Genomic DNA, 230,686 nt, shown 5'->3' with positions numbered 1-230,686 from the left:
GGAACGTTTGCAGCCTGTTGGCTGTCAGTTTGCCATGACCCAGTTCTCGGGCGAGTCACGCTCCATGAGAATCATGGAACACCTGGATCTGGTGTTTGTGAAACTGGATTATCTGTTCACGGAAAAGCTTGATCGTAATGACGATGCTCATCTCAGGAAAGCCACGAAAAATCTCAAGAGCCTCAATAAAGTCATTATCATGCCCGGGGTAGAAAATGCCCAGACACTGACCAGCATCTGGCAGCTGGGTGTTGATTATATGCAGGGTCATTATCTGCAACCGCCTCTTGAATCCATGACCTACGACTTCGGCAGCTAGCAGCCTGTCGGACTTAAGACTGTCCTACTGCGGCGGCAGCAAATTGGTCTGAAAGAGTTCAAAGCCACCCTGATCAATAGCGCCGTAACTGGCAAAATCAAGGTAGCCTCAGGGCATCAGGCAGCATCCGGCTGGTAGGGGGTAACGTCCAGCTCTTTCTGCTTCAGGTGCCACAGGTCGTAGTCGTTTTGCATCGCCAGCCAGACCCAGGCAGAGGGGTTATGAAATACCTTTTCCAGCCGGAGCGCCATATCTGAGGTGATGGCTCCTCGACCATTAACCACCTTGGATAGGGTTTTGTGGCTGACGTTCAACAGCTTTGCGGCTTTGGTGATGCTGACACCCAAAGACTTGAGAATTTCTTCTCCCAGTATTTCACCGGGGTGCGGTGGGTTGTGCATGCCCATCAGTGGTAATCCTCATAGTTTACAATTTCAATGCCTGATTCAGTGAGTCGGAAAGTAACGCGCCAGTTAACGCTAACGGTGACTGACCAGACACCCTGCCGCTCGCCTTTCTGAGGGTGGAGCCGAAACCCTGGTAGATCCATGTCGGATGGGGTTGTGGCCCGGTTTAACAAGAAGAGAATCCGCCCCAGTTTTTTGGCATGTTGTGCCTGTATTCCCGAGGTTTTACCGGTACGATAGAACCGCTCCAACCCCTTATACAGAAAACTGATTATCATAGCCAAAGTGTAACCTCAAAGATTCCAGTGCCAATTGAGAGATAATGATGGTCAGCCAAACCAATGAGCAGGCGCTTGGGGCTGCCATCGAACAGCAGCCTAAGGGCATCTGCCTCAAACACTGGAACAGAGTAGCAAAGGATGTTGCCGCCGTTGCGCCGAGCCAGAGTTTCCAGCTGGGTTATACAGAGGATTTCAACGCCTGGCATACTGTGGATAAGCTGTATACAAAAAGAGGTTGGGCATTCCTGTAAGGAGGAGAGGTTCAGGCCAAGGTGTTTGCTGTAATACTCTATCGTCACTAATATGTGTAAATATACAAATAATATACACATTGGTGAATCATGCGCTCGAACATAGTAATTGATGATGACTTAATGGCACAGGCATTGAACGCTACTGGACTGGAAACCAAAAAAGAAGTGGTGGAGCAAGGCTTGAAACTACTGGTAAAAACAAACGGTAAACCCTTACCTTGCAGTTGATGCATACTGGACACCAGAATAATTATCTCCTCCCGCTGACGTTGTTTAACGCCGCGCCCAGTGACGATATTCATCATCATGACTGAACGAGCAGTGAAATAAAACGGTACATAGTCATTCAGAACCCCACCTGGTGCGATAGGCACTTCGTAGCGGGTACATCTGTCCGTCATTCCGGGTTGCCAATAGAGATCCATTGTGGTGAATGAAACCCACTATTGCCGCTGTGCAGCCCATTATCCAGAATCCAAGGCAGGTTATGGCGTTGGACAATACGCCAGATCAGGGCTTTTTCCGGGTTCAGTTTGTCAAAGCCTTTAACCATTGACAGCTTCAGGTTCCTAAACAGAAACAAGGACTTTACCGGCAAGGAGGTCTTGCATCAGGCCGAGTTTTTGATGCTTAAGTTTATTAAGCAGGGTGTCTTCCATCATAACTTAAATTCTAAACTATCTGTTATTACTCCCTGAAGGAGATTGAAGGGCACTGCATTTCTGCAAAGCGATCGGCCCCAAGGTGCGCAACAGAGGTTGTTTGTTTTGCAACTTGAATGAACCTGCCTGTATCCAAATATAACTTGAATAAATGCTCGTAAAACTCCGGGTGGTGGTTCACAGTATACCTAAATCTGATGAGGGTGTTCTGAAAGCAGTAAATATCGTCTTCCCCTCTATATAATGATGATCTTCCAACTAGTTCAGGGCTTTGTCCATCATTCGATAAAATATCCTTGTCTCTCACGGAAAATACTTTTCTTTATTTCGGTATGAAATCCATTTCCATATCATCTGAGTAGTCAATAAAGCCATCAAAAACATTCGCAACTCGTAAATAGGGAGTTGTGCATTTACCAGAGTGCTTATCCGGGCTTATTGGCCTGCGTGACAGCTCCCGCATTGTCGGGCCAGGCTTCTGACTTCAAAGGCTTCGGCCAGCCTATAACGACCGGACTCACGCAGAAGCCTCCATCAGCATGGTGACGAATCTGGCGACTTTTAATTCGGTAAATTATCAATATCTTCCGGGCGCAGATGGTTCTGGGCTTTGCCTTCACGGTATTACCGGTCGGCATTAATGAGTAGCACATGCTTAGGTTCTGCTGCCCTTTCTTTGTTGGGTTGAACTTGTAGTGCTTTTGGGCTGGTATAAGCTGATTTTTTATTACAGAGTGCCTGTTAACGTTATTGGAGAGATAGCACCCGAAAAAACCGACAACTAAAGCTGGTTCGGTTTTTTCGGTTGTTTTACGGGATGGCAGTTTATTGAGCTGGTAGGCATTTCAGCCAACAAGCCATCCTGCAAGAGAACAATCAAGAGATACCGTCAATGCTTGAAGTATTAATTTCTGCTACCAATGCCTTTTGCAAGTACATGAAGGCTGATCTGGATCGGTTACCCAGCCCGGACGGAAAGCGTATTGGGACCCAGCCCATCGCTTCTGGCGATCATGTCATTGCCTGGCAGGTGCATGCGGTTCAGGGCTACCGGAATAGAAAGGAGTACACGGATGTTATTGCAGTAGAAGCCCGCAGCCGCTATGCCATTCTGTTTTCTAACCCGACGTTTTCTGATTTAAACGATTTTGCTGAGCGATTTACCAGGCGCTGGGCGAGAGAGTGTATCCATATGACCATAGAGAGTGGCGCTACCACAGAAGATGACGCTCAGACCATGTATGACCAGTTTCTGGATAGGGATAAGGTCATCCGGTTTGTCAGAAATACCGACCTCAGCGTCAATGGACATGTTACGGATGCTGAGCATTGGCTGAACCAGTCCTATGAACGTTATGGGTTGGAACAACTGAAGGAGAGTGAAGAAATCGGGTTGGGAATGCAGCGCATCAACTGCGTCCGCAAAAAAGCCAGGGCGTTTCCCGGAGCGAAACATATGGAGTCGTTTATTCCCATGTCGAGGATGGTGGATGACTGGCTGTTCCGATTTGCCAGAGGTCTGTCTGAGTGGGTATATCCGGAAACGCCGTTCGGGGACTTTCCGAACCCTTTTCCTGCTAAAGCAACTACTCTTACCGGGCAGGAGGCATCATTGGCTTTACCAGATAATGTGGTCAGCCTTGATGAGATACGTAGGCGTAAGAAGGTGTAATAGGCACAAAAAGTATGAGTGAGTACCAGTATTATGAGTTGGTGGCCGTTGACCGACAGTTGTCCAAAGAGGAGATGGGCTATCTCCGGGGGATTTCCAGCCGGGCACAGATATCGTCTACCCGGTTTTGTAACACTTACAACTACGGTGATTTAAAAGCCGACCCGAGGCAGTTGCTGAGCAGATTCTTTGATGCTTATGTTTATGTTTCCAATTTTGACTACAAGGTTTTTACCATCAAGGTGCCTCGAAATCTTATCGATGAGTCTCTGTTGCTTCGTTATCTGGTGAATGATACCAGCAGTTACACAGGGGTGGCTGGTCACTGGATCATTGAGTTTGCTTATGAAAATGAAGAAGGCTACGACGACGATTGGGATGAAGGTGATGGCTGGATGGGCAGCCTGTTGAACATTCGCAATGAGCTGATGCACGGTGACTACCGTTCACTGTATCTGTCCTGGTTATCTCAGTTGGACTGGCTGGAGCAAGATTCCCTGTCTCCCGCCATCCCACCCGGCATTGATGATCTTTCTGCCAGCCAGAATGCGTTGTGCGATTTCCTGAAACTGGATGCTCAGCGGGTTGTGGCGTCGGCCCGGGTCAAACCGGATTATGTCAGTGTTCAGCCGGAAGCACTGGTTGATCGATATGTAGCGCTACTTTCCGAAGAAACGGCCAAAACTCAGCTGAAGGCATTGTTGTTAGACGAGACCGGTACTGTACGAAGAGAACAGTTTGCCACCCTGGTTGATCAGGCTCAGGAGGTGCCCTCCAGCAGTTCGGTCACGGTTGGCCAACTGCTGGCTTCCGCCGGGGAGTTGCGGAAAAAGGCCCATGAAAAGGCCATGGAACAGAAGCTGCGGCAACAACAGGAAAAGGCCGCAACCGTAGCCGCCAATGAAGATGCCTGCTGGCGCCGGGTGGAAGAACTGCTTGAGAAAAGGGGTTCTTCTACGGTGTATTCTGAACTGTCTGCAGAGCTTGGTGATCTTCAACTCATGGCCAAAATGCTCGACAGACAAACAGCCTATGATCAAAAGCTGGCAGAGCTAAAACAACGCTATGCCAAGAAAACCAGCCACTGGCTGGGGTTAAGGCACCGGTAAACGACCGCTGCCTATTAATCAATTAGTTATCACAGACTGCCCTGAGCCCCAGCAATCATTGATTGGTTTTGAAAGGTGCGGTTTGCTTTAAAAATGTACAGTCGACAGAAAACACCAGTAAACAAGTAGACGCTAACACCATTTTTTGATGTTGTTAGTGTTTGCATGTTGTGAATTTCTCTATTATATAGACAGATATACACCATTTAAGTGGTTAAACCGTCTATATAATGGAGTGAGGGACCATGGATCAGGCCACAGCAATCCGTCGGCTATCGGCTTTTGACCGGATGGGACATTCAGTTTTTACAACCCGGGATTTGGGCAAAATCTTTATTGAAGATTCCCCGCGGGCATTACAGGCTGGACTGGTCCGACTGGTTAAGAAAGATATTCTCCGTCGGATGATGAAAGGAATTTATACACTCCCCCTGTCAAGCACCTCTGCCAGCGATCTTCTGGAGCGCATTGCCATAGCCTTGCGAAGGGGGGAGTACAACTACATCAGTCTGGAATCCGCGCTATCGGAATATGGTGCTATTTCCCAGATTCCAGTCGATCGGCTGACCATCATGACTACGGGGCGGAAGGGAGAGTATAAAACCCCTTTTGGGGTTCTTGAATTTACCCACACCCGCCGTTCAGTCGCCGATATTCTGGACAGTGCCGTTGATCGTGACAGACCGTTAAAAATCGCCACGCCTGAGGCGGCCATGCGAGATTTAAGACGTGTAGGAAGGAATATTCATCTGGTGAAGGAGGCACAGAGTTATGAAAATGACCACTGAAGATTTCTCACAGCTGGTTGAACGGATTATGCAAAATAATAACCTTGCCCTGATGCGACCAGTCGTTGAGAAAGAGCTACTTCATTACGACATTCTGTTCTGTCTTGATCAGGAAGGCCTGTTGGATCATCTGGTGTTTCAGGGCGGTACGTCGCTTCGTTTGTGTCATGGTGGTAACCGGTTCAGTGAGGATCTGAACTTTGCCGGCGGAGTGGACTTTTCATCAGCGTCTCTTGCCAATATAAAGAAGTGTATTGAGGACTATATTGGTGCCAGATATGGTTTGGTGGTATCGGTTAAAGAACCGGCGACACTCAGAAAAGAGCCTTGTTATGCACAAATGAACATTGACAAATGGCAAATCTCAATAACAACTTCTCCAGGCCGTAAAGATATTCCTCGGCAAAAAATCAAGATTGAGGTCGCTAACGTGCCTGCATACACCAAAAAAGCATTGCCACTGAGAGTGAATTATCCGTTTCTTCCCGATGGCTATGGAGACACACTGGTATTCACTGAAACCCTTGACGAAGTGCTTGCAGACAAGCTGATTGCATTACCTGCGACACAAAAATACATTCGCTACCGTGATATATGGGATCTGCCCTGGCTTCTGCAACGTGGCGCCGAAATGAATGTTGAGCTGGTGAAAAAGAAAGTGGACGATTACCGGCTTGATGACTTTGGTTCTTTTGAACAACGGCTGGATCAATTGATTCGGAATATCCCTGAGATGGTATCCGATGATCGTATGAAAACGGAAATGCGGCGATTTATACCTTCTGACGTCTATGAACGCACACTGGGTAAGGAAAAATTTTCAAGCTATTTATCAGGGACGTTGAACCAACTGTTTAGCGGATTGAAGGGAGCGCTTTATGGTAAAAGTAAGCCTCCCGAGTTCAGAATGTGATGACGGTCGAATGTTTTTTTCTGGAGTAATGATGACATATGCATAACACTAACCCACCAGTCAAGCCGTCTATGGATTATGCTCAATTGCTGGAGGCTCTGAACCGAGCCAGCACCTTCGATCTGTTCCGGCTTAACGCCATGATCGACCTGGAGCTGGAGTCGTCAGAGCGCATAGGGCGGATCAAGGCGACGCTGACCATAGGACAGAAGCTGAGCTATTTTGACAGCAATAGCAATTCGCTTCGTGACTGTGAGGTCTTGCAGCTTAGGCAAAAGCGGGCACTGGTACTGGATTTTACTGATGGTAAACGCTGGTCAGTGCCTTACTACATGCTCAATCTTGAAGGAGCCGATGCCCGTGTTAATCATGAAACCCGGCAGGGGCTGAGTCGCCATGCCATTGCTGTTGGAGATCTGCTGGGTTTTAAAGATAAGCGGGGAGAGGAACATTTTGGGCATGTCCTCCGTCTGAATACTAAATCGGTCACCCTGAGGGTAGCAGAAGGGCGGTGGCGGGTCGCTTATTCACTACTCTACCGGGTTCTGGATGGGCAGGGTGACCAGGAAGGGGAACTGTTGATTGATGGTGAGAGGGCTGATCAGTGCAGTGAGACGGTTCAGGGTTCATTACTTGAATAAATAAAAACTGTCTTCTGATCATTGAACGCCAGAACCTCGCTTAGCTGTTATCCTGACTCAACATTTGCAGGCCTTTGTCACCGAAGCCTAACAGGTAAAGTATGCTATCCAGACCCAATATTGAGACAGACTGTCTGGCGCTCTGTCTGACCAGGGGCTTGGCCCTGAACGCAACACCCAGCCCGGCCACTCCCAGCATGGGCAGGTCGTTAGCTCCATCGCCTACGGCAATGGTTTGCTCCAGAGAAATCCCCTCTCTCCGGGCGATCTGTTGGAGCAGGGTCGCCTTGCGCTCGCCATTAACGATTTCACCTTTGACTGCACCAGTCACTTTGCCATCAACTATTTCCAGTTCATTGGCAAAGATATAGTCGACCCCTAATCGCTCCTGAAGGAAGCGAGCAAAGTAAGTAAAACCACCAGACAGAATGGCTGTTTTATAGCCCAGGGCATTCAGGCTCTGAAACAGCTTCTCAGCCCCTTCTGTTATAGGAAGCTTTTCGGCTATGCCTGCCAGAACCGACTCATCCAGACCTTTCAGCATGGCCAGTCTCTCGCGGAAACTCTCATTAAAATCCAGTTCGCCCTGCATGGCCCTTTCAGTGATTTCTGCCACCCTGTCACCCACACCCGCCGCTTCAGCCAGCCGATCAATAACCTCGGCTTCAATCAGGGTAGAGTCCATATCAAACACCGCCAGTCTGCGATTTTGACGATAGATGTCGTCTTCCTGAAAGGCCACATCCATATCCATCTCCGGGGAGATGTGTAAAAAGTCCGCTCTCAATTTATCCAGATCGGGAGAAACACCCCCGACCGAGAACTCCAGACAACGGCCAGACAGTCGGGTAATCTGATCGATATTCAGCCCATGTTCAGCCGTGATATTGGCAACACCGGCGATTTGTTCTGCCGTTATATTTCTGGAAAGCAGGGTCAGGATGTAACGATTGTTGCCCTGACCGGATACCCACTGTTCATAGTCTTCATCAGAAAGGGTCTGATAATTAAACTCAAGTTCAAGCTCATCAAAGTGAAAACGCAGATCTTTCACCACGGGAGAGGCTTCCAAACCTTCTGGCAATCGAAGGATGATCTGCCATGAAAGAGCCCCCCCGGTCAGGGTGTCACGGATAATTGACTGGCGAGTATCAAGCATTTCCAGCCCCCTGTTCTGATAAGCACAGGTAGCCATGATGGTCGTTATGGTGGCCATCAGACCGGGTTTATCTTGCCCTGTCACGTTGATCAGCAGAATCTCTCTCACAGTTCACCTGACTTCTTATCGTTTTGAATGAAAAACGGCGGTAACCGGCCTTTTTCTATCGCTCATGGCGGTTAGGTAGTGCATTGTAACTCATAGAGCTCATTGCCGTCAGGCAGTGAGGAGCCCTGACGCTTTTTGTCCTATATTCTGATCTGGTTAAAAGGGGGAATCACGTCATGGACAGCTCAAATAAAACACTTTATGAGTCAGAAAAATCTGGGAATTGGAAAACAAGCTACACTGTCGATTTGTTGCAGTAATCCATCAAAGGCAATGGGTATTTACCTGCTCTGCATCAATATCCCCACTCAACACACGACAATCAGGGTTTGTGTAGCATTGCAGGTCGGAGTGATCAATAGTCGGCACCGTTCAAGCATTAGGTGTTTCCAATTTATTTTCTGCTAAGTGGGGTTTTTCAATGCGAAACAGCTTACGGCAAACATTGTTATTTTTTACTTTGATTGCAGTAGGAACAGTTAAAGGAGATTCTCCCCCAACCCCTTCGCCTGAGCCATTATCTATAGTGCTAGGCGATGGTTCCATTATTGTTGTGGGCGATATAATTTTATCCATCCATGGTTTTACTCCGTTTTTTGATTCCCAAAAAGGCTCAGTACTGCTGATTTCAGACATTAACGAAAAAGATACCATCAGACTTCGGGCAGATGGTGGCCAGTCTCTGGTTGTGACTGATCGTTCAGGTCATCTGATCCACATTGATTTGCAGGCTCTGTTAGAGAAGAAGGCTGCTTTTGTGCCTGTTGATGCTTCAATTCAGACTGAAAAAACAGGACAGTTTTTTTCGGGCATCACTATAAAGGCAAAAACATTGCCAACTGGTTTAAACGGCTTGCCGACGAGTGTTTTTTTACAAAGCAGCGATTATCGAAAGAGCAGTCAGCGAGAACAATATTCAGGCAGCCTGACTCCAGATCAGACTATTTTTTCTCTTGCAGGTCTTGGCAGCAAGGGAAACTCTCCCTTGTCAACAAGTCATGGACTTCTGGGAATAAACGACGACAAATCAATACTCTCTAACTTTCTGGATTATCCGATAACACCAACTTTTGTAGAAGTGACGGCCTTTATGAATTATGAAAACTACGCAGATACTGAAAACGTTAATGACACTATGATTCTGCTGAGGTTCCTGGTGGAGAACTTGAGAACAGTTGAATTGCTTTATTGTTTTCTAATGACAGCTTTTTTTCCTGCAGAATTTTTTGGCGAAGAAGAATTTAAGGAAAGATTCAGGATGGAAAACCAGGACCAACCGCTGAACCTGGAAAGTCTTTATCATTTTTTGATATCCAGAAAACAAAGCGAAATAGACAATGCGTCCCAAGCCGTTGAAGGTTCAACCGGGGGCGCTTCGGCAGCATTGCCGGAGTCTGAAAGCGCACTGACAGCAGTGGGTTATGCGATTGCCAGACGGATTAGAACAATGTTCCCAAGAAATACAGATGAAAAGATCAATTCTATTCTGGAACAATTGCTTGGACCAGCGGTTACTTCGGAAGAAACGTTTTCAAGGCTTCCTCAAGATGAAGCAGCACTACTAGAAGATGGACAAGATGAAACAGCGCTTCTGGAAGATTCAATACTAGCAACATATGTTGCAATGTTTATTGCGCGACTTGCCAGAGAAAGAGCAGCTAGAGCAGGTACAGAAGAGTCAGATGAAGATGAAACCTCGAGCTCGAGCACAAGCGAAAACAGTGATTTTGAAAGATGGTATGAAGAAAAATATGGTGGCAAACCCAATTGACCTGTTTGGTGATACCTATGAGTTTCTGATCTCAAACTACGCCGCCAGGTAAGTCTCTATAAGTAAACCTTTTCACTATAAGCTGTATTTTCGTCAGGTTATTAGCCAACAGACAAGCCTTTAAGACCATCAAGTAACGATTTGATCTGTAATACCTCAAATTCACATTTTGCAGCTTGATAGACGGGGCCGCCAGGAGCAAAAAGGAGTTCTTCAAATTTGACGCTGGTTTGAATAGCTGGTAACCCATTCATATGACCACATTCGAGTGCACTTTTAATAGCACTATTATGGAATAAAGAGAATAACACCTCCTCCCCATAATAAAAGTGCTTATAAATAGCACTAAAACCATCACCGGATTTATGTTCCATAACTTCTGAAATATTGCAAGGTTCAAGATACCCGAGTAATTGGATGACCTTCTCAAATACTTGAATATACTGGCTAGAATCTGTCTTTTCAAAAAGTTTATCGATGGCAATTAGACTTTTTTTAACTGAATCCAAGCGCATTATGATTCTTGACAAAGTTTCCTGAGCTTTTTTGTTTGCTGCGTCTATTTCAATGCTTGTCTGGTTAGACACTACTCTCTGTTCAAGTGACGTGCTGGTGCTGGCAACGGCTCCCAACCTCTGAGATGAGCGATCGGGATCAATCCTGTTTACAGCATGACTCAATGAAGAATCAAGATTATCAGCTACCGTTGTAGTTCTGCCAAAACTGACACCCTCTGGTGTTTCCTTCTTAGGCTTTAGCGAAAATAAACCAACAATGCCGGAATTGTTATCTACATTATTCATATTTACTGCCTTTTTTAGCTAGCTTCGTTCTCACTTAGCAAGAGCATTAAAAAAATGACTTAATAGTTTTGAGTTAATTTTGGAACAAAGGTTCATAACATTGAAGTCAGTGCAATTAACAAACCTGCGAATAAGGCATGATCTATTCGATGATTTTATATTTACGGTAAGTCAGGCCACTTTCAGACAGTTACTTGTCATTTTGTAGTATTTTGGCGCTCCCAGACCTCTTCCGGGCGAGGCTTTCGGCGAAGGTAGACTGTCCCTTTTTTACTGACAGAGCTATCGAGATCCTTGCTCCGCCTATTGCTGATTGCAATAGCCAAATCTCTGAGTGGCAGCGTATTGTTAGAAGAACATCATTTTCAGGAATGCCTCAATGACCAGAGCCCCAACAAACTGTTTTAGCTGTTATTGCAGGGTCATTGATTTTACCCCGCAGCTGTCTTTGATTCACTCACCCTGTTCAACTTTGAGTACTGTGCAAACCATATCAAACAAAACGAGTAAGCTGTAGCTCACTATAAACTGCCTTTTCGCTCAGGTTATTCGTGGACAGGTAAACCTTTAAGACCATCAAGTAACGATTTGATCTGCAATACCTCAAATTCACATTTTGCAGCTTGATAACCGGGGCCACCAGGAGCAAAATAGAGTTCATCAAATAAGGCGCTGGTTTCAATAACTTCAGCTCCCTCCTTTAAAGAATAACCTTTACCACAAGTCATGAAAACATTATGGTGTAAAGAGAATAATACCTCAGACCCATAATAAAAATTAAAATCAGTAGTACAAAAAGAATGATCACCGATTTCAACAAAGCATGTGGAATCACAGCATTCTGCAGATTGTGAAATATTGCCAGGTTCAAGATGCTCAAGTAATTGGATTAAATTCTCAAATACTTGGATATCTGGGTTATGAGCTGTATTTCTACAATATTTATCCTCGGCAATTAGTCTTTCTTTCATACCATCCAAGTGATCTATGATTGCCGTCACATTCTCCTGAGCTTTTGTTTTTGCTGCGTCTATTTCGGTGTTCGTCTGGTTAGACACTACTCTTTGTCCAAGTGACGTGCTGGTGCTGGCAATAGTTTCCAAGCTCTGGCTTGAGTGATCGGTGTCATTTCCGTTTACAACATGGCTCAATGAAAAATCAACTTTGTCAGCTGCCATTGTGGTTCTGCCGAAGCTGACACCCTTTGGTATTTCTTCCTTAGGCTTTTGCGAAAATAAACCAACAATTCCGGAATTATTATCGACGCTATTCATATTTAATACCTCTTTAGTTAGTTCCGTTCTCACTTAGCAAAAACATTTAAAATTGATTCAATAGTTTAGAGTTGGTTTTGGAACGAAGGTTCATAACATTGAAGTCAGTGCAATTAACAAAGCTGTGAATAAGGGCTGATCTGTTCGATGATTTTATATTTACGGTAAGGCGACTTTTCAGGTACTTCCTTGTCATTTTGTAGTATTTTGAGTCTCCCAGCCCTCTTCTGGGTGAGGCTTTCGGCGAAGGTAGACTGTCCCTTTTTTACTGACAGAGCTATCGAGATCCTTGCTCCGCCTATTGCTGATTGCAATAGCCAAATCTCTGAGTGGCAGCGTATTGTTAGAAGAACATCATTTTCAGGAATGCCTCAATGACCAGAGCCCCAACAAACTGTTTTAGCTGTTATTGCAGGGTCATTGATTTTACCCCGCAGCTGTCTTTGATTCACTCACCCTGTTCAACTTTGAGTACTGTGCAAACCATATCAAACAAAACGAGTAAGCTGTAGCTCACTATAAACTGCCTTTTCGCTCAGGTTATTCGTGGACAGGTAAACCTTTAAGACCATCAAGTAACGATTTGATCTGCAATACCTCAAATTCACATTTTGCAGCTTGATAACCGGGGCCACCAGGAGCAAAATAGAGTTCATCAAATAAGGCGCTGGTTTCAACAACTCTAGCTCCCAGCTTCACAGGATTACGTGTATCACCAGGACTGACAGTATTCTGCAATAAAGAGAATAACATCTGATCCCTATAATAAACATTAAAATCAACAGTACTAAAAAAATCATCACCGAGTTTAACAGAACCTGCCCCAACATTAAATCTTACAGCTACTGAAATCTTGCAAGGTTCAAGATGCTGAAGTAATTGGATGATATTCTCTAATACTTGGATATCCGGAGTATGGGCTGTATTTCTACAATATTCATCCTCGGCAATTATTTTTGTTTTAAAATTATCTAAGTGATTTATAATTTTTGACACAGCCATCTGGGGTCTTTTTTTTGCTGCGTCTATTTCGGTGCTCACCTGGTTAGATACTACTCTCTGTTCTAGCAACGTGCTGGTGCTGGCAAGAGTTCCCAACCTCTGGCTTGAGTGACCAGTATCACTTCCGTTTACAAAATGGCTCAATGAAGAATCAACTTTGTCAGCTGCCATTGTGGTTCTGCCGAAGCTGACACCCTTTGGTGTTTCCTCCTTAGGCTTTAGTGAAAATAAACCAACAATTCCGGAATTATTATCTGCTTTATTCATATTTAATACCTCTTTAGTTAGCTTCATTCCCACTTAGCAAAAACATTTAAAACTGATTCAATAGTTTAGAGTTGGTTTTGGAACGAAGGTTCATAACATTGAAGTCAGTGCAATTAACAAAGCTGTGAATAAGGGCTGATCTGTTCGATGATTTTATATTTACGGTAAATAAGCCCACTTTTCAGACTGTTGCTTGTCATTTTGTAGTATTTTGACGCTCCCGGCCCACTTCTGGGCGAGGCTTTTCAGCGAAAGTGATAAACTGAACTCTTTTTTACTGACAGAGCTATCGAGACCCATGCTCCGCCTGTTGCTGATTGCAGTAGCCAAATCTCTGAGCGGTAGCGTGCTGTCAGAAGAACCTTATTTTCAGGAGTGCCTCAATGACCAGTGTCCAACGACGTTCGTGGCTCAGTAGTTGGCTGTGATTTTAAAAAAGAGACCAATAACAATGTGCTGACGGATCAACATATCCAGCAGATTATGGCGTTCTTCGACAGCAAGGACGATGTGGAGCATGTCGCAAAGTCGGTCAGCCTTGAGACGATCGCTGACAATGACTACAACCTGTCGGTCAGCAGTTATGTGGAAGCCAGGGATACCCGGGAGAAGGTTGATATTACTCAGTTGAATGCTGAGCTGAAAACCACGGTTGGCAGGATAGATCAGCTACGCTCGGAGATTGATGCCATTTTGGCTGAGTTAGAGGGTACAGAGGTTAAGGCATGAGAAAAGACAACAAAAAATTCGTTCGCAACTCCACTGCGGAGTTTCTGATTTTTACAGCCCAGTCCGAAACGCAGAGCATTGAAGCTCGTTATGAAGATACTACAATCTGGACACGATCATTTCTGTGAGCTAACGGGTGAACTCTGTGCGTGCTTCTCAGTTTCGCCAATGGGCTACCCAAGCCCTGAGAGACTTTGCCATCAGGGGTTATGTCATCGATAAAGAGCGTATGGAAAATGGCTCCTTTCTCGGGGAAGACTACTTTGAGAGACTGCTGGAAGAAATCCGCGAGATCCGCCTCAGCGAACGCAGATTTTATCAGAAAATAACTGATATTTACTCGACCAGCATCGATTACAACAAGGATGCTCCTATCACCCGAGAATTTTTTTCAAAGGTTCAGAATAAACTTCATTACGCAATTCATGGCCACACTGCAGCTGAACTGATCAAAGAACGCGCAAATAGCGAAAAAGCAAATATGGGGTTAACCAGCTGGAAAAACTCACCCGATGGCAAAGTCCTGAAAACTGATGTCTCTGTTGCGAAAAACTATCTTAGTAAAGAGGAGATGGATGGATTGAGCCGAATCGTCAACGCCTACCTTGAACTGGCGGAAGCACGTGCCCTGAGAAAGATGCCCATGACCATGGAGGACTGGGCCAAAAGACTGGACCAGTTCCTCGAATTCGATGACCGTGAGATCCTGCACAACTCTGGAACAGTATGCAAAGGACTGGGCAGAAAGTGAATTTGAAAAGTACCGCATTGTTCAAGACCGTCTGTTTGAAAGTGACTTCGACAAAGAGATAAAAAAATAGAAGCCTCCCAAAAAAAAATGGAGGCAAGCCATGATTCCGGCCAATCAATTAAACATCACCGACCAAATAGAACTGGCCAAAGCAGAAGAAAAGCTCAGCAAGCAAAAAGCCAAACAGCTCTTGGATTCTGGTGATATCAATGGATAAATTCGACATCCTGACCCACTCCATCACCGAAGGCTTACCCCGAGAAATTGAGCTGCGCCAAAAGCAGTACGAATACTACCGTGACCAGCTGCTAAGCTTCCCAAAGCCAGAAGAGAGGGCAGCCTGACATGAGCCATAAAAACCTGAGCCTGCAAGACCAAACCACCAAATTCCTGCTTTATACCGCTCCCGGTGGAGATGTAAAGGCAGAGAGGTCCTGCTGAACAATGAGACCCTATGGCTAACCCAGAAGCGTATGGCTGAACTGTTGGGCGTGGGTGTTCCAGCTATTTCCAGGCATCTGGAGAATATCTACTCCAGTGGCGAATTGGATCAAAAAGCAACTATTTCCATTTTGGAAACAGTTCAACAGGAGGGTAAGCGGGAGGTAAAACGCAAGCTCGAGTACTACAACCTGGATGCCGTCATTTCCGTAGGCTAACCCAAGCCACACAGTTCCGCATTTGGGCGATAGCCTTAATCAAGGAATACATCATCAAGGACTTTGCCATGGATGATGAACGTTTAAAAAATGGCCGGTATTTTGGTAAGGATTACTTTAAAGAGCTGCTGGGGCGGGTGCGTTCCATCCATGCCAGTGAGCGGCGTATTTACCAGCAGATTACCGATATCTTTGCCGAGTGCAGTATCGACTATCATCCCAAATCAGACACCACTCGTTTGTTTTATGCCCATGTGCAAGACAAATTTCATTTTGCTATTACCGGTCATACGGCAGCGGAAATCATCGCTTTAAAAGCCGATGCCGACCAACCGCTGATGGGCACTAATGACCTTATTTAAACAAACGTGCGTGTTTGAAAGTCAGGTTTTAACCACATTCTCTGTTAGAATCGTGCCTATTGGCACCCAATGCGTACTTCAATGCACAAAGCTCCGCGTGATCGGCACTCTGGCAGAACAGTTCAATGGAAGCGCCTGACATAACACCTTAGGAGGTTCGGCCTTGTCATTGCCGAAAAAAATCATCACCCTGTTTGCCAGACAATCAGAAGCTCTGTCCCTTCGCCAGCAACTATTGTTGCTGTTTGGCGTGCTTTTCACGGCCCTGACTCTGTCTACCGGCTTTCTGGTCAGCAGCGAGCTGGAGTCTGCCAGCCGTCATCAGGCTGACTCCATCGGAAGCCTGCTGAGTGCCCAGACAGCCAGTGCGGCCACCGATATGCTGGTCACAGGAGACAGGCTCAGTCTCAACGTATTGCTGGGACAGCTGGTGCAAAACCCCTACGTGGCCAAGGCCGCCATATACAGCATTGATAATCGTGAAATAGCCTCTTCAGAGAGCGATGAGGTCGGTGAGAAGGGTGAAACTTATTCGTCACCGATACACTATCAGGACGTAATTGCAGGCTATGTCCGCCTGCAACTGGACAGTGAGTTACTGACCCGAAATTCCGGCGATGCTCTGACACTGATCATTACGATCAGCATCATTCTTCTGATCAGTGGATTGTTGTTGCTCTCCTTTTTCGCCTCCAATATCACTTCCCGACTTAAGCTTATTGAAAGGCAGTTGCATTCTATTCTGCAATCCCCGGCCAATCCGGTCTCCTTTAGAAATGAAGTACTTCGACTCTCTGGTTTTGTGGAAAAACAACTGACTGAAAAACTGATGGACTCCATTGAGCCGGAACCCGAGGAAGAGGAAAAAGAGGAAATCTCGGCCATTATCAGTGTCCGCAATAAAAACCTGTCCCGATTGCGGCAACTGCTGGCCCCCCACGATCTGATGAACATTATTGAGACTCAGAGCGAAGCGCTCAGGTGTGCCACTCAACATTACCAGGGCGAGTTAAGTTACACACCAGATGGCACCGGGTATATTCACTTTTCCAGTCTGGAAAGTGCTTCTTTTGCCATGGATGCCCTGAGTTGTGCCCTGTTAATACAAAGTCTTAACAGGGTGGTTGGCGAGCAGAACATCGCTTCGCTGGAGATGGGATTGGGTATCTGTATCAGTGACGGTATCTGTGATTTCCCCGGTAGCGAGCATCCCTCACAATCCGACAATGCCGCCAGTCATGCGTTGATGCTGGCGAGTCTTCCTGACTCGGAAGGTATTCACATGTTTCGTGATCAGCTCAACTGGCTGCCAGCCGGAGAGCCCGAAATAAAACTCAGTGAACAGGGCGAAGATATTGTGGAGGTCACCGGTTTACCTGCAGAACAGCAGCAAGCCATTGCGCAGGAGGCTTATTCCATCAGCCGGGAGCTGGAGCAATAAATCTGTCGTTTGTTGAAGGAAGAGTAAACTCTCTTCCTCGGATTCTCATCTCAATACCCTGTCTGGCCATGTAGGTTTTGGCATGGGTGGTAGATTATTCACCAATGGTAGTGACCAAGACATCAGGAATGGCAAGATAAAGCAGAGGCAGAATGTTTTTAAAGCTCTTTTTATAGCTATGAAAAATTACTGCGATCATCATTTGTTGGAGGCTGATGAGTGACATTGCTGTATCGGAGAGATTATGAAGTCCAATCTAACCATAGTTAAAACAGCGATAGCGATAACTATTAGTTTGAGTTTTTACGCCCACGGCAGCGGTAATTACTCACAAAACACGACACAGACGACAACGCTTGCTCCAACTCCTATATCTGAAACCCAACAAACTCTGGCTATGGTATTTCCAAAATACACGACTGTGTTTGGTATTAAGGTTCGGGGCACAGAAAAAGTGCCCGATGAGAAACTGCTTCATGCTGCGAAAATCATGGCTGAATATCTCGATAACGATGATAATGGCCTTATCGACAATCAGCAAGTGGTAGATATGTTGGTTGCACAAGAAGCCACTTTGGCAATGATAGCTGACGATTCCGAACTACAACCTGTGAGGGATAAAGTCGGAAATAAGAAGAAACTACCCAATCTGCAAGACCTGAAAGCAAGCGAAACTCACCCAAATGGCGCGGCCAGAGGTGTATTTGATGGCGCCCTCGAAGAAGTACTGCATTTGATCACCCGTCTTGGCTACAGCAAAGTTTATCCTGAAGCGCTTGGCGAGCGACATGGTTCATTGATTGCCGATGCCATGGACAAAGCTCGTGGTGGTCGGTTTGATACAATCCCGGACAGTTACCCTAAACACGCCTGGTTCACTTATGAGGATGAAAGCTGTAACTACAGTTGCATGATCACTGAATATACTTATTTTGCACTGACTTCGATGCTCGGCGGTCAAGAGTTTCCCGGTCGATTGGAAAAAATCCAAAATGAATGGACATTAAACACCAGAGCTAAAGTACAATCAGGTGACCCTGATGTTTACAAAATCCTGACTAATCAGGCCTATTCACTGCCCAGTGTATTACCAGACGGTCAGTACAACTCGGCCCATTTCGAGATAAAAATGGGTGCTGATGAGTCAACAGTGGTCAGCACAGAAGCCCATGATTCTGCGACAAAAGCAGAACAAACGTCAGTCGTGCTGCTGGTCGCTGTAATGATCATTTTTGGAAAAGTGATGCTGTACTGACTGTAAAAATGCGGGAAGGAAAAAGTTTAATTTCTTTCCTTCTTACTATTTCAGACTCTCATCTCAATGCCATGCCTGGCCATGTAAGCTTTGGCCTGGGGAATAGAGTATTCAGCAAAGTGAAAAATACTCGCAGCCAGAACAGCATCGGCCTTACCTTCCTTCACAGCTTCAACCAGATGGTCCAGATTTCCGGCACCACCCGAGGCAATAACAGGAATGTCCAGAGCATTGGATATGGCTCGGGTTATGCCAATGTCGTAACCGTTCTTTACTCCATCCTGATCCATACTGGTCAGAAGAATTTCGCCAGCTCCCAACTGTTCCATTTTCCTGGCCCACTCAATCGCATCCAGTCCGGTTGGTTTTCGGCCGCCATGGGTAAAGATCTCCCAGCGTTCAGGCTCACCTGACAGGCTGACCTTCTTGGCATCGATGGCAACAACAATACATTGGGAGCCAAAACGATCGGCAGCTTCCTGAACAAATTCAGGATTAAAGACAGCAGCCGTATTAATACTGACTTTGTCGGCACCGGCATTGAGCATGGTACGAATATCTTCCACCTTGCGAATGCCGCCACCTACCGTCAGAGGGATGAACACTTCGCTGGCCATACGCTCAACGGTATGAACCATGGTGTCGCGGTCTTCATGGCTGGCGGTAATATCCAGAAAGGTGATCTCATCTGCACCCTCTTCGTTATAGCGGCGAGCCACTTCAACGGGGTCACCGGCATCACGGATATCAAGAAACTGGACGCCTTTCACTACTCTGCCATTGTCAACATCCAGACAGGGAATAATTCTTTTCGCTAAGCCCATTGAACGGCCTCTCTATTTTTTGCAATAAACCGATTAAAGACTCAGTTGACCAGACGCAGGCATACCGGATATCGGTACTCATCTCCCCGACTGGCTTTCATGCTGGCCCGGATCACAAAAATCAGGGCAAAAACCACCGCAAACGGAATCAGGGGAAGAAAGAGCAGCCCGATCAGAACAGCATTCAGTAATCCCCAGATGGCAATCACCAGAGTCACGGTGATCTGGAAATTCAAAGACTCTTTGGCATGATGGGCAATAAACATAGACTGATCTTTTTTCTGATACCAGATCAGAAAAGGGATCAACAGGTTCGTGCCTGGCAGGACACAGCCAAACAAGGTCAGAATATGGGAGAAAACAGCCCAATTCTTCTCATTGGAATCGGGCTTTTTCATAAATGGTTGCAAAGCGTCTATGTCCATTTTTTTAAGCTCGAACGTATTTTAAGTGTCGAGCCCCCTCTAAGGATTCCAGTTCAAAAAGTTCTCAAGCAGTTTCAAGCCGCTGTCAGCGCTTTTCTCAGGGTGAAACTGCACCGCAAAGATATTGTCCCGTGCTAAAGCCACATCAAAATCAACGCTGTAGTGACAACGACCAACAGCCATCCCATCGTCATTTGCATGAGCATGATAGCTGTGGACAAAATAGAAGCGGGCATTATCTTCGATGCCTTTCCACAAAGGGTGATCACGATGTTGCTGAACCGGGCTCCAGCCCATGTGAGGAACTTTCAGTTTTTCACCGGCCTCATCCACCAGCCCCTTGCCAAAAAATTTTACTTGCCCGGGCATCAGACCCAGACAATCAACGCCACCATTCTCTTCGCTGTGATTCAACATGACTTGCATACCAACGCAAATACCCAGAAGCGGGCGCTGGCTTTCGACCACTTCCCGCACCACATCATCTACGCCTTTGGCACGAATTTCTGCCATACAATCACGGATAGCCCCGACACCGGGAAGCACCACATGATCGGCCTGCTGAATAATGTTCGGGTCAGAAGTCACCTTGACACGGGTATCGCTGCTGGCCACGTGTTCCAGAGCTTTACTGGCAGAGTGAAGGTTACCCATCCCATAATCGATGACTGCAACTGTCTTCATTTTTTTAACTCACCTGACAGCTTAATGAAAAACATACCGACTGCATCACCCTGTCTGTTTGAAGTGGACTCAAAGCTTTTTTTCGCTCATGGCTGTTTTTTGCTCATGGCTGATGATTACAGCGATCCTTTGGTGGATGGCATCTGACCAGCCATACGAGGATCCAGTTCCAGGGCCATTCTCAATGCCCGGCCGAAGGCCTTGAAGACCGTTTCTATCTGATGGTGAGCATTGCGACCGCGCAGGTTATCAATGTGCAACGTCACATTGGCATGATTAACAAAGCCCTGGAAGAACTCGTAGAACAGGTCGACATCAAACTTGCCAATCATGGCCCGGGTAAAATCGACATTAAACTCAAGGCCGGGACGTCCGGAAAAATCGATGACGACTCTGGAAAGCGCCTCGTCCAGCGGTACATAGGAGTGCCCGTATCGGGTCAGACCTTTCTTGTCACCAATGGCTTTGGTGAACGCCTGCCCCAGGGTAATACCGATATCTTCTACGGTATGGTGGTCATCGATTTCGTTGTCACCCACAGCCTTGATATCCAGATCCATCATGCCATGACGGGCAATCTGGTCCATCATATGATCAAGAAATGGCACACCAGTGTCGAACTGGCCTTTGCCACTGCCATCCAGATTGATATCAACCCTGATCTGGGTTTCCAGCGTATTTCTTTCAACACTGGCCTTGCGCTCAGCCATGATAATCTCCAATTATATCTATTCTGTACATGGAGTCTGACCTGTTATTAACACCAGACTCAAATAAAGACCATTCAAACCTGAATGCTTGCTGACTCCCGGACCTCAATCCGGCCATTATACGGAGCAGCTATCAAGCAGGCGAGCTATTCATCTCGTACTTTTTCGAAAAGTTCTGCTTCCAGCCTCTCAAGCAATCTGTCTATCTCCTTTCGTTTGTTCTGTACCAGCCTGCCACCGGAAGGCCTTTCACGGTCATTGGCCCAGTTCTGCGACCAGCCTACAGTAAAATCCACACATTGTTCAGCAAACTGAGGCAGTGAAAATGTCCTGGACTGTTCCACACACCCGGTAAGGAAATTATCGACATCCGACTGCTGGATTGGGTATTTGCCAGCCGCCCTCTTCATACTCCCGGGCTTGAGGACATAGATCCAGATTTGCCCCTTCCCGGGTAGCTGGCCACCAGCCATTGTCTTGAGTTGTCTGACACTGATGAGGGTTCTGCAGTTCAGAGTTTCATTGCGATCCAGGCTGCTGATCTGATGACCGGATGATGCCAACAACAAGCCATTGAATAACTTCCCTTCTTTTGGGGTAACACCCGGAACGGTCTTTGTCGGTGATTTTTCAACGACTCTGGCAAACCAGCCCCGCTGATAACCGCTGACCCAGACAGGGAACTCAGCCTTGTCTTTGTTGAGCTTCTTCTCCCTGGCTGCTTCCAGCATCAGCATGTCTGAAGCAACAAGGTATTGATTTTGAGTGGTATCAACCCTCGGGAAACACGCCAGGTCCAAAGCCCATGAAGAGACGGGCAAAGCCAGGCAGAACATTGTTGCCAGCCAACGTTTGACTGACATTATCCCAAAAGCGTCCATTGTCTCCATAACCCGTTCCCAACGTATTCAGGCGGCAGAGGCCGATTTTCCCCAGGCAGAGTCACGCAAACAACCTCACCACCATATTAGTCGCTGAACTGCCGCACCATAGCGAGGGTTGAACATTTCCCGGGGTCATTGCTTGCTGTTCGATGAGCCAGACAACACTTGGCGACTGAAAAATTAATTCAACACAAGACTTGCAATTATTTTTCAAACCTGATTTGTTAAAAGCAATGATCAGAAGGATCTGATTCATGTCAGCTCGAGTGCTGTTTATGGAAAAAAACATCAGGCTCGGAGTTGTTGCTACCCTGGCAACACTCACCGCTTTTTCAGCGGATGCCCTTTTATTGCCTCCAAAACCCTTGACACTGAGTTCATCATGGGATTGTCGCTCCGATCAGAACAGCGACTGGCTATGCCGAAGCAGCCAGACAGATCGTTACGAACAATCTCTGGAAACCGCTGCTTATTCTGCTTCAAATAGAAATAACGGGTACCCGGAAACTATTTCTCAGCAGCACTATGAGCCTGTCAAAGCGGAGCCAGACAACCAGTTCAAACAGGAGTTTGTGCAGCCGGACTATCCTCGGCAGGGTAACAACTACTCCTACACCTATCAACAGACGACTCCAGAACAACAACTCCGGCAGAGAGTCAACGAACTAATGGGCTCGGAACATGGGAGTTTTGTTATCCAGTGGCTCGCAACCCATACCGAAGAACCATTAAGGGATCTGCAGCGTCGTTTCCCGGTCCTGCAGCAAGCGACGATTGTCCGCTATCAGCGCAAAAACAAAGATTGGTTTTTATTGCTGGACGGACCATTCAAAGATAGCCAGTCAGCAATGACAGCCCTCAACAGTCCTCCCCGGTTGTTGCTGACCGACAAACTCTATCCCTGGACACGATCTCTGGCCAGCATTCAGAAGCTCAACCTGATTATGCCAGGTGAACTCAGAGATCCCGGTGACCCCTCACAGCCACTGAACGAACAGCGTTATGCCTACAATAATCCTGTAAAGCCGGACAATAATCGATTGTTTGCCAGTATCGCTCCCGCCTATCCAAAATTGCAGCAACAAGAAACCCATCGGGATTACAACGTCGATTCTCAGCAGACATCTGAGCCACCATTTCACTCTTCCTATCAGTCCGAGCCTTATAAAGAACCAATGGATTTGAACTACAGTGCTCCTCGTTCGCAGCGTTATACCCGGACGACTCCTGAAAAGGAGGACTTTCAGACAAAACTGCACTACCAGCAGAGCTACCTGAATGAGGGTTATTCAACGTATTCGGTCCAGGAAAAGACCAACGAATATCGTCGTCCAAAAGAAGCCAGAGAGTACCAGCAACCGGCCAGACATGACATTCTCAAAGCTTCCCGGCACAGTTACGCTATCCAGTGGCTGACTGGAACCCGAAGAGATACGCTCGAAAGAGTCCGCAGGCGGTATGCACAGTTGAGTGACACCCAGATCATCCACTATCGGAAAGGATATCAAGACTGGTTTTTACTCGTGGGTCCTCCCTATACCAGCAAAGATCAGGCTAACAGAGCACTTTCCAGCCCGGAGCTGGCCCGTATTTCTATACGCCTCTCCCCCAGAGTCCGATCGGTTAATGAACTACAAAGTCTCATTACAGGGAAGTCAGAAAAGACTCAGCAGATAACCTCCCGAAAGGTTACTCAACCGCAAGGGACAATCTTCAGTGGGCCGGGAAACAGCTATACCATTCAGTGGTTTTCTGCCAACAAGCCAGAAGCCATTGAGAAGCTGAAAAAACGATTCCCGGAATTGAAGTCTGCAGTTACGGCGCGATACCGAAAAAACCAGAAAGACTGGTATGTCCTTTTGCAAGGTCAGTTCACCAGCAGTAAAGAAGCTCTGGCTGTTCTCAATTCACCTCAACTGAAAGACGCTGTCCAGGTCCTCTACCCCTGGACCCGCTCGGTAAAATCCCTCAAGAAACTACAGGCCCGGGAAAGTTAGGGGGGGGGGGACAATATTTTCATCCCCCTTACCAACTCCTCAAACACTTGCGGTACACTATCCTGACCAAGGAATAACAATATTCTGTACCCAGAGATCCCGAGGTCTCCAATGAACCGTGCAATTAAACTCATCGCCTTTTTGGTGGCTGGCATCATAATTCTTGTTGTTGCTGCTGCCCTGATTCTTCCGAAAGTGATAGATCCCAACAATTACCGGGATGACATTTCCAAAATGGTTTACGACAATACTGGTTTGACGCTCACGATTGACGGCCCTATTGGCTGGTCGGTCTTTCCCTGGCTGGGACTTTCCCTTGAACAGGTGAATGTTAAAGGGGCAGACAACTCCGAGCTGGCCAGACTGGGGACAGCGGAAGTCAGTGTTAAGCTGCTACCTTTGTTAAGCAAAAAAGTAGAAATGCAAACAGCCAGGCTGATAGGGCTGGATCTTAATCTGGTCAGGAACGAGTCCGGCCAGGGCAACTGGGAGGTTTCCAGAAAAACAGGTAGCGAGCCTGTTGCAACAGAGACCACAACAGTTGTAACGCCCGAAGGTACCACCGAATCTACACCTCTGGAATTGGATATTGCCAATGTCAGTGTTGAAGGACTGGTGATCCGTTATGACGACGAGAGCACAGGTAAAACCTACCTGGTTGATCAGGCCGGGTTGGAAACCGGGGCAATTCGCAACAATGAGCCTTTTGACTTTAATCTGAAAGCTCGTATCAAGAGCAGTGAACCCGATCTGACACTGATGACTGGCATCACGGGTGTTCTGAAGTTCAGCCTCAAAGAGGGCACCTATGATCTGCAGGATCTCAAAATATCAGCCAACCCGGCAGCAGATAATCTTGTCGGGACAAGCACCGAAACCCTGCAAATTGTCGGCGCCCTGAACGTTCAGCAACAACCGTTGATGGTGAAAGGCCACCTGGATGTCACACAGTTCAATCCAGGCAAGTTTCTGAAAGAGATCAAGATCCTGCTTCCCCCCATGGCAGATCCCGGGGCAATGACCCAGCTGGCTTTCAAGAGCAGCTTTAACACCGATGGTAAAAGCTTCTCTGCAGGCAAACTGGATCTGACGCTTGATGGTTTCAATCTGGATGGTTTCTTCAAAATCGGAAACCTGCAACAACAGGACATGACTTTTCAGTTCAAGGGCGGTGACCTGAACCTGGATCGCTACCTGCCACCTGCCTCCGAACAGACAGAGACCAAAGAAGAATCAAAAGGCAAGTCTGAAGGTGTGCAGAGCACAGAGCCTCCGACCTTTGCGTCAGGTACTGTGAAAGAGCTTCAGCCCAACCAGGCGCTGCCACTGATTCCGGAAGACGCCCTGCGTCCTCTGAACGTCAAAGGCTCTCTGGAACTGGCTTCCCTGACCGTGGCAAAACTCACTTTTAACAAGCCTTCAGTCCAGCTTACAGCCCTGAACGGACAACAAGATATCAAGCTGGCTTCCGGCTTCTACGAGGGCACCATTGATCTGGACGGCAAGCTGGATGTTCGCAAACAGGGTAATCCTGAAATTCAGACAACAGCAGATCTGAACGCTATAAATCTGCAGGCTCTGGCTCAGCCCATACCGGCTTTGAAATCCATTGAAGGTAAGGTCAATGCAGACATGAACCTGACAACCCATGGCCAGCTTCAGAGTGTCCTGATCAGTAACCTGAACGGAAAGGTTGACTTCAATGTCGATAAGGGAGCCTTTACGGAGGCCAACTTTGACAAGATGGTGTGTGAGGGAATTGCCAGAATACGCAAGAAAGATCTGCAGAAAAAAGACTGGGGTCATACCACCCGGTTCACCCAGCTCGGAGGCAGTTTCACCATCAACAACGGGGTAGCCAGCAATAAGGATCTGACTGCTGCTCTGACCAACCTGAATCTCAAAGGTGACGGCGATATCAATCTGGTCAAACAGACTATGGATTTTCATGTGGGCCTGAACATCAGTGGCGACCGTGCTCCTGATAGTGACCCAGCCTGCGAGGTCAACGAAGACTACGTCAATGTCACCTGGCCGGTTCGTTGTCAAGGCAAGCTGGGACAGCAGGAGTGTGGTATTGATACCAAACGTCTGGCCGACACCATTGCTTCACTGGCCAGACAAGAAGTGAAAAAGCGTGTGGAAAAAGAGATTGAGAAAAAAGCCGGACACCTGAAAGATGCCCTGAAAGGCCTTTTCAAATAAAAAACCGTTTTTCCAATGCTTCCTGCTCTATCGCCCCCCGCTCATCCGTGTCGGTATCAGTGGGGGGGAATGCGAGAAGCTGTCAGCCGAAGGTGGATTCACAGAAGTAATAGAACTTGAGAATACAAATCGTTATGTTATAACATTTACAAAATAACAAGCATTGACTAGCTTTATATCACCCAACGCATTGAGCATTTTCACACTAGGAGCCTTCTGTGCCTGCAGTCAACCCGCCGGTTATTTCTACTGACTTCCACTCTCCAGCAGCCAAAGTTACTCCCTTTAAAGGAGCTATCCGCAAAAGATCAGCTTACAGCCGAATGGCAAAAGCGCTGATTCTGCTGGCAGCGTCAGCCACCGCAACTGTTCATGCTGAAGGATTCAGTCCAAATTTCAGCCTTATTCTGGACGGCCATTACAAGTCAGCTGACAGCGCTCTCAGCGAATATGAAAAGGGCTTTGGTCTGGGTCATATTGAACTGGGTGTCAGTGCGGCTGTTGATGATCTTTTCTACGGCAAGTTCACCGGTGTTGTGCATGATCACGACGGCGAAACCAAGTTCGAAACAGAAGAGGCATTTATCCAGACTCTGGCTCTGCCTGGCGGTTTTAGTGTTCGCGCTGGTCGATTTCTGTCTGATATCGGCTACCTGAATGGTCAGCACGCTCACACGGATTCATTTGTTGAAAGGCCTGCCGCTTACCGGGCAATGCTGGGGTCACACTACTATGACGACGGTGTACGCCTGAGTTATGTAATGCCTACCGATACGTTCTGGACGATCGGTACCGAAGCTTTTAGTGGTAAAAAGCTGCAGGCTGCAGATTTAACCGATCCAAAATCAGTGGGAGTCTACACCGCCTTCACCAAAGTTGGTGGTGATTTTAATGAAGAGCACAGCTGGCAGCTGGGTCTGAGCTATCTCAGAAATGACAACGGTGCCAGCATCAGCAATCATGACCATGAGCACGAAGACGATGAAGATCACGGACATGAAGAAGATGAGGGCCACAGCCACTCTCATAACGCCCAATTTACTGGCAAGAACACCTATATTGCCGATGCCGTATGGAAGTGGGCTCCTGATGGTAACTTCAAGTACCGCAGCCTGACCCTGACAGGAGAATATCTGCAAACACAGGATCTCAGCGACAACTTTGAGGGTAATGAAAAGAATAAAGGCTTTTACCTGAGCGGCGTTTATAAGATGACGCCTCAGTGGGCAGTGGGTGCTCGTTACGGGGAGTTCAAGGGCTACGAAGCCCACGAGGACCATTTCGACGAGAAGAAGCTGCAAGAAACTGAACTTATGGTGTCCTGGAGTCACTCACACTTCTCCACAGTCAGACTGCAGTACACTCATCAGACAGGTGACGGTTTCGAAAACACCAACAACATCGTAACCCTTCAGTATGTTATGTCCCTTGGAGCTCATGATGCGCACACTTTCTAAACTGTTGCTGGCATCCGCTCTGGCCTTTCCAGCATCCAGTCACGGAGCATTGACCGTATTTGCCTGTGAGCCTGAGTGGGCTGCATTGTCTGAAGAGCTCGCTACTGATACAAAGGTTTACACGGCAACAACGGCCCGACAGGACCCTCACCACATTCAGGCTCGTCCGGGACTGATCTCGAAAATAAGAAAGGCAGACATAGTCGTTTGCTCAGGTGCTGAGCTGGAAACCGGCTGGCTGCCGGTTCTGCAAATGAAGTCAGCCAACCCAAAAATTCAGACCGGAGACAAAGGGCTGTTCTTTGCTGCTGATCAGGTAGAGACCATCGGTAAGCTTGAAAAAGTAGATCCAACCATGGGCGATGTTCATCCGGAAGGAAACCCTCACCTGCATCTTGATCCTTATCGACTGCAGAAAATCGCCCTGGCCCTGGCAGAACGCATGGCAGAGCTTGACCCGGGGAACAAGGATGAATATCTGGCAAACGCCAAAAAGTTCTCAGAAGTCTGGGAGACCAATATCAAGCGCTGGGAAAAGGAAGCCGCTCCACTGAAAGGTAAAAACCTGGTGACCTATCACAGCAACTTTGACTATCTGCTGGAGTGGCTGGGTGTGAATGTTGTTGGTGACCTGGAACCCAAACCCGGTCTGCCACCTTCAACCAGACACCTGGCATCCTTGTTGGAGCTTTCTAAAAAGACGTCTATCGATGCCGTCGTGTACGCCTCCTATCAGGACAAAAAAGGTGCGGACTGGTTAAGTCAGAAAGCCGGTGTGCCCGCCACAGAGTTGCCGATGACGGTCGGTGGCAGCAAACAGAGTAAAGACCTGATCAGCTTGTATGACGATCTCATTCAAAAGCTGCTGAAAGTGACAGGCAAACCGGAAGATTCATAATGGAATGGGCTCTTCTTGCAATCATGATGCCTGCCCTGGTGGCAGGCATCATTGTTTTCAGTACACACCTGGTCCTGGGAAGACAGGTTCTGAAGCGTGGTATTGTCTTCATGGATCTGGCTATTGCCCAGGTCGCGGCTATGGGTGCCATCGTCGCTCATATCCTGACGATGACACAGGCTCACCGTCATGTTCCCCACGATGGCTCCGCAGGATTAGGAGCTTTAATGCCCTTTGCCTTTTCCATTGGTGGTGCTGGCCTGATTGCATGGCTGGCCAAATACTCAGAGAAAGAGCTGGAAGCGATTATTGGCTGCATTTATGTGGTCTCTGCTGCTTCTATCACTCTTCTTATGTCCAGTGATCCCCAAGGCGCGGAGCATATTTCCAGAGCCCTGAACGGTCATATCCTCTGGCTTGGCTGGCAGGACATGGTGGTTCCGGGATTGGCAAGTTTGGCTTTTCTTGCAGTGACAATCATGAGACCAGAAATCCTTGATGGCAGACTTTTTTACCCGCTCTTTGCCCTGATGGTCACACTGAGCGTCAAAATGGTGGGTGTCTATCTGGTATTCAGCGCCTTGATTATGCCCGCTCTGGCTGTCAATCAGTTGTCTGGAAAGAAAGCTCTTGCTTTCGGCTATCTGGCAGGATTAGCAGGTGTGATTCTGGGATTGGCGCTGTCCAGTCTTTATGACTTTCCTGGTGGTGCGACAATTGTCGTCAGCTTGACTGCCGTTTGTGTCCTATTCAGAGTATTAAACAGGCGCTGATAACTAATGAAGAGAGCCAGAAGGGCATGAGCTTCTGGCAACCAGTCACCATCTATGACCCACTCAAAAGGCCCCTGACGGAATGTCCCTTACTTCGCCCCAAAAACAGCGATAGTCCTCAGGATTCAGCTCTAATTTCCTGAGGTAATCTATGGTTTTAAGCTGAACTTCAGCTGCCGTATAGTCTTTGGAGGACTTAATATCTTCAGGCACAGACTGCAAAGGAATTTTATCCTTTCTACACTGATTAAGGTAGCCAAACCAGGCCTGTAAAAATTGGTTAATCAACTTAATTTCCTGTACCGTTTTCGGGCAACGGAAAAACCGAAATTCCAGTGTTGATAACTTCTCGACTTTTTCTGCTCCGGTAATATGCAATAAAGACATAGCCATATACTTTTCCATACAATAGTTACCAATTGAACCTAGCCCCATTTGTATGCTCGTCATATGAACAAGTTGACTATAAAAATGGGCAAATTGATCAAGCCTGTCTTTTTTTTCTGAATCAGTGCTCGCTTTATGGCTTGCTTTTTCAGTATGATTTTCTTCTATTCTTTTATTGTAACGATCAATAATTCTATTTAACCGCTTTACGGCAAATGGTTTTGTGTCTGGATTATAATCAGCAAATGTTTTATACCATTTAGCTTCATCCTGCTGTACGATTCGATCATTATTTCCAAACGCCCTCAACAGAAAAGGATTTTGTTGGATCTCAGATTCCATCGCCAGAAGCACACCAGTGTCACCCTGAGTAGCACTCATCACATCGACGTGTTTATGTCCGGAGCTATAATCAATGAATCCTTCGTTTCGCATTGAATCAGTTACTTCAATCACCTTCTCAAAAGATAACTCCGCGAGTTGATCATCAGAATGATAAGGCGTGCAGTTTATTTCAAACCACCGCCGTGAGTCATAAAAAGGGATCACTGTAAATTTACTGTTAAATCCATAGCGTACACGACGTTGTTCGTCAGTACCTTGATCAGTTAACTTTTTTTCTGATAATCGAGATAAAAAAATCTTACGATGATCACCATAACGAAGAGAACAATCATCTTTAAGATCATATTCAAGCTCTTCACCAAATTTAAGGTTTGGTCTGTTTGCCAAATCCACTCCATTGTCATTCGGTAAAGAGCAGTTATCAAACAGGGTATCGACAATGCCATCACAGCGCCGCAAAAAAATAACATCCATAACATCTCGATTAAAAAACTCTCTCAAATCACTTTTGTTTTCTCGCAAAGCAATGGTTAACAAGTTTCTGTCTCTATAATCATTATCACCACTATCAATAATTGTCTGCCTGAATTTCACAGCAAAATCAAAGATAATACCCAGCTCAGAAAAAAGACCTCTTGAAGCAAAAAGGGTTTCGAAAAATGGAAATATATCCTTCATTAATTGCTGGTAGGTAAATTTATGATTGCAATACCCAATATATGGAGTCACATCGTCCGATAGATTCTCTTTTTTGTTGAGATAATCAACTAACATGTCCACCAGACTATAACATAATCCACGCAAATCTCTTTTTGATTCCGCTGCTGCCCCTTCGGTAAAAATAGTAGTCAGGAAAGACTCTATCTCCTCAACCCGCCCCAGGCTAATGGTTTTACCCGCCACGTATTTATCAGGGCTGCTTTCAACAGTAAAACATCGATCATGGACAAGCCCCTCCTGGTATAAAATAAAATCGATAAAAATCCCTATTAATTCGTCTCTTTGATCACCTCTACAGCTTTCTTTTTCGATTACGTTGTATCTCAGTGTATGTATGAGGTTTTCAATAGTATTTCTAAAATGCCCAGCCACTGCCTCAGCTGTAAACTTCTCGCTGACTCTGGCTACATTCATTACCTCAGCACTATCCGTAGTAACGCAATGGGAAACTTTTCGCTCGGGAATAGTCTGATTGACGATCTGGTGACTGCAACCTGGCGCAATAGAGCCAAGCCTGCCTATCTTATTTATCGGTGCAAAGGATTTATCATCAAACTGCAGCTTTCTTGAAAAACTTTTGAATACTTTCTGTTCTGAATCAAAACAATCATCATTCTTTTCATCAGGACTGCTTTCATAAAGTCCGCAAGCATCTGTTCTGTTAGAATTTATATTCATTGTTCACTCCATTGAACGTATTTGATTTCTTTAGCTATGTAGATTTAGACTATTAATTCTTGAAAAAGTTCCAGAACGATAATTCATATTACTCAATGCTGATCCGCAGCATGAGGCTGATGAGCTACTTCACCCCAAAACCAGGGAGCGTTCTTATCTAACCAGAAAATCAATTTACTGATGTTGTCATGCTAACCAGATCATGATGCTGCTATCTAAAGCATTCCCATATAATTGCAGGCGCCACCCTTCATCTCCGAACACAATATAATACAGCAAGCCCAAAAATAAACATTGAACAGAGAGCGATTGTTAAGTTATCAAGCTGAGTTTTATGCTGTCGCAACTCATTTCTAACGAGTTCAAGTTCAGAATTAGTTTGCTGACTACTGGCAGTTAAGGACTGTATCAGACGATTAGTAGCCGAAGCCAGCACCACCGCCCCCTGTGCCTCTCAACAAAAGCCGCATTAACAGCCCCCGATTGAACAGAATCGTCGCACTGCCTTACTTCAGTCGCATGATGCGTGCGCCATTTATTACTGCAAGAGAATGGCAACCTGTCGACATCCCTTTGAACACAGTGTCTAAAAGACGGTTTAAAAGGTACATGTTCCATGTACGCAACCATGAGTCAGTTCTTCAAAAACTTGATTCCATATTCCTTTCAAGCTACAGCGACTGAATCGGTTATATATTGTGCCAATCACCGAACTCTTCAGGCATGTCTACCAAGGTGCTCCGGTACCAGCAAGCCAGAGAATCGACTCAATGAATAACCTGTTGTCAGCTGTTGGTCCGGGGTCGAAGACCTTACACGACAGCGTATCTTTGATCCGATCCCATTGTTCATCTTTGACTACTGTGCGAGTCATAGCAAAGCTAAATACCATACTCTAGATCACTTTCAGGTGTCTTTCCGGTCAGGCTCCTAGCAAAAACACCAGAGTGTCCTAGTATAACTATTGTCGTTACACGGCAGTAGGTTCGATTATGTTGACGCAAAAGACAAGCCAAAGCTTTATGCCAGCGTTGTTGATGGTTGTGTTCTTACTATTTCCCCTGGATGCTTTCTCCGATGGTATCAGGCAAATAGAATTCTTACAGAAAATCGGTACTGATAAGGATCCCTATGTAGTTACGGCAAAGTGGGATTCATCGGGGATGTGCGTTGACTATGTCTTGCCGCAGCATATTCAGACGATTCCGGGCTATGAGAACGGACAAACTATGAATATTCATTACCTGGATACGAGTTACTGTAGCGAATTGTCGGGCGCTGCTCAGCTGTTCGAAGTGAAAAGCGAAGATCATTCCGGAAGATCGGCTCGACTTTGGTGGGAGAAAGAGATTGGCAAGGATCCCCGTGCAAGGGTAGACGAAGGTGCAGATCCAGACGGATTAGTTTGGATTGACAATACCGATAGCAACAAAATTAAAGTCTGGGTCAGTTATGATCGCAAGAAGACTGACTGAGAATAGACTTGCCCTGCGTGGCAACTGCTCCTGCGTTGCTCTAGCTCCTGCATCCATGCAGTCGTCGGCAACTGCTCCTGCGTTGCTCTAGCTCCTGCATCCGTGCAGTCGTCGGCAACTGCTCCTGCGTTGCTCTAGCTCCTGCATCCGTGCAGTCGTCGGCAACTGCTCCTGCGTTGCTCTAGCTCCTGCATCCGTGCAGTCGTCGGCAACTGCTCCTGCGTTGCTCTAGCTCCTGCATCCGTGCAGTCGTCGGCAACTGCTCCTGCGTTGCTCTAGCTCCTGCATCCGTGCAGTCGTCGTCGGCAGCAAATTGGTTTGAACTCGCTATCCTTACAAAACCGAATTTTCATCTTCAATATACTGCCGTCTTCGCTACGGGGTCGCCTGTTAGTACGCAAAGCTGTAGTTAACAAATTGATCATTTTACACAACGCATCACCACTATCAATTTAATCGCTGACCCACTACGTGAGGCTGTTGATCGAGATGGAATGATTCAGCAGAGATGAAATAAAATGAAGGAGTTTGGGAGCCAATACCCCCCCCGCCAACTTAAAACTGACTTTAAAGTTCATAACCTGTGCTTTACATTCAATCGGTCGCTGACGGAATATCCCTTACTTCACCCCAAAAGCAGCGATACTCCTCCGCATTCAGCCCTAATTTACTAAGGTATTCAATGGTTTTAAGCTGAACTTCCTCTGCCGTATAGTCTTTGCAGGATTTAATATCTTCAGGGACGGGCTGCAAAGGGATTTTATCCTCCCTGCATTGATGAATGTAGCCAAACCAGGCTTGTAAGAATTGGTTAATCAACTCAATTTCCTGTACCGTTTTCGGACAACGGAAAAAACGAAACTCCAGCGTTGATAACCTGTTGACTCCGCGTGCTCCGGTAATATGCAACAAAGACATAGCCGTGTACTTTCCCATTATTTCGGGATCAATAGTCGTCATATGAACAAGCTGGCTATAAAAACGTGCAAATTCCTCAAGCCTCTCTTTTTTTTCCAAATGAGTGCCCCCTTTATGGTTTGGCTTTTCAGTATAATTTTCTTCTATTTTTTTATTGTATCGTTCAATGATCCTGTTTAACCGCTCTACGGCAAATGGTTTCATGTCTGGATTGTAATCAGCAAATGTTTTGTACCATTTAGCTTCATTTCTCTGCAGGATACGATCATTATTTCCAAACGCCCTCAACAAAAAAGGATTTCGCTGGACCTCAGACTCCATCGCCAGAAGTACACCAGTATCACCCTGAGTAGCACTCAAGGCATCGACGTGTTTATGCCCGGAGCTATAGTCAATCAATCCTGAGTTACGCATTGTATCAATCACTTCAATCACCTTCTCAAAAGATAATTTCGCGCGTTCATCATCAGGATGGTAAGGCGTGCAATTTATTTCAAACCACGCCGACGTGTCATAAAAAGAGACTACGGTAAAGCGATCATCAAAACCATGGCGTACACCACGTCTGTCAGTGATAGTGCGACTACTCATCCCTGTTTCTTTTAGTAGAAATGAAAAAATACGACAAAGCCGACCCTCTGTATCGGAATCTTTATTTTTAACATCATATTCAAGCTCTTCACCCAATTTAAGGTTTAATCTGTTTGATGGCTTCGCTTCATTGTCAACCCCAAAACAGGAGTCATCAAACATGGCATTGACAATAGCATCACAGCGCCGGGAAAAAATAACATCCATAACATGTCGATTAAAATACTCTCTCATATGACTTCTGTTCTCGCGCAGACCAATGGTTAAGTTGTTAGTTCTGCTAGGTTCACGCGCACTATCAACCAGTTCCTGCCTGAATTTTACGAAAAATTTAAAGACAATACAGAACTCAGAAAAAAAGCCTCTTCCATCAAGAAGGTTTTGAAAAAATGGATATATCTGCTTCAGCAATTTCTCGAACCTGATTTTATGCCACGAGTTATCAAAAGACAGAATCTTTGGGTTAACATCAACCAGTTCGTTTTCCTTTTTGTTAAGATAATCAACCAGCAAGTCCTCCAGACTATAAAGCGTTCTAGGCCAATAAGCTTTTGATTCCTCTGTTGCCCATTCGGTAAAAATAGCATTCAGGTAAGACTCTATCTCTTCAGCCCTATCCTGGCTCATGGTTTTACCCGCCAAGTATTTATCGAGACTGCTTTCATCATTAAAACACCGATCATGGACCAGACCTTCCTGAAATAAAATAAAGTCGATAAAAATCTCTGTTAATTCGTCTACTTGAAAGTATGCATAGCCTTCACTTGTGATTTTTTTGTATATCACTGAATGTATAAGGTTTTCAATGCTAGTCCGGAAACGCTCAGACACTTCCTCAGCGGTAAACGTCTCGCTGACTTCGGCTACATTTATGGCTTTACAATCATCAGAAGTAACCCAGTGGGAAACTTTTCGCTCGGGAATAGTCTGTTTGGCAATCGGATGGCTGCAGCCTGGCGCAGTAGAGCCGAGCCTTCTTATCTTATCAACCGGTGCGGAGGATGTATCCTCAACCTTTAGCTTTCTTGAAAAACTTTTGAATACTTTTTGTTCAGAATCAAAACTTTCATCAGTCTTTTCAGCAGGACTGCTTTTATGAAATCCGTAAGTATCTGCTTTGGTAGTGTCTATATTCATAAATTCCTCTATTGAACACATTTAATTCTTTGAAGCTTGAGCGCTTTAGACAATTAATTTCTGAAAAAATTCCAGAACGATGGTTCATATTACTCAGTGCTGACCTGCTACGTGAGACTGTTGATCAGGTTGGAATGATTCAGCAGAGATAAAATAAATGAAGGAGTCGGGAGCCAATAACCCCCACACCAGCGTTAAAACTGACGTTAAAGCTCATAACCTGAGTTTACATTCAATCGGACTCTGACGAAATATCCCTTACTTCACCCCAAAAGCAGCGATAGTCCTCCGGATTCAGCCCTAATTTACTGAGGTATTCAATGGTTTTAAGCTGAACTTCAGCTGCCGTATAGTCTTTGCAGGATTTAATATCCTCAGGGACAGGCTGCAAAGGAATTTTATCCTTTCTGCACTGATGAATGTATTGAAACCAGGCTTGTAAAAATTGGTTAATCAATTCAATTTCCTGTACCGTTTTCGGGCAACGGAAAAAACGAAACTCCAGCGTAGATAATTTGTTGACTCTGTTAGCACCGGTGATATGCAACAAAGACATAGCCATATACTTTTCCATGATATCGCCATCAATATAACCAAGCCCCTTCTGTATAGTCGTCATATGAACAAGCTGGCTGTAGAAATGGGCAAATTCCTCAAGTTTCTCTTTTTTTTCCCAATCAGTGCTCCCTTTAAGGCTTGGCTTTCCAGTATGATTTTCTTTTATTTTTTTATTGTATCGGTCAATAATTCTATTTAAGCGCTTTACGGCAAATGGTTTTGTGTCCGGATTGTAATCAGCAAATGTTTTGTACCATCTGGCTTCATTCTTTTGCAGTATACGATCATTATTTCCAAACGCCCTCAGCAAAAAAGGATTTCGCTGGATCTCAGACTCTATCGCCAGAAGCACACCGGCATCACCCTGAGTAGCACTCAAGGCATCGACGTGTTTATGCCCGGAGCTATAATCAATCAATCCTTTGTTACGCATTGTATCAATAACTTCAATCACCTTCTCAAAAGATAATTTGGCGCGTTCATCATCAGGATGGTAAGGTGTACAATTTATTTCAAACCACGCCGTCGAGTCATAAAAAGAGACTACGGTAAAACAATCATCAAAACCATAATGCACACCACGTTGGTCGGTGATAGCCTGATTACTCATCCCTTTTTCTATTAGTAGAGATGAGAAAATATTACAAAGCCGACCCCGTGTACGGGAAAAATCATTTTTAACATCATATTCAAGCTCTTCACCTAATTTAAGGTTTGATCTTTTTGACGGCTTCGCTTCAGTGTCAGTCTCAAAAGAGGAGTCACCAAACATGGCATTAACAATGCCATCACAGCGTCTGGAAAAAATAACATCCAGAACATGTCGATTAAAATACTCTCTCATATGACTTCTGTTCTCGCGCAGACCAATGTTTAATTTGTTGGTTCTACAAGGTTCACGCGCACTATCAACCAGTTCTTGCTTGAATTTTACGAAAAAATTAAAGACAACACCGAACTCAGAAAAAAAGCCTCTGCCATCAAGAAGGGTTTGAAAAAATGGATATATCTCCTTCAGTAATTTCTCGAACCTGATTTTATGCCAAAAATTACCAGAGGACACAATCTTTGGAGCAACATCATCCTGTACGTTTTCCTTTTTTTTAAGATAATCAACCAGCATGTTCTCCAAACCATAATCTACTCTAGGCCAATAAGTTTTCGATCCCTCTGCTTCCCATTCGCTAAAAATAGCATTCAGGAAAGACTTTATCTCTTCAATCCGCCCCTGACTCATGGTTTTACCCGCCACGTATTTATCAGGGCTGCGTTCAACAGTAAAACACCGATCATGGACCAGACCTTCCTCACATAAAATAAAATCGATAAAAATCTCTATTAATTCGTTTGTTTGATCAAATTCATAGCTTTCCCTTGCGATTTTTTCGTTTATCAGTGAATGCCTGAGGTTTTCAATGATAGCTCGGAAATGCCCAGCCACTTCCTCAGGGGTATACGTCTCGCTGACTTCGGCTGCATTTATGGACTCACAATCATCAAAAGCAACCCAATGGGACACTTTTCGCTCGGGAATAGTCTGATTGGCAATCTGATGGCTGAATGCTGGTGCTATAGTACCGATTCCTCGCAACTTCTCTACCGGTGCGGAGGATGTATCCTCAACCTGTAGCTTTATTGAAAAACTTTTGAAAACTGACTGTTCTGAATCAAAACTTTCATCAGTCTTTTCAGCAAGGCCATTTTTATGAAACCTGTAACTATCTGTTTTCGTTGTATTTATATTCATAAATCCCTCTAATGAACACATTTAATTCTTTAAAGCTCTAGTGCTTTAGACTATAAATTTGTAAAAAAATTCCAGAACGATGATTCATATTACTCAGTGCTGGCCTGCTGCATGAGGCTGATGATCGGGATGGAATGATTCAGAAGAAGTGAAGTAAATCAGGAGGTTGGGGGCCAATCACCCCAGCGCCAGCATTAAAAACTAAGACTATAGTTCATAACCTGAGTTTTACATTCAGTCGGTCGCTGACGGAATATCTCTTACTTCGCCCCAAAAACAGCGATAATACTCCGGATTCAGCCCTAATTTAGTGAGGTAATCAATGGTTTTAGCTTGAACTTCCGCTGCCGTATAATCTATGCAGGATCGGATATTTTCAGGAACAGGCTGCAAAGGGGTCTTATCCTTTCTGCACTGATGAAGGTATTGAAACCAGACTTGCAAAAATTGGTTAATCGACTTGATTTCCTGTACCGTTTTCGGACAACGAAAAAAACGAAATTCCAGCGTTGATAATTTTTTGACTCCTCTTGCTCCGGTAATGTGCAGTAAAGACATAGCCATAAACTTTTCGCTGGCATCGTCATCAATATAACCTAACCCCTTTTGTATAGTCGTCATATGAACAAACTGGCTATAAAAAGTTGCAAATTGCTCAAGCCTCTCTTTTTTTTCCGAATCAGTGCTCTCCTTATGGCTTGCCTTTACAGTATCGTTTTCTTCTATTTTTTTATTGTATCGGTCAATCATCTTATTTAACCGCTTTAAGGCAAATGGTTTTATGTCTGGATCGTAATCAGAAAATGTTTTATACCATTTAGCTTCATCGTTCTGCAGGATACGATCATTATTTCCAAATGCCCTCAGCAAAAAAGGGTTTCGCTGGACCTCAGACTCCATCGCCAGAAGTACACCGGTATCACCCTGGGTAGCACTCAAGGCATCGACGTGTTTATGCCCGGAACTATAATCAATCAACCCGTCGATGAGCATTGAATCAGTCACTTCAATCACCTTCTCAAAAGATAATTCTGCGAGTTGATCATCAGAATGGTAAGGCGTGCAGTTTATTTCAAACCATCTCATTGAGTCGTAAAAAGGGTATACGGCAAAGCTATTATCAAAACCATAACCATAAGATGCATCAGGTCCGCAAGCATTAGCATCGTGATAAATCATACCTTTTTTTTGGAGTCGACATGTAAAAGTAGCAACAGGCCGACACTTTGAGCCAGAAGGTTGATTTTTTATATCATATTCAAGCTCTTCACCGAATTTAAGATTTAATCTGCTTGCCGGTCTCACTTCATTGTCAGTCCCAAAAGCGCAGTTATCAAACATGGCATTGACTATACCATCGCAGCGCCTGGAAAAAATAACATCCATAACATCTTGATTAAAATGCTCTCTTATATCATTACCATTGAGGCGTAGAGCAATGGTTATAACATTATTGGTTTGACACGGTTTACACGCACTATCAATGATTTCCTGTCTGAATTTTTTGACAAAATCAAAGATCACAACCAGCTCAGAAAAAAAGCCATTTCCAGCAAGAAGGGTTTGAAAAAATGGAAATATAGCTTTCAGCAATTTCCCGTAAGTAAATTCAATGAGGTAAAAGTCATTTTTACAGTCAGTCTTTGGGATAACATCATCCGATACGCTTTCTTTTTTGTTAAGATAATCAACCACCATATCCCCAAAACTATAATACATTCGAAGTTCATAAAATTCTGATTCCTCTGCTGCCCGTTCGCTAAAAATAGCATCCAGGAAAGACTGTATTTCTTCAGCCCTCCCTTGGCTTATGGTTTTACCTGCCAAGTATTTATCGGGACTGCTTTCAATGGTAAAACAGCGATCATGAACCAGGCCTTCCTGGCATAAAATAAAGTCAATAAAAATTGCTGTTATTTCTTCTCTTTGATCAACTTCATAATATCCCGTTGCGATTTTCTCGTATCGCAGCTTATGTATGAGGTTTTCAATGGTATTTCGAAAACGTTCAGCCACTTCCTCTGCGGTAAACGTCTTGCTCACTCTGCTTCTTGCTTCGTCTAAGGCCTTAAAACCATCAGTAGTAACCCAATGGGAAACTTTTCTATCGGAAGAAGTCCGACTAGTCTCTCGATCACAAAAATGTGGCTGATTACAAGCAAGTACGCGCATCTGCTTTATCAATGCAGAAGATTTATCTTGAACCCATCGCTTTCTTGAAAAGCTCTTGACTTCTCTCTGCTCTGAATCATAACTCTCATCAACATTTTTTTTAGCAAAACTGCTTGCATAAAGTCCATATGCATCTGTTCTGTTAGAATTTATATTCATTGATCACTCCATTGACCGTATTTAATTTTCTTAGCTATGCGTTCTAGACTATTAGTTTCCAAAAAAATTCCACAACCCTGCCAATAATGACAGATTTCGTGTTTGATAACGGTCTTCGGGGATTAACAGCCAAACCTGAATACACTCCGGAATTGGCCGTTGAAAGAGGATCATACTCCTGAAAAAAGACTGGCAGAACACTAGAATCAAGCCAGTCATTTACTGTTCAGGTTATGCCATTTGCGGCCTGGGCTTCAGGTAAAACAGGATATAGCGAATAACAACATAAGCCACAATGGCAGTAGCCACCCAGAGTTCCATGAGCCCCAACTGAAAAAAGAGATCAGCAAAGACACCATTTACCCTGCCTTCCAGCTTAAGCAGCGCTGTGGCACCAATCACCATTGGGAAGGTGAAGGCTGCATAGCCCGGTGAAAATGGCAATCTCAGCAGCTTGATAAAAGCCATATACACCATTGCCGTCATAAAAATAGCCAGTGGCGTCAGAATACTGATCATAATCAGGCTGGGGTTATCAGTGATGGTCAGGTATCCCGCCAGAGACAGACTGGCAGGTGCCCCCATAATGGCAAAAGTAGGCAGCGCCGCATCAGGAATAGCGTTCTTGAAGATCAGGCGATAGAACATGAAGGGCAGCTTTACGAAATAGCAGAACATTCCAAAGATAAACAGCAGCCTGACCAGCGACTCAAAACCCATACCCGTACTGGTGACCGCAGCCACTATGATACCAACGGGTGGTACAAACCAACTGGGCACCATATGCTCAATATCAAAGTCCCGAATCCTGTGAGTCACAAAACCTGCCAGTAATATCAGATGTGTCAGCACGGCTGCCACCCAAAGCAAGCGTGCCGCAAATTCGGAAACGGGCATGAGTGCAGAGGCGATCACCATAGTCGCCATGGCGCAGGTTGGCATAACACTGCTGATGACGGGATGTGAAAGATCTTCACGAATCAAATGCGGGTGCAAAATAAACTTCAGCATCACCTTGAAGACCAGAATAGCGGCGATAACCGCAGCGGTCAGCTTCAGCCCCTGGGACTGGTCGGGCATGACCAGAGACCAGGCAGCACCGAGGCTGGCAATGCCTAGAGCCAAGCCTCCAAGAGGAGTGGGTACACGGCTTAGTCTTGTTACCAGACCAGCCGTGCGGCCTGGATTTGCAGTCTTATTCATCTTGCTTATTACCGAGAGTGTCTGTCATCGCACATGGCTGTTTGAGCAGCTTTTAAAAGGCATGTGAATAAAATAACCTGTTTGGTGAATAAGAAAATTCAAACTTTTAAATAATTAAGATCAGTAAGTCTTATACTTAAGAAGGCCATATACTTCCGATAAAAACAGCCTGCGTCAGAAAAATGATTAGGTTAGAGTGCAGAAGATCATGTTTCCCTCTTCGCAGTGCAAGCAGATACAAAAACTCTTTGAAGTCAGATTGAGCGGCATTTCATTGCACTTTTCATAGTAGAATGCACGACTCAATTTTCAAACCCAGACTCCTTGATATGTCGCCAGATAGCAATAATGAAGCCTTCAGCCTGCAAATACTCCAATGGTTTGATGGTCATGGCCGCAAGAACCTGCCATGGCAGAAAAACATCAACCCCTACCGGGTCTGGATCAGCGAAGTCATGCTGCAACAAACCCAGGTCGCTACCGTTATTCCGTACTTTGAAAACTTTATGGCGCGATTTCCCGAGGTTGCAGACCTGGCTTCAGCGGAGATCGATGACGTACTCCATTTGTGGAGTGGGCTGGGGTATTACAGCAGAGCCAGAAACCTGCATAAGGCGGCCAAAATGGTCATGGACACTTTTGCCGGTGAGTTTCCACGTTCTGTTGCTGAATTAACTCAGTTACCAGGGATTGGTTTATCCACTGCCGGAGCGATAGCGTCTATCAGTATGGGTATTCGTGCTCCGATTTTGGACGGCAATGTCAAAAGGGTTCTGGCCCGTTATCAGGCCATTCCTGGCTGGTCCGGACAGTCCGCTGTCGCAAAACAACTCTGGAGTATTGCTGAAGAGTATACTCCACATCATCGCAATGCTGATTACACTCAGGCGATGATGGATCTGGGCGCTATGATTTGTACCCGAACCAAACCTTCCTGTCTGATTTGCCCGTTAGAGCAAAATTGTCTGGCCCATAAAGCCGGGGAAGAAACCCGCTACCCAGAGCCCAAACCTAAAAAAGACAAGCCGGAACGATCGGTAAGAATGTTAATGGTAATTAACGAGTTTGGAGAGGTTCTGTTGGAAAAAAGACCCCCTACGGGTATTTGGGGAGGACTTTGGGGGTTTCCGGAAATCCAGATCGAGGAGGTGCTGTCTGAAGCTGCTCAAAAAATGACCGGATTGAGTCTGCAAGATTTTGAAGAGTGGCCGTCATTTCGACACACATTCAGCCATTATCACCTGGATATCACCCCCATCAAATCTTTTACTGATAAAGCCTCTGCAGTAGCGGATGGCGATCGATGGCACTGGTTTCAACCTGATCAGCCGTCCGAGCTGGGGCTGGCTGCTCCGGTCAGCAAGCTGTTAAGTAAAATCAGGATGAGCCTGTAAAGGCGATAAGCAATATGAAATTACCGGGTTAGAGTTGAAAAAAATTTCGAGTTAAACTACGCAACCCCAATGAAACAATGCCAAGTCCAACATGATCCGTAGATTTAAAGAATACGTCACAGGGTGTTTATCTGTCTCCCTTTTGATCATCAACACCCTTTTTCTCAGCCTGCCGCTGCTCTGTTTTTCTCTCTTAAAACTCGTCGTCCCTCTAAAAAGCTTTCGTCGCCTTATGGGACGCATAGCCCACTCTGTGGCGGAGCTGTGGATCAGCATCAACTCTCTCTGGATCAGAGCGCTATCAGGAACCCGTCTGAATATCAGCGGCCTGAAAGATCTGAACCCCAATGGCTATTATCTGGTCACTGCCAACCATCAAAGCTGGGCTGATATTTTGCTGATGCAACATCTGCTCAACAAAAAAATCCCCTTGATGAAGTTTTTTCTCAAACAGGAGCTGATCTTCGTTCCGGTCATAGGTCTCTGTTGGTGGGCTCTCGACTTCCCGTTTATGAAGCGTTACAGCAAAGCCTATCTTGAAAAGCACCCGGAAAAGCGTGGTAAAGATCTGGAAAATACCCTTAAAGCCTGCGAAAAATTCAAAACCATGCCGGTATCCATCGTCAATTACCTTGAAGGCACCCGTTTTAGCAAAGCAAAGCACCAAAAGCAGTCATCACCTTTCAAACATTTACTGAACCCCCGTGCTGGCGGTATCAGCTACGTGATCGGAGCACTGGGTGAGCAGGTGAGAACCCTTTTGAATATCACCATTGTTTATCATCAAAAAGACCAGCTGGGCTTCTGGGACTTCCTGTGTGGTCGAATTAAAAGCGTCAGTATCCATTTTGAACAACAAACGATCCCGGAATCATTCATAGGTCGAAGCTACCAGCAGGATGCTGAATTTCGAAATGACTTTCAGGCATGGGTCAATCAGCTCTGGGTAGAGAAAGATCAGCTCATGATGGAAATGAGTCAGCGTCAGGAAGGTGGTGTTAAATGACAATCATTGAACCTGGTAAAAAAAACTAAAACAAAGTCGTATAATCCAGCCTTCCCCCTGACTCCGAAGCCAAAAAATTCTTTTTGGCTTCGACTCTACGCTTGCTTTCAATAAAGAGATGATTTGATGGAATTCGAAGAAAATAGACCGAAGAGAAGCGAAAAAATTTGCTAGTTTTGAAGCTTCAAGATCAATTATCTTTTTTTTCTACAGATTCAATATGTGACGAAAGGAACTTTCCAAGTCTATTTTCCAGAACGTATGAATTTATGTAAGCAACAGTTTCTGACTCATCCTCTGATTCAGAATCATCCTTTGTCAAAAGTGACTGATATACAGTTCTCAATAACGAAACCATTTGCACTCTTATTTTTGAATCACACTCGTTATATTGGATTTCAGTAAATAAACTACAGTAGCCATCTATAAAATTAGTAACGAAGTCTGGAAAAGCACTCATCCAATCAGATAAAGCAGGGTCATCAAGTAGCAACACCGACCCCGGTAAAACTTGAAGAATCACTGTGTTAATATCAGTAGTTATCTGCTGTGGTGATTTTACTGATTTGTATAAACCATCTGTATCTACAAAGAACACAGAATTATCAGATTTGACGATTATATTTGAGCTATGCAAATACCCATGTACTAAGCGGGATTTCAATAAAATAAAATTGTTTTCAACATATTTATTGATTATCCCTGAGCTATGCAGAGTACCGAGAGTCATTCCAATTTTTCTATACAATATATTTAGTTTTTTTTGATTTAAACGATTTGAATACATTTTTTCTTTTATTGTACTTAATGTTTTTCCTTCAATATAAGGAAAGACAGAGTAATAAAAGGGTATTGAATCACTTAAAAGGGAAACTTCTCTCACTGGTTTTACTAACATTGAGCAAAATTCAGATATGCAGTTTGTAGATAAGTAGTCATTGATAAGTGTATTTTCTTGATAATTGCTATTTCGTGACTCTTTTATAAAAAATCTATCCGACGGGCATATTAAAGAATAGAAAGCGTCTTTAGTGACAGAGCCTTTATCAAAATTAAGGCTTTCCAACTGACATGCTTCATAATTCTCAATACCGAGAGAATTTGAAATATCAAATACGCAGTCCTGAATACTTCTGGAGTTACAGGATACCCTTTCATATGCCTTAGCAGTTGAAGACAATGACATAAGCTCAACCAAGAGGCAGGTCATTAAAATTTTTATTGTGGTTTTCATGTTAATACAAAAAATTTGATTAATAATGTTTAGACTGTTTTTTTTGAAGAAAGTTCAAACTTTATATGCCGACCGCCATCTAACAAATGCTTCCCGCTCTTTCTGGTGTCTCGTCTCTGGAGCCGACGTTTTTTATATAAGCATTCCTGAACAGCTCTCCCCTACAAGGCGATTTCCTAGTAAAATACTAGAGTATTTGTAGCAATGCCGTCGAAGGGAGTGGTGGCATTTCCGTCCTCTGATGTATGGAAAATCCTGAATGAGAACAAGCCTGGATCAGCTCAACTTTAACAACCGCTTTGGCCAGCTGCCTGACGTGTTCTACACCCGTCTTCAGGCCACGCCTCTGGATAATCCAAAGTTAGTAGCCGTCAGTCAGCGAGCCGCTGATCTGTTAGATCTTGAGCTGAGTGACACCTGCAAAGAACAGTTGACCCAGGTGGCTGGAGGCTTAAAAACTCTGAAAGGTTCCGATCCTCTGGCAATGATCTACTCCGGACATCAGTTTGGCAGCTACAATCCACAGCTGGGTGACGGACGAGGCTTGCTTCTCGGGGAAGTGACCAACAAACAGGGTGAAAGCTGGGATCTCCACTTGAAAGGGGCAGGTATGACGCCCTATTCCCGATTTGGAGATGGTCGGGCCGTTCTACGTTCCTGCATTCGAGAATACCTGGCCTCTGAGGCTCTGTTTCACCTGGGCATCCCGACCACCCGCGCCCTTTGTGTGGTGACCAGCGACACTCCGGTTTACCGTGAAACTGAGGAACGCGGATCTACCCTGCTGCGAATGGCAAAAACTCATATCCGTTTCGGTCACTTTGAGTATTTCTACTACAGCAAACAATACGATGCCCTTGAAACTCTGGCCGAATTTACCATTGAGAACTACTTTCCCGAGTGTTCCGATAAAAACGACAAATACAGTTTATTTTTCAAAACGGTGGTAGAAAAAACCATTGAAATGATTGCCCTTTGGCAGGCTAACGGTTTTGCGCACGGGGTGATGAACACCGACAACATGAGTATCCTCGGCGAAACTTTTGATTACGGACCTTTCGGCTTTCAGGATGATTTCAACTGGCACTTCATCTGTAACCACTCTGATCACTCCGGTCGCTACGCCTTCAGCCAGCAACCTGATATCGGTTACTGGAACTGTGGCCGACTGGCACAGGCCCTGGTGCCTCTGCTCGACGATGTATCCGCTCTGCAAAAAATACTGGACACCTATCCTGCACTTTACTCTGACAGATACCTGTCATTGATGAGTGAAAAGCTGGGACTCCTGGAAGAAGACCCCAAAGACTCAGATCTGATCAAGGATCTTCTGCAGTTGCTCCATGAACAACATGTGGACTACACCCTGTTTTTCCGAACCTTGTCTGATTACCATGTGGGTCAGGGAGTATCCGCATTCGTTGCTTTATGCAGCGAATCTGAGCCGCTCGGACAATGGCTGCAACGCTATGATGAAAGAGTTTCTCAAAACTCCGAGCCAGAGCAGCTGCGCCACCAACGTATGAAGCAAATTAACCCCAAATACATTCTGCGAAACTATCTCGCCCAGGCTGCTATCGAGAAGGCAGAACAAGGGGATTACGGCGAGATTGAACAACTGATGACAGTGTTGCAGTCCCCCTATGATGAGCACCCTGATCTGGAACATTATGCTCAAAAGCCCCCTGAGTGGGGTAAAAAGCTGGAAGTCAGCTGCTCGTCCTGACGGATAGTTTGCTATACCATTCCAACCTGTTACTGATTAAGAAAATGAGGATACCCATGGCTCGTACCGTACATTGTGTAAAACTCAAAAAAGAAGCCGAAGGTCTTGCTGTACCACCTCTGCCCGGACCCAAAGGCCAGTGGGTTTATGAGAACGTTTCCCAGACAGCCTGGAGCGAATGGCAAGCCCACCAGACTCGCCTGATTAACGAGAAACACCTCAACTTGCTGGACCCTGAAACCCGCAAATACCTGACCGAACAGATGGATAAGTTTTTCGCCGGTGAAGATTATGATACCGCCGATGGTTTTGTGCCTGAGCAGAAGTAAACTGATTAGGAGCCTCTACCATGAACATCAAAGACATTTCCATCTCTAACAACAAAAAGAAGCAGATCCTCTCTGCTATCAGCGACCACTCCGTCCTCTTTCAGGAAGAAAATGGCGACATTGTTGTAGATACCCGGGCCTATCAGACTTACAAGGAAGAAAAAGGGCAGGCACCGATTGAAGAAATAGCGGAACTGGAATCTCTGGAAGAATTGGCAGACTATGTCGTTTTTCAATGACAAAGCAAGCTCTGTCTGCTGCGTTACATCTCTAATCTATTGATCCAACCCAATTTTTTTGTTCAAAAGACGGAAAATCGTTGTAGCCGACTTGACTCAGAGGGGTGAAATCCGTTTAATACGCCTCGCACATGATTGCATGAAACGCCTGGGTAGCTCAGTTGGTAGAGCAGCGGATTGAAAATCCGCGTGTCGGTGGTTCGATTCCGCCCCTAGGCACCATCGATCTTCACGATGGTGCTATTAAGTCGAAAAGCAGTCTGGCCTGGGTAGCTCAGTTGGTAGAGCAGCGGATTGAAAATCCGCGTGTCGGTGGTTCGATTCCGCCCCTAGGCACCATATATAAAAGGGTTACGAGTAATTGTAACCCTTTTTTTGTGCGCCGAAAAAATTTACAGATTAATAGTGTACCTCTGAAGCGCTACTCAGACCGCCCTGGCACACCAGATGACCTTGCCCACAACTGGATTCTCTTCCACCTTTTTCAGATCCATATTCCAACGGGGATATTCAGGGTTATCACTGGTTATTTTCAGTTCATGCTGCACCTGTTTTACCCGCTTGGCCATCAAACCATCTTCGGTTTGAATAAGGTAGACAGCTTCACTATGGACTGATCTCCGGGACAGATCCACCAACACCTGATCTCCGTCCTGAAAGGTGGGCAGCATACTGTCACCGCTGATGGTGACAAATGCCAGACTTTCACCGGAAACGCCCAATTGTCGGCTCAGAAAGGTTTTATTGAAAGCAAAATAATCGCTGACTTCTTCACCCTGAACAGCTGAACCCATTCCTGCACTGGCCTGTACATCAAACATAGGAGCGAAGACAATTTCTTTACTTTCTTTAGTATCAGATATTTGTCCACTGTCGTTTTGATTGCCAGTCAGCAACCAGTTCAGGTCGACCCGAAACTCATCATAGAGACTTTCCAGATAGGCCATGGAAGGGCGGCTTGTACCCCGACAGATTTTATAGATGTGAGAGGCGGATTTGCCTGTCATTTCGGCAAACTGCTTTTTGTTTCCCTTTGCCAGACGATCAACTATCAACTGGAATCGACGCGCGAAAGCGTTTGCCATACTCTGTTTTGTCCTGGAATAAGAATAAAAGGGCAATTATACAACAGCAGATCTGATTAAACGTACACAGTTGACATCCTCCCCGCCCTGAAGAGGGTGTCGTAAAAGGGTATGGTCAGCAGGATATATCAAGATCGTCGTTCCCGCCTTCGCGGAGATGACGGTTTGAAGCTTGAAGCGTTTTAATTGACCTTTCGCGACACCCTCAATCGGGCGGGGATATAAGACGGGAACGCAGAGCGTTCCGGTTGAGTATTTGTTCGTGGTTGGTTATATTTTCCATCGGTCTGTCTCTATGCAGAGACTCACGGTGACGAAAACCAAGCACTGTTAACAAAAAATTAAGGCAGAGAAAACTGCCCAACCGCCCTTGAAGAACCAGACGAGCCCATACCTGAGTGACCCGTTAAGGCTGCGGCAAATCAAACAAAAGACCAATAAATAACCGAGGGGCACCCGGTTACTGCTGATGGAGGCTTCTGTGTAAGTCCAGTCGCTATAGACTGGCTGTAGCCTGTGAAGTCAGAAGCTTCGCCTGACAAGGCGGGGAGTGTCACCAAAGGACCGATATAATCAGCCAATGACTTTCCAGCTACGCCCTTATCAACAAGACGCTGTTTCCAGAGTGATACAGCACTTTCGCAACAGTGACGACCCTGCCCTTGTGGTACTCCCTACAGGTGCTGGCAAGAGCCTGGTCATCAGTGAGCTGGGACGCATTGCCCGTGGCCGGGTCCTGGTTCTGGCTCATGTCAAAGAGCTGGTTGAACAGAATCATGTCAAATACGAAAGCTATGAGCTGAAAGCTTCCATATTCAGTGCCGGGCTGGGCAGGAAAGAGGCTACTGAGCAGGTTGTGTTTGGCAGTGTTCAGTCTGTCGTTAGAAACCTGGATCAGTTTAATGACGAGGACTTCACGTTGCTGGTCATAGATGAGTGTCATCGGGTTTCTCTGGAGAAAACCTCCAGTTATCACAAGATTATCGAGTACCTTCAAAAGCTCAATCCAAAGCTGAAAATACTGGGATTAACGGCAACGCCCTACCGGCTTGGCATGGGTTGGATTTATCAGCATTACCTGCCCGGAAACCAAAAAGGCACCCTGCGAACGGCAGAAAAGCGATTTTTCAAAAGCTGCATTTATGAACTTCCGTTGTCGTACATGATCAAAAACAACTATCTGACACCGGCAACCTTGATTGATGCTCCTGTTGTTTTTTACGACTTCAGTCTTTTATCAAGGGACCGTTTTGGTCGCTATAGCGAAGCTGATCTGAACACGCTGCTCAAAGGCAAAGGGCGGGCGACACAACAGATCATCAATCAGGTTCTGAAAGCGTCGGAAAACAGAAAAGGTATCATGATCTTCGCTTCTACCGTGGACCATGCCCGGGAAATAATGGGCTATCTGCCAGAATCTGAATCCGCTTTGATCATTGGTGACACGGCTACTCAGGAACGCGATAACCTGATTCAGGCTTTCAAGGCTCAGAAGATCAAATATCTGGTCAACGTCTCGGTCTTAACTACCGGCTTCGACGCCCTCCATGTTGATCTGATCGCTATTCTTCGCCCCACCGAGTCTGTCAGCCTTTATCAACAGATTGTGGGCCGTGGGCTACGTTTGGCAAGAGGCAAGAAAGATTGTCTGGTTATAGATTTTGCCGGCAATCGCTATGATCTGTTCAGCCCTGAAGTAGGTAGTCCAAAGCCAGACTCCCAATCCGTTCCGGTGACAGTTCCCTGCCCTGCCTGTGGCCATGAGAACAGCTTCTGGGGCATTGTCGATGATGACGGTGATCTGATCGAGCACTATGGTCGCCGTTGCCAGGGCGTTGAAACGTTTGAAGGTCAAATCGTTCGATGCGATTTCCGCTATCGTTTCAAGGAGTGTCAAGAATGCGGTGCAGAAAACGACATTGCCGCGAGAAAATGTCATCAATGCAGAAAAACACTGGTTGATCCGGATCAAAAACTGCGAGATGCCCTTAACCTGAAAGACTGTATGGTCCTTCGTTGCTCCGGTATGACGATGGAATCTGACTCCGGAGGAAATCACCCCAGAATCAAAATCACCTACTACGATGAAGACGGAGCTGAAGTCAGCGAGTATTTCCGTCTGGACACCGCTGCACAACAAGGTGCTTTTTATCATCACTTTGGCAAACATGCGCTGATTAATCGTGCTGAGCCCTTTAGGGCAAAGTCAGTCGACTCCGTCATCAGTCAACAAAAGAAATTCCGCAAACCAGACTTCGTGATTGCCAGAAAAGAGAAACACTACTGGTCGGTCGTTGATAAGCTCTTTGATTATGAGGGCCATTACCGAAAGGCTTATGAGGCCGAGTAACCCGCCACCTCATACTCTAGAACTATTATGAAGGTGCCTGAAGCCAGACATTTATGACAGCAATAATCAGACTAAACCTCTCTTTCGACAGATTCTCTTATGTCATATTGAGAGAGTTCATGTCTGATGCGCGTGTTTAATTCATCGCGATTAAGCCGACTAAGTTCTTCGATGTGTTGGATATTCCTGCTTTTGAAATCCATAGATAAGAGTAAGATGAATCGTCTCTTGGCTAACAATGAGTCTTAGGGTAGACATTAAGCTCAAAAAAGCTTCATTTCCAGCGGCAGAACTCACCTTGAACAGCCAAAATAAAGCTTCGCGAAAAGTATCAAGGCTGAACAAGATGAGTATCGCAAATAGTAGACTAGTTCAAAAAAACTGCTGACGTGTTTCGACCGGTCTGAACTTCTCAGTATGGCGGAACAGCTTGGTTTTACTATACGACAGCGAGATATCCGCCCCTTGGACTTTATCCTTTCACTGATTGATGCCCTTGCTGGTGATGGAAACTGCGATACTCAAGCCGATCTCCACCGTAAATTTAATGAGTTGACGGGGCTGAATGTCTCCTATCGTTCCTGGGCAAATCAAGCTAAAAAAGACGCGATGCCTGCTCTTGTCCTCTGGCTATGGGTGCAGTGTCTGGAAGTCTTTACCCGCAAAGTCATGGCGTTTGATGAGGACAGTCCATTTTCAGAGTTCGAGCACATTCTGATTCATGACGGCTCATCGCAGGCTGTCTACAATGCCCTAAAGGAAACATTTCCCGGCAGGTTCTCAACGGTCAGTCCTGCTGCTGTAGAACTTCATACGACAATGGATCTTCTTACCAACAATCTGGTGCGCGTGCAGCTCACTGAAGATACCCGTTCAGAAAGAGACTGTCTGCCACCACTGCCAACCTCCATGGCTAATATCCTGATGCTGATCGATGCCGGTTATTTTGAGTTGGAACGCTTTGCTGCCATTGATGATCGGGAAGGTTCTTTTATCTGCAAGGCACCTCAGAGTATCAACCCGACGATACTCAGCGCAGTACGGGAGGATGGCAAAAATCTGAATCGCTACAAAGGGAAAAAACTTAAGGAAGTGTTGTCTGGCTTCCCTAAAGATCAATGCCTCGACCTGGATGTAGAATGGCCAGGATTCAAAGCCTGGCCATATCATTTGGTTGTCCGCTGGAATGACAGGAAACTGAAATGGGTATTCGTTGTAAGCAACCTTAACCGGGTTGAGTTCACCCTGAATGAAGTACTTCAGGCCTATCGTCTACGATGGCAAATAGAGCTTATCTTCAAAGAGATCAAGTCCTATTCAGGGTGGCATCGTTTTAACACTAAATCAGCGACACTGGTGTTTAGCCTGATTCTGATGTCCTTCGTGGTTGTGACGTTGAAAAGGTATCTTGCCCATGCTGCACAGGCGAACCTCTATGAAAGTGGAGCCATTGAAGAAATCTCGACGCATAAGGCGATGAAAAGTGGAACCCGACTGTTTGGTAATGTCATTTTATCCCTTATGAATGCAGGAAAGTCTCTGCTCTCACATACAAGGAAGCTGCTCAACTTCTGGGCAGATAATGCGAAACGTGAACACCCTGCACGAGATGGTTTTTCAGGGCGTACAAGATTAGGTCTTTGTGCTGTGGGTGGGGCTTAATGTCTACCTTAAGAGCACAGACAGGCAACATTTAATGAAAAAAATTATTGTGCTCTTTTCATTTATATTAATATTTACTTCAGAAGAAATATTGTGTGAATCAAACAGTAGAATTCCTCGATACACTGAGCCGGTTAGAAAAATAAATTCAGGTACGCTTCCATGGATAGCTGGTATTAATAATGGTTGTACTACTGTGCTCATATCTGATAAGCATTTGCTGACTTCAGCTCACTGCATTGGTAAAAAATTAGACATAACTTTTCTTAATGCTAAAAACAAGATTAAAAGAAAAGTTATAAAGTATATATTAAATAGGCTCTTCAGGGATATCTGTGGGTAAAAATGAGTCAATTTGATAGGTAGAAGCACCAGCGGCTGATTTTTGATAGTTTTTTTGTTAGCAGACAAAATAACCACAAGAGACACCGCTGATGCTAATAAAAACTATCCTCAATAAAGTTCATAAACTCAAGTCATTTGTTTATCAGGATGTGAAACTTGGCTTCTACCAAGGCTCTGAAGTATTCAATGTAGCCGTTGTTCCACGAAAGAACAGTCACGCTATCTGCTCAGGATGCCAGAAACCTGCTCCGGGCTACGATCATCTTTCTGAGCGTCGTTTCGAGTTTGTTCCTCTCTGGGGAATCAGAGTTTTCTTGCTCTATAGAATGCGCCGGGTGGAATGTAAGACGTGCGGCGTAAAGGTTGAGCAAGTCCCATGGGCTGAAGGTAAGAAGGAGCTGACCAAAGCCTATATGCAATTTCTGGCAAACTGGGCCAGAAAGCTGTCTTGGAAAGAGGTTGCCAGTACTTTCAATACCTCATGGGAGAAAGTATTTCATGCTGTGGAGTACATGGTTGAGTGGGGCAAAGCGCATCGTTCACTCGACAATATCAAGGCCATTGGCGTTGATGAAGTGGCTTACCAGGTCGGACATAAATACCTGACAGTGGTTTATCAGATTGATCGCAGTTGCACCCGGCTATTATGGGTTGGTCAGGATCGTACTGAAGCCACAATTAGAAACTTTTTCTTCTTTTTTGGCCCTGAGCGTAGTCAACAACTGAGGTATGTCTGCTCTGACATGTGGAAGCCCTATGTAAAGGCGATCGCCGAGTTTGCCAATCAGGCGCTGCATATTCTGGATCGATTTCACATTGTGGCCATGCTGAACAAGGCCATCGATGAGGTCAGGGCATCAGAACACAAACAGCTTCAGGCTGATGGCTATGAGCCTGTTTTGAAAAAGACCCGTTGGTGTCTGCTGAAACGGAAGGAAAACCTGACCGAGAAAGAAGAGATCAAGTTAAATACAGTGCTTCAGTATAATCTCAAAAGTGTCAGGGGCTATCTGCTCAGAGAGGAGTTTCAAGTGTTCTGGGGTTACATATCACCACACTGGGCAGGAAAGTATCTGGACCGGTGGTGTACAAGAGTCATGCGGTCAAAGATAGAGCCGATGAAGAAAGTAGCTAAAACTGTTCGGCGGCACAGGCCACTGATCCTGAATTGGTTCAGGGCAAAAAAAGCATTTTCCAGCGGAATTGTGGAAGGTCTGAACACCAAGATAAAACTCACTACGAGAAAATCGTATGGTTTCAGAACCTATAGATGTGCAGAAATCGCTTTATATCATGCACTGGGCAACCTGCCCGAACCAGAAATGCCCCACAGATTTTGCTGACGAGGCATTAAATAATAATTTTTTTTCTACCTCTGATTGGCCTAAATACGATATAGCAATACTCGAGTTAAACCAGCCTGTGTCAATTCCTCCTGCTGACATCGACTATACCAAATGTCCTGACCTTTATAATATTACTGACCTTATGGTTGCCCGCTGTGTCAGGATAGTTGTCCCGCTCACTGATTAACCAATAAAAGCTAGACAGTGGGCGATGGACGTTGAATATGCCTCGTTTTTCAGAGGAACGTAAATCAGCTGTTTTGAAAAAACTGTTACCACCACACAATCGCTCTGTGCCGGATGTTGCCAGAGAGGAAGGTATCAGCGAACAAACCCTGTATAATTGGCGTAAAAAACTACGGGACAAAGGATTACCTGTGCCAGGGAACGAACAAAAATCAGAACAATGGTCTGCTGAAAGCAAGTTTGCCGTGGTCGTCGAAACCGCTGCTTTGTCAGAAACAGAGTTAAGTGAATACTGCCGTAAAAAAGGGCTTTATCCTCAACAAGTCAAGGAGTGGAAGCACGCTTGTATTTCAGGTGCTGTTCAGGCTTCTCAGCGTGCAGACCAGGAAAGCAAGCAATTAAAACAAGAGCGTAAGCGCAATCAGAGCCTTGAAAAAGAGCTTCGCCGTAAAGACAAGGCGTTGGCAGAAGCTGCAGCCCTGCTGGTGCTATCAAAAAAGCTCGATGCCTTCTACGGGATAGACAGCGAGGACAACTGACACCTGTCGATAAGCGCCGCCAACTGCTGACATGGTTTGATGAGGCTATAGCAAACGGCGCTTCTCGCTGGAAGGCTGCTGAACAATTGGAAATATCCCTGAAAACACTGAATCGCTGGCGCGATGACAATGGTGCAGTGTTAACGGACAAACGCCCGGATGCCTTGCGCCCGGTACCCTCTAACAAACTGACTGAGGAAGAGGAGCAACGTATTCTGACTATCAGTAATGAAGATGAGTATGCGAGCCTGCCACCATCGCAGATCGTGCCAGCCCTTGCAGACAAGGGAGTATACGTTGCTTCTGAATCTAGCTTTTACCGTGTGTTGAAAAAGTATGGTCAGTTGCACCACCGCGGTCGTTCAAGAAAGCGATCGAAAAGCAACAAGCCGACAACCTATGTTGCTACTGGCCCTAACCAGGTCTGGTGTTGGGACATCAGTTACATACCTTCCAGGGTACGCGGCCAGTTCTGGTACCTCTACCTGATACTGGACGTTTACAGTCGTAAGATTGTTGGTTGGGAGATTCATAGCCGTGAGTCTGGTGAGTTAGCCAGTGAACTGATTAACCGGACAATGGTGGCTGAAAAATGCACTAAAACACCGCTTGTACTGCACTCAGACAATGGGGCTCCAATGACGTCGAGTACCTTTAAGGCCAAGCTTGAGGAATTGGGCATTATTCCCTCTCATAGTCGCCCAAGGGTGAGTAATGATAACGCATTTGCAGAATCGATCTTTAAAACGGTGAAGTACTGTCCTCAGTGGCCATCTCAAGGTTTTCTGACGTTAGAACACAGTCGACAGTGGATGCTGAAGTTTGAGCGCTTTTATAACAATGAACACCGCCATAGCTCAATCCGCTTTGTGACACCTGCGCAACGGCATGAGAAAAGAGATCAGGAAATCCTGAATCACCGGAAACAGGTGTATACCAAAGCGCGAGAAGCTAATCCAACGCGCTGGTCAGGAGTTATCAGAAACTGGGAGCCTGTAGGTGCGGTTGCACTGAATCCTGAGCGGTTGTCTGAAGCAAGAATTAACGAGAAAAAGGCAGCCTAAAATTCAGTTTTCGGGACAACTATCTTGAAAAACTCCGGTTGCGGGTTATGGCAATCAGCAGTTATTGCAGCTTGCATCTGTAAGTTGGGTAGGCTCCTGCAATGATGAAGTACATTTCGTTTCATATCCCGGAGATTCCCAGCCTGGGGATTCAGGTTCTCCCTTATTTTACAGACAAAACAATTCATTTATCTTGGGAATACATGTTGGAAAATTCTATCAAGACAATTTGGCAATCCAGTTTAAGCTGTCATTAACTTTTAATCGTAATTTTATAGAGAAGTATGTGCGATTAGAAAAAAGCCATGATATATATTACCCAATAAAAGGAATTTCTCTAAATGCACAAAGATGGAATTCCATTTCTGCTTCTGCTTCTGCTTCTGCTTCTGCTTCACCTATGTTATGTATTTTAATAACACCATTAACCTTGGCAATGAATTTGCCTTAATCATACCTGAATCCCCGAGTTCACATCACATAAATCAGCCTGAGAAGCCCCCAATCCATGGCTTTTCGTGTATAATTCTCTGATTCTGATTTTCACCTTCTGAGTGCGTTTTTGTGAAACTCACAATCGAGCAGTCAACTATCAAGTTTTAGACACCCGTTACGTGAATTGGGGATAACTCATTTCAACCCTGCCACCCAAAGAAGCTCATAAAAGAGCTTCTTTGGATCGCGACATGATTAATGATTGGCAAATACACTCGTGTTGCCATCCTTGGTGAAACCGATCACCTGATAAGGATCTTTGCGATCACCGTACTCCATACCTGGCGATCCCAGAGGCATACCCGGAACAGTCAGACCATTCACACCAGCAGGCTTTTCACTTAGCAAACGCTTGATGTCTGCAGCCGGGACATGACCTTCAATGGCATAATCACCGATAAAGGCTGTATGGCAAGACTCCATTCCTTTCGGAATACCGGCCCTGGCTCGATACGTGGCTGTGTTCGGCACATCATGGGACATGACCTTAAAGCCATTCTCTTCCATGTGTTTCGCCCACTGTTTGCAACAACCACAGGCAGGGGTTTTGTAACCGCTCATTTGAGGACGTCTTCAAAAATCACAACCTGACTGCCAGCCTTTCCCCTGCAAACAACGCAGGAGATACCTAACGTGAAGCAACTGACAAAACCCTTTACCCGTCTCAACCCTGAGCAGTGGCAACAGATCATTGATCAGCAAATAGCCAGTGGCTTGAGCCAGAAAGCTTTTTGCCAAACTCAAAACATAAGCCTGGCAACATTCACAAACTGGAAACGCAAACTCAGGAATTACAACAACACTGACTCCTTTGATATCGCTCAGGCTTCTGCCCCGGAATGGGTTGAAGTCCCAAACGGGCTGACTGAGCCTCCAGCCAGCTTAAACTGGCAGTTGGAACTTGAGCTGCCCGGTGGCGTTATTCTTCGTATGCGTCGCTGATCATGTTTTTTCCAGAATCTCAGGTTCGGATCTGGCTCTACAACCGGCCCACCGACATGCGTAAATCCTACGACGGCCTGTCTGCCCTGGTGAGAAACAAACTTGAAGAAGACCCACTCAGCGGCCAGCTGTTTGTCTTCATCAACCGCAAACAAACCCAGTGCAAGGTGCTGTATTTTGATCGCAGTGGATACTGTATCTGGAGCAAACGACTGGAACAGGGTCAGTTTCATACTCATGCAGGCAAATCCATCAAGCAAACAATGGCGTGGACAGATCTGAAGCTCATCCTTGAAGGCATTGATACCCGCTGCGTTCAGCAATATAAACGCTACAAACATCAACCGTCCCGTTACACAAAAGGAGAGTCAAAGGTCTATCTTTAACCGCCATGAAATTACCTGTTTCGACCCCCGGCACCACTGACCAGGACCTGCTCCAGCAGATCCTGGTCTTGCTGTCGGAGCGTGATCAGGAAATAGCTTCTCTTAAACATCAGCTGGCCTGGTTTAAACAACAGCTATTTGGTGAAAAATCCGAAAAGCGCCTGATTGAGAATCCGGACCAGCTGGCGCTGGGAGAAATCCTTCAGGACAAGCCTGAAGAGCAGGAAACTCCCACAGAAACCATCACTTACGAACGGCGGAAAAAGAATCGCCCTGAAGACTGTGTGACCGATCAGGGACTGCGCTTTACTGAAGATGTACCGATTGAACTCATCCCGATGCCTGCTGCAGAAATGAAGGGTGAAGACGCAGACCAGTACGAAATCATTGACTACAAGTACACCTATCGGCTGGCGCAGCGCCCTGCCAGCTATGTCATCCTGAAATATCAGCGCGAAGTCGTTCGCCATAAGCCCAGCCAGACGCTAACAACGGTAGCCGCACCATCAGGATTATTTGATCGCAGCTTTGCCGATGTCAGCTTTATCGCAGGTCTGCTGGTAGAGAAGTACCGCTTTCACGCACCGCTTTACCGCCAGCATCAGAAACTTGAGTCCAGTGGTATTACCATCAGCCGTGGAACCCTGACACATCTTGAGCAGCGTGCCGGGCAGTTACTCAAACCCATCGCTGACGAAGTGCTCAACAGCTGTCTGGAAAGTCATGTCCTCACTCTGGATGAAACGCCCGGAAAAGCGGGCCGTAAAAGCAAGGGCAAGATGCAAAGAGGCTACTTCTGGTGTTTTTACGGAGACCAGAATGAGATAGCTTTTACCTTCTCCACCACTCGTTCTGGCAGGGTCGTAGAGCCTTATCTGAAAGAGTATAAGGGGGTCTTGCTGACCGATGGTTATTCGGAATACGACCGCCTGTGCATGAAATATCCCAAAATCATCCATGCCCAGTGCTGGACACATAGCAGGAGGTACTTCGTCAAGTCACAAGAGGTCGAACCTGAAGCCGCAAAAGAGGCGCTGGACTGCATGGGTGCGATCTATCAAGTCGAAGACGAAATCCGCAAAGCTGGGCTGCAAGGCGAAGCAAAGCAGGAATACCGCCAACAGAATGCCAAGCCACTGGTTGATCAGTTCTTTAGCTGGCATAAAGAACAACTTCGTCGCCTGAATCTGGTGAAAAGCAACCCATTGAGCAAGGCTCTTGGCTACGTGAACAAACGGGAAAAAGAGCTACGGCTTTATCTGGATAATCCGGATGTCGCCATTGATACGAATCACCTGGAGCGAAGTCTCAGGTGTATCCCGATGGGGAGAAAGAACTGGCTTTTTTGCTGGACAGAAGAAGGGGCAGACAATGTTGCCGTGTTCCAGACGTTAATCGTCAGTTGTCTTCTTGCAGGCATTGATCCATACAAGTACTTCGTCGATGTGCTTCAGCGCATCAGTTACCATCCGGCTCGAGATATCCGGGAGCTAATCCCGCGAATCTGGAAAGAGAAATTCGGGGCCAATCCGTTAAAATCCGATCTCGATAAGTAGGGGGAGTCTATACCCTGCTTGAACGCTTACGGGGTTTTGTAGAGCATGACTGTCGGTAATGACTCCTCGGCCTTGGCCAGCATAAACGACATTAGAACAGCAGTTCCCAGGAACAGGGCTTTCAGCTTTTTCATGGTTTCACTCTCCTTTTTCAAGTGTTTCATAATTCATTGATTGATCTGAGCGGTCAGAACCTTTTCCCGGGTGTGCCATAGAAAATAGACGGCAGGCACCAGCACGAGAGTCACCACCAGTGAGCTGACAATGCCACCGATCATCAGGCTAGCCATGCGCTGCACGACTTCGGAGCCAGTGCCATTATTGAGCATGACCGGTATAAGACCGAAGAGAATGGTGCAAACGGTCATCATAATGGGCCTGCGGCAGGGGATGTAAGCTCGGCACTGATCAGATCCTGCTGACTTTTTTTGCCTTGCCTGGACTGTTTTTCATAGGCTTGAATCATTGGATCAGCAGCCAGAGCTTTTTGCTCGGCTTGAGATAGAGTCAGGCGGCCTGCACTGACTCCTGCCGATACCAATATCAGCCATGCAGCGGATACCATAATCCGTTTCAGTTGCATGTTTGTCTCCACAGCCGTGCCAATCCCATGCAGGGGACACTGAAAAATCAACGTTTCACTCTGTTTTTTAAACGACGATATTTATGAAATGCTATTCCAGAAAGGAGACATTGGCCAGATAGATATCAGGCTGGGAGCTCTGTACTGAAGATGGGGGTGCAGAAATCCAGTCCTGCGACGGTTCAGCGTCCAGCAAAATCAACTCTGCAACAATATAAAGCAGGGTAAAAGTCGGCTTACTGTCCGGGTGAGAAAACGGGATATAGCGATCCTCAGAATCGCAGCCTGGACAGGCCTGATTCGCTTTCTGCAGTTGCTCTGCCGGGGAAGGAGCACAACAGTAATGATCTGCGGACAAACCGTCAGCCATGCCGGAAGCATTGGATGACATCGTCGTGGGCATGTCTGACTGGTCAGCAACCATAGCCTGTGACGACTCCATCAGGCAAACCTGCAACAGCAAAAACATCAGCAGGGCAATCATTGCTGTGCCAATGTTCTGCCTGTGTTTCAGGTTCAGGTGAAGGATGGACATAGAATTCAGGAGATTATGGTTCAGCTTTCCAACTTAAACCATCCAGTAACTGGAAGGTCAACCCTTGAAAAGCTGAATGAGTGATGATTCAAGACTATTCTGTGCGCTTTAATCAGGCATTGTCTTCTTCTACTGCATCATAGAGACGCTCCAAAATATCAGGGACAGCGGACATCACCCGGTTCCAGCTGGGAATAAAAGGCCTTTCCATGGGGTTTTCCAAAAAGTGTTGCCCTGCTGCCATAATGTTTCTGGCAAAGAGTTCAACGGCTCGCTCTTCCGTATCACGATCGACATGCAGGCCATTCATCATCGCATCATCGTAATAAGACTCGATGAAATCCAGTGCCACCCGGTAATAAGTCGCTTTGATCGTGCGGAAGGTTTCAGTATTGAACTGAACCCCGTTGGTCGCCAGCTTCCTGAACACGGCCTTGATAATATCGTGGCTCATTTTCGACAGACCGGCATTGCGATCTTCTTCCGATAGAGGCTGATGTTTGTGATCATAAACATCGGCAATATCAACCTGACACAGCCGTTTATTGGAATAGTTTCTCTTAACTTCTGACAGTACCCCTATTTCCAGACCCCAGTCGCTGGGAATCCGGATGTCATTGAAAACACTGGTTCGCATGGAAAACTCACCGGCCAGGGGATAACGAAAACTGTCGAGGTATTCCAGATAGTCCATAGGGCCGAGAATTTTTTTCAGGGCTCGCAACAGTGGCGTCACCAGAAGACGGCTGACCCTGCCATTAAGTTTGTTATCAGCGACTCTTGCATAATAGCCCTTGCAAAAATCATAGCTAAACGCAGGATTAGCTACCGGATAGAGTAGCCTGGCCAGCAGATCTCTCTGGTAGGTCACGATATCACAGTCGTGCAGAGCCACTGCTTCTGACTTGGCTGAAGCCAGCACATAACCGTAGCAGTACCAGACGTTTCTTCCTTTACCAGCCTCTTTAGGCGCCAACCCCTTACTTTCAAGCAGACGGTCAATTTCACGAAGTCCGGGGCCATCCTGCCATAGAATCCGGTGATGCTGATTCAGCTGGGCAAAAAAGTCTCTTGAATAGGAAAATTCTTTTTCGTTGGCTCTATCCAGGCCTATAACAATCTCGGAAAGATAACCCACCTGGCTAAGCTCCTGAACAATATTATTCAAGGCTGGTCCCTGCAGCTCGGAGAACAGCGAAGGCAAGACCAGAGACATAGGGCGCTGGCGGGAAAAGGCCTGCAGCTCCTGCTCCATATCTTCAACCGAACGTACTCTCAAATTATGGAAATTGGTGATAGTGCCATTCTGGTAAAAATCGCCCATAAATGCTTTCCCTTCTTTTCGTTAGCGCTTTATGCTCTGATCACACTCTGCAGTCCAGCTCACCCGTCTTGTAAAGAGCAGTCTTTTATAGAGCCGTCTTTTGGAGGACAGACTGGCTCATGACCTTCCTGAAGTGAATCAAGAACCTCCAATACCGCTTCATTCCAACCTTCAGGCCCGACTGATTTTGTGTACTTAATATTAGACAGATGTTCTGTAATGGGCTGTTTACTTTTTTCAGAACTTACAAGAACAGGAATATCGACTACTTCCAGCATGGGCAGATCGTTGAAGCTGTCGCCCAGACCCATGGATATCCACGTCCACTCCGGAAAGTTTTTCAGGTAGTGTTTGAACAGTTTCTTCGCCGCCGAACCCTTATCCCCCTTGCCGGATACGTGATAGAAACGCCCACCCCGGGTCAGTTGTAATCCTTCTTCAGCAAGCTGCCTTTCAAACTGCTCCAATGCCTTATCACTGTCTTCCCAGACCAAAGGTTCACTGGCTTTTCGGTCTGCTGCCAGTTTAGCCTCCTCCAGGCTTAGCCCGGAGAGATCGGCTATTTCACTATGAGAGCAATCGCCAAAGCCCCTGAACCGGAAGCCGTACTGCTCGCGAAACTGTTTCAGTACCCTGCGTATCGCCTTGTAGGGTTGACCATGGAAGTAATGGGTATTCTTGTCAGTATCAGACGACTGAAAGTAGTGAGCCGGGATGGTGGTAATCATTCCGTTTTCGGTAATAAATGGATGATCCAGAGCCATCTCCAGTTGCAGAGGCAGTACCTCACTGAGGGTTTTGCTGGTATTGAAAACAACCGGAATATTTTGCTCTCTCAACTGGTCCAAAGCGGGTTTTGCCGCCGCCCAGCTGTAGCTATCATGATCCAGCAAGGTACCATCGAGGTCGGAAAATATGACCAGCTTCGTCATCGCCTTTTTGCTGTTGAACATCGACTCAAACTCTGTCCAGACGTTTTTGGTAGATGGTATTGGTGGCCTCGACAAAACCACTGACACTGCCACAGTCAAAGCGCTCACCTTCAAACTTGCAGGCAATAACACAGCCCTGTCTGGCCTGAGTCAGAATGGCGTCAGTCAGCTGCACTTCTCCGTTTATTCCGGGTTCAGTGTTCTCAATAATGTCGAAAATATCCGGTGTCAGGACATAACGTCCAATCACTGCCAGATTACTGGGCGCTTCTGAGGGGGCTGGTTTTTCCACCATATCGGTCACACGGATCAGGTTATCGCTCAGAGCTTCACCGGCAATCACACCGTATTTATCGACTTCGGATTCGGGCACTTCCTGAACAGCCACAATGGTGCAGCGAAACTGTTTGTAGAGATTGACCAACTGCGACATAACCAACGGACCACTGTCGTTAACACAGAGATCATCGGCCAGCACCACACCAAAAGGCTGATCGCCCATAAGAGTTCGTCCGCAGAGAATGGCATGCCCCAGCCCCTGCATCTGGTTCTGTCGAGTATAGGAAAAAGTACAGGCCGCCATCACTTCTCGAATGGTCGACAGTTTTTCTTCTTTGCCACTGCCAGCGATTTCCGCTTCCAGTTCATAGTTAATATCAAAATGATCCGGAATCGCCCGTTTGTTTCTGCCATTGACAAACCCCAGGTCAGTCAGACCTGCCAGCATGGCTTCTTCTACGCCATATTGAATCAGGGGTTTATCAACAATAGGCAGCATCTCCTTGGGCATGGACTTGGTGGCGGGTAAAAAGCGGGTTCCATACCCCGCAACAGGAAACAGACATTTTTTAATCATATTATTGCTCGTCTTATTGAGAAGTTTTGCATCTCATCAGGCTATAAGCAGAAGTCGTGCCAATTCAGAAAACCACCCGCCGGGCTCAACATCATTTACAATGATTGAAGGTTTTATAAATACGGGAGTGGCATGACTCCTGCTGCAAAGAAGAAAAAGTACTAAAAAAACATTGCCAAAGGGGAAGATGTATCGTGCAAAGTTACCCTAAAGCCTTCCATGAGTTTCATCAGGCCATGACTCAGCTTCTGACACTCCCTTATGGACAGGAAGCGGGCGAGATAGCCGCCAGAATTGTCCGTAGAGTTCAGTATCACCTTCATGAAAACCCTCCCAAAACAGTCACTGGCTGGTCAGAAAAAGATATCTTTCTGATTACCTATGGCGACACCCTCTATGACAACAGTGAACAGCCACCTCTTCAGGTCTTGAAGGGATTTCTTGATGGCTATCTGAACGAGGTTATTAATACCCTTCACATTCTTCCCTACCTTCCCTACAGCTCGGATGATGGCTTTTCTGTGATTGATTACCTGTCGGTCAACGAGCAGCTGGGAAGCTGGCAGGATATCGAAGCCATCGCCAGTGACTATCAGCTTATGTCGGATCTGGTGATTAACCATGTCTCCCGGGAAAGTCTCTGGTTTGCCGACTTTGTCAGTGGTCATCAGCCCGGCCGGGATTACTTTATTGAAGAAGACCCGGAGACTGATCTCAGTGAAGTGACCCGCCCAAGAAACTCCCCCCTGCTGGTGCCTATTCATACAAGGCGAGGGCTGAAACACGTCTGGGCCACCTTCAGTGAAGATCAGATGGATCTGAACTTTAAAAACCCCGATGTGCTGATACAGATGGTAGATGTCCTGCTCTTTTATCTGGCCCGCGGCACCATGGTAGTCAGGTTGGATGCCGTCGCTTTTCTCTGGAAGAAACCGGGCACTCACTGCATAAACCTGCCCGAGACCCATGCCATCGTGAAACTGTTCCGACTGATTATGGAGAGAGCCTGTCCTGGCAGTACGCTGCTGACCGAAACCAATGTCCCCCACGAGGAGAACATCAGTTATTTCGGGGAACAGGATGAGGCACACATGGTTTATCAATTTGCCCTGCCGCCCCTGATATTGCATGCACTCAATCGGGGCACAGAAAAACACCTTGTGCAATGGGCCCGTAACCTGCCCGATTACCCCGAGAGTTGTACCGTTCTGAACTTTACTGCCTCTCATGATGGCATAGGCCTGCGTCCGCTGACGGGGGTGATCCCGGAAAATGAAGTTTCAGAGCTGATCGACAGCATGCACCGTTTTGGGGGGTTCGTCAGCATGCGCACCCTTTCGGACAACACTGAATCACCTTATGAGATCAATATTGCCCTGTTTGATGCCATGAAAGGGACGAGAAGGGGTGAGGACCAATGGCAAGTGCAGCGATTTCTCTGCTCCCAGCTCATCATGCTGGGGATGCGCGGAATACCTGCTTTTTACATACACAGCCTGTTTGCCACACACAATGATTTGGCAGGCGTCGAGAGTAGTGGCAGAACCCGCTCGATCAATCGCCGCAAGTGGTTACTGGAAGAATTATTGCCTGAGCTGGAAAACCCGGTTTCGATTCGGTCACTGGTTTTCCATTCGTTGTTGAATCACATCAAAGTTCGCAAACAGGAGCCTTGCTTTCATCCCAATGCCTCCCAAACCATTCTGGATATGGCGCCGGGGATTTTTGCATTCTTGCGAACATCTCCCTGTGGCCGCCGGAAACTGGTGGCTATACACAACCTGACATCGGCCCATCAAACGTTGAACCAGCCAGACTATGTCGGCTGGTCCGATTTACTGGGCAGTGGGACCATACAGGACCTGCAACTCAAGCCCTATCAGGTATTGTGGTTAGCAAAAACGCCGTAAACCCTCGCCCAATCGAGGGTGATATTTTTTGCTGGGCGATCCGGAGCTAACAAAAGATAATAGTCGTCTAAATAAATGACCAAAGTCATCTATCTAACCCTCGAATGGCTCGTGATCACACTCTTGGGGCACAAAAAACGATAAGTACTTCTATGCGTTTTTAACAGAATCTCTTTGCCAGAAAGCGCGCTTATTTCCATGGTCTACACTCTCTCAACGGTAAACCAGGATGTAACAATAAAGTGAAACGCCCACTCTTTGCAGCACTGCTGTTGCTGTCTATCGCCTGCCAGGCGTCAATAAGACACTTTGTTGTCGAGCTTGAACAGGATGCAGGTTCTCCAGACAAAAGCTTTTCTATCAAACAGCATGACCCGCATACTTTGCCGAACACTCCTTCAATCATTGCCAGCAACAACGGTCATTCAGACCAGGATTCCCCGGCAAATGACACACCCTTCGGACCCGGTATTTTCGGGCTAATAACGATCATTATTGAGTCGGTTTCGTGGCATTTGCTTTACGCCTCCCAGTGGCTGGTTGCTTACGAACTGATCCTGACCAGCCATGACACACAAAGCTCCAAAACTTATTCACGGCTACCTTTAGAATCGTTTATCACTGTCGGTTTGTTTTTAAGCAACTATTGGAACTCCGATTCACCGATGTTCAACCCGATTGGACAACAAGAGTCGAGCCAGGATTATCCCTTTGTGATCAACACTATGGCGCTCAGCTCCGGAGAGAACCAACAACAAGGCCAACTATCGGAATCATCCACCCGGCAAGCCTCAGGAACAACCTCAGGGTTCAGAGGCACTATCACCAGCCACCAGCATTCCGACTCTGACGGCGGTGACGAAGTCCCTGAACAACACCAACATACTTTGGGTTTAAATTGTTTCGCAGATAACTGTAATGGCGTTTGTAAATTCCGACAATCAGGTGCAAGACCGAAACAAAGCTCAAGGCCCAATGAAGACTTCAATCGACAGAGCCCTCTCGTGCAACACACCTGTAAAGTGACAGTGTTCGGGGAGGGTGGTCGGCAGCGAGCATGCGGGCAAGTCTGCCAGAGTAATACAGCCCTGAAGGATCACAAAAGAAGAAAACACAGGCAACACACCTGTTACGTAACAGTCGCCATTTGCAATGGTCGACGGTGGCCATGCGGACTTGGCTTCAGGACTGCTCGGGGCCTGATGTGGCATAAAAGAATACATCAAAGACACAGGCCCGATAATCCGAACAACAATAATGGCGCCACAACAAAGCATGGAGGCTGATCGGGAATAGACTGCCCCTCACTCTTGAGACTGTCGCAAAAATGCGGCGCTGGTATGGGGTTAAAAACGCCACCGGAGGTCTGCCGGTGGTCTTATGTCTTTCCATCTTTGATGGCATCCCTGGTGGCGTCTGCTTATGTGACGAAGCAGCCCTTCTTCACTCTCGAAGATCCTCCCGCATAGTTGCTGCGTCATTCGACGTACGCGACCCTCGTTAAAATTCACGTATAGGATCACGTCACAAAATACTGACCCGGGAACCTGATGGCTTCTGTTGGGATCCGACCATCTAATATCCAATTCGTCGTCATGGTATCTACTGTCGTTGTGATCCTCCTGCTCTAGTACATGAAGAACTTCTCCGCATACTCGCTGCTCACCATCTCCCCCGACCACTATCACATCACAGAATAGTGGCGCAGTGTGGTATCGCATTTTGTGTTCTGACAGCCCCTCTCTATCGCTGCAGCGCTTCCCGCAGGGCGCCCGCTCACCACTGCTCGTTTTCATCAGCACATCACAGACAAATCGCCCGGCGGGATCAGGATCTCCACTGGTAGATGTACTGGCTGCCCCTGACCTCGCCAGGATGTCAGGTCTCAGTTGTTCTTGCCGGAGGAGTTCCTCGTATGCAAATTCTGAGAGAGTATAAGACCTTGGTTCGAATGTTACCGTTGTGAGGTGGTTTGGTGATCGGAGTTTGCAAATACCGTGACAGGAACCAAAGTGACAATTGTAACCGAAAGTATGCTTTTGTGGTTCAGGGTTTCTGTCATCGCCGTCAGAGCCAGAAAGCTGGGAGCCGCTGGCATAGCCTTTAATCTGGGCGCTGGCTGACCCACCTGTGGCTTGCTGACCGGATGATGTTGATGGCGGGTTTTGTTGGTCATTTTTTTGTTGGCTATTCCCGGGAAGCATCATGGTGATGATTGCAGGCCGGTCATCCTGACTGGCTTCCAGTTGATCCATTGGGATAAGCAGTGATGGATCGGAGTTCCAATAGTTTTTCAAAAGCCAGCCAAGAGCAACAAACGCTCCTGCAGGTAGCCATGCAAGGGACTCAATACCTAACCCCGCATAGCCGTTTGTGTCGACCATGTCTGACGAGGTATACGACAGAGTATTGAAGTCACGTTTTATAGAAAAGCTCTGGATCGGAGAACCTGCATCATCCTGCTGAAAGTCGGCAACAAAATGTCTTGTCGACGACTCAGCCTGACAGACGACAGATAGCAACACCGGCAGTAAAAACAATGCAGCAAAGATTAAGTTGTTCATCATTCTATCCGTCTGCTCTGACTTGTAGAGAGTAAGGGTAGATTGAGAAAGTGATGGATCAAGAAAATAAGCGTTTTCTGAGCTTGATTGGTAGTTTTATCGAATGAGTGTAAAACCCCGTGCTTTGAGAGCGTGTCGCAAAACTCTATCCAGCGTGGGAACGAGTTGTAACTTCAGCGGTTCCGCTGGTGTCTTATCCCGGTCAGACTCCAGCGCATCAACTTCCTCGTCCGTCAGGCCGATGTCTCGCCCGGCATTGACCAGGGCATCACCCATCAACAGTCGATCCTCAGGTTGAAGAACCTCATTGAGAATATTCCGAACCTCGGCAACCAGGCTCCGGTTATTTTGCTTAGCCCTGGCCTTCAGAGCACTGTAGAGCTCATCCGGGATATTTCCAAGCGTCATCATTGCCATAGTTTCACTCCTGCAGAGCACACTCTGTGTCAAGGCTAAGTGGATGGCAGGCCCAATTTGTCGAAGAATGCTTTGTTCCTTTCCTTCGCCGACTGTACCAGCCGGTTATAAGAAATAACTTCGATAAAGGCACCGTAACTTTTACTGTATCCAAAATACCCCATGTGGTCATGGGTTGGCGTGAGGTCGAAGATTCGGCAACGCTGCACAACTGATGGCGTTAAATCACAGATGACGTAGCAAAAGCCAGGTATATCCCGTGAATTGGGTATCAGCCTGCCACTCGCCGTTTTCGCCTGGCCTTCACGAATACGATCCAAATAGCTCAAAGCCTGCTCGATAGGATCTTTATTTTCTCCCTCTCGGGCATCGTTTCGCATGGGCCGTTTGATCTCGACCACAGTAACGGATGCCAGCGGCAAGGCTTTTTTATCGGACACCAGAATAGGATTATCACAGACATTTAACGCACACAGGTCTGGCTCTTTTCCAGAAATGTCACCGGTAACAGGCATGGAACCCAAAGGCTTGTCTGAGGCCAGATAGTCATGAAACGCGAGTCGTTCATCAATCAGCCAGAGATTACAGACATCAAACGGTGTCTGCGTGGAATCCTTACGCATTGGCATAATCAACTGATGGATTAAATCCTCACGAGCGTACTTGTCGTCATCCAACCGCTCAATATACTTTTCCAGCAAACCGATGATTGTCCGGCGGTGAGTGACGTAGTTGGCCAGGTCTGACTGTTTGAAGTCCTGTGCTTTTCTCAGGTAGTCACTCAGTCGGTTTTGATAATCTTCCAGATTGCTTTCTACCGCCGGATTCATAATTTCATGCCCTTCTTCCATCAGGCTTTTTTCGGCCTCGTAGTAGTGCCTGTGGAGAAGGGACTCAAGCTCCTTGTCCGATATTCTGGGGTCAACCACAAGTTCACGCTCATCCATATGGCTCATAATTGAACGGTACCGTGGCGCTTTCTGAGCAACAAAGGTATTCACCCGCTCCTTGCCTGCTTTCATGTTGTCGTGGAGGTAATCGGAAAGGTATTCTCTGGTTTTCTCTACGACCGCTTCCCGGATTTCGCTGAGGGAAATCTCCTGATCACTGATAAGATCCTCAATCGTTTCAGCGATATTAAATGCCGTTCTTTCAGAACGGACATGCTCATCAAGATAGTCTGAAGTGACATAGCAGGCGTAGGTAAACTCACCCGTATCATCGGATAGAGTGCCAAAGAGCCCGGGTACCCTTTTGCCAATAGACTCTTCTTTAACAACACGGTTAGCCGCACAGAGGAACATGGGGTGGTTTTTGTTCACCCCAGCCCGAAACTTAATGTGATTCAGTTCAAAAACATAGCCCTTCAGACTGACTTGTTCTGCCGTTGCAGCAGAGTGCATGCAGCGATCGTAAATGTCGCTGAGAGAAATGCTTTCGGTACCATCCTTTACAACAATGTTTGGCGTTGCCGGGCTTCTGACGTAATACCACAGGCAATGTTCCAGCAGAGCCTCGGCAATACTCAACGGGGTTTTACGGCAACTCGCGTAATACTCTTTGTCAAACCCGTCCAGTTTTAGCACCGTCCGTACTTTCTGGTCATGGACCGCCACCGGCGACTCTGTCTGAACACCCTGCCGGGATGAAAAAGAAAAGTTTCGCTGATAAAGCTTTCCTTCTTGACAGAAAACGCTTTCTACTTCGGCGATGTCGAAGGCTTTCAACCACATCAAACGCCCGATGCCCCGGCAACCCTTTCCGATCTTGTGATCTGAGTCCAGGGTTTCAAAGGACTCCATGTTGGCTGCGTTAAATCCAACTCCATTATCGGTAATGGTAAAGCCTTTGATGATTTCTTTTTCAGCCCCTTTTCCGGGGTGCATTTGTTGTTGAGGGTTACGAATAATCTCAAGAGTAATCTGACCTTCGGCCAGCCCATCTGCTTCTTCAAGGGCCTGAATCGAGTTGACTACGGCTTCAAAAACCGGCAGTAGACCATGAGTTTTCGGCAGATTAGTATTACGTAACCTTCCGGCAAGATTTGTATGAAGGCTCATTGGCACTCCCTTGGAAGCAGCCCGCATTGTTGTTTTTCACGGATTGAAGATAGCATCAAACAAAGTGATTTTTCGCTCAGTGAGAAAAGATGCACAGCAAAATAAAACCTGTTCTGCACCCGTTGCTTGAGAAGGCAGTATAGACAGAGTTACTGGAATGACTATTACAAAACATCAGAAAATGTCAGACGGGTATCACTGTTTCATCAGGAATGTAATTTGCTGGAGTCTCTGACACTCCCCGCCTCTAAAGAAGCTGGATTACGCCCTTGATTTCGTTCAAATCCCCATCGCTACTCCCTCACGACGGGGGTCAGCGCCACCTTCAAGGCCTTTGTCCGTTATCACAATGCCGTGCAGGCCACTGTTCAGTTCCCGCACCTTGACGGAGTAGCCGAGCTTTTCCAGTGTCGACTTCAGACGCTCTGCTTCGGTATCCTGCTCCAGCTCATAAACGCCAAAAGGGTTCAGCTTATGGGGCAGAGCAATGGCTTCCTGAATGTCCATTCCCCAGTCAATATGTGCGACCAGGGTTTTGGCAACATAGCTGATTATACGACTTCCGCCGGGTGAACCAAGCACCATATAAGGCTGTCCCTTTTTATCCATAACCATGGTGGGCGCCATAGAAGACCTTGGTCTTTTACCAGGTTCAACGCGATTGGCAATGGGCGTACCATCGTCATGGCTGGAAAAAGAGAAGTCCGTCATCTCATTGTTCAGCAGGAAACCGCCCACCATTAAACGGGAGCCAAAACCATTCTCAATAGTCGTCGTCATGGATAACGCATTACCCTCGGCATCGACAATGGAAATATGGCTGGTAGAAGGCAGTTCAATGGACTGATCATCGGCCTGAAGCGAAGCATGCTGCCAGACGGGTTTGCCTGCTTTAACCGTCTTTAGAGCCTGATCAGACTGAAGTTGTCTGGCTCTCTCTGCCAGATATTGGCTGTCCAGAAGCCCCTGAACAGGTACGGGCACATAGTCACTGTCGGCCAGATAACGGGCCCTGTCGGCAAAAGCCAGCCTTGATGCACCGGCAAACAGGCGCCAGGATTCCGGATTATCCGCCCCCAGGTTGGCCAGATCATAAGATTGCAGAATCCCCAGGATCTGTCCCACCGTAGTTGCGCCAGAGCTGGGAGGTCCCATGCCACAGACAGAGTATTGACGATAGGCCGAACACACCGGCGTTCGCTCTTTTACCTGATAGTTTTTCAGATCCTTCTTTGAAAGCACTCCGGGGTTCCCCTCGGCCTCTCTGATGGTTTTGACAATCCTGTCCGCCAACTTCCCTTCATAGAAGGCTTTTGAGCCTTCTTTGGCAATCAGCCTCAGTGTCCTGGCAAACTCAGGATTTTTCAGAACAGCGCCTGCCTGAAGCGGCTGTCCTTTTTCATCGAAGAAGTATTCACGGGTACCCGAATAACGGCTGAGTCTTTTTTGATCCCTGGCAATCAGGCTGGCCAGCCTGGGAGAAACGATAAAGCCTTCCTCAGCCAGTTTAATGGCCGGTTGGAAAAGCTCAGACCATGGACGTTTACCATAACGCTGATGCATCTCTTCCAGCAGCTTGACGGTACCTGGCGTACCGACTGAGCGCCCCCCCACCACAGCATCATAGAATTGCAACGGCTTGCCATCGCTGTCCAGAAACAAGGTCGGTGTCGCCTCTACAGGGGCTGTTTCCCGGCCATCAAGAGTGATCAGGCGGTTCTTTTTGGCATCGAAGTAAAGGGTGAAGGCTCCTCCGCCAATTCCGGACGACTGGGGCTCAACCAGATTCAGAACCAACTGAACAGCAATCGCAGCATCCGCTGCCGAACCACGTTTTCTAAGGACTTCGTCACCTGCCTGCACAGCCAGCGGGTTGGCTGCTACCACCATATGTTTGCTGGCTTTTACCAGACTCTTTTGTTCAAATCCCGTCGCTGCTTCAGGCGCCAGATCATCACTCAGACTCACGGCCTCTGCCTGCACCTTAAAGCAAGCAGCCAAAAGACTGGCGGTGATAACATACCGTCTGAACATTCCCCCAGACATAGCAAGACTTCCTTTCAATTAATTTTTATAAGGTCGGACCATGGTTTCAGTCTTGGCTCAAATGTGCAATGACTTTTGGAATTGAGCAGTTTAAAAAGGTGCCTACCTGACCTCACACTTAAAAAAGATAAAGTTAGGCGTTGTGGATAACTTCTTATAGCTCTCGGCGCAGAGAGACTTCATGCGCTCCGACGGCTTTCCTTCTGACAGGTGAGTGACACACAGATCTGCTGCAGCCAGACTCTCAAACCACTCTGTCAGTGAACGACGATAGAAGCTTACTCCGACAGGATGACCTACAGTATCCCACTCTTCCGTGATCAGTTCTCTTTGAAAGTAATTGCCTGAAGGTGACACTTCAAAATCCACTATCGGGTGATGGGTAGAAAAGATAAATACGCCGCCATTTTTCAGCAGGCGCTTAACATCACCGAACAGTACACTAAGGTCTTCAATGTAATGCACGGTCAGAGGACAGATAATAACATCATAACTGGCTTCTTTTTCTTCTGGCAGCCCAAGAGAAATATCCTGTGCATAAGTTCTAACGTTATCACCCAACTTCTCTTTGACGATCTCAACCATTTCCAGCGAGGCATCAATCGCAGTCACCTTTGCCCCCTGGTTGATCAAATACTCTGCATAGACGCCCGGTCCACACCCCAGATCCAGAACACTTTTTACGCCCAGTTCGGGCAGCATGGCGATTAATGATGGACGCTCCAGATGGCCATTGTAGATATTATCGATAATGGCTTTTTCGTACTCCCTGGCGAACTTTTCGTACATTTCGCTCATCCTGATACTCTCTGTCGCTTATTCTCTGTGGCCAGAAGTGTATCAGGAACAACGATTGCCACTATTCGAACAAACACCAATGAATGCCACTCAAACAGGAGATCCACCAGCCCCGCATGCTTAACATCCGAAGCCACTGACGAAATCCTTACAAGCCGTAACTTCTGTCTTGCAGCAGTCAGCTTCTATACAGCACTCTTCCAGATTAAAGGCATTGCACTGCCCTCCCTGTTCACAGCGGCCAAGAAAGGTTTCCTCAGACAGATAAAAGCCTGTGAACTTTTCAATAAAGTCATCGGAGACACTCTTTTCAGCCAGCCCGGTCGCCAGCAGACTTTTTTGCCAGGCTTTGGTTTTAGGATAAAAAGCCAGGAAGTCATAGCCTGTGTTCACCTGAATGATATGGGCACGATGCAACACGGGCAGCCAGGCCAGATCGACCATGCCCAGAGAATCACTGTTGAAGAATGGCTGTTTACTGCCCAGGTAGCTCCAGGCACGATTCAGTGCTTTCTGCTCTGCGCTCAAGCCAGGCAGCAATGGGGGATAAGCTTCTTCGAGGTATTCGGCGATGGCATCGGATTCAAACAAAGCTGTGCCATTCTCAGTGACCATGACAGGTACCTGGCCATTTGGTGAAATAGCCAGAAACCATCGGGGCTTTTCGCTCAGGCTGATGTATTCGATTTCATAAGGAATACTTTTGGCTTCCAGCATTCCGGTAATGCGTTGCACAAATGGGCAGATTTTAAAACTGTTGACACCCTCTAAAAGTAAGGGGTTTTACGCTCATTCGATAAATCATGGTGATCGCAATGGGAAAAACAGTCTCTGTAGACTACGTAAAAGGGCAAAAACTTGATGTGTACAAAGATAAAAAAGCTCTCGATGAAATGACCGAAGAAGAACTTCATGAGGCTGCATTGGAAGACCCTGATGCACAACCTTTGTCCGAAGAACAACTCAAACGCTTTAAGCGGGTAAATCCAAATCTCCCCAAGAAAGAAGCTGGAAATGGCTGACACTCCCCGCCCTATCGGGCGAGGGTTCTTAGATCGCTCCAAGAACCTTCCTGCTTCGTCACGCCTTCCCTAGATGGTTGCTTTCGCAGCCATCCCCGTTCCAGTCGCTCCACAGGCTAACCCCGCCAGCCCGGCGGTTTTGATATTCTTTGCTGCATTAATGTCCCGGTCGTGATGAGTGCGGCACTCTGGACACTCCCATTCACGAATAGACAACGGCAAGCTTTCATGGACAAACCCGCAGCCGGAGCAGCGCTTGGTGCTTGGAAAGAACCGGTCAATCTGAACAACCTTTCTTTCTGCCCACTCCGCCTTGTATTGCAACTGTCGGACAAATTCTCCCCAGTTTGCATCGGCTATGTGCTTGGCCAGCTTTGGATTTTGAATCATACCCTTCACGTTCAGAGACTCTACGCAAACAACTTGGTTCTCGTCTATAAATTCGCGGGATGCCTTGTGAGTAGCATCCATCCGGCAATCGGCAATTTTTGCATGAATGCGAGCAACCTTGAGCTTTGCTTTAGCTCTGTTGCTGCTGCCTTTCTGCTTTTTCGACAACTGACGCTGAAGGTAGGCGAGCTTTCGCTCGTAGCGTTTGGTGTGCCTTGGATTACCGGATTTTTCACCGTCTGAAGTGATGAACAGATCATTTAAGCCTAAATCAATGCCCACTGTCTTATTTCTAATAGGCATTGCTTTAGCTTCAAATTCGCACAACATAGAAACAAAGTACCGGCCTGCCCGATCTTTGCTGATAGTTAAACTGGAAGGCTCAGAAGACAGTTCTCTGCTCCAGCGGATGTTCAGAGGCTCTTTGCTTTTGGCTATAAACAGGTGGCCGTTTTTAACGCTGAAAGCAGCCTTTGTCAGCCGCATACTTTGTCTTGAATGTCTTTTTTTGAACTTGGGGTATTTCGCCCTGCCAGCCCAAAAGTTCTTGAAGGCTTCCTGCTGATCCCTGAGTGTTTGTTGCAGGATGACACTGGATACATCTGCCAGAAATGGGAACTCTGTCTTGAGCGACACAAGCCGTTTTTCTGCCTCGGAATGGGAGATAGATTGCCCGTCTTTGTAGTAGGCATCAGTGCGAAAACGGAGGGTGTTGTTATAGACAAAACGGGCGCAACCAAACGACTGGGCAAGAAGCATTTCCTGTTCCGGCGTTGGGTAGAATCGTTCTTTGTAGGCACGTTTAGTTTTCATGGCAGGGATATTACAGAAACGATAAGCACCTGTAAATAATTAAAGCTTCCGGTTCTGCAAGCCCTACACGGGCTTGTTGCTTATATCACCGCCCGATTGGGCGATGCTTTACGCAGGTCCAGGTAAAGAAATTGTTCTGTACCCTATATAAGGCACCCCGTTGCCGAATGAGCCAGGTAATCAAACCCTCAGCACATTCCTAATCAGCTCAAGGTAATACCGGCCTGCCAAAAGATGTTGTCCATTTTCACTCCGTAGTAGCGAGCGTCTGATTCGGCTTTGCGGGCGTTTGACTCGGCTTTCTGTTCTTTGAAGCGAGCGTCAGACTCGGCTCTCATGTCGGCCATTTTTTGATTGAAGTGTGCCCGGTGCTGCAAGATGGCTTCTTGCATGATGAGCACGTCTTTCTTGCTGGCGTTGTAGTCCGGGTCCAGGGAGGCACTGACTTTTGCCGCCAGCTCCTCACTGATGCCGATGTTTTTCAGTACGTTGAACAGCGTTTCCGACACATTCAGCTCCTTTTAACCGATGGAAGAGGCACAAGCCTGGACCATGGATGACTTTAACAACAAACCGCCTGGCCTGATTGCCCCTGCGGCCAGTGCCGAGGATCAACTGCCGCTGAAAACCTGAATGCGGCAGATTACCGAGACAGTGCGACAGGGGTTGGGGCAGATCGGGCAGTATGGACAGTCGTTTATAAGTCGTGCCTTTCATTATTCTGACCTCAATATTTTTTGAACTTCCACCATAAAGCCGGGTCCAACAGATCTGATCCATTTTAAATGCCCTTCCCAAGCCGGGATAAATACTAACTTTGAAGTTACGGGACAATCAGGAATGAACCCTATCGACAGCAATTCCAACCTACACGAACCACTCTCGCCAACACCTTTGCAAATTCCGCTGGAGGAGGCACCAAAGGGTGTCAGTGCAGGCAGGGAGGTCACTCCGTACTACAACCTTAACTCTCCATTCATCGATCTGCCCGATTTAGTACATTCCAAAATTATTGACTGTTTGAGTTTTCGAGAGATTACCCGTTTAGCAAGGGTATGCAAACGTCTTCACGCGCTTGTAAAAAATGATTTAGCCTTGGAAAAAGCCTGGTTTCGTCGGCTCTCTCCGCGTCACCAAGATCAACTAAAGAGCATCGTTAAGACAAAAGATGAGCAACAACTCCGTGATTGGTTGGAGTCTTTTGCGAATAAGGACACTGTCGAGTCACTTTTAAAACAACGAGGAAGGACTTATTTTCCTGTTCAGCTCCTTTTCACCATCAGTAAACTGATGTCTCAATGTGAAATATTTAACTTAAAGGCAAAAGCCGAAGTCACCCATCATGACGATATCTGCATGGCCACTTTAAGTGCCGATAGCCGCCGCTTATTGACCGCCAGTTTGGATGATACATTGAAGATCTGTGACCAGGAGACCGATGGATCATGGCGAGTAAAAGCCAGCATTTCTCTTCAGGATACGATCCTCTCAGCCAACTTCAGCCCCGATGGTCGCGATCTGGTGATCAGCAGTGGTATTGAGGCGAAAATCCATGGTATTGGTGAGGATGGATTATGGAAAGCAAAAGCCACCATTTCCCATCATGGTTTGGTCATCTTAGCCACCTTCAGTGCTGATGGTCGCCATGCGTTGACTGTCAGTAAGGATAATACGCTGAAAATCTATAGCCAGATGACCGATGGATCATGGGAGCCAAAATACATTATTAACCATAATGCTCCGATCAGGTTCGCCAGCTTCAGCGCCGACAGCCGTAATCTGTTAGTCGACAATAATTCTAACTCTTTGACAATCTATGGTCAGAAGGACGATGGATCATTGGAATTAAGAGACACCATTGCTTATAAGCGTTATCGCAAAAAAAGCTTCGACTTCAGCCCGGATGGCCGTCATCTGGTGATCTACGGTAAAAATAAAACTGTGAAAATCTATGGTCAGAAGGCCGTTGGCTCGTGGGAAGTAAAAGCCACCATTACTCATGATGATATTGTCGCATCAACCACTTTTAGCCCCGATTGCCACCATCTTGTAACCTCCAGTTACGATAACACGGTGAAAATATGTGACCTGCAGGGCAATGGATCATGGAAAGAGATGACTACGGTTTCTCATGATGATTTTGCCCAACCAATCAAGTTCAGCGCCAATGGTCGCCATCTGATCACGAGTGACAATAAAACAGCGAAAATCTATGGCCAGCAGCCCACTGGATCATGGGTAAAAGAAGCAATCATTCAACATGATGAGACGATCTTCTCAGCCAACTTCAGCGACGATGGCCAACATTTGGTGACCACCAGCCATGGTAAAACAGCGAAAATCTACGGCCGGGAGGCTGACGGGTCATGGAAGATAAAAACCACTATTGTCCACGAAATTTGCATCCGATCAGCGAGATTCAGTGCCGATGGTTGCCTTGTGGTGACCGCCAGTGACGATTACACAGCGAAAGTTTATGGTCTTTGGACCGATGGGTCATGGCTAGAAAAAGCCACCATTCAACACAACAGTGCAGTCGTCTCAGCCACCTTCAGCGCCGATAGTCGACATGTGTTGACCACCACCTCACATAGCAAGGTGAGAATCACTGAACTTCAGAAGAAGGATTGATGATCGAATGGGCATACTTTTTTGCACAGAGCCGAGTAATACCAATCGAACTTTCTAACTCCCTATTGCGCTGAAGATTTGAGCCTTAATCCTGCGTTGGCGATCGTCGCCATAGCTAAGGCTATGACTCCTCACGCCGCCTTGTCTTAAGGCTCAAATCTCCATGCTCATTGCGGGAGTTAGAAAATACGATTGGTATAAAAAACAGCATTCTATTTAAAACCCTGTTGCAATTTTTACTCTGAGCTTTCAATGAAAAAGTTTCTTTCTGTTATTTTTCCGGATCATGGCCTGTTTTTTCTTGGTTTCACTGACCTCAATATTTTGAACTTCCATTATAAAACCGGGTCCAAGTGATCGAATCCATTTTAAATATCCTTTCTATGTGAGGATAAATACTGACTTTGAAGTTACGGAGCAATCAGGGATGATCCCTATCAACAGCAATTCCAGCTTACACGAACCACCCTCGCCAACGCCTTTGCAGCCTCAACCGGAGGAGGCACCAGCGGGTATCAGTGCAGATAGGGACGTTACTCTATATCACAACAATAACTCACCGTTTTTACATTTACCCGAATTAACACAATTAAAGATTATTCGCTGTTTGGGTTTTCGAGATATTACCCGTTTAGCAGAGGTATGCCGATATTTTCATGATTTTGTTAAAGAAAATAACGCTTTGGGAAGAGCATGGAATCGCCGGTTTCCTTCACCCTACCTATATCAGCTAAAAACCACTATTAAGACAAAAGATGAGCAACAACTCCGTGATTGGTTTAAGCCAATGGCTAATACGGGCACTGTCGAGTCGCTCATTGAACGACGCAAGAATATTTATTTCCCTGTTCAGTTACTTTTCACCAACAGTAAACTGATGTCTCAAAGTAAAGAATTTGAGTTAGTGGAAAAAGCCGTAATTAGACATGATGATACTGTCTACCACGCCAGTTTAAGTCTCGATGGCCAGCATCTGGCAACTGCCAGTCGTGATAAATCAGCGAAAATTTACTCCCTGCAGACCAATGGATCATGGCAAAAAAAAGCCACCATTAGCCATGATCATACTGTTGATTCAGTCATTTTTAGCCCCGATGGCCGCTATCTGGTCACAGCCGGTTGGGATGGCAAGGCAAAAATCTACGGTCTGGAAGACGATGGATCATGGAAAGAAAAAGCCTGCATTTCCCACGAGAATATGCTCAATTCAGCCAAATTCAGTGCCGATGGCCGCCGTGTGGTGACCGTCGGTTTAAGAGATTCGGTGAAAATCATCCACCGGGAAGACAATGGATCATGGCAGGTAGAGGACACTATTCATGACGAACGGGTCTATTCGGCCAAGCTCAGCTCCGATGGCCGTCACCTGGTAGTTTTCGGTTCTCTGGATGATGTTTTAGAAGTCTATGGCCAGTCAGCCGCCGGATCATGGGTAGTAACATCCACTATTAATTTCAGGTTTAATATCCGCACGGGCAACTTGAGTGCCGATAGCTGCCATCTGGTCATCACAACTTACGCTCACACAGCGATAATCTTTGACCTGCAGGCTGATGGATCATGGAAAGAAATGGGTTCGATTGAACATGATCAGTCGATCAAATCAGCTAACTTCAGCCCTGACAGCCTCCATTTGATGACCGCCAGTGATGATGGTACGGCGAAAATCTATAGTCAGAATGCTGGATCATGGGAACAAAAAGCCTGCATTGTCCACCATGGGGGGGTCAAATCGGCAAGCTTCAGTGCCGATTGCCAGCATGTCTTGACCATCGGTGATGATGCCACAGCAAAAATCCATAGCCTGCAAACCGACGGCTCATGGCAACCAAAAGCCAACATTGTCCATAAGGATAAGATCCTCTCAGCCGCCTTCAGTTCCGACGCTTGTCATCTGGTGACGTACAGTGACGATGGTATGGTGAGAATCCTTGGCCAGCAGGCCGATGGATCATGGCTGCAAAAAACCGCCGTTCATAACAGTATACGATTCAACGCAGCCTGCTTCAGCGCCGATAGCCGAAATGTGGCGGCCATCGGTCACGAATACTCGCTGAGAATCACTGAACTATGGAAGAAGAATTAATGATCCAATAAGCGTATTTTTGCTTACGCAATATTTTGAACTTCCATTGTAAAAGCGAGTCCAACGGATCGAATCCATTCTAAATGTCCTTTTAAATTGAGGATAAATACTGACTTTGGCAATACAAAGGAAACGGTCGTGAACCCTGTAAAAAGCAGCTCGGGTATTAACGAACTACTGTCGTCAACATCTGAAGAACCTCAACTGGAGCAAGCACCAACGGGCGTCAGTGCGGGTAGGGACGTCACTCTATATCACAACAATAACTCGCCATTCTTCGATTTGCCCGAATTAACACAATTAAAGATTATTCGCTGTCTGGGTTTTCGAGAGATTACCCGTTTCGCAAGGGTATGCCGGTATTTTCGTGATCTTGTTAATCAAGGTAGAGCTCTGGAAAGAGCCTGGTATCGCCGTTTTCCTTCACCACAGCAATATCAACTAAGGTCCACCATTGAGACAAAAGATCAGCAACAACTCCGTGATTGGTTGGAGCCGTTTGCTGATAAGGGCACTATCGGGTTGCTCATGGAACAAGGAAAGAACATTCATTTTTCTGTTCAGCTCCTTTTCAACAACAGCAAACTGATGTCGCTATGTAAAGAATTTGAGTTAGTGGAAAAACTCGAAATTACCCATGGAGGTCGTGTCTACCAAGCCACTTTAAGCCCCGATGGCCAACATCTGGCAACCGCCAGTCGCGATACAACAGCGAAAATCTACAGCCGTGAGCCCAATGGCTCATGGGAAGAAAAAGCCGTTATTACCACCCATGAATATTGGGTGATATCAGCCACCTTCAGCCCCGATGGCCGCTATCTGGTAATCGCCGCTCATCGCGGCACAGTGAAAATCTATGGTCTGGAGGACGATGGATCGTGGGAAGAAAAAGCCTCCATTTCCCACGAGACATACATCACTTCAGCCACCTTCTGTGCTGATGGCCGCCGTGTGTTGACTGTCGGTTATGGTAATGATGCTTTGCTGAAAATTACTGGTCGGGGGGACAATGGATCATGGGAATTGGAGGACACTCTTCAAAAAAATTGGATCACTTCGGCCAAGCTCAGCCCCGATGGCCGTCACCTGATCATTCATACTCCCGGGTATCGCGTTATAGAAATCCAGAGTCAGTTGGCCGCTGGATTATGGGCAGTAACATCCACCATTCAGCTAGAGGATGGAAGCGACCGGGTCAAATTCAGCGCCGATAGCTGCCATCTGGTCATCAGCACATTTGCTCCTGCGGCAATAATCTATGACCTGCAGGCTGATGGATCATGGAAAAAAATGGGCACGATCAAACATGATGATTTGATCCAATCAGCCAACTTCAGCGCCGACTGCCGCCACCTGGTGACCGCCAGTAGGGATAATACGGCAAAGATCTATAGCCAGAGTGCTGGATCATGGAAAGAAAAAGCCTGCATTGTCCACTCCGGGGGGGTGAGGTCGGCAAGCTTCAGTGCCGATTGCCAGCATGTGGTAACCAATAGTTATGATGCCACGGCGCAAATCAATAGCCTGCAGACCGATGGATCATGGGCACTAAAAGCCAGCATTGTCCATAATGATCAGGTCGTCTCAGCCACCTTCAGTGCCGACGCTTGCCACGTGGTGACCGCCAGTGACGATGGTAAAGTGAAGATTTATGGTCTGGAGGCTGACGGGTCATGGCTGCAAAAAGCCGTCATTCAAAAAGAGACAAAATTCACCGCAGCCAGTTTCAGCGCCGATAGCCGAAATGTGGTGACCGTCAGTATGGATAACAAAGTGAGGATCACTGAACTTCGGAAAAAGGATTGATGATCAATGAACTTTCATCATAAAACCGAGTCCTACTGACTGAATCCATTTTAAATGTCCTTTCCAGTTAACAATAAATATTGACTTTGGAGTTACGGAGCAATGAGGGATGAACCCAATTAACAGCAATTCCAGCATAAACAGAGCCTCACCGACACCTGTGCAACCTCAAATGGAGGCAGCATCAACGGGCGTCAGTGCGGGCAGGGACGTTACTCTGTATCACAACAATAACTCTCCGTTTTTAGATTTGCCCGAATTAACTCATTTGCAAATTATTCGCTGCCTGGGTTTTCGAGAGATTACCCGTTTAGCAAAGGTATGCCGATATTTTCGCAATCTTGTTAAACAGGTTAACGCTTTAGGAAGAGCATGGAATCGCCGGTTTCCTTCATCCCATCTATATCAACTAAAGACCAGCATTAAAACAAAAGATGAGCAACAACTCCGTGACTGGTTAGAGCCATTTGCTAATAAGGGCACTATAGAGCCCCTCATTGAACAACGTAAGAATACTTATTTTCCTGTTCAGTTACTTTTCACCAACAGTAAACTGATGTCGCTATGTAAAGAATTTGAGTCAGTGGAAAAAGCCGAAATTACCCGTGGTGATATTGTCTACAATGCCAGTTTCAGCTCCGATGGCCAGCATCTGGTAACTGCCAGTCGTGATAATACAGCGAAAATCTTTGCTAAGGAGGACAATGGCTCATGGAAACCAAAAGGCATCATTTCCCATAATCGTCGGTTCTACATCGTCACTTTCAGCCCAGATAGCCGCAATCTGGTGGTCGCCAGTCGTAACAAGGGGGAAATTTATGGCCGGGAGGACAATGGCTCATGGAAACCAAAAGCCACCATTTCTGGCAATGGTCTGGTCAAATTTGCCAGATTCACTGCTGATGGGCGCCAAATGTTGACCGCCAGCACCGATAAAACGCTGAGAATCTATGGTCTGGAGACTGATACATCATGGCAAGAAAAATACACTAATTACCATAATGATTCGATCAAATTTGCCCAACTAAACGACGATGGTCGTTATTTATTGATCCTCAGTGTATCTGGCATTGTCACACTCTATGGTCAGAAGGACAATGGCTCATGGAAAGCAGAAGCCACCATGATTCATAACGGTGAGCTCATATTGCCCAGATTCAGTCCCAATTGCCGTCATCTGATGATCAGTGGTAAAGACAATACTGTGGAAATCTATAGTCAGGAAGCCAATGGGTCATGGGAAATAAATACCACCATGACTCATGATGTTCCTGTCCACTCAGCTCGTTTCAGTGCCGATGGCCGCCATCTGATAACCAAAGGTGTCCTTAAGACGCTTAAAATATGTGACCTGCAGGACGATGGTTCATGGCAAGAAACAGTCACAATTCTTAATACGGGTGTCTTCTCAACCACATTCAGCGCCAATGGCCGCCGCCTGCTGACCATCTCTAATGATAAAACGATGAAAATCTTCGGCCTGGAGCCCCCCGGATCATGGGTAAAAGAAGCCATCCTTTCTCACAAAAGCGACATCATCTCAGCCGACTTCAGTGCCGATGGCCTCCGTTTGCTGACCACCGTCGACAATAAAAAGGCAAGAATCTATGGCCGGAAGACTGACGGATCATGGGAAAAACAAGCCACTATTGTCCACAAAGGTTACGTCTGTTCAGCCACCTTCAGTGCCGATGGTTGCCTTGTAGTGACCGCCAGTTGCGATCGCACGGCGAAAGTTTATGGCTTGTGGACCGATGGTTCATGGGTAGAAAAAGCCACCATTCGACACGAGTTTTCTGTTGAATCAGCCACCTTCAGCGCCGATAGCCGACATGTGTTGACTGTCAGCGCAGATAACAAGGTGAGAATCACTGAACTTCGGAAGAAAGATTGATGATCGAATGAGCGTATTTTTGCTTACGCAATGTTTTGAACTTCCATTGTAAAACCGAGTCCAACGGATCAGATCCATTTTAAATGTCCCTTTTAACTGTGGATAAAGACTGACTTTGGAACTATGGAGCAATCAGGGATGAACCCAATTAACAGCCATTCCGGGATACAGGAACCACACCCGCCAACACCCAAGCGAAATCGACTGAAGGAAGCTGCAACCGTTGTCTGTAAAGGCAGGGACGTTACTCCTTATTACGACAATAACTCTCCGCTTTTAGATTTGCCGGAATTAACACAGTTAAAGATTATTCGCTGTTTGGGTTTGCGAGAGATTACCCGTTTAGCAAAAGTATGCCGATATTTTCGCAATCTTGTTAAACACCATAACGCTTTGGGAAGAGCATGGAATCGCCGGTTTCCTTCACCACATCATCTATATCAACTAAAGGCTGCCATTAAGACAAAAGATGAGCAACAGCTCCGTGATTGGTTGGCGCCGTTTGCTAATAAGGGCACTGTCGAGTCGCTCATTGAACACCGAAAGAATATTCATTTCCCTGTCCAGTTACTTTTCACCAACAGTCAATTAATGTCTCTGTGCAGAGAATTTAAGTTAGTGGAAACGCTCGAAATTACCCATAGTGGTCGAGTCTATGAAGCCAGTTTCAGCCCCGATGGCCAGCATCTGGTAACCGCCAGTAGCGATCACACGGCAAAAATCTACTGCTGGGAGGCCAATGGATCATGGGAAGAGAAAGCCACCATTACCCATAATCGTGTGGTCTTGTCAGCCAGCTTCAGCCCCGATGGCCGTTACATGGTCACCGTCTGTCGCGATGGCACAGCGAAAATCTATGGTCTGGATGATCATAGATCCTGGGAAGAAAAGGCCTGCATTTCCCATAAGAATTTCCTCAATTCAGCCACTTTCAGTGCTGATAGCCGCCGTGTGGTGACCCACAGTTCCTATAACACGGTGAAACTCGTTGGTCGAAGGGGCAATGGGTCATGGGAAGTAGAGGAGACTTTTTATAGAAATTGGATCACTTCGGCCAAGCTCAGCCCCGATGGCCGTCACATGATAATTCTTAATTCAATGGATCACGTTGTAGAAATTCATGGCCAGTTGGCTGCGGGATTGTGGGAAGTAACATCTACCATCCAACTAAAGGCCCCTGTCTTCCTGGCCAACTTCAGTGTCGATAGCTGCCATCTGGTCCTCAGCACTCATCGTAATCACGCGACAATAATCTATAACCTGCAAGCTGATGGATCGTGGAAAGAAATGGGCACGATAAAATATGAAATGTTGATCAAATCAGCCAACTTCAGCGCCAACTGCCGCCATGTGGTGACCGCCTGTAATGATGGTAAGGCGAAAATCCATAGCCAGAGTGCTGGATCTTGGGAAGAAAAAGCCTGCATTGAACACCCTGAGGAGGTCACCTCAACCAACTTCAGTGCCGATTGCCAGCATGTGGTGACCACCAGTGATGCCATAGCGAAAATCAGCAGCCTGCAGGCCGATGGATCATGGGCACTAAAAGCCCGCATTGTCCATCCGGGTGAGGTCGTCTCAGCCACCTTTAGTGCCGATGCTTGCCATGTGTTGACCGCCAGTGTCGATGGTGTAGTGAAAATTTATGGTCTCGAGACCAACGGGTCATGGCTGAAAAAAGCCGTTATTCAAAAAGAGACAGAACTCACCGCAGCCGGTTTCAGCCCCGACAGCCGAAATGTGATGACCGTCTGTAAAGATAACACGGTGAGAATCACTGAACTTCGGAAGAAGAATTGATAATCGAATGATGGGTATTAGTTCCACTGACCTCAATCTTTTTTGAACTTCCACTATAAAACCGACTCCAACCCAACACCTGTGCAGCATCAACTGGAGGAAGCACCAACGGGCGTCTTTCCTTCACCACACCTTTATCAACTAAAGGCCGCAATTAAGACAAAAGACGAGCAACAGCTCCGTGATTGGTTGCAGACGTTTGCAAATTCAGAAACTATCGAGTCACTCATAAAACAAAGAAAGAGTTCTTATTTTCCTGTTCAGTTACTTTTCAGCAACAGTAAACTGATGTCTGAATGTAAAAAATTCAAGTTAGCGGAAAAAGCCAAAATTACTCATTCCTTCAATTTAAGCACAGCCACCTTCAGCGTCGATGGCCTCGGTGTGTTGACTGCCAACGAGCTCAAGCGATCTGTTCTTCACACAAATACGCCCTGCGTACATTTCTCGGAAATTTTTTGTTAGCCATTATTACACATTTGTTAGCAATTATTTGGTACTAAAAAGATCTTTAGGGCTATGTTTTGCTAATGTGAGCATTTTAGATTCTTAACAGCCTAATAAGGGAAAAGGGAAAAGGGAAAAGGGAAAAGGACATGTATCAAGTAGTAAAACCAATTGTACCGCCAGGGGCAAATACTCTAACGCAGTCCAAAATGGAGCAAGAGAGTCCATCTGTAAAAAAGGATGATATAAAGTATCTTCCTTGCGCAGTAGAACACACAGGAAATTATTTTGGGACTAAGGATCTTTCATCAAGATGCATTTCTCCGGTTATGAACGAAAAAGACAATGATGATTTCTACGTCCACCTTGCGAAAAACATCGTCTTCACTCTCGACCGAACTTATTTTGATTCAATTGATGAATTATCCTGGAGAAATATCGCTGATAGCTTAAAGTTTTCAGGCATAGATACATTAGAGAAAGCTACTGCTATGGATTTGAAGGTATGTCCTCCATGTCCAGTATTTCATACATGGGCAGCGCTGCATGGCACCACCATATTTGATGGCAAAAATAATCCTGAAAGATTTAACGGATTGAATTATGTCCAAAGAATATTGAAAGAAGGAACCGAACTCAGTAAAAATGATATCCCACTGTTTATAGTATTTTCTGACAAGGCGCTTAAAGAATCCCAAATCAATGAGATGAAAGCCAGTTTCAAAGATCATGATAATATCTTATGTATCTCTCTTGAAACAGACCTGCAGTTAAAATTTCCCAAGGAATTAGATTGGCATACTGCATATATGGGTTTCATGTTTATGGATTGCATCAGAATTGTTGTATCTCAACACATTACCAAGACTATAAACTTTTGTATAGATAAGGCTAAATCTGAAAACAAAATTAATCTGGCTAATCGTTTTGAAAAACTCGGAACCAATTTTTTGTTTTATTCAGACATTGATAATCAATGGCTATCGAAACCACCTTATATAATAGCTAGCCATGGCATGTTTACTCAACCAACATTGTCAGAGACCCTGCCACTCTACGGTATAAAAGATTGCGATGCAGATAAATTATTTGATGATGATAAATCGATTTTAACCAGACACAGGTCATTTTTCTCTGACTTTCCTTACCATAATACAGGTAGAACAATAACATGGTCTTCAGACAAAGCGAAAAATCTATTTGACTATATTTTAAGTGGTGAAGCAGAATCTAATTTCAAACATCTATCAAACCAGATTGCACATATTTCATCTAAATTCAATTATCTATTACGCATTGACAAAGGAGTTTCCTGGAAAGGTGATAATAGTTGTTTTTTTGTAGCAGATCATTCTAAAGACGTTTTTTATAGGGGCGCCTCAAAGAGAGTCAGCATTATAGACCTCCATGAAAAGCCAGATGGTAAATGTGCTAATCCAGACCCATATTACAGAGAAGCACACAGTCTCGTTGGAATGCAGTTACTCAAGTATTATTCTCATGGACATGATTTCACTTGGTGGCATTAAGCATTCAAGCAGGAGACCTCCACCTGGTTGTTTTGATCAGATTTTAACGGATCGGCCCCGAAATTTTCTTTCCAAATTCGTGAAATCAGCTCTTTGATCTATTGGCGCTCTGCGGTAAAGATTTCGCTGTGACACTCCCAGCCCTGTCAGGCGAGGGTTTAAGGCGATTTTGCTAACTTTGGGGTTTTGAATGAGTCAGGCGTGAACCCTCTGAACAACAATTACAACAATGAGGGTTCACTCCCGCCACCACCCAGGGGAGCTCGACTGGAGGAAGGCGCAACGGGCGTCTGTGCAAGCAGGGACGTCAATGTCTATAACCAATCGCCATTCCTCCGTTTACCCTACGAAACAAAATCGTTGATTATTCGCTATTTGGGTTTTCGAGAGATTACCCGTTTAGCAAAGGTATGCCGATATTTTCACGATCTTGTTAGACAAAATGCTGGCAGTGCAACATTTTTGTCTATGCTCGTATTCGTTTTTCTTATTAATGGCGAATTGAGATATGCATCGTTATTTAATTCATCCATTGAGATGGGTCTTTGTATCTGTTTTGTTATTCAGCGTGCAAGTGCTGGCTACCCCCTGCAAGCATTGCGGTAAAGAGAATGAGCCCGGTAAGGACGGGCAAACGTTCTGCCGAACCTGCGATTCCGGGAAGTCTGCCGGAGCAACCAACTCTGTGACGCCTTTTCCCGATGCTTATCCGCTCAACTATAGGGTCTTGTCGATGGTCAAGAATGAAAATGATGAGTGGATTAGTCGATATCAATTCAGAAGCTCGTTTATTGATACTATTGAGCGGGGAGATGGTGATGCAGCTGCCTGGGCATTGGCTGTGATCATTGCTCGTGAACTGGTAGAAAATGCCCGTCTCATGGGTTTGGCTTATCCGCTGGGATTTGAGTTCCAGGAGGAAGATCGTCTGCAAAAGCTACGGAAGATGGTAAAGCGAAAGCAAAAGCAGTTGCATTTTTTGCAAAAATTGCATTTAGCAGTACTCGATGCAGGAGCTGAACCGGCAATAATAATAAAGAATCCAATTCATGAAAGGGCAGAAGCTTTGACTCGTCAAAGAGCCGAGACAGTAGACCTGTCTCAATGGGCGGACCTGTCAGCTATGGGAATGCATCACCTGCTCACTGCTGAGTTTCACAACTCTGCAATGACGATGAATCTTACTCCTGTTTTTCAGGCTATTCGGGACGGGAATATGATACAGCTGATCGTTACTCAAACGGCGACAGATGAGGGCAATCAGGCTGCCGCTGCCACAGCCTCACCGGTAATGCTTGCCGCTATTATTCCAGCAGCCCTCACTACGTGTCCATACGAGCAGAAAGAGTCTACGGATATGCATCTGTTATTGGGAACCCTGCCACAGCCTATCAATCAACATCATTTAATGAATGCACTCACAGCCATTATGAATACAGTCGCTGAAAACGAGCAAAATGCCGATTTATCTTTACACTTTTTTATGACCCCCAATACGTATATTCAGCGTGACGACGATTTTCGATTATCCTGCTTGCATCACGCACATCGGGTTAATCGTAATCTTCCCGTCGGCGGATGGTCATCGATGCCGCAATAATAATCTCGTCTCCAATAAGTCACACAGCGAATCCAAATTCACAGTGCTCAAAAATTCCTGGGCAATTTTTGTCAACTCATCGGATGTGAGCACCAGAGCATTGCTGGCGTTGTTTGCCTGCTGCAACAAGCGGACATCCAACACGGGTTCCTGAAAACAGAAATAGCTCTTAATTTTACCCATAAAGCTCTGGAACGAGCCTGGTATCGTCGGTTTCCTTCAACGCATTTTCAGCAACTAAAAACCACCCTCACGACAAAAGATGAGCAACAACTCCGTGATTGGTTGCAGCCTTTTGCTAATAAGGGCACTGTCAAGTCGCTGATTGAACAACGAAAGAGTATTTATTTTCCTGTTCAGTTACTTTTCAACAACGGTAAACTGATGTCTCAAAGTAAAGAATTTGAGTTAGTGGAAAAACTCAAAATCACCCGTAATGATCTTATCTACCATGCCACTTTCAGTCCCGATGGCCAACATCTGGCAACCGCCAGTCGCGATAAAACAGCGAAAATCTACTTCCGGGAGACCAATGGATCATGGCAAAAAAAAGCCACCATTACCCATAATCGTCCTGCTTCTTCAGTCATTTTTAGCCCCGATGGCCGCTATCTGGTCACAGGCAGTTGGGATGGCAAGGCAAAAATCTGCGGTCTGGAAGACAATGAATCATGGGAAGAAAAAGCCTGCATTTCCCACGAGCATGAGATCGCTTCTGCCACCTTCAGTGCTGATAGCCTCCGTGTGGTGACCGTCGGCAGAAGTGATTCGGCGAAAATTATCCGTCGCGGGGACGATGGATTATGGAAGTGGAGGACACTATCCATGCATTTTTGATCAAATCGGCCAAGCTCAGCGCTGATGGCCGTCACCTGGCAATTTACAGTACTTTTCATGATGCTGTAAAAATCTATGGCCAGCAGGCCAATGGATCATGGCTGCAAAAAACAGCCGTTCGCAACAGAATACGATTCACCAAAGCCAGCTTCAGCGCCGATAGCCGACATGTGATGGCCATCTGTCACGAATACCCGCTGAGAATCAGTGAACTTCGGAAGAAAGATTGATGATCGAATGAGCGTATTTTTGCTTAGTCCAAGTGACTGCAATGTTTTGAACTTCCATTGTAAAACCGAGTCCAACGGATCAAATCCATTTTAAATGTCCCTTTTAACTGTGGATAAAGACTGACTTTGGAGCTAAGGAGCAATCAGGGATGAACCCAATTAACAGCCATTCCGGGATACAGGAACCACTCCCGCCAACACCCAGGCGAAATCGACTGAAGGAAGCTGCAACGGCTGTCTGTACTGGTAGGGACGTTACGCCTTATTACAACAATAACTCTCCGCTTTTAGATTTGCCGGAATTAACACAGTTAAAGATTATCCGCTGTCTGGGTTTACGAGAGATTACCCGTTTAGCAAAAGTATGCCGATATTCTTAAGGTAGACATTAAGCCCCACCCACAGCACAAAGACCTAATCTTGTACGCCCTGAACAACCATCTCGTGCAGGGTGTTCACGTTTCGCATTATCTGCCCAGAAGTTGAGCAGCTTCCTTGTATGTGAGAGCAGAGACTTTCCTGCATTCATAAGGGATAAAATGACATTACCAAACAGTCGGGTTCCACTTTTCATCGCCTTATGCGTCGAGATTTCTTCAATGGCTCCACTTTCATAGAGGTTCGCCTGTGCAGCATGGGCAAGATACCTTTTCAACGTCACAACCACGAAGGACATCAGAATCAGGCTAAACACCAGTGTCGCTGATTTAGTGTTAAAACGATGCCACCCTGAATAGGACTTGGTCTCTTTGAAGATAAGCTCTATTTGCCATCGTAGACGATAGGCCTGAAGTACTTCATTCAGGGTGAACTCAACCCGGTTAAGGTTGCTTACAACGAATACCCATTTCAGTTTCCTGTCATTCCAGCGGACAACCAAACGATATGGCCAGGCTTTGAATCCTGGCCATTCTACATCCAGGTCGAGGCATTGATCTTTAGGGAAGCCAGACAACACTTCCTTAAGTTTTTTCCCTTTGTAGCGATTCAGATTTTTGCCATCCTCCCGTACTGCGCTGAGTATCGTCGGGTTGATACTCTGAGGTGCCTTGCAGATAAAAGAACCTTCCCGATCATCAATGGCAGCAAAGCGTTCCAACTCAAAATAACCGGCATCGATCAGCATCAGGATATTAGCCATGGAGGTTGGCAGTGGTGGCAGACAGTCTCTTTCTGAACGGGTATCTTCAGTGAGCTGCACGCGCACCAGATTGTTGGTAAGAAGATCCATTGTCGTATGAAGTTCTACAGCAGCAGGACTGACCGTTGAGAACCTGCCGGGAAATGTTTCCTTTAGGGCATTGTAGACAGCCTGCGATGAGCCGTCATGAATCAGAATGTGCTCGAACTCTGAAAATGGACTGTCCTCATCAAACGCCATGACTTTGCGGGTAAAGACTTCCAGACACTGCACCCATAGCCAGAGGACAAGAGCAGGCATCGCGTCTTTTTTAGCTTGATTTGCCCAGGAACGATAGGAGACATTCAGCCCCGTCAACTCATTAAATTTACGGTGGAGATCGGCTTGAGTATCGCAGTTTCCATCACCAGCAAGGGCATCAATCAGTGAAAGGATAAAGTCCAAGGGGCGGATATCTCGCTGTCGTATAGTAAAACCAAGCTGTTCCGCCATACTGAGAAGTTCAGACCGGTCGAAACACGTCAGCAGTTTTTTTGAACTAGTCTACTATTTGCGATACTCATCTTGTTCAGCCTTGATACTTTTCGCGAAGCTTTATTTTGGCTGTTCAAGGTGAGTTCTGCCGCTGGAAATGAAGCTTTTTTGAGCTTAATGTCTACCCTAAGTGCCGATATTTTCGCAATCTTGTTAAACAAAGTAACGCTTTGGGAAGAGCATGGAATCGCCGGTTTCCTTCACCACATCTAGATCAACTAAAGGCTGTCATTAAGACAAAAGATGAGCAACAGCTCCGTGATTGGTTGGCGCCTTTTGCTAATAAGGGCACCATCGAGTCGCTCATTGGTAAGCGCCAAATAAACCAGCGTACTGGCTGCCGCCCCCAAGATTTCTTATTCTTTGCCTGTCTTAACATTCCAGGGGAGAAGCTGTTCCAGTTTCTCAACGGTATCGGCGTAAGGCAGCTCTTTTAAAATATGGTTCAGGTAATTGAAAGGCTCCAGACCATTCACCTTTGCGCTTTCAATCAGGCTGTATAAAAGGGCACTGGCTTGCGCCCCTTTTGGCGTGTCTGCAAACATCCAGTTCTTGCGGCCAATAGCGAAGGGGCGGATGGTGTTTTCCGCTGCGGCATTACTGATATCCAGGTGGCCGTTGTCACAGTAAACGACCAGTTTTGGCCATTGGTTCAATGCATAGCTCATGGCTTGGTGCGACAGGCTGCCCGGGTCTAGCCTGGTTATGTTTTTCTCCAGCCATACATGAAAGTCGTCCAGTAGTGGCTTACTCTTTTGCTGACGCAGGATGGCTTTTTCTGATGGAGGAAGATCTCCTATTTCTTTCTCAATGGCGTAAAGCTTACCGATTTTGCCTAAAGCGACATTCGCCTTGCTAACGCGGGTGTTTTTCACCTTTTTGCCCGGTTTGGCTTCGCCCTTCCTGGCATCCAGAAATTTCCTGCGAACGTGGTCGAAGCAACCCGCCTGGGTGATGCCTTCTTGTTTGCATACAGCGTCGTAACTGGCATACCCGTCAGTTTGCAGGTAACCGCTGAACCCTTCGAACAGACGCAGGGGAACCTCCTTGCCTCTTGAGGGATCGTATTCAAACACCACCGATGTTTGTCCGGGTGGCCCACCAAGGCTGACCCACATATATTTGTCAGAGTTGATGGACTTGCTGGTTTCCTTGATCACCTGAATTCGGGTTTCGTCAGCATGGATCACCGAACCGGTCTTTTGATGATCTCTCATCAAATTGATGAGTGGCCGCAGTTCTGTAGACAGCCGAATCAAAGAGTTGGCCATCGTCGTCCGGGTGACAGAGCCACCGTATCGCTTGAGGATATTCTCTTGCCTGTACAAAGGCAGTGCGTCGCAGTACTTGGAGACAATGATCCAGGCCAGTGTGCAAACAGAGAGTGAAGATTTGGGCAGTGGGTGTTTTGGCAGCTCTGCAACTTTAATGACCCGCTTCTCCTGTCCATGCTCATCGACTTCTGGAAAGACTGCTTTCTCTTGCAGAATTTCTTTCACCTGAACCTTGGTCGGAACGATATCAAGCTCTTCACGGACTTTGACAAAGAAGGTATCAATGGCTCCGGCTTTTTCTTCTTCACTGAGTTCAGAGCGTTCCTGCACTCTGGGCAGAGACTCTGAAAATGACTTGCGCCCTGTTTTCTTTTTGCGTGGTTTTGGAGGCTCTTGCTCTGGCTGACCTTCAGCTTCGTCTTGCTCTCCGGTGCAGCCTTCCAGCTCCACCTCGTTGAAAATGTCGACCTGGCTGTTGTTTTTTTCAGTGCTTCTTCCGTACAGGCGGGATCGGGAGAGCCTCAGGTACTCTTCCAGTTGCGCAATGCGTTTTTTTTGAGAATCGATGACCTCTGACTTCTTTTGAATAATGTCGTCTTTTTCAAGAAGGGCATTTTCTTTTTCAAGAAGGGCATTTTCTTTTTCAAGAATGACACTTTCCTGCGAATGGATCGCCTCAAACAAGGCGACCATTTCAGGGTTAGTCTCAGCCTGATGAAAGGGCAAATCCAGTGCGGATTTCGGCTGAAAAATCAGAGTGTCGGCGGTCGATTTCATGGTCGCTATTTTACCATAAAACCCTGAAAAACAGGACTAAAAACAGCTCTCATAATGCCTTTTTTTATGGGGTTGCATGGCATTGAGATTGTAGCCGTCCAGCAGCCAGTTTAATTGTTTCCCGGTTAATGTAACCAGCTCTTCGTCCGGTTTGGGCCAGTGGAATTTGTCCTCAGACAGGCTCTTGTAATAAAGCACAAAACCATTATCTTCCCAGAACAGGCACTTGATTTTATTACGCTGCCGGTTGGTAAACGCATATAAATAGCCGTCAAAGGGGTTGTGCCCCAGCTCTTGTTCAACCAACACAGCAAGCCCACGAAATGACTTGCGAAAGTCAATCGGCTCCCGGTAGAGAAACACCTTTGGTAATACCTCTGACGGTCGCATAACCGGGGTGTTCATAGCATATCCCTCACCAGTTGCTCACAAAGCGACAGGTTACTTTCATCAATACCGGACACTGTTACACCACTGGGTAGGGTGATGGAGAGTGGTGTTATCCGAGAAGGCGCACCAGGTTCTGGTTGGGGTGTTACCTGGACAAAGCCAGAGTTGTTCGGGGTCGGTTTTACGCTGGGGGTTGTGTCGAGTTTACGCTTCCAGTATCCGAATTTGGATACCCTTATACCATGCTGTTGGCACCACGCACTCTGAGTCAAACCTGAATCCCGCCACGACTGAACACGCTCTAGCCATTCACTGTCTGCGGGTAATTTCTTTGACATATTGGCCTCCTTATATCGGGAGGCTAATCATTTCAAATGGGGTTTTGATTCTGAAGGGCGTGGGTTTATTTGGCGTTTACGCTCATTGAACACCGAAAGAATATTCATTTCCCTGCTCAGTTACTTTTCACCAACAGTCAACTAATGTCTCTGTGCAGAGAATTTGAGTTAGTGGAAACGCTCGAAATCACCCATGGTGAGAAAGTCTATGAAGGCAGTTTCAGCCCCGATGGCCAGCATCTGGCAACCGCCAGTGGCGATCACACAGCGAAAATCTACCGCCGGGAGGCCAATGGATCATGGCAAGAAAAAGCCACCATTACCCATGATGGTTTGGTCTTATCAGCTAGCTTCAGCCCCAATGGCCGCTATCTGGCCACTACCTGTTACGATGGTACAACAAAAATCTACGGTCTGGAGGACCATCGATTCTGGGAAGAAAAGGCCTGTATTTCCCATAAGGATCCCATCATTTCAGCCACCTTCAGTGCTAATAGCCGCCGTGTGGTGGTCAACATTTTCTATGAGACAGTGAAAATCATTGGTCGAAGGGATAATGGGTCATGGGAAGTAGAGGACACTTTTCATAGAGATTGGATCACTTCGGCCAAGCTCAGCCCCGATGGCCGTCACATGATAATGCTTGGTACAAAGGATTACGATGTAGAAATTCATGGCCAGTTGGCTGCGGGAATATGGGTAGTAACATCCACCATTCAACTAAAGGACCCTGTCTTCCTGGCCAACTTCAGCGCCGATAGCTGCCATCTGGTCCTCAGCACTCATCGTAATCACGCGACAATAATCTATAACCTGCAGGCTGATAGATCATGGAAAGAAATGGACAGGATAGAACATGATGAGTTGATCGAATCAGCCAACTTCAGCGCCGACTGCCGCCATGTGGTGACCGCCTGTAAAGATGGTATGGCGAAAATCCATAGCCAGAATGCTGGATCATGGGAAGAAAAAGCCTGCATTGAACACTCTGGGAAGGTCACCTCAGCAAACTTCAGTGCCGATTGTCGACATGTGGTGACCACCAGTGATGCCATAGCGAAAATCAGCAGCCTGCAGACCGATGGATCATGGGTACCAAAAGCACGCATTGTCCATCAGGATGAGGTCGTCTCAGCCACCTTCAGTGCCGATGCTTGCCATGTGTTGACCGCCAGTGTCGATGGTGTAGTGAAAATTTATGGTCTTGAGACCAACGGGTCATGGCTGAAAAAAACCGTCATTCAAAAAGAGACAGAACTCACCGCAGCCAGTTTCAGCCCCGACAGCCGAAATGTGATGACCGTCTGTAAAGATAACACGGTGAGGATCACTGAACTTCGCAAGAAGAATTGATGATCGAATGATTGCTAAGTACCTGGCCAGTTGGTTTCGCATATTCTGGCGAGTGGATTTTTTCATCCTTCAAGGCGCAACGACGGGCGCGTAGCCATAGCTACGCAACCAGAGTTGGAACGCAGAAGGGTGGAAAAAGCCGCCGTCAAGAATATGCGAAACCAACTGGTTAGGTACTTATTTAGTTCCACTGACCTCAATCTTTTTTGAACTTCCACTATAAAACCGACTCCAACAGATTGAATGCTTTTTAAATAACCTTTCCAGGCGAGAATAAAGACCGACTTTGGAGCTACGGAGCAATCAGAGATGAACCCAATTAACAGCCATTCCGGGATACACGAATCACTCCCGCCAACACCTGTGCAGCATCAACTGGAGGAAGCACCAACGAGCGTCAGTGCAGGTAGGGACGTTACTCTATATCACAACAATAACTCTCCGATTTTAGCTTTGCCCGAATTAACACAGTTAAAGATTATTCGATGTCTGGATTTTCGAGAGATTACCCGTTTAGCCAAGGTATGCTGATATTTTCGCGATTTTGTTAAACAAAACAGAGCTCTGGAAAGTGCATGGGATCGCCGGTTTCCTTCACCACATCTTTATCAACTAAAGGCCGCAATTAAGACAAAAGACGAGCAACAGCTCCGTGATTGGTTGCAGACGTTTGCAAATTCAGAAACTATCGAGTCACTCATAAAACAAAGAAAGAGTTCTTATTTTCCTGTTCAGTTACTTTTCAGCAACAGTAAACTGATGTCTGAATGTAAAAAATTCAAGTTAGCGGAAAAAGCCGAAATTACTCATTCCTTCTATGTCAAAACAGCCACCTTCAGCGCCGATGGTTGCCATCTGGTCACCGTCGGTGGGGATAAAAGGGCGAAAATCTTCGGCCAGAAGACCGATGGATCATGGGAACCAAAAGGCATCATTTCCCACAGTGATTACCTCTACTCAGCCCGCTTCAGTCCCAATGGTCGTCATTTGGTGACCGCCGGTTGCGATGGCCAGGCGAAAATATATGGTCAGGAGGATGATGGATCATGGAAAGAGAAAGCCATCCTTTCCCATATTGGTCCGGCCTATTCAGCCACCTTCAGTGCTGATGGCCGCCGTGTGGTGACTGCCAGTGCTTACAGGACGAAAATCTTTATTCAGGGGGACGATGGATCATGGGCATTAGAGAGTACTATTGAACGTGGTAGTACGGTCTCTTCGACCGTAATCAGCTCCAATGGCCATCATCTGGCGCTCTGCAGTCAAGATTACTCTGTAAAAATCTATGCTCGGGGGCCCGCTGGATCATGGGTAGAAAAAGCCAGCATTCAGCACAGTTCCGGAATCAAATCCGCCAACTTCAGCGCCAATAGCCTCCATGTTGTGACCGTCAGTAGGGACAGTACGGCAAAAATCAGTGGCCTGCAGGCCGATGGATCATGGAAAACAGCAGCCACGATTTATCATAATCATCGGGTCTCAGCCACCTTCAGCGCCGATAGCTGCCATCTGGTGGCCGCCAGTCGGGGCGACAAGGCGAAAATCCACAGCAAGACGGCCGATTCATCATGGCAAGAAAAAGCCTGCATTTCCCACACCGGAGAGATCACCTCAGCCAACTTCAGTGCCGATTGCCGCCATCTGGTGACCAGCAGCAAGGATAACACGGTAAAAATCAGTACCCTGCAGGCTGATGGATCATGGCAAGAAGAGGCCATCATCATTATCCATCAGAACAGCGTCACCTCAGCTACCTTCAGTGCCGATGGCTGTCATATGGTAACTACCAGCCTGGATGGTACAGCGAAAATATGTGGCCAGGAGGCCGACGGGTCATGGCAGGAAAAAGCCACCATTCAACACGAAAGTCAGGTCAAGTCAGCCGCTTTCAGCGCCGATAGCCGACTTGTGGTGACGGTTACTCTTTACGCAGCAAAAATCACTGAACTATGCAAGGACGATGATGATCCAATGGGCCTGATCCAACCTCAGCCTGAGGTTAGTTGTCTCCTCTTTTGATGTAGGGGCGTATGCGCGGCAGGTAGTCCAGTTCCATAGTCTATGATGTCCTTTCAAGAAATGGAAAGGTGAAATCATTGAATAAAAATCAGCGTGATTGTTTGTCTAAGATGTGGTTTGATCTGGTCAAGGTGCCCTTAGCTCTGTGTATCCTGGGTCCTTTGGTATCAGAAAGTGACCTGTTTTGGGAAATAGAACTGTTCGGTGCTGCGCTGATTATTTTCTTTGTTTATGTTGGCTTTGTAACAGGAGAAAAGTTATGACACCCAGCGATATGTATCTGCTCATGACCCTTTTTGTGGTCATTATTGCCATACCGGTCATTATCTGGATCAAGCATGAAAACAAAAAGCATTAACCCTGAACCACATCCCCCTGAAGCTGCTGCCTGAAAATCAGGTCCACATTCCATTTCATTTGCAGGTCATTAGCGAACATTTTCAGATAGCTTTGTGCCTGCATCAGATTTTCTTCCGTTTCTCCGTCCGTAATGTAGGCACGGAACATCAAGTAATTGATTACCGGGTTCAGCCAGACGGTATCCAGTTCCATGTCGGTAGGATCGTTTCCAAAGTCGGTAATGGTGACCGGAACCGGTGTTCGGTTGATCATAATATTGATGATGTGATTGGCCGCTGGCACTGGGTAGACGTAAAACACGCCGAGGCTTTTCTCGTCGTAGATAAACCGTTCCACATCCGTTCCGGTGGTGACAGACCAGTTGGCTATTAATGAATCCAGTGACTCACGGGTAGTTTTAGTGACCAATCTGCCGACATTTTCGTTGTCGATGATATCCATTAACCGTTAGGCTTCAATGGGTACACTCTGCCTTGACTTGGCCTGACAGTTAAAATTAGTCACCTGCGAATAGGTATCAGGGCGGTTCTGCACCACGGCCAGCTGAGCTAAAGCCGGTTGCCGTCCTTGTCGCAAGGGAACAAGTCTTTGTTCACTTGCTTGATCCATGACCTTGAAAAAATTTCACGGATCAGGGCTCTGTTTTTTCCTGGTTTCACTGACCCCAATATTTTGAACTTCCATTACAAAACCGACTCTAACAGATCAAATCAACTTTAGATGTCTTTTTAAGGCAAGGGTAAGTACTGACTTTTGAACTCAGGAGGGGCCAGACATGAACCCTTTGAACAACAATTCCGGCCATGACGATTTACTCCCGCCAGAACCCAAGCGACCTAGACTGGAGGAAACAGCAACGAGTGTCTGTGTCGGCAGAGACATTAATGTATATTACCAAAACCAATCGCCATTGCTTTGTTTACCCTACGAAACAAAATCGATGATTATTCGCTATTTGGGTTTTCGCGAGATTACCCGTTTAGCGAAGGTATGCCGATATTTTCGCGATTTTGTCAAAGAAAATAACGCGTTGGGAAAAGCATGGAATCGCCGGTTTCCTTCACCTCACCTCTATCAGCTAAAGGCCGCAATTAAGAGAAAAGATAAGCAACAACTCCGTGATTGGTTGGCGCCTTTTGCTAATAAGGACACTACCGAGTCGCTCATTGAACACCGAAAGAATATTCATTTCCCTGTTGAGTTACTTTTCACCAACAGTCAATTGATGTCTCTATGTAAAAAATTCAGGTTAGTGGAAAAAATCAGGATTACTCATGCTGATCTTGTCTCCGAAGCCACTTTCAGTCCCGATGGCCACTTCCTGGCAACCGCCAGTTTTGATAACACAGCAAAAATCTACCGCCTGGAGGCCAATGGATTATGGGAAGAAAAAGCCACTATTACCCATAATCGTATGGTCTTGTCAGTCAGCTTCAGCCCCGATGGCCGTTATCTGGTCACTGCCTGTCACGATGGCACAGCGAAAATCTGTGGTCTGAAGGATGATGGATCATGGGAAGAAAAAGCCATTATTCACCATATTGATCATGTCAGTTCAGTCAGCTTCAGTGCTGATGGTCGCCGTGTGGTGACTGCCAGTTTGGGTCATACGGTGAAAATCTTTGGTCAGGGGGACGATGGATCATGGCAACCGGAGGGCATTATTGACCATAGTAGTCCGGTCTGTTCGGCCATGCTCAGCACCAATGGCCATCATCTGGTGATCTGCGATGAAGATTATGCTGTAAAAATCTACGCTCAGGGGGTCGCTGGATCATGGTTGGAAAAAGCCACTTTTCAACATAAGAAAGCAATCAGCTCAGCCAACTTCAGCGCCGATAGCTGCCATCTGGTAACCGCCAGTTTTGACTGCACGGCGAGAATCTGTGGCCTGCAGGCCGATGGATCATGGCAAGAAATAAAGGTGATTCATCATAGTGACGTGATCGGCTCAGCCACCTTCAGCGCCAATTGCCGTCATGTGGTCACTGCCAGTATGGATGGCAAGGCGAAAATCTATGGCCAGAAGGCCGCTGCATCATGGCAACAAAAAGCCTGCATTTCCCACAACGGAGGGATCAACTCAGCCAACTTCAGCAGCGATTGCCTCCATGTGGTGACCGCCGGTGATGACAACACGGCAAAAATCAGTGGCCTGCAGGCCGATGGATCATGGCAAGAAGAAGACAGCATTATCCATAAGGAGTGTGTCATCTCAGCCACTTTCAGTGCCGATGGTTGTCATATGGTCACTGCCAGTGCAGATGGTACAGCGAAAATTTGTGGCCAGGAGGCCGACGGATCATGGCTGGAAAAAGCCACCCTCCAACACGAGGATGAAGGTGCAGTCCACTGGGCCACTTTCAGTGCCGATAGCCGACATGTGGTAACCGTCACCAAGTACGCAGCGAAAATCACTGAGCTATTTTTCCCGGATCAGGGCGCTTCTTTTTCTTATTTCCACTGACCTCATTTGAACTTCCATTAAAAAACCGACTCTAACAGACCAAGTCAACTTTAGGTGTTTTTTCCAGACAAGGATAAGCACTGACTTTTGAACTCAGGAGGAGTCAGACATGAACCCTTTGAACAACAATTCCGGCAATGACGATTCACTCCCGCCAGCACCCAAGCAACCTCGACTGGAGGAAGCGGCAACGGGTGTCTGTGCAGGCAGAGACGTTAATGTATATCACCAAAATCAATCGCCTTTCCTCTGTTTACCCAACGAAACAAAGTCGATGATTATTCGCTGTTTGGGTTTTCGCGAAATTACCCGTTTAGCAAAGGTATGCAGGCATCTTCGCGATCTTGTTGAAAACGATAGAGCTCTGGAAAGAGCCTGGTATCGCCGGTTTCCTTCTCAACACCAATATCAACTAGAGGCCACGATAAAGAGAAAAGATGAGCAACAACTCCGTGGCTGGCTGGCACCGTTTGCGGATAAGGACATTGTCGAGTCACTTTTCAAACAACGAGAAAGTACTTACTTTCCTGTTCAGCTCCTTTTCACCAAAAGTAAACTGATGTCTCAATGTAAAAAGTTCAAGCTGGCAGAAAAAGCCGAAATTCCCCATGCTTCTTATGTCACCACAGCCACCTTCAGCGCCGACAGCCGCCGTGTGATGACCGCCAGTGCGGATCATAAGTTGAAAATCTACGGCCAGGAGAATGGTGGAACCTGGAAAGAAATAAACACTATTACCCATGATGGTTCAGTCAGTTCGGCCAGCTTTAGCTCTGACGGCCGTCATGTGTTAGCCACCGGTTATGATAAGACATTCATTATCTACAGTCAGGCCGACAATGGATCCTGGGAAGCAAAAGCCACCATTCCCCATGTTCCCACTGCCAAATCAGTCACCTTCACTGCTGATGGTCGCCGTTTGGTGACTGCCGGTACAGATCACACGGTAAAAATCTTTGGCCAGGGAAACAATGGATCATGGGAAATAGAGGACACCATTGACCATACCACTCCGATCGAATCGGCCAGGTTCAGCGCCGATGAGAGTCTTCTGGCGATCCACGATAGACATTTCGTTGTTACAATCTATGGCAAGGGGTCCGCTGGAAAATGGGTGGAGAAAGCCACCCTTCAAGGCACCCATATCGCAATTGCCGATATCAGCGCCGATAACTGTCACCTGTTAACCAAAGGTTCAGGTGACAAGGCAAATATCTTTAACCTGCAGACCGATGGATCATGGAAAAAAGCGGCCACGATTCCCCGTGATTATATGCTCGCCAGAGCCACCTTCAGCGCCGATAGCTGCCATGTGGTGACCGCCAGTTGGGATTACAAGCCGAAAATCTATAGCCGGATAGCCGATTCATCATGGCAAGAAAAAGCCTGCATTACCCACAAGGACAAAGTCATCTCAGCCACCTTCAGTGCCGATTCCCTTCATGTGGTGACCATCAGTGAGGATAATACGGCAAAAATTAGTGGCCTGCAGGCCGATGGATCATGGCGAAAACAAGCCAGCATTACCCATAAGAACAGAATCCTCTCAGCCACCTTCAGTGCCGATGGTCGTCTTGTGGTGACCGCCAGTGCAGATGGTACGGCGAAAGTTTTTGGTCTGCAGACTGAAGGGGCATGGCTGGAAAAAGCCACCATCCGACACGAGAAGGGAGTCCTCTCAGCCGACTTCAGTCCCGATGACCGATATGTGGTGACCATCAGTAATGATAACAGTGCGAGAATCACTGAACTGTGGAAGGACGATGATGATCGCCCGACCCAACGCCTGCCTGAGGTTAGTTGTCGCCTCTTTTAATCCGTGACCTTGAAAAAATTTCCCGGATCAGGGCTCTGTTTTCTCCTGGTTTCACTGACCTGAATATTGTGAACTTTCATCCTAAAACTGAGTCTAAGTCGTTGAATTCATTTTGAATGTCTTTTTCATACAAAAAAGATAAATACTCACTTTGTAGTTTTGAAGGAGCCAGAAATGGGCCCTGTTAACAGCAATTCGGGCATTGACTCGCCGACACCTGGACAACCTCAATTTGAGGAAGCATCAACAGTTGTCAGTGCAGGCAGGGAAGTTAGTGTATACCACCAAAATCAATCCCCATTCCTCTGTTTACCCTACGAAACAAAGTCGATGATTATTCGCTATTTGGGTTTTCGCGAGATTACCCGTTTAGCCAAGGTATGCAGACATCTTCGCGACCTTGTTGAAAACGATAAAGCTCTGGAAAGAGCCTGGTTTCGGCGGTTTCCTTCACGACACCAATATCAACTAAAGGCCATGATAACGAGAAAAGATGAGCAACAACTCCGCGACTGGTTGGCGCCGTTTGCAGATAAGGACACTGTCGAGCCACTTTTAAAACAACGAGAAAGTACTTACTTTCCTGCTCAGCTCCTTTTCACCAACAGTAAACTGATGTCTCAATGTAAAAAATTCAAGCTGGCAGAAAAAGCCAAAATTCCCCATGCTGACGTTATCATCACAGCCACCTTCAGCGCCGACAGCCGCCGTGTAGTGACCACCAGTTGGGATAATAATTTGAAAATCTATGGCCAGGAGAATGGTGGAACCTGGGAAGAAAAAAGCACTATTAGCCATAATCGTGCAGTGAGTTCGGCCAGCTTTAGCTCTGATGGCCTTCATGTGTTAGCCATCAGTTATGATAAGACAGTCACTATCTACAGTCAGGCGGACAATGGATCCTGGGAAGCAACAGCCAGCATTCCCAATGTTCGTAATATCAGTTCAGCCACCTTCACTGCTGATGGGCTTCGTTTAGTGACTGCCGGTCCAGATCACACGGTGAAATTCTTCGGTCAGGGGGACGATGGATCATGGGAATTAAAGGACATTATTTACCATACCAGTCCGGTCATTTCGGCCAGGTTCAGTGCCGATGAGAGTCTTCTGGCGATCCGCGATATAAATTCCGTTGTTACAATCTACGGCAAGGGGGCCGCCGGATCATGGCTGGAAAAAGCCACCCTTCAAGGCACCCAGGAAGCAATTAAAGATATCAGCGCCGATAACTGCCACCTGTTAACCAGAACAGGTTTCGAGATAAATATTTTTAACCTGCAGGCCGATGGATCATGGAAAAAAGCAGCCACGATTTCTCATGATCATACAGTCACATCAGCCACCTTCAGCGCCAATAGCTGCCATGTGGTCACCGCCAGTCGGGATTACAAGGCGAAAATCTATAGCCAGAGTGCTGATTCATCATGGCAAGAAAAAGCCTGCATTACTCACAATAACGAGCTCTCCTCAGCCAACTTCAGTGCCGATTGCCTCCATGTGGTGACCACCAGTTGTGATAACACGGCAAAAATCAATGGCCTGCAGGCCAATGGATCATGGCAAGAAGAAGCCACCATTAGCCATGAGCACGTCGTCCTCTCGGCCACCTTCAGTGCAGATGCTCGTATTGTGGTTACCGCCAGTTTGGATGGTACGGCGAAAGTTTTTGGTCTGCAGACCGATGGGTCATGGCTGGAAAAAGCCAGCATCCGGCACGAAAACGGAGTCATCTCAGCCGACTTCAGTCCCGATGACCGACATGTGGTGACCATCAGTTATGATCACAGTGCGGGAATCACTGAGCTGTGGAAGGACGATGATGATCGAATGAGTGTAACCTGACGCCTGCCTGATTAGTGGTCTCCTCTTTTGACCCATGACCTTGAAAAATTTTCCCGGATCAGGGCTCTGTTTTTCCTGGTTTCACTGACCTCAATAGTGTGAACTTTCATCCTAAAACTGAGTCAAATGCATTTTGAATGTCTTTTTCATACAAGGATAAATACCACCTTTGGAGTTTTGAAGGAGTAAGGCATGAGCCCTGTTAACAGCAATTCGGGTATTGACTCGCCAACACATGGACAACCTCAACTTGAGGAAGCATCAACAGCTTTCAGTGCAGGCAGGGAGGTTAGTATATACAACCAAAATCAATCGCCATTCCTCTGTTTACCCCACGAAACAAAGTCGATGATTATTCGCTATTTGGATTTTCGCGAGATTACCCGTTTAGCAAAGGTATGCAGACATCTTCGCGATCTTGTTGAAAACGATAAAGCTCTGGAAAGAGCCTGGTTTCGGCGGTTTCCTTCACAACACCAATATCAACTAAAGGCCATGATAACGAAAAAAGATGAGCAACAACTCCGTGACTGGTTGGCGCCGTTTGCGGATGAGGACACTGTCGAGTCACTTTTAAAACAACGAGAAAGTACTTACTTTCCTGCTCAACTCCTTTTCACCAACAGTAAACTGATGTCTCAATGTAAAAAATTCAAGCTGGTAGAAAAAGCCAAAATCCCCCTTGCATACGCTCTCAACACAGCCACCTTCAGCGCCGACAGCCTCCGCGTGGTGACCGCCAGTTTGGATCATAAGTTGAAAATCTATGGCCAAAAGAATGGTGGAACCTGGGAAGAAATAAACACTATTATCCATGATCGTCCAGCCAAGTCGGCCAGCTTTAGCTCTGATGGCCGTCATGTATTGGCTACCGGTTATGATAATACATTCACTATCTATGGTCAGGCAGACAATGGATCATGGGAAGCAAAAGCCACCATTCCCCATGTACTTAATGCCAGTTCAGCCACCTTCACCGCTGATGGCCGCCGCTTGGTGACTGGCGGTCCAGATCAGACGGTGAAATTCTTTGTTAAGAGAGACAACGGATCATGGGAATTAGAGGAGACTATTTACCATACCAGTGCGATCGATTCGGCCAGGTTCAACGACGATGAGAGTCTTCTGGCGATCCACGATATACATCTCGTTGTTACAATCTATGGCAAGGGGACCGCTGGATCATGGGTGGAAAAAGCCACCCTTCAAGGCCCCCAGACCAGAATCGCCAATTTCAGCGCCGATAGCTGCCATCTGTTAACCTTCAGTCCAGGTCACAAGGCAAATATCTTTAACCTGCAGGCCGATGGATCATGGAAAAAAGCAGCCTCAATTTATCATGATAATTTGATCATCACAGCCACCTTCAGCGCCGATAGCTGCCATGTGGTGACCGCCAGTTGGGATCACAAGGCGAAAATCTATAGCCGTAGGGCCGATTCATCATGGCAGGAAAAAGCCTGTATATCCCACGCTAGAAACGTCAGCTCAGCCACCTTCAGTGCCGATTGCCTCCATGTGGTGACCACCAGTCACGATAATACGGCAAAAATCAGTGGTCTTCAGGCCGATGGATCATGGCAGGAAGAAGCCAGCATTACCTATAAGCGCAATGTCATCTCAGCCTGCTTCAGCGCCGATGGTTGTCATGTGTTAACCGCCAGTGCGGATGGTACGGCGAAATTTTGTGGTCTGCAGGCCGATGGGTCATGGCTGGAAAAAGCCACCATCCAGCACGCAAAAGGAGTCACCTCAGCCAATTTAAGTCCCGATGATCGATACGTGCTGACCGTCAGTTTTGATTACAGTGCGAGAATCACTGAACTGTGGAAGGACGATGATGAACGAATGAGTGTAACCTAACGTCTGCCTGAGGTTAGTTGTCTCCTCTTTTGATCCGTGACCTTGAAAAATTTTCCCGGATCAGGGCTCTGTTTTTCCTGGTTTCACTGATCTCAATATTGTGAACTTTCAGCATAAAACTGAGTCGAATTCATTTTGAATGTCTTTTTCATACAAAGATAAATACCAACTTTGGCGTTTTGAAGGAGCCAGGCATGAGCCCTGTTAACAGCAATTCGGGTATTGACTCGCCAACACTTGGGCAACCTCAACTTGAGGAAGCATCAACGGTTGTCAGTGCAGGCAGAGAGGTCAGTGTATACATCCAAAATCAATCGCCATTGCTCTGTTTACCCTACGAAACAAAATCGATGATTATTCGCTATTTGGGTTTTCGCGAGATTACCCGTTTAGCCAAGGTATGCAGGCATCTTCGCGATCTTGTTGAAAACGATAAAGCTCTGGAAAGAGCCTGGTTTCGCCGGTTTCCTCCACGACACCAATATCAACTAAAGGCCATGATGACGGAAAAAGATGAGCAACAACTTCGTGAATGGTTGGCGCCGTTTGCAGATAAGGACACTGTCGAGTCACTTTTAAAACAACGAGAAAGTACTTACTTTCCTGCTCAGCTCCTTTTCACCCAGAGTAAACTGATGTCTCAATGTAAAAAATTCAAGCTGGTAGAAAAAGCCAAAATTCCCCATGCTGGCATCAGCGAAGACACCTTCAGTGGCGTCGGCCGCCGTGTGGTGGCCGCCAGTGAGGATCATAAGTTGAAAATCTATGGCCAGGAGAATGATGGAACCTGGGAAGAAAAAAACACTATTACCCACAATGGTGCAGTCGTGTTGGCCTGCTTTAGCTCTGATGGCCGTCATATTTTAGCCGCCGGTTATGATGCGACGGTCACTATCTACAGTCAGGCGGACAATGGATCCTGGGAAGCAACAGCCAGCATTCCCCATGTTCTCAATGTCAGATCATTCACCTTCATTGCTGATGGCCGACGTTTGATGACTTTCGGCCCGGATCACACGGTGAAATTCTTTGGTCAGGGGGACGATGGATCATGGGAATTAAAGGACATTATTTACCATACCAGTCCGGTCATTTCGGCCAGGTTCAGTGCCGATGAGAGTCTTCTGGCGACCCGCGATATAAATTCCGTTGTTACAATCTACGGCAAGGGGGCCGCTGGATCATGGGTGGAAAAAGCCACCCTTCAAGGCACCCAGAACGCAATTAAAGATATCAGCGCCGATAACTGCCACCTGTTAACCAGAACAGGTTTCGAGATAAATATTTTTAACCTGCAGGCCGATGGATCATGGAAAAAAGCGGCCACGATTTCTCATGATTATGAACCCATCTCAGCCACCTTCAGCGCCGATAGCTGCCACGTGGTAACCGCCAGTAAGTATTACAAGGCGAAAATCTATAGCCGGAGAGCCGGTTCATCATGGCAAGAAAAAGCCTGCATTACCCACAATGACCAACTCTTCTCAGCCACCTTCAGTGCCGATTGCCTCCATGTGGTGACCACCAGTGTTGATAAGACGGCAAAAATCCATGGCCTGCGGGCCAATGGATCATGGCGAGAAGAAGCCAACATTAGCCATAAAAACAGCGTCTCCTCAGCCACCTTCAGTGCAGATGGTTGTCATGTAATGACCACCAGTGTGGATGGTACGGCGAAAATTTATGGCCAGGAGGCCGATGGGTCATGGCTGGAAAAAGCCACCATCCGACACGAGAGACGAATCACCTTAGCCGAATTCAGTCCCGATGATCGATATGTGATGACCCTCGGTGTTGATTGCATTGCGAGAATCACTGAGCTGCGCAAGGACGATGATGATCGAATGAGCACAACCCGGCAACTGCCTGAGGTTAGTTGTCTCCTCTTTTGATCCGTGACCTTGAAAAATTTTCCCGGATCAGGGCTCTGTTTTTCCTGGTTTCACTGACCTCAATAGTGTGAACTTTCATCCTAAAACTGAGTCAAATGCATTTTGAATGTCTTTTTCATACAAGGATAAATACCACCTTTGGAGTTTTGAAGGAGTAAGGCATGAGCCCTGTTAACAGCAATTCGGGTATTGACTCGCCAACACATGGACAACCTCAACTTGAGGAAGCATCAACAGCTTTCAGTGCAGGCAGGGAGGTTAGTATATACAACCAAAATCAATCGCCATTCCTCTGTTTACCCCACGAAACAAAGTCGATGATTATTCGCTATTTGGGTTTTCGCGAGTTTACCCGTTTAGCAAAGGTATGCAGACATCTTCGCGATCTTGTTGAAAACGATAAAGCTCTGGAAAGAGCCTGGTTTCGGCGGTTTCCTTCACAACACCAATATCAACTAAAGGCCATGATAACGAAAAAAGATGAGCAACAACTCCGTGACTGGTTGGCGCCGTTTGCGGATAAAGACACTGTCGAGTCACTTTTAAAACAACGAGAAAGTACTTACTTTCCTGCTCAGCTCCTTTTCACCAACAGTAAACTGACGTCTCAATGTAAAAAATTCAAGCTGGCAGAAAAAGCCAGAATTCCCCATTCTGAAGTTATCAACACAGCCACCTTCAGCGCCGACAGCCGCCGTGTAGTGACCACCAGTTGGGATAATAATTTGAAAATCTATGGCCAGGAGAATGGTGGAACCTGGGAAGAAAAAAACACTATTAGCCATAATGGTGCAGTCATGTCGGCCAGCTTTAGCTCTGATGGCCGTCATGTGTCAGCCACCGGTTATGAAAACACAGTCACTATCTACAGTCAGGCAGACAATGGATCCTGGGAAGCAAAAGCCACCATTCCCAATGTTCGTAATATCAGTTCAGTCACATTCACTGCTGATGGGCTTCGTTTAGTGACCGCCGGCACAGATCACACGGTGAAAATCTTTGGCCAGGGAGACAATGGATCATGGGAATTAGAGGACACCATTTACCATACCACTCCGATCGAATCGGCCATGTTCAGCGTCGATGAGAGTCTTCTGGCGATCCACGATACACATTTCGTTATTACAATCTATGGTAGGGGGGCCGCTGGAAAATGGGTGGAGAAAGCCACCCTTCAAGGCACCCATATCGCAATTGCCGATATCAGCGCCGATAACTGTCATCTGTTAACCAAAGATTCCGGTTACAAGGCAAATATCTTTAACCTGCAGGCCGATGGATCATGGAAAAAAGCGGCCACGATTTCCCATGATTATACACTCGCCACAGCCACCTTCAGCGCCGATAGCTGCCATGTGGTGACCGCCAGTTGGGATTACAAGGCGAAAATCTACAGCCGGAGAACCGATTCATCATGGCAAGAAAAAGCCTGCATTACCCACAAGGACGAAGTCCACTCAGCCACCTTCAGTGCCGATTGCCTTCATGTGGTGACCATCAGTAAAGATAACACGGCAAAAATCAGTGGCCTGCAGGCCGATGGATCATGGCGAAAACAAGCCAGCATTACCCATAAGAACAGAATCCTCTCAGCCACCTTCAGTGCCGATGGTCGTCTTGTGGTGACCGCCAGTGCAGATGGTACGGCAAAAGTTTTTGGTCTGCAGACCGATGGGGCATGGCTGGAAAAGGCCACCATCCGACACAAGGAAGCAGTCAACTCAGCCGACTTCAGTCCCGATGACCGATATGTGATGACCCTCGGTGTTGATCACACTGCGATAATCACTGAGCTGCGGAAGGACGATGATGATCGAATGAGCCTGACCCAACGCCTGCCTGAGGTTAGCTGTCTCCTCTTTTGACCCATGACCTTGAAAAATTTTCCCGGATCAGGGCTCTGTTTTTCCTGGTTTCACTGATCTCAATATTGTGAACTTTCAGCATAAAACCGAGTCCAACCTGTTGAATCCATTTTGAATGTCCTTTTCGTGCATTCAGTCTTCCAGCTGCTTAACAGTGATACCCAGAGCTTGCGCCACACGGGACAGGGTTCGTTCGGTTGGCGATTCCGTGTTCTCAATTTGGGCCATAGCCGACTGGCTGATACCGAGCCGGTCAGCCAGTTGTGTCTGGGTCAGTTTTTTATACTTGCGCCATGCAGTAATCAGGCTCAAACCCTGTAGCTGGAACCCCACCACTTCATGGGGGAAATAGGCTTCAGTGGCCTGACCAGTGAGCTGCAGCCATTGGTCATAAGGAACGACTGCAAAAGCCGGTTTACCGGAATGAGTAATGATCTGGACGTCAGTAGGTATGTTCATTTCTACGTTTAACCTCTTCTATGGTGACGATACGAACAGCACCGTCGAAGTTGAAAAAGACTCTGAAAGGTCCCACTCGTAAACGATATTCGTACTCATGGTTCGTCAGTTTCTTTATGTTCTGACAAGCCGGAAAGCACTCAAGAGCTAACACTTCTTCATGTATTTTTTTGGCTTCTTTATTAGGCAGTTTAAGAAGTTGCTTACGGGCTTTGTTGGACCAGCTTATAGTATTCATGACTTATATTATAAGTTAATTTATTAGAATTACAGTCTAACAACCACCATTTTTTCTGCCCCACGGAATGGCGGTTTTTTTATGCCTGAACTAAGCGAACATGCAAACGCTGGTACCATCAGGTGATTAACACCTGCCTGAGGCTGGTTGTCTCCTCTTTTGCTTTTGACCCACGACCTTAAAAAATTTTCACGGATCAGGGCTCTCTTTTTGCTGGTTTCACTGACCTCAATATTGTGAACTTTCAGCATAAAACCGAGTCGAATCCATTTTGAATGTCTTTTTCATACAAAGATAAATACCAACTTTGGAGTTTTGAAGGAGCCAGGCATGAGCCCTGTTAACAGCAATTCGGGTATTGACTCGCCAACTCATGGACAACCTCAACTTGAGGAAGCATCAACGGTTTTCAGTGCAGGCAGGGAGGTTAGTGTATACATGCAAAATCAATCGCCATTGCTCTGTTTACCCTTCGAAACAAAATCGATGATTATTCGCTATTTGGGTTTTCGCGAGATTACCCGTTTAGCAAAGGTATGCAGGCATCTTCGCGATCTTGTTGAAAACGATAAAGCTCTGGAAAGAGCCTGGTTTCGGCGGTTTCCTCCACGACACCAATATCAACTTAAGGCCATGATAACGAGAAAAGATGAGCAACAACTTCGTGACTGGCTGGCGCCGTTTGCGGATGAGGACACTGTCGAGTCACTTTTAAAACAACGAGAAAGTACTTACTTTCCTGCTCAGCTCCTTTTCACCAACAGTAAACTGATGTCTCAATGTAAAAAATTCAAGCTGGTAGAAAAAACCGAAATTCCCCATGCTGACTATATCAGGACAGCCACCTTCAGCGCCGACAGCCGCCGTGTGGTGACCGCCAGTTGGGATCATGAGTTGAAAATCTATGGCCAGGAGAATGATGGAACCTGGGAAGAAAAAAACACTATTACCCATAATGGTCCTGTCAGGTCGGCCTGCTTTAGCTCTGATGGCCGTCATGTGTTAGCCGCCGGTTATGAAAGGGCATTCACTATCTACAGTCAGGCGGACAATGGATCCTGGCAAGCAAAAGCCACCATTCCAGATGTTATTAATGTCAGATCAGCCACCTTCACTGCTGATGGCTGCCGTTTGGTGATTGTCGGTCGAGATCACACGGTGAAAATCTTTGCTCAGGGAGACAATGGATCATGGGAATTAGAGGAAACCATTTGCCATACCAGTCCAATCGAATCGGCCAGGCTCAGCGCCAATGAGAGTCTTCTGGTGATCCAGGATACAGAATTCGTTGTTTCAATCTACGGCAAGGAGGCCTCTGGATCATGGGTGGAAAAAGCCACCATTGAAGAAAACCCGATCGTAATTGTCAATATCAGCGCCGATAGCTGCCACCTGTTAACCAAAGATATAAATCACAAGGCAATTATCTTTAACCTGCAGGCCGATGGATCATGGAAAAAAGCAGCCACGATTTCCCATGATGATATAATCAACTTGGCCACCTTCAGCGCCGATAGCTGCCATGTGGTGACCACCGGTTGGGATCACAAGGCGAAAATCCACAGCCAGAGGGCTGATTCATCATGGCAGGAAAAAGGCTGCATCACCCACAATAACGAGATCACCTCAGCCACCTTCACTGCCGATTGCCTTCATGTGGTGACCACCAGTAGAGATAACACGGCAAAAATCAGTAGTCTTCAGGCCGATGGATCATGGCAAGAAAAAGCCTGCATTAGCCATAAGAACAGCGTCCACTCAGCCACCCTCAGTGCCGATGGTTGTCATATGGTAACCGCCAGTAGGGATGGTACGGCGAAAGTTTTTGGTCTGCAGACCGATGGGTCATGGCTGAAAAAAGCCATCATCCGACACGATAAAGGAGTCATCTCAGCCAACTTCAGTCCCGATGACCGACATGTGGTGACCGTCAGTTTTGATCCAAGTGCGAGAATCACTGAACTATCGAAGGCCGATGATGATCGAATGTGCGTAACCCACCTCCTGTCTCAGGCTGAATGCATCCTCTTTTGATCTATGACCTTGAAAAAAAATTTCCCGGACCAGGGCTCTGTTTTTTCCTGGCTTCACTGACCTCAATATTGTGAACTTTCATCCTGAAACCGAGTCCAACCTGTTGAATCCATTTTGAATGTCTTTTTAATACAAAAAGGATAAATACTCACTTTGGCGTTTTGAAGGAGCCAGGCATGAGCCCTGTTAACAGCAATTCGGGCATTGACTCGCCAACACCTGTACAACCTCAACTTGAGGAAGCATCAACGGTTGTCAGTGCAGGCAGGGAGGTCAGTGTATACCACCAAAATCAATCGCCATTCCTCTGTTTACCCCACGAAACAAAGTCAATGATTATTCGCTATTTGGGTTTTCGCGAGATTACCCGTTTAGCCAAGGTATGCAGGCATCTTCGCGATCTTGTTGAAAACGATAAAGCTCTGGAAAGAGCCTGGTTTCGCCGATTTCCTTCACAACACCAATATCAACTAAAGGCCATGATAACGAGAAAAGATGAGCAACAACTTCGTGACTGGCTGGCGCCGTTTGCGGATGAGGACACTGTCGAGTCACTTTTAAAACAACGAGAAAGTACTTACTTTCCTGCTCAGCTCCTTTTCACCAACAGTAAACTGATGTCTCAATGTAAAAAATTCAGGCTGGTAGAAAAAGCTAAAATTCCCCATGCTAACTTTATCAACACAGCCACCTTCAGCGCCGACAGCCGCCGTGTAGTGACCGCCAGTTGGGATCATAAGTTGAAAATCTATGGCCAGGAGAATGGTGGAACCTGGGAAGAAAAAAACACTATTACCCACAGCGGTGCAGTCAGGTCGGCCAGCTTTAGCTCTGATGGCTTTCATGTGTTAGCCGCCGGTTATGAAAGGGCATTCACTATCTACAGTCAGGCGGACAATGGATCCTGGCAAGCAAAAGCCACCACTCCAGATGTTATTAATGTCAGATCAGCCACCTTCACTGCTGATGGCTGCCGTTTGGTGATTGTCGGTCGAGATCACACGGTGAAAATCTTTGCTCAGGGAGACAATGGATCATGGGAATTAGAGGAAACCATTTGCCATACCAGTCCGATCGAATCGGCCAGGCTCAGTGTCGATGAGAGTCTTCTGGCGATCCGCGATATAAATTCCGTTGTTACAATCTATGGCAAGCGGGCCGCTGGATCATGGGTGGAAAAAGCCACCATTCAACGCACCCAGTATGCAATTCTCGATATCAGCGCCAATAACTGCCACCTGTTAACCAGAGCAGGTTTCAAGGTAAATATTTTTAACCTGCAGGCCGACGGATCATGGAAAGAAGCAGACACGATTTCTCATAATTTTATAGTTAACACAGCCACCTTCAGCGCCGATAGCTGCCATGTGGTCACTGCCAGTAAGGATCATCAGGCGAAAATCTATAGCAAGAGGGCTGATTCATCATGGCAAGAAAAAGCCTGTATTACCCACAATGACGAGCTCACCTCAGCCAACTTCAGTGCCGATTGCCTCCATGTGGTGACCACCAGTAATGATAACACGGCAAAAATCTATGGCCTGCAGGCCAATGGATCATGGCGAGAAGAAGCCAACATTAGCCATAAGAACAGGGTACCCCCAGCCACCTTCAGTGCCGATGGTCGTCTTGTGGTTACCCCCAGTTGGGATGGTACGGCGAAAGTTTTTGGTCTGCAGACCGATGGGTTATGGCTGGAAAAAGCCACCGTCCGACACGATAAAGGAGTCATCTCAGCCAACTTCAGTCCCGATGACCGACATGTGGTGACCATCAGTTATGATCACAGTGCGAGAATCACTGAGCTGAGGGAGGACGATGATGATCGAATGAGCGCAATCCAGCACCTGCCTGAGGCTGGTTGTCTCCTCTTTTGACCCATGACCTTGAAAAACTTTCCCGGATAAGGGTTCTGTTTTTTCCTGGTTTCACTGACCTCAATATTGTGAACTTTCATTCTATAGCCGAGTCCAACCTGTTGAATCCATTTTGAATGCCTTTTTCATACAAAAGGATAAATACTAACTTTGGAGTTTTGAAGGAGTCAGGCATGAGCCCTGTTAACAGCAATTCGGGCATTGACTCGCCAACACCTGTACAACCTCAACTTGAGGAAGCATCAACGGTTGTCAGTGCAGGCAGGGAGGTCAGTGTATACATCCAAAATCAATCGCCATTGCTCTGTTTACCCTATGAAACAAAATCGATGATTATTCGCTATTTGGGCTTTCGCGAGATTACCCGTTTAGCCAAGGTATGCAGGCATCTTCGCGATCTTGTTGAAAACGATAAAGCTCTGGAAAGAGCTTGGTTTCGCCGGTTTCCTTCACGACACCAATATCAACTTAAGGCCATGATAACGAAAAAAGATGAGCAACAACTCCGTGACTGGCTGGCGCCGTTTGCGGATGAGGACACTGTCGAGTCACTTTTAAAACAACGAGAAAGTACTTACTTCCCTGCTCAACTCCTTTTCACCAACAGTAAACTGATGTCTCAATGTAAAACATTCAGCCTGGTGGAAAAAACCGAAATCAACCATTTTAACCGTATCAGCACAGCCACCTTCAGCGCCGACAGCCGCCATGTGGTGACCGCCAGTGTGGATCATAAGTTGAAAATCTATGGCCAGGAGAATGGCGGAACCTGGGAAGAAAAAAACACTATTACCCATAGTGGTGCAGTCAAGTCGGCCAGCTTTAGCTCTGATGGCCTTCATGTGTTAGCCACCGGTTATGATAAGAAAGTCACTATCTACAGTCAGGCGGACAATGGATCCTGGGAAGCAAAAGCCACCATTCCTAATGTTAATAATGTCAAGTCAGTCACCTTCATTGCTGATGGCTGCCGTTTGATGACTGTCGGTCCAGATCACACGGTAAAATTCTTTGGTCAGGGGGACAATGGATCATGGGAATTAGAGGATACTATTTACCATACCAGTCCGGTCAATTCGGCCAGGTTCAGTGTCGATGAGAGTCTTCTGGCAATCCACGATATAAATGCCGTTGTTACAATCTACGGCAAGGTGGCCAGTGGATCATGGGTGGAAAAAGCCACCCTTCAAGGCATCCAGATCGCAATTGCCGATATCAGCGCCGATAACTGCCATGTGGTGACCACCAGTTGGGATGGCAGTACAAAAATCTATAGCCAGAAGACCTCTGCATCATGGCAGGAAACAGCCTGTATATCCCACGCCAGATGGCTCACCTCAGCCAACTTTAGTGCCGATTGCCTCCATGTAGTGATCGCCAGTAATGATAACACGGCAAAAATCAATGGCCTGCAGGCCAATGGATCATGGCAAGAAGAAGCCAACATTAGCCATAAGAACAGCATCCTCTCAGCCACCTTCAGTGCCGATGGTCGTCTTGTGGTCACCGCCAGTGCGGATGGTAAGGCGAAAGTTTTTGGTCTGCAGACCGATGGCGCATGGCTGGAAAAAGCTACCATCCGACACAAGAAAGGAGTCCTCTCAGCCGACTTCAGTCCCGATGACCGATATGTGGTGACCATCAGTGATAATTACATTGCGAGAATCACTGAGCTGTGGAAGGACGATGATGATCGAATGAGTGTAACCCGACGCCCGCCTCAGGTTGGTTGTCTGCTCTTTTGATCCATGTCCTTGAAAAATTTTCCCGGATCAGGGCTCTGCTTTTTCCTGGTTTCACTGACCCCAATAGTGTGAACTTTCATACTAAAACCAGGTCCAACCTGTTGAATCCATTTTGAATGTCTTTTTCATACAAAAAGGATAAATACTAACTTTGGAGTTTTGAAGGAGCCAGGCATGGGCCCTGTTAACAGCAATTCGGGCATTGACTCGCCAACACCTGGACAACCTCAACTTGAGGAAGCATCAACGGTTGTCAGTGCAGGCAGGGAGGTCAGTGTATACATCCAAAATCAATCGCCATTGCTCTGTTTACCCTATGAAACAAAGTCAATGATTATTCGCTATTTGGGTTTTCGCGAGATTACCCGTTTAGCCAAGGTATGCAGGCATCTTCGCGATCTTGTTGAAAACGATAAAGCTCTGGAAAAAGCCTGGTTTCGCCGATTTCCTTCACAACATCAATATCAACTAAAGGCCATGATAACGAGAAAAGATGAGCAACAACTTCGTGACTGGCTGGCGCCGTTTGCGGATGAGGACACTGTCGAGTCACTTTTAAAACAACGAGAAAGTACTTACTTTCCTGCTCAACTCCTTTTCACCAACAGTAAACTGATGTCTCAATGTAAAACATTCAGTCTGGTGGAAAAAACCGAAATCAACCATTCTAACCGTATCAGCACAGCCACCTTCAGCGCCGACAGCCGCCATGTGTTGACCGCCAGTGTGGATCATAAGTTGAAAATCTATGGCCAGGAGAATGGTGGAACCTGGGAAGAAAAAAACACTATTACCCATAACGATGCAGTCATGTCGGCCAGCTTTAGCTCTGATGGCCGTCATGTGTTAGCCGTGATAGCCTACGGTTACCGTCATACATTCAATATCTACGGTCAGGCAGACAATGGATCCTGGGAAGCAAAAGCCTCCATTCCTCATGTTCTCAATGTCAATTCAGTCACCTTCAATGCTGATGGCCGCCGTTTGCTGACTGTCGGTCCAGATCACACGGTGAAATTCTTTGGTCAGGGGGACATCGGATCGTGGGAATTAGAAGAGACTGTTTATCATTCCAGTCTGATCCATTCGGTCAGGTTCAGTGTCGATGAGAGTCTTCTGGCGATCTTCGATATAAATTACGTTGTTACAATCTATGGCAAGGGGGCCGATGGATCATGGGTAGAAAAAGCCACCCTTCAAGGCATCGCAGAAATCGCCAATTTCAGCGCCGATAGCTGCCACCTGTTAGCCTACAGTTTAGGTCGCACGGCAAATATCTATGACCTGCAGGCCGATGGATCATGGAAAAAAGCAGCCTCAATTTATCATGATAATTTGATCATCACAGCCACCTTCAGCTCCGATAGCTGCCATGTGGTGACCGCCAGTTGGGACGGCAAGGCAAAAATCTATAGCCAGAAGGCCTCCGCATCATGGCAGGAAAAAGCCTGTATCTCCCACACTAATAGAGTCGTCTCAGCCACCTTCAGTGCCGATTGCCTCCATGTGGTGACCACCAGTGACGATAATACGGCAAAAATCAGTGGTCTCCAGGCCGACGGATCATGGCAGGAAGAAGCCAGCATTCCCCATAGGCACAGAGTCTTCTCAGCCAACTTCAGTGCCGATGGTCGTCTTGTGGTCACCGCCAGTTTGGATGGTACGGCGAAAGTTTTTGGTCTGCAGAACGACGGCGCATGGCTGGAAAAAGCCACCATCCGACACGAGAAAGGATTCATCTCAGCCGACTTCAGTCCCGATGACCGGCATGTGCTGACCGTCAGTAATGATTACAGTGCGAGAATCACTGAGCTGCGGAAGGACGATGATGATCGAATGAGCACAACCCAGCAACTGCCTGAGGCTAGTTGTCTCCTCTTTTGATCCATGACCTTGAAAAATTTTCCCGGATCAGAGCTCTGCTTTTTCCTGATTTCACTGACCCCAATATTTTGAACTTTCATCCTGAAACCGAGTCGAATCCATTTTGAATGTCTTTTTCATACAAAGATAAATACCAACTCTGGAGCTTAGAAGGAGACAGGCATGGGCCCTGTTAATAGAAATTCGGGTATTGACTCGCCAACACCTGGACAACCTCAACTTGAGGAAGCATCAACGGTTGTCAGTGCAGGCAGGGAAGTTAGTGTATACAAGCAAAATCAATCGCCATTGCTCTGTTTACCCTACGAAACAAAATCGATGATCATTCGCTATTTGGGTTTTCGCGAGGTTACCCGTTTAAAACTGGTATGCAAATTTCTTTGCACACTTGTTGAAGAGGATAAAGTTCTGGAAAGAGCGTGGATTCGCAAGTTTCCTTCGCCCTACCATTATCAACCAAAGACCATCGTCAGGACAAAAGATGAGCAACAGCTCCGTCATTGGTTGGAGGCGTTTGCGGATATGGGCACTGTCGAGTCACTCTTAGAACAACAAAAGAGTACTTATTTTCCTGCTCAGTTGCTTTTCATTAACAGTAAACTGATGTCTCAATGTGAAAAGTTCAAGTTAGTGGAAAAAATCGAAATGACCCATGATAAAAAAGTCAGAGCGGTCAATTTCAGCCCCGATAATCGCCATCTGGCATCCGTCAGTGAAGATAAAACAGTGAAAATCTGCAGCCAGAAGACCGATGGATCATGGGAACCAAAAGCCACCTTTTTCCATAATCACAGGGCTGTTTTAGCCAACTTCAGCCCCGACGGCCGCTATCTGGTAACTGCCAGTCACGATAATACAGCAAGAATCTATGTTCAGCAGGACGATGGATCATGGGAACCAACAGCCACCTTTACCCACGATAATTGGGTTGCATCAGCCACCTTCAGCCCAGATGGCCGCCATCTGCTAACCGCCAGTCATGATCACACAGCGAAAATCTACGGTCAGGGGGACGATGGATCATGGGAGGTAAAAGCCATCATTTTCCATAATCATATGATTCTTTCAGCCACCTTCAGCGCTGATAGTCAGCATATGATGAGCGTCGGCTTTGATCACACGGTGAGGATCCGTAGTCAGGGGGACGATGGATTATGGGAACTAGAGGACACTATTCATGAAAGTTATGTCTATTCAGCCAGACTCAGTCCCGATGACCGTCATCTGGCGATCATCTGCGTTGATTACGCTCTAAAAATTTATGGTCGGGGGGACGATGGATCATGGGTAAAAAAAGCCCCCCTTCAACACAGGAGCACAATCACATCTGCCAACTTCAGCGCCGATAGCTGTCATCTGGTAACCGTCAGTTTAGATGACACGGCAAAAATCTTTGACCTGCAAACCGATGGATCGTGGAAAGAAATAGCCACGATTCCTCATGATTGTAACGTTCGCTCAGCCGAATTCAGCGCCAATAGCCTCCATGTGGTGACTGCCAGTGATGATAAGACCGCAAAAATATACACCCGAAAGGCCCCTGGATTATGGGAAGAAACAGCCTGCATTACCCATAAGAAGGTGGTCAACTCAGCCAAATTCAGCGCCGATTGCCTTCATGTGGTGACCACCAGTGATGATAACACAGCGAAAGTCCTTGGCCTGCAGGCCGATGGATCATGGTTGGAAAAAGCCATCATCAGGCACAAGAAAGCAGTCACCTCAGCCAACTTCAGTACCGATGGCCGAAACCTGGTGACGGTCAGTAAAGATATCAGCGTAAGAATCACCGAACTACGCAAGAAGGATTGATGATCGAATAAGCGTATTTTTGCTTAGAACCGATTAAAAAACAGTGTCAGGTGTCTTTGTGCCAGTCTTTGCTATGCTGTTCCTCTTTGACATTTTATCAAGGAGTAACCCATGAGTGCGAAACCCAAACCTCAGTCGACAGAGATTGATCATATTCGTAACACTCTGGCTGACGTAGTTGACGGCCTTGGTCAAACCCGTGGTGAGATGCACCAGAGATTTGACCAGCAAGACAAGCGCCTTGACCAGCAAGATAAGCGCCTTGACCAGCAGAGCAAAGAAATCAGCGAACGGTTTGACCAGCAAGACAAGCGCCTTGACCAGCAGAGCAAAGAAATCAGCGAACGGTTTGACCAGCAAGACAAGCGCCTTGACCAGCAGGATAAGCGCCTTGACCAGCAGAGCAAAGAAATTAGCGAACGGTTTGACCAGCAAGACAAGCGCCTTGACCAGCAGAGCAAAGAAATCAGCAAACGGTTTGACCAGCAAGATAAGCGCCTTGACCAGCAAGATAAGCGCCTTGACCAGCAAGGTTCTGATATTGCTGCTATCAAAGAAATGCTCCAAGCCTTACTCTCCCGCTAATAACCACGCCACCTAACAATTCACTTGACGGGGAAAGCTACGCTGCCCTCAGTTCTGGGTTATATCGAGAGCACAATGGCAATTTTTGCACTTGGCTCTCAATGAAAAAATTTCTTTCCATTCTTTACCCGAATCAGGGCTCTTCTTTCTCTTAATTGTTTTGAACTTCCATTATAAAACCGAGTCTAAGAGATCGATTTAATTTCGAACGCGCTTTCCAAACGGAAATAAATAATACCAATCGTGCTTTGGAGGAACCCGCCCGATATGAACCCTTTGAACAACAATTCCAGCGATGACGGTACAGTCTCGCCAACACCCAAGCGACCTCGACTGGAAGCAGTGCCAACGGGTGTCACTGCAGGCAGAGACGTTACTCTGTATAACCAAAATCAATCTCCATTCCTCTGTTTGCCCGACGAACCAAAATCTGTGATTATTCGCTATCTGGGCCTGCGCGAGATTGCCCGTTTGGCAAGGGTATGCAAATATCTTGGCGATTTTGTTGAAAACTCTAAAGCCCTGGAAAGAGCATGGTATCGTCGATTTCCTTCACAACACAGAGATCAACTGAAGACCATCTTTAAGGCAAAAACGAATCAAGAACTCCGTGATTGGTTGAGGCCGTTTGCGAATAATGAAACTATCGAGTCACTTGTAGAACGACGAGATAGTGCTTATTTCCCTGCTCTGTTCCTATTCACCAATAGTAAATTGATGTCTCTATGTGAAAAATTTAACCTGGAGACAAAAACCGAAATCATCCATTCCAGCTGGATCCACAAAGCCACTTTAAGCCCCGATAGCCGCCACCTGGTGACCGCCTGTTTGGATAATATATTGAAAATCTCTAGCCGTGAGAACGATGGATCATGGAAAGTTAAAGCCAACATTTCCCATAACGTCACATCAGCCACCTTCAGTCCCGATAGCCGCCATCTGCTAACCGCCAGTCGCGTTAACGCGGTCATCTATGGTATGGAGGAAGATGGATCATGGAAACTAAAATTCACAATTTCCCATGAAGATGGGGTCTGCTCAGCCACCTTCTGTGCAGATGGCCATCATGTGTTGACCTCCGGTTTGGATAAAAAGTTGAAAATCTATAGACTGGAGAACGATGGATCATGGCAAGCAAAGACCACTATTAACCATAATACTCAAGCCGGTCTGGCCAGCTTCAGCATCGATGGCCGTCATTTGATGATCTACTCTACATACTCTGTGACAATCTACGGTAAGCAGGCCAATGACTCCTGGAACGAAAAAGGCACCATTAACCATAATGGTTGGGTGATGACGGCCCAATTCAGCGCCGATGGCAGCTATGTGGTAACTGCCAGCAGGGATGGCAAGGCAAAAATATATGGCCTGCAGGACGATGGATCATGGAAAAAAACAGACGAGATTCAGCATGATGGCAGTGTCTATTCAGCCAAGTTCAGCACCGATGGCACTCAGGTGGTGACCGCCAGTGAAGATAAAACGACGAAAATCTATGGTCTGCTGGCCGGATCATGGGTAAATAAAGCCATCATTCCTCACGAGAGCCCGGTCCACTCAGCCATCTTCAGCGCCGATAGTCGCCATTTGTTAACTACCATTACTAACAACACGGCAAAAATCTATCGTCTGGAGACCGATGGATCATGGGTAGAAAAAGCCACCATTTCTCACAAAGACAGGATCTATTCAGCCACCTTCAGTACCTATGGTTGTCTTGTAGTGACCGCCAGTAAGGACGCAACGGCGCAAATTTATGGTCTTGGGGCCGATGGATCATGGCTTCAAAAAGCTATTATTTCCCACAGGGGTGTTATCGGTCTCGGCTCAGCCGCCTTCGGTGTCGATGGCCGGCATGTGGTGACCTTCAGTGATTACTCGGCAAGAATCACTGAACTGCAGAAGGACGTTTGATGATCGAATGTTCGTCGTCGGTGCCGCTGGCAGCAATCACTTAATCGTTCAACCTCTCATCTGGAACTCGGCAACGCCTGTAACCTCTTAATCGCCTAAAGCATTGTCACTGTAGCTGTCATTTATGTCAGGGATTTATTTTTATTATTAATCCAAGTTAAAAGAGTGATGTTTCTGAAAAGGTTTGGATACATTTTTTGTTATGCCCTGCTAAGAAAAATACAAATATTGAGGAGCCAAGAAAAAACATGGATGTTACAGAGCTTAATTCAGAACTTTTTAGTAAAGACCTGACAAGGTTTTTAAATGAGCCTGAATCAAAAGGTAGCCCAAGCTTTAAGAACAGAACCATCAAAATTGTGGTTGCTACCCGGCAGTACATGAGCGATACCATTTTAGAGAGGGGGTATGGTGATATTGCATCTGGGGTAAGGGAGTTGGGTTATGTCAGGAAACTCTTTCCTGAAGCAACTTGCTCATTTGTCTTTGAACACCATGCCGCTGACATTGATGAGCTGAATCGATTAAGATCCATTGCCACCTTTGACGACGTTAAAACCTTCATTCTGGATGGTCGCCGTCGACAAATATACCGGCCACCTGAACAGCAGCAGTTAGCCAAAGTGCATCAGGAAGAGGAAGTTTACCAATTGCTGCATGAGGCCGATTTTATCTTGCATGGCCCGAGTGGTTTGATATCGCCGTTGGCAAACAGCCATGGTGAATTTGCCAGCAAAACTGTGGGTGTTAGTGAATATGAACTCAAAAGCGGAGAATATAGTAAAAAAGGCCGTCATGGAATAGAAGAGATTGATATGGGCTTTAGCTGTCAGCGTTTATACCTGATGGAAAATACATACCCTGACACTGTATTCAAGGACGATTTACTGCGTAAGTATTGTGCTAATCCACTGAGCAAAAGCAGTGATGGGAATGACCAGAGCGTATTTTATTTTGTCTATGGTCATGCTAAATATTTTCTTGCTCAGGCGCTGAGAATTCTGCTGCTGATGGAAGCAAACAACGACAGAGATGTGGTGTTAGTCAGCTCTCAGCAGCTTAATCCGGGCCACGTCAGCGAGTATTTCTCTGAACAGCGGCCGGACTTTTTTCCCTATAAGTCTGTTAAGGTATTTAAAATCAACAGTGATGACAAAAAAGATGTGATCATGACTTTTCAAAATCCCGATGGTGAGCAGGAAAAAAATATACACATTATTACCCCTGGTCGAATAGTAAATAGTGACTTTGATCTTTTACAACAAGGTTCTGTAATCAATTGGAGTTCCGGTGATATCAGCCTCTCCGATGTTCTTGCCAAAGGAAAAATCCCAATCGTTGAACCCTATAAAAAAGAGGATCTATTTTGGGGAATGTTGAATGCAGTGAAAAAGTTTTGTGCAATTCCGGGAAATGAGCAATATGGTTCTTTGATGGGCCCTTGGAGAACGGCTTGTGCGAGCTTAGCTTATAACCCCAGGAAAAGTTCTCTCACGAAAAGCCTGGCCAGCAGAGTCTCGTTGCAACAACTGCTTGGCTCGCAATGGCAAGCGTTCGAACGTGACTTCACGGATTGGTTAAAAAAGAACAATCAAACCGAATCATTTATCCGGGAAAAAGCAGAAGCGATTATCCGGAAAACCCTCTTTGCTGAAAACGATGACAATTCCAGCAATGACAGTTCACTCTCGCCAACAACTCAGCAACCTCAGCTGGAGAAAGCACCTGCGGGTTTCAGTGCAGGCAGGGAGTGACTGTCTATGAGAAAACTCACAAAGACAGGATCTATACAACCAGCTTCAGTGCCAATGGTTGTCTTGTAGTGACCGTCCAGAATATGCGAAACCAACTGGTTAGATACTTAAAACCCGGGGTTAACCTCTTAATCGCTTAAAGCATTGTCACTGTAGCTGTCATTTATGTCAGGGATTTATTTTTATTATTAACCCAAGTTAAAAGAGTGATGTTTCTGAAAAGGTTTGGATACATTTTTTATTATGCCCTGATAAGGAAGATACAAATATTTAGGAGCCAAGAAAAACATGAATATTACAGAGCTTAATTCTGAACTTTTTAGCAAAGACCTGACAAGATTTTTAAATGAGCCTGAATCAAAAGGTAGTCCAAGCTTTAAGAACAGAACCATTAAAATTGTGGTTGCTACCCGGCAGTTCATGAGCAATAGCATTTCAAAGAGGGGGTATGGTGATATTGCATCCGGGGTAAGGGTGTTAGGTTATGTCAGGAAACTCTTTCCTGAAGCAACTTGCTCATTTGTCTTTGAACACCATGCCGCTGACATTGATGAGCTGAATCGATTAAGATCCATTGCCACTTTTGACGACGTTAAAACCTTCATTCTGGATGGTCACCGTCGACAAATATTCCGGCCACCTGAACAGCAGCAGTTAGCCGCAATGCATCAGGAAGAGGAAGTTTATCAATTGCTGCATGAGGCCGATTTTATCTTGCATGGCCCGAGTGGTTTGATAGCGCCGTTGGCAAACAGCCATGGTGAATTTGCCAGAAAGACTTTGGGTGTTAGTGAATATGAAGTCAAAAGCGGAGAATACAGTAATACGGGCCGTCATGGAATAGAAGAGATTGATATGGGCATTAGCTGTCAGCGTTTATACCTGATGGAAAATACATACCCTGACACTGTATTCAAGGACGATTTACTGCGTAAGTATTGCGCTAATCCACTGAGCAAAAACAGTGATGGGAATGACCAGAGCGTATTTTATTTTGTCTATTGTCATAATGAATATTTTCTTGCTCATGCGCTAAGAGTTGTGGTGCTGATGGAAGGAGACAACGACAGAGATGTGGTGTTAGTCAGCTCTCGGCAGCTTAATCCGGGCCACGTCAGCGAGTATTTCCCTGAACAGAAGCCGGACTTTTTTCCCTATAAGTCTGTTAAGGTATTTAAAATCAACAGTGATGATAAAAAAGATGTGATCATGACTTTCCAAAATCCCGGTGGTCAGCAGGAAAAAAATGTACATATTATTACCCCTGGTCGAATAGTAAATAGTGACTTTGATCTTTTACAACAAGGTTCTGTAATCAATTGGAGTTCCGGTGATATCAGCCTCTCCGATGTTCTTGCCAAAGGAAAAATCCCAATCGTTGATAAATATAAAAAATGGACTCTATTTAAGGGAATGGTGAAGGCAATGAAAAAATTTTGTGCAATTCCGGGAAATGAGCAATATGAACCTTTGATGGAACCTTGGAAAACGGCTAGTGCTAACTTAGGTGATCACACCACAGGTTCTCTCACGCACAACCCGGAAAAGAGAGTCTCATTGCAACAACTGCTTGGCTCGCAATGGCAAGCGTTCGAACGTGACTTCACGAATTGGTTAAAAATGAACAATCAAACCGAATCATTTATCCGGGAAGAAGCAGAAGCGATTATGCGGAAAACCTTCTTTGCTGAAAAACGACGACGATTCCAGCAATGACAGTTCACTCTCGCCAACACCTCAGCAACCTCAGCGAAAGCACCTGCGGATTTCAGTGCAGGCAGGGAGTGACTGTCTATGAGAAAAGTAAATCTTCAATTGCTGGTTGCCGTGAGTTTACACTCAAAAATAAATCAGCAGATCCAGTCGATTCCGACCAACAGATGCTCTGTAAAACAGTTTGTTTTCTTCTAATAAAGCAACTGCTTTCAAGAATAATGCATTACCTTCTTCAACACCCTTTTCAAGATCCATATAGGCATCTATATACTGCTGTTTAATATTTCTGAGGTATTCAAGGGCATGACTATCCACATAGCTGATACGGGCATTATAGCCTTTAACATTCTGTTTTTTCTTAACTCGCATTTTCTCTTTCGCTGTATTGTAAATAACCTCTGCCAGATTAAGAACCACAGTATCATAGTCGTGCCTCAAGGTCAGTTTGAACTCCCCGGGTTCCTGATAGAGTGTATCCAGGTGCACGGAAGCTGACATCGGATTAATGCCTTTGGCTAGCAGATAATCATGATATCCTTCATACATTGTGTACCTTCTGATTGACTGCTCATCAGCGAAATCACGCAACCAACGGATATTATCACCTGTCAGAAAGCAGCTTCGATGATAGGAAGCGGTTTCCAGAATATCGTCCAAAGCCCAGGGAAAAGCTTCCACGACTTCGCGAACAATCTCTAATGCAGGGCGGCGACGGACGGGTAAAGTGTCATAGTAATGATCAAGGTCAATCAAAGCGACCTTGTATTGAGTATTGCCATTGTTATCCACTGTTTGAAAAGGAGGAATATTATCGTAACGAATACGCTCTCCTGTCAGCATTCCATTAATGGTAAAGTCAGGAATTTCCCTCATGCAGGCCAGCGCCGTCAGATCCTTAATAGCATCACCATAACCTTTGCGGTTCAGACTGAACTCCATATAGTGTGAAAAACTGTCTGTTGGTACATTGACCCGCTCTGTAAGCAACATCGCCTCACCACCTACGATCACTGGGAGCATTTGTGGAACAAACAGGTGTTTCAGGCCAAAAGCCTCAAAAAATGACCAGGCAGAGACCACTCGATCTAAATTTCCCCGGTCGATTTTCAGGATATAACCAGGGTACTCATCAATGGAGTAAATGGGGCCGCGCCCGCCAGTCAGACGCCTGACTTTTTGATAGTTAACAGCTTCTGGCCTTGAGTTTAATTCCGCAAGCACACCATAAATACTTGGTTCAGAACTGGCAATAGCACTTGAAACAAAGCAGAACAGCGAGCCGACCAGATATTTTCTTATACCGGTTGGTTTCGATGTCTTTTTCATTTTTTCTACCTCGAAGGTTGGATAATTTCAGGAGATAATTTCAGGACACGCAGATTAGACATGGCAGAAAAGAAAATGTTCCCGGGAATGTGCGGTATTTTTAATTTACCGGAACTGCATCCCGTTCATAAATACGGGCATTCAGGTAAAAAATATTAACAGGCGACTTGAAAGCCTGAGGGGATGCAAATATTTTTGCGATCTTAATGAAAAAATACCTTTCTATCATTTTCACGAATCAGGACTTATTGTCAGTTTCGCTGGCCTTAATGTTATGAACCTCTATTATAAAACCGACTCCAACTCCATCAGCATTGAACAAATTTTGATTACCCTTTCTGAGCAAGGATTAAAACTGACTCAGGAGCTTTGGAGGAGCCCGATATGAACCCTTTAAACATCAATGTCGGCAATGACAGATCAACACCTCAGCAACCTCAGCGGGAGGAAACAACTGCAGGTTTCAGTGTCGGCAGGGAAGTGACTGTCTATGAGAAAAGTAAATCTCCATTCTTTGATCTGCCCGATTTAGAAAAGTCCCTGATTTTTCGCTATTTGGGTCTTCGCGAGATTACCCGTTTAAAAAGGGTATGCAAATATTTTCACGATCTTGTTGAAAATAATAAAACACTGGAAAGAGCATGGATTCGCCAGTTTTCTTCACCCTTCCAATCGCAACTAAAGACCATCGTCAGGACAAAAGGTGAGCAACAACTTCGTAATTGGTTGCAGGTATTTGCGGATATGAGCACGGTCGAGTCACTCATAGAACAACAAAAGAATATTTATTTTCCTGCTCAGTTATTTTTCATCAACTGTAAACTGATGTCTCAATGTGAAACATTCAAGTTGGTGGAAAAAATCGAAATTACCCATGATGAAAAAGTCCAGACAGTCAACTTCAGCCACGATGAACGCCATCTGGCAACCGCCAGTGACGATAAAACAGCGAAAATCTACCACCAGAAAACCGATGGATCATGGGAACCAAAAGCCGTCATTTCCCATAAGGGTGTTGTCGCCTCAACCAAATTCAGCCCCGATGACCGCCATATGGTAACCGTCAGTTACGATAAAACAGCGAAAATCTATCGTCTGGGAGACGATGGATCCTGGCAACAAAAAACCACCGTTGGCCATTATGGCTGGAGCTATTCAGTCAACTTCAGTCCCGATGGCCAACATCTGGTAACCACCAGTGACGATAACACAGCGACAATCTATGGCCTGTACGAAGATGAACAATGGGAAGTAAAAAACACTATTTCCCATAAAGTAATGATCGTTTCAGCCACCTTCAGCGCTGATGGGTGCAATCTGGTGACCGTCAGTGTGGATAGCGTGAAAATCAGTAGTCAGTTGGACGATGGCTCATGGGCAGTAGAGGGCGCTATTCATGAAAGATATATCGCTTCGGCCAGGCTCAGCTGCGATGGCCGTCATCTGGTGATCTCCGGTTTAGATGCAGGTGTAAAAATCTATGGTCAGGGGGCCACTGGATCATGGGTAAAAAAAGCCACTTTTAGTCACAGGGGCCTGATCAACTCTACCAGCTTCAGCGCCGACAGCTGCCATCTGGTAACCGCCAGTACTGATCGCACGGCGAAAATCTGTCACCTGCAGGACGATGGATCATGGCAAGAAATAACCAGGATTCATCATGATAGTGAGGTCTTCGCAGCCAACTTCAGCGCCGATTGCCGCCATGTGGTGACCGCCAGTAAAGATAACACGGCGAAAATCTATAGCCTGCAGGACGATGGGTCATGGAAAGAGCAAGCCTGTATTACCCACAAAGGGGCGGTCAACTCAGCTAACTTCAGTGCCGATTGCCTCCATATGGTGACTGCCAGTGATGACAACATGGTGAAAATCAGTGGCCTGCAACTCGATGGATCATGGCGGGAAAAAGCCACCATTGAGCACAACAATAAAGTTACCTCAGCCAGTTTCAGCACCGATAGCCGAAATCTGGTGACCGTCACTAAAGATAACAAGGTGAGAATCACTGAACTGCGAAAGAAGGATTGATGATCGAATCATTCCACTGACCTCACTCTTTTGAACTTCCATTATAAAACCGGGTCAAACAGATCGAATCAATTTTAAATGCCCTTTCCAGGCAGAGATAAATAGCGACTCTGGAGCTTAAGAGAAATCAGGCATGGACCCAATAAACAGCAATGCCAGCATTGACAATCCACTCTCGCCAAAACCTGAGCAACCTCAGCTAGAGGAAGCAGCATCAGGTTTCAGTGCAGGTAAGGAAGTGACTGTCTACGAGGAAAGTCAAAGTTCATTCCTGAATTTACCGGAAATAACGCAGCGTATAATTATTCGCTATCTGGGCTTTCGCGAGATTACCCGTTTAAAACAGGTGTGCAAACATTTTCGCGATCTGGTTGAAAACGATAAAACTCAGGAAAGAGCCTGGTATCGCCAGTTTCCTTCACCCTACCAATATCAGCCAAAGACCATTATCAAGACAAAAGATGAGCGACAACTCCGTGATTGGTTGAAGCCGTTTGCGGATAGTGACACTGTTGAGTCACTCTTAAAACAACAAAAAAGTATTTACTTTCCTGCTCAGTTACTTTTTATCAACAGCAAGCTGATGTCTCAATGTGAAAGATTTGAGGTAGTGGAAAAAATCGAAATTATCCATTTAAGACAAGTCAGAATGGTCAATTTCAGCCCCGATGATCGCCACCTGGCAACCGCCAGTAACGATAAAAAAGCGAAAATTTATGCTCAGCAAGACAATGGATCATGGGAACAAGTAGCCACCATTTTCCATCGGGACAAGGTCCTTGCAGCCAAATTCAGCCCCGATGGCCGCCATCTGGTAACCATGAGTTACGATAACATAGCGGGAATCTTTTGCCTGCCCGACGACGGATCATGGGAAGAAAAAACCATCATTCCCCATTGTGGCTTTGGCAATACAGTCAACTTCAGTCCCGATGGCCGACATCTGATAACCATGAGTGATAGTGACACAGCAAAAATCTATGGTCTGAACGAAGACGGACAATGGGAAATAAAAAACACCATTTCCCATGATTGGATGATCTTTTCAGCCACCTTCAGCGCTGATGGATACAATCTGGTGACCTTCGATGGGGCTAGTGTAAAAATCTCCAGTCAGGTGGATGATGGCTCATGGGTAGTAAAAGACACTGTTTACGAAGGAAAAATCACTTCGGCCAAGCTCAGCTCCAATGGCCATCATCTGGTGATCTCTAATGTAGATGAAGTTGTGAAAATCTATGGTAAGGGGTCCGCTGGATCATGGGTAAAAAAAGGCACTCTCCGGCACAAGAGACTAGTCAACTTTGCCGACTTCAGCACCGACAGCTGCCATCTGGTAACCGTCGGTTTAGATCGCACGGTGAAAATCTGTCACCTGCAGGACGATGGATCATGGAAAGAAATAACCAGGATTTGTCATGACGGTCGGGTCTTCTCAGCCAACTTCAGCGCCGATTGCCACCATGTGGTGACCGCCAGTGAAGATAACACGGCCAAAATCTACAGCCTGCAGGACGATGGATCATGGAAAGAACGAGCCTGTATTACCCACAAGGGGGCGGTCAACTCAGCCAACTTCAGCGCCGATGACCTTCATGTGGTCACCGCCAGTGAAGATAACACGGCCAAAATCATTGGCCTGCAGGCCGGTGGATTCTGGCTGGAAAAAGTCATTATTCAACATGATTGTGCAGTCACCTCAGCCATCTTCAGCGCCGATAGCCGACATGTGGTGACCGTCACTGAAGATAACAAGGTGAGAATCACTGCACTGCGAAAGAAGGATTGATGACCGAATCATTCCACTGACCACACTCTTTTGAACTTCCATTATAAAACCGGGTCAAACAGCTCGAATCAATTTCGAATACCCTTTCCAGGCTGGGATAAGTAATGACTTCGGAGATAAAAAGAAATCAGGCATGAACCCATTGAACAGCAATGCCAGGATTGAAAATTCACTCTCGCCAACACCTGAGCAACCGCAGCAGCAGGAGGAAGCAGCAACAGGTTTCAGTGCAGCCAGGGAAGTGACTGTCTACGAGAAAAGTCAAAGTTCATTCCTGAATTTACCCGAATTAACACAGCGTATAATTATTCGCTATCTGGGCTTTCGCGAGATTACCCGTTTAAAAAAGGTATGCAAATATCTTCGCGATCTTGTTGAAAATGATAAGTCTCAGGAAAGAGCCTGGTATCGCCAGTTTCCTTCACCCTACCAATATCAGCCAAAGACCATCGTAAGGACAAAATATGAGCAACAACTCCGCAATTGGTTGAAGCCATTTGTGGACAGGGGCACTGTCGAGTCACTCCTGAAACAACAAAAAAGTATTTACTTTCCTGCTCAGTTACTTTTCATCAACAGTAAACTGATGTCTCAATGTAAAAAATTCAAGTTAGTGGATAAAGCCGAAATCCTCCACAGAGACAGAGTCAAAACGGCCACCTTCAGCCCCGATGGTCGCCATCTGATAACTGCCAGTTTTGATAAAACAGTGAAAATCTATGTTCAGAAGGACGATGGATCATGGCAACCGAAAGTCGCCATTTCCCATGATCATAGTGTCCTCTTCGCCAACGTCAGCCGCGATGGCCGCCATCTGGTGACCGCCAATGTCGATAGAACAGCAAGAATCTATGGTCTGGAGGACGATGGATCGTCGAAAATAAAAGCCACCATTACCCATGCTCGCCGAGTCAATTCAGCCAACTTCAGCGCCGACGGCCGTCATCTGGTCACCAACAGTCACGATAGAACAGCGAAAATCTATGGTCTGGAGGAGGATGGATCATGGGAAATAAAAACTACCGTTACCCATACTTGCTGGGTCCTTCCAGCCAACTTCACTGCTGATGGCCGCCATCTGGTGACCGTCAGCAGGGATCATAAGGTGAAAATCCTTAGTCAGGGGGACGATGGATCATGGGAAGTAGAGGACACTATTCGTGAAAGATCTATCATTTGGGCCAGGCTCAGCCCCGATGGCCGTCATCTGGTAATCTTCGTTAAACATTTTGTTCTAAAAATCTATGGTCAGGGGGCTGCTGGACCATGGGTAGAAAAAAACACCCTTCAATACGAGAACTTTGCCTCTGTCAAATTCAGTGCCGATAGCCGCCACCTGGCAACCGCCGGTTGGGACGGCAAAGTGAAAATCTGTAACCTGCAGGACGATGGATCATGGCAAGAAATAGCCACAATGGTTCATGACGATCCCGTCTATTTAGCCACTTTCAGCGCCGATGGCCGCCATCTGGTCACCGCAAGCGATGATAACACGGCGAAAATCTGTAACCTGCAGGCTGATGGATCATGGAAAGAAATGACCACAATTGTTCACGATGATTCTGTCCACTCAGCCACATTCAGCCCCGATAGTCTCCATGTGGTGACTGCCAGTGATGATAACACGGCCAAAATCATTGGCCTGCAAGCGGGTGGATCATGGCGGGTAAAAGCCATCATTCAACATAATAATCCAGTCACCTCAGCCATCTTCAGCGCCGATAGCCGACATGTGGTGACCGTCAGTGACGATCACAAGGTGAGAATCACTGAACTATGGAAGAACGATTGATGACCGAATCATTCCGCTGGCCTTGCTATTTTGAACTACCATCATGAAACCGGGTCAAACAGATCAAATCAATTTCGAATGTCCTTTCCAGACAGGGATAAGTGCTGACTTTGGAGCTTAGGAGAAATCAGGCATGGACCCAATAGACAGCAATGCCAGCATTGACAATTCATTCCTGCCAACACTTGGGCAACCTCAGCTGGAGCAAGCACCAACAGGTTTCAGTGCAGGTAAGGAAGTGACTGTCTACGAGGAAAGTCAAAGTTCGTTCCTGAATTTACCGGAAATAACGCAGCGTATAATTATTCGCTATCTGGGCTTTCGCGAGATTACCCGTTTAAAACAGGTGTGCAGACAGCTTCGCGATCTTGTTGAAAACGATAAATCTCAGGAAAGAGCCTGGTATCGCCAGATTCCTCCACCCTGGCAATTTCAACTAAAGGCCATCCTCAGGGCAAAAGACGAGCAGCAACTCCGTAATTGGTTGGAGCCGTTTGCGGACAGGGGCACTGTCGAGTCACTCATAAAACAACAAAAGAGTCTTTATTTTCCTGCTCAGTTACTTTTCATCAACAGTAAACTGATGTCTCAATGTGAGAGATTCAAGTTAGTGGATAAAGCCGAAATCTCCCATAGATTCCAACTCATGATGCCCACCTTCAGCCCCGATGGCCGCCATCTGGTGACTGCCAGTTATGATAGAACAGTGAAAATCTACGTTCAAAAAGACGATGGATCATGGCAACCCAAAGTCGCCATTTCCCATGATCACGGCTTCCTCTTGGCCAGGGTCAGCTCCGATGGCCGCCATCTGGTGACCGTCAATGTCGATAAAACTTTAACAATCTATGGTCTGGAGGACGATGGAACATCGAATGTAAAAGCCACCTTTACCAATACTCGCGAGATCAATACAGCCACCTTCAGTGCCGATGGCCGTCATCTGGTCACCGCCAGTAAGGATAAAACAGCGAAAATCTATGGTCTGGAGGAGGATGGATCATGGGAAATAAAAGCCACCATTCCCCATAAGTACTGGGTCCTTTCAGCCACCTTCAGTGCTGATGGCCGTCATCTGGTGGCCATCGGCTGGGATAATAAGATAAAGATCCTTAGTCAGGTTAACGATGGATCATGGGAACTAGAGGACACTATTCATGCAGGTCGTCCAAGTTATGCAATATCTATCATTACGGCCAAGCTCAGCCCCGATGGCCGTCATCTGATGATCTTATATGTAAAATTTGTTCTAAAAATCTATGGTCAGGGGGCTGCTGGATCATGGGTAGAAAAACTCAGCCTTCAACACGGATGTAGCATCACTTGTTCCATTTTCAGTGCCGATAGCTGTCACCTGGCAACCGCCAGTTCTGATCGCACAGTGAAAATCTGTAACCTGCAGGACGATGGATCATGGCAAGAAATAACCACATTGGTTCATGACGATTCTGTCCGCTCAGCCACATTCAGCGCCGATAGCCACCATCTGATCACCGCCAGCAATGATAATACGGCGAAAATCTGTAACCTGCAGGCCGATGGATCATGGAAAGAAACAGCCACAATTGTTCATGACGACTCTGTCCGCTCAGCCACATTCAGCAACGATGGTCTCCATCTGATCACCACCAGCGATGATAACACGGCGAAAATCAGTGGCCTGCAAGCAGGTGGATCATGGCGGGTAAAAGCCATCATTCCACATAATAATGCAGTCACCTCAGCCATCTTCAGCGCCGATAGCCGACATGTGGTGACCGTCAGTAACGATGGCAAAATAAGAATCACTGAACTATGTAAGAACGATTGATGACCGAATCATTCCGCTGACCTCACTCTTTTGAACTTCCATTACAAAACCGGGTCTAACAGATCAAATCAATTTCGAATGTCCTTTCCAGACAGGGATAAGTACTGACTTTGAAGCTTAGGAGAAATCAGGAATGGACCCAATAGACAGCAATGCCAGCATTGACAATTCACTCTTGCCAACACTTGGGCAACCTCAGCCGGAGGAAGCACCAACAGGTTTCAGTGCAGGTAAGGAAGTGACTGTCTGTGAGGAAAGTCAAAGTTCATTCCTGAATTTACCGGAAACAACGCAGCGTATAATTATTCGCTATCTGGGCTTTCGCGAGATTACCCGTTTAAAACAGGTGTGCAAACAGCTTCGCGATCTTGTTGAAAACGATAAAACTCAGGAAAGAGCCTGGTATCGCCAGATTCCTTCACCCTGGCAATTTCAACTAAAGGCCATCCTCAGGGCAAAAGACGAGCAGCAACTCCGTAATTGGTTGGAACCGTTTGCGGACAGAGGCACTGTCGAGTCACTCATAAAACAACAAAAGAGTCTTTATTTTCCTGCTCAGTTACTTTTCATCAACAGTAAACTGATGTCTCAATGTGAGAGATTCAAGTTAGTGGAAAAAGCCGAAATCTCCCATAGATCCCAAGTCATGATGCCCACCTTCAGCCCCGATGGCCGCCATCTGGTGACTGCCAGTTTCGATAAAACAGTGAAAATCTACGTTCAAAAAGACGATGGATCATGGCAACCCAAAGTCGCCATTTCCCATGATCACAGCTTCCTCTTGGCCAGGGTCAGCTCCGATGGCCGCCATCTGGTGACCGTCAATGTCGATAAAACTTTAACAATCTATGGTCTGGAGGACGATGGAACATCGAATGTAAAAGCCACCTTTACCAATACTCGCCAGATCAATACAGCCACCTTCAGTGCCGATGGCCGTCATCTGGTCACCGCCAGTAAGGACAAAACAGCGAAAATCTATGGTCTGGAGGAGGATGGATCATGGGCAATAAAAGCCACCATTCCTCATACTCACTATGTCCTTTCAGCCACCTTCAGTGCTGATGGCCGTCATCTGGTGGCCATCGGCTGGGATAATAAGATAAAGATCCTTAGTCAGGTTAACGATGGATCATGGGAAATAGAGGACACTATTCATGCAGGTCGTCCAAGTCATGCAATATCTACCATTACGGCCAAGCTCAGCCCCGATGGCCGTCATCTGATGATCTTATATGTAAATTTTGTTCTAAAAATCTATGGTCAGGGGGCTGCTGGATCATGGGTAGAAAAACTCAGCCTCAAACACAGATGTAGCATCACTTGTTCCATTTTCAGTGCCGATAGCTGTCACCTGGCAACCGCCAGTTTTGATCGCACAGTGAAAATCTGTAACCTGCAGGACGATGGATCATGGCAAGAAATAACCACATTGGTTCATGACGATTCTGTCCGCTCAGCCAGATTCAGCGCCGATAGCCACCATCTGATCACCGCCAGCAATGATAACACGGCGAAAATCTGTAACCTGCAGGCCGATGGATCATGGAAAGAAACAGCCACAATTGTTCATGACGACTCTGTCCGCTCAGCCACATTCAGCAACGATGGTCTCCATGTTGTGACCACCAGCTGTGATAAAACGGCAAAAATCAGTGGCCTGCAACGGGGTGGATCATGGCGGGTAAAGGCCATCATTCAACATAATATTGAAGTCATCTCAGCCATCTTCAGCGCCGATAGCCGACATGTGGTGACCGTCACTAACGATCGCAAAATGAGAATCACTGAACTATGGAAGAACGCGCGTAGCCTTAGCTACGCAACCAGAGTTGGAACGCAGAAGGATGGAAAAAGCCGCCGTCCAGAATATGCGAAACCAACTGGTTAGGTACTTATAGCTCACTCTTTTGAACTTCTATTATAAAACCGGGTCAAACAGATCGAATCAATTTCGAATGCCCTTTCCAGACAGGGATAAGTAGTGACTTTGGAGCTAAAGGGAAATCAGGCATGGACCCAGTAAACAGAAACGCCAGCATTGACAATGCACTCTCACCAACACCTGAGCAACCTCAGCTGGAGGAAGCACCAACAGGTTTCAGTGCAGGTAAGGAAGTGACTGTCTGTGAGGAAAATCAAAGTTCATTCCTGAATTTACCGGAAATAACACAGCGTATAATTATTCGCTATCTGGGCTTTCGCGAGATTACCCGTTTAAAGCAGGTGTGCAAACAGCTTCGCGATCTTGTTGAAGATGATAAAGCTCAGGAAAGAGCCTGGTATCGCCAGATTCCTTCGCCGTACCAATTTCAACTAAAGTCCATCCTCAGGGCAAAAGACGAGCAGCAACTCCGTAATTGGTTGGAACCGTTTGCGGACAGAGGCACTGTCGAGTCACTCATAAAACAACAAAAGAGTCTTTATTTTCCTGCTCAGTTACTTTTCATCAACAGTAAACTGATGTCTCAATGTAAAAAATTCAAGTTAGTGGATAAAGCCGAAATCCCCTATAGAGACAAAGTCAAGACGGCCACCTTCAGCCCCAATGACCACCATCTGGTGACCACCGGTCACGATCACTTCTACCAGATGGGCGACCGTCGCGATAGAACAGTGAAAATCTATGTTCAGAAAGACGATGGATCATGGGAACCAAAAGTCGCCATTTCCCATGATCCTGGTGTCCTCTCTGCCAACGTCAGCCGCGATTGCCGCCATCTGGTGACCGTCAATGTCGATAGAACAGCAAGAATCTATGGTCTGGAAGACGATGGAACATCGAAAATAACAGCCACCACTACCCACACTTGCAAGATCAATACAGCCACCTTCAGCGACGATGGCCGTCTTCTGGTCACCGCCAGTAACGATAAAACAGCGAAAATCTATGGTCTGGAGGAGGATGGATCATGGGAAATAAAAACCACCATTACCCATACTATCCCGGTCCTTTCAGCCTCCTTCAGTGCTGATAGCCGCCATGCGGTGACCACCGGAAGTGATGAGGTGAAAATCCTTAGCCAGGGGGACGATGGATCATGGGAAGTAGAGGACACTATTCATCAAAAATTTATCACATCGGCCAATCTCAGCCCCAATGGCCGTCATCTGGTGATCTTCGGTGAAGATACAGTTCAAAAAATCTATGTTCAGGGGGCTGCTGGATCATGGGTAGAAAAAAACACCCGTGTCTACAGTACCATCGCCTCTGCCAAATTCAGTGCCGACAGCTGCCACCTGGCGACCGCCGGCGGGGATGGCAGAGTAAAAATCTTTAGCCTCCAAGACGATGGATCATGGAAGAAAATAGTCACAATTGATCATGACCAATATGTTATCTCAGCCACCTTCAGCGCCGATAGCCGCCATCTGGTCACCGCCAGTCATGATAACACGGCGAAAATCTGTAACCTGCAGGCCGATGGATCATGGCAAGAAATAGCCACAATTGTTCATGACGATATTGTCAACTCAGCCACATTCAGCACCGATGGCCTCCACGTTGTGACCACCAGTGATGACGACACAGCGAAAATCAGTGGCCTGCAACCGGGTGGATCATGGCTGGAAAAAGCCATCATTCAACACGATTATGCAGTCACCTCAGCAAACTTCAGCGCCGATAGCCGACATTTGGTGACCGTCAGTGACGATGACAAGGTGAGAATCACTGAACTATGGAAGAACAATTGATGATCGAATGAGCCTATTGAACTTCCATTATAAAACCGGGTCAAACAGATCGAATCAATTTCGAATGCCCTTTCCAGGCAGGGATAAGTAGTGACTTTGGAGCTAAAGGGAAATCAGGCATGGACCCAGTAAACAGAAACGCCAGTATTGACTATTCACTCTTGCCAACACCTGAGCAACCTCAGCTGGAGCAAGCACCAACAGGTTTCAGTGCAGGTAAGGAAGTGACTGTCTACGAGAAAAGTCAAAGTTCATTCCTGAATTTACCCGAATTAACACAGCGTAAAATTATTCGCTACCTGACTTTTCGCGAGATTACCCGTTTAAAAAAGGTATGCAAATATCTTCGCGATCTTGTTGAAAACAATAAAGCTCTGGAAAGAGCCTGGTATCGCCAGTTCCCTTCACCCTACCAATATCAGCCAAAGACCATTGTCAGGACAAAAGATGAGCAGCAACTCCGTAATTGGTTGAAGCCGTTTGCCGACAGGGTCACTGTCGAGTCACTTTTAAAACAACGAAAGAGTATTTATTTTCCTGCTCAGTTAATTTTCACTAACAGTAAACGGATGTCTCAGTGTGAAAAATTTAAGTTCGTGGATAAAACCGAAATTAACCACGCAGGAAAAGTCAAGACGGCCACTTTCAGCCCTGATGACCGTCATCTGGTGACTGCCAGTGCCGATAAAACAGCGAAAATTTATGCTCAGCAAGACGATGGATCATGGCAATCAAAAACCACCATTACTCATGATAATTGGCTCATCTCAGCCAACTTCAGCGCCGATGGCCGCCACCTGATGACCGCCAGTGCCGATAAAACAGTGAAAGTGTATATTCAGGAGGACGATGGATCATGGGAATTAAAAACCACCATTACCCATAATAATTGGGTCATTTCAGCCAACTTCAGCGCCGATGGCCGCCATCTGCTAACCGCCAGTCACAATAAAACAGCAAAGATCTATGGTCTGGAGGACGATGGATCATGGAAAGTAAAAGCCACCATTTCCCATGATAAATTGATTCATTTGGCCAACTTCAGTGCTGAGGGCCGCCATGTGGTGACCGTCAGTGGCGATAGAACGGTGAAGACCCATAGTCAGTGGGACGATAGCTCATGGAAACTGGAGGACACTGTTCATGAACGTTATGTCACTTCGGCCAAGCTCAGTCCCGATGGCCGACATCTGGTGATCCTCGGTGTAGATTACACGCTAAAAATTTATGCCCGGGGGGCCGCTGGATCATGGGTAAAAAAAGCGCCCCTGCAACACAAGAGCACAATCACCTCTGTCAACTTCAGCACCGATAGCTGCCATCTGGTGACCACCAGTTTAGATCGCACGGCAAAAATCTGTGACCTGCAAGCCGATGGATCATGGCAAGAAATAACCAGGATTCATCATGATGGTGCGGTCTGGGCAGCCAACTTCAGCGCTGATGGCCGCCATCTGGTGACCGCCAGTGCTGATAACACGGCGAAAATCTATAGCCACAAGCTCAATGCATCATGGGAAGAAAAAGCCTGCATTCACCACAACGGGGCGGTCAACTCTGCCAACTTCAGCGCCGATTGCCTTCATGTAGTAACCACCAGCGATGATAACACGGCGAAAATCAGCGGCCTGCAGGTTGCTGGATCATGGCGGGAAAAAGCCATCATTCCTCACAACGGGGAGGTTGTCTCAGCCAGCTTCAGCGCCGATGCCCGAACTGTGATGACCGTTTCCAGAGATAACAAAGCAAGAATCACTGAACTACAGAAGAATGATTGGTGATTGATTGTTTCACTGACCTTAATGTTATGAACTTCCATTACAAAATCGACTCTAACTGCAACAGAATCTAATCAAGCTTGAATGCCTTCTTCAAGCGAGCATAAATACTGGCTGTGGAGCTTTGGAGTAACCCGATATGAACCCTTTGAAAAACAATTCCAGCAATGACGGTCCATTCTCGTCAATACCTGAGCGACCTCCAATGGAAGGAACGTCGACGGCTGTCAGTGCAGGCAGGGACGTTAGTGTCTATCACCAAAATGAATCTTTATTCTTCTGTTTGCCCGACGAACAAAAATCTATGATTGTTCGCTATTTGGGTTTTCGCGAGATTACCCGTTTAGCAAAGACATGCAAATACCTTCGCGATCTTGTTAAAGATGAAAAAGCTCTGGAAAGAGCATGGTACCGCCGGTTTCCTTCAGAATACCAAAATCCACTGAAGACCCTCGTCAAAACAAAAGATGAGCAGCAAGTCCGTGATTGGTTGATGCCGTTTGCGAATAAGGACACTATCAAGTCACTTTTAACACAAAAAGAAAGTACTTTTTTTCCTGCTCAACTCTTTTTCACCAGCAGTAAACTGATGTCTGAATCTAAAACATTCAACCCGGTGAAAAAAATCGAAATCCCCCATACCGGGGCTATCCAAAAAGCCTCCTTCAGCCCTGATAGCTGCCATGTGGTGACTGCCGCCTCTTTTGATGCAGTGAAAATAACTGGCCAGAAGACCGATGGATCATGGGAAGCAAAACTTGCCATTGCTAATGAAGGTTTTGTCTTCTCAACCAGCTTCAGCGCCGATGGTCATCAAATGGTGGCAGGTACCGACGACCAAGCGAAAATCTGTGTTCTGGAAGACGATGGATCGTGGAAAGTAAAAGCCACCATTCACCATGATTTTGTGGTCAGTTCAGCCAGCTTCAGCACTGATGACCGCTACTTATTGACCGCCAGTTTGGATAGAACGTTGAAAATCTGTGGCCAGAAAACCGATGGATCATGGGAAGCAAAATACACTATCTGGCATAATTCACCGGTCAAATGGGCCAACTTCAGCCCCGATAGCAGTCATTTGTCGGCCTCAGGTGGAGACAAGACTGTGACAATCTATGGTCAGGAGGACGATGGCTCATGGAAAGTAAAAACCACCATTCCTCATAACGAATCACTTGCAGTCGTGAGGGCCACCTTCAGCCCCGATGGCAGTCTTGTGGTGACCGCTGGTGTCGATTGCGAGGCAAAAATCTATGGCCTGCAGGCCAATGGATCATGGGACAAAATGGCCATCATTCCCCATGATAATTTGGTCGAATCCACCACCTTCAGCCCCGATGGCGGCCATGTTGTGACCATCAGTGGCAAGACGGTAAAAATCCACGGCCTGCAAACCGATGGTTCATGGAAAGAAGAATACACCTTTGCCCATAAGGCCCGGATCACATCGGCCAGCTTCAGCCCTGATAGCATCCATATGGTGACCACCAGTGAGGATAACACGGCAAAAATTCATAGCCTGCAGGCTGATGGATCATGGGATGTAAAAGCCACTGTTTACCACGATAAGGAGGTCAAATTAGCCAGCTTCAGTCCCGATAGCTGCCTGGTAGTGACCGCCAGTGATGACAAAACAGCGAAAATTTATGGTCTGGAACCCACAGGATCATGGGGGGAAAAAGCCATCATTTCTCACAGGGGTGCAGTCTACTTAGTCAGCTTCAGCCCCGATGGCCGAAATGTGTTGACCATAAGTAATGATCACACGGCGACAATCACTGAACTAATGGAAGAACGATTGATGATCGAATGAGCGTATTTTTGCTGAAAACCGATTAAAAAACAGCCTTATATTGAGAGCACGATGGCAATTTTTGCACTGGGCTCTCAATGAAACGTTTCTTTCTATCCTTTTCCCGGGTCAGAGCTCTTCTTTTTCTTAACTCAATATTTTGAACTTCCATTACAAAACCGACTCTATTTAGACCGAAGCCATTTTGAATGTCCTTTTCTATGTGAGGATAAATATTGACTCTGGAGGAGCTACTCATGGTCCCTTTGAACAACAATTCCAGCAATGACGGTTCACTCTCGTCAATACCTGAGCGACCTTCACTGGAAGGAACGCCGACGGCTGTCAGTACAGGCAGGGACGTTACTGTCTACAACCAAACGCAATCTTTATTCTTCTATTTGCCCGACGAACAAAAATCTATGATTGTTCGCTATTTGGGTTTTCGCGAGATTACCCGTTTAGCAAAGACATGCAAATACCTTCGCGATCTTATTAAAGATGAAAAAGCTCTGGAAAGAGCATGGTACCGCCGGTTTCCTTCAGAATACCAAAATCCACTGAAGACCCTCGTCAAAACAAAAGATGAGCAACAACTCCGTGAGTGGTTGATGCCGTTTGCGAATAAGGACACTATCGAGTCACTTTTAACACAAAAAGAAAGTACTTTTTTTCCTGCTCAACTCTTTTTCACCAGCAGTAAACTGATGTCTCAATGTGAAAAATTCAAGTTAGTGGAAAAAATCGAAATCACCCATGGTGCAATAGTCAACACGGTCACCTTCAGCACCGATGGTCGCCATATGGTGACCGGAAGTGATGATAATACCGCGAAAGTTTATGGTCAGGAGGACGATGGAACATGGAAACCAAAAACCACCATTTTCCATAATGATGAGGTTTCTTTAGCTAATTTCAGCCCCAATGGCCGCCATCTGGTAACCGCCAGTAAAGATCAAACAGCGAAAATCTACGCCCTGAAGGATGATGGATCATGGGAAGAAAAAACCACCATTACCCATAGGGAATGGCTCATTGCAGCCGCCTTCAGCCCCGATGGCCGCCATCTGTTAACCGCCAGTCTAAAACAAACAGCGACAATCCATGGTTTGGAGGACGATGGGTCATGGGAACTGAAGGCCTCCATTTTCCATGAAAAATCAATCATTTCAGCCGACTTCAGCGCTGATGGGCGCCATGTGTTCACCTTCGGCGATGGTGTGTTGGGGATCCATAGTCAGTCGGACGATGGATCATGGGAAATAGAGGGCACTATCGATGAGAGACTTATCGTTGTGACCAAGTTCAGCTCCGATGGCCGTCATCTGGCGGTTTGTATTATAGGAGACGGTCTGAAAATCTACAGTCTGGGGGCCGCCGGATCATGGGTAAAAAATGACCCTCCTCTACACATAGGCAGGGTCGAGTCTGCCAACTTCAGCGCCGATAGCTGCCACCTGGCAACTGCCAGTAGAGATTGCACGGCGAAAATCTATGGCCTGCAGGACGATGGATCATGGAAACAAACAGCCCTGATTAAGCATGATGTTGTGGTCTTCTCAGCCAACTTCAGCGCCGATAGCCGCCATGTGGTGACCATTGATGGTGATAATACGGCAAAAATCTATACCCGGAATGCCGCTGGAAAATGGTTAGAAAAAGGCAGCTTTACCTTCACACAGCCGATCGACTCGGCTAACTTCAGCGCCGATAGCCGACATCTGGCAATCATCAATCTGGATCACACTGCAAAAATCTATGGCCTGCAGGACGATGGTTCATGGGTAATAAAAGCCACCATTGCCCACGAAGGTTATATCCTGTCAGCCAACTTTAGTGCCGATGGTTGCCTTGTGGTGACCGCCAGTCATGACAAAAAGGCAAAAATTTATGGCCTGAAAAGGGATGGAACATGGGTAGAAAAAGCCACCATTCAACACAATGGAAGCCTCTTCTCAGCCACCTTCAGCGCCGATAGCCGACATCTATTGACCGCCAGTGAAGAAGATTACAAGGTGAAAATCACTGAACTACAGGGGAACAATTGAGGATTGTATGAGTACAAAGCCTGATAACGGCAGGCAACATTAGACGTGTTTTTGCAGAAATGACCGAGCAAAGCGAGTGGTGGTTTTTTGTGCGAACGGTTTCTCTTAATTCCACTGGTCTGAATATTTTGAACTTCCGTTATAAAACCGACTCTAAAAGGTTTAATCAATTTTGAATGCTTTTTCCAAGCAAGGATAAATACTGACTTTGGAGCTTTGGAGGAACCCGATATGACCCCTTTGAACAACCATTCCAGCGATGACGGTTCACTCTCGTTAATACCTGAGCAACCTCCACTGGAAGGAACGTCCATGGCTGTCAGTGCAGGCAGGGACGTTAGTGTCTACAACCAAAATCAATCTTTATTTTTCTGTTTGCCCGACGAACAAAAATCTATGATTGTTCGCTATTTGGCTTTTCGCGAGGTTACCCGTTTAGCAAAGACATGCAAATATCTTTACGATCTTGTTAACGAAGAAAAAGCTCTGGAAAAAGCATGGTACCGCCGGTTTCCTTCAGCATACCAAAATCCACTGGATACTCTCGTCAGAACAAAAGATGAACAACAACTCCGTGATTGGTTGAAGGCATTTGCGGATAAGGACACTATCGGGTCACTTCTAACACAAAAAGAAAGTACTTTTTTTCCTGCTCAGCTCTTTTTCACCAACAGTAAACTGATGTCTCAATGTGAAACATTCAGCCCGGTGGTAAAAATCGAAATTCCCAATGTCGAGACTAAAAATAAAGCTTCCTTCAGCCCCGATAGCAGCCATTTGGTGACTGTCGACCTTGATCAAACAGCGAAAATCACAGGCCAGAAGACCGATGGATCATGGGTAGTAAAAACCACCACCATTCCCCATGAGAGTCTTATCTTGTCACCCACTTTCAGTCCCGATGGTCATCTGATGGTGACCGACAGTCACGACTGCCATGCAAAAATCTGTGCTCAGGAGGACGATGGCTCGTGGAAAGTAAAAGACACCATTGCCCGTGAATTTGAGCTCACCATGTCCACCCCTCTCAGTTTTTCGGTCACATCAGCCACCTTCAGCACCGATGGTCGCTGCTTATTGACCAGCTGTATGGATGGGACGGTGAAAATCTACGACCAGGAGACCGATGGATCATGGAAAACAAAATACACTATCATGCAAAATCCTACGGTCCTAGGGGCCAGCTTCAGCGCCGATAGCAGTCATTTGTTGGTCTGTGGAGAAAACAATGTAACTATCTACGGCCAGAAGGACGATAGCTCATGGGAAGTAAAAGTCACTATTAACCATGATAATTCAGTCAGGTCCGCCAGCTTTAGCGCCGATGGCAGCTATGTGGCAACCGCCAGCGAAGATGGTACGGCAAAAATCTATGGCCTGCAGTCCGATGGATCATGGGAAAAAATCACCATCACTACCTATAATGCTCGGCTCTATTCAGCCACCTTCAGTCCCGATAGCCGCCATCTGTTGACCGTATATGAGGATAACACGGTAGAAATCCATGGCCCGCAAACCGATGGGCCATGGCAAGTAAAATACACCTTTAAGCATAACGACCGGATCAGGTCGGCCAGCTTCAGCCCTGATAGCAATCATATGGTGACCACCAGTATGGATAACACGGCAAAAATCCACTGCCTGCAGGCTGATGGATCATGGAAAGTAAAAGCCACTATTTGCCATAAAGATTATGTCCTGTCAGCCGCCTTCAGTCCCGATAGTTGTCATTTAGTAACCGCCAGTCTGGATTGTACAGCGAAAATTTATGGCCCGGGACCCAAAGGATCATGGGAGAAAAAAGCCATCATTTCTGACAGTTTTGGGATCCAATGGGCCATCTTCAGCCCCGATGGCCGAAATGTGTTGACCATAAGTAAAGATTGCACGGCGAAAATCATTGAACTTCAGAAGAACGACTGATGATCGAATGTTCCACTTGTGAACTTTCATCATAGAACCGAGTTAAAACGGTCTAATCAATTTTGAATGTCCTTTCCAGGCATCCTTTCCAGGCAAGGATAAATACTGAATCTGAATTTTTGAAGGATCCGAGATTGAACCCTCTTAACAACAATTCCGGCATTGACGGTGCACCCTCGACAACACCGAAGCAACCTCGGCTGGAAGCCGCGCCAACGGGTATCAGTGCGGGCAGGGACGTTACTGTCTATAACCAACATCAATCTTTCTTCTTCCGTTTGCCCGACGAAACAAAAACGATGATTATTCGTTATCTGGGCTTTCGAGAGATTACTCATTTAGTAAAGGTATGCAGATATCTTCGCGATCTTGTTAAAAATCATAAAGCTATGGAAAGTGCATGGTATCGCCGGTTTCCTTCATCACACCAATATCAATTAAAAGCTATGATTGCGACAAAAGATGAGCAACAACTCCGTGATTGGTTGCAACCGTTTGCGAATAAAGACACTGTCGAGTCACTTTTAAAACAGCAGGAAAGTCCTTATTTTCCTCTTCAGCTCCTTTTCATCAACAGTAAACTGATGTCTGAATGTAGAAAATTCAAGTTAGCGGAAAAAGCCAGAATTACTCATTCCTACAAAATCGAAACAGCCACCTTCAGTGCCGATAGCCGCCATCTGTTAACCGCCAGTTTGGACAGGACGCTGAAAATCTATAGCCAGCAGTCTGGTGGGACATGGCAAGAAACCGCCAACATTACCCATAACGGTTCAGTCAGGTCGGCCAGCTTCAGCTCCGATAGCCATCATGTGTTGGCCACCATTTATGATAAGACAGTGAATATCTATGGTCGGGAGGACGATGGATCATGGAAAGCAAATGCCATCATTCCCCATGTTGTCGGTGCCAAGTCAGCCAACTTCAGTGCAGATGGGCGCCGTGTGGTGATTGTCGTTGAAGATCATACGGCGAAAATCTTTGCTCAGGTGGACAATGCATCATGGGAATTGGAGGACACTATTCACCTCATTAGTCAGAACGTTTCGGCCAGTTTCAGCCCCGATGGCCGTCATCTGGCGATCTACGGTTTAAATTTCGCTCTGGAAATCTATTGTCAGTCAGACGCTGGATCATGGGTAGGAAAAGCCGTCATTCCACACGATAGCCCAATCCACTCAGCCAAATTCAGCACCGATAGCTGCCATCTGGTAACCACCAGTTTCGATTACACGGCGAATATCTTTAACCTGCAGGTCGATGGATCATGGAAAAAAACAGCCACGATTCAACATGGTAATTTTATCACCTCAGCCAACTTCAGCGCCGATTGCCTCCATCTGGTAACCACAAGCCGGGATTTCACGGCAAAAATCTATGGCCTGAAGTCCGATGGGTCATGGGAAAGAATAACCACCATTACCCATAATGATTGGGTCTGCTCTGCCATCTTCAGTGCCGATGGTTGCCATCTGGTAACCGCCAGTGACGATCGTACGGCGAAAATTTATGGTCTGCAGACCGATGGAACCTGGGCAAAAAAAACCAACATTACCCATGAGGGCCCTGTCCTTTCAGCCACCTTCAGTGCTGATGGCCATCATCTGGTAACCACCAGTCGGGACTGTAAAGCAAAAATTTGTGGTCTGGAGGCCGATGGGTCATGGCGGGTAAAAGCCATCATTGAACACAGACGAACAGTCAGCTCAGCTAACTTCAGCCCCGATATCCGAAATGTGGTCACCACCTGCTATGATGACACAGCGAGAATTACTGAACTTCAGAAGAACGAATAACAGCGTAGTACAGAGGGCACGATTGCAATTTTTATACTGGATTCTCAATAGAAAAATGTCTTCCTGTCATTTTCCCGAATCAGGGCTCTGTTTTTCCTGGTTTCACTGACCTCAATATTATGAACTTTCATCATAAAACCGAGTCTAATCGGTCTAATCAATTTTGAATGTCCTTTCCAGGCAAGGATAAATACTGAATCTGAATTTTTGAAGGATCCGAGAATGAATCCTCTTAACAACAATTCCGGCATTGACGGTCGACTCGCGCCAACGCCCAAGCGACCTCGACTGGAGGGAATCCCAACGGGTGTCAGCGCCGGCAGACAGGTTACCGTAAATGACCAAAAAACACCTTCATTCCTCGATTTGTCCGACCTGACACATTCCATGATTATACGCTGTTTAGGTTTTCGGGAGATTACCCGTTTAGCAAAGGTATGCAGATATTTTCACCATCTCATAAAAAAAGATAAGGCTCTGGAAAGAGCATGGTATCGCCGATTTTCTTCACCACACCAATATCAACTGAAAACAATCTTTGCAGCAAAAAATGATCAACAACTCAGCGATTGGTTGAAGCCGTTTGCGAATAAGGGCACTGTAAAGTCACTCGTAAAAAAACGGAATAATGCTTATTTTCCGGCGCTGTTCCTTTTCACCAACAGTAAACAAATGGCTCGATGTGAAACATTCAAGCCCGTGACAAAAACCAAAATTAAACACTTTGACGATGTCAACACGGCCAACTTTAGTGCTGATAGCCGACATTTCGCGACCGCAAGTCTCGATAATACGGTGCGAATCTGTGACCAGAAGACCAATGGATCATGGAAAAAAAAAGCCATCATTAACCATTATAATTGGGTCATATCAGCTACCTTCAGTGTCGATGGCCGTCACTTGGTGACCGCCAGTCGTGATCACACAGCGAAAATCTGTGGTCGGGCGGACGATGGGTCATGGGAAGTAAAAAAAACCATTTTCCATAATAGAAGGGTCAACTCAGCCACCTTCAGTGCTGATGGCCAACGCCTGGTAACCACCAGTGACGATTGCACGGCAAAAATCTGTGCTCAGGCAGACGATGGTTCATGGGAAGAAGAGGCCATTATTCACCATCATGCTGTGGCCGATTGGGCCAGCTTCAGCTCCGATGGCAGTCATTTGTTGGTCTGTGGAGATAACAATGTAGCAATCTACGGTCAGCAGGCCAATGGATTATGGGGAGTAAAAGCCACTATTACCCATAATCTCACGGTCTTCTCAGCTGCCTTTAGTGCAGATGGCCGCCATATGGTAACCGCCAGTGGAGATAAGACGGCAAAAATCCAGAGCCTGCGGACCAGTGGGTCATGGGAAGAAGTCGCCACCATTTCCCACGATGATGCGGTTTACTTAGCCAAATTCAGTGCCGATGGCCTTTATCTGGTAACCACCAGCCAGGATGAAACGGCAAAAATCCATGGCCTGCAGAGCGATGGATCATGGAAAGAAGAAATCACCATTCAACATGATAAGGCAGTCATCTCAGCCAATTTCAGCGCCGATTGCTGCCATGTGGTGACCGCCAGTGCTGACAATACGTCGAAAATTTATGGCCTCCGGGCCGATGGGTCATGGGTAGAAAAAGTGACCATCACCCACGACGATTGGGTCCTGTCAGCCACTTTCAGCGCCGATGCATGCCTCGTGGTGACCGCGAGTTGCGACAAAACGGCGAAAATTTATGGTCTGGGGAGCAGTGGGTCATGGGTAGAAAAAGCCACCATTAACCACAAGAGTGCAGTCACCTCAGCCAAATTCAGCATGGATAGCCGACATGTGGTGACCGCCAGTAAAGATAAAACGGCGAGAATCACTGAACTGGTGAAGAGGGATTGATGACCGAATGAACGTATTATTGCTCAGAAGCGATTAGCAGACAGCGTTATGTCAAAAGCCCGATGGCAATTTTTTGCACCAGGCTCTCAATAAAAAAATGTCTTTCTATCCTTTTCCCGGATCAGGGCTCTTCTTTTTCTTAATGCCAATGACCTCAATAGTTTGAACTTCCATGACAAAACCGGGTCAAACAGATCGAATCAGTTTTGGATGCCCTCTCTAACTCGTTGGATGTCCTCTCTAACTAGACAGGTATGGTTTCCCACGCTGGTGCATGGGAACCAGAGTTATCCATTTTGAATGTCCTTTTTTATGTGTTTTTTATGTGAGGATAAATATTGACTCTTTAGCTCTGGAGGAGCTGCTCATGACCCCGTTGAACAACAATTCCAGTAATGACGGTTCACTCTCGCCAACACCTGAGCAGCCTCGACTCGAGCAAGCGCCAACGGGCATGGTTGCAGGCAGGGATGTTACTGCATATAACCAAAATCAATCTTCATTCTTTTGTTTGCCCGACGAAACGAAAACCATGATTATTCGCTATCTGGGTTTTCGGGAGATTACCTGTTTAGCCAAGGTATGCAAATACCTTCGCGATCTTGTTGAAAACCATAAGTCTCTGGAAAGAGCCTGGTATCAACGGTTTACTTCACCACACCAGTATCAACTAAAGACCATCGTTACCACAAAAGATGAGCAACAACTCCGTGACTGGTTGAAACCGTTTACGAATATGGACGCTGTCGAGTCACTCGTAAAACAACAAAAGAGTATTTATTTTCCTGCTCTGCTCTTTTTCAACAACAGTAAACTGATGTCTCAATGTGAAGCATTTAAATTAGAGACAAAGACCGAAATTACCCATCCTGAAAAAATCTTAACAGCCACCTTAAGCGCCGATAGCCGCCACTTAGTGACTGCCAGTTTGGACGGTACAGTGAAGATCTGTAGCCAGGAGACCGATGGATCATGGAAAGTACAAGTCTCCACTCCCAATAATGGTTCGTTCAAAAAGGTCATTTTCAGCACCGATAACCGCCATGTGTTGGTCGACTTTCGTCTCTGGGCGGAAATCTATGGTATGAAGGAGGATGGATCATGGGAAGCAAAAGCCACCATTGCCCATAATCATTGGATCTGCTCAGCCACATTCAGTGCTGATGGTCGTCATGTATTCACCGTCAGCCTCGATAATACGCTGAAAATCTTCGGCCAGAATACCGATGGATCATGGGAAGCAAAATACACCATTAACTGTGATACTCCGGTCATTTTTGCCAGCTTCAGCGCCGATGGCCGTCATCTGCTGGTTGTCAATACATCTGACGTTGCGACAATCTATGATCTGAAAGACGATGGGTCATTAGAAGCAAAAGCCACCATTACAGATACGAGTGGTGCCAGTCAGGCCCGTCTCAGCTCCGATGGCCGTCATGCGCTGATCCGTATTGGTTATAACACTTTGAAAATCTGCGGTGAGCAGGCCATTGGGTCATGGGATGTAAAAGCGACCATTACCCATAATCATAATATCGGCTCAACCACTTTCAGCGAAGATTGCCGCCATCTTGCAACCGCCAGTTTCGATCATACAGCGAAAATATGTGACCTGCAGGACGATGGATCATGGAAAGAAATAACCACGATTTCTCATGATAGTTTTGTCTACTCAGTCGAGTTCAGCGCCGATGGCCGCCATTTAGTGACCGCCAGTGGTGATAATACGGCGAAAGTCTATGGTCAGGAGACCCCTGGAACATGGGTAATAGAAGCCATCATTGAACACAATGGGAGTATCACCGCAACCAGGTTCAGCGCCGATGGCTGTCATTTAGTGACCGCCAGTGGTGATAAAACGGCTCAAATCTATGGCCTTGAGGCCGGTGGATCGTGGGTAAAAAAAACCACCATTGTCCACGAAGGTTGGATCCGATCAGCCACTTTCAGTGCCGATGGATGCCTTGTGGCGACCGCCAGTGAGGATAACACGGCGCAAATTTATGGTCTGGGGAAGGACGGAACATGGGTAAAAAAAGCCACCGTTCTGCACAATAAAACCGTTATCACAGCCAGTTTCTGCACCGATAGCCGACATGTGGTGACCACCAGTGAAGATTACAAAGTGAGAATCACTGAACTATTGAAGAGCGATTTTTCTTGATGCCAATGGCCCCAATATTTTGAACTTCCATTACAAAATCGACTCTATGTAGATCGAATCCATTTTGAATGTCCTTTTCTATGCGGGGATAAATATTGACTCTGAAGCTCTGGAGGAGCTGCTCATGACCCCTTTGAACAATAATTCCAGTAATGACGGTTCAACACCTAAGCAGCCCCGACTCGAGCAAGTGCCAACAGGCATGGTTGCAGGCAGAGATGTTACTGCATATAACCAAAATCAATCTTCATTCTTCTGTTTGCCCGATGAAATAAAAACCAAGATTATTCGCTATCTGGGTTTTCGGGAGATTACCCGTTTAGCAAAGGTATGCAAACATCTTCGCGATCTTGTTGAAAACCATAAAGCTCTGGAAAGAGCTTGGTATCGCCAGTTGCCTTCACCACTCCAATATCAACTGAAGACCATCGCTACGACAAAAGATGAACAACAACTCCGTGACTGGTTGAAACCCTTTGCGAATAAGGACGCTGTTGAGTCACTCGTAAAACAACAAAAGAGTACTTATTTTCCTGCTCTGCTCTTTTTCAACAACAGTAAACTGATGTCTCAAAGTGAAACATTTAACTTAAAGACAAAAACCGAAATGACCCATCTTGACGAAATCTTGGTAGCCACCTTAAGCGCCGATAGCCGCCACTTAGTGACCGCCAGTTTGGATGATACAGTGAAGATCTGCAGCCAGGAGACCGATGGATCATGGAAAGTAAAAGCCTCCACTCCCGATAGTGTTTGGGTCAAAAAAGCCATTTTCAGTAGCGATAAACGCCATCTGTTGGTCATCAGTACTCTCTGGGCGGGAATTTATAGTATGAACGAGGATGGATCATGGGAAGCAAAAGCCACCATTTCCCATAATCGTTGGATCGTCTCAGCCACCTTCAGTGCTGATGGTCGCCATGTGTTGACCGCCAGTTTCGACAAGACTCTGAAAATCTTCGGCCAGAAGACCGATGGATCATGGACAGCAAAATACATTATTAACTGTGATGCTCCGATCAAGTCGGCCAGTTTCAGCGCCGATGCCCGTCATTTGTTGGTTGTCGATACATCTGACGTTGCGACAATCTATGGCCAGAAGGACGATGGACCATTGGAAGCAAAAGCCACCATTACTGATCCGAGTCGTGTCAACTGGGCCTGCCTCAGCTCCGATGGCCGTCATGCGTTGTTCTGCATTGGACGTAACACTTTGAAAATCTGCGCTCAAGAGGCTACTGGATCATGGGAAATCAAAGCCATCATTATCCATAATCGTGTTATCAACTCAGCCACTTTCAGCGAAGATTGCCAACATCTTGCAACCGCCAGTTACGATAATACAGCGAAAATATGTGACCTGCAGGACGATGGATCATGGAAAGAAATAGCCACGATTTATCACGATCGTTTTGTCTGCTCTGTCGATTTCAGTGCCGATGGTCGCCATCTGGTGAGTATAAGTGATGATAAAACGGCGAAAATCTTCAGTCAGGAAAGCCCTGGATCATGGGTAAAAAAAGCCACCATTGAACACAATGAGATTATCGCCACAGCCAGCTTCAGTGCTGATGGCCGCCATTTGGTGACCGCCAGTCATGATAAAACGGCACAAATCTATGGCCGTGAGGCCGCTGGATCATGGGTAAAAAAAGTCACCATAGCCCACACAGATAAGGTCCGATCCGCTACCTTCAGTGCCGATGGTTGCCTTGTGGTGACCGCCAGTATGGATAAAACGGCGCAAATTTACGGTCTGAAGAAGGATGGATCATGGGTAAAAAAAGCCACCGTTGTACACAACAGAGCAGTCATCTCAGCCACCTTCTGCGCCGATGGCCGACATGTGGTGACCGCCAGTGAAGATCACAAGGTGAGAATCACTGAGCTATGGAAGAACAGTAGTTTGAACTTCCATGACAAAATCGAGTCTATATAGATCGAATCAGTTTTGGATGTCCTCTCTAAGTCCTTTGGATGTCCTCTCTAAGTCCTAACAACTCGTTCCCACGCCGGAGAGAGTTTTGCGACACCCTCGCTCTGCGTGGGAATGCATACAACAACTGAAAAGCGAACTCTGAAGCTCTGGAGGAGCTGCTCATGACCCCTTTGAACAATAATACCAGCAATGACGGTTCACTCTCACCAACACCTGAGCAGCCCCGACTCGAGCAAGTGCCAACAGGCATGGTTGCAGGCAGGGATGTTACTGCATATAACCAAAATCAATCTTCATTCTTTTGTTTGCCCGACGAATCAAAAACCACGATTATCCGCTATCTGGGTTTTCGGGAGATTACCCGTTTAGTAAGGGTATGCAAATATTTTCGCGATCTTGTTGAAAACCATAACGCTCTGGAAAGAGCCTGGTGTCGCCGGTTTCCTTCACCACTCCAATATCAACTCAAGACCATCGCTACGACAAAAGATGAACAACAACTCCGTGACTGGTTGAAACCGTTTACGATTATGGATGCTGTCGAGTCACTCGTAAAACAACAAAAAAGTACTTATTTTCCTGCTCTGCTCTTTTTCAACAACAGCAAACTGATGTCTCAATGTGAAACATTTGACTTAGAGACAAAGACCGAAATTACCCGTTCTAATAATATCTTTGCAGTCACCTTAAGCGGCGATGGCCGCCACTTAGTGACCGTCAGTTTGAACAATACAGTGAAGATCTTTAGCCAGGAGACCGATGGATCATGGGAAGTAAAAGCCTCCACTTCCGTCAATGGTTGGGCCAAAGAAGCCATTTTCAGCGCCGATAATCGGCATGTGTTGGTCGTCAGTAGTTTCAGGGCGGGAATCTATAGTGTGAATGAGGATGGATCCTGGGAAGCAAAAGCCACCCTTTCCCATAATGGTTCGGTCATTTCACCCACATTCAGTGCTGATGGTCGCCATGTGTTGGCCGCCAGTTTCAATAATACGCTGAAAATCTACGGCCAGAAGACCGATGGATCATGGGAAGTAAAATACAATATCAACTGTGATCTTTCGATCTTGTCGGCCAGCTTCAGCGCCGATGGCCGTCGTCTGTTGGTCCTTACTTCATCTTACGCTCCTATAATCTATGGTCAGAAAGACGATGGGTCATGGGAAGTAAAAGCCAACCTTAATGGTGAGAGTGGTGTCAATTGGGCCTGCCTCAGCTCCGATGGCCGTCATGCGTTGATCCAGGTTGGACATTACACTTTGAAAATCTACGGTCAGGAAGCCATTGGATCATGGGAAGTCAAGGCCACCATTACCCATAATGATATTGTCAACTCAACCACCATTAGTGACGATTGCCGCCATCTTGCAACCGGCTGTTTCGATAATACAGCCAAAATATGTGACCTGCAGGACGATGGATCATGGAAAGAAATAGCCACAGTTTCTCATGACAGTTCTATCTACTCTGTCAGGTTCAGCGCCAATGGTCGCCATCTGATGGCCCGAAGTGATCGTATAACGGTGCAAGTCTATGGTCAGGAGACCCCTGGATCATGGGTAAAAAAAACCATCATTAAACACAATGGGTGGATCACCACAACCAGGTTCAGCGACGATGGCCGCCATTTAGTGACTGCCAGTTTTGATAAAACAGCGAAAATCTATGGCCGTGAGGCCGGTGGATTCTGGGTAAAAAAAGCCACCATAGTCCACACAGATAAGGTCCGATCCGCTACCTTCAGTGCCGATGGTTGCCTTGTGGTGACTGCCAGTAAGGATAAAACGGCGCAAATTTATGGTCTGGGGAAGGATGGATCATGGGTAAAAAAAGCCACCGTTGTACACAATGAAGCAGTTATCTCAGCCACCTTCTGCGCCGATGGCCGACATGTAGTTACTACCAGTGAAGATCACAGGGTAAGAATCACTGAACTATGGAAGAAGATTTTGATGATCGAATGAACGTATTTTCAATCTGAACCGATCAGCAAACAGCTTTTTATCAAAAGCCCGATGGCAATTTTTGCACTGGGCTCTCGGTTGATCCTCGGCACTGGCCAGAGGATCAATCAGCCCAGGTAGTTTGTTCATCCATGGTCTATGCTTCAGCCTCTTCCATCGGTTAACAGGAGCTGAATGTGACGGACACGCTGTTCAACGAACTGAAAAACATCGGCATCAGTGAGGAGCTGGCGGCAAAAGTCAGTGCCTCCCTCGACCCGGACCACAACGCCAGCAAGAAAGACGTGCTGATCATGCAAGAGGCCATCTTGCAGCATCAGGCACACTTCAGCCAAAAAATGGCCGACATGAATGACAAGTTTGATACCGAATTCAAACAACAGAAAGCTGAGTCAGACGCCCACTACGAAAAACAAAATGCCAAGTTTGATGCCCGCTACGAAAAACTTAAAGCCGAATCAGACGCCCACTTCAAAGAACTTAAAGCCGAGTCTGACGCCCACTTCAAAGAACTTAAAGCCCAGTCTGACGCCCGCTACTACGAAGTGAAAGCCGACTCTGACGCCCGCTACCACGAACTGAAAGTGGACAGCACCAAGGCATACGCCGAACTAAAAACCGAAATCCACACCACCATCAACCGACAATACCTTGTCACCTTTGGCAGCGCCCTGCTAACCATCGCTTCCGTACTGGCCGTAAACTGGTACTTTCATGTTTAACAGTGCCTGACTTTCGTTTTCTTAATGGCACTGACCTCAATAGTTTGAACTTCCATGAAAAAATCGACTCTATGTAGATCGAATCCATTTTGAATGTCCTTTTCTATGTGAGGATAAATATTGACTCTGAAGCTCTGGAGGAGCTGCTCATGAACCCTTTGAACAATAATTCCAGTAATGACGGTTCACTCTCACCAACGCCTAAGCAGCCTCGACTCGAGCCAACGCCAACGGGGATCGTTGCAGGCAGGGATGTTACTGCATATGACCAAAATCAATCTTTATTCTTCTGTTTGCCCGACGAATCAAAAACCATGATTATTCGCTATCTGGGTTTTCGGGAGATTACCCGTTTAACAAAGGTATGCAGATATCTTCGCGATCTTGTTGTAAACCATAAAGTTCTGGAAAGAGCCTGGTATCGCCGGTTTCCTTCACCACACCAATATCAACTCAAGACCATCGCTACGACAAAAGCTGAGCAACAACTCTGTGATTGGTTGAAACCGTTTGCGAATAAGGACGCTGTCGAGTCACTCGTAAAACAACAAAAGAGTATTTATTTTCCTGCTCTGCTCCTTTTCAACAACAGTAAACTGATGTCTCAATGTGAAACATTTAACTTAGAGACAAAGACCGAAATTACCCATCCTGATGATATCTTTGCAGTCACCTTAAGCGCCGATGGCCGCCACATAGTGACCGCCAGTTTGGATAATACAGTGAAGATCTGTAGCCAGAGGACCGATGGATCATGGAAAGTAAAAGCCTCCACTTCCAATAATGGTTGGTTCAAAGAAGCCATTTTCAGCGCCGATAGCCGCCATCTGTTGGTCGTCAGTCGTTTCGGGGTGGGAATCTATGGTATGAACGAGGACGGATCATGTGAAGTCAAAGCCACCATTACCGATAATAGTTCGGTCATTTCAGCCACCTGCAGTGCTGATGGTCGCCATGTGTTGATCGCCAGTTGCGATAATACGCTGAAAACCTATGGCCAGAAGACTGATAGATCATGGGAAGCAAAATATATTATTAACTGTGATGCTTCGATCAGGTCGGCCAGTTTCAGCGCCGATGGCCGTCATCTGTTGGTTGTCAATACATATGACGTTGCGACAATCTTCGGCCTGGAGGACGATGGATCATGGCAAGTAACAGCCACCATTACTGATCCGGGTGGTGTCAATTGGGCCTGCCTCAGCTCCGATGGCCGTCATGCGCTGATCCGCGTTATACCAAACACTTTGAAAATCTACGGTCAGGAGGCCATTGGTTCATGGGAAGTAAAAGCCACCACTAACCATAATAATTTTGCCAACTCATACTCCTTCAGCGACGATTGCCGCCATCTTGCAACCACCAGTTCAGATAATACAGTGAAAATACTTGACCTGCAGGATGATGGATCATGGAAAGAAATGACCAGGTTTTCTCATGATCGTTTTGTCTTCTCAGTCAAATTCAGCGCCGATGGTCGCCATCTGGTGACCAGAAGTGATGATAATACGGCGAAAGTCTGTGGTCAGGAGACCCCCGGATCATGGGTAGAAGAAACCACCATTAAACACAATGGGAGGATCATCTCAACTGAGTTCAGTGCCGATGGCCGCTATTTGGTGACCGCCAGTCATGATAAAACGGCGAAAATCTATGGCCGAGAGGCCGGTGGAGCCTGGGTAAAAAAAACTACCATTGTCCACAAAGGCTGGGTCCTATCGGCCACCTTCAGTGCCGATGGTTGCCTTGTGGTGACCGCCAGTAAGGATCACACGGCGCAAATTTATGGTCTGAGTGAGGATGGATCCTGGGTAAAAAAAACCACCATTCAACACAATGACAGAGTCATTTCAGCCGACCTCTGCGCCGATGGCCGACATGTGGTGACCATCAGTGAAGATCACAAGATGAGAATCACAGAACTATTGAAGAACGATTGATGATCGAATGAAGGTATTACCAAAAGGCCGTTGGCAATTTTTGCACTGGGCTCTCAATAAAAAAATGCCTTTCTATCCTTTTCCCGGATCAGGGCTCTTCTTTTTCTTAATGCCACTGACCTCAATAGTTTGAACTTTCATGACAAAATCGACTCTATTGTAGATCGAATCCATTTTGAATGTCCTTATTCTATGTTTCTGTGCGGGGACAAATATTGACTCTGAAGCTCAGGGAGGAGCTGCTCATGAACCCTTTGAACAACAATTCCAGCGATGACGGTTCACTCTTGCCAATCAGGCAACTTCGGCGAGAAGAAGCACCAACAGGTGTCAGTGCAGGCAGGGACGTTACTTTGTATAACCAAAAGCAATCTGCATTATTCTGTTTGCCCGATGAAACAAAAAACTTGATTATCTGCTATTTGGGTTTTCGGGAGATTACCTGTTTAACCAGGGTTTGCAAATACCTTCGCGATCTTGTTGAAAACAATGAGGCTCTGGAAAGAGCCTGGTATCAACGGTTTCCTTCACCACACCAATATCTACTAAAGACCATAGCTACCACAAAAGGTGAGCAACAACTCCGTGACTGGTTGAAGCCGTTTGCGAATATGGACACTGTCGAGTCACTCGTACAAAAACATGAGAGTACTTACTTTCCTGCTCTGCTCCTTTTCAACAACAGTAAGCTGATGTCTCAATGTGAAACATTTGACTTAAAGACAAAAATCGAAATTGCCCATCCTGAAAGAATCTTAAAAGCCACCTTAAGCGCCGATAGCCGCCACCTGGTGACCGCCTGTTCAAATGATACATTGAAGATCTGTAGCCAGGAGACCGATGGATCATGGAAAGTAAAAGCCTCCATTCCCAGGAATGGTTGGGTCAATGAAGCCTTTTTCAGCGCCGATAACCAGCATGTGCTGGTCGTCAGTCGCTTCACGGCGGAAATCTATAGTATGAACGAGGATGGATCCTGGGAAGCAAAAGACACCATTCCCAATAATCGTACGACCTTCTCAGCCACCTTCAGTGCTGATAGTCGCCATGTGTTGACCGCCGGTTTGAATAATGTGGATATTGTGGATAATACGCTGAAAATCTATGGCCAGAATAACGATAGATCATGGGAAGTAAAATACATTATTAACTGTGATACTCCGAACAGGTCGGCCAGCTTCAGCGACGATAACCGTCATCTGTTGGTTGTCAGCACATCTGGCGTTGCGACAATCTATGGTCAGGAGGACGATGGATCATGGGAATTAGAAGCCACCCTTCCTGATGAGGGTAGTAACAGCTGGGCCTGCCTCAGCTCCAATGGCCGTCATGCGTTGTTCTGCGATGGATGGATGACTTTAAAAATCTATAGTCAGGAGGACGGGTCATGGGAAACAAAAGCCACCATTACCCATAATAGTGGTCTCAGCTCAATCTCTCTTAGCGAAGATTGCCGCCATCTTGCAACCGGCAGTTACGATAATACAGCAATAATATGTGAACTGCAGGACGATGGATCATGGAAAGAAACAACCAGGATTTCTCATCACGACTTTGTTCTCTCTGCCAAGTTCAGCGTCGATGGCTGCCATCTGGTGACCAAAAGTTATGATAACAAGGCGAAAATCTGTAGTCAGGAGACACCTGGATCATGGGTAGAAGAAGCCACCATTGAACACAATGAGTATATCACCGCAGCCATGTTCAGCGCCGATGGCCGCCATTTAGTGACTGCCAGTCATGATAAAACGGCAAAAATCTATGGCCGTAAGGCCGATGGAACCTGGGTAAAAAAAGCCACCATAACCCACAAAGATAAGGTCCTATCCGCCACCTTCAGTGCCGATGGTTGCCTTGTGGTGACCGCCAGTGAGGATAATACCGCGCAAATTTATGGTCTAAGCAAGGATGGATCATGGCTAAAAAAAGCCACCGTTGTACACGATAAAGCCCTCATCTCAGCCACCTTCTGCGTCGATGGCCGACACCTGGTGACTGCCAGTGAAGATTACACGGTGAGAATCACTGAACTGGAAGAACGATTGATCTACGAATGAACGTCTTTTTGCTCAGAACCGATTAGCAAACAGTGTTATATCAATAGTTTGAACTTCTATGACAAAACCGAGTCAAACAGATCGAATCAATTTAACAACTCGTTCCCACGGCATGGGAACCAGAGTTATCGATTTTGTATGTCCTTTTCTATGTGAGGATAAATACTGACTCTGAAGCTCTGAAGGAGCTGCTCATGACCCCTTTGAACAATAATTCCGGTAATGACGGTTCAACACCTGAGCAGCCTCGACTCGAGCAGGTGCCAACGGGCATGGTTGCAGGCAGGGATGTTACTGCATATAACCAAAATCAATCTTCATTCTTTGGTTTGCCCGACGAATCAAAAACCATGATTATTCGCTATCTGGATTTTCGGGAGATTACCCATTTAGCAAAGGTATGCAAATACCTTCGCGATCTTGTTGAAAACCATAAAGCTCTGGAAAGAGCCTGGTATCGACGGTTTCCTTCACCACACCTGTATCAACTAAATCCCATCGCTACGACAAAAGATGAGCAACAACTCCGTGATTGGTTGAAGCCGTTTGCGAACAGGGACACTGTCGAGTCACTCGTAAAACAACAAAAGAGTACTTATTTTCCTGCTTTGCTCCTTTTCAACAACAGTAAACTGATGTCTCAATGTGAAACATTTAACTTAAAGACAAAAACCGAAATTACCCATCCTGACGAAATCTCAATAGCCACCTTAAGCGCCGATGGCCGCCACTTAGTAACCGCCAGTTTGGATAATACAGTGAAGATCTGCAGCCAGGAGACCGATAGATCATGGAAAGTAAAAGCCTTCACTCCCGATAATGGTTGGGTCCAAAAAGCCATTTTCAGTACCGATAACCGCCATGTGTTGGTCGTCAGTCGTCTTAGGGTGGGAATCTATGGTATGAATGAGGATGGATCATGGGAAGCAAAAGCCAACATTTCCCATAATCCCTGGCTCATCTCAGCCACATTCAGTGCTGATGGTCGTCATGTGGTGATCACCAGTTTGGATAATACGCTGAAAATCTATGGCCAGAAGATCGATGGATCATGGGAAGCAAAATACATTGTTAACTGTGATGCTTCGACCAGATTGGCCAGTTTCAGCGCCGATGGCCGACATCTGTTGGTTGTCAATACATCTGATGTTGCGACATTCTATGGTCTGGAGGACGATGGATCATTGGAAGCAAAAGTCACCATTGCTGATCCAAATGGTGTCAATTGGGCCTGCCTCAGCTCCAATGGCCGCCATGCGTTGATCCGCTTTAGACCTAACACTTTGAAAATCTACGGTCAGGAGGCCGGGTCATGGAAAGTAAAAACCACCATTAACCATAATAATTTTGCCAACTCACACTGCTTCAGCGACGATTGCCGCCATCTTGCAACCGCCAGTTCCAATAATACAGCGAAAATATTTGACCTGCAGGATGATGGATCATGGAAAGAAATAACCACGGTTTCTCATAATCATTTTTTCTACTCTCTCAAGTTCAGCGCTGATTGTCGCCGTCTGATGACCGGAAGTGATGATATTACTGTGAAAGTCTATGGTCAGGAGACCCCTGGATCATGGGTAGAAGAAGCCACCATTAAACACAATGAGAGGATCATCTCAACCGGGTTCAGCGCCGATAGCCGCCATTTGGTGACCGCCAGTTATGATAAAACAGCGAAAATCTATGGCCGTGAAGCCGGTGGATCCTGGGTAAAAAAAGCCACCATAGTCCACAAAGATTGGGTCCGATCAGCCACCTTCAGTGCCGATGGTTGCCTTGTGGTGACCGCCAGTAAGGATAACACCGCGCAAATTTATGGTCTGGGGAAGGACGGATCATGGGTAAAAAAAGCCACCGTTGTACACGATGAAGCCGTCATCTCAGCCACCTTCTGCGTCGATGGCCGACACCTGGTGACCGCCAGTGAAGATCACATGGTGAGAATCACTGAACTAATGTCTTTCTATCATTCTCCAAGTTGATCCTCGGCACTGGCCGGAGGGTCAATCAGGAAAGCCGAGTCAGACGCCCGCTACTACGAAGTGAAAATGGACAGCATCAGGGCATACGCCGAACTGAAAACCGAAATCCACACCACCATCAACCTGCAATACCTTGTCACCTTTGGCAGCGCCCTGCTGACCATTGCTTCCGTACTGGCGGTAAACTGGTACTTTCATGTTTAAGCCAACTCACTCACACTCTGCGCCGCTTGCAGTTGCCGCACCGGGCTGGTGCCTGCTACTTCAATCTGTACTCCACGACCCGCATAACCCGATGGCATCCTGAAAGGCTGGTTGTTCGTAACCGCCTGCCCATGGCGCATATTTTTGTTAACAGTGCCTGGCTTTCGTCTTCTTAATGCCAATGACCTCAATAGTTTGAACTTTCATGACAAAACCGAGTCTATAAAGATCGAATCCATTTTGAATGTCCTTTTCTATGGGGATAAATATTGACTCTGGAGCTCTGGAGGAGCTGCTCATGAACCCTTTGAACAACAATTCCAGCAATGACGGTTCACTCTCGCCAACACCTGTGCAGTTGCGACTCGAGCAAGCGCCAACGGGCATCGTTGCAGGCAGGGATGTTACTGCATATAACCAAAATCAATCTTCATTCTTCCGTTTGCCCGATGAAATAAAAACCAAGATTATTCACTATCTGGGTTTCCGGGAGATTACCCGTTTAGCAAAGGTATGCAAATATCTTTGCGACCTTTTAGAAAACCATAAAACTCTGGAAAGAGAATGGTATCGCCGGTTTCCTTCCCCACACCAACATCTACTAAAGACCATAGCTACTACAAAAGATGAGCAACAACTCCGTGACTGGTTGAAGCCGTTTGCGAATAAAGACACTGTCGAGTCACTCGTAAAACAGCAAAAGAGTACTTGTTTTCCTGCTCTGCTCCTTTTTAACAACAGTAAACTGATGTCTCAATGTGAAACATTTAACTTAGAGGCAAAAAACGAAGTTACCCATCACAGCAAAATCTTAGCAGTCACTTCAAGCGCCGATGGCTGCCACCTGGTGACCGCCAGTTTGGATAATACAGTGAAGATCTGTAGCCAGGAGAGCGATGGATCATGGAAAGTAAAAGCCTCCACTTCCGATAATGGTTGGGTCAAAAAAGCCGTTTTCAGCGCCGATAGCCGCCATCTGTTGGTCATCAGTCGTCGCAAGGCGGTGATCTATGGTATGAAGGAGGATGAATCATGGGAAGCAAAAGCCACCATTTCCCATAATCGTTGGGTCCTCTCAGCCGCACTCAGTGCTGATGGTCGCCATGCGTTGACCGCCAGTATGGATAATACGCTGAAAATCTATGGCCAGAATACCGATGGATCATGGGAAGCAAAATACATTATTAACTGTGATACTCCGATCAGGTTGGCCAACTTCACCGCCGATGGTCGTCATCTGTTGGTTGTCAATGCATCTGACGTTGCGACAATCTATGATCTGGAGGTCGATGGATCATTGCAAGCAAAAGCCACCATTACTGATCCGGATGGTGTCAATTGGGCCTGCCTCAGCTCTGATGGCCGTTATGCGCTGATCCGCATTGGACATGAAATTTTGAAAATCTGCAGTCAGGAAGCCACTGGGTCATGGGAAGTCAAAGCCACCATTAACCATAATAATTTTGCTCACTCACACTCCTTCAGCGACGATTGCCGCCATCTTGCAACCGCCAGTTTCGATAATACAGCGAAAATATGTGACCTGCAGGACGATGGATCATGGAAAGAAATAACCACGATTTATCACGATCGTTTTGTCCACTCTGTCAAGTTCAGCGCCGATGGTCGTCATCTGGTGACCATCGGTGATGATAAAACGGCGCAAGTCTATAGTCAGGAAACCCCTGGTTCATGGGTAAAAAAAGCCGCCATTGAACACAGTGATCATATCACGTCAGCCGGGTTCAGTGCCGATGGCCGCCATTTAGTGACCGCCAGTTATGATAAAACAGCGGAAATCTATGGCCATGAGGCCGATGGATCCTGGGTAAAAAAAGCCACCATAGTCCACAAAGATAAGGTCCGATCCGCCACTTTCAGCGCCGATGGTTGCCTTGTGGTGACCGCCAGTGAGGATAACACCGCGCAAATTTATGGTCTGGGGAAGGATGGATTATGGATAAAAAAAACCACCGTTGTACACGATAAAGCCGTCATCTCAGCCACCTTCTGCGTCGATGGCCGACACCTGGTGACTGCCAGTGAAGATCACAAGGTGAGAATCACTGAGCTATCGAAGAACGATTGATGATCGGATGAACGTATTTTTACTCTGAGCCGATTAGCAAACAGCGTTATATCAATAGATTGAACTTCCATGACAAAACCGAGTCAAACAGATCGAATCACTCATTCCCACACGGGGAACCGCTGGGCCTGAAAGCATGGAAACCAGAGTTATCCATTTCGAATGTCCTTTTCTACGCGCGGATAAATATTGACTCTGAAGCTCTGGAGGAGCTGCACATGACCCCTTTGAACAATAATTCCAGCAATGACGGTTCACTCTCACCAACACCCAAACAGCCTCGACTCGAGCAAGCGCCAACGGGCACCCTTGCAGGCAGCGATGTTACTGCATATAACCAAAATCAATCTTCATTCTTCTCTTTGCCCGACGAATCAAAAACCATGATTATTCGCTATCTGGGTTTTCGGGAGATTACCCGTTTAGCAAAGGTATGCAGATACCTTCGCGATCTTGTTGAAAACCATAACGCTCTGGAAAGAGCCTGGTATCGCCGGTTTCCTTCACCACACCAATATCAACTGGAGAACATCGCTACCGCAAAAAATGAGCAACAACTCTGTGACTGGTTGAAACCGTTTGCGAATAAGGACACTGTCGAATCACTCGTAAAACAACAAAAGAGTACTTCTTTTCCTGCTCTGCTCCTTTTCAATAACAGTAAACTGATGTCCCAATGTGAAACATTTAACTTACAGACAAAGATCGAAATTACCCATCATCCTGATGATATCTTTGTAGTCACCTTAAGCGCCAATAGCCGCCACTTAGTGACCACCAGTGAAGATGGTACAGTGAAGATCTGTAGTCAGGAGACCGATGGATCATGGAAAGTAAAAGCCTCCACTCCCATGAATGGTTGGATCTATGAAGCCTTTTTCAGCACCGATAACCGACATGTGTTGACCGTCAGTCGTTTCAGGGTGGAAATCTATGGTATGAAGGAGGATGGATCATGGGAAGCAAAAGCCACCATTGCCCATAATTTTCGGGTCTTCTCAGCCACCTTCAGTGCTGATGGTCACCATGCGTTGACCACCAGTTCCGATACGCTGAAAGTCTATGGCCAGAAGACCGATGGATCATGGGAAGCAAAACACATTATTAACTGTGATACTCCGATCAGATTGGCCAGCTTCAGCGCCAATGGCTGTCATCTGCTGGTTGTCAATACATCTGACGTTGCGACAATCTATGGTCTGGAGGACGATGGCTCATTGCAAGCAAAAGCCACCATTGCTGATCCGGGTAGTGTCGATTGGGCCTGCCTCAGCTCCGATGGTTGTCATGTTTTGATATGCGTTGGACACAGCACTATCAAAATCTACGGTCAGGAGACCATTGGGTCATGGGAAGTCAAAGCCACCATTAACCATAATAATTTTGTCCACTCATACATCTTCAGCGACGATTGCCGCCATCTTGCAACCGTCAGTTCCGATAATACAACGAAAATATGTGGCCTGCTGGACGATGGATCATGGAAAGAAATAACCACGATTTCTCATGATATTTTTTTCTACTCTGTCAAGTTCAGCGCCGATGGTTGCCATCTGGTGACCGGAAGAGATGATAATACGGCGCAAGTCTATAGTCAGGAGAACCCCGGATCATGGGCAAAAAAAGCCATCATTGAACACAATGATCATATCACGTCAGCCGGGTTCAGTGCCGATGGCCGCCATTTAGTGACCGCCAGTTTTGATAAAACAGCGAAAATCTATGGACTTGAGGCCGGTGGATCCTGGGTAAAAAAAGCCACCATAGCCCACAAAGATAGGGTCCGATCAGCCACCTTCAGTGCCGATGGTTGCCTTGTGGTGACCGCCTGTGACGATAACACCGCGCAAATTTATGGTCTGGGGAAGGATGGATCTTGGGTAAAAAAAGCCACCGTCGTACACGATAAAGCCGTCATCTCAGCCACCTTCTGCGTCGATGGCCGACATCTGGTGACCGCCAGTGGAGATCACAAGATGAGAATCACCGAACTATGGAAGAACGATTGATGATCGAATGAATGTATTTTTTCTCGGAACCTATCAGCAAACAGCGTTATATCAAAAGCTCGATGGCAATTTTTGCAGTGGGCTCTTAATGAAATGTTTCTTTCTATCATTTCCCGGGATCAGGACTCTGTTTTTTTGCATTGAGCTCAGGTTTTCTTAGTTTCACTGACCTCAATGTTATGAACTCCCGCTACAAAACCAACTCTAAATATCGAATCCATTTTGAAAATGTCCTTTTCTACGCAAGGATAAATAATGACTTTGGAACCAGGGAGGAATCGGGTATGGATCCCATGAACAGCCATTCCAGCATCGGCGTTTCAAACCCGCCAACACCCGGGCAACCTGTACCGGAGGAAGCACCAACGGGTGTCAGTGCAGGCAGGGACGTTACTGTATATGACCAAAACCAATCTTTATTCTTCTGTTTGCCCGACGAAAAAAAAACTATGATTATCAGCTACTTGGGCTTTCGAGAGATTACCCGCCTAAAAGAGGTATGCAGATATTTTTGCGATCTTGTTGAAAACCATAAACTTCTGGAAAAAGCCTGGTATCGCCGATTTTCTTCACCACATCAAAATCAACTAAAGACCATCGTTAAGTCAAAAGATGAGCAACAACTCCGTGATTGGTTGAGTCCTTTTGCACCTCAGGGCACTGTCGAATCAATGGTAAAACAACGACTGAGTACTTATTTTCCTGCTCTGCTTCTTTTTAACAACAGCAGTCTGATGTCTGAATGTGAAAAATTCAAGTTAGTGAAAAAAAACGAAATCACCCATTTTGACGAGGTTTACATAGCCAGCTTCAGCGCTAATGCCAGCTTTATCATGGCCAGTGACGACGATGGTTCGTTGACAATCTGTGACCGTAGGACCGATGGATCATGGGAAGCAGAAGACACTATTAACCCTGGTGGTCCACTCTTTGCGGCCAGCTTCAGCTCTGATACCTGTCATCTTCTGACTTCCGATGGAGATAACTCTGAGACTGCGAAAATCCATGTTAAGGAGAGCGATGGATCATGGAAAGTAAAAGCTACCATCCCCCAGGAGGGTAGTATCATTTCAGCCACCTTCAGCCCCGATGACCGCTATCTGTTGACCGTCAATCAGTATAATTTGGTGAAAATCCATGGTCAGGAGACCGATGGATTATGGAAAGAAAAAGCCGCTTTTAAACATGATAATAGGATCATGTCGTTCAGCTTCAGCTCAGATAGCCGTCATTTGTTGATCGCCAGTTCATATAACACTGTGACAATCTATGGTCTGCAGGACGATGCTTCCTGGGATGTAAAAGCCACTATTACCCATGAGGGTAAGATCTTCTCAGCCACCTTCAGCGCCGATAACCGCCGCCTGGTCACCACCGCTGATGATCGTACGGCGAAAATCTGTGACCTGCAGGACGATGGATCATGGAGAGAAACAGCCACAATTGTTCATGACGATACTGTCTTCTCAACCACATTCAGCCCCGATAGCTGCTATTTGGTGACCGTCACTCAAAGAAAAGTCAGAATTTTTCATGATGATGCGAATTACCCAGCCAGCTTCATCGCCGATAGCCGCCACCTGGTAAACGCCAGAGAAGATAACACGGCAAAAGCCGGTAACCAGAAGGCAGCCGGATCATGGGTGAAAAAAGCCACCATTTCTAACAAGAAGGACATCCACTCAGCCACCCTTAGCCCCGATGGCCAGCATCTGGCAATTAACGGCACTGATAACAAGGTAATAATCTATGGCCTGGAGGAAGATGGATCATGGAAGAAAGAAACCATCATTTACCACAAAGGTTATTTCTCAGAAGCCACCTTCAGTCCTGATGGTACCCATCTGGTGACCTGGGCCGATAATGACAAAATGGCAAAAATTTATGGTCTGGGTCCCAAGGGAACATGGGTAAAAAAAGCCATCATTTCTCACGAAGAGGGCATCTCCTCAGCTACCTTCAGCCCCGATGGCCGACATGTGTTGACCGTCAGTGATGATTACAAGGTAAGAATCACTGAACTGCAGAAACCTTGATGAGCTAATGAGTGTAAAACCCATTGACTGCAGACGGCTATCAGACAGAAATGCTTTTTGCAGAAATGAATTTTCCCGGACCAGGACTCTTCATTTTCTTAATTCCACTGACTTCAATAGTTTGAACTTCCATTACAAAACCGACTCTAATAGAACTAATACATTTTAAATGTACTTTTCTATGCAAGGAAAAATAATGACTTTGGAACCAGGGAGGAATCGGGCATGGACCCTATGAAAAGCAATTCCAGCATCGACGTTTCACGCCCGCCAAAACCCAAGCATCCTCGACTGGAGGAAGGACCAACGAGTGTCAGTGCAGGCAGGGACGTTACCGTATGTGAACAAAATAAATCTTTATTACTCTATTTGCCCAACGAAACAAAATCTATGATTTTTCGCTATTTGGGTTTTCGCGAAATTACCCATTTAAAAAAGGTATGCAGATATTTTCGCGATCTTATTGAAAAAGATAAACTTCTGGAAAGAGCCTGGTATCGCCAATTTTCTTCACCACACCAATATCAACTAGAGACCATCGTTAAAGCAAAAGATGAGCAACAACTCCGTGACTGGTTGAGCCCTTTTGCACCTCAGGGCATTGTCGAGCCAATCATAAAACAACGGCTGAGTACTTATTTTCCTGCTCTGCTTCTTTTCAACAACAGTAAACTGATGTCTGAATGTGAACAATTCAAGTCGGTTAATAGAATCAAAACCACTCATTTCAGAAAGATCACCATAGCCAGCTTCAACGCCGATGGCCGCTTTATGATGACCGCCAGTTATGATTTTACGTTGAAAATCTGTGGCCAGAAGACCGATGGATCCTGGGAAGCAAAAGACACTATTAACCTTAATGGTCTGGTCTTATCAGCCAGCTTCAACTCCGATACCCGGCATTTTCTGATTTCCGATGGAAATAACCTTAAAGTTGCGAAAATCCATGTTCAGCAGGATGATGGATCATGGGAAGTAAAATCCACCATTTCCCATGAGGCTCCGATCTTAGCCACCTTCAGCCCCGATGGCCGCTATCTGTTGACTGCCAGTCATTATGAATCGGTGAAAATCCATGGTCAGGAGACCAGTGGAGCCTGGGAAGAAAAGGCCGCTTTTAAACATGAGGGTACGATCAAGTCATACAGCTTCAGCTCAGATAGCCGTCATTTGTTGATAGTGAGTTCAAATAACACGGTGACAATCTATGGCCAGGAGGAGGATGGATCCTGGGGCGTAAAAGCCACCATTAGCCATGAGGGCATGGTCTTCTCAGCCAGCTTCAGTGCCGATAGCCGCCGCCTGGTCACCACCGCTGAAGATCGTTCGGCGAAAATCTGTGACCTGCAGGACGATGGATCATGGAGAGAAACAGCCACAATTGTTCATGACAATACTGTCTGCTCAGCCTCATTCAGCCCCGATAGCTGCTATTTGGTGACCGTCATCAGTGGCTATAAAGTCAGAATTTTTCATGATGATGCGATCCACTCAGCCAGCCTCATCGCCGATAGCCGCCATCTGGTAAGCGCCAGTGAAGATAACACGGCAAAAGCCCATAACCAGAAGGCCGCCGGATCATGGGTGAGAAAAGCCGGCATTTCTCGCAAGAAGCGCAAGAAGGGCATGCACTCAGCCACCTTCAGCCCCGATGGCCGCCATCTGGCGATTAATGGAACTGATAACAAGGTATTAATCTATGGCCTGCGGGAAGATGGATCATGGGAGAGAAAAACCATTATTTGCCAGAAAAAAGGTTATTTATCAGAAGCCATTTTCAGTGCTGATGGTTCCCATGTGTTGACGACTGCCTATGATGGCAAAAAAGTAAAAATTTATGGTCTGGGACCCAATGGAAAATGGGTAAAAAAAGCCATCATTTCTCACAAGGAGGGGATCTCCTTAGCTACCTTCAGCCCCGATGGCCGACATGTGTTGACCGTCAGTGATGATCACAAGGTAAGAATCACTGAACTGCGGAAATTTTGATGAGCTAATGAGTGTAAAGACTTCAATATTTTGAACTTCCATTACAAAGCCGACTCTAACAGACCTGATCCATTTTGAGCCTCCTTTTCTATGGGAGGATAAATATTGACTTTGAAGCCGTTGAGGAATCGGGCATGGACCCAATGAACAGCCATTTAAGCACCGACGTTTCAAACCCGCCAACACCCAGGCAGCCTGAACCGGAGGAAGCACCAATGGGTGTCAGTGCAGGAAGGGACATTACTGTATATGACCAAAATCAATCTTTATTCTTCTGTTTGCCCAACGAAACAAAATCTATGGTTATTCGCTATTTGGGTCTTCGAGAGATTACCCGTTTAGTAACGGTATGCAAATATCTTCGCGATCTTGTTGAAAACGATAAAGCTCTGGAAAGAGCATGGATTCGCCGATTTCCTTCACCATACCAATATCAACTAAAGACCCTCGTTACGGCAAAAGATGAGCAACAACTCCGTGACTGGCTTAAGCCGTCTGCGAATGAAGACACTGTCGAGTCACTCGTAAAACATCGAGATAGCGCTTATTTTCATGCTCTGGTCCTTTTTAACAAGAGTAAACTGATGTCTCAATGTAAAAAATTCCACCTGGTGAAAAAAGCAACCATTATCCATCGTCACGATGTGGAGACAGCTACTCTAAGCACCGATAACCGCCATCTAGTGACCGCCAGTTTGGATAGTACTGTGAAAATCTGTGCCCGGGAGGCCGATGGATCATGGAAAGAAAAAACGACCATTTCCCATAATCGTTGGGTCATATCAGCCACCTTTAGTGCCGATGGCCGTCATTTGGTGACCGCCAGCCGTGATCACACAGCGAAAATCTGTAGTGAAAGAGATGATGGCTCATGGGAAGTAGAAACCACCATTTCCCATAATAGTTGGATCAACACATCGAGCTTCAGTGCTGATGGCAGCCACGTGGTGACTGCCAGTCACGATCACACGGCAAAAATCTGTGGTCGGGACGACGATGGATCATGGTCAATAAAAGCCACCATTCAACATGATGGTCCGGTCAAATCAGCCAGCTTCAGCTGCGATGGCCGTCATGTCCTGACCGCAAGTATCGATCACATGGCAAAAATCTATGTCCGGAAAGCTAATGGGTCATGGGAAGAAAAGACCACCATCGCCCATGAGGATAAAGTCTTCTCAGCCAGTTTCAGCGCCGATGGCCGATATGTAGTGACTGCGGGTGAAGATCACACGGCAAAAATCTACGGCCTGCAGGACGATAGTTCATGGGAAGAAAAAGCCACCATTAGTCATGAGGGTGCAGTCTACTCAGCCTCCTTCAGCCTCGATGGCCTCCATGTAGTCACTGCCAGTAAAGATAACACGGCAAAAATCTATGGTCTGAGGGCCTCTGGATCATGGGAAAAAGAAGCCACCATTAACCACATCAGGGCAGCCACTTCAGCCAACTTCAGCGCCGATGGCCGCCATGTGGTGACCACCAGTGCTGACAATACGTCGAAAATCTATGGCCTCCGGGCCGATGGGTCATGGGTAGAAAAACTTACCATCACCCACGACGATTGGGTCCTGTCAGCCACCTTCAGTCCCGATGGGTGCCTCGTGGTGACCGCGAGTTGCGACAAAAAGGCGAAAATTTATGGTCTGGGACACAATGGATCATGGGTAATAAAAGCCATCATTTCTCACAAGAGGCCGATTACCTCAGCCACCTTCAGCGCCGATGGCCGATATATAGTGACCGCCAGTGAAGATTACACGGCTAGAATCACTGAACTACGTGGGAGCAATTGATTATCGAATCAGCCTGAAGGGGTCATTCTGCCGCTGCAAAGTCGCCCATTCTTTACCGTTAAGGAGAGTCTTATGTCGTTTTCAGTTAAAGATAAAGTCGTGTTGGTAACAGGTGCCAATCGAGGGATTGGAGAAGGTTTTGTAAAGATTTTATTGGCACAGGGCGCTAAAACCATTTACGCCGCTGCTCGTGATCTGGATAATTTGCCGTCAGTCATTGCCCTTGACCCCCGGGTGATTAAGCCCATCCAGTTGGATGTAACGAATAACGCGCATGTGACCAACGTGAGGGAATCCGTACCAGAGCTGGATATTCTTATTAACAATGCGGGGATTGCCACAGGAATCCACACCACCGAGCCCGGAGCCCTTGAGGTGGCACGCAAAGAAATGGAAGTAAATTTATTGGGTCCAATGGCGCTGACCCATGCTTTACTGCCGAAATTAAAAGCGTCTAATCAAGCGGCCATCATTAATATTTCGTCCATTGCGGCCATAAGTAATTTCCCATCTTTAGGGCCTTATTCAGCAACAAAAGCAGCATTGCATTCTTACACTCAGGGGTTGCGAGCAGATTTAAGCGGGTTTGGGATACGGGTTTTAGGGGTCTATCCCGGCCCAACGGACACTCGCCTGGCTGAAGGCATTGAGATGGATAAACCTGCTCCTGAAGAGGTGGCAATCAGGACATTCGAAAGTTTAGATGCCGGGGTTAGTGATGTATTTCCTGATGATTTTGCCAGTCAAATGTATTCTATCTTTTTAGATAAACCTCAAAAATTAGAAGCTTTTTTTGCTGAAATGACCGCGCAAAGTGAATAATAGTTTCTTGCACGGACTGTTTCTAAATGAACAGTAATTAAGCTTAATTTTGGTGAGAACCAATTAAAAAATAGCGTTATATCGAAAGCCCGGTGGCAATTTTTGCACCGGGCTCTTAATAAAAAAATTTCTTCCTGCCATTTTCCCGGATCAGGGCTGTTTTTTTCTTGGTTACACTGACCTCAGTATTTTGAACTTTCATTATAAAACCGACTCTAACTGATCGAATCCATTTTGAATGACCTTTTTAAGCAAGGATAAATACTGACATTGGAGCTCTGGAGAAGCCCGGCATGAACCCTTTGAACAACACGTCCAGCAATGACGGTTCACTCTCGCCAATACCCAAGAGACCTCGACTGGAGGGAGCACCGACAGGTGTCAGTGCCGACAGGGACGTTGCTGTATATAACCAAAATCAATCTTCATTCTTCCGTTTGCCCGACGAAACAAAATCTATGATCATTCGCTATTTGGGTCTTCGAGAGATTACCCGTTTAGTAAGGGTATGCAAATATCTTCGTGATCATGTTGAAAATAATAAGGCTCTGGAAAGAGCATGGATTCGCCGGTTTCCTTCAGCACACCAATATCAACTAAAGACCATCGTTACAGAAAAAGATAAGAAACAACTCAGTAATTGGTTGCAGCCATTAGCGAATAAAGGCACGATCAAGTCACTCATAAAACAAAGAAAGAGCAGTTATTTTGCTGCTCAGTTACTTTTCAGCAACAGTAAACTGATGTCTCAATGTGAAAAATTTCACAGGGTGACCAGAAAAAAAACTAGCCATAATTACCAGATCACCACAACCACCTTCAGTCCCGATGGTTGCCACTTGGTAACCGCCAGTATGGGTAAGGTGAGAATCTATGGCCGCAAGACCGATGGATCATGGAAAACAAAAGCCACCATTTCCCATGAGAATTGGGTCAGATCAGCCTCCTTCAGTCCAGATAGCAGGCATCTGGTGACCGCCAGTTATGATCGCACATCGAGAATCTGTGGTCTGGGGGACAATGGCTTATGGGAAGTAAAGACCATCATTTACCATCAAGCTTCGGTCAGGTCGGCCAACTTCAGTGCTGATGGCCGCCATCTGGTGACTGCCAGTATGGATGAGAAGGTGAAAATCTATGGTCTGAAGACCGATGGATCATGGGAAGAAAAAGCCACTATCAAACATAATGGCCCGGTTACCTCAGCCAGCTTGAGCGCCGATTGCCGTCATGTGTTGGTCGACGGTTTTGATAGAAATGCCACAGTCTATGGTCAGGAGGAAGATGGATCATGGAAAGTAAAAGGCACCATTACTCATGGGGGTATTGTCTACTCAGCCACCTTCAGCGCCGATGAACGTCATCTGGCAACCGCCAGTGAAGATTGTTCGGCCAAAATCTGTGCCCTGCAGGCCGATGGATCATGGCAAGAAATAGTCAAAATTTGTCATGATGATTTGGTCTACTCAGCCACCTTCAGCGCCGATGGCAGCTATCTGGTGACCGCCAGTGAAGATGGTACAGCAAAAATCTATGGTCAGGAGACCCCCGGGTCGTGGGTAAAAGAGGCCACCATTAAACACAAACAATCAGTCATCTCAGCTAACTTTAGTCCCGATGGCCGCCACCTGGTGACCACCAGTAAAGATCACAGGGCAAAAATCTATGGCCGGGAGACCTCCGGATCATGGAGAAAAAAAGCCACCATTGCCCACAAAGGCTGGGTTCGACCAGCCGCCTTTAGTGCTGATGGTTGCCATGTCGTTACGACCGCCATAGGTGACAAAAAAGCAAAAATTTATGGACCAGGGGCCAATGGATCATGGGTAAAAAAAGCCACTATTCGACACAAGGAGAAGCTCAGATTGGCCACCATCAGCGCCGATGGCCGACATGTGTTGACCGTCGATGAATATACCACGACGAAAATGACTGAACTAAGGAAGAAGGAATAAGCTGTTCAATATTTTGAACTTCCATAACCAAACCGACTCTAATAGATCGAATCAATTTCGAATGTCCTTTCCAGGCAAGGATGAATACCAACTATAGAGCTACAGAGAAATCAGGCATGGAGCCCATTGAAAGCCATTCCGGCATTGACGGATCACTCACACCAACACCTGAACAGCTTTCACTGGAGGAAACACCAACAGGTGTCAGTGCCGGCAGGGGCGTTAGTGTATATAACCAAAATCAATCTTCATTCTTCTATTTGCCCAACGAAACAAGATCTTTGATTATTCGCTATCTGAGTTTTCGAGAGATTACCCGTTTAGCAAGAGTATGCAAATATCTTCGCGATTTTGTTGAAAGAGAGAAAGTTCTGGAAAGAGCCTGGTACCGCCGGTTTCCTTCACCACGCCAGGATCAACTAAAGACCATCGCATCGACGAAAGATGAACAACAGCTCCGTGATTGGTTGAAGCCGTTTGCCAATGAGGACACTGTCGAGTCACTCATAAAACATCAATATAAGGCTTATTTTCCTGCTCTGCTTCTTTTCAACAACAGTAGACTGATGTCTCAATGTGAAGAATTTGACCTGGTGAAAACAGCCGAAATGAGCAAATGTCACACTGTCATGTCGGCCACCTTCAGCGCTGATTGTCGCCATGCATTGATTGCCACTGTCGCTGAAGTGGTGGAAATCCATGGCCGGGAGAACGATGGATCATGGAAACTAAAAGCCACTATTAACCATAACAAAGCGGTCAGATCAGCCGCCTTCAGTTCCGATGGCCGTCATGTGGTGACCGCCAGTAAAGATTGCACAGTGAAAATCTATGGTCTGGAGGACGATGGATCATGGGAAATAAAAGCCAACATTCTCCATAAAATTTCAGTCAAGTGGGCGGCCTTCAGTGCTAATGGTCGCCATGTGGTGACTAACGGTTATGATGCCATAATGAAAATCTGTAGTCAGAAAGACGATGGATCATGGGAAGAAAAAGAATCTGTCAAGCATAATTGTCCAGCCAGGTCAACCAGTTTAAGCTACGATGGCCGTTATGTGTTGATTGTCGATACAAATAACAATGCGACAATCTACGGTCAGGGAGACGACGGATTCTGGGAAATAAAGTCTACCATTTCCCATAATTATTTTGTCACCTCAGCCACTTTCAGCGCCGATGGTCGCCATATGGCAACCACCAGTAAAGATGGTACGGCAAAAATCTGTGTCCTACAGGCCAATGGGTCATGGAAAGAAATAGTCAGGATTTCTCACTATGAGGAGGCCTACTCAGCCAACTTCAGCGCCGATGGCAGTCATATGGTGACCGCCAGCAGAGATGGTACGGCAGAGGTCTATGGCCAGAGGGCCCCTGGATTATGGGTAAGAGAGACCACCATTTTACACAATGAGTCAGTCAAGTCAGCCGACTTCAGCGCCGATGGACGCCACCTGGTGACCACCAGTGACGATCACACAGCAAAAATCTATGGTCTGGAGGCCACTGAATCCTGGGTAAAAAAAGCCACCATTCACCACAAAGGTCCGGTTCAACGAGCCGCCTTTAGTGGCGATGGATGCCATGTTATAACAACCGCCAGTGATGACAATATGGCGAACATTTATAGTCTTTGGCCCGATGGATCATGGGTAAAAAAAGCCACTGTTCAACATGAGATAGCGTCCAGATCAGCCAACATCAGCGCCGATGGCCGATATATATTGACCTTCAGTGACCTTAACCAAGTGGAAATCACTGAGCTTCGGAAGAAGGATTGATGATCGAATGAGCCTGACCTCACAGCCAGGCTCCTGCCACAACAAGATAGGTTCGCTGAGACTCGCCATTACTGATTAAAGGTGCGGGTGATTTCGCCATACAGCTTTTGTGGTTACCAGTCATCAGCTAATACAGCCATTATGCGTTTTTCTGCCACTTTTTTCTGACCATTACTGCTTTTAAAGTCTATATCTTCACATTGGTGAACCAACCCCTTCCTGTTAGTAAAGATAAAACCGCAATTTCTTTTATAACGATGTGTTTCTTTCGTACCTTCATCTGGCGAGTCAACAGCAAACTCAGGGCTTGAAGACTGGCCAATATTAAGCCCACCGCCTGAATATTCAATCTCACAATCGTTGTCATTCAACTGTACGACCAGAGTTGCCAGCCCTTTGTCGCGATGCCAGGGCATATCCACAACGTTCTGGGGTGTGAAGAAGAATCCTTCAAAACTGTCAGGATTGATTGAGGGATAGCGAATTATCCAAAACTTTATCTTTTCAACTTTTTTACCTGACCAATCTAATGAATCAGCCATATTTTCTAATGCCTGACAGCATAGCTCTTTAACAGCTTCTGAACGAGTATGAATAATATTTTTCTTGAACGCTTCTTTTTCTTTTATCTTGCCATTTTCATCAAAATGACTAATTAAGTTTTGGTTCCTCGAATGCAAAAGCGTTGAATGCCGTATGTTAGTGCCCTGATAGCTGACTAAGATACGATCAAAAATATCATTCTTTGGTATTTCAAATTCACAAGCGGTGGATTTATCAATCTCGCTTTTCAGAAAATCGGCATCAAACAATCGGCGATCTTTGTCTACTTCTTCGTTGACCATTTTTAAAAGATCTTCATCAAATAAATGGTTTACCATTATAAATTTATCACCATATTTTATATGTTTATTAACTGTCCTTTCCCCCAAAACCAGTGGAGTGGCGACATGGCTACCAGCGATTATGCCACTACCTACTCCAGCTTCTGAAACATCCTGCCTGTGCAGTCTGTTGCGCAGAGGCGATTTGCCTGCTTCTGCCATCTCTTTGAAATTATGTGTCAATGATCTAAAAAAAACAGGCACTGCCGAGCGTTTCGATAATTGTGTCGTCGACTCCCGAACATTTGACAGGCTGTTTTTAAAGGAGTTGCTCTGTTGAGGTGATGGGGTTGCGCCAAAGTTAGACGACCTTGCCAGATAGGTATTCGTGGAGTGATAGAACAAGTGCCCGGTTCCCATTTGGAGTAATAACATCAGGTCATTGATATGATCTTGCCTCCAGATTTTTTGCGACGAAATCCCCGTAGCCAGTCTATCTGATGTCGTACTGAGAGCCAGTGAAAACAGATTCTCTGAATGTTGACTTGAGTCAGTGAGCAATAAAAAGCCCGGATGATGTGTAAAAAGATCATGATCAGAGTAAACCAGTCGTGATACCGGGTTATTCTGGCTACTACTCAGGCCGATTACCGCAGCGCCTTTTTGACTTTTTAAAACATCGGTTAAAGGTGGGGAAAAAAGCTCCCGTTCAGCGGTATTGCCTGACAGTGCGTTTTCAATGGCCCGGTTAACAGCCTTTAAGGTTTGTCCATGAAAGAGGCTGTAAACCTTATCCTCTTGAAAGTGTGAGCAGAGGGTTGTGATTGTCTCTAAGTCCCATTGAACATCCGCTTCGGGTGTTCTCTCTGAATGATTGAAACAAATGTACACTCAATTTACAGCTATTATGGAGACACCTTTTCTTAGTGGTAACCCGCCATGTCTGCTTCTGTCATTGCCCGCCGAGAGAAAACTATTGTCCTTCAGATTGAGGTGCCTATCAATTCTGGGAACATGCTGAATCTTGAAGATGGTTTGCAGAGAGCACTGAATGAAGCAGGGCAGCTCGGAACCCAAGAGTTACTGAAGCTATTTGAGCCACCTAATAAAGAACCCATCGTCGTTAACCAGCAGAAGTGGAGCTACAAGGGAAAAGTGCTGAAGCACTATGAAACCTTATACGGGCGCGTACCCATGGAACGTTCTGTTTATCAGGGGGTAAGGGGTGGAAGCACTTTGGCACCGCTTGATCTTCGCACTGGAATCGTTGGCTCTGCTACACCCAAATTTGCCAAGACGCTTGCCTGGAAATACAGTCAGATGCCTGCTCCTGCTGTAAAAGAAGATTTTGAAACCAATCATCAAAGAGTACTGTCAAACTCGTACATCAAGCATTTATCCGACAGAGTAGGTGCGTTAGTCGAAGACCTGAAAGACACTCGCTACGACTTGCCATCACTTACAGAACCTGTGGAAACAATCGCTATCGGACTGGATGGCACCTGCATGCTGCTTTGTGAAGAAGGCTGGCGAGAAGCAATGTGTGGAACATTGAGTCTTTATTCTGCGGATGGCGACAGGCTCCACACCATCTATACTGCGAGCTCACCAGAATATGGCAAGCAGGGCTTCACGAGTAAGCTTAACGAGGAAATTGCAGAGCTCAAACGGCTCTATCCAAAAGCGACATATGTTGGAGTAGCTGATGGTGCCAAAGAAAACTGGCGTTATCTTAAACAACATACCACAGCTCAGATACTTGATTTTTATCATGCATCAGAATATCTGGCAGGGGCAGCAGAAGCGCTGTTTCCAACCAGTAAATCAAAGCGGCATCACTGGCTTGAAGACAGGCTTCATAGCTTGAAAAATAAGCGTGGAGCAGCCAGGAAAATACTTGAAGAAATTGAATCAGCCGAGCTTCCGAAAAAGACAATTGCACTGACCGAAAAGCGTTACAAGGCAGTGACCTACTTTACAAACAATCACCATCTGATGAAATATCACCAGGCTCTTAAGCATAACTGGCCCATAGGTTCCGGAGTGACAGAAGCGGCATGTAAGACACTGGTAAAACAACGATTGTGTAGTTCAGGGATGAGGTGGAAACCCACTGGTGCAGAAGTTCTTTTGGCAACAAGATCTCTAATCCAAAGCAAAGGACGCTGGGATCAGCTTTGGTCTAATTTCATGTCTGGGAAAATGTTAATTGACGTATGAGTCAGTTATCAAATTGAGAGAGCACCCTCCGCTTCAGCGTCAATAAGCAGGTTTATTTCCTCAGAAACCTGATCGCCACTCATCATAAGTTTTAACAGGTTATTATTGATCCCCTGAATTTGGATAGTCAGTTTATCCATACGGTTGTCAGAAAGCGTTTGATATAAATTGACCCATTCCGGAATATCTTCAGGCGGATCAATTTCAGCACTGTTTCCCGTATCATTCAGAACATTGATTTCCAGGAAAGGCTTTTGATCTTCGGGGAATACAACCTGCTGATAATAATGACTGGCCAGCCAGGGGTGCTCAGGATAGACAGGCATAATGCCTTTGCGGGGAAGTTGTGCGTCACAGGCAAGGATTTTGTTTTCTCTATCCACATATTCAGATAGCGTACTGGTCAGATAGTTAAAATAAAATTTCAGGTTGATCAGTATAAAAAATGCCCTGATCTGAGACTCCAATGTCATTGCAGATACTGCGAAAAAATCGGTTATATAAGAGTGACTGCCTGCTGACGGCTGCCTGAGAACAACCTCGCCGACGGCGGCTATGTAGTAGGGTAAAAATGCGACCCCCACAAGTGACGCAGAAGTTCTCAGTGTGGCCAGTATCTGCTGTGCCATTGTGTAAGAATCCTGGTGTAGCAGAAGGTGGGTCTGAGCTTTTAATAAATGAGGTATTCTCTGACTCGAAAGAGTAGTACCTACCGGATTTTGATTGACTGTAATGAGTGTTTCAGTATTTCCACTTGCAGCGAATGGAAGTGCAGTCAAAATTAAAATTAATGTCGTACATCTGGCTAAATTATTCATTTTTTAAATGGCTCCGAATTTACTATTTATGTTTAGTCAAATTCAGCTAACAGCTAAAGAAAGTCCCTTCTTGATGTTTTAGACAGGTTGCAACGGATTAGCATTTGATTCGCTGCAATGTGCTAGCAATGCTTCACAAACCCAGCATTGAACTAAGGTCATGAATCAACACATAGCGATATAATACTGAACAACTGGTCAAGGAGATTTCTCAGAAATACGACGGAGTTTCGTACCAGTCTATGGGTTGTGTTTTTTACCTGTTTAAATTCTGCTGCTTTCAGATTTCTCTGAAGTTTATATGAGTTTCGAAGGTTAGCTGTAAAAAAGCAGAAGTGCTTAATTTTTTCATAAAAACGCTGCTGGATTCAATTCCAGGGAACTAAAAGCCATTGTAACTGTCAATACAATTATCCTGCTTTCTGACTACCGTAATGAGCATGTCAAGGAAGCGAACAGTAATAGCTGGTATTGCGAGGAGCACCAATGCCACGTTGGTACACAGATTGCCGACACAATAGCGTAGTTACAAGGCTCGATTGCTACATCTAGTTATTTTATACACAAGAAAAGGAGATAATTCTTATGGATACTATTAAATCAACCAATTCTCAGTTCGTCTCAGATGAAACTGCTCGAAAAAGGATGACAAATTCTACAGACGATCATTCAGAGAGCGGTAAAATCTCTAAAAAAATGCCAGAATCTAAAGTTTTACCCTTCAAAAATGAGCAGTTAGTTCCAAATACTAAACCAGAAGGTATGACTTCATCAAAGCCTTATGCAGAAACAGGCTTAGAAAGGAAGGTGGATATGCTGGACTTATCCTTGGCAGATACCCGACTGGCCAAGCTGCAAAGTTCAAGTGCTGCATGCATGCCTGCAGAAGAGATTGTTAAAATGCCGGCTACCGGGCTTGATTATAGACCCCATTCTGCAAGCAATAACACCGAAACAATAAGGCCTTGGTCTGATTGTTTCGGGCAAATCTATGAATCTTTGCAAGAAAATGACCATCTAACACTTGAGAAACAATTATATGCACTTAGAGAAGATCAGATCAAAAGCCTCTTGATGGCTGAAGCCCCTAGACCTTTTCTAACTAAACATTATACCCAGAATCACGCCAGTTTACTTTTGCAAGCAGCCAGGGAATCCGAGGCAAACATAGTTTTTTTCAAGTGTTTATTTGACCGGCTGAGTACGGAAGAATTGCGGATTATGCTTTTAATGTCTGTCGATAATGGTCTGACACTATTGCATTATGCCAGCTCCGTTATAGAAGAGTCACTATTCAAGCAGCTGGAGCAGAAATTAGGTAGGGAAACACTTCTGGAAATGGTAACCCTTAAGGTAAACAATCATGCTCCTCCTATTGCATATGCCTGCCTTTATAATCAAAGTACATATCTGTTTAAAACCGCTCTCACACAAAACAGGGAATTGATAGAAAAACTCCTGAAGGGTGGTCCTGATATTGATGAAAGTTTGTTACAGTTCATGTTTGTTAATTTTGGGAATTACGTGCTAGGAAAGGCTCTAAATAATGAGGAATACTGGGAGCGTTTAAATTATCTGTCAAATTTTCTGATTGGTCAAGAATTTTTGGATGCGGTCAGATTTGCTGGCAAAAAGAATGAGTCTGTTTTTCTGACGGCCTGTAAAAACGTAAACAGCTGGGAATTTTATAAATTAATTGCGGCAAAACTTAGTGATAACAAGCTTTTTGAGCTTTGTAAATGGGAAGTGGAAACGGGCAAATCACTGTTGCACAAGTGCTTTGAAATAAATCATTCAGTTACTGTTATGCGTATTGTCAATTTAATCCAATCTGCATTATTGAGATTTAAAGTATTGTCGTTGCCCAATGCAGAAGGCGATTCCGTATTTCAACGGCTGTTAGTCGAAAATAATTTTTTTTACAGTAATAATAATGTGAAAGACATATTACGTGATATGGATTCTAGCGAACGGAATCAACTGGTTATTGGTGATGCAAATATTTGGGAGCAATCTGCCGTGAGTAGCGATCGAGCACTCAGACAGCAAGAGCGAAATCCAATAGTAGTTGCCTTGAACAAAAAAGATATGATGTCTCTGGCTGAATATCTCTGGACGCAGATTACTGACCCGCAATTACGAATTAAACTCTTACTTTACAGGTCAAAACACCAAAAAAACCTCTTCCAGCACATTTTGGAAAAAGGAGTTAGTCTGCAATGGTTCAACAAAATGCTGACAGATACCGACAGCGGAACCGGACGGGATCTACTCGCGGCTGAATTATATAAGCTTGCATTAAAAGCTGATCGCATGAAAGATGCCTCTTATTACCTAAGCCAAATCAAGGATTCACAATTAATAAAGGATGTGTCTAAAGATCATTATAAATATTTTTTAGCTAACCTCTACAAGCAGGGTAAGAAGCTTACAGAAGCTGATTTCAGCAAAACAACCTCATCTCAATGTACAGACGCTATTACATATATATTTGAACATAGCTTCTATACAAAAGAATACCCCGGGAAAAATCATTTGCCGTTACTTATGGTACAGGAGAATAGGGGTGATAAAGATGCTTTTGTCAAGTGGGTTTTAAGTCCGTTGAACGGAAAGCAAAGCCCATTGATTCAGATCCTGGAACGGTTTACTACTGCTTGTCTTGCGATCAATAGCCCTGATAAAAGTTATCTCTGGGGGAAGCTTTTTTTAGAAAGTAAAAGTGCCAAAAAAGAAATCATGTTGAGTAGGCCGATATTTCAGAAGATCATTAAAATGATGACACTGGAGCAGATAAGAGAGTGGCTTTTGCCTGAACTGGGTGGGAGTAATAATTTATACTTGCTTGTTTATAAAGATATCCTTGAGCCAATCGTGGAAAGACCGGACGGTTCAGGCAAAGCCTTTCTTGAAAAAACAGATCCGAAGACTGGTGAAAATTTATTGCATATTATTTTCAGGAGCAATCTTATTAATGAAAATTACGTAGATAAGAAAAATATGATTGATACAGTTGAATGGCTGGATAAAATCTATGGATTATCCTCGTTTTTGCAAAGTCATTCGGAAAACGATGGCTCAACCCCTTTACATGTACTCTTGGATGCAGAAGGAGGAATACGTCGCTCGAGGGCTGGATCAACACAAAAAAATATTCTGCAGCGCCTATGCCGGACAAAAACAGATCGCATTGATCTGGTTGAGTTGCTCAAACTAAAAGACAACAATGGCTGCACACCTCTGCACAAATTATTTTCCTTTTATAGAATAAATTATGAAATCGTTGATCTGTTAATTGATGAACTTGGTCTTGGAACATTTCGTGAGTTAGTGAATATCAAAGACAATCAAGATGAACCTGCTATAGATGTTGTCAAGTTTGAAAAAAAATTGAACTCTGATCCAAAATACGCCGTTCTGTTTAAAAATTGAGACTCATCGTCAATTGTATCGGTGGCAGAAAAGTCAGCTAATACTAACCCACCGGCAGTAGAAGCCAGGTCAGGGCCGATAAACATAATCACCGGCCTGACCACCGCTGGTGTAGACAGCCGGTGAAGTATGCTGATCCATGAACAGCACACTCAATCCGATATAACAGCCTCTTTCTCAATACTCTCGGTTACTGAGAGTCATGAATCAAAAAAGGCGACATCTATCCTGACACGGGGGGATACAACAAGAGGACAATCCCATGAATAAATCAAACAAGTAGAGAAAAAACAAGATAGTCATTATTTCAGTTCAGCAACCAAAAAAGCAAAGCGATTGCAATTTCAAGCGCTTCTTGTCGGTTGATTCATGTTTCGCATCTCCTGCGTTGTTTGCAGGAGAAAGTCTGGCAGTCAGGTTGTGATTTTTGAAGACGCCCTCAAATGAGCGCTTACATAAAAATGCTGCTGGATTCAATTCCAGGGAACTAAAAGCCATTGTAACTGTCAAATACTATTATCCTGCTTTCTAATTGCCGTAATGAGCATGTCAAGGAAACGAACAGTAATAGCTGGTATTGCGAGGAGCACCAACGCCACGTTGGTACACAGATTGCCGAACAATAGCGTGGTTACAAGGCTCGATTGCTATATCCAGTTATTTTATACACAAGAAAAGGAGATAATTCTTATGGATACTATTAAATCAACCAATTCTCAGTTCGTCTTGGATGAAACTGCTCGAAAAAGGATGACAAATTCTACAGACGATCATTCACAGAGCGGTAAAATCTCTAAAAAAATGCCAGAATCTAAAGTTTTACCCTTCAAAAATGAGCAGTTAGTTCCAAATACTAAACCAGAAGGTATGACTTCATCAAAGCCTTATGCAGAAACAGGCTTAGAAAGGAAGGTGGATATGCTGGACTTATCCTTGGCAGATACCCGACTGGCCAAGCTGCAAAGTTCAAGTGCTGCATGCATGCCTGCAGAAGAGATTGTTAAAATACCGGCTACCGGGCTTGATTATAGACCCCATTCTGAAAGCAATAACACCGAAACAATAAGGCCTTGGTTTGATTGTTTCGGGCAAATCTATGAATCTTTGCAAAAAAATGACCATCCAACACTTGAGAAACAATTATATGCACTTAGAGAAGATGAGATCAAAAGCCTTTTGATGGCTGAGGCCCCTAGATCTTTTCTAACTAAACATTATACCCAGAATCACGCCAGTTTACTTTTGCAAGCAGCCAGGGAATCCGAGGCAAACAAAGTTTTTTTCAAGTGTTTATTTGACCGGCTGAGTACGGAAGAATTGCGGATTATGCTTTTAAAGTCTGTCGATAATGGTCTGACACTATTGCATTATGCCAGCTCCGTTATAGAAGAGTCACTATTCAAGCAGCTGGAGCAGAAATTAGGTAGGGAAACACTTCTGGAAATGGTAACCCTTAAGGTAAATAATCATGCTCCTCCTATTGCATATGCCTGCCTTTATAATCAAAGTACATATCTGTTTTATACCGCTCTCACACAAAACAGGGAATTGATAGAAAAACTCCTGAAGGGTGGTCCCGATATTGATGAAAGCTTGTTACAGTTCATGTTTGTTAATTTTGGGAATTACGTGCTAGGAAAGGCTCTAAGTAATAAGAAATACTGGGAGCGTTTAAATTATCTGTCAGATTTTCTGCGTGATCAAGATTTTTTGGATGCGCTCAGATTTGCCGGCAAAAACAATGAGTCTGTTTTTCTGACGGCCTGTAAAAACGTACACTGCTGGGAATTTTTAAAATTAATTGCGGCAAAACTTAGTGATAACAAGCTTTTTGAACTTTGTAAATGGGAAGTGGAAACGGGCAAGTCACTGTTGCACAAGTGCTTTGAAATAAATCATTCAGTTACTGTTATGCGTATTGTCAAGTTAATCCAATCTGCATTATTGAGATTTAAAGTATTGTCTTTGCCCAATGCAAAAGGCGATTCCGTATTTCAACAGCTGTTAGTCCACGATAAATTTTTTCACAGTAATGAGGTGAAAGACACATTACGTGATATGCATTCCAGCGAACGGAATCAACTGGTTATTGGTGATGCAAATATTTGGGAGCAATCTGCCGTGAGTAGCGATCGAGCGCTCAGACAGCAAGAGCGAAATCCAATAGTAGTTGCCTTGAACAAAAAAAATATGTCTCTGGCTGAATATCTCTGGACACAGATTACTGACCCGCAATTACGAATTAAACTCTTACTTTACAGGTCAAAACACCAAAAAAACCTGTTCCAGCACATTTTGGAAAAAGGAGTTAGTCTGCAATGGTTCAACAAAATGCTGACAGATACCGACAGCGGAACCGAACGGGATCTACTCGCGGCTGAATTATATAAGCTTGCATTAAAAGCTGATCGCATGAAAGATGCCTCTTATTACCAAAGCCAAATCAGCGATTCACAATTAACAAAGGATGTGTCTGAAGATCATTATAAATATTTTTTAGCTAACCTCTACAAGCAGGGTAAGAAGCTTACAGAAGCTGATTTCAGCAAAACAACCCCATCTCAATGTACAGACGCTATTACATATATATTTGAACATAGCTTCTATACAAAAAAATACCCCAGGGAAAATCATTTGCCGTTACTTATGGTACAGGAGAATAGGGGTGATAAAGATGCTTTTGTCAAGTGGGCTTTAAGTCCGTTGAACGGAAAGCAAAGCCCATTGATTCAGATCCTGGAACGGTTTACTACTGCTTGTCTTGCGATCAATAGCCCTGATAAAAGTTATCTTTGGGGGGAGCTTTTTTTAGAAAGTAAAAGTGCCAAAAAAGAAATCATGTTGAGTAGGCCGATATTTCAGAAGATCATTAAAATGATGACACTGGAGCAGATAAGAGAGTGGCTTTTGCCTGAACTGGGTGGGAGTAATAATTTATACTTGCTTGTTTATAAAGATATCCTTGAGCCAATCGTGGAAAGACCGGAAGGTTCAGGCAAAGCCTTTCTTGAAAAAACAGACCCGAAGACTGGTGAAAATTTATTGCATATTATTTTCAGGAGCAATCTTATTAGTGAAAATCACGTAGATAAGAAAAATATGATTGATACAGTTGAATGGCTGGATAAAATCTATGGATTAACCTCGTTTTTGCAAAGTCATTCGGAAAACGATGGCTCAACCCCTTTACATGTACTCTTGGATGCAGAAGGAGGAATACGTCGCTCGAGGGCTGGATCAACACAAAAAAATATTCTGCAGCACCTATGCCGGACAAAAACAGATCGCATTGATCTGGTTGAGTTGCTCAAACTAAAAGACAACAATGGCTGCACACCTCTGCACAAATTATTTTCCTTTTATAGAATAAATTATGAAATCGTTGATCTGTTAATTGATGAACTTGGTCTTGGAACATTTCGTGAGTTAGTGAATATCAAAGACAATCAAGATGAACCTGCTATAGATGTTGTCAAGTTTGAAAAAAAATTGAACTCTAATCCAAATTACGCCGTTCTGTTTAAAAATTGAGACTCATCGTCAATTGTATCGGTGGGAGAAAAGTCAGCTAATACTAACCCGCCGGCAGTAGAAGCCAGGTCAGGGCTGATATACATAATCACCGGCCTGACCACCGCTGGTGTAGACAGCCGGTGAAGTATGCTGATCCATGAACAGCACACTCAGTACGATATAACAGCCTCTTTCTCAATACTCTCGGTTACTGAGAGTCATGAATCAAAAGAGGCGACATCTATCCTGACACGGGGGGTATGTGATTTACCAAACTTTAATGTCCACCGACAACAACAAAACGGGCAACAACCCAGACTACTCCACCGTCACAGACTTGGCCAGGTTACGAGGCTGATCAACATCTGTTCCCTTGATAATGGCCACGTAGTAAGACAACAGTTGCAGAGGTACAGTGTAGAGAATGGGCGCAACGACTTCCGGTGCTGTCTCTAATGGCAATACCTTAATTCCGTCGCCTGCCACCAGACGGGCATGGCGGTCTGCAAAGACAAACAGCTGGCCACCTCTGGCGCGTACTTCTTCCATATTGGATTTCAGCTTTTCCAACAGGTCGTTGTTGGGTGCCACCACAATTACGGGCATATCGTTATCAATCAGAGCCAATGGACCGTGTTTCAATTCACCCGCCGCATAGGCTTCTGCATGGATGTAGGAGATTTCTTTCAGCTTCAGCGCACCTTCCATGGCAATCGGGTATTGAGTGCCGCGCCCCAGGAAAAGGCTGTGATGTTTGTCGGCAAAATCTTCAGCGACCGCTTCAATTTCACTGCTCATTTCCAGCGTACTGCTGATGATATGAGGCAATTCTCTCAGGGCTTTGACGACTTCAGCCTCCTGTTCTTCGGTCATTCCGGTGTGGCGACCAATGGCCGTTACCAGCATCAGTAGGGCGGCCAGCTGAGTCGTGAAGGCTTTGGTTGAGGCGACGCCGATCTCAGCTCCGGCCCGGGTCATCAAGGCCATATCAGATTCACGAACCATGGACGAACCCGGAACATTACAAATACTCAGGGAAGCCATGTAACCCATCTCTTTAGCCAGTTTCAGAGCTGCCAGAGTATCGGCCGTTTCTCCTGACTGGGAAAGTGTGACGAACAGACAGTCTTCAGGCACAAAGAATTTGCGATAGCGGAACTCTGAGGCAATTTCTACACGACAGGGGATTCCGGCCAGCTCCTCAAACCAGTAACGGGCTACCATGCCGGCATGGTAACTGGTGCCACAGGCAACAATCTGGATAGCTTTGGTTTTATTGAGGAGTTCGATACCGTTTTTACCCAGTATGTCGAGGTTCAACTTTGTCTCACCCAGTCGGCCTTCCAGTGTGTTGGCAATGGCATCGGGTTGCTCATGAATTTCTTTGAGCATGTAGTGCCGGTATGGCCCCTTGTCACCGGCATCGTGCTCAAGATTACTTTCTCTGGCGGCACGGGTAATGCTTTTGCCATCCGTATCAAAGACAGACACCTCTGTACGGGTCACTTCAGCCACATCACCTTCTTCCAGGAAAATAAAACGACGAGTCACCGGAAACAGCGCCAACTGATCGGAGGCAATGAAGTTTTCACCCAGTCCCAGGCCAATGACCAGTGGGCTGCCAGAACGGGCAACCACCAGCCGCTCCGGGTCTTTGCGATCCATAACGACCATGCCATAAGCACCTTCCAGCCGGGGCACAGCTGCCTGAACGGCGGCGATCAGGCTGTCAGTACTTTTCAGTTCGTGGCTGACCAGATGGGCAATAACTTCTGTGTCTGTGTCAGAGACAAAGGTGTAGCCCTCTTGCTCCAGATAGTTCCTCAGTAACTCGTGGTTCTCAATAATACCGTTATGAACCACAGCGATATCTTCGCCAGAGACATGGGGATGAGCGTTGCGCTCATTGGGCTCTCCATGGGTCGCCCAGCGTGTATGCGCAATACCTGTGCCACCAGGCACCTGAGACTCATTGATCGCTTCGCTCAATTCGGAGACCTTTCCGGTTCTGCGAAGTCGTTGAAGTTCACCACTGGCAGCGATGATGGCGACACCTGCAGAGTCATACCCGCGATATTCCAGACGACGTAAACCTTCTAACAGAATGGGCGCCACATCCCTCTGCGCTACAGCACCGACAATGCCACACATAATTTTCTACCTTTGATTTGTGTTCTGCCTGATATTCAGTTCTTTTTGGTGGGACGCTGCCAGCCGTCAATGTTTTTCTGACGACTCCGGGCTACCCCAAGCTGGTCTTCGTCCAGGTTCCGGGTAATCACTGAACCCGCCGCTGTAGTGGCACCTTTACCAACAGTAACCGGTGCAACCAGTGAACTGTTGGTACCGATGAAAGCATTATTTTCAATGACGGTTTTGTGTTTGTTAATCCCATCATAGTTACAGGTCACGGTACCCGCTCCGACGTTGACACCCGCACCTATTTCAGCGTCGCCTATATAGGTCAGATGATTGACCTTGCTGCCCTCACCGATGGATGCCTTTTTGATTTCGACAAAGTTGCCCACTTTGGCATTTTCTGCCAGTTGAGTACCCGGACGCAGTCGTGCAAAAGGACCTACTTCACAGTGAGCGGCTACCTCTGCATCCTCAAGAATCGAGTGCGCTTTGATGACAGCACCTTCACCAATTCTGGAATTGCGGATGATACAGCCAGCCTCAATGACTACGTTATCGGCAATCTCGACTTCTCCTTCCAGAATCACGTTGACATCCAGCAGGATATCCTTGCCGGTTTTGACATCACCACGAATATCCAGCCGGGCAGGATCAATAATGGTGACACCGCTGGTCATCATGGCGGTAGCCAGCTGTTGCTGGAAAGCCCGCTCCAGTTCTGTCAGCTGAACCCGGCTGTTGACTCCCTCGACTTCGGTAGCCTTTTGCGGTTGAACGTGCACCACGGGGGTCTCTTCAGACACGGCTTTAGACACGACATCCGTCAAATAATATTCCTGCTGGGCATTATTGTTATCCAGCCCCATGACCCACTCACCCAACTTGCTGCCGGGAATGGCCATGATACCGGTATTCACCTCGTTTATAGCCAGCTGTTCAGGCGTTGCGTCTTTATCTTCAACAATAGCCAGCACACTGCCAGCATCATCCCGGACAATACGACCATAGCCTGATGGGTTAGCCAGATTGATGGTCAGCAGACCCAGACGCTCACCGTTACTGGCGGCCAGCAGGGATTGCAGCGTAGAGGAATGTATCAGCGGCACATCACCATAGAGCACCAGCACGACATCAGCACCTTCGCAACCTGGTACAACCTGCTGAACAGCATGACCTGTCCCAAGCTGCTCTGTTTGCTCAACCCAATTCAGGTCATAGTGTCCCAGGGCACTTTTTACCTTGTCTGCACCGTGACCAATCACGACATGAATTTCACCCTTGCCAATCACTTGCTGGGTTTGCAGGGCACTGAGAATGACATGCTCCAGCATCGGTTTACCGGCAATGGGATGAAGAACCTTGGGAAGGTTAGATTTCATACGGCTGCCTTGACCAGCAGCAAGAATGACGATATCAGCTCTCATGATTAGCTCTTAACAATAGTCTCTTGATCATTCAGAGTTCTCTCTGCGTTACCTGCCGGGGAAAAAATAAAAAGCAAAAAACCATGGCAAAACGACATGGTTCACCGCCCCCGGAAAAATCTTTGAATCTCTTAGCCTGAGCTCATTACTTTTCAATGAACGCATGAAGACAGCAGTCAGGGCAAATAACAGCAGGAAACATCAGAAACAGGTGCCCTTTTCCTACAACCCATGTCATAAGAAAAAGTGACACTTTTCTGCGGTATTCAATTTAGCTTATCCTATACAGACTGAAACACAACTGTGTTTGTCATTGGAAAATTGACAATATGAACCTGGACACATTGAAACAGCTGGGGCTCGACCAGAAGGAAATCAAGCTTTATCTGGCCCTGTTGAAGCTGGGAACCGCCTCTATCCGTGATATTGCGGCCGAAGCGGATATTAATCGCGGCACCACTTATGAGACCCTGAAAGGCCTGGCGGGTAAGGGTATTGTCAGTTACTTCCCGAAAGGAAAAAGACGGGTTTTCTGTGCAGAGCCTCCTGAAAAGCTGCTGGATCTGGCAGAAGAGAAAAAGCAGTCTCTGGAACAGAGCATTGAAGAGATGAAACAAAAGCTGATCCCGCAACTGAATCAGCTTAAACCTGACTTCAATACCGGAAACGTCCGCTTTTATGAGGGAGACAGCGGTATCGAGTTCGTTCTAAAGGACATACTGAACACGGTCGCCAAAAAAAATGATAAAAACTACTCCATTTTCTCATCCAAACCGATCCGGCAGCATCTCTATCGCCCATTTCCAAACTATACCCAGCAGCGTATCCGCAAGGGTATTAATGTCCGGGTCATTGCCATTGGTGAAGGTGGCGAGGATGCCGAGCTTTCTGAGCGCAAATGGATCAATGCCACCGGTAAAATTGATGCCAGCTATATTGCTATTTACCCCCCAAAAGTCGCCATGATCTCCCTGGCCTCGATGGACTACCCCGTTGCTGTTGTGATCGACTCTATTGAGATCGCCAACACTCAGCAAATCATCTTTGATACGCTGTGGAACACTTTGTAAAGGTATGGAAAACATTAATATCTGGGCTTCTGTATGGCAGTTCCACTGCCTGTTAGTCTACCTGACAGCCCTGTCAGTGTAATTCTCCACCCCATCAGAATCCTTATGATGCTCACGAAACCCAGCTCACCAGCGGGGTCATATATCAAGGAGGAATGACTATGATAACATCGGGAGAAATTTTAAAAGGGATCTGTATTCTTACATCCAGACTCGCCGGTGTGCCCGGCAGAGTAATTGGCCATTTTGGTGGACGCGCTGTGGGTGCCGTGGGTGGTTCTGCTATCGTTGGCGGAGCCAAGCTCTCCAACACGTTGTTCAGAACAGCTTTTGAGCCCCAGTCTGTCAATCAATACTCTGAAGAATCGGCTGAGCGCGCCAGAGTATTGGGTGGTTTCGCCTCCAAGACAATCGTTGCCCTTTCTACGGGCCCGATGCTGGCTATACCCACTGCTCTGGGCATTGTTTTTGATCTGGAGAATACAATTAAGGCAATAACGCGTTGCAGCGAACATCAGGCTTTCCTGGCTGGCATACCAGCCGTAGGTGAGGATGTGCATCCATTGGCGACTTAAACCAGAGCCTGGATGAATTGTTAACAAACCATCAGTAGCCACACGGTTGCTGATGGTTTTTTATGGAACACGGACTGGAACAACGAGAATCAGTCTCCCAACAGCACAGAGTCCAGAGCCAACACAATCATTTCGTTCAAGGATATCTGCCTGTCCTCGGGAGACATGGCCTCACCCTTGCGAATGTGATCGCTGACAGTGCAGATAGCCAGACCTTTGGCACCGTACTCAGCACATACGCCATAAAGGCCTGCGGTTTCCATTTCAACACCCAGAATGCCGTGCTTTTCCATGATGTCGAATATATGTGTCTCCGGGCTGTAGAAAAGATCCGAAGTGAAAATGTTGCCTACTTTTACCGGCATTTTTTTGTCACGGGCACTCTTAACCGCATTCTCCAGCAGGCCAAAGTCTGCAATAGCTGCAAAGTCATGGTTATTAAAGCGGATACGGTTCACTTTGGAATCGGTGCACGCCCCCATACCAATCACTATGTCGCGCAGCTTCACATCGGCAGAGATAGCACCACAGGAACCAATACGAATCAGCTTGTCTACACCGTACTCAGTAATCAGTTCCTTGTAGTAGATGGAGGCCGAAGGAATGCCCATCCCGGAACCCATCACGGATACACGACGACCTTTATATGCTCCGGTGTAACCAAACATATTACGGACGTCGTTTACCAGTTCAGCACCTTCCAGAAAGTTCTCGGCAATATACCTGGCACGCAGTGGGTCACCGGGCATCAGGCAGACGTCGGCAAAAGCACCGGGTTTGGCATGAATATGAGGGGTCATTTTATTCCTCTTGAGGGCTTTTCAAAAAGCGGGCCATGGGGCAGCATGGTATCTGTTAACAGTCAGCTCTGTTTATGGCAGAAAGCTGGTCCCGTAATCCATGGACTCCAGATCAAAGAAACTGGCCAGACTCTGACCGATATCTGCGAAGGTTTCCCGTTCACCCAGAGAAACCGGTGGAACCTTTTTGCCATAGACCAGTACCGGTATGTGTTCCCTGGTATGGTCGGTACCGTGCCAGGTGGGATCGCAGCCATGGTCAGCACTGATGATCAGCACATCGTCTTTTTGCATGGCGTTGAGCAGTCTCGGTATCATAGCGTCCAGCTCCTCCAGGGCCCGGGCATAACCCGCCACATCACGACGATGGCCAAAGGATGAATCAAAATCGACGAAGTTGGTGAAGATCAGGGAGCGATCTCCGGCTGACTCCAGCGCCTGCATAGTGGTTTCAAACAAAGCAGGAATGCCGGTCGCTTTCAAGGTTCTGGTAATGCCCTGATGGGCGAAGATATCCGCTATCTTTCCGACACTGACCACTTCGCCACCGCTGCCCACCAGCTTATCCAGCAGCGTGGGAGCCGGGGGCAGAACCGAGTAGTCCCGACGATTTCCTGTTCTCTGGAAGTCACCGGCATCATCACCTGTGAAGGGACGGGCAATGACACGGCCAATATTGTAAGGGTCGAGCAGCTCACGGGCGATTTTGCAGACTTCATAGAGTCTTTCCAGACCAAAAGTCTCTTCATGGCAGGCAATCTGAAAAACGCTGTCAGTCGATGTATAAACAATAGGCTTGCCAGTGCGCATGTGTTCTTCACCAAGAATTTCCAGAATGGTAGTTCCTGAGGCGTGACAATTACCAATAACACCGGGCAGGCTGGCTTTCTCGACCAGTTGATCCAGCAGCGCCTGTGGAAAGCTGTTTTCCACGTCTTTGAAGTAACCCCAGTCAAACAACACCGGAGCGCCCATCATTTCCCAATGGCCACTGGGAGTATCCTTGCCACTGGAAATTTCCCTGGCGTAACCGTGGGCACCGATCAGCTTTACATTGGTGTTCATGCCAGCGGGAAAAGCTCCTGAGGAATCTTTAGCCGCGTGCAACAGACCAAGACTGGCCAGCATTGGCAATTCAAGTATACCCCGTCGACCAATGTCTGCCTCGCCCTGTGCGCAGGTCCTGGCGATGTGGCCAATCGTATTGGAGCCTGCATCACCAAACTGATCGGCATCAGCACTGGCGCCAATCCCGAACGAATCCATCACCAGGACAATTGCTCGTTTCATATGAGATACCTTACCAACTCCTTGCGAGTCCCCTAATTATTACTCAGAAAAATACAGAGCAGCACAGTGATTAGTACCTAATCCATTGAAGGTCAGGAAATTAACTGAGCTGTATGCACTTTCATACGCTACTGCAATTCGGGGACTACTCTATCAGGACATTCAGAAACTTCGGAAGGCACTGGAGCAAAACAACCGCAGTCATTTGACAATACCCCTCCTCGTGACTCACGCAGAAATGGGTGTCATGAGGAGCATCATGAGGAGCATCATGAGGAGCACGAAGCCCTGCGCTCCCGGTAACTTCCGGAAAACCGAGTTGGCTGGACGATCAGGCCGGGGCCGCCTGTCGGTTAAAATTGAGCACTGCTGCGATTCGTAGACTACTTTATCAGGGGCATCCATAAACTAAAGAAGGCAGATGTTGATGAGTAACTCCATTTCTCGATTTCCCGAAACAGGAAAACAATCGGTACATTTCCGTCCTGACAGGGCTAGTCAGTGGGTTGCTGCTGTCCTTGGCCTCATCACTATGGCCTGCCCATGTTCAAAACTGCTGGCAGACAGTCCTCTACCAACGCCGGGGGGGGAGATATCTGTTGGCCATAAAACGACAAAAGATTCCAGCTTGCTGGACAACTACATTAACCATTACTCAATTTTGGGGGAAGTCCCTCCAGCTGCTCTCAGCACGGATATGACCCATCTTGTCTTTGCCATGAACTATGAAAATGAGCAAGACGAAAAAAAAGATGAGAACTCATTAGAGCCGGAGGCAGCTGCAGCACCGCAACAGCAGTCATTAATCGAGATTGCACTCCCGCTAATGAGCCCTTCCCAAGTTTCCAACATTATTCAAGGTATGAATACAGGCCTTAATGTCAACACCGTGAACGTTATGCTGGAGGGCATCCCGGAGACCCCTCCCGTTCACGGCCAGACAATTGCGAACATGATTCAGCATTTGATAGAAACACTCAGTATAAATGTCAACGAAGTCCAGAATGGTTTGATTAGCGCTCTGTATGATATCCATGGCAGCGAATCTCCTGTTGATTTAACCAAACCACAACAGCAACAGAGCCTCGCGATGTTGATAGTGAGTTACTATACAGCCCTTAATTCAAATGGAACATCTCCTCAAACCACTCAGGCTTTTTTTAGCTCATTTTTGCTTCACGCTGTCGGCTTGTCCTGTATCGGGAGACTCCATGCCAAAAAAGAAGACCTTTTAGGTTCAAAAGAACCCATAGAGGATTCCGAAGTTTTAAAAGCAAATGTTAAAGAATCCGGCTCAGTCTTTTCTACCCTTAAATTATTGGAAGAAGCGCGCCGTGATTTTTTGCTACAACTCGATAATTACGCAGAGGTTGAAAAAACTGACGCACTTCTTGATCCAAAGCTCACAGCCGCTACCAGTCTACTCAACTATCGTGTTGATAAGAACGGGATACCGCTTTATAAACGTAATAAAAAATCACACGAGCGAATGTTGAAACTAATAGGGGTACATGGTGAAAGCAACCCTGAGCTGGTTGCCTGGAACAGTCAGTTTATGACTTTGATTCACACTATAAGCATGCTTCTTGATCCTTTCGTTATCCAATTCACAGGTTCGCATGTTGACAACCTGTCGCATTATTTTTCTGCACTAAATTGGGATCATCTTATTACTGACTCTGAAGGCAAAGAGCGGAGCATATTTGAAGTATTCAAAGAGGTAGTAGGCGACGCAAAAAATAACCCTGGAAATGAAAGGCCTGAATTATTTAAAAAATTACTTCACGCCCTGAGAGAATACATAGAAAAGCAATTACAAAAAACGTTCACTGAAAATGATTACAAAGTCGTAATGGTAACTCTCGGCACAGGATTTGCCGACCTTCTGGAACAATCAAATGATATGTTGGAAATATTTGATAAGCAGATTGATGGAGCCAAAGATGACAAGGCAGCAGAAGGACAAGAAGGACAGAAGCTCAGCGAAGTAGAGAAGAAGAGGAAACATTTGGGGCAAAGGATTAACTACTTGCAAGATTTCGTCATTTGGCTCAGATCTAACTATGATTTTGACATGACGTTGCCTTATGACTCTCACAGCAATAACTCCCATGTTGGAGACTCTGAGAGTAATGATGCTGACAGAAGTAGTAATGATGCCGACGGAAGCAGTAATGATGCTGACGGAAGCAGTAATGATGCTGATAAAAGTAGTAATGGTGATGAAAGAGCCAGTCTTGAAGGAAGTTAAGCTCTAATCCTCATACTGACCGAGTGCCACCAGGCTTCCCAGCGTTCTGCCAGCTCCGAAGTGGCTGCGGTTTCGGTCGGTAAATTTCTGCCATGCCAGTGGCAATGGCTTGTTGTTTTTCAGCATTTTTGCTAATCGCCTCACCCACGGAATTCGAGCCTGCGGCCTGGCCGCCTTGTCTTATGCAAAAGTCTTGATGAACAGCCATTGAATCACAAAGCCCTATGCAGCCTGTCGGACTTAAGCGTCCGTAGCGAGGATTGCAAGAAATTGAGGATAAAAATCTCTGTTTCTGAGGAGAATAGCGAGCTATTTGACGAAGAAACAGAGATTTTTAGACCAATTTATTGCAACCGCAGTAGGACAGTCTTAAGTCCGACAGGCTGCTATGTCTTCATAATTCCTTGTATCTGCAAAACGGAGCTGGCTGTTCAGTATTGGACTATCGTACCCTTGAAATTGTGCACTGCTGCTATCCGTGGACTATTTTGTCAGAGCATACATTATCTGAAGAAGAAAAATGTTGATGGTTAACTCGATTTCGCGATTACCTGAAACGGCAAAACAATCGACAATTTTCCGTCGTGACAAGGCTAATCAGTCGGTTGCTGCTTCCATTGGCCTCATCATTATGGTCTTCTCCTATTCAAAACTGATGGCAGAAAATACTTTATCAACGACAGTGGAGGAGAGATTTTTTGAAGATAAAAGCACAAAATCGTCTGGCTTTCTGGATCACCTGATTAACCATAATGCCTACATGGGAAGAATCACTCCCTTTGTTCTCAATCCAAATTCGACCCATCTTATCTTTGCCATGAACCATGAAAATGAACGAGACCAAAAAAAGGATGAGCATTCAGAAGAAGCCGGAGCACAGCAACCACAGCCTTTAATGCACATTCCGCTCCCGCTAATAAACCATGCACAAATTACTACTATGATTCAGGTCCTGAATTCAGACCTTGATGAAGACTCCCTGCCTCCCCTGAACACTATGTTGAGCTACGTACCGGTAACACTCCCCAATGAGAACCTGACCCTTGCAAGCATGATTCAAAAAATCACACAAACACTCAACATTTTGCCTAACTATAACCAGGATGAGGTAATAAATGCTCTATATTCTATCCAAAGCACCCAATCTCCTGTTGATATAACCAAACTACAACAACAACAGAGCCTCGCGATGTTGATGGTCGCTTACTATACGGCCATCAATTCAAGTGGAGCTAACCGTCAGGAAGCTCATGTTTTTTTTAACTCATTCCTGCTTCACGCTGCTTGCTTGTCTGGTATTGAGAGACTTTATACCAAAAAAGATGACCTTTTAGGCACAAAAAAACCCATAGAAGATCACGAAGTCTTAAACGGGAATATTAAAGAATCTGCTTCAGTCTTCACTGCTCTGAAATCACTGGAAAAAATGCGCCTTGCGTTTTCGCAAGAATTGGAGGATTCCTTAGAAGCTGATGAACCCGGGACATCAGTTAATCCACTGCTGATAGCCGCTTTCTCACTGCTCAATCATGCAGTTAATATAAATGAAATGTTTATCTGTGAGCGTAATATAAGATCGTATAAACGAATGTTAAGGCTGATAAGAGAATATGATAAAAAAAAACCTGAATTAATTACCTCGAATAATCAAATCCTGTGTTTCATTCATGCCATAAGCCTGACTCTTGATCCTTTCGATATACAATCTGCAAGTGAATATGTTGACAGCCTGACGAGTTTTCTCAGTAACTCTAATAGGAATCAAACCATTACTGAGTCTGCAAGCAAAGAAGGCAAAGAGCAGACATTGTTTAAAATATTCAAAAAGGTACTATCCGACGCAAAAGACAACCCGGGGAATGAAAACCCCGCATTATTTAAAGACTTGCTTCTGGTCGTAGCAGAATACATATCGCAACAATCACAAAATACCTTTATTGATCCAAATGATTACCAGGCCATGATGGTAACCCTCGGAACAGGATTTGAGGACCTGCTGGAACAATCACACAAGATGTTGCTATTTTTTGAGGCAACTATTGTCACCGATGCCAATGAACAGGCTAATGCAGCCAAATATAACGGGGCAGCAAAGGCACAAAAGGGAAATGAACTCTGCGAAGAAGAGAAGAAGTTAAAACACCTGAAAGAACGGATAAATTACTTGGATAATTTCGTTGATTGGTTCAGGCTTAACTATGATTTTATCATGAAGACCCCTTATAGCTCTGACAGTAGTGATACTGACAGTAGTGATACTGAAATTCTTGATACTGAAAGTAGTGATGCCGACAAAGCAAGTCTTGACGGCGTTTAATTTTTTATTCATCTTCCCTGCTTTCAGACCGAGTGCCACCATCAGGTTTCCCGGAGAATGTTCGACTCGGAAGCGGTATTGGTTTCAGGCGGTCATTCCATGCTCAGGCACAAACCTATATTGAAGACGGCGTGACCGGATCTGACCTGTTCGTAAAATTGAGTACTGCTGCAATCCATGGACTACTTTATCAGGGCACTTATAAAATAGAGAAGGCCGATGTTGATGAGTCACTCCGTTTCTCGATTACCTGAGACAGTAAAGCGATTGATACTTTTCCGTCGTGACAACACCAATCAGTGGGTTGCAGCTACCCTCAGCCTCGTCGCTATGGCTTGCCCCTGTTCAAAATTGCTGGCAGGAAATCCTTTTTCTACACCGGTGGAGGAGAAATTTATTATAGGAAAAATGACAAAAGAGTCTGGCTTCCTGGAGGATTTGATTAACCATAATACTTATATAGGGAAAAACCCTCCTTCTGCTCTCAGCCCGAATACGACTCATCTTATCTTCGCCATGAATCATGAAAATCAGCAAGGTGAAAAAATGGATGAGGATTCAGAAGCATCGGAGGGAGCTGGAGCACAACAACCGCAGCATTTAATGCAGATACCTCTCCCACCAATGACCCTTGCAGAAGTCGCTACTATTATCGAGGGCTTGAATACAGGCTTTAATCAAGCCACCCTAAACACTATGTTGAGCTATGTTCCGGCGACCCCTCCCAATGGGGACCTGACAATTCTAATTATGTTGCAGCAATTGATAAAAACTCTCAACATTACGGTTCAGGATAACCAGAATGTCATGGTAACTGTTCTATCTTCTATCCAGGGTACCACATCACCTGTCGATATCACCAAACCACAAGATCGACGGAGACTCGCGACGTTGATGCTGGCTTACTATACAGCTATCCATTCAAATGGAGCATCCCCACGAGCAGCTGATGTTTTTTTTAACTCATTCCTGCTTCACGCCACTCAGTTGTCTGGTATCGAAAGACTTGATGCCAAAAAAGGTGATCTATTAGGTACAGATGAGCCAATAGAAGCTCACGAAATTTTAAAAGCCAAACTCAAAGAGTCTGCTTCAATTTTCTCTGCACTGGTGGCACTGGAAGAGATGCGCTTTGATTTTTTGGAACAAATGGAGAACCCTCTGGAAGCTGATAGATTCGGAACATCAGCCGACGATTTACAGCTAATAGCTGCTTCCAGTCTACTCAACTATGACGTTAATGAGAACGAAGAATCACTTTATGAGTGCCATATAAATTCAGCAGAACGAATGTTGATGTTAATAAAGGAATATGGTGAAAATAAACCTGAACTGGTTGCCTTGAATAGTCAGTTCATTAATTTGCTTAATGCCATAAGACTGACTCTTGATCCTTTCACTTTACAATCTGCAACTGCACTTATTCACAATATATCGAGTTATCTTAGTAAATCAAAGTCGTATCAAACCTCTACTGAGGTTAGAGGCATAATGAGCAAAGAACAGAAATTATTTGAAATATTCAGAAATATATTAACCGACGCAAAAGACAATCCGGGCAATGAGAATCCTGAATTATTTAAAGAATTGTTTGTAGCCATAAAAAAATACATATCACATCAATTGAAAAACATGTTTGCTGATGAAAATGATTACCAAGTCATAATGGTAACCCTCGGCACAGGATTTGCGGACCTGCTGGGTCATGCACGCATGAAGCTGTCAATGCTTGAGCCAACTATTGACACCAATGCCAATGAACAGGCTGATGATGCCGTGCATAGAGGAGCAGCAAAGGGGAAAAAAGGCATAGAGCTCAACAAAGATGGGAAGACGAGAAAACACCTGAAAGAACGCATAGATTACTTTATTGATTTTGTCGATTGGTTCAGGTTTTACTACGACTTTGCCATGAAGAATCCTTATGATTCTGATACCAGTGACTCTGAAAAAAGTGACTCTCAAAGCGATGACTCTGAAATCAAGATTTTGAGAGTGGTAACGCCTCACTAAGTACCTGGCCGGGAGTAGCGCCCGTCTGAGCGACCCCGTCTGGGCGACCCCGTCTCGGCGACCCCGTCTTGGCAACCCCGTCTCGGCGACCCCTTAGCGAGGACGGCAGAAAATTGAGGATGAAGGTGCAGGAACCAGATCAACGCAGGAGCAGTTGCCACGTTCCGGGGAAGGTACTTAAAATTTGGCACAGAAGCGATCCTTAGACTACTTTTTCAAGTCATTAATAAACTGGTGAAATCAGATGTTGATGAGCAACTCAATTTCTCGATTACCTGGATCAGCAAAGCGATCGATATTTTTCCACCCAGACAAGACTAATCACTCAATTACCGCGTTCCTGGGCCTCATCATTATGACTTGCTCCTGTTCAAAACTGCTGGCAGAAAGTACATTATTAACGACAGTAGACGACAGATTTATCGAAGACAAAACAACAAAATCCTTTGGCTTCCTGGATGACTTGATTAACCATAATGCTTACATAGGAAAAATCCCTCCATCTGTTCTAAATCCGAATTCGACCCAGCTTATCTTTGCCATGAACTATGCAAATGAGCGAGCCGAAGGAATGGATGAGCATTCAGAAGAATTAGAGGGGGCTGTAGCGTCGCAGCCGCAGCCTTTAATGCATATTCCCCTTCCGCCCATGACCCATGCTCAAATTACTGCCATTATCGAAGGTTTAAATGAAGGCCTTGAAGAAGGCACTCTGAACACTATCTTGAGCTACGTCCCGACAACCCTCCCCAATGAGAGTCTGACCATTGTAAGCATGATTCGGCAAGTGATAAAAAGCCTCAATGTAATAATGACCGACGACCAGAATGTGATGATAAAAGTTCTGACTCACATCCTGGGTACCGAATCTTCTGTCGATATCACCAAACCAGAAGATCAAAAGAGTCTCGCGATGTTGTTGGTGAGTTACTATACTGCCATCCATTCAAATGGGGCATCTCCTCAGGCGGCTTATTTCTTCTTTTACTCATTCCTGCTTCACGCCGCTGGCTTGTCTGGTATAAGAAGTCTCCATGCCAGAATAGGTGACCTTTTAGGTGCAGAAAAACCAATACTGGGCCACAAAGCTTTACAAGAAAATGCTAAAGAATCTGCCAAGTTCCTGGTTGGCCTGGAGGTGCTGGATGAAATGCACCTTCAGTTTTTGCAACATATGAAGGATCTCTCAGAAGCTGAAATATCCTGGACATCAATCGATTCAGTGCTAATAGCCGCGTCCACTTTGCTGAACTATGACGTTAATAAGATCGAAATCCCCATTTATTGGCGTAATGTCAAATCAGCCAGACGCATGTACAGTCTGGTAAAAGAATATTACAAAAAAAGACCTGAATTAGTTGCCTCAAATAGCCAATTTGTGAGTCTCATTGATGCCATAAACCTGATTCTTGATCCTTTCCTTATACAATCCGCATATGAACATGTTGGCAAGATTTCGAGTTATTTTAGTCAATCAAACTGGGGGCAGACCATTACTGATTCCAGAGGCAAAGAACAGGAATTATTTCAAATATTCGAAAAAGTATTAGCCGACGCAAAAAACAACCCGGAAAATCAAAGTCCTGATTTATTTCAAGAATTGCTTCTGGCCATTGAAAAATACATGGCGCAACAATTACAAAAAACGTTCGTGGATCAAAATGATTACCTGGTTATATTGGCAACCCTCTGCACAGGATTTGAAGATCTACTGGAACAGTCAGACAAGATACTGGAATTTCTTGAGGCGACTATTGTCATCAATGCCAATCAGCAGACTAATGAAGCTAAGTATGACAAAGCACTAAAGAGACAAGAAGAACTCAGCAAACAAGAGTGGCAGAGAAAACACCTGAAAGAAAGGATATTATTCTTACAGGATTTCGTTGAGTTGCTCTGGTCTAAATATGAATCTGTTATCATTACTCCCAATGACTACGACAGCAGTGACTACGAAAATAATAACTATAGCAATATTGACTATGCCAGTATTGACTACGGCAGTAGTGACTCTGAAAGCAGTGATACTGAAAACAGTCACGCTGAAAATAGTGATACCGACATTGAGGCTTCTGAAAGAAATGATGCTGACAGTAGTGATGCTAACTTAGGTGATGATGAAAGTAGTGATGCTGACAGAAGCGGTCTTGAGAGACTTGACGGATTTTATTTTTAATTTTCTTCCTGTTCTTTAAAACCGATTGCTACCAGAAACCTTCCCAGCAAATTGCTGGCTCCCAGGTGCAGGTGGTATAGATCCGTTCCTGCCTCATAAGCTCAGTGGCAATCGTCAGGTGTCCTGCGGCGTCCCGGCCCGTGAGTTTAAATCCTACGCTCTCTTTGCCACTGTCACAAATCGCTTCCAGTATGATGCAGACAGATTAAGGTTTGACATTCACAGGCACTCAAATTGAGTACTGCTGCAATCCATAGACTACTTTATCAGGGCATTCATTACCCAAAGAAGGCAGAGGTTGATGAGTAACTCCACTTCTCGATTACCCAAAACAACAAAACAATCGATATTCTTCCATCGTGGCAGGGCCTATCGGTCGGTTGTTGCTTGCCTTGGCTTTATCTTTATGGTCTACCCCTATTCAAAACTGCTGGCAGTACATACTTTATTGACACCAGTGGATGAGAGATTTGTTAGAGAAAAAACGACAAAAGCGTCAAATTACCTGAACGATTTGATTAACCATAACGCTTATTTAGGAAGCACCACTCCTTTTTTTCTCAATCCGGATACCACCCAACTCATCTTTGCAATGAACCATGAAAATGAGCAAGTCGAAATAACGGATGAGCATTCAGAAGAATCGGAGGGAGCTGGAGCACTGCAGCCGCAGCCTTTAATGGAAATTCCGCTGCCACCAATGACCCATGCACAAATTACCGACATAATCCAAACGTTGAATACAAGCACTGAAGAACGCAGGCAAATCATGAACGCTATGTTGAGCTACCTACCGATAACACCTCCCAATGAGAGCCTGACCGTTGCAGACATGATTGAGCACGTGACAAAAGCTCTCGGTGTTGTGCCGGACCCTAACCAGGATGACATAATAGAAGTTCTATATTCTATCCAGGGCACTCAATCACCTGTCGATATTACCAAGCCAGTAGACAAATTCAGGCTCGCGATATTGTTGGTGACTTATTATACCGCCATCAATTCAAATGCAGTTTCCCCTAAAGTGGCTAACATTTTTTTTAACTCATTCCTGCTTCACGCTGCCGCCCTGTCCGGTATCGAGAAACTCGATGCCATAAAAGGTGATCTTTTAGGTATAAAAGAACCCATAAAAGATTACGAAGTTTTAAAAGCAAATGTTAAAGAGTCAGCTTCGATCTTCATTGGCAAGGGAGTGCTGGAAGGAATGCGCTTTGATTTTTTGCAACAATTGAAAGATAACTCAAAAATTGTAGAATTCGAGACACCAGCCAGTTACCTGCTATTAGTTGCTTCTACTCTGCTCAACTATGGCATGATTGATAACGGAATGCCGGTTTATCAGCGTAATATGATATCAGCTATCCGGATGTTAAGACTGATCGTAGAATATGGTGAAAAAAAACCCGAATTAGTTGCCTCTAATAGTCAGTTCATCAATTTTATTAATGCCATAAGCCTGATGCTTGATCCTTACGTTATACAATCTGCAAGTGAATGTATTAACAACATGACGGATTATTTCTACCAGTCAAACTGGGATCAAACCATTACCGACAATGAAGGCAAAGAACAACAATTATTTGAAATATTCAAAAAGATCCTAAGCGACGCTAAAGACAACCGGAGTTTTTCAAGATAGTTGTCCCGAAAACTGAATTTTAGGCTGCCTTTTTCTCGTTAATTCTTGCTTCAGACAACCGCTCAGGATTCAGTGCAACCGCACCTACAGGCTCCCAGTTTCTGATAACTCCTGACCAGCGCGTTGGATTAGCTTCTCGCGCTTTGGTATACACCTGTTTCCGGTGATTCAGGATTTCCTGATCTCTTTTCTCATGCCGTTGCGCAGGTGTCACAAAGCGGATTGAGCTATGGCGGTGTTCATTGTTATAAAAGCGCTCAAACTTCAGCATCCACTGTCGACTGTGTTCTAACGTCAGAAAACCTTGAGATGGCCACTGAGGACAGTACTTCACCGTTTTAAAGATCGATTCTGCAAATGCGTTATCATTACTCACCCTTGGGCGACTATGAGAGGGAATAATGCCCAATTCCTCAAGCTTGGCCTTAAAGGTACTCGACGTCATTGGAGCCCCATTGTCTGAGTGCAGTACAAGCGGTGTTTTAGTGCATTTTTCAGCCACCATTGTCCGGTTAATCAGTTCACTGGCTAACTCACCAGACTCACGGCTATGAATCTCCCAACCAACAATCTTACGACTGTAAACGTCCAGTATCAGGTAGAGGTACCAGAACTGGCCGCGTACCCTGGAAGGTATGTAACTGATGTCCCAACACCAGACCTGGTTAGGGCCAGTAGCAACATAGGTTGTCGGCTTGTTGCTTTTCGATCGCTTTCTTGAACGACCGCGGTGGTGCAACTGACCATACTTTTTCAACACACGGTAAAAGCTAGATTCAGAAGCAACGTATACTCCCTTGTCTGCAAGGGCTGGCACGATCTGCGATGGTGGCAGGCTCGCATACTCATCTTCATTACTGATAGTCAGAATACGTTGCTCCTCTTCCTCAGTCAGTTTGTTAGAGGGTACCGGGCGCAAGGCATCCGGGCGTTTGTCCGTTAACACTGCACCATTGTCATCGCGCCAGCGATTCAGTGTTTTCAGGGATATTTCCAATTGTTCAGCAGCCTTCCAGCGAGAAGCGCCGTTTGCTATAGCCTCATCAAACCATGTCAGCAGTTGGCGGCGCTTATCGACAGGTGTCAGTTGTCCTCGCTGTCTATCCCGTAGAAGGCATCGAGCTTTTTTGATAGCACCAGCAGGGCTGCAGCTTCTGCCAACGCCTTGTCTTTACGGCGAAGCTCTTTTTCAAGGCTCTGATTGCGCTTACGCTCTTGTTTTAATTGCTTGCTTTCCTGGTCTGCACGCTGAGAAGCCTGAACAGCACCTGAAATACAAGCGTGCTTCCACTCCTTGACTTGTTGAGGATAAAGCCCTTTTTTACGGCAGTATTCACTTAACTCTGTTTCTGACAAAGCAGCGGTTTCGACGACCACGGCAAACTTGCTTTCAGCAGACCATTGTTCTGATTTTTGTTCGTTCCCTGGCACAGGTAATCCTTTGTCCCGTAGTTTTTTACGCCAATTATACAGGGTTTGTTCGCTGATACCTTCCTCTCTGGCAACATCCGGCACAGAGCGATTGTGTGGTGGTAACAGTTTTTTCAAAACAGCTGATTTACGTTCCTCTGAAAAACGAGGCATATTCAACGTCCATCGCCCACTGTCTAGCTTTTATTGGTTAATCAGTGAGCGGGACAACTATCCTGACACAGCGGGCAACCCGGGAAATGAAAATCCTGAATTATTTCAAGAATTGCTTCTGGCCATAGAAAAATACATAGAACAAAAATTACAAAAAACGTTTACTGATCAAAATGATTACCAGGTCATAATGGTAACGCTCTGCACAGGATTTGACCACCTTCTGGTACAATCAAACAGAATGGTGACATGCCTTGAGTGCAATATTTTCATCAATGCTAATCGGCATAATGATGAATGCAACCATGGCAAGGCAGCAACAGAACAAAAAGAGAGGCAAAAGAAACACCTGGAAGAGCGGATATCATACTTGCGAGATTTCGTCGATATGCTCAGGTCTAAGTATGATTTTGCTATGAAGACCCCTCTTAACTCTTACAGCAATGACTCTGACAGCAATGATTCTGGCAGCAATGATTCTGACAGTGATGACTCTGACAGTAATGATTCTCACATCAGTGAATCTGACAGAAGTGACTCTGGCAGAACTGACTCTGGCATAAGTGTCCCGGGTAGTAGCGACTCTGAAAGTTGTGATGCGGTCATGGATGACCCTGAAAGTAGTGATGCTGAGAGAGGTGCTCTTGAAAGTCTTGACGAAGTTTATTTTTAATCTTCTTCTCTGTTCTTTCAGACCAAGTGCTAATGGCCTTATGGACTGCAGCTTCCAGCATTATCCAGGTAGATTGAGGTGTAGCATTAAAAAGTGCTCAAGTTGGCCAATTCTGCATTCCGTGGACTACTTTATCAGGGAATTTATAAGTTAGAGAAAGCAGATGTTAACAAGTAACTTCATTTCTGAATTTCCTGAAACAGCAAAACAACCGATACTTTTCCATCGTGACAGGGCCAAACGGTCGGTTGCTGCTTGTCTTAGCTTTATAATTATGGTTAGCCCTTATTCAAAACTGATGGCAGCACATACTTTATTCACACCCGTGGATGAGAGATTTATTGAAGAAAAAACGACAAAAACCTCTAATTACCTGAACGATTTGATTAACCATAATGCTTATTTAGGAAAAACCTCTCCTTTTTTTCTCAACTCGAATACAACCGAACTCATCTTCGCAATGAACCATGAAAATGAGCAAGTCGAAAAAATGGCTGAGCATTCAGAAGAATCCGAGGGAGCTGGGGCACAGCAACCGCAGCCTTTGATGGAAATTCCGCTGCCACCAATGAACCATGCACAAATTACCGCCATTATCCATGAATTGAATACAGGCATTGATGAAGACATCTTAAACACTATGTTGAGCTACGTCCCATTAGCCCCCCCCAATGAAAGCCTCACAATCTTAAGCATGCTTCAGCAATTGATAAAAACTCACCACATTGTGGTTGACTTCGTACAGCTTGAAATGATGGCAATTCTAACCAAAATCCATAATACCGAATCATTTGTCGATATGACCAAACCAAAAGATCAACAGAGCTTAGCGGTGCTGATATTGAGTTACTATACAGCCATTAACTCCCCCCCTCCTGGGGGCCATTTCTTTTTTGGCTCATTCCTGCTTCATGCCATCGGCTTATCTGGTATAGAGGTCATAAAAGATGACATTTTAGGCGAAAAAGAACCCATAGAAAATCACGGTTGTTTAAAAGCAAATGTTAAAGAAGCTAATTCGGTCTTCTCTGGTCTGAAATTATTGGGAGAAATGCGTCTTAATTTTTTGCGGCAATTGAATCAACTCTCAAAAGCTGATCAATCCGAGGAACCAGTCAATTTATTGCTAATAGCCGCTACTACCCTACTCAACGATGGCATTAATCGTAACAAAATACCGTTTTATCGACGTAATATAAAATCAGCTAAACGAATATTAAACCTGACAAATGAATATGGTGAAAAAAAAACCGGATTAGTTGTCTCGAATGATCAGTCCATCAGTTTTATTCACTCCATAAGCCTGATTCTAGACTCTTTCGTTAAAAAATTCTCAGTTCTTGAGTATCTCGTTAGAGAATTCTCAAATGCAGATATTGATAGCATATCGATTTACTTTGGCAAACTAGACTTGGGTCGAACCATTACTGACTCTGAAGACAAAGAAGATAAAGAAGATAAAGAAGATAAAGAAGATAAAGAAGATAAAGAAGATAAAGAAGATAAAGAAGATAAATTATTTGAAATTTTCCAAAAAATATTAATCGGTGCAAAAGATAACCCAAAAAATGAAAACCCTGAATTATTTCAAGAATTGCTTCTAGCCTTAGAAAATTACATAGAACACCAATTACAAAAAAAATTAGTTAATCAAAATGATTATCGCGGCATTTTGATAAACCTCTACACAGAATTTAATAACCTGCTGAAACAATCACACAAGATGCTGGAATTTCTTTCAGCGAGCATTATCATCCATGCAAATCAGCAGGCTGATGTAGTCAAACATGACAAGGCAGCGAATGAACAAGAAGTAAAAGAGCTCAGCAATCACAAAAGGCAGAGAAAACTTCTGGAAGAACGCATATTATACCTGCAAGATTTCATCGATTTGCTCAGCTCTAAATATAATTTTGCTATGGAGACACCTATTAACTCTGACAGTAGTGACTCCGATAGCAGTGACTCTGACAGCAGTGTCTCCGATAGCAGTGACTCTGACAGCAGTGTCTCTGACAGCAGTGTCTCTGACAGCAGTGACTCTGGCAGAAGCGGCTCTGGCAGAAGCGGCTCTGGCAGAAGCGGCTCTGGCAGAAGCGGCTCTGGCAGAAGTGACTCTGAAAGCAGTGACTCTGACAGTAATGGATTCTGGCAGTAGCGATGCTGATATAGGGTAGTCTTGGCGAAACTTATTTTTAGACTTATTCCTGTTCTTTCAGACCGAGGGTCACCAGCAGACTTCCAAGCAAACTGCTGGCTCCGAAGCGGTAATGGTTTCGGTCGATCCATTCCTTCCCCATAATGTCAACGGCAATAGCCAGGTGCTCTGCAGCGTCCTGTGCAGTTCGGATGCCGCCCGCAGGTTTAAACCCTACGTTCTGTTTGCCACTGTCACGAATGGCTTCCAGCATGATACGGGCAGATTCGGGTGTAGCATTGACAGGCACTTTGCCAGTAGAGGTTTTGATGAAATCAGCACCGGCTTCAATGCAGATCTCACTGCCTCGACGAATCAGGGCTGGGTCCTTCAGTTTGCCGCTCTCAATAATCACCTTGAGTATCACTTTGTCTGCACAAACTTCTTTGCAGCGGCGAACCAGCTCAGCTCCAATGGCTTCATCACCGTTCATAAAGGCGCTATAAGGGAAAACAACATCCACTTCATCCGCACCATAAGCGACAGCTGCCCTAGTTTCAGTGACTGCCAGTTCAATATCATCACTGCCTTCTGGAAAGTTGCTGACAGTGGCAACCGTTACATCGTTCAGACCCAGCTCTTTCAGCGTCTTTTTGGCGATGGGAACAAATCTTGGGTAAACACAGACTGCCGCAGTATTGCCTGCAGGTGTTTTAGCTGTGTGGCAAAGATCAATAATCACTTCCGGCGTATCGTTATCGTTCAGGGAAGTAAGATCCATCAATTGCAGAGCCTGACGACTGATAGCAGTGAGATCGGTCAAGGTTCGGTCCTCTGGCTAAAGAGTTTTGGAGGTGACAAAAAAGAATAGAAAAGTGCCTGAATGGAGCCTGTCGTCAGTCGTAGTTTATCTTCAATTCCCTTAAGAACACCACCGAACCATGTGGGAAAAACTGTCAAAAACAAAAAAACCCCTACACCAAAGACGCAGAGATTTTTTTGCTGATCATCCACCTGAGTTTGCAGCGTGGACTGCATACTCGACACTTCGTGCAAGAGTTTCTGTACTGCGGGAACAGGCAACAGTGCAGTACACGACTCCTCATAACCTGAGGTTGCTCGAAGTGAAAATTATTTTAGAGAATTCCTGCCAACAGATACAGCAAGTATTTTTGGACGAGCATTCGGCTTTTTTGAATGCTGATGTAGGTGAGTCCTGTCCTGAGAGTCATCTTATATCACTGGAGGCGAGAACATTACGATAAAAAACTCTTATTTAGACTCCCTTTCTGACAACCTTAGAGATACTCTATTAACATCTGAACGTCAGTAGATAGTAGTATTCTCCTCATGATCCCAACGGAATCCCTCGAAATTGTCAGGGCCGTGGCCCACTTCAGAAACTTTACTGCAGCGGCCAAGCACCTGCATAAAGTGCCTTCAGCCATCAGCTACACCGTCCGGAAGCTGGAAGAACGGCTGGATGTGCAACTTTTTCTCAGGGATAGCAAGCGGGTCGAGCTGACTCCGGCAGGTGAACACTTTATCCAGCAGACAGGCAAACTGCTGACTCAGCTGGAGGAGTTAGAAAAAACAACCCGCCAGATGGCTTCAGGCTGGGAACATGAAATCAGGATTGCCCTGGATAACGTTGTTAACCAGGGCATGGTTTACGATCTGATTCGCGATCTTCAGGCAGTTCGTCCCGAGACCAACCTGGTGATCAATACTGAAGTTCATAACGGCTCATGGGATGCTCTCTTCCACAACCGTTGCCAGCTGGTCATTGGTGCTCCCAAAACCATTCCAGACAATATTGCTACTAACGACCGCTTTGAATGGAAGTCTATGGGATCGCTGGCATGGGATCTGGTGATGTCTCCAGAGCACCCATTGGCCAATGTTTCCGATCCGATTAGTCAGGACATGCTGAAAACTTACAGTTCGATCTGCATTCAGGATACTTCCAGAGTCTTTCGACAGGGCTACAACCTGCTGCTTGAAGATCAGCAAATCCTCCTGGTTCCCAGTTTCCGTATGGCTATTGAGTGCCTGCTGAAAGGGTTGGGCATCACCATCATGCCCAGCCACTTTGTTCAGCCCTACATTGAACAAGAATTACTGGTTCGCAAGGATGTTCTGGATATTCCCATGAACGACAGCTGCTATCTTGCCTGGAATAAGGAAGCCATGGGCAATGGTATCCGCTGGGTTCTGGACTGGCTGGGTGAAGAAAATTGGCTGAACAAAGTCTGGCTTCAGTATGACATTATGAAGCCTATGGGCTATCACGTTCCCTGAGTCAGAAATGTCAGTCAACTCTGTACTTGAATGCCAGCACAAAATTCAATAATAAGCAGGTTTTCAAGAAGGATGGGGCCAGCATTTCATATGTGGTTCGCAGGCAAGCTCTTCTTCTATAGGACCAATGACTTCTATGTTGCCATAGCAACGATCAAAAATGTTTCTGCAACCCATTTGGGTGGAGTGACCGGCAATCTGGTCCAGCGCTTCCATGCTGCATCCATATACCACTTTTGGGATTCCGGCCCAATATATTGCTCCGGCACACATTGGGCAAGGCTCTGTGCTGCTGTAGAGTGTGCATTCACATAACTGTTCTCTCGGTATCTGTCTGCAGGCATGACTTACCAGGTTCAATTCTGCGTGCCGGGTCTGATCACTTTCTGCTTCGGTAGTACATTCAGACTCCAGAACGATTTTGCCGTTATGCACCAGCACCGCACCAAAAGGCGCTTCCCCTTTGTCCAGGGCCTGAGTGGATAACTCTATAGCTCTATAGATGAAAGGCTTGTGCTCACTCATGGGAAACCCCATAGATGTTGGAGAAAAGTATTCTTATGTTAGCAGGAAGTCTCGGTTCTGCGCCGGTCAAAGCGGTTGCCCATGGCCAGAAGATTCCCCAGCAAAATAATCCCTACGCCCAACACAGAAACCGGTTTCCATTGGTAACCCTCCAGAACGGTTGAGATCAAGAGGGCTATGATGGGATAGATAATATCGACATAAGCGGTTCGGTCAGAACCTATGCGCTGAATCAGGGCGATATAAGAGGTCATGGCCACAACCGAACCAAAAACCACCAGATAAACCAGGGAAACCAGATAACCCGGACTGAAGTCAAACGTGGGTGGTACGCCGCGGAGCAAGGCCAACCCACCCATTTCCAACCCACCATAAAACATGGCAAACACTGTCACAGGTGCGACTGACAAGCCGTCTTTCTCATTGACCTCACAGGAGACACTGCCCAAGGAAAACATCACTACTGCACCCAATGCCAATGCCAGGCCCTTAAGCTCCTCAGAGTTTGCGTCAATCTTTATGATATGGGGAAAAAACACCATGAACACACCGACACTACCCAATGCCCCGCCTACAAGAACAGAACGTTTAACGGTGTGCCCCAACCAGAACCGGGCAATGACCACATTTGAATAAAGAATCCCCGTACAAATCAATGCTGAAAGCCCGCTGCTGATGAACTTTTCACTTTCGTAGACCAGCCAGTAGGAAATACCGCAAAGGAAGGTTCCCTGGAAAAAGAACCTGAGATGCTGTTGGCGGGTAAAGCCTGAAAAGCCGCCCCTGAACCGGCAAATCAGCCATAACAACAGAGCGCCCAAGAGAAACCGGTAAGCCACTGACCACATGGAGTCTACGGTCCCTAGCTGCCAGCTAACGGCATACCAGGTCGAGCCCCACACCAGAGAGCAGATACAGAAAAGAGTGGCATTGGACACGTTCTGAAATTCCCGCATCAGAATGTTGACTGTATGACATTAGGCCAATTGGAACATTTCGCCAGAGCAGTGACCGTTTTATTTTCTGATATGAGGCAGCTAAACGTTTAGTGGAACGAAAACTTTCCTTCTACCGGGGGAAGACAATGTTCCTGTTCAGACAGAATATAGTGCATGCTCTGGCACTCCCGATACAACCAGCTCTTAGCCTCCAGGGTCATTGCCAGAAATTCGGAAAACTGACTGTAACAGACACCTTTGGAGGTCATCAGGACATCGGAAGCCACCAGCAAAAGATGGCCTGACTCCAGCATCTCCAGAAACAGTTTGAGCGTCGGTAAGCCGAGATTGAGACGCGTCATATCGGCCTGTATTAAAAATGCAGAGTCGGCTTTCAAATCCAGCTCAGTTGAAAAAAGAATACCAAATGGCTCGATAAACAAACGGCTATCAAGTACGCCATCCAGAGACTGAAGGGATGAGATATGCAAGCCGTCGCAACGATCGCACGCCCAGAATTCATGACCGGCCTGATCGAGCCAGATCTCTACCTGCTGCCGGTCTGGTATTACTAATTTCTGCATCAACGCTATCTCTGTTTTGCCAACCATTTTATGAACTCTCGTCAAGCTATGAAATGGTCAGTTTGACCAGACTCTGAGGCATTCCAACTTCACTGGATGAAAATGTGCAAGCATAACTAACCGCTCTGTCAGTCATTTTGGCAGCAAATCCCTGCATACTGAGCCTACAACATGAAATAACACCACAAGGAGTACAGATTATGCAGGGATCAGGAAGAATCAGTGCCGGTATCCAAACAGCCTTATACGCTTCTGCAAGCCCGATCACAGGCATTGCTGAGGCAGTTCAATTGCTGACCACCATGGTAACCACACCCGGTGCTGTCGCAGGCTATCTGATGGGAAAACTGGTCAGCAAAGCGGTTGAAGCAGGTTGTCACAGACTCAATAAAAACCGGACCATGAAGAGCACGATTGATACCCGGAAGTACGTTTGCCGAACCGTCAGGGGGTTTCAAACTGTCGGTGCCATTTCTGGCTCTCCCCTGGTGATCATGCTGGCACTCTCTCACCCTCTATTGATGGCCTTGTATACCGTTCCTTTACTGACAACAGCCATCAAACAAACCGTTAAGCACCTGATGGCCTGCACAACGGTTTACCGGGCGTTCAGAAGATACGGGACTTCAGGAACTCTGAAGAGTGCTGCAGAACAGATGATAAACTCTGGCTTGATGGCACAGCTATTTCAAAAGGCCAGATAAAAGAAGGCACGGAGGAACATTTCAGCTCCTCCGGCAAATTTCTTTTCCTCAATTCGCGTCAAACAGCCTCATTGGGCGGGGGTGGATGTCAATTGGCGCAACAAAACCCGAGCGTTATCTGTTAGACTGCCCGCCCAGACATCGATCAATGCTACATAAGGCTTTGCTATGCGTTTTCTGGATCAGGTTCAGGCGGCTGTGCGTAAGAACAACTCTCTACTCTGCGTAGGCCTGGACCCTCTACCCGAGAAGTTTCCCGCCCACATTCAGGCGCTTGAGCAACCTATTCTGGAATTTAACCGCTTTATTATTGATGCCACTGCCGACTTAGTGTGTGCTTACAAACCCCAGGCCGCCCATTATCATGCCCGTGGTGCAGAAGACGAACTGGCCCAGACCATCGAATACATCAAGGATAATTACCCGGATATCCCGGTCATTCTGGACTCAAAACGGGGCGATATTGGCAGCACGGCTGATCAGTATGCGGCAGAAGCCTTTGATCGCTACGGCGCAGATGCGATCACCGTCAACCCCTACATGGGCATCGACACCATTGCACCTTTCAGCCGATATGAAGACAAGGGCACCATCATCCTTTGTCGAACCTCTAACCCCGGAGCTGCGGCGATCCAGAACCTGAAGGTCGGTGATGACTTCCTTTACGAAGTGATTGCCCGTATGGCCAAAGAAGAGTGGAACAGCCATAACAACCTGCTGCTGGTTGTCGGTGCTACCAACCCTGAAGAACTCAAGCGTATCCGCGCCATTACCGGTGATATGACATTCCTGGTTCCGGGTCTGGGCGCCCAGGGTGGAGACGTAGAAGCCACCGTTAAAAATGGTCTCAACAGTCAGGGTGAGGGCATCATTGTAAACTCTTCCCGTGGCATCATTTACGCTGGCAGTGATGAAAACTTTGCCGAAGCAGCCAGAGCTGCTGCCATTGAACTCAGAGATCAGGTGAATCAGTACCGTTAAACAATGACTACCCGAAGATACCCTGAACGGATATCTTTCTTTAGTTTTCAAGAGCAAGCCCACCCAGGGCTGTGAAGACGGCCCACTGATCTTGCCGGTCGATGCAGGCAGCTCCCGGTATTGGTCTGACTGCCCGCCAATTCCGACTGAACCAGATCACGACGCAGGACAACGGCATCACCGGCGGCTCCGGTGCGTCCCGGCAATAGGTTCAGCGTTTCTCGCACCTGAGGTTAGCGCTGAAGTGCTGTGAAGGGAATGACATAACAATCCTTGTATAAGCTATCCTATACTGGCTGTGATTAACGGGGAATCATGTCATGGATAATGATCAGAAAACACTTTACCAGTCCGACTTCTATCACTGGAAAAAACAGCAAAAACAACATTTGCAAAACCGTGAGTTCGACCGGCTTGATCTTGATAACCTTATAGAAGAAGTAGACGAAATGGGCAGAAGCGAGCGCAATACACTGGAATCCCATCTGGTCATTCTGGTGCTGCATCTGCTCAAATATCAATACCAAACCTTTGTGATTAACCCCAACCTTTACGAACCCAAAGAGTTCAGAAGCTGGTACGAGAGTATTTCACAGTCACGTATGACAATCAGCCGGTTAATCCGTAAAAACCCGTCCCTGAAGCACGAACAGGATGATGCCTTAATAGACAGCTACCCTGATGCCAAACAGGCTGCCATTCGTGAAATGAATAAGTACCTGCGGGAAAATCATCAATTAGATAACACCAGCTTCCCCGACAGTTGCCCGTGGACATTCGATGACATCATGGTTGATGACTTTCTTCCCGACCATCCACAGCGCTAGGAGCCTGACCGAGCATAGCGCCCGTAGCGAGGACGGCAGAAAATTGAGGATGAAAATTCGGTTTTGTAAGGAGAATAGCGAGCTATTTGACGAACAAAAGCGGATTTTCAGACCAATTTGCTGCCGCAGCACGACTGCATGGATGCAGGAGCTAGAGCAACGCAGGAGCAGTTGCCGCGTAGGGCAGTCTATTCTCGGTCAGGCTCCTAAGAGCCCGACCGTTGCCTATTCAGCCGCTTGCCTTCACAGTAGCCTTAAAACAGCAGAGCTGTTGCGAGGAATTGCAACGGAGATGCAGCTGTTCGGTACGCCATTAAAACCCTACTGTTATTGGCTTCTATTTCTTCAGCTGTATACTTGTGCGTTATTTCTGATGAGGAAGCTTCCCATGCGCAGACTCAAGAAGCTGTTCGACCAAAACCGTGAATGGTCAGATGCTGTTCGGGAAAAGGAACCTGACTTTTTTGAACAACTTTCTCAGCAACAGGCCCCCAAATACCTGTGGATAGGCTGCTCTGACAGCCGGGTGCCTGCCAATCAGATAACCGGTATGGTGCCTGGTGAGCTGTTTGTTCATCGAAATGTGGCCAATCAGGTCATTCACACCGATCTCAACTGTCTCTCTGTTATCCAGTTCGCCGTTGAGTACCTGAAGGTTGAGCACATTATAGTGACCGGCCATTACGGCTGCGGCGGCGTTCAGGCAGCGGTAAAGAACGGCAAACTCGGTCTGATTGATAACTGGCTGCGTCATATTCAGGATGTACAGCACAAACACCAGACTTTCCTGGACACTCTGGGCAGCCAGGAAGAAGTCTTTGAGCGCATGTATGAGCTGAATGTTGTAGAACAGGCTCTGAATGTTTGCCAGACCCCCATCGTCAGGGATGCCTGGCTGCGAGGACAGGACCTGACGGTTCATAGCTGGATCTATGGGCTGAAAGACGGTCTTCTGAGGGACCTGGGATTATGTGTCTCTGATCCTGAAAGCCTGCATGGACTTTACAGCGATGCCATCAGGCAGATCACCAGTGCAGCTGATGGATGATATAGATACCCTTTCATTTTCTAGATCTATCCTTCCTCTGTGAAAACCAAATCGGAAGGATAGAATCATCAGAAAGACGCTCTCTGCGGCACAACTGTTGCTGCTATCATTTTTTTCTGTCATCTCCCAGGCCAGAGTGCTTGCTCTGGCAGCAGGTGATGATGTTAAGGTGCCTTCAAAGAGAACGGAATCAGCGATTTAAACTTCGAACCGCTATCGGCTGCCCATCTGGATAGAATGACATATGACTATTTCTCGATAAAAATTCCAATATCACATCACGAGATGTTTGTACTTCCCTTTCCCCAAGACTGGCTCTGCAATATGGACAAGTTCTATTTTCCAATAACCAAGTCTCCAGGCAGTCTTCGTGAAACATATGGCTGCATGGTTCAAGAACTGTGACTGCCCTTCCGGCAAAAGGTGTGAGACAAACAGGGCAATTATCGGTCTCCTGTTGATAAGGTGCCTGATTATTTGGGCTGCCTGGTGGTGTGATTCCGTTCATATCTCTTACTCCTATCTACTGTTTTTCAAATGAATTGTGACCTTGGGTCATTGTCTATCCATTTAGTTCCCTGTGTTTGTTTATTTTTTTACGCCCGACATGGGCATGAGCTAATGGGGTGAAAGTCCCCTGTGGAAGAAGCTACATCTGACTGTCGGTAAAGATGCCCGTTGATGACAACCACCAGCTTAAGGCGAGTGGAGTCACGCGAGGATCTTTGCGCAGACAATCTGTGCGAAAAAACATAATTTGCCGGAACCAGGTGACAGGATCACCGTTTAAAGTAAGAATAAATGCATCCTTGTGGGTGAAGTTTATTCTTCACTCATAGCAGCCTTGAATAAGATAACGAACTCTAAGCCGCACGCGCTTTCCACTCCAGAGGATAAATCTATGACACCTGCAAAATATCCGTTACTGATGAGACTGCTTCACTGGCTGATGGCCATTACCATCCTGAGTATCATTGCCAGTGGCTGGTACATGGCAGGTCTATCCAAGGACGTCAGCTATAAATACGACATCTACCCTTGGCACAAGTCTTTCGGCATCCTGGTACTGCTGCTGGTTGCGATTCGTATTCTGATACGATTGTTCAGCAAAGTACCCGAGCTACCCAAAGGATTGCCCAACCGTGAGAAGGTATTGGCCAAAATCACCCATTATTCGCTCTATGCCCTGATGATTCTTGTACCTCTGAGCGGTCTTACCATGTCGGATGCAGGAGGGCGTGATGTTTTCTTCTTTGGCATCCAACTGCCCGAATTTATGGAAGACAACAAAGAGCTGGCAGGAACCCTTCATACAATCCATTCCTATATTCCCTATGCATTTCTGGCCATCATAGCCCTTCACGTGGTGGGGGCATTCAAACACCGGTTCATGGATAAGCCTGAACACGATGTGCTGGGCAGAATGTTGTAAATTTGCCAATAAGGGCTCGTTCGGGAGCCCTTTTCCAGACTCTATGCCACTCTTGATTAAATCCGCAACGAGCGCAACACTCGCTGTTATGGATAAGGTTCAAGCTACCTTGTAAAACACTTAAGAAAGACATTTCTGGCACCGTTGATATCACGATCAACGGGATTGTTGTAATTTTATTTGACTGTTAACTATTAGTGTCGTCAGATAGCCTTATTCGATAAAGCTTGAGGTTATAACCTGTTCTTAGAGTATGCATAAGAACCTGTAATGCTTCATTCCATTCACAAACCAAGCCACTGCATGCTTTCAACGAGGCTCGCTCTCCAAGACCGTCAGAAAAACACAACATTCTCAGTGTCATAATGGCACCATTAACCGAGATAAAAACAGCAAATGTTGATTCATTGGGCTCCTGAATCACCATGACAAAGGTGCCCTCTCCGATGGCATTGTCCATTATCATTTGAATTGAGTTGAACTCCTTAAGCTCATTAACCTCGAGGTCAATATTAAGGGCCATCATCGCTTGATCCATTTCCATTAAACTCAACAAGGGGTATAAATCCGGAAGCTGGGATTCGTCTAACTTCCGAGGTAACGGAATCTTTTGCAGACCTCCAGACATTTGATTCATGAAACATTGCCGAATAGCAACGTCATGCCCCGTTGAGTTATCAGAAACCAGCAACACTTCAACCTCATCGTCATCATCAAATGCCTGCAAGGCTTCCACAGCTTCTTTATCCAGGCAATTAAAAGCCTTAATGGCATTCTCCACCATGAGGTTGAACACATCATCATCAGGCAAGTGAACTTGATAAAGCTGGCCTCCTCTCGACTTATCCAGATAGCAGTTGATCGCAAAAACAAAGAGACTGTGTTTATTACTGGCATAGCCCACCACTTCACCATCCTGATTCAGAAGAAATACAAAAGCCAAACTCTGTTCAATAATAATAAGAGCGAAGGAATAGCCTCCCTGAGAATCAGGAAGCGTCAGAAAATATCCCCGATCTTTCAAAGCCTCGATTGTGCCAAGGGGTCGAGTGTATTCACTCATCCAACCAACAGAGATCAGCCCTGCAATTACATCCTGTTGGATGGCAGCCTTCACCTGAGTCAATAGCTGCTGAAATTTAAGTACCCCGCTATTTGAATTCTCGAGGACGATCTTATCCATGCCGGTCTCCAGATAACAGACATTGAAAGATGAAGCTGAGAAGGCTTTCTGCTGACAGAGAGTTTCATCGACAGGCAAAGTCTGCAACTGGATAACGCTAAAATCACACTGCCGGTTCATCCATTCACAATCAAGCTGATTTTTCTCATCAGATACAGGAGCAGGATCTGGAACATTAACAGCAACAAGAAGAGGCAGCATTTCGCTGGAAAAACCACTCAAGGACGGCTCTACCAGAGTCATCTGGCTGGTTGAAGGCCCATCAAAAGCAGCCATCCTTTCCCTGGGACCAAGCCTCGGAACAGAAGCTGACGCAGCCTCACGGACCAAAGGTCTTTCACACTGGCAAGTATTCTCAGTGGATAAATACACCTCTCTGGATTTAGGGTCTTTGCCTCTGGCACTCTTGGCATTAGACTGCCCTTTTTTTCTTATTGCGGCCTGGGCAATCAGCCTTTTTTCCCTGAACCGCTTGCCACACTGATAACATCGACAATCACAGGCACCAAGATTAAGGTCGCACTGCTTGCACCTTTGGCGACCTGATTTATCCGTTACTATTCTATCTTTCTTATAGTCATCGAATCCGTGACTGTAGAACGCTCCAAGCAACAACAATGCAAAAAAAAATATACTCAAACCCGCTCTGAGCATAAAGCCTCCTGAAACAAACCGTTCAGGCAGACTAGATAGTTAATTGACATTCGTCATGGGGAATCAGGAAATTCACTCAACTTTCCGACGAAGTGATCTGTTCCAACCAAAGCGAGTCATCAGATCAGAGAAGACAGCATCCAGCGAAGCAGACAAAAGCAGTCGTTCACGGGTAAGGGGATGAGTTAATTCAAGATCAGTACAGGCCAGTAGCAATCTACCCGCTGAAAAGTGTTTGGCAAAGTATCGATTATGAACGCCCTTCCCATGTTTGGCATCGCCAATGATCGGGTGGGCTATATGCTTCATATGCCGACGAATCTGGTGTTTCCTGCCCGTTTTAGGCCAGGCTCTTACCAGGGAGTAGCGACTGGTTGGGTATCTTTCTATGGCAAGAGGCAGCTCAACGGTCGCGAGTCTTTCATAAACAGTGACCGCCTCCTGAGCCGGTTTGTCCTGCCGGGCCTCGCGGTCTGTCATTTTATCCAGCTCTTCTTTCAGAGGATGATCAATCACGCCAGACTCTGGCGCATAACCCCTGACGACTGCCAGATAGGTTTTCTCGACCAGCCCTTCCTCAAATTGTTTTCCAACCTGCCGGGCAACCTCAGGCGACAGGGCAAACACTAAAACACCGGAAGTCGGTTTATCCAGACGATGCAGTGGGTAAACATGCTGACCCACCTGATTTCTGACGATCTGCAAAGCGAACCGGGTTTCATTCCGGTCAATCATGGAGCGATGCACCAGCAGACCCGACGGTTTATTTACCGCTACCAGCCAGTGATCCTGATAAATGATTTCCAGTGTTTCCTGGCTCTTTTCTGACATGCACGACATCCCAACAGCAAAGCTCAATATCAAAGGAGGCTACTTTCGTTCAGACAAGGTACTCTTCCTGAATATGTAAAGGTCGTCAGGCTCCCCGACAATAAACACCGTTCCCTGTCTGTCCATAGTAACCCCTTCTGGCTGCTCAATCGTATTCTTCAATCCATGCCAGCCCTTCTCAAGCACCATAACACTGACGGCCTCTCCATTTTCGTCCAGTTCTGTCAAAGAATCGGACTGATCACTGAGCACAACAAAATGCCTTGAAACCGTATCGAAGTGCATCCCTGACAGGTCCTGATTGAAAAACCTCAGGCTTTCTTCCATTTCTTCCTGCTCACGAATCACCAGCTTCCTATCTTTACCCTGCTCGGTGAAACCATCAATACGAAAAATCCGGATGGGGTCTCTCTCTTTGAGGACATAGATCGATTTTGTCTCCGGATCCCAGGCAATACCTTCAAAGCCTTTGTTGCCTCCTTCTCCTATGCCAAAGGTAAAAGTGGACGCACTGGAGAAATCGATCTCATTCGAATCCGGTTTAATGTCTACCAGCAACAATTCCTGCTGACGTTCGTTGACAACAATAAAACGATCGCCGTCAGCCCAGGCAATACCTTCTACATCAGCATTAAGATTGGATTTCAGCTTTCTCTTGAGGTTTCCATTTTGGTCGTACTCCAGGACATGGATCGAAGAACCTCCTCCGGATACAACATAAAGGGAATCGGTAACAGGACTCCACGTCACTCCGGATACCTGATCACCTGCATCAACGAGTTTCACAGGTCCGGCCACCAATTTATAATCACTCAACGCAATGGCATTTGCCCACTGTTCACTGGATACCGTATGGGACAGGTATTCATTGTAAAGTTTGTCATCGATATCGAAATATTTAATAGCAATCACGGCCACAATCAAAATGACAATGATTCCGAGGGAGAGTTTTCTGAAGTTCTTCATAATGAGGGAATAGGTCAATTTCAGAGGGGGCTTTATGGAGACCGGCAGAGCGCCGTCACATCCCCCCAAGATCAGACAAGTCAGCTCTCATAAGGCCTTCGGTACCCAGATCAAAACCTGCTACTGAAACATGAACATCAAACCAGCTTTTCAGGGCGTTGGCATCTCTCTGACAGGGCCAGCGGCCCGGATCTTCTTCCCAGGCGGAGAGCTCATTTTCCATCATGTCCCGGGCGTGGTTGGCTACTGCTGCTTCCAGGCCCTCCTCTGTTTCCTGTTCATCCAGCAGGTAGGAGCCACCTTCCAGGCTCCAGTCTTCTGGCAATTCTGTCCCCAGCCCTTTCGCCCATTCAATAAAAGGCTGTCTGGGCTTCAGGGTTACAACACAACGATTGATAAACTTCATGACTTTTACCATAAAATGCAGCTTCATCGGATTCTGGAGCCATTTCGACAAGGTCAGCTGCAATTTCCGTCCAAGGAGAATGTCTTATGAGGCATTAACGTCAACAGTGCTTCACGGACGATGCATTATGCTCTTGGCGGATGGAGAAAATCAAACCATGTAAACTAAACATACTGCCCTGCACAATGACCTGAAGCCCAGGCCCATTGGAAGTTAAAGCCTCCCAGATGACCGGTAACATCCAGAACTTCACCGATAAAGAAAAGCCCCGGCTGGATACGGCTCTCAAATGTTTTCGAAGAGACTTTCGCAGTGTCCACACCACCCAGGGTGACTTCTGCTTTTTTATAACCTTCTGTTCCAGAGGGTTTCAATTCCCAGTTTTCCAGTGCATGGGTCAGGTCCTCAAGATCAGCCGCTGTGTAATGTGCCATCAGCTTTTGACCATTGTCGGTTAATAATCTCAGATGACCTTGACCGCATAGGACTTGAGACAACCTTTTAGTCATATGTTCAGACAAGATGGTTGCCGTCTGTGCCCTGGGTCTCTGCATGGCACAGGACTGAAGCCAACTATGAATATCTGCACCGGGAATCCAATTAATGGAAACCGTATCTCCCGGATTCCAATAGGATGAAATCTGTAAAATGGCCGGCCCGCTGACACCACGATGAGTGAACAGAATATTTTCCCGGAAAGACTGTCCATTGCAGCTGGCGATCACTTCTGAGCTAACGCCGGAAAGCTCTAGAAAGTGCTTAAGCCAGGCCTGGTTCATCGTAAAAGGCACCAGTGCAGGCTTTTGTTCAATCAGTTTATGGCCGAACTGTTCCGCTATCTGGTAACCAAACCCTGTGGCTCCCATTGTCGGAAATGATAAACCACCGGTTGCCACTACCAGTGACTGACAGGAGAGTTCGCCGATGTTGGTTGCCAACACGAAACCCGAAGCTTTATTGGACTTTATGGATTCAACACGGGCTTTGGCTCGAATGGTGACGCCTGCATCCTGACACTCGCTGACCAAAAGATCGACGATATCCTTTGAACGATTGTCACAGAAAAGCTGCCCCAGCGTTTTTTCATGCCAGGCCACCTGATACTTATCTACAAGCGCCTGAAAATCCCACTGGGTGTAGCGTGCCAGTGCTGACTTACAGAAGTGCGAGTTATGCGAAAGATAATGGGCAGGTTCGATATAGAGGTTGGTGAAATTACAACGTCCACCTCCTGAAATAATAATTTTCTTGCCAATTTTGTTGGCGTGATCCAATACAAGAACATTACGACCACGATAGCCAGCTGTGAGCGCACACATAAGACCCGATGCACCGGCACCGATAATAATGGCATCATAGTCAGACTGCAGAGCTCTGGTCAGGGGCATATTTATTAGATCCCAAAAACAGATAGGGGAAGCCTTTAGCGTTGCTCCTGCCGGGAGCTAAACAGGCCCGTAAGAAACCAGAGAGCATAAACCGACTGCCTGCAACGGTTTGCCCTTTCCTTCGTTTCTTTAATCCGGGCCTGAGACACAGCTTCAATGAGTTTTCAGAATGGCCAACACATTATTAAGAAACATTTTGGCTTCCTGGCTACTGACACTCTTACGCAACTCAGCAGGAATCATACGCTGGTACGCGCGGGTATTGACTGGACGAGTAGCCACCAGAGCATTCACCATAGCAGGCTTGAGCAAACGCTGGCTTGCAGGAGTACTTGGGTAGGCTTTACGGATAGATTGAACATCAAATTCAACCAGAGCTTCAGCCAACGGACTATCGGCCACTTCAACAACCACTTCTGGCTCTGATAACACCGGAGCCACTTTGACTTCAACCTTAACTGCCTCTTTGGTTCTTACAGACTCAACAGCAACTTCTGCATGAACGTCTTCAGAAGTGACAAAACCTTGAGCCACCAAAGCTTGAGACAGCTCTTCTCGCATAACCCATACAGCTTTGCCCGCTCCGTTTTCTTCATCCAGGGCAATAACGGAAGCACCAGAGCCAGCATCTACTTCCAGAAACCCGGCAATACGCTTGCCCAGGTTGTTAACGATCATGGACGCACGTTTGGCCCCCGTCAATGTAATCACCTGCTCAGCACTGGCAGCGCGTCCGGGCAGAGAAAACCATGCTGCCAGCAGTTCAATATCTTGAGGACGAACCGCTTTATTATTGTTAAGGGCCTTCAGGAACAAATCTTGGGTGATCAATTGTTTAACCTCTAGAAAAATCCGGCTATTTTTTCAGGAAATGACAAATTATCAATCCTTATATTTGCGGATCTTTATGCTTTTTCTTCTGAGCGCAGAGGTTAAGTACCGACTTCGCCTCTTACCCGCTCATTTCAACCTGAAAACAAGCAATATAAGAAGTCGCTGAGCATTACTTGAAATTACCCCATGCTGAGATGATAATGATTCTCAACTAAAAACCTAAAATCAGTTGAACAGTTATATGGCAAGATCTCCTGCAAGAGAGCTATCTGTAAAGAGTATTGAATCCCTGAGCCCTCATATGACGCGGGTTATCCTGACCGGAGAATCTCTTTCTGATTTTCCATCGGATCAAGCCAGCGCCTACGTAAAGCTGGTATTTGATAACCCTGCAATGCCCGAGAAGCCACTTCAGAGAAGTTACACCGTGGTTTCCTCTGATCAGCTTGCACGACATTTGACGATTGATTTCGCAGTGCATTCCCATGACCGCGATCAGGGGCCTGCCGCACGCTGGCTGGAGGGTGCCAATATTGGCGATCCAGTTTTAGTATCTGGACCGGGACCTACCAAACTGGTCGACCTCGAAGCGGACTGGTTTGTTATGACCGGAGACCTGACCGCACTTCCAGCCATTCGTGCAAACATAGAGATTCTACCTGCCGATGCAAAAGGCTTCGTCGTTGTGGAAATTCCTCACCAGGATGACCAGCAAGCCATGGCCCTTGAAGCATCGTCGATCCCTGAAGGCATGGAAATTATCTGGGTTATAAACCCTCATCCAGGCCAACAAAAGGAGCTTTTAAGAGACGCTCTGGCCAACCTGCCTCGCCTGCCAGGAAATCCCTATCTATGGGCTGCCAGTGAACTGAACTCTGTGCTGGAGATCAGAAACTGGGTGAATCGAGAATCCCTGGCCCCCCGCTCTTCACGTTATATCAGCAGTTACTGGCAGCTTGGCCTTCCAGATGAAGCTCATAAGGTACAAAAGAGAGAGAGACTGACTGAGTGACAAGGGCCTCCACGCCAGAGATCTGTCGTTCAGCCACTTTCTTTAATGGACAGTCTTTGATGGACAGGAAAGTCTGAATGCACTGGAAGACACTTCGCCCGAGAACTGTCAACACCTGTGCTCTTGCCGCTTTTTTGCCACAATACAAAAACCCCAGTCGATCTCTCAACCGGGGTTTTGCTTTATTCAATGCCTGGCGATGAACTACTCTCACATGGGTAAGCCCCAAACTATCATCGGTGGGGCCGCCTAGGTGGGGGCCGCCCAGGCATGTGTCGTTTCACTTCTGTTCTGCCACATTCCTTTGCCCACAAAACAAAAACCCCGGTCAATCTCTCAACCGGGGTTCTGCTTTATTCAATGCCTGGCGATGACCTACTCTCACATGGGGAAGCCCCACACTACCATCGGCGATGTGTCGTTTCACTTCCGAGTTCGGGATGGGATCGGGTGGTTCCAACACTCTATGGTCACCAGGCAAAACTGGTCGAGCCGTTGGCTCTCGAGCTGGAAGCTTTAAGCTGGAGGCTTGAAGCTGTTTCTCGAAAACTAAGGCTCTGGAATCCAAATCTCTTTTAAGCTGTGTCGTCTATTCTTGCTCAACACTCTCGTTCACTGTGTACGGCTTCCAGCTTCCAGCTTTTGCTGGCAGCTTCGCTGCGCAAATCGCTTTGGCGTTATATGGTCAAGCCTCTCGAGTCATTAGTACGGGTTAGCTCAACGCCTCACAACGCTTACACACCCCGCCTATCAACGTCGTAGTCTTCAACGTCTCTTATGGGCCTTAAGGCCAGGGAAGTCTCATCTTGAAGGGGGCTTCCCGCTTAGATGCTTTCAGCGGTTATCCCGTCCGAACTTAGCTACCGGGCAATGCGTCTGGCGACACAACCCGAACACCAGTGGTTCGTCCACTCCGGTCCTCTCGTACTAGGAGCAGCTCTCCTCAAACTTCCAACGTCCACGGCAGATAGGGACCGAACTGTCTCACGACGTTCTAAACCCAGCTCGCGTACCACTTTAAATGGCGAACAGCCATACCCTTGGGACCGGCTTCAGCCCCAGGATGTGATGAGCCGACATCGAGGTGCCAAACACCGCCGTCGATGTGAACTCTTGGGCGGTATCAGCCTGTTATCCCCGGAGTACCTTTTATCCGTTGAGCGATGGCCCTTCCATTCAGAACCACCGGATCACTATGACCTACTTTCGTACCTGCTCGAGATGTTCCTCTCGCAGTCAAGCTGGCTTGTACCATTACACTAACCGCACGATGTCCGACCGTGCTTAGCCAACCTTCGTGCTCCTCCGTTACTCTTTGGGAGGAGACCGCCCCAGTCAAACTACCCACCACACAATGTCCCCGATCCTGCTAAAGGACCTGGGTTAGAACCTCAATATTGCCAGGGTGGTATTTCAAGGTTGGCTCCATGCAGACTGGCGTCCACACTTCAAAGCCTCCCACCTATCCTACACAAGCAACATCAAGATCCACTGTGAAGCTGTAGTAAAGGTTCACGGGGTCTTTCCGTCTAGCCGCGGATACACTGCATCTTAACAGCGATTTCAATTTCACTGAGTCCTGGGTGGAGACAGCGTGGCCATCGTTACGCCATTCGTGCAGGTCGGAACTTACCCGACAAGGAATTTCGCTACCTTAGGACCGTTATAGTTACGGCCGCCGTTTACCGGGGCTTCGATCAACCGCTTCTCTTGCGATAACAGCATCAATTAACCTTCCGGCACCGGGCAGGCGTCACACCGTATACGTCCACTTACGTGTTAGCACAGTGCTGTGTTTTTAATAAACAGTCGCAGCCACCTGGTATCTTCGACCACCGCCAGCTTACGGAGCAAGTCCGGTCACCGGCAGCGGCGCACCTTCTCCCGAAGTTACGGTGCCATTTTGCCTAGTTCCTTCACCCAGGTTCTCTCAAGCGCCTTGGTATTCTCTACCTGACCACCTGTGTCGGTTTCGGGTACGGTCCCTTTTGACCTGATGCTTAGAAGGTTTTCCTGGAAGCCTGGCATCAACCACTTCCCCACCTTGGTGGGTTCGTCATCAGTTCTCGGCTTTGTGGACCCGGATTTGCCTGAGTCCACAGCCTACGACCTTAAACCCGGATAACCATCACCGGGCTGGCCTAGCCTTCTCCGTCACTCCATCGCAGTCAAAAGGGGTACAGGAATATTAACCTGTTTCCCATCGATTACGTCTTTCGACCTCACCTTAGGGGCCGACTCACCCTGCGCCGATTAGCGTTGCGCAGGAACCCTTGGTCTTCCGGCGAGGGAGCCTCTCACTCCCTTTATCGTTACTCATGTCAGCATTCGCACTTCTGATACCTCCAGCCCACCTCCCGGTTGACCTTCAACGGCTTACAGAACGCTCCTCTACCGGTTGCAGTGGTCAGTTTTCAGTGGTCGGTCATCAGTCTTCTCATACTGACAACTGACCACTGAAAACTGACCACTGAACCCCGTAGCTTCGGTGAATAGTTTGAGCCCCGTTACATCTTCCGCGCGAGCCGACTCGACCAGTGAGCTATTACGCTTTCTTTAAAGGGTGGCTGCTTCTAAGCCAACCTCCTGGCTGTCTGGGCCTTCTCACATCGTTTCCCACTTAACTATTACTTTGGGACCTTAGCTGACGGTCTGGGTTGTTTCCCTTTCCACGACGGACGTTAGCACCCGCCGTGTGTCTCCCGTGATTGCACTCATCGGTATTCGGAGTTTGCATGGGGTTGGTAAGCCGGGATGGCCCCCTAGCCCAAACAGTGCTCTACCCCCGATGGTGAGACACGAGGCGCTACCTAAATAGCTTTCGAGGAGAACCAGCTATCTCCGGGCTTGATTAGCCTTTCACTCCTATCCACAAGTCATCCCCTGGCTTTTCAACGACAGTGGGTTCGGTCCTCCAATCAGTGTTACCTGATCTTCAACCTGCTCATGGATAGATCGCCCGGTTTCGGGTCTATTCACTGCGACTGGACGCCCTGTTAAGACTCGCTTTCGCTACGGCTTCCCTATACGGTTAACCTTGCCACAGAAAATAAGTCGCTGACCCATTATACAAAAGGTACGCAGTCATCAGTGGCCAGTTGTCAGTTGTCGGTGGTCAGTTTTGTTCAGCGTCAATTTCAACACCTCTGCAAATCTGCCCGTATTTTCCAACTTGACGACCTGGTAATCAGTCATCTGCTGTCGCTTGCCTACTGGCAACTGACAACTGACAACTGACCACTGACTCCCACTGCTTGTACGTACACGGTTTCAGGTTCTGTTTCACTCCCCTCAACGGGGTTCTTTTCGCCTTTCCCTCACGGTACTGGTTCACTATCGGTCAGTCAGGAGTATTTAGCCTTGGAGGATGGTCCCCCCATGTTCAGACAACATTTCACGTGTGCCGTCCTACTCGATTTCACAATCACTGGCTTTTCGCGTACGGGGCTATCACCCACTATGGCCACACTTTCCAGAGTGTTCCGCTAAACCAAAAATTGCTTAAGGGCTACTCCCCGTTCGCTCGCCGCTACTGGGGGA

General features: G+C 46.3%; 179 protein-coding genes, 2 tRNA genes, 2 rRNA genes and 2 pseudogenes (2 of these 185 running past the window's edge). 120 read left to right on the top strand and 65 right to left on the bottom strand.

Annotated features, from left to right (window positions below):
* A protein-coding gene (locus ACOMG9_RS25605; protein ID WP_448215239.1) for an EAL domain-containing response regulator crosses the window boundary here: on the top strand, nucleotides 1-319 show its 3' portion. The gene continues 1,697 nt to the left of window position 1, outside the view; 319 of the gene's 2,016 nt are visible here — the last part of the coding sequence; the start codon falls outside the window, past its left edge; its stop codon occupies nucleotides 317-319.
* 116 nt (nucleotides 320-435) lie between these two features.
* Here ACOMG9_RS25605 and ACOMG9_RS25600 read toward each other — a convergent pair whose 3' ends face one another.
* Nucleotides 436-726: a HigA family addiction module antitoxin gene (locus ACOMG9_RS25600; protein WP_448215238.1), complete on the bottom strand. Its 291-nt coding sequence runs from the start codon at nucleotides 724-726 to the stop codon at nucleotides 436-438.
* Nucleotides 726-1,004 (bottom strand): type II toxin-antitoxin system RelE/ParE family toxin, encoded by a 279-nt coding sequence (locus ACOMG9_RS25595; protein ID WP_448215237.1) that lies wholly within the window; start codon nucleotides 1,002-1,004, stop codon nucleotides 726-728. Before ACOMG9_RS25595 ends, ACOMG9_RS25600 begins: the two co-directional genes overlap by 1 nt.
* A gap of 44 nt (nucleotides 1,005-1,048) precedes the next feature.
* Here ACOMG9_RS25595 and ACOMG9_RS25590 point away from each other — a divergent pair, with 44 nt between their 5' ends.
* Entirely contained in the window at nucleotides 1,049-1,258 is a 210-nt protein-coding gene (locus ACOMG9_RS25590) for a hypothetical protein (protein WP_448215236.1), read from the top strand.
* Between the two features lie 90 nt (nucleotides 1,259-1,348).
* On the top strand, nucleotides 1,349-1,489 hold the full coding sequence (locus tag ACOMG9_RS25585; RefSeq protein ID WP_448215235.1) for a type II toxin-antitoxin system VapB family antitoxin: 141 nt from the start codon (nucleotides 1,349-1,351) through the stop codon (nucleotides 1,487-1,489).
* Between the two features lie 11 nt (nucleotides 1,490-1,500).
* Here the strand turns inward: ACOMG9_RS25585 and ACOMG9_RS25580 are convergent.
* The 3 genes and pseudogenes from ACOMG9_RS25580 to ACOMG9_RS25570 all read right to left on the bottom strand — a co-directional run.
* Nucleotides 1,501-1,662: pseudogene (locus tag ACOMG9_RS25580) on the bottom strand (DarT ssDNA thymidine ADP-ribosyltransferase family protein); the annotation flags it as partial.
* On the bottom strand, nucleotides 1,659-1,814 hold the full coding sequence (locus tag ACOMG9_RS25575; RefSeq protein ID WP_448215234.1) for a hypothetical protein: 156 nt from the start codon (nucleotides 1,812-1,814) through the stop codon (nucleotides 1,659-1,661). The gene ACOMG9_RS25575 and the pseudogene ACOMG9_RS25580, both read right to left, overlap by 4 nt.
* 534 nt (nucleotides 1,815-2,348) lie before the next feature.
* A complete protein-coding gene (locus ACOMG9_RS25570) occupies nucleotides 2,349-2,576 on the bottom strand; it encodes a hypothetical protein (protein WP_448215233.1) in 228 nt (75 codons plus the stop codon).
* Nucleotides 2,577-2,815: 239 nt separating this feature from the next.
* On the opposite strand from ACOMG9_RS25570, the gene ACOMG9_RS25565 reads away from it, so the two are divergent.
* From ACOMG9_RS25565 to ACOMG9_RS25545, 5 genes are all read left to right on the top strand, one after another.
* A complete protein-coding gene (locus tag ACOMG9_RS25565; protein ID WP_448215232.1) occupies nucleotides 2,816-3,595 on the top strand; it encodes a hypothetical protein in 780 nt (259 codons plus the stop codon).
* A 14-nt stretch (nucleotides 3,596-3,609) separates the two neighbouring features.
* Nucleotides 3,610-4,704 (top strand): hypothetical protein, encoded by a 1,095-nt coding sequence (locus ACOMG9_RS25560; protein ID WP_448215231.1) that lies wholly within the window; start codon nucleotides 3,610-3,612, stop codon nucleotides 4,702-4,704.
* A 245-nt stretch (nucleotides 4,705-4,949) separates the two neighbouring features.
* Nucleotides 4,950-5,492, top strand: a complete 543-nt coding sequence (gene abiEi, locus ACOMG9_RS25555; RefSeq protein WP_448215230.1) for a type IV toxin-antitoxin system AbiEi family antitoxin — start codon at nucleotides 4,950-4,952, stop codon at nucleotides 5,490-5,492.
* Nucleotides 5,476-6,405 carry a nucleotidyl transferase AbiEii/AbiGii toxin family protein gene (locus tag ACOMG9_RS25550; protein WP_448215229.1) on the top strand — a complete coding sequence of 310 codons (930 nt, stop codon included), beginning with the start codon at nucleotides 5,476-5,478 and terminating at the stop codon, nucleotides 6,403-6,405. Before abiEi ends, ACOMG9_RS25550 begins: the two co-directional genes overlap by 17 nt.
* 38 nt (nucleotides 6,406-6,443) lie before the next feature.
* Nucleotides 6,444-7,046: a hypothetical protein gene (locus ACOMG9_RS25545; protein WP_448215228.1), complete on the top strand. Its 603-nt coding sequence runs from the start codon at nucleotides 6,444-6,446 to the stop codon at nucleotides 7,044-7,046.
* A gap of 40 nt (nucleotides 7,047-7,086) precedes the next feature.
* Here ACOMG9_RS25545 and serB read toward each other — a convergent pair whose 3' ends face one another.
* A complete protein-coding gene (gene serB / locus ACOMG9_RS25540) occupies nucleotides 7,087-8,313 on the bottom strand; it encodes a phosphoserine phosphatase SerB (RefSeq protein WP_448215227.1) in 1,227 nt (408 codons plus the stop codon).
* A gap of 421 nt (nucleotides 8,314-8,734) precedes the next feature.
* On the opposite strand from serB, the gene ACOMG9_RS25535 reads away from it, so the two are divergent.
* Nucleotides 8,735-10,084, top strand: coding sequence for a hypothetical protein (locus ACOMG9_RS25535; RefSeq protein WP_448215226.1), 1,350 nt, complete (start codon nucleotides 8,735-8,737; stop codon nucleotides 10,082-10,084).
* Nucleotides 10,085-10,185: 101 nt separating this feature from the next.
* Here ACOMG9_RS25535 and ACOMG9_RS25530 read toward each other — a convergent pair whose 3' ends face one another.
* The 3 genes from ACOMG9_RS25530 to ACOMG9_RS25520 all read right to left on the bottom strand — a co-directional run bounded on the left by ACOMG9_RS25530 (nucleotide 10,186) and on the right by ACOMG9_RS25520 (nucleotide 13,430).
* On the bottom strand, nucleotides 10,186-10,887 hold the full coding sequence (locus ACOMG9_RS25530) for a hypothetical protein (protein WP_448215225.1): 702 nt from the start codon (nucleotides 10,885-10,887) through the stop codon (nucleotides 10,186-10,188).
* A gap of 545 nt (nucleotides 10,888-11,432) precedes the next feature.
* Entirely contained in the window at nucleotides 11,433-12,161 is a 729-nt protein-coding gene (locus tag ACOMG9_RS25525) for a hypothetical protein (RefSeq protein ID WP_448215224.1), read from the bottom strand.
* A gap of 540 nt (nucleotides 12,162-12,701) precedes the next feature.
* The gene (locus ACOMG9_RS25520; protein WP_448215223.1) at nucleotides 12,702-13,430 is read right to left on the bottom strand and encodes a hypothetical protein; all 729 of its coding nucleotides are present in this window, start codon (nucleotides 13,428-13,430) and stop codon (nucleotides 12,702-12,704) included.
* Between the two features lie 390 nt (nucleotides 13,431-13,820).
* On the opposite strand from ACOMG9_RS25520, the gene ACOMG9_RS25515 reads away from it, so the two are divergent.
* From ACOMG9_RS25515 to ACOMG9_RS25485, 7 genes and pseudogenes are all read left to right on the top strand, one after another.
* Nucleotides 13,821-14,159 (top strand): N-6 DNA methylase, encoded by a 339-nt coding sequence (locus ACOMG9_RS25515; RefSeq protein ID WP_448215222.1) that lies wholly within the window; start codon nucleotides 13,821-13,823, stop codon nucleotides 14,157-14,159.
* Between the two features lie 145 nt (nucleotides 14,160-14,304).
* Nucleotides 14,305-14,910 (top strand): RhuM family protein, encoded by a 606-nt coding sequence (rhuM, locus tag ACOMG9_RS25510; protein WP_448215221.1) that lies wholly within the window; start codon nucleotides 14,305-14,307, stop codon nucleotides 14,908-14,910.
* 209 nt (nucleotides 14,911-15,119) lie between these two features.
* Nucleotides 15,120-15,254, top strand: a complete 135-nt coding sequence (locus ACOMG9_RS25505; protein WP_448215220.1) for a hypothetical protein — start codon at nucleotides 15,120-15,122, stop codon at nucleotides 15,252-15,254.
* Between the two features lie 129 nt (nucleotides 15,255-15,383).
* Complete coding sequence (locus ACOMG9_RS25500) at nucleotides 15,384-15,569, top strand: virulence RhuM family protein (protein ID WP_448215219.1); 186 nt, start codon at nucleotides 15,384-15,386, stop codon at nucleotides 15,567-15,569.
* Between the two features lie 11 nt (nucleotides 15,570-15,580).
* Nucleotides 15,581-15,931: pseudogene (rhuM, locus tag ACOMG9_RS25495) on the top strand (RhuM family protein); the annotation flags it as partial.
* A gap of 163 nt (nucleotides 15,932-16,094) precedes the next feature.
* A complete protein-coding gene (locus ACOMG9_RS25490) occupies nucleotides 16,095-17,372 on the top strand; it encodes an AhpA/YtjB family protein (RefSeq protein ID WP_448215218.1) in 1,278 nt (425 codons plus the stop codon).
* A gap of 244 nt (nucleotides 17,373-17,616) precedes the next feature.
* Nucleotides 17,617-18,627, top strand: a complete 1,011-nt coding sequence (locus ACOMG9_RS25485) for a hypothetical protein (protein WP_448215217.1) — start codon at nucleotides 17,617-17,619, stop codon at nucleotides 18,625-18,627.
* Between the two features lie 50 nt (nucleotides 18,628-18,677).
* On the opposite strand, the gene hisF is transcribed toward ACOMG9_RS25485, so the two are convergent.
* The 5 genes from hisF to ACOMG9_RS25460 all read right to left on the bottom strand — a co-directional run bounded on the left by hisF (nucleotide 18,678) and on the right by ACOMG9_RS25460 (nucleotide 22,133).
* On the bottom strand, nucleotides 18,678-19,451 hold the full coding sequence (gene hisF / locus ACOMG9_RS25480) for an imidazole glycerol phosphate synthase subunit HisF (RefSeq protein WP_448215216.1): 774 nt from the start codon (nucleotides 19,449-19,451) through the stop codon (nucleotides 18,678-18,680).
* Nucleotides 19,452-19,492: 41 nt separating this feature from the next.
* Entirely contained in the window at nucleotides 19,493-19,849 is a 357-nt protein-coding gene (locus ACOMG9_RS25475) for a DUF4870 domain-containing protein (protein ID WP_422136243.1), read from the bottom strand.
* Nucleotides 19,850-19,915: 66 nt separating this feature from the next.
* Complete coding sequence (gene hisH / locus ACOMG9_RS25470; RefSeq protein ID WP_422136242.1) at nucleotides 19,916-20,560, bottom strand: imidazole glycerol phosphate synthase subunit HisH; 645 nt, start codon at nucleotides 20,558-20,560, stop codon at nucleotides 19,916-19,918.
* 116 nt (nucleotides 20,561-20,676) lie between these two features.
* The gene (gene hisB, locus ACOMG9_RS25465; protein WP_422136241.1) at nucleotides 20,677-21,270 is read right to left on the bottom strand and encodes an imidazoleglycerol-phosphate dehydratase HisB; all 594 of its coding nucleotides are present in this window, start codon (nucleotides 21,268-21,270) and stop codon (nucleotides 20,677-20,679) included.
* A gap of 146 nt (nucleotides 21,271-21,416) precedes the next feature.
* A complete protein-coding gene (locus tag ACOMG9_RS25460; protein WP_448215215.1) occupies nucleotides 21,417-22,133 on the bottom strand; it encodes a hypothetical protein in 717 nt (238 codons plus the stop codon).
* Between the two features lie 275 nt (nucleotides 22,134-22,408).
* On the opposite strand from ACOMG9_RS25460, the gene ACOMG9_RS25455 reads away from it, so the two are divergent.
* The 5 genes from ACOMG9_RS25455 (at nucleotide 22,409) to ACOMG9_RS25435 (ending at nucleotide 29,484) form a co-directional block, all read left to right on the top strand.
* The gene (locus ACOMG9_RS25455; RefSeq protein WP_448215214.1) at nucleotides 22,409-24,151 is read left to right on the top strand and encodes an SPOR domain-containing protein; all 1,743 of its coding nucleotides are present in this window, start codon (nucleotides 22,409-22,411) and stop codon (nucleotides 24,149-24,151) included.
* Between the two features lie 111 nt (nucleotides 24,152-24,262).
* The gene (locus tag ACOMG9_RS25450) at nucleotides 24,263-26,356 is read left to right on the top strand and encodes an AsmA family protein (protein WP_448215213.1); all 2,094 of its coding nucleotides are present in this window, start codon (nucleotides 24,263-24,265) and stop codon (nucleotides 26,354-26,356) included.
* 218 nt (nucleotides 26,357-26,574) lie between these two features.
* Nucleotides 26,575-27,813 carry a hypothetical protein gene (locus ACOMG9_RS25445; protein WP_448215212.1) on the top strand — a complete coding sequence of 413 codons (1,239 nt, stop codon included), beginning with the start codon at nucleotides 26,575-26,577 and terminating at the stop codon, nucleotides 27,811-27,813.
* Nucleotides 27,794-28,711, top strand: a complete 918-nt coding sequence (locus ACOMG9_RS25440; RefSeq protein ID WP_494529605.1) for a metal ABC transporter substrate-binding protein — start codon at nucleotides 27,794-27,796, stop codon at nucleotides 28,709-28,711. The genes ACOMG9_RS25445 and ACOMG9_RS25440 overlap by 20 nt, the downstream gene beginning before the upstream one ends.
* On the top strand, nucleotides 28,711-29,484 hold the full coding sequence (locus ACOMG9_RS25435; protein WP_448215210.1) for a metal ABC transporter permease: 774 nt from the start codon (nucleotides 28,711-28,713) through the stop codon (nucleotides 29,482-29,484). The genes ACOMG9_RS25440 and ACOMG9_RS25435 overlap by 1 nt, the downstream gene beginning before the upstream one ends.
* 63 nt (nucleotides 29,485-29,547) lie before the next feature.
* Here the strand turns inward: ACOMG9_RS25435 and ACOMG9_RS25430 are convergent, their stop codons facing one another.
* The gene (locus ACOMG9_RS25430) at nucleotides 29,548-31,614 is read right to left on the bottom strand and encodes a hypothetical protein (protein WP_448215209.1); all 2,067 of its coding nucleotides are present in this window, start codon (nucleotides 31,612-31,614) and stop codon (nucleotides 29,548-29,550) included.
* 992 nt (nucleotides 31,615-32,606) lie between these two features.
* Here ACOMG9_RS25430 and ACOMG9_RS25425 point away from each other — a divergent pair.
* A complete protein-coding gene (locus ACOMG9_RS25425; RefSeq protein ID WP_448215208.1) occupies nucleotides 32,607-33,089 on the top strand; it encodes a hypothetical protein in 483 nt (160 codons plus the stop codon).
* 594 nt (nucleotides 33,090-33,683) lie between these two features.
* On the opposite strand, the gene ACOMG9_RS25420 is transcribed toward ACOMG9_RS25425, so the two are convergent.
* From ACOMG9_RS25420 to ACOMG9_RS25405, 4 genes are all read right to left on the bottom strand, one after another.
* A complete protein-coding gene (locus ACOMG9_RS25420) occupies nucleotides 33,684-35,735 on the bottom strand; it encodes a hypothetical protein (protein ID WP_494529604.1) in 2,052 nt (683 codons plus the stop codon).
* A gap of 232 nt (nucleotides 35,736-35,967) precedes the next feature.
* Nucleotides 35,968-38,040, bottom strand: coding sequence for a hypothetical protein (locus ACOMG9_RS25415; RefSeq protein ID WP_494529603.1), 2,073 nt, complete (start codon nucleotides 38,038-38,040; stop codon nucleotides 35,968-35,970).
* A 234-nt stretch (nucleotides 38,041-38,274) separates the two neighbouring features.
* Nucleotides 38,275-40,371: a hypothetical protein gene (locus tag ACOMG9_RS25410; protein ID WP_448215205.1), complete on the bottom strand. Its 2,097-nt coding sequence runs from the start codon at nucleotides 40,369-40,371 to the stop codon at nucleotides 38,275-38,277.
* A 231-nt stretch (nucleotides 40,372-40,602) separates the two neighbouring features.
* Nucleotides 40,603-41,574 carry a TDT family transporter gene (locus ACOMG9_RS25405; RefSeq protein WP_448215204.1) on the bottom strand — a complete coding sequence of 324 codons (972 nt, stop codon included), beginning with the start codon at nucleotides 41,572-41,574 and terminating at the stop codon, nucleotides 40,603-40,605.
* 293 nt (nucleotides 41,575-41,867) lie between these two features.
* Here ACOMG9_RS25405 and mutY point away from each other — a divergent pair, with 293 nt between their 5' ends.
* Both mutY and yihG read left to right on the top strand, forming a co-directional pair.
* A complete protein-coding gene (gene mutY / locus ACOMG9_RS25400; RefSeq protein WP_448215203.1) occupies nucleotides 41,868-42,968 on the top strand; it encodes an A/G-specific adenine glycosylase in 1,101 nt (366 codons plus the stop codon).
* Nucleotides 42,969-43,059: 91 nt separating this feature from the next.
* Nucleotides 43,060-43,974 (top strand): 1-acylglycerol-3-phosphate O-acyltransferase, YihG family, encoded by a 915-nt coding sequence (gene yihG / locus ACOMG9_RS25395; RefSeq protein WP_494529602.1) that lies wholly within the window; start codon nucleotides 43,060-43,062, stop codon nucleotides 43,972-43,974.
* Between the two features lie 190 nt (nucleotides 43,975-44,164).
* Here the strand turns inward: yihG and ACOMG9_RS25390 are convergent, their stop codons facing one another.
* Nucleotides 44,165-45,208, bottom strand: a complete 1,044-nt coding sequence (locus tag ACOMG9_RS25390; protein ID WP_494529601.1) for a protein kinase family protein — start codon at nucleotides 45,206-45,208, stop codon at nucleotides 44,165-44,167.
* A 259-nt stretch (nucleotides 45,209-45,467) separates the two neighbouring features.
* On the opposite strand from ACOMG9_RS25390, the gene ACOMG9_RS25385 reads away from it, so the two are divergent.
* From ACOMG9_RS25385 to ACOMG9_RS25365, 5 genes are all read left to right on the top strand, one after another.
* Complete coding sequence (locus ACOMG9_RS25385; protein ID WP_448215200.1) at nucleotides 45,468-46,934, top strand: protein adenylyltransferase SelO; 1,467 nt, start codon at nucleotides 45,468-45,470, stop codon at nucleotides 46,932-46,934.
* Between the two features lie 56 nt (nucleotides 46,935-46,990).
* Nucleotides 46,991-47,263, top strand: coding sequence for an oxidative damage protection protein (locus ACOMG9_RS25380; protein ID WP_422136221.1), 273 nt, complete (start codon nucleotides 46,991-46,993; stop codon nucleotides 47,261-47,263).
* A 20-nt stretch (nucleotides 47,264-47,283) separates the two neighbouring features.
* A complete protein-coding gene (locus ACOMG9_RS25375) occupies nucleotides 47,284-47,502 on the top strand; it encodes a hypothetical protein (protein ID WP_317144291.1) in 219 nt (72 codons plus the stop codon).
* Nucleotides 47,503-47,648: 146 nt separating this feature from the next.
* A tRNA-Phe gene (locus tag ACOMG9_RS25370) sits at nucleotides 47,649-47,724 on the top strand.
* Between the two features lie 41 nt (nucleotides 47,725-47,765).
* Nucleotides 47,766-47,841, top strand: a tRNA-Phe gene (locus ACOMG9_RS25365).
* Nucleotides 47,842-47,927: 86 nt separating this feature from the next.
* On the opposite strand, the gene ACOMG9_RS25360 is transcribed toward ACOMG9_RS25365, so the two are convergent.
* Nucleotides 47,928-48,587: an XRE family transcriptional regulator gene (locus ACOMG9_RS25360; RefSeq protein WP_448215199.1), complete on the bottom strand. Its 660-nt coding sequence runs from the start codon at nucleotides 48,585-48,587 to the stop codon at nucleotides 47,928-47,930.
* 580 nt (nucleotides 48,588-49,167) lie between these two features.
* Here ACOMG9_RS25360 and radD point away from each other — a divergent pair.
* The 6 genes from radD to ACOMG9_RS25330 all read left to right on the top strand — a co-directional run bounded on the left by radD (nucleotide 49,168) and on the right by ACOMG9_RS25330 (nucleotide 56,530).
* Nucleotides 49,168-50,937 (top strand): DNA repair helicase RadD, encoded by a 1,770-nt coding sequence (gene radD / locus ACOMG9_RS25355; protein WP_448218590.1) that lies wholly within the window; start codon nucleotides 49,168-49,170, stop codon nucleotides 50,935-50,937.
* Between the two features lie 381 nt (nucleotides 50,938-51,318).
* The gene (locus ACOMG9_RS25350) at nucleotides 51,319-52,599 is read left to right on the top strand and encodes an IS4 family transposase (protein ID WP_494530406.1); all 1,281 of its coding nucleotides are present in this window, start codon (nucleotides 51,319-51,321) and stop codon (nucleotides 52,597-52,599) included.
* Nucleotides 52,600-52,633: 34 nt separating this feature from the next.
* Nucleotides 52,634-52,942: a trypsin-like serine protease gene (locus ACOMG9_RS25345; protein ID WP_494529600.1), complete on the top strand. Its 309-nt coding sequence runs from the start codon at nucleotides 52,634-52,636 to the stop codon at nucleotides 52,940-52,942.
* Nucleotides 52,943-53,033: 91 nt separating this feature from the next.
* Nucleotides 53,034-54,287 (top strand): ISL3 family transposase, encoded by a 1,254-nt coding sequence (locus ACOMG9_RS25340; RefSeq protein ID WP_448216754.1) that lies wholly within the window; start codon nucleotides 53,034-53,036, stop codon nucleotides 54,285-54,287.
* A 227-nt stretch (nucleotides 54,288-54,514) separates the two neighbouring features.
* Nucleotides 54,515-56,079, top strand: a protein-coding gene (locus ACOMG9_RS25335; protein WP_448215008.1) for an IS3 family transposase whose coding sequence is annotated in 2 segments (ribosomal slippage) — nucleotides 54,515-54,968 and nucleotides 54,968-56,079 — 1,566 coding nt in all. Because the reading frame shifts where the segments join, the coding sequence is not laid out codon by codon here.
* A 64-nt stretch (nucleotides 56,080-56,143) separates the two neighbouring features.
* A complete protein-coding gene (locus tag ACOMG9_RS25330; protein WP_494529599.1) occupies nucleotides 56,144-56,530 on the top strand; it encodes a hypothetical protein in 387 nt (128 codons plus the stop codon).
* 239 nt (nucleotides 56,531-56,769) lie between these two features.
* Here ACOMG9_RS25330 and ACOMG9_RS25325 read toward each other — a convergent pair whose 3' ends face one another.
* A complete protein-coding gene (locus ACOMG9_RS25325; protein ID WP_494529598.1) occupies nucleotides 56,770-57,135 on the bottom strand; it encodes a DUF411 domain-containing protein in 366 nt (121 codons plus the stop codon).
* Between the two features lie 72 nt (nucleotides 57,136-57,207).
* On the opposite strand from ACOMG9_RS25325, the gene tnpA (ACOMG9_RS25320) reads away from it, so the two are divergent.
* From tnpA (ACOMG9_RS25320) to tnpC (ACOMG9_RS25310), 3 genes are read left to right on the top strand one after another with little or no spacing between them, the layout of a single operon-like run.
* A complete protein-coding gene (gene tnpA, locus ACOMG9_RS25320) occupies nucleotides 57,208-57,516 on the top strand; it encodes an IS66 family insertion sequence element accessory protein TnpA (RefSeq protein ID WP_448215511.1) in 309 nt (102 codons plus the stop codon).
* Nucleotides 57,517-57,518: 2 nt separating this feature from the next.
* The gene (tnpB, locus tag ACOMG9_RS25315) at nucleotides 57,519-57,902 is read left to right on the top strand and encodes an IS66 family insertion sequence element accessory protein TnpB (protein ID WP_422452200.1); all 384 of its coding nucleotides are present in this window, start codon (nucleotides 57,519-57,521) and stop codon (nucleotides 57,900-57,902) included.
* A gap of 5 nt (nucleotides 57,903-57,907) precedes the next feature.
* On the top strand, nucleotides 57,908-59,458 hold the full coding sequence (tnpC, locus tag ACOMG9_RS25310) for an IS66 family transposase (protein ID WP_494529597.1): 1,551 nt from the start codon (nucleotides 57,908-57,910) through the stop codon (nucleotides 59,456-59,458).
* A 167-nt stretch (nucleotides 59,459-59,625) separates the two neighbouring features.
* Here the strand turns inward: tnpC (ACOMG9_RS25310) and ACOMG9_RS25305 are convergent, their stop codons facing one another.
* The 6 genes from ACOMG9_RS25305 to galU form a co-directional block, all read right to left on the bottom strand.
* Nucleotides 59,626-59,829, bottom strand: coding sequence for an efflux RND transporter permease subunit (locus ACOMG9_RS25305; protein ID WP_494529596.1), 204 nt, complete (start codon nucleotides 59,827-59,829; stop codon nucleotides 59,626-59,628).
* Nucleotides 59,826-60,041: a hypothetical protein gene (locus ACOMG9_RS25300; RefSeq protein ID WP_422135900.1), complete on the bottom strand. Its 216-nt coding sequence runs from the start codon at nucleotides 60,039-60,041 to the stop codon at nucleotides 59,826-59,828. The genes ACOMG9_RS25305 and ACOMG9_RS25300 overlap by 4 nt, the downstream gene beginning before the upstream one ends.
* A 91-nt stretch (nucleotides 60,042-60,132) precedes the next feature.
* Nucleotides 60,133-60,576: a hypothetical protein gene (locus ACOMG9_RS25295; protein WP_494529595.1), complete on the bottom strand. Its 444-nt coding sequence runs from the start codon at nucleotides 60,574-60,576 to the stop codon at nucleotides 60,133-60,135.
* A 112-nt stretch (nucleotides 60,577-60,688) separates the two neighbouring features.
* Nucleotides 60,689-61,900: a glycosyltransferase family protein gene (locus tag ACOMG9_RS25290; protein ID WP_422135902.1), complete on the bottom strand. Its 1,212-nt coding sequence runs from the start codon at nucleotides 61,898-61,900 to the stop codon at nucleotides 60,689-60,691.
* A gap of 59 nt (nucleotides 61,901-61,959) precedes the next feature.
* The gene (locus ACOMG9_RS25285; RefSeq protein WP_494529594.1) at nucleotides 61,960-62,832 is read right to left on the bottom strand and encodes an HAD-IIB family hydrolase; all 873 of its coding nucleotides are present in this window, start codon (nucleotides 62,830-62,832) and stop codon (nucleotides 61,960-61,962) included.
* 25 nt (nucleotides 62,833-62,857) lie between these two features.
* Nucleotides 62,858-63,688, bottom strand: a complete 831-nt coding sequence (galU, locus tag ACOMG9_RS25280; protein ID WP_448218700.1) for a UTP--glucose-1-phosphate uridylyltransferase GalU — start codon at nucleotides 63,686-63,688, stop codon at nucleotides 62,858-62,860.
* A gap of 194 nt (nucleotides 63,689-63,882) precedes the next feature.
* Between galU and ACOMG9_RS25275 the strand changes: the two genes are divergently transcribed.
* Both ACOMG9_RS25275 and ACOMG9_RS25270 read left to right on the top strand, forming a co-directional pair.
* Nucleotides 63,883-65,598, top strand: a complete 1,716-nt coding sequence (locus ACOMG9_RS25275; protein WP_448218699.1) for a sugar phosphorylase — start codon at nucleotides 63,883-63,885, stop codon at nucleotides 65,596-65,598.
* Nucleotides 65,599-65,840: 242 nt separating this feature from the next.
* Entirely contained in the window at nucleotides 65,841-66,884 is a 1,044-nt protein-coding gene (locus ACOMG9_RS25270; RefSeq protein ID WP_448218698.1) for a hypothetical protein, read from the top strand.
* A gap of 60 nt (nucleotides 66,885-66,944) precedes the next feature.
* On the opposite strand, the gene ACOMG9_RS25265 is transcribed toward ACOMG9_RS25270, so the two are convergent.
* The 7 genes from ACOMG9_RS25265 to ACOMG9_RS25235 all read right to left on the bottom strand — a co-directional run bounded on the left by ACOMG9_RS25265 (nucleotide 66,945) and on the right by ACOMG9_RS25235 (nucleotide 74,230).
* Nucleotides 66,945-68,165 (bottom strand): hypothetical protein, encoded by a 1,221-nt coding sequence (locus tag ACOMG9_RS25265; RefSeq protein WP_494529593.1) that lies wholly within the window; start codon nucleotides 68,163-68,165, stop codon nucleotides 66,945-66,947.
* 93 nt (nucleotides 68,166-68,258) lie between these two features.
* Nucleotides 68,259-68,579: a FitA-like ribbon-helix-helix domain-containing protein gene (locus tag ACOMG9_RS25260; protein ID WP_448218696.1), complete on the bottom strand. Its 321-nt coding sequence runs from the start codon at nucleotides 68,577-68,579 to the stop codon at nucleotides 68,259-68,261.
* A gap of 35 nt (nucleotides 68,580-68,614) precedes the next feature.
* Nucleotides 68,615-70,639, bottom strand: coding sequence for a hypothetical protein (locus tag ACOMG9_RS25255; protein ID WP_494529592.1), 2,025 nt, complete (start codon nucleotides 70,637-70,639; stop codon nucleotides 68,615-68,617).
* A 279-nt stretch (nucleotides 70,640-70,918) separates the two neighbouring features.
* Nucleotides 70,919-72,685 (bottom strand): gamma-glutamyltransferase, encoded by a 1,767-nt coding sequence (gene ggt / locus ACOMG9_RS25250; RefSeq protein WP_448218694.1) that lies wholly within the window; start codon nucleotides 72,683-72,685, stop codon nucleotides 70,919-70,921.
* A gap of 102 nt (nucleotides 72,686-72,787) precedes the next feature.
* Nucleotides 72,788-73,474: a class I SAM-dependent DNA methyltransferase gene (locus tag ACOMG9_RS25245; protein WP_448218693.1), complete on the bottom strand. Its 687-nt coding sequence runs from the start codon at nucleotides 73,472-73,474 to the stop codon at nucleotides 72,788-72,790.
* Between the two features lie 5 nt (nucleotides 73,475-73,479).
* Complete coding sequence (locus ACOMG9_RS25240) at nucleotides 73,480-73,620, bottom strand: hypothetical protein (protein WP_494529591.1); 141 nt, start codon at nucleotides 73,618-73,620, stop codon at nucleotides 73,480-73,482.
* Nucleotides 73,604-74,230 carry a glutathione S-transferase family protein gene (locus ACOMG9_RS25235; RefSeq protein WP_448218878.1) on the bottom strand — a complete coding sequence of 209 codons (627 nt, stop codon included), beginning with the start codon at nucleotides 74,228-74,230 and terminating at the stop codon, nucleotides 73,604-73,606. Before ACOMG9_RS25235 ends, ACOMG9_RS25240 begins: the two co-directional genes overlap by 17 nt.
* A gap of 68 nt (nucleotides 74,231-74,298) precedes the next feature.
* On the opposite strand from ACOMG9_RS25235, the gene ACOMG9_RS25230 reads away from it, so the two are divergent.
* Complete coding sequence (locus ACOMG9_RS25230; RefSeq protein WP_317144466.1) at nucleotides 74,299-74,505, top strand: hypothetical protein; 207 nt, start codon at nucleotides 74,299-74,301, stop codon at nucleotides 74,503-74,505.
* A 69-nt stretch (nucleotides 74,506-74,574) separates the two neighbouring features.
* On the opposite strand, the gene ACOMG9_RS25225 is transcribed toward ACOMG9_RS25230, so the two are convergent.
* Together ACOMG9_RS25225 and ACOMG9_RS25220 are read right to left on the bottom strand one after the other, a co-directional pair.
* Nucleotides 74,575-75,708, bottom strand: coding sequence for an RNA-guided endonuclease InsQ/TnpB family protein (locus tag ACOMG9_RS25225; protein ID WP_494529590.1), 1,134 nt, complete (start codon nucleotides 75,706-75,708; stop codon nucleotides 74,575-74,577).
* A 203-nt stretch (nucleotides 75,709-75,911) separates the two neighbouring features.
* Nucleotides 75,912-76,217 carry a hypothetical protein gene (locus ACOMG9_RS25220; protein WP_494529589.1) on the bottom strand — a complete coding sequence of 102 codons (306 nt, stop codon included), beginning with the start codon at nucleotides 76,215-76,217 and terminating at the stop codon, nucleotides 75,912-75,914.
* A gap of 331 nt (nucleotides 76,218-76,548) precedes the next feature.
* On the opposite strand from ACOMG9_RS25220, the gene ACOMG9_RS25215 reads away from it, so the two are divergent.
* The 12 genes from ACOMG9_RS25215 to ACOMG9_RS25160 all read left to right on the top strand — a co-directional run bounded on the left by ACOMG9_RS25215 (nucleotide 76,549) and on the right by ACOMG9_RS25160 (nucleotide 90,948).
* On the top strand, nucleotides 76,549-78,339 hold the full coding sequence (locus tag ACOMG9_RS25215) for an F-box/WD repeat-containing protein (protein WP_494529588.1): 1,791 nt from the start codon (nucleotides 76,549-76,551) through the stop codon (nucleotides 78,337-78,339).
* 427 nt (nucleotides 78,340-78,766) lie between these two features.
* The gene (locus ACOMG9_RS25210; protein ID WP_494529587.1) at nucleotides 78,767-80,425 is read left to right on the top strand and encodes an F-box/WD repeat-containing protein; all 1,659 of its coding nucleotides are present in this window, start codon (nucleotides 78,767-78,769) and stop codon (nucleotides 80,423-80,425) included.
* Nucleotides 80,426-80,563: 138 nt separating this feature from the next.
* Complete coding sequence (locus tag ACOMG9_RS25205) at nucleotides 80,564-82,231, top strand: F-box/WD repeat-containing protein (protein ID WP_494529586.1); 1,668 nt, start codon at nucleotides 80,564-80,566, stop codon at nucleotides 82,229-82,231.
* Nucleotides 82,232-82,340: 109 nt separating this feature from the next.
* Complete coding sequence (locus ACOMG9_RS25200; protein ID WP_448218687.1) at nucleotides 82,341-84,125, top strand: F-box/WD repeat-containing protein; 1,785 nt, start codon at nucleotides 82,341-82,343, stop codon at nucleotides 84,123-84,125.
* A gap of 138 nt (nucleotides 84,126-84,263) precedes the next feature.
* Nucleotides 84,264-85,925 (top strand): F-box/WD repeat-containing protein, encoded by a 1,662-nt coding sequence (locus ACOMG9_RS25195; protein WP_494529585.1) that lies wholly within the window; start codon nucleotides 84,264-84,266, stop codon nucleotides 85,923-85,925.
* A 42-nt stretch (nucleotides 85,926-85,967) separates the two neighbouring features.
* On the top strand, nucleotides 85,968-86,390 hold the full coding sequence (locus tag ACOMG9_RS25190; RefSeq protein WP_448214987.1) for a hypothetical protein: 423 nt from the start codon (nucleotides 85,968-85,970) through the stop codon (nucleotides 86,388-86,390).
* Nucleotides 86,391-86,521: 131 nt separating this feature from the next.
* The gene (locus ACOMG9_RS25185; protein ID WP_448214988.1) at nucleotides 86,522-87,901 is read left to right on the top strand and encodes a hypothetical protein; all 1,380 of its coding nucleotides are present in this window, start codon (nucleotides 86,522-86,524) and stop codon (nucleotides 87,899-87,901) included.
* 201 nt (nucleotides 87,902-88,102) lie between these two features.
* A complete protein-coding gene (locus ACOMG9_RS25180) occupies nucleotides 88,103-88,507 on the top strand; it encodes an F-box protein (protein ID WP_448214989.1) in 405 nt (134 codons plus the stop codon).
* Complete coding sequence (locus ACOMG9_RS25175; RefSeq protein WP_448218676.1) at nucleotides 88,410-89,501, top strand: hypothetical protein; 1,092 nt, start codon at nucleotides 88,410-88,412, stop codon at nucleotides 89,499-89,501. The genes ACOMG9_RS25180 and ACOMG9_RS25175 overlap by 98 nt, the downstream gene beginning before the upstream one ends.
* A 384-nt stretch (nucleotides 89,502-89,885) precedes the next feature.
* Nucleotides 89,886-90,338, top strand: a complete 453-nt coding sequence (locus tag ACOMG9_RS25170) for a WD40 repeat domain-containing protein (protein ID WP_448214990.1) — start codon at nucleotides 89,886-89,888, stop codon at nucleotides 90,336-90,338.
* Complete coding sequence (locus ACOMG9_RS25165) at nucleotides 90,305-90,568, top strand: hypothetical protein (protein WP_448214991.1); 264 nt, start codon at nucleotides 90,305-90,307, stop codon at nucleotides 90,566-90,568. Before ACOMG9_RS25170 ends, ACOMG9_RS25165 begins: the two co-directional genes overlap by 34 nt.
* A 149-nt stretch (nucleotides 90,569-90,717) precedes the next feature.
* Entirely contained in the window at nucleotides 90,718-90,948 is a 231-nt protein-coding gene (locus ACOMG9_RS25160) for an F-box protein (RefSeq protein WP_494529584.1), read from the top strand.
* Nucleotides 90,949-90,956: 8 nt separating this feature from the next.
* Here ACOMG9_RS25160 and ACOMG9_RS25155 read toward each other — a convergent pair whose 3' ends face one another.
* The 4 genes from ACOMG9_RS25155 to tnpA (ACOMG9_RS25140) all read right to left on the bottom strand — a co-directional run bounded on the left by ACOMG9_RS25155 (nucleotide 90,957) and on the right by tnpA (ACOMG9_RS25140) (nucleotide 95,022).
* Nucleotides 90,957-92,234: an IS4 family transposase gene (locus ACOMG9_RS25155; protein ID WP_494530405.1), complete on the bottom strand. Its 1,278-nt coding sequence runs from the start codon at nucleotides 92,232-92,234 to the stop codon at nucleotides 90,957-90,959.
* A 365-nt stretch (nucleotides 92,235-92,599) separates the two neighbouring features.
* Complete coding sequence (gene tnpC / locus ACOMG9_RS25150) at nucleotides 92,600-94,294, bottom strand: IS66 family transposase (protein WP_494529122.1); 1,695 nt, start codon at nucleotides 94,292-94,294, stop codon at nucleotides 92,600-92,602.
* Nucleotides 94,295-94,330: 36 nt separating this feature from the next.
* Entirely contained in the window at nucleotides 94,331-94,699 is a 369-nt protein-coding gene (gene tnpB / locus ACOMG9_RS25145; protein WP_448215654.1) for an IS66 family insertion sequence element accessory protein TnpB, read from the bottom strand.
* Nucleotides 94,696-95,022, bottom strand: coding sequence for an IS66 family insertion sequence element accessory protein TnpA (gene tnpA / locus ACOMG9_RS25140; protein WP_448215653.1), 327 nt, complete (start codon nucleotides 95,020-95,022; stop codon nucleotides 94,696-94,698). Before tnpA (ACOMG9_RS25140) ends, tnpB (ACOMG9_RS25145) begins: the two co-directional genes overlap by 4 nt.
* 144 nt (nucleotides 95,023-95,166) lie before the next feature.
* Between tnpA (ACOMG9_RS25140) and ACOMG9_RS25135 the strand changes: the two genes are divergently transcribed.
* From ACOMG9_RS25135 to ACOMG9_RS25120, 4 genes are all read left to right on the top strand, one after another.
* Nucleotides 95,167-96,375 (top strand): WD40 repeat domain-containing protein, encoded by a 1,209-nt coding sequence (locus ACOMG9_RS25135; protein WP_494529583.1) that lies wholly within the window; start codon nucleotides 95,167-95,169, stop codon nucleotides 96,373-96,375.
* 309 nt (nucleotides 96,376-96,684) lie between these two features.
* A complete protein-coding gene (locus ACOMG9_RS25130) occupies nucleotides 96,685-96,906 on the top strand; it encodes a hypothetical protein (protein WP_494529582.1) in 222 nt (73 codons plus the stop codon).
* A 228-nt stretch (nucleotides 96,907-97,134) separates the two neighbouring features.
* On the top strand, nucleotides 97,135-98,394 hold the full coding sequence (locus ACOMG9_RS25125) for a WD40 repeat domain-containing protein (protein ID WP_494529581.1): 1,260 nt from the start codon (nucleotides 97,135-97,137) through the stop codon (nucleotides 98,392-98,394).
* A 77-nt stretch (nucleotides 98,395-98,471) separates the two neighbouring features.
* Entirely contained in the window at nucleotides 98,472-98,657 is a 186-nt protein-coding gene (locus ACOMG9_RS25120; protein ID WP_448214994.1) for a hypothetical protein, read from the top strand.
* A 91-nt stretch (nucleotides 98,658-98,748) separates the two neighbouring features.
* Here ACOMG9_RS25120 and ACOMG9_RS25115 read toward each other — a convergent pair whose 3' ends face one another.
* Nucleotides 98,749-99,195: a phage adaptor protein gene (locus tag ACOMG9_RS25115; protein WP_494529580.1), complete on the bottom strand. Its 447-nt coding sequence runs from the start codon at nucleotides 99,193-99,195 to the stop codon at nucleotides 98,749-98,751.
* A 334-nt stretch (nucleotides 99,196-99,529) separates the two neighbouring features.
* Here ACOMG9_RS25115 and ACOMG9_RS25110 point away from each other — a divergent pair, with 334 nt between their 5' ends.
* From ACOMG9_RS25110 to ACOMG9_RS25085, 6 genes are all read left to right on the top strand, one after another.
* A complete protein-coding gene (locus tag ACOMG9_RS25110) occupies nucleotides 99,530-101,221 on the top strand; it encodes an F-box/WD repeat-containing protein (protein WP_494529579.1) in 1,692 nt (563 codons plus the stop codon).
* A 109-nt stretch (nucleotides 101,222-101,330) separates the two neighbouring features.
* Nucleotides 101,331-103,037, top strand: coding sequence for an F-box/WD repeat-containing protein (locus ACOMG9_RS25105; RefSeq protein WP_448214998.1), 1,707 nt, complete (start codon nucleotides 101,331-101,333; stop codon nucleotides 103,035-103,037).
* A 174-nt stretch (nucleotides 103,038-103,211) separates the two neighbouring features.
* Nucleotides 103,212-104,879, top strand: coding sequence for an F-box/WD repeat-containing protein (locus ACOMG9_RS25100; RefSeq protein ID WP_448214999.1), 1,668 nt, complete (start codon nucleotides 103,212-103,214; stop codon nucleotides 104,877-104,879).
* Nucleotides 104,880-105,071: 192 nt separating this feature from the next.
* Nucleotides 105,072-106,742 carry an F-box/WD repeat-containing protein gene (locus ACOMG9_RS25095; RefSeq protein WP_448215000.1) on the top strand — a complete coding sequence of 557 codons (1,671 nt, stop codon included), beginning with the start codon at nucleotides 105,072-105,074 and terminating at the stop codon, nucleotides 106,740-106,742.
* A 194-nt stretch (nucleotides 106,743-106,936) separates the two neighbouring features.
* Entirely contained in the window at nucleotides 106,937-108,634 is a 1,698-nt protein-coding gene (locus tag ACOMG9_RS25090) for an F-box/WD repeat-containing protein (RefSeq protein ID WP_448215001.1), read from the top strand.
* Between the two features lie 161 nt (nucleotides 108,635-108,795).
* Nucleotides 108,796-110,499, top strand: a complete 1,704-nt coding sequence (locus tag ACOMG9_RS25085) for an F-box/WD repeat-containing protein (protein ID WP_494529578.1) — start codon at nucleotides 108,796-108,798, stop codon at nucleotides 110,497-110,499.
* Nucleotides 110,500-110,631: 132 nt separating this feature from the next.
* On the opposite strand, the gene ACOMG9_RS25080 is transcribed toward ACOMG9_RS25085, so the two are convergent.
* Both ACOMG9_RS25080 and ACOMG9_RS25075 read right to left on the bottom strand, forming a co-directional pair.
* Complete coding sequence (locus ACOMG9_RS25080; protein WP_448215005.1) at nucleotides 110,632-110,958, bottom strand: helix-turn-helix domain-containing protein; 327 nt, start codon at nucleotides 110,956-110,958, stop codon at nucleotides 110,632-110,634.
* Nucleotides 110,942-111,196 carry a type II toxin-antitoxin system RelE family toxin gene (locus tag ACOMG9_RS25075; protein ID WP_422135939.1) on the bottom strand — a complete coding sequence of 85 codons (255 nt, stop codon included), beginning with the start codon at nucleotides 111,194-111,196 and terminating at the stop codon, nucleotides 110,942-110,944. The genes ACOMG9_RS25080 and ACOMG9_RS25075 overlap by 17 nt, the downstream gene beginning before the upstream one ends.
* A gap of 330 nt (nucleotides 111,197-111,526) precedes the next feature.
* Here ACOMG9_RS25075 and ACOMG9_RS25070 point away from each other — a divergent pair, with 330 nt between their 5' ends.
* From ACOMG9_RS25070 to ACOMG9_RS25030, 9 genes are all read left to right on the top strand, one after another.
* Complete coding sequence (locus ACOMG9_RS25070) at nucleotides 111,527-113,230, top strand: F-box/WD repeat-containing protein (RefSeq protein WP_448215006.1); 1,704 nt, start codon at nucleotides 111,527-111,529, stop codon at nucleotides 113,228-113,230.
* 176 nt (nucleotides 113,231-113,406) lie between these two features.
* Complete coding sequence (locus ACOMG9_RS25065) at nucleotides 113,407-115,107, top strand: F-box/WD repeat-containing protein (protein ID WP_494529577.1); 1,701 nt, start codon at nucleotides 113,407-113,409, stop codon at nucleotides 115,105-115,107.
* Nucleotides 115,108-115,280: 173 nt separating this feature from the next.
* Nucleotides 115,281-116,852, top strand: coding sequence for an F-box/WD repeat-containing protein (locus ACOMG9_RS25060; RefSeq protein WP_448215010.1), 1,572 nt, complete (start codon nucleotides 115,281-115,283; stop codon nucleotides 116,850-116,852).
* Between the two features lie 174 nt (nucleotides 116,853-117,026).
* Complete coding sequence (locus ACOMG9_RS25055; RefSeq protein ID WP_448215011.1) at nucleotides 117,027-118,736, top strand: F-box/WD repeat-containing protein; 1,710 nt, start codon at nucleotides 117,027-117,029, stop codon at nucleotides 118,734-118,736.
* Nucleotides 118,737-118,898: 162 nt separating this feature from the next.
* Nucleotides 118,899-120,548, top strand: a complete 1,650-nt coding sequence (locus ACOMG9_RS25050) for an F-box/WD repeat-containing protein (RefSeq protein WP_448215012.1) — start codon at nucleotides 118,899-118,901, stop codon at nucleotides 120,546-120,548.
* Between the two features lie 111 nt (nucleotides 120,549-120,659).
* A complete protein-coding gene (locus ACOMG9_RS25045; protein ID WP_494529576.1) occupies nucleotides 120,660-121,133 on the top strand; it encodes a hypothetical protein in 474 nt (157 codons plus the stop codon).
* 267 nt (nucleotides 121,134-121,400) lie between these two features.
* Nucleotides 121,401-123,050 carry an F-box/WD repeat-containing protein gene (locus tag ACOMG9_RS25040; protein WP_448215014.1) on the top strand — a complete coding sequence of 550 codons (1,650 nt, stop codon included), beginning with the start codon at nucleotides 121,401-121,403 and terminating at the stop codon, nucleotides 123,048-123,050.
* Nucleotides 123,051-123,298: 248 nt separating this feature from the next.
* Nucleotides 123,299-124,804 carry a hypothetical protein gene (locus tag ACOMG9_RS25035; protein WP_448215015.1) on the top strand — a complete coding sequence of 502 codons (1,506 nt, stop codon included), beginning with the start codon at nucleotides 123,299-123,301 and terminating at the stop codon, nucleotides 124,802-124,804.
* A 288-nt stretch (nucleotides 124,805-125,092) separates the two neighbouring features.
* Complete coding sequence (locus ACOMG9_RS25030) at nucleotides 125,093-126,520, top strand: hypothetical protein (protein WP_448215016.1); 1,428 nt, start codon at nucleotides 125,093-125,095, stop codon at nucleotides 126,518-126,520.
* Between the two features lie 123 nt (nucleotides 126,521-126,643).
* On the opposite strand, the gene ACOMG9_RS25025 is transcribed toward ACOMG9_RS25030, so the two are convergent.
* Nucleotides 126,644-127,846, bottom strand: coding sequence for a hypothetical protein (locus ACOMG9_RS25025; RefSeq protein ID WP_448215017.1), 1,203 nt, complete (start codon nucleotides 127,844-127,846; stop codon nucleotides 126,644-126,646).
* 384 nt (nucleotides 127,847-128,230) lie between these two features.
* Here ACOMG9_RS25025 and ACOMG9_RS25020 point away from each other — a divergent pair, with 384 nt between their 5' ends.
* The 28 genes from ACOMG9_RS25020 (at nucleotide 128,231) to ACOMG9_RS24885 (ending at nucleotide 177,634) form a co-directional block, all read left to right on the top strand.
* Nucleotides 128,231-129,877 (top strand): F-box/WD repeat-containing protein, encoded by a 1,647-nt coding sequence (locus ACOMG9_RS25020; protein ID WP_448215018.1) that lies wholly within the window; start codon nucleotides 128,231-128,233, stop codon nucleotides 129,875-129,877.
* Nucleotides 129,878-130,010: 133 nt separating this feature from the next.
* Complete coding sequence (locus ACOMG9_RS25015; RefSeq protein ID WP_448215019.1) at nucleotides 130,011-131,666, top strand: F-box/WD repeat-containing protein; 1,656 nt, start codon at nucleotides 130,011-130,013, stop codon at nucleotides 131,664-131,666.
* A 133-nt stretch (nucleotides 131,667-131,799) separates the two neighbouring features.
* Nucleotides 131,800-133,458: an F-box/WD repeat-containing protein gene (locus ACOMG9_RS25010; RefSeq protein WP_448215020.1), complete on the top strand. Its 1,659-nt coding sequence runs from the start codon at nucleotides 131,800-131,802 to the stop codon at nucleotides 133,456-133,458.
* A gap of 133 nt (nucleotides 133,459-133,591) precedes the next feature.
* On the top strand, nucleotides 133,592-135,268 hold the full coding sequence (locus ACOMG9_RS25005) for an F-box/WD repeat-containing protein (protein ID WP_494529575.1): 1,677 nt from the start codon (nucleotides 133,592-133,594) through the stop codon (nucleotides 135,266-135,268).
* Nucleotides 135,269-135,401: 133 nt separating this feature from the next.
* A complete protein-coding gene (locus ACOMG9_RS25000) occupies nucleotides 135,402-137,159 on the top strand; it encodes an F-box/WD repeat-containing protein (protein WP_448215022.1) in 1,758 nt (585 codons plus the stop codon).
* A gap of 122 nt (nucleotides 137,160-137,281) precedes the next feature.
* Entirely contained in the window at nucleotides 137,282-138,964 is a 1,683-nt protein-coding gene (locus ACOMG9_RS24995) for an F-box/WD repeat-containing protein (protein ID WP_448215023.1), read from the top strand.
* A gap of 119 nt (nucleotides 138,965-139,083) precedes the next feature.
* Nucleotides 139,084-140,745, top strand: a complete 1,662-nt coding sequence (locus tag ACOMG9_RS24990; RefSeq protein ID WP_448215024.1) for an F-box/WD repeat-containing protein — start codon at nucleotides 139,084-139,086, stop codon at nucleotides 140,743-140,745.
* A 136-nt stretch (nucleotides 140,746-140,881) separates the two neighbouring features.
* The gene (locus ACOMG9_RS24985) at nucleotides 140,882-142,555 is read left to right on the top strand and encodes an F-box/WD repeat-containing protein (protein WP_448215025.1); all 1,674 of its coding nucleotides are present in this window, start codon (nucleotides 140,882-140,884) and stop codon (nucleotides 142,553-142,555) included.
* Nucleotides 142,556-142,791: 236 nt separating this feature from the next.
* Nucleotides 142,792-144,582, top strand: coding sequence for an F-box/WD repeat-containing protein (locus tag ACOMG9_RS24980; RefSeq protein ID WP_448215026.1), 1,791 nt, complete (start codon nucleotides 142,792-142,794; stop codon nucleotides 144,580-144,582).
* A 231-nt stretch (nucleotides 144,583-144,813) separates the two neighbouring features.
* On the top strand, nucleotides 144,814-146,505 hold the full coding sequence (locus tag ACOMG9_RS24975) for an F-box/WD repeat-containing protein (RefSeq protein WP_448215027.1): 1,692 nt from the start codon (nucleotides 144,814-144,816) through the stop codon (nucleotides 146,503-146,505).
* Nucleotides 146,506-146,639: 134 nt separating this feature from the next.
* On the top strand, nucleotides 146,640-148,301 hold the full coding sequence (locus tag ACOMG9_RS24970) for an F-box/WD repeat-containing protein (protein ID WP_448215028.1): 1,662 nt from the start codon (nucleotides 146,640-146,642) through the stop codon (nucleotides 148,299-148,301).
* A 222-nt stretch (nucleotides 148,302-148,523) separates the two neighbouring features.
* On the top strand, nucleotides 148,524-150,182 hold the full coding sequence (locus ACOMG9_RS24965; protein ID WP_448215029.1) for an F-box/WD repeat-containing protein: 1,659 nt from the start codon (nucleotides 148,524-148,526) through the stop codon (nucleotides 150,180-150,182).
* Between the two features lie 367 nt (nucleotides 150,183-150,549).
* Nucleotides 150,550-152,346 (top strand): F-box/WD repeat-containing protein, encoded by a 1,797-nt coding sequence (locus ACOMG9_RS24960; RefSeq protein ID WP_448215030.1) that lies wholly within the window; start codon nucleotides 150,550-150,552, stop codon nucleotides 152,344-152,346.
* A 124-nt stretch (nucleotides 152,347-152,470) separates the two neighbouring features.
* Nucleotides 152,471-154,285 (top strand): F-box/WD repeat-containing protein, encoded by a 1,815-nt coding sequence (locus ACOMG9_RS24955; protein WP_448215031.1) that lies wholly within the window; start codon nucleotides 152,471-152,473, stop codon nucleotides 154,283-154,285.
* 161 nt (nucleotides 154,286-154,446) lie between these two features.
* Entirely contained in the window at nucleotides 154,447-156,249 is a 1,803-nt protein-coding gene (locus tag ACOMG9_RS24950; RefSeq protein WP_448215032.1) for a DPP IV N-terminal domain-containing protein, read from the top strand.
* 176 nt (nucleotides 156,250-156,425) lie between these two features.
* Nucleotides 156,426-156,971 (top strand): hypothetical protein, encoded by a 546-nt coding sequence (locus tag ACOMG9_RS24945; RefSeq protein ID WP_448215033.1) that lies wholly within the window; start codon nucleotides 156,426-156,428, stop codon nucleotides 156,969-156,971.
* Nucleotides 156,972-157,120: 149 nt separating this feature from the next.
* The gene (locus ACOMG9_RS24940; RefSeq protein WP_448215034.1) at nucleotides 157,121-158,911 is read left to right on the top strand and encodes an F-box/WD repeat-containing protein; all 1,791 of its coding nucleotides are present in this window, start codon (nucleotides 157,121-157,123) and stop codon (nucleotides 158,909-158,911) included.
* Nucleotides 158,912-159,156: 245 nt separating this feature from the next.
* On the top strand, nucleotides 159,157-160,968 hold the full coding sequence (locus ACOMG9_RS24935) for an F-box protein (RefSeq protein ID WP_448215035.1): 1,812 nt from the start codon (nucleotides 159,157-159,159) through the stop codon (nucleotides 160,966-160,968).
* A gap of 194 nt (nucleotides 160,969-161,162) precedes the next feature.
* Nucleotides 161,163-162,953, top strand: a complete 1,791-nt coding sequence (locus ACOMG9_RS24930; RefSeq protein ID WP_448215036.1) for an F-box/WD repeat-containing protein — start codon at nucleotides 161,163-161,165, stop codon at nucleotides 162,951-162,953.
* A 66-nt stretch (nucleotides 162,954-163,019) separates the two neighbouring features.
* Nucleotides 163,020-163,157 (top strand): hypothetical protein, encoded by a 138-nt coding sequence (locus ACOMG9_RS24925; RefSeq protein ID WP_494529574.1) that lies wholly within the window; start codon nucleotides 163,020-163,022, stop codon nucleotides 163,155-163,157.
* Nucleotides 163,158-163,455: 298 nt separating this feature from the next.
* Nucleotides 163,456-165,246, top strand: a complete 1,791-nt coding sequence (locus tag ACOMG9_RS24920; RefSeq protein WP_448215038.1) for an F-box/WD repeat-containing protein — start codon at nucleotides 163,456-163,458, stop codon at nucleotides 165,244-165,246.
* Nucleotides 165,247-165,464: 218 nt separating this feature from the next.
* Nucleotides 165,465-167,255, top strand: a complete 1,791-nt coding sequence (locus ACOMG9_RS24915; RefSeq protein ID WP_448215039.1) for an F-box/WD repeat-containing protein — start codon at nucleotides 165,465-165,467, stop codon at nucleotides 167,253-167,255.
* A gap of 284 nt (nucleotides 167,256-167,539) precedes the next feature.
* Entirely contained in the window at nucleotides 167,540-169,291 is a 1,752-nt protein-coding gene (locus ACOMG9_RS24910; RefSeq protein WP_494529573.1) for an F-box/WD repeat-containing protein, read from the top strand.
* A gap of 225 nt (nucleotides 169,292-169,516) precedes the next feature.
* Complete coding sequence (locus ACOMG9_RS24905; RefSeq protein WP_494529572.1) at nucleotides 169,517-171,280, top strand: F-box/WD repeat-containing protein; 1,764 nt, start codon at nucleotides 169,517-169,519, stop codon at nucleotides 171,278-171,280.
* Between the two features lie 134 nt (nucleotides 171,281-171,414).
* A complete protein-coding gene (locus ACOMG9_RS24900) occupies nucleotides 171,415-173,076 on the top strand; it encodes an F-box/WD repeat-containing protein (RefSeq protein ID WP_494529571.1) in 1,662 nt (553 codons plus the stop codon).
* 72 nt (nucleotides 173,077-173,148) lie between these two features.
* A complete protein-coding gene (locus tag ACOMG9_RS24895) occupies nucleotides 173,149-173,898 on the top strand; it encodes an SDR family NAD(P)-dependent oxidoreductase (protein WP_448215043.1) in 750 nt (249 codons plus the stop codon).
* A 293-nt stretch (nucleotides 173,899-174,191) separates the two neighbouring features.
* On the top strand, nucleotides 174,192-175,853 hold the full coding sequence (locus ACOMG9_RS24890) for an F-box/WD repeat-containing protein (protein WP_494529570.1): 1,662 nt from the start codon (nucleotides 174,192-174,194) through the stop codon (nucleotides 175,851-175,853).
* Between the two features lie 80 nt (nucleotides 175,854-175,933).
* A complete protein-coding gene (locus tag ACOMG9_RS24885) occupies nucleotides 175,934-177,634 on the top strand; it encodes an F-box/WD repeat-containing protein (RefSeq protein ID WP_494529569.1) in 1,701 nt (566 codons plus the stop codon).
* Between the two features lie 113 nt (nucleotides 177,635-177,747).
* Here ACOMG9_RS24885 and ACOMG9_RS24880 read toward each other — a convergent pair whose 3' ends face one another.
* Nucleotides 177,748-178,863, bottom strand: coding sequence for a hypothetical protein (locus tag ACOMG9_RS24880; RefSeq protein ID WP_494529568.1), 1,116 nt, complete (start codon nucleotides 178,861-178,863; stop codon nucleotides 177,748-177,750).
* A 534-nt stretch (nucleotides 178,864-179,397) separates the two neighbouring features.
* Between ACOMG9_RS24880 and ACOMG9_RS24875 the strand changes: the two genes are divergently transcribed.
* Nucleotides 179,398-180,678, top strand: coding sequence for an ISKra4 family transposase (locus ACOMG9_RS24875; protein ID WP_494529308.1), 1,281 nt, complete (start codon nucleotides 179,398-179,400; stop codon nucleotides 180,676-180,678).
* A gap of 8 nt (nucleotides 180,679-180,686) precedes the next feature.
* Here ACOMG9_RS24875 and ACOMG9_RS24870 read toward each other — a convergent pair whose 3' ends face one another.
* Complete coding sequence (locus tag ACOMG9_RS24870; protein WP_494529567.1) at nucleotides 180,687-181,307, bottom strand: hypothetical protein; 621 nt, start codon at nucleotides 181,305-181,307, stop codon at nucleotides 180,687-180,689.
* A gap of 774 nt (nucleotides 181,308-182,081) precedes the next feature.
* On the opposite strand from ACOMG9_RS24870, the gene ACOMG9_RS24865 reads away from it, so the two are divergent.
* Nucleotides 182,082-184,928: a hypothetical protein gene (locus ACOMG9_RS24865; protein ID WP_494529566.1), complete on the top strand. Its 2,847-nt coding sequence runs from the start codon at nucleotides 182,082-182,084 to the stop codon at nucleotides 184,926-184,928.
* 690 nt (nucleotides 184,929-185,618) lie between these two features.
* Nucleotides 185,619-188,459 carry a hypothetical protein gene (locus ACOMG9_RS24860; protein WP_448215049.1) on the top strand — a complete coding sequence of 947 codons (2,841 nt, stop codon included), beginning with the start codon at nucleotides 185,619-185,621 and terminating at the stop codon, nucleotides 188,457-188,459.
* Nucleotides 188,460-188,759: 300 nt separating this feature from the next.
* On the opposite strand, the gene glmS is transcribed toward ACOMG9_RS24860, so the two are convergent.
* Both glmS and glmU read right to left on the bottom strand, forming a co-directional pair.
* On the bottom strand, nucleotides 188,760-190,592 hold the full coding sequence (glmS, locus tag ACOMG9_RS24855) for a glutamine--fructose-6-phosphate transaminase (isomerizing) (protein ID WP_422411270.1): 1,833 nt from the start codon (nucleotides 190,590-190,592) through the stop codon (nucleotides 188,760-188,762).
* A 35-nt stretch (nucleotides 190,593-190,627) separates the two neighbouring features.
* Nucleotides 190,628-192,004 carry a bifunctional UDP-N-acetylglucosamine diphosphorylase/glucosamine-1-phosphate N-acetyltransferase GlmU gene (gene glmU / locus ACOMG9_RS24850; protein ID WP_448215050.1) on the bottom strand — a complete coding sequence of 459 codons (1,377 nt, stop codon included), beginning with the start codon at nucleotides 192,002-192,004 and terminating at the stop codon, nucleotides 190,628-190,630.
* A gap of 329 nt (nucleotides 192,005-192,333) precedes the next feature.
* Between glmU and ACOMG9_RS24845 the strand changes: the two genes are divergently transcribed.
* Both ACOMG9_RS24845 and ACOMG9_RS24840 read left to right on the top strand, forming a co-directional pair.
* Entirely contained in the window at nucleotides 192,334-193,074 is a 741-nt protein-coding gene (locus tag ACOMG9_RS24845; protein WP_422139362.1) for a TrmB family transcriptional regulator, read from the top strand.
* A gap of 161 nt (nucleotides 193,075-193,235) precedes the next feature.
* Nucleotides 193,236-193,649 carry a hypothetical protein gene (locus tag ACOMG9_RS24840; RefSeq protein WP_448215051.1) on the top strand — a complete coding sequence of 138 codons (414 nt, stop codon included), beginning with the start codon at nucleotides 193,236-193,238 and terminating at the stop codon, nucleotides 193,647-193,649.
* An 89-nt stretch (nucleotides 193,650-193,738) separates the two neighbouring features.
* Here the strand turns inward: ACOMG9_RS24840 and deoD are convergent, their stop codons facing one another.
* Nucleotides 193,739-194,449, bottom strand: a complete 711-nt coding sequence (gene deoD / locus ACOMG9_RS24835) for a purine-nucleoside phosphorylase (RefSeq protein WP_422136001.1) — start codon at nucleotides 194,447-194,449, stop codon at nucleotides 193,739-193,741.
* A 72-nt stretch (nucleotides 194,450-194,521) separates the two neighbouring features.
* On the bottom strand, nucleotides 194,522-195,739 hold the full coding sequence (locus tag ACOMG9_RS24830) for a phosphopentomutase (RefSeq protein WP_422136002.1): 1,218 nt from the start codon (nucleotides 195,737-195,739) through the stop codon (nucleotides 194,522-194,524).
* A 427-nt stretch (nucleotides 195,740-196,166) separates the two neighbouring features.
* On the opposite strand from ACOMG9_RS24830, the gene ACOMG9_RS24825 reads away from it, so the two are divergent.
* The 6 genes from ACOMG9_RS24825 to ACOMG9_RS24800 all read left to right on the top strand — a co-directional run bounded on the left by ACOMG9_RS24825 (nucleotide 196,167) and on the right by ACOMG9_RS24800 (nucleotide 206,138).
* Nucleotides 196,167-197,990 carry a hypothetical protein gene (locus ACOMG9_RS24825; protein ID WP_448215052.1) on the top strand — a complete coding sequence of 608 codons (1,824 nt, stop codon included), beginning with the start codon at nucleotides 196,167-196,169 and terminating at the stop codon, nucleotides 197,988-197,990.
* A gap of 526 nt (nucleotides 197,991-198,516) precedes the next feature.
* On the top strand, nucleotides 198,517-200,307 hold the full coding sequence (locus ACOMG9_RS24820; protein WP_448215053.1) for a hypothetical protein: 1,791 nt from the start codon (nucleotides 198,517-198,519) through the stop codon (nucleotides 200,305-200,307).
* Between the two features lie 32 nt (nucleotides 200,308-200,339).
* Nucleotides 200,340-200,561, top strand: a complete 222-nt coding sequence (locus ACOMG9_RS24815) for a hypothetical protein (protein WP_422136005.1) — start codon at nucleotides 200,340-200,342, stop codon at nucleotides 200,559-200,561.
* Nucleotides 200,533-202,320 carry a hypothetical protein gene (locus ACOMG9_RS24810; protein WP_448215054.1) on the top strand — a complete coding sequence of 596 codons (1,788 nt, stop codon included), beginning with the start codon at nucleotides 200,533-200,535 and terminating at the stop codon, nucleotides 202,318-202,320. Before ACOMG9_RS24815 ends, ACOMG9_RS24810 begins: the two co-directional genes overlap by 29 nt.
* Before the next feature lie 355 nt (nucleotides 202,321-202,675).
* Nucleotides 202,676-204,496 (top strand): hypothetical protein, encoded by a 1,821-nt coding sequence (locus ACOMG9_RS24805; RefSeq protein WP_448215055.1) that lies wholly within the window; start codon nucleotides 202,676-202,678, stop codon nucleotides 204,494-204,496.
* A 301-nt stretch (nucleotides 204,497-204,797) separates the two neighbouring features.
* Nucleotides 204,798-206,138: a hypothetical protein gene (locus ACOMG9_RS24800; RefSeq protein WP_494529565.1), complete on the top strand. Its 1,341-nt coding sequence runs from the start codon at nucleotides 204,798-204,800 to the stop codon at nucleotides 206,136-206,138.
* Between the two features lie 19 nt (nucleotides 206,139-206,157).
* Here ACOMG9_RS24800 and ACOMG9_RS24795 read toward each other — a convergent pair.
* A protein-coding gene (locus tag ACOMG9_RS24795; RefSeq protein ID WP_448215008.1) for an IS3 family transposase occupies nucleotides 206,158-207,722 on the bottom strand; the annotation gives its coding sequence in 2 pieces (ribosomal slippage) (nucleotides 206,158-207,269 and nucleotides 207,269-207,722; 1,566 coding nt in all).
* 112 nt (nucleotides 207,723-207,834) lie between these two features.
* On the opposite strand from ACOMG9_RS24795, the gene ACOMG9_RS24790 reads away from it, so the two are divergent.
* Nucleotides 207,835-208,395 carry a hypothetical protein gene (locus tag ACOMG9_RS24790; protein ID WP_494529564.1) on the top strand — a complete coding sequence of 187 codons (561 nt, stop codon included), beginning with the start codon at nucleotides 207,835-207,837 and terminating at the stop codon, nucleotides 208,393-208,395.
* A 163-nt stretch (nucleotides 208,396-208,558) separates the two neighbouring features.
* The gene (locus ACOMG9_RS24785; RefSeq protein WP_494529563.1) at nucleotides 208,559-210,553 is read left to right on the top strand and encodes a hypothetical protein; all 1,995 of its coding nucleotides are present in this window, start codon (nucleotides 208,559-208,561) and stop codon (nucleotides 210,551-210,553) included.
* 43 nt (nucleotides 210,554-210,596) lie between these two features.
* On the opposite strand, the gene deoC is transcribed toward ACOMG9_RS24785, so the two are convergent.
* Nucleotides 210,597-211,355: a deoxyribose-phosphate aldolase gene (gene deoC / locus ACOMG9_RS24780; protein ID WP_448215058.1), complete on the bottom strand. Its 759-nt coding sequence runs from the start codon at nucleotides 211,353-211,355 to the stop codon at nucleotides 210,597-210,599.
* A gap of 527 nt (nucleotides 211,356-211,882) precedes the next feature.
* Between deoC and ACOMG9_RS24775 the strand changes: the two genes are divergently transcribed.
* Nucleotides 211,883-212,833, top strand: coding sequence for a LysR substrate-binding domain-containing protein (locus tag ACOMG9_RS24775; protein ID WP_422136012.1), 951 nt, complete (start codon nucleotides 211,883-211,885; stop codon nucleotides 212,831-212,833).
* A 63-nt stretch (nucleotides 212,834-212,896) separates the two neighbouring features.
* Here ACOMG9_RS24775 and ACOMG9_RS24770 read toward each other — a convergent pair whose 3' ends face one another.
* From ACOMG9_RS24770 to ACOMG9_RS24760, 3 genes are all read right to left on the bottom strand, one after another.
* Complete coding sequence (locus ACOMG9_RS24770) at nucleotides 212,897-213,358, bottom strand: nucleoside deaminase (protein ID WP_422136013.1); 462 nt, start codon at nucleotides 213,356-213,358, stop codon at nucleotides 212,897-212,899.
* A gap of 38 nt (nucleotides 213,359-213,396) precedes the next feature.
* On the bottom strand, nucleotides 213,397-214,296 hold the full coding sequence (locus tag ACOMG9_RS24765; protein ID WP_448215059.1) for a DMT family transporter: 900 nt from the start codon (nucleotides 214,294-214,296) through the stop codon (nucleotides 213,397-213,399).
* 107 nt (nucleotides 214,297-214,403) lie between these two features.
* Complete coding sequence (locus ACOMG9_RS24760) at nucleotides 214,404-214,880, bottom strand: YbjN domain-containing protein (protein ID WP_448215060.1); 477 nt, start codon at nucleotides 214,878-214,880, stop codon at nucleotides 214,404-214,406.
* 200 nt (nucleotides 214,881-215,080) lie between these two features.
* Between ACOMG9_RS24760 and ACOMG9_RS24755 the strand changes: the two genes are divergently transcribed.
* The 4 genes from ACOMG9_RS24755 (at nucleotide 215,081) to can (ending at nucleotide 218,440) form a co-directional block, all read left to right on the top strand.
* Entirely contained in the window at nucleotides 215,081-215,584 is a 504-nt protein-coding gene (locus tag ACOMG9_RS24755) for a hypothetical protein (protein ID WP_448215061.1), read from the top strand.
* A 168-nt stretch (nucleotides 215,585-215,752) separates the two neighbouring features.
* Entirely contained in the window at nucleotides 215,753-216,565 is an 813-nt protein-coding gene (pyrF, locus tag ACOMG9_RS24750; RefSeq protein WP_448215062.1) for an orotidine-5'-phosphate decarboxylase, read from the top strand.
* A gap of 320 nt (nucleotides 216,566-216,885) precedes the next feature.
* Nucleotides 216,886-217,392 carry a DUF29 domain-containing protein gene (locus ACOMG9_RS24745; RefSeq protein ID WP_422136018.1) on the top strand — a complete coding sequence of 169 codons (507 nt, stop codon included), beginning with the start codon at nucleotides 216,886-216,888 and terminating at the stop codon, nucleotides 217,390-217,392.
* A gap of 388 nt (nucleotides 217,393-217,780) precedes the next feature.
* Entirely contained in the window at nucleotides 217,781-218,440 is a 660-nt protein-coding gene (gene can, locus ACOMG9_RS24740; protein WP_422136019.1) for a carbonate dehydratase, read from the top strand.
* A gap of 190 nt (nucleotides 218,441-218,630) precedes the next feature.
* Here the strand turns inward: can and ACOMG9_RS24735 are convergent, their stop codons facing one another.
* Nucleotides 218,631-218,948 (bottom strand): RING finger protein, encoded by a 318-nt coding sequence (locus ACOMG9_RS24735; RefSeq protein ID WP_448215064.1) that lies wholly within the window; start codon nucleotides 218,946-218,948, stop codon nucleotides 218,631-218,633.
* A 393-nt stretch (nucleotides 218,949-219,341) separates the two neighbouring features.
* Between ACOMG9_RS24735 and ACOMG9_RS24730 the strand changes: the two genes are divergently transcribed.
* Complete coding sequence (locus ACOMG9_RS24730; RefSeq protein ID WP_422136021.1) at nucleotides 219,342-219,872, top strand: cytochrome b; 531 nt, start codon at nucleotides 219,342-219,344, stop codon at nucleotides 219,870-219,872.
* A gap of 187 nt (nucleotides 219,873-220,059) precedes the next feature.
* On the opposite strand, the gene ACOMG9_RS24725 is transcribed toward ACOMG9_RS24730, so the two are convergent.
* The 6 genes from ACOMG9_RS24725 to ACOMG9_RS24700 all read right to left on the bottom strand — a co-directional run bounded on the left by ACOMG9_RS24725 (nucleotide 220,060) and on the right by ACOMG9_RS24700 (nucleotide 226,131).
* Nucleotides 220,060-221,709, bottom strand: a complete 1,650-nt coding sequence (locus ACOMG9_RS24725) for a hypothetical protein (protein WP_448215065.1) — start codon at nucleotides 221,707-221,709, stop codon at nucleotides 220,060-220,062.
* Nucleotides 221,710-221,781: 72 nt separating this feature from the next.
* On the bottom strand, nucleotides 221,782-222,540 hold the full coding sequence (gene truC / locus ACOMG9_RS24720; protein ID WP_448215066.1) for a tRNA pseudouridine(65) synthase TruC: 759 nt from the start codon (nucleotides 222,538-222,540) through the stop codon (nucleotides 221,782-221,784).
* A gap of 39 nt (nucleotides 222,541-222,579) precedes the next feature.
* Nucleotides 222,580-223,506: an SdiA-regulated domain-containing protein gene (locus ACOMG9_RS24715; protein ID WP_448215067.1), complete on the bottom strand. Its 927-nt coding sequence runs from the start codon at nucleotides 223,504-223,506 to the stop codon at nucleotides 222,580-222,582.
* A gap of 55 nt (nucleotides 223,507-223,561) precedes the next feature.
* Nucleotides 223,562-223,912 (bottom strand): hypothetical protein, encoded by a 351-nt coding sequence (locus ACOMG9_RS24710; protein WP_422136025.1) that lies wholly within the window; start codon nucleotides 223,910-223,912, stop codon nucleotides 223,562-223,564.
* A gap of 164 nt (nucleotides 223,913-224,076) precedes the next feature.
* Nucleotides 224,077-225,300, bottom strand: coding sequence for a BaiN/RdsA family NAD(P)/FAD-dependent oxidoreductase (locus ACOMG9_RS24705; RefSeq protein ID WP_448215068.1), 1,224 nt, complete (start codon nucleotides 225,298-225,300; stop codon nucleotides 224,077-224,079).
* 153 nt (nucleotides 225,301-225,453) lie between these two features.
* On the bottom strand, nucleotides 225,454-226,131 hold the full coding sequence (locus tag ACOMG9_RS24700) for a hypothetical protein (protein WP_422136027.1): 678 nt from the start codon (nucleotides 226,129-226,131) through the stop codon (nucleotides 225,454-225,456).
* Nucleotides 226,132-226,375: 244 nt separating this feature from the next.
* Between ACOMG9_RS24700 and ACOMG9_RS24695 the strand changes: the two genes are divergently transcribed.
* The gene (locus ACOMG9_RS24695) at nucleotides 226,376-227,146 is read left to right on the top strand and encodes a siderophore-interacting protein (protein ID WP_448215069.1); all 771 of its coding nucleotides are present in this window, start codon (nucleotides 226,376-226,378) and stop codon (nucleotides 227,144-227,146) included.
* A gap of 362 nt (nucleotides 227,147-227,508) precedes the next feature.
* Here the strand turns inward: ACOMG9_RS24695 and rrf are convergent.
* Nucleotides 227,509-227,624, bottom strand: a 5S ribosomal RNA gene (gene rrf, locus ACOMG9_RS24690).
* Nucleotides 227,625-227,827: 203 nt separating this feature from the next.
* Nucleotides 227,828-230,686 (bottom strand): 23S ribosomal RNA (locus ACOMG9_RS24685); it runs 234 nt beyond the window's last position.

It is taken from the genome of Endozoicomonas sp. PH6C (assembly GCF_059322965.1).
This window is presented reverse-complemented; position numbering and strand designations above follow the sequence as displayed.

Excerpts from the sequence above, each read along its gene's own strand:
- ACOMG9_RS25410 (WP_448215205.1), bottom strand. The coding sequence starts at position 40,371 with ATGAATATAAATTCTAACAGAACAGATGCATATGGACTTTATGCAAGC.
- ACOMG9_RS25100 (WP_448214999.1), top strand. The coding sequence starts at position 103,212 with ATGGGCCCTGTTAACAGCAATTCGGGCATTGACTCGCCGACACCTGGA.
- ACOMG9_RS25425 (WP_448215208.1), top strand. The coding sequence starts at position 32,607 with ATGTTGACGCAAAAGACAAGCCAAAGCTTTATGCCAGCGTTGTTGATG.
- glmU (WP_448215050.1), bottom strand. The coding sequence starts at position 192,004 with ATGAGAGCTGATATCGTCATTCTTGCTGCTGGTCAAGGCAGCCGTATG.
- tnpB (WP_448215654.1), bottom strand. The coding sequence starts at position 94,699 with ATGAACACCCCGGTTATGCGACCGTCAGAGGTATTACCAAAGGTGTTT.
- ACOMG9_RS24820 (WP_448215053.1), top strand. The coding sequence starts at position 198,517 with ATGGTTAACTCGATTTCGCGATTACCTGAAACGGCAAAACAATCGACA.
- tnpA (WP_448215653.1), bottom strand. The coding sequence starts at position 95,022 with ATGTCAAAGAAATTACCCGCAGACAGTGAATGGCTAGAGCGTGTTCAG.
- hisB (WP_422136241.1), bottom strand. The coding sequence starts at position 21,270 with ATGGCTGAGCGCAAGGCCAGTGTTGAAAGAAATACGCTGGAAACCCAG.
- ACOMG9_RS25485 (WP_448215217.1), top strand. The coding sequence starts at position 17,617 with ATGAAGTCCAATCTAACCATAGTTAAAACAGCGATAGCGATAACTATT.
- ACOMG9_RS25560 (WP_448215231.1), top strand. The coding sequence starts at position 3,610 with ATGAGTGAGTACCAGTATTATGAGTTGGTGGCCGTTGACCGACAGTTG.
- ACOMG9_RS25085 (WP_494529578.1), top strand. The coding sequence starts at position 108,796 with ATGAGCCCTGTTAACAGCAATTCGGGTATTGACTCGCCAACACATGGA.
- ACOMG9_RS24960 (WP_448215030.1), top strand. The coding sequence starts at position 150,550 with ATGACCCCGTTGAACAACAATTCCAGTAATGACGGTTCACTCTCGCCA.
- glmS (WP_422411270.1), bottom strand. The coding sequence starts at position 190,592 with ATGTGTGGCATTGTCGGTGCTGTAGCGCAGAGGGATGTGGCGCCCATT.
- ACOMG9_RS25025 (WP_448215017.1), bottom strand. The coding sequence starts at position 127,846 with ATGAAAAAGACATCGAAACCAACCGGTATAAGAAAATATCTGGTCGGC.
- ACOMG9_RS25455 (WP_448215214.1), top strand. The coding sequence starts at position 22,409 with ATGTCAGCTCGAGTGCTGTTTATGGAAAAAAACATCAGGCTCGGAGTT.
- ACOMG9_RS24730 (WP_422136021.1), top strand. The coding sequence starts at position 219,342 with ATGACACCTGCAAAATATCCGTTACTGATGAGACTGCTTCACTGGCTG.
- ACOMG9_RS25195 (WP_494529585.1), top strand. The coding sequence starts at position 84,264 with ATGAACCCAATTAACAGCCATTCCGGGATACAGGAACCACACCCGCCA.
- ACOMG9_RS25230 (WP_317144466.1), top strand. The coding sequence starts at position 74,299 with ATGGGAAAAACAGTCTCTGTAGACTACGTAAAAGGGCAAAAACTTGAT.
- ACOMG9_RS25255 (WP_494529592.1), bottom strand. The coding sequence starts at position 70,639 with ATGAGCCTTCATACAAATCTTGCCGGAAGGTTACGTAATACTAATCTG.
- ACOMG9_RS25125 (WP_494529581.1), top strand. The coding sequence starts at position 97,135 with ATGTCTGAATGTAAAAAATTCAAGTTAGCGGAAAAAGCCGAAATTACT.
- ACOMG9_RS25135 (WP_494529583.1), top strand. The coding sequence starts at position 95,167 with ATGTCTCTGTGCAGAGAATTTGAGTTAGTGGAAACGCTCGAAATCACC.
- ACOMG9_RS25545 (WP_448215228.1), top strand. The coding sequence starts at position 6,444 with ATGCATAACACTAACCCACCAGTCAAGCCGTCTATGGATTATGCTCAA.
- ACOMG9_RS25565 (WP_448215232.1), top strand. The coding sequence starts at position 2,816 with ATGCTTGAAGTATTAATTTCTGCTACCAATGCCTTTTGCAAGTACATG.
- ACOMG9_RS25520 (WP_448215223.1), bottom strand. The coding sequence starts at position 13,430 with ATGAATAAAGCAGATAATAATTCCGGAATTGTTGGTTTATTTTCACTA.
- ACOMG9_RS25060 (WP_448215010.1), top strand. The coding sequence starts at position 115,281 with ATGAGCCCTGTTAACAGCAATTCGGGCATTGACTCGCCAACACCTGTA.
- ACOMG9_RS24785 (WP_494529563.1), top strand. The coding sequence starts at position 208,559 with ATGTTAACAAGTAACTTCATTTCTGAATTTCCTGAAACAGCAAAACAA.
- ACOMG9_RS24930 (WP_448215036.1), top strand. The coding sequence starts at position 161,163 with ATGACCCCTTTGAACAATAATTCCGGTAATGACGGTTCAACACCTGAG.
- ACOMG9_RS24845 (WP_422139362.1), top strand. The coding sequence starts at position 192,334 with ATGAACCTGGACACATTGAAACAGCTGGGGCTCGACCAGAAGGAAATC.
- ACOMG9_RS25110 (WP_494529579.1), top strand. The coding sequence starts at position 99,530 with ATGAACCCTTTGAACAACAATTCCGGCCATGACGATTTACTCCCGCCA.
- ACOMG9_RS25595 (WP_448215237.1), bottom strand. The coding sequence starts at position 1,004 with ATGATAATCAGTTTTCTGTATAAGGGGTTGGAGCGGTTCTATCGTACC.
- deoD (WP_422136001.1), bottom strand. The coding sequence starts at position 194,449 with ATGACCCCTCATATTCATGCCAAACCCGGTGCTTTTGCCGACGTCTGC.
- ACOMG9_RS25065 (WP_494529577.1), top strand. The coding sequence starts at position 113,407 with ATGAGCCCTGTTAACAGCAATTCGGGCATTGACTCGCCAACACCTGTA.
- ACOMG9_RS25225 (WP_494529590.1), bottom strand. The coding sequence starts at position 75,708 with ATGAAAACTAAACGTGCCTACAAAGAACGATTCTACCCAACGCCGGAA.
- ACOMG9_RS25035 (WP_448215015.1), top strand. The coding sequence starts at position 123,299 with ATGGATGTTACAGAGCTTAATTCAGAACTTTTTAGTAAAGACCTGACA.
- ACOMG9_RS25475 (WP_422136243.1), bottom strand. The coding sequence starts at position 19,849 with ATGAAAAAGCCCGATTCCAATGAGAAGAATTGGGCTGTTTTCTCCCAT.
- ACOMG9_RS24715 (WP_448215067.1), bottom strand. The coding sequence starts at position 223,506 with ATGAAGAACTTCAGAAAACTCTCCCTCGGAATCATTGTCATTTTGATT.
- ACOMG9_RS24920 (WP_448215038.1), top strand. The coding sequence starts at position 163,456 with ATGAACCCTTTGAACAACAATTCCAGCAATGACGGTTCACTCTCGCCA.
- ACOMG9_RS25090 (WP_448215001.1), top strand. The coding sequence starts at position 106,937 with ATGAGCCCTGTTAACAGCAATTCGGGTATTGACTCGCCAACACTTGGG.
- ACOMG9_RS24935 (WP_448215035.1), top strand. The coding sequence starts at position 159,157 with ATGAACCCTTTGAACAACAATTCCAGCGATGACGGTTCACTCTTGCCA.
- abiEi (WP_448215230.1), top strand. The coding sequence starts at position 4,950 with ATGGATCAGGCCACAGCAATCCGTCGGCTATCGGCTTTTGACCGGATG.
- ACOMG9_RS24775 (WP_422136012.1), top strand. The coding sequence starts at position 211,883 with ATGATCCCAACGGAATCCCTCGAAATTGTCAGGGCCGTGGCCCACTTC.
- ACOMG9_RS24825 (WP_448215052.1), top strand. The coding sequence starts at position 196,167 with ATGAGTAACTCCATTTCTCGATTTCCCGAAACAGGAAAACAATCGGTA.
- ACOMG9_RS25525 (WP_448215224.1), bottom strand. The coding sequence starts at position 12,161 with ATGAATAGCGTCGATAATAATTCCGGAATTGTTGGTTTATTTTCGCAA.
- ACOMG9_RS24895 (WP_448215043.1), top strand. The coding sequence starts at position 173,149 with ATGTCGTTTTCAGTTAAAGATAAAGTCGTGTTGGTAACAGGTGCCAAT.
- ACOMG9_RS25050 (WP_448215012.1), top strand. The coding sequence starts at position 118,899 with ATGGGCCCTGTTAATAGAAATTCGGGTATTGACTCGCCAACACCTGGA.
- ACOMG9_RS25130 (WP_494529582.1), top strand. The coding sequence starts at position 96,685 with ATGAACCCAATTAACAGCCATTCCGGGATACACGAATCACTCCCGCCA.
- ACOMG9_RS24925 (WP_494529574.1), top strand. The coding sequence starts at position 163,020 with ATGGACAGCATCAGGGCATACGCCGAACTGAAAACCGAAATCCACACC.
- ACOMG9_RS25290 (WP_422135902.1), bottom strand. The coding sequence starts at position 61,900 with ATGGGCGATTTTTACCAGAATGGCACTATCACCAATTTCCATAATTTG.
- ACOMG9_RS25340 (WP_448216754.1), top strand. The coding sequence starts at position 53,034 with ATGCTAATAAAAACTATCCTCAATAAAGTTCATAAACTCAAGTCATTT.
- ACOMG9_RS24810 (WP_448215054.1), top strand. The coding sequence starts at position 200,533 with ATGAGTCACTCCGTTTCTCGATTACCTGAGACAGTAAAGCGATTGATA.
- ACOMG9_RS25505 (WP_448215220.1), top strand. The coding sequence starts at position 15,120 with ATGGATAAATTCGACATCCTGACCCACTCCATCACCGAAGGCTTACCC.
- ACOMG9_RS25005 (WP_494529575.1), top strand. The coding sequence starts at position 133,592 with ATGGACCCAATAGACAGCAATGCCAGCATTGACAATTCATTCCTGCCA.
- ACOMG9_RS25435 (WP_448215210.1), top strand. The coding sequence starts at position 28,711 with ATGGAATGGGCTCTTCTTGCAATCATGATGCCTGCCCTGGTGGCAGGC.
- ACOMG9_RS25305 (WP_494529596.1), bottom strand. The coding sequence starts at position 59,829 with ATGATGACCGTTTGCACCATTCTCTTCGGTCTTATACCGGTCATGCTC.
- ACOMG9_RS25260 (WP_448218696.1), bottom strand. The coding sequence starts at position 68,579 with ATGGCAATGATGACGCTTGGAAATATCCCGGATGAGCTCTACAGTGCT.
- ACOMG9_RS25055 (WP_448215011.1), top strand. The coding sequence starts at position 117,027 with ATGGGCCCTGTTAACAGCAATTCGGGCATTGACTCGCCAACACCTGGA.
- ACOMG9_RS24980 (WP_448215026.1), top strand. The coding sequence starts at position 142,792 with ATGGTCCCTTTGAACAACAATTCCAGCAATGACGGTTCACTCTCGTCA.
- ACOMG9_RS25500 (WP_448215219.1), top strand. The coding sequence starts at position 15,384 with ATGGCTGAACTGTTGGGCGTGGGTGTTCCAGCTATTTCCAGGCATCTG.
- ACOMG9_RS25570 (WP_448215233.1), bottom strand. The coding sequence starts at position 2,576 with ATGTGCTACTCATTAATGCCGACCGGTAATACCGTGAAGGCAAAGCCC.
- ACOMG9_RS24770 (WP_422136013.1), bottom strand. The coding sequence starts at position 213,358 with ATGAGTGAGCACAAGCCTTTCATCTATAGAGCTATAGAGTTATCCACT.
- ACOMG9_RS25160 (WP_494529584.1), top strand. The coding sequence starts at position 90,718 with ATGAACCCAATTAACAGCCATTCCGGGATACAGGAACCACTCCCGCCA.
- ACOMG9_RS24955 (WP_448215031.1), top strand. The coding sequence starts at position 152,471 with ATGACCCCTTTGAACAATAATTCCAGTAATGACGGTTCAACACCTAAG.
- ACOMG9_RS24745 (WP_422136018.1), top strand. The coding sequence starts at position 216,886 with ATGGATAATGATCAGAAAACACTTTACCAGTCCGACTTCTATCACTGG.
- ACOMG9_RS25420 (WP_494529604.1), bottom strand. The coding sequence starts at position 35,735 with ATGAATATAGACACTACCAAAGCAGATACTTACGGATTTCATAAAAGC.
- ACOMG9_RS24965 (WP_448215029.1), top strand. The coding sequence starts at position 148,524 with ATGAATCCTCTTAACAACAATTCCGGCATTGACGGTCGACTCGCGCCA.
- ACOMG9_RS25530 (WP_448215225.1), bottom strand. The coding sequence starts at position 10,887 with ATGAATAATGTAGATAACAATTCCGGCATTGTTGGTTTATTTTCGCTA.
- tnpC (WP_494529122.1), bottom strand. The coding sequence starts at position 94,294 with ATGAAATCGACCGCCGACACTCTGATTTTTCAGCCGAAATCCGCACTG.
- ACOMG9_RS24865 (WP_494529566.1), top strand. The coding sequence starts at position 182,082 with ATGGATACTATTAAATCAACCAATTCTCAGTTCGTCTCAGATGAAACT.
- pyrF (WP_448215062.1), top strand. The coding sequence starts at position 215,753 with ATGCGTTTTCTGGATCAGGTTCAGGCGGCTGTGCGTAAGAACAACTCT.
- ACOMG9_RS25210 (WP_494529587.1), top strand. The coding sequence starts at position 78,767 with ATGATCCCTATCAACAGCAATTCCAGCTTACACGAACCACCCTCGCCA.
- ACOMG9_RS25390 (WP_494529601.1), bottom strand. The coding sequence starts at position 45,208 with ATGAAAACCACAATAAAAATTTTAATGACCTGCCTCTTGGTTGAGCTT.
- ACOMG9_RS25460 (WP_448215215.1), bottom strand. The coding sequence starts at position 22,133 with ATGTCAGTCAAACGTTGGCTGGCAACAATGTTCTGCCTGGCTTTGCCC.
- ACOMG9_RS25325 (WP_494529598.1), bottom strand. The coding sequence starts at position 57,135 with ATGAGCGGTTACAAAACCCCTGCCTGTGGTTGTTGCAAACAGTGGGCG.
- radD (WP_448218590.1), top strand. The coding sequence starts at position 49,168 with ATGACTTTCCAGCTACGCCCTTATCAACAAGACGCTGTTTCCAGAGTG.
- ACOMG9_RS25295 (WP_494529595.1), bottom strand. The coding sequence starts at position 60,576 with ATGTCCATCCTTCACCTGAACCTGAAACACAGGCAGAACATTGGCACA.
- ACOMG9_RS25080 (WP_448215005.1), bottom strand. The coding sequence starts at position 110,958 with ATGAACATACCTACTGACGTCCAGATCATTACTCATTCCGGTAAACCG.
- ACOMG9_RS24830 (WP_422136002.1), bottom strand. The coding sequence starts at position 195,739 with ATGAAACGAGCAATTGTCCTGGTGATGGATTCGTTCGGGATTGGCGCC.
- ACOMG9_RS25105 (WP_448214998.1), top strand. The coding sequence starts at position 101,331 with ATGAACCCTTTGAACAACAATTCCGGCAATGACGATTCACTCCCGCCA.
- ACOMG9_RS24940 (WP_448215034.1), top strand. The coding sequence starts at position 157,121 with ATGAACCCTTTGAACAATAATTCCAGTAATGACGGTTCACTCTCACCA.
- ACOMG9_RS25175 (WP_448218676.1), top strand. The coding sequence starts at position 88,410 with ATGCATCGTTATTTAATTCATCCATTGAGATGGGTCTTTGTATCTGTT.
- hisF (WP_448215216.1), bottom strand. The coding sequence starts at position 19,451 with ATGGGCTTAGCGAAAAGAATTATTCCCTGTCTGGATGTTGACAATGGC.
- ACOMG9_RS25245 (WP_448218693.1), bottom strand. The coding sequence starts at position 73,474 with ATGTACGAAAAGTTCGCCAGGGAGTACGAAAAAGCCATTATCGATAAT.
- hisH (WP_422136242.1), bottom strand. The coding sequence starts at position 20,560 with ATGAAGACAGTTGCAGTCATCGATTATGGGATGGGTAACCTTCACTCT.
- ACOMG9_RS24900 (WP_494529571.1), top strand. The coding sequence starts at position 171,415 with ATGGACCCAATGAACAGCCATTTAAGCACCGACGTTTCAAACCCGCCA.
- galU (WP_448218700.1), bottom strand. The coding sequence starts at position 63,688 with ATGATTAAAAAATGTCTGTTTCCTGTTGCGGGGTATGGAACCCGCTTT.
- ACOMG9_RS25585 (WP_448215235.1), top strand. The coding sequence starts at position 1,349 with ATGCGCTCGAACATAGTAATTGATGATGACTTAATGGCACAGGCATTG.
- ACOMG9_RS25000 (WP_448215022.1), top strand. The coding sequence starts at position 135,402 with ATGGACCCAATAGACAGCAATGCCAGCATTGACAATTCACTCTTGCCA.
- ACOMG9_RS25030 (WP_448215016.1), top strand. The coding sequence starts at position 125,093 with ATGAATATTACAGAGCTTAATTCTGAACTTTTTAGCAAAGACCTGACA.
- ACOMG9_RS24990 (WP_448215024.1), top strand. The coding sequence starts at position 139,084 with ATGGACCCAGTAAACAGAAACGCCAGTATTGACTATTCACTCTTGCCA.
- ACOMG9_RS24695 (WP_448215069.1), top strand. The coding sequence starts at position 226,376 with ATGGCAAGATCTCCTGCAAGAGAGCTATCTGTAAAGAGTATTGAATCC.
- ACOMG9_RS25010 (WP_448215020.1), top strand. The coding sequence starts at position 131,800 with ATGAACCCATTGAACAGCAATGCCAGGATTGAAAATTCACTCTCGCCA.
- ACOMG9_RS24840 (WP_448215051.1), top strand. The coding sequence starts at position 193,236 with ATGATAACATCGGGAGAAATTTTAAAAGGGATCTGTATTCTTACATCC.
- ACOMG9_RS25345 (WP_494529600.1), top strand. The coding sequence starts at position 52,634 with ATGAAAAAAATTATTGTGCTCTTTTCATTTATATTAATATTTACTTCA.
- ACOMG9_RS24735 (WP_448215064.1), bottom strand. The coding sequence starts at position 218,948 with ATGAACGGAATCACACCACCAGGCAGCCCAAATAATCAGGCACCTTAT.
- ACOMG9_RS24870 (WP_494529567.1), bottom strand. The coding sequence starts at position 181,307 with ATGGCACAGCAGATACTGGCCACACTGAGAACTTCTGCGTCACTTGTG.
- ACOMG9_RS25385 (WP_448215200.1), top strand. The coding sequence starts at position 45,468 with ATGAGAACAAGCCTGGATCAGCTCAACTTTAACAACCGCTTTGGCCAG.
- ACOMG9_RS25165 (WP_448214991.1), top strand. The coding sequence starts at position 90,305 with ATGGAAGTGGAGGACACTATCCATGCATTTTTGATCAAATCGGCCAAG.
- ACOMG9_RS25170 (WP_448214990.1), top strand. The coding sequence starts at position 89,886 with ATGTCTCAAAGTAAAGAATTTGAGTTAGTGGAAAAACTCAAAATCACC.
- ACOMG9_RS24910 (WP_494529573.1), top strand. The coding sequence starts at position 167,540 with ATGGATCCCATGAACAGCCATTCCAGCATCGGCGTTTCAAACCCGCCA.
- ACOMG9_RS24875 (WP_494529308.1), top strand. The coding sequence starts at position 179,398 with ATGTCTGCTTCTGTCATTGCCCGCCGAGAGAAAACTATTGTCCTTCAG.
- ACOMG9_RS25550 (WP_448215229.1), top strand. The coding sequence starts at position 5,476 with ATGAAAATGACCACTGAAGATTTCTCACAGCTGGTTGAACGGATTATG.
- ACOMG9_RS24800 (WP_494529565.1), top strand. The coding sequence starts at position 204,798 with ATGAGTAACTCCACTTCTCGATTACCCAAAACAACAAAACAATCGATA.
- ACOMG9_RS25450 (WP_448215213.1), top strand. The coding sequence starts at position 24,263 with ATGAACCGTGCAATTAAACTCATCGCCTTTTTGGTGGCTGGCATCATA.
- ACOMG9_RS24705 (WP_448215068.1), bottom strand. The coding sequence starts at position 225,300 with ATGCCCCTGACCAGAGCTCTGCAGTCTGACTATGATGCCATTATTATC.
- ACOMG9_RS24995 (WP_448215023.1), top strand. The coding sequence starts at position 137,282 with ATGGACCCAGTAAACAGAAACGCCAGCATTGACAATGCACTCTCACCA.
- ACOMG9_RS24755 (WP_448215061.1), top strand. The coding sequence starts at position 215,081 with ATGCAGGGATCAGGAAGAATCAGTGCCGGTATCCAAACAGCCTTATAC.
- ACOMG9_RS24805 (WP_448215055.1), top strand. The coding sequence starts at position 202,676 with ATGACTTGCTCCTGTTCAAAACTGCTGGCAGAAAGTACATTATTAACG.
- ACOMG9_RS25430 (WP_448215209.1), bottom strand. The coding sequence starts at position 31,614 with ATGAATATAAATTCTAACAGAACAGATGCTTGCGGACTTTATGAAAGC.
- ACOMG9_RS25095 (WP_448215000.1), top strand. The coding sequence starts at position 105,072 with ATGAGCCCTGTTAACAGCAATTCGGGTATTGACTCGCCAACACATGGA.
- tnpC (WP_494529597.1), top strand. The coding sequence starts at position 57,908 with ATGAAATTACCTGTTTCGACCCCCGGCACCACTGACCAGGACCTGCTC.
- ACOMG9_RS25405 (WP_448215204.1), bottom strand. The coding sequence starts at position 41,574 with ATGAATAAGACTGCAAATCCAGGCCGCACGGCTGGTCTGGTAACAAGA.
- ACOMG9_RS25380 (WP_422136221.1), top strand. The coding sequence starts at position 46,991 with ATGGCTCGTACCGTACATTGTGTAAAACTCAAAAAAGAAGCCGAAGGT.
- ACOMG9_RS24915 (WP_448215039.1), top strand. The coding sequence starts at position 165,465 with ATGACCCCTTTGAACAATAATTCCAGCAATGACGGTTCACTCTCACCA.
- truC (WP_448215066.1), bottom strand. The coding sequence starts at position 222,540 with ATGTCAGAAAAGAGCCAGGAAACACTGGAAATCATTTATCAGGATCAC.
- ACOMG9_RS25285 (WP_494529594.1), bottom strand. The coding sequence starts at position 62,832 with ATGACGAAGCTGGTCATATTTTCCGACCTCGATGGTACCTTGCTGGAT.
- ACOMG9_RS25300 (WP_422135900.1), bottom strand. The coding sequence starts at position 60,041 with ATGCAACTGAAACGGATTATGGTATCCGCTGCATGGCTGATATTGGTA.
- ggt (WP_448218694.1), bottom strand. The coding sequence starts at position 72,685 with ATGTCTGGGGGAATGTTCAGACGGTATGTTATCACCGCCAGTCTTTTG.
- ACOMG9_RS25440 (WP_494529605.1), top strand. The coding sequence starts at position 27,794 with ATGATGCGCACACTTTCTAAACTGTTGCTGGCATCCGCTCTGGCCTTT.
- ACOMG9_RS25360 (WP_448215199.1), bottom strand. The coding sequence starts at position 48,587 with ATGGCAAACGCTTTCGCGCGTCGATTCCAGTTGATAGTTGATCGTCTG.
- ACOMG9_RS24885 (WP_494529569.1), top strand. The coding sequence starts at position 175,934 with ATGAATACCAACTATAGAGCTACAGAGAAATCAGGCATGGAGCCCATT.
- tnpB (WP_422452200.1), top strand. The coding sequence starts at position 57,519 with ATGTTTTTTCCAGAATCTCAGGTTCGGATCTGGCTCTACAACCGGCCC.
- yihG (WP_494529602.1), top strand. The coding sequence starts at position 43,060 with ATGATCCGTAGATTTAAAGAATACGTCACAGGGTGTTTATCTGTCTCC.
- can (WP_422136019.1), top strand. The coding sequence starts at position 217,781 with ATGCGCAGACTCAAGAAGCTGTTCGACCAAAACCGTGAATGGTCAGAT.
- ACOMG9_RS24950 (WP_448215032.1), top strand. The coding sequence starts at position 154,447 with ATGACCCCTTTGAACAATAATACCAGCAATGACGGTTCACTCTCACCA.
- ACOMG9_RS25045 (WP_494529576.1), top strand. The coding sequence starts at position 120,660 with ATGAGTGCGAAACCCAAACCTCAGTCGACAGAGATTGATCATATTCGT.
- ACOMG9_RS24710 (WP_422136025.1), bottom strand. The coding sequence starts at position 223,912 with ATGAAGTTTATCAATCGTTGTGTTGTAACCCTGAAGCCCAGACAGCCT.
- ACOMG9_RS25215 (WP_494529588.1), top strand. The coding sequence starts at position 76,549 with ATGAACCCTATCGACAGCAATTCCAACCTACACGAACCACTCTCGCCA.
- ACOMG9_RS25375 (WP_317144291.1), top strand. The coding sequence starts at position 47,284 with ATGAACATCAAAGACATTTCCATCTCTAACAACAAAAAGAAGCAGATC.
- ACOMG9_RS25575 (WP_448215234.1), bottom strand. The coding sequence starts at position 1,814 with ATGGTTAAAGGCTTTGACAAACTGAACCCGGAAAAAGCCCTGATCTGG.
- ACOMG9_RS24860 (WP_448215049.1), top strand. The coding sequence starts at position 185,619 with ATGGATACTATTAAATCAACCAATTCTCAGTTCGTCTTGGATGAAACT.
- ACOMG9_RS24905 (WP_494529572.1), top strand. The coding sequence starts at position 169,517 with ATGGACCCTATGAAAAGCAATTCCAGCATCGACGTTTCACGCCCGCCA.
- ACOMG9_RS25535 (WP_448215226.1), top strand. The coding sequence starts at position 8,735 with ATGCGAAACAGCTTACGGCAAACATTGTTATTTTTTACTTTGATTGCA.
- ACOMG9_RS24985 (WP_448215025.1), top strand. The coding sequence starts at position 140,882 with ATGAACCCTTTGAAAAACAATTCCAGCAATGACGGTCCATTCTCGTCA.
- ACOMG9_RS25265 (WP_494529593.1), bottom strand. The coding sequence starts at position 68,165 with ATGATGAACAACTTAATCTTTGCTGCATTGTTTTTACTGCCGGTGTTG.
- ACOMG9_RS24890 (WP_494529570.1), top strand. The coding sequence starts at position 174,192 with ATGAACCCTTTGAACAACACGTCCAGCAATGACGGTTCACTCTCGCCA.
- ACOMG9_RS24975 (WP_448215027.1), top strand. The coding sequence starts at position 144,814 with ATGACCCCTTTGAACAACCATTCCAGCGATGACGGTTCACTCTCGTTA.
- ACOMG9_RS24760 (WP_448215060.1), bottom strand. The coding sequence starts at position 214,880 with ATGCAGAAATTAGTAATACCAGACCGGCAGCAGGTAGAGATCTGGCTC.
- ACOMG9_RS25200 (WP_448218687.1), top strand. The coding sequence starts at position 82,341 with ATGAACCCAATTAACAGCAATTCCAGCATAAACAGAGCCTCACCGACA.
- ACOMG9_RS25015 (WP_448215019.1), top strand. The coding sequence starts at position 130,011 with ATGGACCCAATAAACAGCAATGCCAGCATTGACAATCCACTCTCGCCA.
- ACOMG9_RS25070 (WP_448215006.1), top strand. The coding sequence starts at position 111,527 with ATGAGCCCTGTTAACAGCAATTCGGGTATTGACTCGCCAACTCATGGA.
- ACOMG9_RS25075 (WP_422135939.1), bottom strand. The coding sequence starts at position 111,196 with ATGAATACTATAAGCTGGTCCAACAAAGCCCGTAAGCAACTTCTTAAA.
- ACOMG9_RS25020 (WP_448215018.1), top strand. The coding sequence starts at position 128,231 with ATGAACCCTTTAAACATCAATGTCGGCAATGACAGATCAACACCTCAG.
- ACOMG9_RS25590 (WP_448215236.1), top strand. The coding sequence starts at position 1,049 with ATGATGGTCAGCCAAACCAATGAGCAGGCGCTTGGGGCTGCCATCGAA.
- mutY (WP_448215203.1), top strand. The coding sequence starts at position 41,868 with ATGCACGACTCAATTTTCAAACCCAGACTCCTTGATATGTCGCCAGAT.
- ACOMG9_RS25185 (WP_448214988.1), top strand. The coding sequence starts at position 86,522 with ATGTATCAAGTAGTAAAACCAATTGTACCGCCAGGGGCAAATACTCTA.
- ACOMG9_RS25600 (WP_448215238.1), bottom strand. The coding sequence starts at position 726 with ATGGGCATGCACAACCCACCGCACCCCGGTGAAATACTGGGAGAAGAA.
- ACOMG9_RS24725 (WP_448215065.1), bottom strand. The coding sequence starts at position 221,709 with ATGCTCAGAGCGGGTTTGAGTATATTTTTTTTTGCATTGTTGTTGCTT.
- ACOMG9_RS25040 (WP_448215014.1), top strand. The coding sequence starts at position 121,401 with ATGAACCCTTTGAACAACAATTCCAGCGATGACGGTACAGTCTCGCCA.
- ACOMG9_RS25415 (WP_494529603.1), bottom strand. The coding sequence starts at position 38,040 with ATGAATATAAATACAACGAAAACAGATAGTTACAGGTTTCATAAAAAT.
- ACOMG9_RS25115 (WP_494529580.1), bottom strand. The coding sequence starts at position 99,195 with ATGGATATCATCGACAACGAAAATGTCGGCAGATTGGTCACTAAAACT.